The organism is Clostridium sp. FP1 (assembly GCF_011065975.2).
GTDB lineage: Bacteria > Bacillota > Clostridia > Clostridiales > Clostridiaceae > Clostridium_AD > Clostridium_AD tagluense.
In genome coordinates, this window is record NZ_JAAMNJ020000001.1 from 2,677,544 (window position 1) to 2,908,229 (window position 230,686).

Here is a 230,686-nt window from a genome sequence, read left to right on the forward strand (position 1 = left end):
GATGTCGTATCTTTCGCAGGGACATTATGGGCTATATGGAGAATAAAGACCTTGGTAAAACCGGTTGCAAAAACGCGATTAAACGAGATTTTTCATGGAATGGGGGAGGGACTGCATTTTTTAATTCATGACAAGTTGAATTTTAGTCTCTCCCTACAGGCCATGATTGGCAACTTTGGGTACAGTGCAGCCTATGGAGTTTTGATGTTCTATCTCCTCTCCACACTCCATCTAAATGCGGCCCAAATTAGCTACAACTACGCGTTTCTTGGACTTGGTGGTTTAGTGGGAAGTATTATTATAGTTCCTTTGGAACGCTATTTTCGACGGGGAGTACTTATACCTATACTTTTAATTGTAGGCACATGTGGTTTTCTATATGCATTAGTTACACGATTTTGGCTAGGTCCAGGAATCGCCTTTGGTATCGTTACAATCTGCAATGTGGCATGGAACACGCTTTCGACATCGATACGGCAGGAAACTGTCCCTTCGAATATGTTAGGAAGAGTGCTTGGTTTCTCTCGTGTGTTTACCCGCCTGGCTATGCCACTTGGCATGATGGTAGGTAGTTTAGTTTCGAATTCAATCAGTCCAGTTGCAGTATTCGCGATTGCCGCTGTTTCCAAGGGAATTGAGGTTTCAATTGCCTTATGCTCCCCAATTCACAAGTTATAAAAACTTTACCAAAACTGTAATATGGATGAGGTGTTGCTTAAGATGGATTTAAAGTTGAGTGAAAAAGTCGTTGTAGTTGAAGCAGCAAGCCGCGGTTTGAGCTGTTCGGTTGCTGACAGAAGGTGCTGGAGTTATGATCGCTTGATAGAAAGTGCAAGGCCTAAAACATCTCATAACAAAATACTCCCCTTCGCTGCGCACATTTGCCAGCCTAAGATAAGAGCTAACTAAGAGACCTCAATTTTTATTCTTTAGAGCAATAAAAATTAGTACAGCTACAAAAATTAATCCATAATGGCGTTATTTTATAAGCGAAACCAAAGAGTTATGTTGGTTTAGTTAATGAAGTATTTTTCAATTGTATTTTAAGAAAGGGGATAATATGGAACAGATTAAACTAACCAAAAGACTACAGAGAATTTTTTCATTAGCAGAAAATTTAATTAATAATGATAATAGAGCAATTTTATATCCCATCCATCTATTTATTGCCGCGCTACAAGTGAAAACAGGCGTATTGGGTGAATTAAATCTTAAGTTGCCTATAGATATAAATTCATTAATGAAAATCTCAAATCAGTTACAATTTGATGGTAAAGAATATATTCATCACTATTTTAATAGCAAAGTTTCCAATAAAACAATTCAAGTTTTAAAAGAGGCAGAAACGATTATGAATTTGTATGGGCAGATATATTTGAATGAAGGACATATCATTAAGGCGATATTTGTTTCGGATAATGAGGTTAGAGATTTTTTCAGTTATGAGGAAAGAGAGCAACTCTTTCAGATACAGACGAATTGTTCAGTTTTATAGAAAAAGAATTTAATAATAAATGGCTATGTAACATAAAAAGTGGATTTTGTAAAGAAATAATCCCCATTTATATTGCAATTGAAGAGGATGAGGTAATTGGGTTTGGGGCATATGACATAGTCAAAAAAGGTTTGTTTGGACCACTGGGAATAAAGATGGCATATAGGAAGAAAAATGTAGGATACACAATTTTACATAGTTGCTTAAATGACATGAATAATGATGGATATAAATATGCCATTATTGATGAAGCTGGTCCAATAGAATTCTATGAAGAAACTTGTGGAGCTACTATAATACATAAATAATTGCTTCGATATAAAAAATTTCGTGAAGAGGGTCAATCTACTTCCTATAACAAAATACTCCCGTTCGTTTTGGCATGAAAAGACTGCTAAAACACATTCTTTCGCCAAGCGCAGTCGCGCTTGGGCTCAAGAACGTCGGCAACAAGAAATGTTATACGTAATTTTAGTTAAAAAGAGCGATTTATTGAAAGTTCATGAGTTTGTTTTTATTAAGACACAATTTATTTATAGAACTAACCCGTAAAATCTAAAATATGAACAATATTCTTTAATACTATTTTAAAGCTTTTGGAGAATTATGAAGGATTTTTTTACAATATGTAGAATAGTTTTATATAAAACGTAATTTTAAGGAGGAACTTGTCATGGCGTGTCCTAATTGTGGTAGTGAAAATATTCAAGTAGTATCTGAATCAAAGGGTTTTGGGGCAGGAAAAGGATGTTGTGGATTCATAATCTTTGGTTGGGTAGGCTTATTATGTGGACTTTGCGGTATGGGAAAAAGTAAAATAAAAAGAGTTTGTGCTAATTGTGGCAATGTAATGGATTAATGAAATTCATTGATTACCCAAATTATATTAAAAGGACATGGCTATTTTTTTATAAGCTAGGGGCTGCAGGTGGATGTCACCAGATGCCCAAAAGAAGTTTTCGCTTTTTTGATATGCAATTTCCAGTATGCGTAAGGTGTACAGGTGTCTACCTTGGCCAAATTATTGCAATACCATTCTTTTTAACGAATACAGTTTTAAAATTATATATTTGTTTTTTATTTATAGTTATTATGTTCTGTGATTGGTTAATTCAATTTTTAAACATTAAGGAGTCTACGAATTTCAGAAGATTTATTACTGGTAGTATTGCTGGTATAGGACTTATGGGCTTATATTTTAATATATTTAAATTTTTATTGGCATTCATACGTTTATAGAATTTTTTGCTCTGGTTCGCCAGGGCTTTTTAAATTTTAGACCAAGTCTAATAGAATTTTAAGGGATCCTTTATTATTAAGAAAATTATTAGAATTGGAGGATTACAATGGACAGCAAAAAGACGTTAGTAATTGCGATTGCAGCAGTTTCAGGTGGTGGAAAAACCACTATTACAACTCAGTTGAATAAAAAATTGTATAACTCTAAAGCGTTATTCTTTGATGATTATGAATTTGATGGTCCCGATGACATATGTGATTGGGTTGAGAGAGGTGCAGATTATAATGAATGGAAATTGACACCTTTAATTAATGACTTATGTTCTTTACTTTCTAATCCCGTTTTATCATTAGACTGCATATTACTTGATTATCCATTTGCTTATAAACATAACAAAATGCGTGAATATATAGATTTCACAATATTTATTGATACACCACTCGATATTGCAATGGCTAGGCGTATACTTAGAGAGTTTAAAGGAATTTCTTCTGACAATATACGAAAAGACTTAGATATTTATTTATCATGTGGAAGATTAGCTTATTTAGAAGCGTTGAATTCAATAAAACCAAATTCTGATTTTATAATAGATGGCTCGTTATCCGTAGATGTTATAGTAAATCAGATTTATGAAAGAATTAATGGTATTTCTAAAGAAATTCAATAAAGTCAAGAGTTTTACATGATTAAAACTTGTATTGCACCTTGGTTAAATATTTAATAAAATAGGTTTCGAGTCAAGATAAATTGAATCTTTACAGATATCAATTCGATTATTCAAAAAAGTATTTGAATCAATAGAAGTATCTCTGTCCCAAGCAACATTGCCTGATTTATCAATAAATACTTCATTGAATTTAATCTATGGAGTTGGAAACAAGAAACGTTATCTGACATTGCGCACTAGTCCTCGACACACAAATTATTTATAACATTGGAAGTGAAAAAATAATGATAACAGAAACATTAATTATTCGACTTATAGAAAAGAGTGATTATGATGATATATGTGAATATGGATGTGATGAAGAAACAGGACAGTATATGATCTATTGGCCTAAAACAAAACAGCAAATAAAAGAATTCATTGATAAATGTGTTGCCTCAATAAATTCTGATAAGACAACGTGGTATGAATTTGTAATGCAACTTAAAGATGATTCAAAGGTAATTGGAAATATCACATTGGAGGTTAGCGAAGCAGTAGCTGTGGTTGGATGGATTTCCAACAAGAAATATTGGAATAATGGATATATGAGTGAGGCTGTAAATGCAGTGATTAATTATGCATTTCAGCACCTTGGTATTCATAGGATTATTGCTACTTGTACTGAGAAGAATGTTGCATCATTCAAAGTAATGGAAAAATGTAATATGGTAAAGATAAAAACTGAGAAGAATCAAAAAGCTTTAAGACAAGGCATTGAAGTCACATACAATAAATTAATATATTGTATTGAGAGAGTATGAGAAAAAATTATGGTTATTGGCATTTTCCGTGCACAACATCACATAACAATGTATCACATTCGCTACGCACACCTCTTCACTGGGTGCAAGCACCGCTTCGATGAATGGCTCTGCAGCCACAATTAAGGGACGTCGGAGATACGAGGTGTTATACAAAATTTTGGAGTAAGAGAGTGATAGATTATAAATTTTTAGGTCTGTTTTAATTGTTACATAATTGTAGTAAATTGTACAATTTACTACAATACGTAATTTCTATGTCATAAATATATATTTTGATCGCAAACTTGACTTATGGGCTTGTCTAATAATATGTTTGATTATTAACGACAGATCACACACTTATTATAAATCGAATGTTTTGATACTTCCAATATCTATGGGTATCAAAATTGTTTTAGGTAGTCATCTTGAGAATTTGATTGATAATATCTTTGAGATGATAGTTAAAAATCCAGATAGCTCAAATAATCATAAGTAAGGAGGAAAAATGATATGAAAGGTTTATTTTTATGTGGGTATGGATGTAAACCGTGGATATGGGAAAATATCGAGAAAAGTTTCCGCGATGATGAAAATAACATAAAGTTTATAGAATGGCCAACAAATTCAACTAATTATTTTAATAATATCTCTGATTTTTCAACATGGGTAAAAGATAATTTTATTATTGAAGATGAATATTATGATTTTATAGTTGGACATAGTATGGGAGGTTTAATAGCGTTACATCTTTCTACTTTAAAAAGTTTAAATTTAAAACATATTGTATTAATTGAGTCTTATATAACAAGTCCTGGCAAATTTTTTCAGAACTTATTAATGGAAGATACAAATGGTACTATAAAAGAAAACGTTACAAATATGCTAAATCAAGAATCTAAATACTATTCACCAATTTTAAGAAATCAACTTCAAAATTTAGATTTAACTTGGATGATTAATAAGGCGAACAGCAATATTCATTTCATATATGGTGATAGAGGCATTAATAATAAAGAAATAGTAATAAGTAAATTGGGTATAAATCCAATTATTCAGAAGCATATTGATATTGAAATAGTATCAAATTCATGCCATTTTCCTATGATAGAAAGTAGTGAGAACTTATTAAGTGTTTTAAAAAATATTATTAAATAATTGATTAATGATAACTGGAGTAGATTTTGCTTAAAGTATGGTAGCTAAAACTACGTATAATAAATTGTTGCCGTCCGCCTTGGCTAGAGAGTGATTTTATAAGGTATCGTCATATACTCAAGTATGGTTTAACCCAAGAAAATGATAAACCAACGCCAAGTCACATTGGTTCACCAAGCGCGTCGAGCTAAGGTTCAGAAACGTCGGCAACAAGGAATGTTATACGTAATTTAGATTTAAAAATTGATTGTTCAAAAGTTATTGGACATGGTTTTATTAAGACGCAGTTGTAATTTATCGCAAATCAAATTTCAAATTTCAAATTTCTAAAAGGGGGAGATAACATGGTTCATGATACAGAGAAAATCGTAGATACATTAATGAATAGTATTTCGACAATGAGGGATGTGCAATCAATTGGCATAAGTGGTAGTAAAATTGAGCTTCCCAAGGCAGGAGAGAGTGATATTGATGTTTTTATATATTGTGATATGATACCTGAATTTGAGAAGCGGCAAGCCATGATAAATCAATTAGGAGAGCAGATACAAGAATGTAAAATCAATGTCTTTAAAGAAGGACATTGGGGAATAGGAGATTTTATACTTATAAATGGTATTGAAACTTGGTTAATGTATTTTACAGTAAGTGAAACTTTAATTGATGTAGAATCTATACTCAATGGTGAATATCCAGACAAATTGGATAATTATTATTATCCTATAGGTCGATGTGCCATGTTAAAAAATATCAATGTTTTATACGATAAAAATGATTTTTTATATGCATTGAAAAAAAGATTATCCGAGTATCCTGATAAATTGGCAAAAATACTTATACAATATCATTTGGATGAACTCGAAGATACAGAAGACTTAGAACGTGCTGTAATCAGAAAGGATGTATTTTTTTATCATTTTGCAATGGATATTGCAATTGACCATTTCCTTCAAGCGCTGTTTGCTATTAATAGAACCTATTTCCCAAGCCGAAAAAGAACACTTGATTTTATTAAAAATTTTGATATTAAACCCGAAGGATGTAGCGAAAATTTATTAGAAGTTGTTAAGTTAGGTAGTTTTTCAGAAGGTATTAATCAATCTTTTATGTTGTGGAATAATACGGTTAATGAATTAAAAAAAATGGATAATATCTAATGTTATTAATTTACAATTTTCATATATTGCACCACAATAATTATGTAGTATGAAACATATTCAAGTATAACAAAATGTTGCCGTCCGCTTTGGCTAGTGGACTATTTTTATATAGCAATGTGTAAATTTATGACTTATAATCTATATATAGGGCAACTGATGATCAATCGCCAAGGCACATTCCTTCACTAAGTCCGTCGGGATAATGTTCAGAAACGTCGGCAACAAGGAACATGATCTAAAACACTGAAGAAAGTTTATATATAACTCGCGAATATTTATGTAGGGGATTATTTTGGTTAATAGGCTTTGAGTGTTGCATTGCACGTGGAATTTAAAAATACTATGTTCTTAATCTAAAGGAAGGGATGTAATTATGTATGAAATATGAAGCCATAATATTTGATGTTAGTGATACACTTGTTGAGTATAGTCCAAATTATGCTCGGATTTTTGGAGATAGGTTACGAGGGCTTGGTTTCGAAGTTCCTGAAGAAAAAGCAAAGGAAATTTCAAGAGTAGTAAATTGGTCTATAGGAGAACAAACTCGAAAAGAGCAATGCGGAGAGCCACATATGTCTGATGAAGAATTAAATGCCATGTTAGATAAAGCTGCACTATTATGTGTTACTAACAAAAATATCTGTAATAAAAAGTATTTGATAGACTTAAGTAAGATACATATGCCAAAACAAGAAATGACAATAATTCCTGACGTCATTAATGTTTTAACCGTGCTGAAAAGCAAATATCGTCTAGCTATTGTATCAAATCATTATTCTTGGTTAATGGATTATTTAAGGACATGCGGTCTTGCTCCACACTTTGAATCTATAGTTATTTCAGATATTGTTGGTGTAGCAAAGCCAACCATACGTATAATGCAAATTGTCCTTGATGAACTTGCTTTGGAAGCAAAAAACTGTCTTTATGTAGGAGATCAACCATTTGATGTATTATGCTCTAAGCAGATAGGAATGGATTGTGCTTGGATTGCTACAGATGAATGTATATTACCAAGATCGATTCCTTATAAAGAAGATTATAGGATTACTAAATTATTAGATTTATTAAATATACTGTAGGTTCTACAGAAAATGATCAAATACTAGTAATTTTGAATCACAAGGGTAGAATATTAGGCAAGTGAACTGATGTTGAAAAAACGGTATCAAGAAACGGGATTTTGGAATGATCTTTTAAGACACAGTTGTAGGTTATTACGATTATTATTAATTGGAGGGATACACATATGGATATCATTTTTGAATTAGGAAAAGCAAAAGATATTGATGAATTAGAACAGCTTTATAACGATTTAAATGACCACTTGGCAAAAGGAGTAAACTATCCTGGGTGGAAAAAGGGTATATACCCTGTTCGGCAAAATGCAATTGATGGAGTTAAACATGGCAATCTCTATGTATCAAAACATAATGGAAAAATTGTTGGTTCTGTTATTTTAAGCCATGAACCTGAAGCTGCATATTATAAAGCTAAATGGGGATTTGATTTTGACTATGCAGATATTTTTGTTGTATATACATTTGTAGTGCATCCAAAATTTTTGAAATGTGGTGTAGGCAAAGCATTAATGGACTTTTCTATTGAACACAGCATTAAGTCCCAAGCTAAATCAATCAGGTTGGATGTTTACGAATATAATATCCCTGCCATTAGGCTGTATGAAAAATGTGGTTTTAAATATATTGCTACAGTTGACTTGGGACTTGGAAACTACGGGTTGAACTGGTTTAGACTATATGAAAAATTACTGTGAGATAATGAGCATAATATTTATATAGCAGCCTGTAATTTTATGATGTGACTAAAGTTCCAATTTGTATTCTTAAGATATAAATATAAAAGGGATTATTTTTATGAAAAATGTAAAATTAGCAAATATATGTCCAGTATTAATTTCGGAAGATATTATAAAGACAGTAAACTTCTATGTTGAAAAACTTGGATTTAAGTATGCAGAACATTATGATAAAATTGACAACTTTGCAACTATATACAGGGATTCGATTGAATTAGTGATTGTACAATCAAAATTTGGAAAAGTGGAGTCAAATGCAAAAATATATGGCGTAGGCTATGACGTTTACATAGACCACGATACAATTGACGGAGTAAACATGATTTATCAGGAATTTTTTTCAAAAGGGGTTAAAATGGTAGAAGAACCAAGAAGAACAGATTATGGTTCTTATGAATTTGTTATTGAAGATATTGATGGAAGATTGATAGGAATAGGACTTATTTTTGACAACAAAATCTACTTTGAAAATTCAGATGTAAAATTAGGTTTATAGTATATACTTTAATTTATTGAGATAAACGGAATTAATGGTTAAAAGGAGGATTAAGACTTAGAAAAATTTATATCTATGTATAGACACATATGTTTGAATATTACATCTATTTACACCAACTGCAACGGCATTATCATTTATAATTAAGGCGAAATAAGAGGTATTTATAAAAAGGAGTAATAAAAATGTTAACGCATAAGGGTACACAGCAAATAGAAACTGAAAGGCTTATATTGCGTAGATTTAAACTGAGTGATGCGGAATATATGTATAAGAATTGGGCAACTGATAGTGAAGTTTTTAAATTTTTTAGCAAGGATCCTCATAGCGAATTGAGTGAAACAGAGCAAGTTGTTAAAGACTGGATTAATACTTATGCATATGATAATTGCTACAATTGGGCAATTGAATTAAAAGAAATTGGTGAAATAATTGGTCAAATTTCTCTAATGAGTTTGAAGGATAAATACTACTCATGTGATGTTGCATACAATATAGGCAGGTTATTCTGGGGAAAAGGGATTACGGTGGAAGCTTTAAAAGCTGTTATCATCTATATGATTAAAGAGATTGGTATAAACAGAATAGAAGCTAAACATAACACTCTAAATCCAGCGTCAGGTAGGGTGATGCAAAAGGCTGGAATGAAGTTTGAGGGCATTATGAGGCAGGTAAAAATCAATAAGAATGGATGTTTTTATGACTTAGCATTGTATTCCATACTGAAATCTGATTTAAATGCATAGTATGGTATTTAACTATTGTGTAGTACAGAATAACATTTATCACTATATCGGAATATTATTCTAATGCAATCTATATATATGTTATCATTCTACTGCCAGCAAGGCACATTTTTTCACTAAGCGCGTCTTGCTAAGGTTCATGAACGTTGTCAAAAGCAATGTTAAGAGTAATTTTTTATTAAAGAGGAGAATAAAGTATGAAATTTTTAGTCATGGGTGGAACTGAATTTGTAAGCAGTTCATTGACAAAATATTTGATATCAAAAGGATATATCGTGGATATATTTACAAGAGGGATTAAGCCTCTTAAATATGATGGAATTAGAAAACATTTAAAAGGTGATAGAAAATCAATTGAAGATTTAAAAGTAAATATTTCAAATGAAAGATATGACTATATTTTTGACACCTCAGCATATGAAATGAAAGATATGTATTTTGCAGTTCTGGGTCAGTGTATATACCTTCAGATGAGATGGTTACAGAAGAATTTACACGAGGTGAAAATGCAAATTGGGGAAGCTATGGATTAGATAAAAAGAAAGCTGAAGACTATTTATTAGGACTATGGAAAGATGGAAAATTTCCTATAACTATATTTAGACCAACTTACATATATGGACAAGATAATAATTTATATAGAGAAACCTATTTGTTTGATAGGGTAACCAAGGGGTTAGATGTTCCTATACCAAATGGAAATCAAGAGACACAATTTGTATATATAAGCGATTTAGTTAAAATATTTGAAAGTGCTATACATAAAGATAAAACAGTAGGACAAGCATATAATGTAACTCATCCCGAGTTAGTAACTTGGCAACAGTTAGTTGAAACAACTATGAAGGTAGTGAATAGAAAAGTAAATATAAAGAAAGTGGATAATAGAAAAATAAATATAAGTGCAAGAGAATATTTTCCTTTTAGGAATGTTACATATTTGTTAGATACAAAAAAAGCTGAAGCAGATGGATTATATATGCCACAAATTGATTTATACCAGGGATTAGAACTAGCATATAAATGGTATTGTAAAGCTAAGCCAGAATTAAAAGATGCAAAAATGAATAAAATTCATTTAGCGTTAGAAATATAGAAAAGACTACGCACCGGATATTTTAGTTCCGCTAATAAAAAAGTGATAGTACGCATTTATTCTAGTAAGGTTTTGCGTATTAACATAGAACTCACCTTAAGACCATGGTAAAAAATATATATATTTAAACTTTGAAAGGATGTAGAATATGAAAGTAAATCGTATAACAGCTTTAGCTTTCTTTTTTATGAGTATAATAGTAATACCTTTATTTTTTTTAGGATGGATTCTAATTGGAAAAGATAGCAGTAAATTAATATGGTTAATGAAGATAGTAATTTGTGGTTTATATATGCTACTAATCTTTATTATAGGTTATTGGGGCTTTATTTGTTACTATTTAAGGTATTTATTTGGAATTTTATATGTTATAGTTTCTGTTTTATCAATTTCAGATATGGCAACACTACCGTTTATATACGAAGAAAATGTTACAAAGTTTGTATATAATAATGGATTTTTTATTTTTATTTACTTGTTGGTTACAGGTATCATGATACATTTTATAATAAAGTCAATAACTGCAGTATCTTACAATGGGACTGCAATAAGTCTTGCGTTTCCTTTTAAAAGTGGAAGATATTATGTATTTGAAGGTGGCAATAGCAAAAAATGTAGTTTGATTAACTATCATTTTGCCGGTTCTTCGCATACAAAAAATAATGTTAATAAGTCAATGCAATATGCCACAGATATTGTGAAACTTAATTCTATTGGAAGTTTTGCGAAAAATATATTGCCAAAACAAATAGAAAAATATGCTATATATAAAGAAGCTATATATAGCCCTTGTAATGGAACAATTATTGAAGTAGTAGACAATAGAGATACTGAGGAGCCTTTTTCAGGCAACCATCCATACAATGTGGGTAACAACATCGTTATTCAGAGTAAAGGAATAAATATTGTAATTGGACATATTCAAAGGGATAGTATAAAAGTAAAAGTTGGGGATTTTGTAAATGAAGGTCAACATATAGCTAATGTAGGTAATTCCGGTCTTACTGAATTTCCTCATCTTCATATTCAAGCTATGAAAGTGGTCGAAGGTTCAATATGGAGTGGAGAGGGAATACCAATTCTATTTGATGGTAAGTTCTTGGTTAAAAACACATTGATTACAAAAATATAAACAACATTTGATTGTATTCATATGTATTTTTTTTATATTATTGAATAAGAAGTTGAAGGGTAACAGATATCAATTAAAATAAGCGAAGAACATATCTCATCAGATAACAAAAAATCCCCATTCAGCTTGGCTTGAAAAGATAGCCAAGCTACGACTGCGATATAAGCGAAGTCTCGCTAAGCTTCTCAGCGTTGGGAAATAGTAACGTTATGCATAATTTTAGATAAACAGAGTGACAGCTTAAAAGTTTTTAAATTTGATTTTATTGAGACATTGTTGTGAACTTTTACAAAGTAAAGAATATTTATATTAGCTTTATATTGGAGGTAACCAAATGAAAACAAAAAGAGTTATTGTTGTTCCATATGATTCTAGATGGAATAATGAATTTCAAAAAATAAAATTGTATTTAGAAAAAGCACTTGAAAACAGTGTTCTTGCAATTGAACATGTAGGAAGCACTTCGATAGAAGGGTTATCCGCTAAACCAATTATAGATATAGATGTTATTATTGAAAGCTATGATACATTTGAAGATGTTAAATCTCGTCTGAAAAATTCAGGCTATTATCATGAAGGAGATTTAGGAATAAAAAATAGAGAAGCTTTTGGATATAGTGAAAAGCATGAGTTTATGACTCATCATTTATACGTTTGCCCACGAGATTCAGAGGAGTTAAAAAGGCACATTGCTTTTCGAAATTATTTGAGAACACACAAGGAAGATAGGGAAAAATATAGTGTAATTAAATTACAAGCAGCAATAAAGTATCCAACAGATATCGATAGTTATATAGAAACTAAAAGTCCTTGTATTACTGAAATTTATAAGAAATGTGGGTTATGAGAATTAGCATTAAGATGTGGAATTAACGAATATACAATACGAATATACAATACGAAGATGGGAATCGACCTTTGAAATTAAACAATATTTTGAAGAAAAGATTAGAAAGTCAATTTACAGTTTATTGCCTAATATAAGAGAAAATACATTTAGTTCATAAATTTCGTATATTATTCACTAAGGAGTTGATGGGTAAGAGAATGAATAAAATTTTAAATAAAATTGAAAAAATTAATTTGTTAAAAGCTTTTTGTACAATTGCCATTGATGGTTGTGGTGGAGCAGGAAAGAGTACTTTAGCAGAGTATATTGGTTCAAAGTATGTTGGTGCCCAAATAATACACATGGATGATTTCTATAAACCGTCTAATAAAAGGGTACAGTGTAGAATATGTGATAAAGAAGTAGCAGCGGATTATGATATCAAAAGATTAAATCAACAGGTTATTAATATGATTATTAGTGGAAAGGAATCAAAATATCAAAAGTATGATTGGGTATTAGATAAGTTATCAGAATGGCATACAGTCCAACCTAATAGACTAATTATAGTTGAAGGTGTCTACTCTCTAAGTAATGAATTATTTAGTAAATATGACATTAAGATATTTGTAGAATGTAATAGAAAAATCCGTTTAAAGAGAGGATTAGAAAGAGATGGGTCAAATGCTCTTGAATTTTGGGAACAGTGGATGAATGAAGAGGATAAATATCTTCATGAACAAAAACCACAAGATAGGGCTGATTTTATAATTTCAGGAGAAGAAAAATATTAATATAGTTTAAACTTAGCAGTACATAAGTATGCATATTTATATTTTTCATATATTCCACCACAATTATTATGTAGTATGAATCATAAGCGCGGATTACTGGATTATGTCTTTCTCTAAGTATAGTTACTAAAACGACCTACAACAAAATGTTTACGTCCGCCTTTGCTGGTGGACTATTTTTATATAGCTATGTGTAAATTTATGACTTATAATCTATATATAGGTTGCCGATTAACCCATCTCCAAGGTATATTCCCCCACCCAAGTGCAGTCGCACTAGGTAGGGGAATGTCGGCAACACGATATTTTAAGTGAACTGCAATATTTATTAAATACTTTCTCCGCTTCAAGAATCCCACACATTTATTTTGCATTTTTCAAATGCTCATAAAGAAAAATATCAACATGATTATAGTTACATGTGTGAAAATGGAGAAGATCTCGATTTGGCTGCGCACATTACAATTACTATTTCAAGAGGTATTTGTGTTTTTGGAAAACCAATATATGATATATTTGAGCCTGTTCCGCCAAGATATTACTTAGAATCAATCATAAATGATGTTGTAAATGCAAAAGAAGAAATACTCGATTCACCTATATATATTATCCTTAACCTTTGTAGAGTTTTATATTATCTTAAAGAAGGAGCAATATGTTCTAAAAAAGAGGGTGGAGAGTGGGCATATTCTAATGTTCCTATCCAATATGCTGAAATTATAAAAGAAGCTTTATTATCCTATAAAAATGCAAAATCAATTAATAATTATAACCCTGAATTATTAATTGATTTTGCAAATTTAATGATAAAGGAAATCAATTCAAGTTATAACCTTTTGACTTCATGACATTTATTTTATACGGATTAAATCACCTCCTGGGGAGCTGAAATTAACGACTTCAGAAGGAGATTTACCCTCTTGTAGACCTCTGGAGCAGATAACAATCCCCAATCTATGAGAAATTTTCTTACGCGGTTAGTGATTTTTAGCTATTCAATATAAAGGAAAAGCCATGTTTTTTAAAATTAAGCGAGGGAGGGAAGTTATACTATGATTATGTATCATGCAGATAAAAAAGCTGATTATGAAAAGTTAAAAACTTTATTTAATGAGGTGGGATGGAATGATAAAACTGAGGATATTAATAGATTAAAAGCCATGGTAGAAAATTCTCAAATAGTAGTTACCGCATGGGATGAAGAAATAATGGTTGGATTTGCCAGGTGTACAACTGATTATGTATTTAATGGACAAATAAATAATGTAGTAGTTGATTCGAAATACAGGAGAAAAGGTATTGGTAAGGTTTTAATAAATAAGATAGTAGATAGTAGCAAACAAGTTACCTACATGTTAAGGGGAAGTATCAGAAATGAGGACTTCTATAGAATTTTAGGTTTCGAAGATGGTCCAATATCTTTGATTTATAAACGCAAAAATTAAGATAAATAAAAGTTAAGATAATATAGTTTGTTATTAAAGAGCTGTGGCACACTTTTCATATAAAACGTCACAAACAATAAAAGTTTGTGGCGTTTTTAGTTGTTATGGCGACACAACTAAAAAATAAAATAATAAAATTAAGGGCACCGGAGAGGGTGTCTTTTTAATTCAAAAATATATGGATAGCTAGGATATTTTTTATAAAAGGAAATAGAACAAGTGTGTAGGAAGTTTGTTGAAGAATAAGCAAAATGCGAATTAACTATTGAAAATGAAAGTACCAATAATACGGAGCTTAAAATGTAAGTATTTTTCATGTATAACAAAAAATACATGTGTTTTATGAGGTAATATGCTATAATTATCATTAGTTGGGTTAAAATTGTAAATTATTATAAAGAAAAAAAACAATTTAATCATAAATATTTTAAAGATATTAATGAAGCTTTAAGTTATGTGAAGAAATTGATCAGGGGTGAAAAATATAATGGCAACATTTAATATATTAACTAAAATTGATGAAATGTGTAAAAAGTATGATAGGAAGGACTATCCAGGGATTGCTATTGGAGTTGTTGAGAATGGTGAATTGATATTTTGCAAAGGGTATGGTGTGGCTAACTTAGACTATGACATCCCAATTGATGGGAATACCGTATTTCATGTTTGTTCTATTGCAAAACAATTTACAGCAACTTGTATCGCTTTGCTGATAGAAGAAGGGAAATTATCATTAGATCAAGATATCAGGAGTATCTTTCCTCAGCTTAAGGATTGTGGTAATAAAATTACGATATCTAACTTGCTTCCAATATGCAGAAGAGCATATATTTAAACCATTAGGTATGAATAATACTTTTATCAGAGATGATCGTACAAAAATCATTAAAAATAGAGCAGCTGGATATTCAAATTATGATTATGTGCATTTTAATGACAGTTATGAGCGTTATTGTTCAATGCATGACACAATTTCCATTAATGAAGAGAATGTAGAAGTTGCTGGTGCTGGTCAGTTATGGACAACTGTACGCGATTTTTATTTATGGGATAAAAATTTTCATAATAATATTCTAGGAAAATCCTCAAAAGAATTTATAGAAGTATTGATAACATCTGGATTGTTAAATGATGGGGAAGAATGCGGATATGGTTGTGGCCTGTTCCTTGGCAAATTTTATGGTAATAAGTTAATACAGCATGGAGGATGTGCGGGCGGTTATAGTGCATATTATGCACTATTGCCAGAAAAGAAATTATCTGTGATTGTTTTTGGAAATCATACGGGTTTCTTTCATGATATTGATGTTTGTAATGAGGATGGCGGATTAACGCATGGTATTCTAAAATTATTAATTGGTTATGAGGATGAAAAAGCCAGTGAGGACGAGAATGAGTCAGCTGAAACAAATATCAATCAAGCGGAATTTGATTTGGACTTATCAGGAAAATATATGGATCCAATCAGTAGTTGCATATGGAACATAAGAAAAAAGAAGGATACTTACTATGTAGACGATTATTTAGGAAATAGTACTAAAATTTTTTATTATGGTGATGGTGTTTTTAAATCAGTGGATAAAAGCAAAACATATACAGTAGTAGAAAATAATAAACATATATCAGAGGGTATTCAGTTACACAGCGGAAAAATTGACAGAACGTTTTATCCTTTCTGTGGAGAAAAAATCGATAATTCTGAGTTAAAGGTATACGAGGGAAGCTATTATTGTGAAAACCTTGGCGTCTCATATAATGTTATGGTTGATAACCATAAATTATTTATAAGTAATGAGAATCGCCATAATAATGCGTTGGATTTATATTATACACCAGCGATCAGAGATACTTTTATAAGTGCACCTAATAATTATATTCCTTATTATTGCACGACTTTCAGTAGAGACGCTAATAATGAAATAATATCATTTTCATATCGAGATGACGAAGAAACTTTACGAGAAAATTTTGTATTTGTGAAGATGGCTCAATATCGGATTCTAAGCAAGTAAATCTTTTGGATGTATTATTAGTAAATCTATATGTAGCAACATAAAATACAGTACGTGGTAATTAATTGGGAAGTAAAGATTGTTTATAAATAACGCATGGAGGATATATATGGATAGTTGGAAAAATGATAGGATTGGTTCTGCAGAAAGAGGTGAAAATCCTACAGTAATGGTAAAAATGAAAAGTGGATTTGCAGTTATAGGAGATAATCAATTTCTGCCTGGATATTGTGTTCTTCTTGGATATCCAAAAGCAAGTTCACTCAATGAGTTATCTCTAGTTGAAAGGAGTCAATATTTAATCGATATGACATTAATAGGAGATGCTATTATGAAAACATGTAATCCATTAAGAATTAATTATTCTATCTTGATGAATTTAGACCACTATTTGCATACACATATTGAAGCTCGTTATAATTGGGAACCTGATGAGAATAAATGCAGACCGTCTTATTTTTATCCAAAGGAACAAAGATATGGTAGTCAATATGAATATTCAGATGGAAAATATGGTGATTTAAAAATAAATATAACCCGAAATTTATTGGAACTTATGAAAAATGCTGCTTACTAAAAATTACGATTATACTACGATGCAAAGTGTGTAGTTGTTATGATTACCTAAATGAGAATGATTTTTGTTATTTGACTATTGGTAGGTTCCATGCACTAACTTACGCATTTAGTGAACTTTGTTTTTAGTGATACAAAGATTTAGTAGCAAGAACTTGTTTAAGCCATATAGGCTTTAAATACAACAACGAGGTTATTATTGTAGGAAAGTGGGACGGTACAGATGAGAAACATAGTTTTCCTTGGAAACGACCCATGGCTACATTACTTAATATTTAATCTATACAAGGGAGATAAAAGATGAGAAAAATTATACTAATTCAACATTGTCAATCAGAACATCATATCACTAACTTGACAGGAGGGTGGACAGACACCCCGCTTACTGATTTAGGACAAAAACAAGCTAATTTGCTTGGTACAAAATTGAAAAATGAAATAAGTACGGAAGAATATACCTTGTATTCATCAGATTTATTAAGAGCAAAACAAACGGCTGATATCATTGATAATTATTTAAACTTAGGAGTAATAGAAGAGTTTGGACTAAGAGAAATTAATAATGGCATTGCAGCATGGAAAACAAAGGATTGGGTAAAAGAAAATGAAATTCCTATGCCAGAAGAAGGTTTTAATATAGACCACGAACCATTTTTAGGTGGAGAGACTTGGAGACAGTTTTTTCTAAGAGTTAGCAAATGTATGGAAGATATTTATAGTTTGAATCGAAAGAATTTAATTATTGTTACACATGGATGTGCTTTATCATACATAATAGCATGGTGGCTAAAATTAACACCAGAAATGTTAAATCATACAGTTTTTTCTGCTTCACCAGGAAGTATTTCTATGTTATTAGAAGGTAGGTTTAATCAAAGAGTATTAAGAATATTGAATGATACTTCACACTTGACTAAACTGTCTTAGTTAGCGCAGTTGTAATACTTTTTTGATTTAGTTTTATTGGAAATTAATTGTAAAAAAATATATTAATTGCTTCTATGGTACTAATAATTATTGCTGCCGTTTCTTTGTTCTATAGTGTTAATAATATTATAGATTTTGAGTTCAAGACTGGCGCATACTTTTGTAAGATTGACTTGAAAATATAGCCAAGCTACACCTGTGAAACTAAGCGAAGTTTCACTAAGATTCTCGGCAGTGGGAATTAGAAACTTTAGTTGAAATTTTAGAGAAAAAGAATAATTGATTAAGGGTTTTTAGATTTGGTTTTATTGAGACACAATTTTATCATAAAGCGTAAAAGATTTTATGTTTAAAGAAATGGAAAATACTTGAACAATCTGGTATAAATGCTACTGTAGGTGATTTAATATTTGTGCACTTTGACAAACTAGATGCTAGAAGAAATACGCTTCTAGTTTGTTACTGGCGAATTAATTCATAGAAATATATAAGAGAACTATAGTTTTTAGTTACTTTAAAGACAAGGGGGAATATAATGAAAAATAGGCACTCACTATTTATTATTAGTATCATTTTATGCTTCCTGGTTGTTTTTACATCATACATAAAATCTAAAGGAAGTATAGTTATGAATCAAGATAATACTACCGAAATTACGAAAAAACCATCAACGGAATCCTCATATTATGAATTGCTTTCTTCACATAATAAAATTAGAAATATACCATCGAAAACACTGAAAGAAATAAAGAGTAATATGGCATATGAAGAAATTATCAAGAAGTTAGGTATGACTAAAGATATAGGGAGCGGATTATTTGTTGCTGAATATATTGTAGATGATAAGTTAATTCTAAGTATTTCATTTGGCAATTTGAATGATAAATGCTTATTAGATGGTGATGAACTCTTGAAAGAAGCAAAATCCTTTTAATACTCAATATTCTTATTTTACACCGCAATTATTATATAGTATGAATTATATTCAAGGATAGAGGGAGTAGCTCTTACTCAAAGCGTAGTGTCTAAATTCCGTATAACAAAATGTTGCCATCAACACAATATGTTAGTGGAAATACCTAAGCAGCTTTAATAGATATTAAGATAGAGTGTTCAAAAGTTATAAACAAACAATAGTAATATCGGGGGATAATGAATATGATAAACAAGAAACTGAATTTTTTCTATTTTGGGGAGGATAGTGATTACGGAAATTATAATCCTGACTATGACTGTAATACAAAATATACACCTAAAATATTACATTTAATTGCGTCAAATGAACCATTTTCAATATCTAAATATGAGATAATTAAAATTCTAAATATGAGTGAGGAAAAACTTGATGATACAATTAATAACCTTCAATTGATTAATGCAATAGAAGTGAAGGATGATACATTTAGAATAAAATTCCCTGTTTTTTTAGAAGAAGATGCTATAAAAATGAAGGGGTATTTAAGTAATATAGGTCAAGTAATTGGGGACAAAATAATATCTTTAAGTAATGTTATTAACCAAAATTTATTAAATTTAGAATGTTCAAAGTATCACAGCAAAGAAAGAATACTTTATCATATAATTTGTGAAGATATTTTTGACCACACTGCCCTTGCTTTTTTTACTAAAAGGAATATTTTTTCTACATCAAAATTACAGCCTGATGATAGAACTTATATTAGAGTAGCTTATGAGGATATCAAAACAGTAGATCTCCCAAGCAGTAAGTTAATATACATTCGTAATAGTTATAGCAGCTATGGATTAAATTGGTATGGACATTCAAATGATTCAAGTAAGGACATGTACAGATTTTTTAGACTTATACAAAAGGGTATTGACAATGAAACTCCTTTTCATGACTTAAATATAGGATATAACACAATTATAGATGACATGAATAAAGAAATTGCGAGAAAGTGCGGAGAGCTAATAGTTAATGTAATTAGCAAAGATGCTAAGTGCAATGAGCTGACAGTGAAGGAAAAAAGTTTGGTTAGTATTCTAAACGAACTTGGTTATGCTGATATAAATGAGGTTAATAAATCTATATTAATAAATGTGCCATTATTTTATTCAAGCGAAAAGACAATTATTGAGGATATATCAGATACCATACTTTTGGAATTATATCCAGTGGCGAGAGAATTTTTTGAAAATTTTGAGATTAATGTATCTGATTTGACATCAATAAGGCATATGTTAGATATAAAGGAAATATCAAATGAACTATGGCATCAAATTTTCGGTTCTACTAATGAGTATTTAGTGAAAAAGAAATTTATTGAATTACCGCATAATGGAGGTGGAGAAAGTCTATACCTGAGAAGTATTACAACAACGCAATGTTAATGTTAATATTAAGGTTAAATTTTATTTCAATGTTTGCAAGTCAAAAAATGAAAATTAGTCCTAGAGACAATTAATTACATTAATTCAGCAAAAGAGTGGAAGCAGGAAGGATATACTCCCGCAATTGAATATTCCGTGAATTCGCCTAAAGGTTTAACTTATGAAGAATTACTAAAGAAATAAGCCATCTAGTATAATACTGGATTAATATTATATTATAAATCAATTTAAAATTGAGGGGGAAAAGTATGAATGAAAAAATAAGATTAGAAGTTGCATTAGATGCTGATGCAAAGCAAATAAGAAATATGATGATTGATGTTGAAAGAGATGAAACTGATAGATGGTATGATAATGGTGAAAGGCCTTTTATACCTGGTTATAATTCTGTTGATATGCAAAAATATCATATGCGAGATAAAACCTATTACAAAATAATCTATAATGAGGTTCTTGCAGGTGTTTTACTTATATCTTATACCGGGAGAGAACATGCAAGAGTTGACCGTTTATACATAGACCCAACATTTCAAAATAAGAGTATAGGTTCAAAAGTTATTACTCTTATGGAAGAAATGTATCCTATGGTAAAGATATGGACGCTTGATACAATTCAGAAAAGTATTAGAAATCATTGCTTTTATGAAAAAAATGGTTATGTGAAAGTAGGCGAGGATGAAGAAGACAGATATTATCGCAAAATAATAGGTGATGCAATTAATGATTTATATGTATTTCATTCAAATGAAGATTTAAGCAATCAAAATTTTCGTGGGTGTAATATGCAGAATGTTGATATTCATGACGTTAACATGTGTAACTCAAGGTTTTCTAATCTCGATTTGGGAAATGCAATATTTCAGAATGCTAATGTATCAGAATCACGATTTAGCAATGTAAATATGAGCAGTTCAATATTAGGTGATTCTAATATGAACAAAATAGAAATCTGCCATGTATCATTGTCTGACGCTTACATACACGATACTAATTTAGGTTTTCAGACAGAAAAAGTACCACTTACTATAGAAAGATGTGAATTAATTAATAGCAAAATTATTGACTCAAACCTACAAAATCTTTCTATTAACAATTGCAATATAGAAGGAATGAGCATTAATGGATTACTTGTAAGTGACCTTATTAATATATATAAGGCTACATGCAAATCCAAAGTAATATCTAAAGGTTGTATAAGACGAACTAGTAGAAAGTAATTAACAGCTTATCAGATAACTAAGTACAATCCATTTAGCGTATATTACACGAAATATATTAAGGAGGAGAAAAAATCATGGAAATATTTGAAAATCATATTATTAGATTAAGAGAGGCGACGCTAGAAGATGCAGAAGAATTATTAAGAGTAACAAATGATGAAGACGTTATGAAATATTATGGGATAGAGCCATACATAAATATAAAAGAAGCGGAAGAAGAAATTAATTGGTTTCTAAGTCTTTTTAAAGGAAATAACGGAGTAAGGTGGGTAATAGCGGATAAAAAAACGAATAAATATATTGGAGATATTGGCGTTTTTGATTTAGATAGACAGCATAATAAAATTGAAATTGGCTTTAAACTAAAAAAGGAATATTGGAACAAGGGAATAATGGCTGATTGTATTTCTGAACTTTTGAAATTTAGTTTTTGTAACAAGAATTATAATAGGGTACAAGCAATGGTTGATCCAAGGAATACAGGATGTAAGAAAACTTTAGAAAAATGCGGATTTAAATTAGAAGGATTACTAAGAGAATATGAATTTGAACATGGTGATTACGTTGATTTACAAGTATATTCAATTTTAAAAAGGGAATATAGTAAATAAGTTGAAGTTTATAAAATTATTTTTAGTCATACGAATATAAGTTAAAATTTTAGAATATTGTGTACAAAAAAGTCATAAGACGAGAGGAAGTTTAGCATGTTTGAAGAACTTAACAGGGAACTTATAAATGCCAAAGAAAAACTATTGAGAAAAAAGAAATTTCAAAGTTTGGTTAACCAGACTAGAGAATCATTACAAAAGGAATTAGATAGAAAGCTAGCGCTGGAAAATATTCTTAAAGATGAGGATAATGATGTTAAAAAACTTGAATCCTTAAGTATTACTAGTATATTTTATTCAATACTTGGGAGTAAGCATCAACAACTTGAAAAGGAGAGGCAAGAATTGCTTTCTGCTAAGCTAAAGTATGATGAGTGTTGCAAATCAGTTTTAGCATTAGAGAGGGAACTTGTATCTTATAAATCCTCATTAAACAGTCTACTTGGCGTAGAGTGTGAATATGAAACTGCATTGAAGCACAAAGAAGAGTTTATACTGAAACTAAATGATGGTAATTCTCAAAAGATACTTCAACTTATAGACAACATAGCTGACCTTGAAGCACAGAAGAAAGAATTGAAGGAAGCAATTGCGTCAGGTGATGCTGTACAAATTGAACTTGGACGTGTAATAAATTCTCTTGGAAGTGCTGAAGGTTGGGGAAAATGGGATATACTCGGTGGAGGGTTACTTGCCACTGCGGCTAAGCACTCACATATTGATGAAGCTAAGGAATATGTACATCATACAAAAATTGCATTGATACGATTCCAAAATGAATTATCCGATGTAAATTTAATAATGAATATAGAAATAAATATTGGTTCTTTCGAAACATTTGCAGATTATTTTTTTGATGGTCTTATATCTGATTGGGTTGTACAATCAAGAATTTGTGAATCATTAGACAGTGCAAAGCGTGTTGCAAACAATGTAGACAGTGTAATAGGTTCATTGAAAGAAAAGTTCAATAGTATACAAAATGACTTGCTTTCAACAGAAGAAAATATTAAATTGCTTATTGAACAAGCATAGCTGTAGATTGAAAAAACCCATAGAATTATAGGTTGTTTTGTAAATAATCTTTATCAACAAAAAGGAGGGGGGCCGTATCTTATGAGAATTGCAGTAGTTGATAGTTTAAAAAGAGAAAATAATAGTCCTAGTATGAAAGGACTTGCCCAGATTGCCAGTGGTATGGAAAGTGATGTTTGTATTTTTGGGCATTATCATTTGTTCATGGATGAAGAAGTAAATGGGAAAAGATTTATATGCCCTAGTTCAGCAGGAATGCCGTTTAATGGAGATCCAAGAGCACAATATATTATATTAGATATTTTTGAAGGGAACATTACTACATCAAGGCAGTATGTTGAATATGACAGATTAAAACTAGTGGAAGATTTTGAGAAAAATGGATATTTTCAAAAAAACCGCAATTGGTCGATGAATATGGTTACTACTATATTAACAGCACATAATTACATTGATACGCAAAATCTTAGGAAGTAAGGTTATTATACAAGCCTTTTAACCACATGAATATGCTAAAAGGCGTTGAGAACACGAAACATTATATGACATAGACCTTCTAGTTTTTGTGTACTAAATATGATTATTTAAATACTAATTCATTTTAGGTTCAAATTCACTATTTCTATCACGAGGTATATTAAGCTCTACTGCTCCAAGTTCTGAATCCATCTTCGTTTCTAATGCCTCCTGAAGAACATCTCTAAACATATTCTTCATAGAATTTAGAACCTCATTTGGGCTTATAAACTTTTGCTCATGGATATAATTTCTTAAAATTTCCCTGGAAATATATTACATAAAAACACTCCTCCTTACAATAATAATTTCCTGGATTTCTTTGTGAGAGTATGTTATTGCATTTGAATAGGAAATAAAGTTTCAGCATGCATCTCACATTGAAGATGTGTAGCATGCTGATCCTCTTCATTTCAATCTATTATCAAACATTAGTTGAATTTGAATACCAAAAGGGTCTTCAATAATTCCGTATGCTTTACTAAACACATTATTAGATAATGGAACGATGATTCTAACTCTGTTATCTGTAATTAAGCTATTATAAAAATGTTCAATTTCGTTTAAGTCAGCACTTTGAATGCATAATGATGTGTTATTACCAACTTTGTATTTTTCATTAGTATCCATTGTATCTTCTGCAATCATTACTTTAGTTTTTCCAATTAATAAAATAGAGTGAGAGATATAATTTTTATTTTCATCAGTAATCTGTATTGTATTATCTCGCTTTGCCATATCTTGGTATGTAACCAGCAATAATTCCTCTGCATTGAAATGTTTTTTATAGAAATTTATAGCTTCTTTTGTTTTCCCATTCATTGAAAGAAAAATAGCAATTTCTAGTGTTTTACTCATAGTATCAATCTCCTTTTTTTATAGTAATTTTCAGGTATATATTTTATAAAATTGATGTATTACCTTAAATTTATTATAATATATAAAGGTATCAAAATATGACACCTTTAATAGGGGGATTGTATGAAAAAATCAGAAAGATTAAATGACATGATAAGATACTTAAATAGTCGAGAGTTCTTTAATTTGGGTGATTTAATGGAAAAATATAATATTTCAAAAAGTACAGCTTTGCGTGATATTAGTTCATTAGAACAATTAGGTATGCCTATTTTTTCAGAGTATGGTAGACATGGAGGATATGGTATCTTAAAACACAGGTTATTATCACCTATTATTTTTACTCTTGATGAAGTGTATGCTTTATATTTTGCAATGTTGACGTTAGAGTCTTATCAATCTACGCCATTTCATTTAAGTGTTAATAAACTAAATGAAAAATTTGAAGATTGTCTTTCTAAAGAACAAATAAAACAAATTCATCAGCTGAAAAAAATTTTACAATTTGAAGCGTATCAGCATAATAATGTTAGTCAGTTTTTAGATAAAATTTTACAAAGTATTCTTAATGAAATTAGTTGTAAGATTCAATATTTAAAAAATAACAAACAAGTAAGTTACCATATTCAGTTTTTTAAAATTTCTGCTAAGTTTGGACAGTGGTATGCTACTGGAATAGAGATGAATACGAATAAATATAAAGTTTTCAGATGTGATAGAATAACTTTGTTAGACTTTCATAATGATAAATCACAATTTTCTGTTGAAGAGCTCATCAACCGTTCTTTAGAATTTTATCAATCTGATAAAAGTGTTGAGTTTGAAGTGGAAATTTTAAAGCATGCAAAGGATATTTTTTATAAAGAGCATTATCCATCAATTGTTAAACGTCAAATTATAACTAATTGAAACGTCATTTTATTTCTATTATTAGTAGGTGATTTACGTCAGATTATCCCTATAAAATCACTTTATCAGTAAGAAAAAAGCATTTTATTAATATAATTTCTTTTAGCCGGCAGGCTACTTTTATATAAAAAATGAGTAGCAATAATAGCTACCCAAGTATGTTAGTTTAAATTAATATGTTCGGCCATAGCTTGTAAGGCATGAGCCACTGTTATCGCATCTACTTTGTTCATAATTTCACATAAGCGTTCAGAGTTCCAAAATAAATCGTTTAAGGTAGAAAGATGACAGCCTACATCATAATCAGGGATACAAGCAAAATTTCCATAATTTGTTTTGCCTATAACTACAATAAAGCCACTTCTACTTTCAATCTTAAGCTCATAATGACTTCCAAATTCAGTTAATTTAGTTATCATCCCAGACCAATTTTCTATTTTTTTGCCCGTTTTCATTGTACACTCAAATTTAATTAGCATAGACAATCCTCCTAAAAACTAATCTACGATTACCGAAGCGATAATTCATTGGCGGCAGCCATTATTGTGTCAGTGTCAATCACTGTTTTTTCGTGCTGTGCACCTATTATTAAAGCCTTTGTTAATATCATATTTAGACGTCTTATAGAACCAGTACAGCTTCTGTATGCAGCTAAAATGGCATTATTATCAATAATTTCAGAAGAAGCACTTGCCAATGATAGTCTCGAATGAATGTATTCTACAGCCTCAGTCTCTGAAAACCCTTCAAAATCATAATTTATTATGATCCTTTGCTTTAATGCTTCATGTATCTGTTTTTCTAAGATATTATTAAGTATAGGTTGACCTATTAAAACCAGTGAAAAACAGTCCTTTGAGTCCATAGAAAAATTCATGAGTAATTTTAAATCTTTCAATATATCATTACTTAAATACTGTGCTTCATCCCATACAAGTATGTAATGGACACCCTTATCACTGCTCATGTTTTCCATATAGTCTTTTATATTTTTAAACATGTCTGACTTGCGAGAGCAAGGTTCGAGTCCTAGTGAGATACAAAACTGCCGATAAAACTCAGCAGTAGTTACGGTAGTAAAGCAAAGATAAATAACCTTTGTTAAATTTGGATTAACTTTTTTCGCGAAACATCTTAGAGCAAAAGTTTTTCCTGATCCAGGCGAAGCCGTAAATAATCCAATGCCTCTAGTTTCATTAAGATAATCAAGTCTTGATATCATTTCTTTTAAATCCCTTGAGATATATGCATCTTTTTCTTTAATACCTTTTTCAAAAGGGTTTAAGGTCATACCATAAAACTGCTTAAACATATTTAACACCATCCTTTGAATAATCTATATTAAGTGGGTTTTTACGTTTGGTTTTACCATTTTCAACCTTGTTTGTTTTTCTAATGCTATATTTAATCTTTTCATAATAGATATAAGCACTGTCCATGTCATCAGGTAGATACCGCACTTCAACCTTCTGTTTTATAAATTGCATAGGTACATCATAAGATATTTTATCAATGCTTATAGTTGCATCATTATTTACTTTCCGTTGTACGCGATTCATAAAACAATTATCTAGCCATTCACTGTCAGATGCTACTTTTACATGAGCTAAATCGCTCTTATATCTATCAATAGGACGCTGCTTTGTAGATGAATGAATAGTTATGTTATGCTTATTAATATAAGTGAATAATTCATCATTTAGCTCCGCTAAGGAGGAAATAGATTCTACATCTAAAGTGTTTAGCCATCTGCTTTTTAATGTCCTGAAATTTCTTTCTACCTTTCCTTTAGATGCTCCGTCCCTTACCATTGTATGGAGCTCTACTATTCCAAGAGAGCCGCATATAAGACTTAATTGCTCATTTCTGTACGGAGAGCCATTATCCAAATAAATTTTTTTTGGAATTCCATACCTGGCTACAGCCTCTTTAAGTACCTTTTGAAAGTTATAAGAATTATCATTGTAAAAGAATCTACCGCCTACTATTAATCTAGATTTATCATCTATTAACATAATTACGTACGTCCGCTTGCGCTCACCATTTTCAGTTATAAATGGACCGTAACAGGTGTCGCCTTGAAACATTCCAGTTGCAAATTCTTCTTCAAAAGCTTTTCTATCTTTCATGTTGATACATCTAGCAGATCTAATATCGTTATTTTTTATAAACCGTTGAACAGTTGAAATTGACACATCCTTTTCTTTAATAAAGCCATCTTCGATGAGTTTATAATATATAAGCGTAGCATTAATTTTAGGAAAGTTGTTTTTTAAAGTGTATATCTGCTCTATAGCTACATTACTTAGTTTTCTGGTTTGACCTATATCGCTACGCGTCTTCGGAAGAAGGGAATCAAAACCAAATCTATTATATTCTGATTCCCAATTAGAAAGTGTTCCTGGGCTATACAAAACTGAATTGCCGTTAGGTAATTTTACAGGGTTAATAGAAACACGTCTATAATAAGCAATTTTAGATTGCTCAGTAAAAGTATTATTTATAGCAGGGGCTATTAGTGCTAATCTAATAGATGCTATTTCGATTATTTCTTTGTTATTCATTTATTATCACCTCTAGAAAAATGTTATCATATAGGTATTTCAATGACCATTATCGTATTAAGTGGTCTGCCTAAATTAAAATTAAAAATATATGCTTATAGCTAAACTATGACGTTCCTTGAAAAAACGATGAACCATTTTGCTTGAAAAATTGTATTATGAAGTCCTCAAGTTTATCAAAGGAACTATTTATGATATGCTGCACAAAAGTTAAGTTTGAAATGAGCTTGTCCTCTAAAAGTCCAAGCCACATCTGTTTATGTTCTTTAAACTTCTTTAAAATTCGATAGAATGTAGATATAGCAATGCCATAATGTTCGCACATAGCTTCCACAGAGTGATATTTATGTACAAGATAGTCATGGATGAGGTAAACAGTGAATTTAAAACTAAATGACATATACGGCACAATTACAGAAGGTAGAAGGGCATGAGTACGTTTACATGATGAACAAATATATCTAGAAATGATGATTATATTATCTTGAGCAGTATTATTATTATAAGTCACAAGATGGCGTTTGTAAGACGCAAATGGAGATAGCGCATGTTTAGCGCCACAAAATGGACATACTAAAGTCTCTATATTAACAGAGCTTACATATTTATTAAAGGCAGTTATCTCATTTTCAAAAGAAATTTGCTTAAAACACTTGCATAATTGTAAATTTAATCTTATCATAATAGTAGTTTTATAAGAGTATTAACTCTAATAAAGGGAGAACATTGCTTTGGACGGCTGGGGTTCTCCCTTTTCCTTTCTCTAGTTTTAATAATAAGCATAAATTAAGCTCCTAATGATGTCAAGTCATTAGGAGCTTTGTTATAGGAATAATCTGCTTAGTAAAAAAGCAAATAACCACTAGATAATTATTAGTATTATAGTTATAATTTGACTTAGGAATGCAGTTCCATAAAGCTATATTTTGACGTACTACAATCAATGAAAATAGAAAGTGGAACTAAGACACTTATAAAAGGGTTCTATAATTTAGGTGAAGAAGAATTTATTGCAAATTATTTCATTAAATATGGTAATTCTATCCTATCAGTAAAACCTGAATCGCTAAAACACCTTATTCAAGAAAAAATAGAGAATCTATTAAATTATTATCAAAAATTATAAATCAGCATGCAGTTCACATTACTGTGAAGCATGCTGATTTCTTTTTTTATTTTACAATTAACCAATTATTTTGTTTTTCTAAGGTTAATTCACAATAAATGCTTTATTTTTACAGTGCCCTTCAATTTCCATATAGCTTTGTGTAAATTTATGGTTTATAATCTATATATAGGGTAACAGTTACCCTACCGGCATGGCCCATTTAGAAACATGGAATGTTGTGCACGATTTTAAATAAAAAAGTGGGCAAGTCTATATACAGCATACTGCCAGGTGTTATTGAGAATACTTTTGAATCTTAAAAAGATAGACAAGCTGCACCTAGGAAGCTAAGTCAGCTCTCTGTGGGCTTCTCGGCATTGAGAATTTGAAATATTAAAGGGCATAGTTATTATAAAACCAAAGTTACAAGGCAATAAATAAGATTATTGTTTAAAATAGAATTAGGATGATTCTAAACGTAACTATAAAAAATAAGGAGCGTAATATGAAAAGAATTGCAATAATATCAGATATTCATGGAAATATGCCAGCACTAGAAGCTGTATTAGAAGATATAGCTTCTAGAGGTATTAAGACAATTTTTTGTCTCGGTGATTTAGCAGGCAAAGGCCCTAGTTCAGCGGAAGTGGTAGATAAAATCAGAGAACATTGCGAAGTTGTACTTAAAGGTAATTGGGATTATTATATGACTGAAATAGATGATAATGAAGTTTTAATTTGGCATCAGAAAAAATTAGGAGTTGAACGATTAGAGTATCTCAAGGAGTTACCAATATATAAAGAATTTTATATAAGCGGAAAGTTATTAAGACTATGTCATGCATCGCCAAATGATCTTTTTCATAGAGTCTACCTTTCAACTAAGCAAAGTGAACGGATGAAATTGTTTGCAGCAACGCCAACTCTTAATATTGTAGCAGATGTAATTGGATATGGAGATATACATGGTGCTCATATAGATAATTTTGATGGAAAAACCATTTTTAATGTTGGAAGTGTTGGTAATCCACTTGAAATAACCCAAGCCTCCTATGGAATAATTGAAGGAAAGCTGAATAGTAAGGCTAAATCATCATTTACTATTTCTCTTGCTAGAGTACCCTATGACATAGATTTAGCAATTGAGCATGTTGAATTAACAGATATGCCAGAAAAAAAAGAGTATATTAACGAATTGAAGACAGCAGTATATAGAGGTTCAAAAGCCTAAGAAATACGTCCTGTAACAAAATCTTTCTTATATATCGAAGGTGTAAGATGAAAATTTATGCTTATTCAAACTAATCCTAACGATAAGATTTATAGAGATTTAAATGAAATTATTTGTATTTTATGAATAGTGGGAGGAGTGTAAAAATGCTTTATGCAGTTGAGCTATATTTTGATAAAAAAACAGAAGAAAAAATAATGAGGTTACCAAATGGAATAGCGAAGAAAGGCATTAGCAAACGCTATTTGGAGTGGAAAACACGCCCGCATATAACTCTTGGGTTGTTTAACAATATTGATTTTGAAAACTGCGACAAGTTACTAGATAAACTTACAAAACAAATAAGCTCATTTCCTACACATCTTTCAAGCATAGGTGTTTTTAATAATTCAAAATGCATTTTCTTATCTCCAGTTGTAACACGTGAATTGTTTGAATTGCATCGTGAATTTCATAACACCTTTAGCTTTTGTGACCATTCCGGATATGAATATTATTTGCCAGATAGCTGGGTTCCACATTGTGCAGTTATGCTTGGCGATTCAGATGATGCCAATGCTCTTTGTGCATCTGTTAAATATGTAATAGAAAATTACGAAGTGATTCATGGTTTCTTTTGTGAAATAAGTTTTGTTGAAATAATTATGCCTGTAAAGGAACACGTCGCTCATAAATTAAAACCATATGATGGAATTTCTATTTACAAAAGTCCTCAAAATTTCTCTATTAACCCAGATTTGAATTTAAAATAGGAGGTAACCAGAGTGTGGGTAAAGGCCATGAATTTATTATTAAATGGAAAGGTTGTGTTTTATATTGGAAGAAGTTTATTTAGTGATTCCTTCAGTGGAGCATAAAGAAGAATATAATGAAATGTTATTAGAATGGAAAAAAACAAAGGAACATATATATCCAGGAGCAATCAACCCAAAAGGAATGGATTACATTAACTGGTTAAAAAATTTAGAAACATATAAGACTAATGAAACGTGTCCATCTCATCTTGTACCTTCAGATACATTTTTTTTAGTAGATAAACATAACAAAGTATTTGGGGCAATTAGTATACGGCATTACTTGAATGAACAACTTCTTAAATTTGCTGGACATATAGGTTATGGGATTCGTCCAACCGAAAGAAGAAAAGGATATGCAAAGGTAATGTTAAAAATGGCTCTTGAGAAGTGCAAAAATATAGGGATAACACAAATTCTTATAACTTGTGACAAATATAATATTGCTTCAGCAAAAACTATAATTGCAAATGGTGGAATCTTTGAAAATGAGTTAATTGAAGATGATGGAACTGTATTGCAAAGATATTGGATTGAATTATAAAACTCAACTTGATTACTAGTAATAATATCTATTCGCAAATTTGTATAATAAATAAGTATGTGAAATCACTGCGCATATAAATTGTTCATCTAAGGGGGAGCATTTAATGAACGACATGCAATGTACAATTATTGATGAAACATTATCATATCTTACTAAATATAAAGTTGAAAATATTACACCTTTAATAAAAGGCTATTCTAATGATGAAAAATATTTGCTACAACTTAATAATAACATGTCAATACTCATGAAAGTTTCTAATATGAAGGATTATAATAGAAAAAAACAAGAATTTTACTATTTAAATATTCATTATAATAATGGTGTTAAATGCTCAAAACCATTAGAATTTTTTATATTAGAAAAATCCATGAAATTAAACCTTCAGAAACTTTTAACTGGTATAAGAAAAGATGGGAAAAGTATCAATTAAAGAAAAAACAATTATTTGAATTAGGTTGTAGATTTTATAAGCAGGATAAGATAGAGAATTATATTGAAGAAAATTTTAGAATATTAAGGGAAAGTTGCATCAGATTTCAACACGATGATTTTCAACCTATCAATATAATAATTAATGGGAACGAATTAATTGGAATTATAGATTTTAATAGATTCGATTGGGGTGACCCCATAGAAGATTTTTTTAAACTTCCCAAATATACAAATGCAATAAGTGTACAGTTCTCAAAAGGTCAGATAGATGGTTATTTTAATGGCAACGTTCCAGATATGTTTTGGAGGAAGTATAATTTATTTGTTGCATTAAATTTCCATGCAAGTATGATTGGTGGTCATGATGCATATAACCAATTGGATAAAGTAAGGGAGAGACAAGTTAAAATATTTAACACACATGATTTTGAAACCCATGGTGCTCCTGAATGGTACTTAAACATTTGAGCTCGGTATTATATGGTAAATTTATTAAAATGCTAATTTATTTGGAGGATAACAAAATGTTATATAAAGAAGATATAATTAAAATACTTAAATCTATGGACTTGCCTTTAAGCGAATATTGGATAACCTCTGGTGCAGGATTAGTACTTCATGGAGTTAAAGAAAGAACAAATGACATTGATCTAGGGTGTACCACTAGGTTAATTGAGCACTTTCTAAAAAAAGGTTGTAGGTATAGATTAGCGGAAGATAATTCAAGAATTATGGATATAAACGATACAATAGAAATACTAGAAAATTGGTTTGTTGATGAAATAGAATTCATTGATGCATTACCTGTAGGCAGTTTAGCAAGCATTAAAAAGCAAAAATCAGAGTTAGGAAGAGAAAAAGATATAACCGATATAAAAATGATAGAAGAATATATCGAAAGTAAAAAACCTTTACAATTATATTCCTAAAACTGATATTGATATAAGAAATGCATATGCAATTAAAGCTTAAAATAAGGAGTAGATAAAAATGGAGAAAAATGAAGATAAAAAAACAATTGAGGATATTTATGATTACGAAGATATATTAAAAATGTTGGATTCGTTTCTAAAAGAGCCTTCACCATTTTGGAATAAATTTTATGAAGACAGAGAAAAAGATATACCTTTTTTCATAGATGTTCCAGATGAAAACTTAATTTCATACTTTCAAAAGGAAATTATTAAATCCAGTAAAGTATTAGAACTAGGATGTGGTCCTGGACGTAATGCAATCTATATGGTTCAAAATGGATGTGATGTAGATGCAGTTGATATCTCAGAAGAAGCAATAACTTGGGCAAAAGAAAGGGCTAGCAGAAAAAATTTAAAGGTGAATTTTATGTGTGATTCAATATTTAATATTCCAATACAAGAATTAGGATATGATTTTATCTATGATTCAGGATGTTTGCACCATATTCCACCACATAGAAGAATTCAGTATGTTAGCTTGATTGAAAAATTATTAAAACCAAAAGGGTATTTTGGATTAGTTTGTTTTGCAGCAGAAGATGATAAAAATAAAAATGGATTGCCCCAGATGTCGGATTGGGAAGTATATAGACGAAAAAGCCTTAGGGGCGGAATTGGTTATACTGAGGAAAAGTTAAGGAATTTGTTCTCTAAAAACTTTGAGATTGTTGAGTTTAGAAGAATGATAGATATAGATAAACCAAATGTGGCTATGGGAAAATCATTTCTATGGGCTGTACTTTTAAAGAAGAAAATATAAATAAAACAAAGATAGTGTTAACACTATCGAATTATACGAGGGGGATACTAAATGATAAAAAATTTAATGTGCAGTAAAAATTTACTCACTAGAAGTGCCCAAGTTAAAGACGCTGCCGAAATTATACTGATAGTGAAACAAGTTATTGCTGAAACATCATTCTTCCCAAGGACTGCTGATGAATTTAATTTTACTGTGGAGCAGGAAGAGGAGTACATAAAAAATGCGGCACTTTTTTTACTAGTAGAAATAGAGGGTACGATAGTAGGTTCAGCTACTTTAGATAGGAGCTCTTTAAGTAAATTAAACCATACTGCTACACTTGGTATAACTATTTTGAAAGCTTACTGCGGACTAGGTATAGGTAATCTATTGATGAAAAAAGTTATTGAGTGGGCAGAACTAAATGGAGTTGAAAAAATTGATTTGGAGGTTTTTCAAGATAACGCCCCAGCAATTTCCCTCTATAAAAAATTTGGTTTCATTGAAGAAGGAACAAAATTTAAAGCTATAAAAACGAACGCCGGGTACAAGGATATTGTTTTAATGGGTAGATTTTTGAATTCTTGAAGAATTCTATGAGCTAGACGGTGTTTTTTTATATACTTGCGACTAAAAAAGTGATAGTGTGCATTTGTATTAAAGTGTTTACAAAATAATTTGGAGTGATGAACAGATGTAGTATATTGGACCCAAGAATAATTTATATAATGGAGGCCATAATGAATAGTGATTTTAAAACATGTTTTGAAAACATGAAAAAACCTTGGTCAGTAATGTTTTATAGATTAGTTGGGGAACAACTATCTCCAATAACTAATTCTAAAATTCTTGACTTTGGAAGTTGATGATAATTTACAGTATTTAATAGGCTTACCTTAAGATAAGGAGATCAAAACACCAAATGATAATCATAAAATGCATTTGTTTCACGCTTCATCATTTTTATTTAAGTCTACAAATATGGGTTTGCTCTCAAGTTCCCAATATGCGGAGAAAATGATTCAAGAGAATTTTTCACATGAAGAATACTTATGTTATGTTCAGAAAATCTTATCCAGTGATGATAAGATTGTTGAGATTTTAGATGGTCTTGATACGGATATTGTTATTTTTGGACACTCACATATACAGTGGCATGCAGAAATAGATAAGAAGGTAATAATAAACCCAGGCTCCTGTGGATTACCGCTTGATTATGATAAAAGAGCAGCGTATACCATTCTTGAATTAAATGAAAATGCTATTAACATTTTGGAGAGAAGAGTACCTTACAATATTAGTGATACCATTTGTTATACTATGAAATCGGAGTTATACACAAATGCAAAAACATGGTGCGATATAATTTTTGACCAATTAAATTTAGCAAAAGATGAAATTAAATTTTTTCTTAGACACGTCGAAACGACTGCTAAAAAGAAAAATGATTATAGTATACCGTATAGTAATACTGTATGGAATGAGGCAGCAAATAGTTGGAAGAGTAATTAATGGATAAGTTATAGACATGCCTTTATTAAGACGAAGTTCTAGCTAATCATAAAGTTTATTAAGAAGTGTTCGGAATAAAAAAGGGGAGTATACATGTTTAATAAAGTAAAGGATTTTATTAAAAAAAATATAATATTAAGTATAGGATTTATACTATGCTTAAGCATTATGAGTACTTATGCATATACTAAATTTATGCCTGTGTGGTTTTCAGGGGCAGATACTTATAATGTAGTAAAGGAAGCATTTTTAACTAATAAGGGGTACACTAATGAACTGTCCAAACATATGTCACAACAAGTATTTAAAAGAACAAATATATATAATGCTTATCCAGCAGATAATAAAAAAACTTATAAAATAGATTTTAGCTTAAAGGAAGATTCACGAAGATCTAAAAATAATACAGTTTATGTGAAAATGATTTATTCTGTTAAAATAATGGATTTACAAAATAATATTATAGGTGGTTCATCCCATGTACCAATTACATTTACGATTAAAAATATAAATGGTGAATGGTACATTACGGAAAAAGAAGAAGCTGCATAAATTGAAAAAAGGAGAAATCTAAAATGATAGATAAAAGAAATGAAATGGATAACATAAAAGTTGAAAAGGCATATCAAGAGAAAGATTATAAATTAAATTTAAAGAAAGAAACTCAACATTTTATAATTTATTACACCGAAATCGACAAGCCATGTATAGATAAGGTTTCAGATGTCCTTGAAGATAATTATAATAGAATTACAATAATGTTCAAGCAACAACTTCAAGAGAAATTGAATATTGAGATTCATTCAGACCTAAATCAACTTCATATTGCTTTAGGATTTCCAAATGCACCTGATTGGATAAGAGGAGGGATTGGGGTAGACAAAATTGTAATAGCGTCTCCTTTAAACCCACCACCAGGTTCACAATTTGATAACGTATTAAATACAGCCGTTCACGAGTTTGTCCATATCATAGTAAATAAAATAAACGCTAATACACCCAGATGGCTGAATGAAGGGATTGCATGTTACGAAGCAAAAGACAATAATGAAAATGGGATAAGGAAAACCGTTATGAATGGTTTAGTAAATAATACGGTTCCTACATTCAAAGATTTAGATACCGGCGAGGATTTTGAAACATTTTTCAAACGCAATGGATATCAATACTCATATACCATAGTAGAATCAATAATTGAAGAGTTTGGTTATGATAAATTATATAATTTAATAGAGTCGCCTAATAAATTTTTAGGTGTTTTTGGCATAACAGAGAATCAATTGCAGAATAAATGGATGGAGTTTATTAAAAAGAATTATCTAACAGCATAATTTTTTACATTTTTATTAGTTTCATTTTACTTAATTTTAGTATAACGTTCATATATTATAAATCTATGATATTTAAATGATTGTAAAATATTATCAAATGAATAGTAATTATGGTGAAGAAATATTACCACCATGTGTAAATTTATTACTTATAATCTGTATATAGGTTAGTAGTAATTTTTAGCTATTCCAATACAAAGGATAAGTCACAGTGGTATGCTATAGGAAAGTAATTGTTATTTAATTTAGGATATATGAGTGGAGGCTGAATATGTTATTTAAAGAATTTGGGAATAAGAATATGCCAGTTATTATTTTTATTCATGGGGGCGGATTATCATGGTGGTCATGGAAACCACAAATTGAAGCACTAAAAAATGATTTTTATATTATTACCCCCATCATTGATGGGCATGGTGATGCTTGTGATACCACTTTTGTAAGCATAAAAGAATCGGCCAAGCAAGTTGTTAAATACATAAAAGGAAATTGTAACGGAAAAGTTTTCGCAATCTGCGGTCTTTCTATTGGTGCTCAAATTACTGTTGAAATATTATCCAAAGAATCTGATATTACTGAGAATGCTGTTATAGAGAGTGCTTTAGTTTATCCTATAAAAATGGCAATCGCACTAACTGTACCAATGTATAATATGTGCTATGGGCTAATTAAAAAAAGATGGTTTGCAAAACTACAGGCTAAAACATTGAATGTCCCAGATGAATTATTTGAGATCTATTATGAGGAAAGTTCACGAATGACAAAAGAATCACTAATTAATTTTACTATGAGTAATGGAAATTATCCAATGCCGGAAGCATTATGCAACACAAAAGCAAAAACATTAATATTAGTTGGTGGGAAAGAATTATCAGTAATGAAAAAATCTGCATCGTTACTGCATGAAACCATTAACGGTAGCTTTTTAAAAGTAATTGAAAAAAGTGGACATGGAGAAATTAGTTTGATTTATCCAGATAAATACCTTAATCTATTGCAACAATTTTTTATAAAAAAATAAAATAAGAATAATCCTTGGTTATATTTAACTCATATTCTTCATATAAAGTGTTGGAACGGTATAAAAAAGACAAACTATCAATGGATATTGAATAAGGAGGCATATTATGAGTAGAAGAGGAGCTGGGGTTTCATTTTGTTTTATAGCAGCATTTTTATTTGCAACACGGTATATATGTGCTGCAATTTTTGGATCAAACGTGTCCTCATGGAGTTCTGGATTGTATAGCAGCATGTTGGGTTATATTGGAAATGGATTAAATACATTTGCCGTAATTTCATTGATAGTAGGAATAATATATCTGCTTGCTTCAGAATTTATCGAAAAAGATAACGATAATGATAAAGAACTTGAATCGATCGAAATCACTGGCAATGAACGAGGCGAATAATTTATAAATTTCTTGAGTCATAGCATATAAATAGAGGAAAGTGAGTTTATGGGATTAATTACTTTGGATAAGGTTGAAAAGCTTGATAAAAAATTAGATGATATTGAAAAACATTTAGTTCGTTTAGAGGTGAAAATTGACACTATCAGTAAAGAAAATAACTCAATTAAAAGCATTGAAGCAAACATAGCCAAAATCAAAAATCTAATATTGGAAATAAAGAACTAAATACATTTGTCAAAGAGTTGCATACGCTACATTCTTATATTGCCCCTCAATTATTATGTAGTATGAATCATATTCAAGGATAATTGGAGTAGGTTTTGCTAAAAGTGTAGTGTCTAAACTCCATATTACTGGGGGGCTTTCCATGGCGTTAAGACATGGTCTGTTATTTTTTCCTGAACTTCCAGCGAGGATAATTTTAATAATAATTTCTTTGATTATAGGAGTTGGATTATTGAAGTTAAATAAATGGGCGTATAGATTAGTTTTATTTTTTTGTTTATACTTTACAATTGCAAATATTATTATGGCTTTAAATACAGGAAATAATGGGTTCTACTCAAATATTATATTTTCAATTTGGGTTCTATTTACTCTGCCAAAAGATAGAAGAGTATTTGATTAATTCAAAATGGTAGTATGTTATAAGTTAATGAAGATAAAATAAGTAACTAGGAAGAAGAAAGCTGATAGAATATTATTATATTTATGGTTATTGATCATTTTAAAAATAGAAACGCAAAGATTACAAGCGACCCAGGATATGATTTAATTTAATAACTCACGGTATAAGTTATTTGCATCTTTATATTTTCTATTGCTTTCTAGATGTTTTATTAGCAAAAGCGTTATCTTATAATGAATGTCCCAATATCCCTTATAACTATAAAATGGTAATATAATATCTGTTACTTCTTTATAAAATATATCTTCATTAAAATTAAAAATGCTTAAATATAAACAATAAAGATAATTATAATACACCGAATTTTTATAAGCATCAGTTAAGAACTTATCAAATATTTCTTTGTAATTGAAACCATCATTTAATTTTTTATGAACCTCTATGTAAATACAAGCACCAAGTATAGGTTGTTCACTTGCATGCCATGCAGATTTTATCCAACGTTTATCAGTTTCCCATGAGTTTAATGGATTCATAGCAAGATGGCAATATTCAATACATTTATCATACTTGCCCATATCCAAATATAGTTTAGCCAGGTTAGTATATACAGTAAATATATTTTTATCTATAGTAAAATAATCAGAACCATTAGCTACAGAGGTCAAATGAAATTCTGCCTGTTCGTACATTTTTAAAAAAATATAACTTGAACCTAAAAAGCTGTGACACTGTAGAGAATTCATGTATCGTCCTGAAAGTGAATAGCTATTTAATGCCTTCTCCAGGTAAATAACACCTTTTAAATGCTGCCAATTTAGACAATAAGCCACACCCAAGCGGTAATTAATCCATGGAGTTTCCTTAATTTCGCACGCTTTCTCTAATCTTCTGATACCTTCATTTTGGTTCATATATTCATAAATGAATCTTCCTGTAATTAACATATAAATATATTGAAGATCTTGGTGTAAACTGCTGTAAACTTTATCAAGAATATTAATAGAAACTTTCAGTTCGTTATAGCTTTTTCTTTCGACTAAAATATTGTACATTAAAGAATAAATATTAAATTCTATGTTATAGGGTGAATTACGCAGGAGAGATTCCAAAGTACACAACTCATTATAAGTGATTTCAGAAGATTCATAGTCAAAACTTTCTACTTGAAACATCAATATATGAAATTTTTGACGGATTAACCCAATATCCTTTGTACCTGTTATATTAGTAATTTTTAGCTTTTTTAGCAAAGCCTCTATTAACTCACTTCTAAGTTTCTTTTTACCATTTTCAAAATAGCTTAAATGGCTAGTAGAACATATTCCATGAGCTAAAGCTTCTTGACTAATACCTTCCTTAATCCTATTGTATTTAATCCAAGCTGATAAAAAGTCGTACTCAAATTTATTACCTAATATGTAAACAAAGTTATCCATAAACATCATACCCCTAAAATTAGATATATATGACTTAAAACAGTCATATTATATACAAATTATAACACTTAAATAAGATTTATTTAACTTATTTTTCAATATGAATGTTTTGCTATTATAAGGTTCTTCTTATACAATTAACTTATAATATTAAAAAGGTGGTTTGTATATGAATAAGGATAGTGATTTCTCGAAAAACCAAAGTGAAGTATTTGATTTAGCATCAGATTATTATGATAAATTTAGACCTAGTTATCCGCAAGAACTTATAAACTGCATAATTAGTGAAACAGGTATTAAAACTGATTCAACAATACTTGAAATAGGTGCTGGTAGTGGGAAAGCAACAGAACTATTTGTTAACAAAGGGTTTAATATGTATTGCATAGAACCGGGAGAAAACTTAGCGGAAGTAGCATTGAAAAAGTTTGGACCTACTAGACGGGTGGAATATTGTACATGTCGTTTAGAAGATTGGAAAGAAAAGAAGGAATATTTTGATTTAGCAATTTCAGCTCAAGCTTTTCATTGGGTTCCAAAGCCTATAGGCTTTCTAAAGTGTGCAAGTGCATTAAAATCTAAGGGATTTATTGGATTGTTTTGGAATCTTTATCTAACCTATAATGAGCCAATTGACGTTGAACTTAGTGAAACAGGAATGTTTCTTTTACAGTCTGAAGCTTCTTGTGAGGAACGTATTAAGTCTCATACACAGGAAATAAAATCAAGTGGTTGTTTCAAAGAAACTATAGTATATAGATTCCCATGGTCTCAAAGATATACAGCTGATGAGTACATAGGATTCATGAAAACATGTAATGGGTACCTAAGTGCTAGTGAAAATGATAGACAAGCAGCTGAGGTTAAGGTGAGGGATATTATAAATAAGTATGGTGGATTCATAGTAAGGCAATATCTATGTGTGCTGTTTCTTGCACAAAAACTTTAAATTATGGCTAATTTATTTTTTATTACAAATTAATATTGAGGTGTGCAATATGAAAGAAAAATTTATTAAAGCACTAGAAAGTAACGATTTAGATGAAATGAGAAAAATACCAAAAGGAGATTTGCATAACCATAGCACAAGAGGTGGCAATAAAAGATATATCGAAGAATGGGCAGGTGTAAGTATACCTAAATGTCCCAAACTTAAGGACCTTAATGACATGAATACCTGGAATGCACAATATATTAAACCATTAGTTATAGGCACTTTGGGCTTTGAAAAACGAATAGAAGCAGCTTTTATCCAGGCTAAGATGGATGGCGTAACGGTACTTCATATGAGTGTCGGTTTTGGGGAAGTAGTTTGGTATGACAACTCTGTAGATGATTTGGTACAAGCATTAAAAAGAATTCATCATAGCTTTGCTCCAGAGGTTCTTTTTATACCAGAAATCGCATTGAGCTCATTTACACCTATCGATGAAATGAATGAAGGGTTAGAACAATTTTTATCTCAGGATTATTTTAAATCTATTGACATGTTCGGAGATGAATTTGCTATACCAACTTTTAAAAAAGTATTTAGAAAAGCTAAAGAAAAAGGATTAATTTTAAAAGCACACGTGGGTGAATTTGGAACTGCTGAATTAATTAGAGAGGCTGTAGAAGAATTAGAACTTGACCAAGTACAACATGGAATAGCTGCCGCAAATTCTCAGAGTGTTATGAGATGGTTATGTGATAATAAAATACAGCTTAATGTATGTCCGACAAGCAATATTTTACTTAGCAGGGTAGAAAGTTATAAAGTTCATCCCATTAGAAAACTATATGATAATGGGATTAAAGTAACTATAAATACTGATGATATGCTTATTTTTGATCAAAGTGTTTCTCAGGAATTTTTTAACCTTTATAATGCTGGTTTGTTTAATGCAAATGAACTAAATGAAATAAGAGAAAATGGACTAACAGCAATTTTCAATACATAAATTAATTGGCATTCTTCATATATTTCACCATAATTATTATATAGTATTAATCATATTTAAAGATAACTGGAGTAGGTCTTGTTCAGCGTGTGTGGCTAAACTTAGTATAACAAAATATTGACGTCTGCTTTGGCTTGTAGACTATTTTTTTTATAGCAATGTGTAAAATTATGACTTATAATCTATATATAGGTTAGTAATTAACCAATCATCAATGCATATTCGCTAGCTTAAGTGCGCCCGCACTGGTGATTACAAACCTTTGCTATTGTTTTTAACACTATAGGAGGATTTATGAAAATTCAAACAAAGAGGCCTATATTTAGAAAAGTTGAAGAAAAAGATAATGAAAATCTCTTCAAAATATATAATGATGAGGTGTTAACAAAGTATTTTGTTTCAGAGGTAGATAAATCTTTAGAGAAAACAAAAATAAGAGTACAAAATATTAAATTTCATTGGGAGAAATTTGGTTTTGGGGACTTTATTTTATTGCATAAAGATAATTCGAAAATAGTAGGATATGGTGGATTACATTATAAAGTAGATGGTGGAAATGTAAATATTTCATATATTATAAATAAAAGTTTTTGGAGAACAGGGTTAGGTAAAGAAACTTGCTTAGCACTTATTTATTATGGATTTAAGATTTTGGAATTAAATAAAATTGTTGCGGAAATTGATCCAGAAAATATTAATTCGATTAGATTAATTGAAAAATGTGGATTTAAATTTAGCAGAACTATGGACTGGAATGGATTTGAAAGACTAGAATACACAATGTTAAGTTGCGATTTTCATAATATAGATAAAGAGTTATTCTCCAATGTTGATACAATAGACAATTAGCAAAAGAATGACGAAGAGTGGACTTCCACTAACAATGCACTCAAGTTCCCTTTGGCTAAACAAGGGACAATCCTCCAAAGAAACCAAAATATGCAGATGTTCTACAACATTACCTTTATAATACCTCATTTGAAATAAATGCACATGAGAGAAAAAGGTTAACAAGAATAATTGAAGAATTGGGAAGTAGTATAGATTAATAAAATTAAGATTATTTAAAAGGTAAAAAGGAGTAAAAATATGGCTAATAATTTAGTTTATGTCACAAGTAATGATATTAAGTTTAATGTTGCTTCCAAAGTATTTATGAATACGGAAATTGTTCTTTTACAAAAGAACTTGAGCACTCCTGAAATTCAGAGTAAAAGTGTGCAAGAAGTAGCCATGTATTCGGCTAGTTGGGCAAGTAAGCAGTTAAATCAACCTGTTATAGTAACAGATGCTGGTTTTTATATTGAAGCTTTAAATGGATTTCCCGGCCCTTTTATCAAGTTTGTAAATGAATGGTTTTCTGTAGATGATTATATTAATTTAATGCAAGGCAAAACTAATCGTACTATTATTATCCAAGATTGTTTAGCATATTGCCACCCAGATGAAAAATCAGTTGTTTTCACTGGATCATATCGAGGAAAATTAGCAACCCAATCTGGTAAGAAATGCGGTACTTCAATTGAACAACTTTTTATTCCTGAAGGTTACGATGTTCCTATTTCTGAGATACCTGTTGAGGAAATGATATCTTATTGGAGTAAGGGTGAAATAATGACTAATTTTAAAGAGTATCTTTTGACAAAAGATGATTTTACTATTCAAAAATTATAATTTAAACGATTACTTTAAGCATTACGTCTAAAACTCCATATAACAAAATCTTATCGTCCGCCTTTACTGGTGGGCTCTTTTTATATAACAATGTGTAAATTTATGGTTTATAATCTATATATAGGTACCGTTTAACTATCTCTAACTCTCAGGAACCTCTGCAACAAGGTAGTCCATATGACATATAAGAAGTTTCATGTTTATATTCTAGTACAACTATGAAAAAAGCCAATGCGAACTTGGTATTGTCCTTGCTAATGATAACTACAAGGGGTTTGGATATGGAACAGAGGCAATTGAATTGTCAATAGCTTACGTATTTAATACCTTGAAACTTAAATACATATATGCTGATAGATGGGAATATAAATTGAACTACATACTAACAAATCCAAATGGCACAAAATAAGTAAATATAATGAAAGTTTACATGAATCAGAAAAGGAAAGGGGAGGTATACGCAGATTGACAATGCAAGTAAGTAAAGAGAAAAAAAATATTTCAACAGCATTATATTTTTCTATTGTATCGAGCTTTTTACTAATAACCATTAATATTGTTAGGTGGCACTTGATTGAAATTATTACAGTGTTTTTAGAACCTTTAGTAGAATTGAGTATTGGCTTGGTGTTTTTGGCAAGCCTAATTTCAGGTGTAGTATACTGTGTGCGGACTATACGAAATGAAAAATTTGCAGCACTTATGCCCATTACAATCAGTATAGTAACAATATTAATTGTATGTTTTGTACCATTCACGGATATCATGCTTGCACGGGACTTCAACTCTAATCTTAAAGACAGAGAAAAGGTTGTCTCAATAATTAAAACAGGTAAGTTAGTGCCAAATATTTCGCATAATGAGAGTTTAATTGCTTTGCCTAAAGAGTATGCACACCTTTCAAAAGGCGGCGGAGAAGTTGTTGTGAAAATGGAGGGTGATACATTGAAAGTTTTCTTTTATACCTTTAGGGGCGTATTGGACAACTTCTCTGGTTTTGCTTACATATCAGATGATACAGCTCTTTATCAAGGAGACTTCAACGGAGATTTTCACCAAATTAAGAAGAAAAAAGAACATTGGTATTGGGGAGGATCAAAATAAACATAGAATAGATTCTTAAATTTATTTATATTTTGGGGGATACAATGAATATTAATAAGCCTTTAGTTATTGCTATTGCTATTGCAGCAGTTTCAGGTGGGGGAAAGACCACTATTACAACTCATTTAAACTCATTTAAACTAATCTAAACTAATTTAAACTAATTTCACAATAATGCCAATAATATCAATAAAGAATGTTTATTAGTAAAACTGTTTTTGATTGTTTACAGTTAACATGTTAAAATGGTACATAATTACAATAAAAATAGCTTTAGAGCTGATTTAAAACTTTACTAAAAACGGGGGGAATTATCATGAATTTAAAGATACTTCACACTAATGACGTACATAGCAGATTTGAAAACTTTGCAAGGATATCAAAAAAAATAGAGGAACTTTGGGATGAAAATACTATAGTACTTGATGCTGGAGATTTTCATGATTTCATGAGCATTGAGATACAGGGAACTAAAGGAGCGGCAGGGAGTAGCTTTTTAAATGTAGCGGGCTATGATGCTGTTACCATTGGAAATAACGAAGGCTTTTCGGGTATAAAAAATATAGAGAATATGACTAATACACAGTTAATACCTTATCTTTCTTGTAATTTATATAAGGCAGACAAGAGCCTTATAAAAGGAGTAAAAAGAAGTATTATTATTGATAAGTCAGGGGTTAATTTTCTTATAATAGGTGCAACACCTGCAGGACCTTCTTACAATGAATTCTTTTCCCTTGAGAATATGTATGCATCTGATCCAATAGAGGAAATAAATAAAGAAATTTTTAATAATAAAGGAAAATATGATATATGTGTATTCTTAAGCCATTTAGGAATAAATGCAGATAAGGAAATTGCAAAGAAAATAGAAGGTATTGATATTATAATAGGCGGACATAGCCATACTCTTATGGATGAAGTGGAAGTTATTAATGGTAAAATAATTCATCAATCAGGAATGCTGGGAGAATATCTTGGGGTTCTTAACATTGAAATTGAGAATGGAAGTATAAGGAACTTTTCTTCAGAGAATTTAAATATCAAAGAGGTACCCCTGCAGGATAAAATGCTTAAAGAGATTTCTAAGCAAAAAGAAATTGCCATAGAAGTTTTAAGTGAACCTTTATATGAGGTTGAAAGAAATCTATGGCATGATGTAATTGAGGAAAGCCCTATAACAAACCTTTTGGCAGATGCTTTAAGAGATGTTATCCCCTGTGACCTAAGTATAATAAATAGTGGGATACTGAGTGGTGGAATAAAGAAAGGATTTGTTTCAAATAAAAAGTTTTTAGAAATATGTCCATCTCCACTCAATCCAACTTATGTAGAGATTATGGGAAAAGATATTAAACAAGCACTAGAAGCATCCCTTAGTGGAGAAGTCTGTCTTCAAGATGGTAGAGGGGCTGGCTTTAGAGGAAAGTATTTAGGCAGACTTCACATATCAGGAGCTAAAATTAAGCATGATGGCAAAAATATAATTGACATAATTTTAGAAAATGGTGAATTCAATGAAAATAAATTATACAGTGTAGCAACATCTGATTATCTTCAAAGAGGTACAGGCTATGAAAGTCTTGGAAGATGTAAAAATGAAAAATATAATAAAGACTATTTAAGAGATACCTTAAGGGAATACCTTAGTAAAAAAGATTTTGTAGAGAAATGCTTTGAAGAAAGATGGCTGCTACTAGGTGATATAAAGGTAACAAGAACAAGGGATGAAAAAATAGCAACAAGAACTCCGCAGGAGATGATTTAAATGCTACGTCTAAAACTCCATATAACAAAATCTTATCGTCCGCCTTTACTGGTGGGCTCTTTTTATATAGCAATGTGTAAATTTATGGTTTATAATCTATATATAGGTTACTGTTTAACTATCTCCAAGTCTCAGGAACCTCTGCAACAAGGTACTCTATATGACATATAAGGAGTGAATGAACTATGAAAATTGTACATTTAATTGATAATAAGGAATATATTAATGAGGTGGCTGGTTGGTTATATAAAGAATTTGTCCAAAATATCAGAAATGATATAGACTTAGATTACATAATCAGGGCGTTACATAATCGTAGAAAAGATTCTATTCCTATTACCTTAATAGCTGTTGAAGATAATAATTGTCTTGGAACTATAACATTATTTGAGAATGATTTGAAGACAATGCAATTGACTCCCTGGCTAGGTGCACTTTATGTAAATGCAATATTTAGAGGTAGGGGAATAGCTAAAGAACTAATGAATCAATTAGAATTAATTACAAAAAAATTAGGATTTAAAGATTTATATTTGAGAACAGAGCATACATCAGATTATTATAGAAAACTAGGCTGGGAATATTTATTTGAAACAAAAGATGAACTTGGAATAAATACAGAAGTTTTTAAGAAAGATTTATAAAATGTATTTAGCAAAATAACGACTATCCAGTCCAACTGGTATAAGCATCACACAATAAAAATTTCTCCATTTAGCTTGGATCGAAAAGATAGCAGCACTACGACTACGAAGCAAATATTATTTATTTTACTTGAAGGAGTTAGTAATGCAAATATAAAGATTAAGCACAATGATATTTTAATATAAAAAGGAGAGGAAGGTAGAAAATATTATGACTACAGTAAATTACAATAGTATAAGTAAAATATATGACCAAGTGAGGGAAGAGGAGTTGGAAGTTGTTCTGGAATTATTATCAGAAAGTGAATTTTCTAAAGAAACAACAATATTAGATATTGGTTGCGGAACTGGAAACTATACTAATATCATAGAAAAAATAACGAATGCTAAAGTTTATGGTATGGATGCCTCAGAGGGTATGTTAAAAAAAGCTAAAGAAAAAAATAGTAATATAACTTTTTTATTAGGAGATGCTTGTTCAATACCATCTGATGAAAACTACTTTTCATTAATTTACATGACTGATGTTATACATCATATACCTGATATTGATAAAATGTTTGCTGATATTTCTAGAATATTAAAAAGTAGTGGTAAAGTGTGCATTGTTACACAATCACATAGGCAAATAGACCTACGATATATGTCCGAGTTCTTTCCTGCAACTGCTATAGTAGACAAACTAAGGTATCCGGATATTGACCAAATAGTTTCCTCAGCTAGCAAAAATGATTTAAAGTTTATAAGAGAAAAAACAATCGGAGAAGGGGAAGAAATTAAATTAGGTAATCACTATTTTGAATTAATAGAAAAAAAGGGGTATTCAATGCTACACCTAATTTCTAATGAGGATTTTGACAATGGACTACAACTGGTTAGAAATGAGATGATTAATGGTAATATAATCAGGAAATCAGCTGGTGATACGTTAGTTTGGTTTGAAAAAAAAGAAAATTAGAGTAGAGGTGTTGTATGGAAATAACAATATTAAAAGGGAGCATGGATTATATAAATGATTGTGAAGATGCATTATTAAATTCTGAACTAGGAATCAAATATTTTTCGGAAAAAGCAAGTGCTAGAAAGGCATTAGAGGATGGATTTAATAAGGAAGAGATATATGTTGCCCTAGATATTAATCACAATTGTAAGGGGTTCATATGGTTTATTTTAGAGGGTGCATTTCATTCATTTCCATATCTTCACATTATTGCAGTCAAAAAAGAAAATCGCAAACTTGGCATAGGAAAAAAACTATTAGAATTCTTTGAGGAGATCTGTTTTAGAGATTATACAAAACTATTTCTAGTAGTTGCAGATTTTAATCCAGACGCCAAAATACTGTATGAAAGCATTGGATACATAGAAATTGCTATTATACCAAGTTTATATAGAGAAGGAATAACTGAATGTTTAATGATGAAATTAAGAAAATCATAAATGATAATTTATATTGGTAGATTATAACTTGACATTTAAAGCGGAGGTTGATGTAACCATGTTAAGACTTAACACAGAAAGGTTAAGTATCTTACCCTTAGATAAATATAATCTTGAACTTTGCATAAATGATTATAATAAAATGGAGAAAAATTTAAGATTAGCTATTACTAACAAAAACATAGGTATCAGGGAAAAAACTGTTTATAAAATAAGGTTAGAGGGCGTAGAAAATAATCCTGCCAATTATATGTGGTATACAACTTGGATTATAGTTTTAAATCTGGAAAATCGAAGTGTTGGGGCTATAATGATAAAGAACTACCCTAACGAAGATGGGGAAGTTTTAGTTGGCTATGCCATGCAGGATGACTATAAGCGTAAAGGATATATGGTGGAGGGGTTAAAGGGTATTATACAATGGATATTTTTGAATCCTGATGTTAAATGTATCATTGCAGATACAGTAAAAACCAATATACCATCACATAAGGTGCTACAGAAAATTGGCATGGTAGTTTATAAGGAAGATGATGAATGTATTTGGTGGAAATTAAAAAGGTAGTTACTTCGGATATTTTTTATAAAGTGGCCAATTCTATGGCGATTATAAGGAACATAATATACTAGTATAGAATTGACTAATAAGTTGATGCAAATACTAAACTTTCGGGAGGAAATAGATGGATAAAATCAATTATACTGAGTTTACAAATACATATTCTATTGTTGCATTTGATCCCATCAAAAATCAATTGGGGATTGCAATGCAAACTCATAATTTTGCTGCATGTAACCGTGTTATTTATGCAGAACCTGGTGTTGGTGTAGTCGCAAGTCAATCATATACAAATCCTATTTATGGGTTTGATGGCATTAAAATGATGAAAGAGGGGAAATTGCCCAAACAAATACTGAAAGATTTAATAGAAGGAGATATAGATTCAGAATATAGACAAGTTGGAATTATAGATGCTAAAGGTAACGTTTCTGCACATACAGGAAATAATTGCGTTAAAGAAGCCGGTCATCGAACAGGTAAATATTATTCATGTCAAGCTAACATGATGTTAAAAAACACAGTTTGGGATGCAATGGGAAATGCATTTGAAAGCTATGATGGTGAATTAATTGATTGTATTATGAATGCAATGGAGGCTGCCGAATCTGAAGGTGGGGATATTCGTGGAGCACAATCTGCAGCAATCACTATAGTCACATCTGAGCCAATTGACAAACCGTGGTTAGGTTATATTTATGATTTTAAAGTATATGATAATCCTAAACCCTTAAAAGAACTCAGGCGGCTCATTAACTTAAAAAAAGCTAATAACTGCATTAATAGTTCTCAAATTATGCTTCATGAAGGAATCTTAGATAGTATAAAAATATCTTCATCAATGGAGCAGTTTAATTTCGCTGTAAATAAAATACCTAATCAAGATAGCAGAATACAGTACCAATTTTATTACGCTATGAGCTTATTAAAGTGTGGTTTAAAAGATGAGTCAATTTCTTTGCTTAAAAGCGTATTTACAGTTAATCCAATTTGGAAAGAGCTTGCAATTAGAATTGCGAAAGCAGAATCTAATGAATGTCTTTCCCAAATAATAAATAATATTTAAACTTAAAGGATAAAACTTATAATATGAAATATTTATAAGTTACAATTAAGTTAAGTGGAAAATACTGGCCTCACCTTGGATGGATTGTAGTATTTATATGGTCATTAGTTAAAATATTGATTATAATGTAATTATAGGTATAAATTTATTAGTCTAGATCAATTTATGAGAAATCTATGAATTAGTTAGTATTCCTTAGAAAAGTCCACTATTGGTGTAACAGTCCTTAAATGTATGAATTAGGAGGATTCTAAAAATGAGTAATCCATGGCAATTAATTGATTTTGCAACCTATGAAAATCATATGTCTTCTGATGAAGTATATCAACTACAGACGCTAAATGAGATTACTAAAGAACAATTGCAGGACAATCAACGCACTTTTGTTGGAGTGTTAGGGGGTGCTGGTGGCAATGGTCTTAATAATATTGATGTTTTAAAAACACAAAAAGTTTATGCCGTTGACATAAACAAAAGCTATCTTGATATTTGCAAACAAAGATATCAATATCTGGGAAGCACTTTAGAAATTCTCTGTGGCGACTTAACTGACGCTGATGTAATTTTACCTTATACTAACCTATTAATATGTAATTTGATTATTGAATACATAGGTGAAAAGGAATTTATATCTATTATTGATAGAAATAAAATTAATATAGATGTTGTATCCTGCGTTATACAGAAAAATAACGACAATTCATTTGTAAGTAATTCAGACCTTAATTCACATTTTCAACCCATTTTATCCATTCATCATAACATTGATGAAAATAGACTTAACTATCTATTTTCTACTATTGAATTTACTTGCATTAAATATAAAAAATATAAACTTCCAAATGGTAAGGAATTTATTAGAATGGACTTTAGACACTAATAATTGAAAGTAGTGGTATGGCGGGTACTTCAAATTAGATGAAGAGATAATCTGGACAAGCATTAAATAAGTTATTTATATGAGGGTGTAGAAAATTGACAAATAGAATATATTTTAAAAAATTTCTTTCTGAGGATGACTTTCAATATTTTTTAAACTTAGTTCTAAATGAAAAAATAATGATAATGAATTATGGAAGAGTGTTTCTATTAGAAGAAGCAAAAAAATGCTACAAACGTTTATTGGAGGATAACAACAAAAATGAAGGGTTTGGTAGCTTTAAGGTTTTTGAAATGAATACAAATGTTTTTATAGGTTCAGGTGCACTTGTAATAAACGATGATTTTACTGAGGCGGAGGTTGAATATATGATTCTCCCTGAGTACTGGGGAAAGGGATACGGAAGCGAAATTGTAAAGGAATTATTAAATAAGGCTGAGGAAACAAAGAGTATACAGCGAGTTACAGCAATAACAGATCCTAATAATATAGGATCAAAGAAAATATTATTAAATAATGATTTTGTATCCTGCAAGATATATGAAATTGATGATGGTTCACCAGCTGAAATGTTCAGTAAACAAATAATATAGATTACAAGTTTTGTTCATTATTTACGGACTTATCAAATCCAACATCAAATAGTATTTATATAAATATTGGATATAAGCCAATTTGTGATTATAAATCGTATAGCTTTAAATAATGAATCTATATGGTGCCTCACTGCAACATTGGAAGATTAAGTCGAGCTGTTAAATATTAAAAGTGAATTCATGGGAAATAGGGGGAGTAAGTAATGAGAATAGGGGTAATAGGACCTACTGAAAAAGAAATAATGCCTTTTATAAATAAAATATCAAATAAAAAACTTAGTGAATACTCTATGTTAAAGTTCTATTCAGGAGTTTATGCAGGAGTTGAGGTGGTATCAGTATTTTGTGGAGTATGTAAAGTTAATGCTGCTATTGCTACACAACTTCTAATTAGTAAATTTGAAGTTACGCATATTATATTGACAGGAGTTGCAGGCGCGTTAAATAAACAACTTGAGATTGGTGATATAGTTATTTCAAGTGAGGTTGCATATCATGATGTTTCACCTGAAATTTTAACAGAATATCATCCGTGGATGGAAGATATATATTTCAGACCAGATGTTGAGCTACTAAAGTTATGTGAAAATGTTTCTAAATCTTTCTCAATTACAAGTAAGTGCCACGTTGGAAGAATTATTACTGGTGAAGCATTTATTACGAATAATGAGAGGGAAAGTTTAATAGAAAAGTTTAATCCGCTATGTGTTGACATGGAAAGTGCTAGTGTTGCTCATACCTGCTATGTAAATAATATTCCTTTCATAATTATTCGCTCAGTGTCAGATGCTGCAAATGAAAACGCTTCAGAAACATTTGCAATCAACATAGAAATGGCTGCACTAAATTCTATAAAATTGGTTGAAGAGATTATCAAAGGGTTGAGTACATCTTAAAAATAGAAAGTGATAATAGGTGCTGGTATTATTATGAATTTAAGGGGGTAAAAAAATGGATTTTGAAAGTTGCTACAATAATTCTCCTTTTATTTTAATGGAAGGTGCATTGGTGAGCGTTTAAAAAGAGAATACGATATTCCTTTTGACGACGTAATTGCCCTTGCTGGTCATATATACAATGAAAAATCTAAGCAATCACTTAAAGAATTATTTCATCAATACATAAAGATAGCTCAACATTATCATTTGCCAATTATGCTAACAACACCAACTCGCAGAGCAAATAAAGAACGTGTTGCACAATCTAAATATAATAAGAGTATTATTTATGATAATGTTTCATTCTTACGTGAAATAAAACAGGACTATTCTTCCAATATCTATATTGGTGGACTTATGGGGTGCAAGGGAGATGCTTACAAATCAACTGATGTTTTGTCTGAGAAAGAAGCATTTGAATTTCATTCATGGCAAGCTTTATTGTTTAAGGAAGCTAACGTTGACTTTTTATTTGCAGGTATTATGCCAGCTTTATCGGAAGCTGTAGGCATGGCAAGTGCAATGAAAAACACAGGTCTACCATATATTATTAGCTTTATGATAAGAAATGATGGCAAATTAATAGACGGTACAACAATTCATGAAGCTATAAGTACAATTGATAATATTACAAATCGTAAACCTATTTGCTATATGACAAATTGTGTTCACCCAAAGGTAGTTGCTAACGCGTTATCTAAAACTTATAATCAAACAGCTACAGTGAAAAAGAGGTTTAAGGGAATACAAGCAAATACCTCTCCTCTCTCACCAGAAGAACTTGACAGTTGTTATGATTTGAAAACTTCAGATGCTTATAATTTGGCAAATGATATGTTAAAGATATATAAAGACTTTAATCTTAAAATTTTTGGAGGTTGCTGTGGTACAGATAGCACTCACATAAATGAAATTGCCAAAAGGTTAAATCAGATGATAATTTGAAGCATATGTACAAAAGAATATTCCTTAAATGAAAATAATTCGTTTAGATCTCTCTATTCATAATTGTAGAAGATATTTGCCCACCTATATGTCATGAATTATGGAATAATATTTATCCAAGCGTATATGTTCTTTTAAATGGAGGCGGTTTAGATTATGGAAACACTAAGGAAAAAAAATTCGAAATGAAGTGTCCAGATAATGGTAGGGTAGTAATACGTGGTGAGGTATTTACAGTAACGAAATGTTAAATATCATTAGATTTGCCATTATAGTCTTTCCATTTGAATAATCATATGAAAAGACTATGAAGGGAGCTATTGGCTAATAACTTCATGGTGTTAGTATTCGATAATATATACTAAATCATTAATCATAATTCTATGATATTTTAATAATAGCAGAATATGATTACGCAAAATTTTATAGAGGAGTTACAATATAATTCTGGACCATTTAATCTTTATTAATTTTTATTTTTTATTTTCATTGCATATATCTTCATCACATTTATTTTGATATGTTTTCCACTTTGAATGTTTATCTTTTATAATATAAGGAACTGTAATTACCGCAATTTTTTTGTTTTTAAGAAGAGAATTTTTAATAAATAATGCTGTGTGATTATGAAGGATGTTCCCCCACCAAGCACTTACAATAAATTGAGGTATTAATACAGTAACAATATCACTACATGTAGATGGATGTTCCTCTGAGTTTATATATGAAATTAAAGGTCCTACTATGCTTCTATATGGGGAGTTTTTAATTACCAAGGGGACATCAATATTATATTGCTGCCATTTTTTTTGAAGTTTCTCAGTTTCCTCTTCATCCACAGACACATGGAATGCTATTATATCCTTTGATAAACACTTTGCATAATTTAATGTTTTTATAACGGATTTATTTACCCCTTCCACTGGTACTATAAAATGCTTAACGCTTTCACAATTTATCTCAGGCATTTCTTTATCTTCCATGCTTAACTGCATTGCTGTTTCATTGTAATGAGCCTTAGTTTGAAGCATTATATACATTATTGCTGGTATAAGTATAAACACCACCCAAGCACCTGATACAAATTTGGTATATCCTATTATTAAAACTGTAATCAATGTAATAAATGCACCAAAACCATTTATAAAAGCTTTATGCGCCCAGCCAGTGTGCTTTTCCCTAACCCATTTTATTGCCATCCCACTTTGAGATAGGGTAAATGAAATAAAAACACCTACTGCATACAATGGTAATAGATAATGTGTTTCTCCTCTAAATATTATAGTTAAAATTCCTGCTGAAACGGATAACAATATTATTCCATTGGAGAAACTTAGTCTATCGCCCCTCTTTACAAACTGCCGTGGGGCATATCCATCTCTTGCAATAACAGATAAAAGCAATGGCAAACCCGAAAACGAGGTGTTAGCAGCCATAATCAAAATCAATGCAGTTGAGATTTGAACTAAATAAAACATAAAGCCATTTCCAAAAACTTGCGAGGCAATCTGGGAAATTACTGTTTTATCAAGACTAGGTACTGAATGATATAATGTTGCAAGATATGAAATACCTCCAAAAATTACAACTACAACTAATGCTAACAATAATAGTACTGTCTTAGCATTTTTCTGAGCAGGCTCTATAAAACTTGGTATTCCATTACTTACAGCCTCAACCCCCGTTAAAGCAGTACATCCTGCCGCAAAAGCTCTAAGGAAAAGTAAGATTGTTATATCTTTAAAAGCAGCACTCTGAGTTATTGATGTAGCTTGGGGAACATAATTAAATAGCTTAACCTTTATAATGCCATATATTATCATGGCTATTGCTGTAAAAATAAACAAATATGTTGGCAAACTGAAAAGCTTGGAAGATTCACTAATTCCTCTCAAATTGCCTATTGTCATTATTAAAATTAATAATAAACTTATGATAACCTTGTACGCTAAAAGTTTAGGTTCTGCCGAAGTGATGGCTGAAGTTCCAGCACTAGCACTTACGGCTACAGTTAAAATATAGTCAATTGAGAGTGCTGACCCAGCTATAAGCCCAGGAACTGTACCAAGATTATCTTTAGCTACTATATAAGCTCCTCCACCATTTGGATAATTATCTATAGTTTGCCTATATGAAAAGACCAAAATGAATAATAAAACTATAATAGAAATAGCAGCATAAAACATATATTTATACGATAATAGACCAATAGCAGGAACAAGCACCCATAAAATCTCCTCTCCAGCATAAGCTACGGAGGAAATTGCATCACTAGCTAATATGGGAAGTCCTCTAATTACATTGAATTTTTCACCTTGAATTGCTTCTGATTTTAAGGGTTCACCTATTAATAACCTCTTTATGTTTCTAAACATAGTTTTATCCTCCTGTATCCCTTATACTGAACTGAACAAATATCTATACTTATGTTTCTATGAATTTTCAAACTTAGTATACCCTAAAGACTTACACTACATACTCGGATACTAATTCCATACAACTATTTTCAGGAGTACTATTAAAATTCTATCGGATGATAATAATATATATTGCATGTAGATAAAAAGCTAGTTGTTGATTTTGATGAATATAAAAATAATATTAGAAGTTTGATGCATACTAACATTGATACTTAATATAGAATAGTCAGGAGAATTTTATGAAAAAGAAAATATTTAATATAGCAGTGTTTATAGTATCTTCAGCAATGTTACTATACTTTTTCTTATATAAAAATGGCTTAAACCAATTAATAAGTGTAATTAAGATAATAAATACCATGTGGTTATTAGTTGCAATTGTTTTAATGCTTATTTATTGGATTTTTGAAACATTAATAATACATGAGCTGACACGGATACTTTTTTCAGAACGGAAATTCAGAAAATCTATAAAAGCAGCTATGGTGGGCCAACTTTTTGGAGCTATAACACCACTTCAGACAGGTGCTCAACCTGCAATTTTTTACGCTTTAGTGGAGAATAGTATAGATGCAGGTTCAGCTAGTTCTATTTTAATGATGAAATTTATTATTCATCAGACAATTTTGACAGTATATTCATTTATTATCATTGTTTTAAAGTTTAATTATTTTAAATCAATGATATCTTATCTTTCTTATTTGTGCCTTTTTGGATTTGTATTTAATTTAGCAATTATATTAGTAGCAGTTATGTTTTCTGTAAACGAAAAAATTACTAGGAGTTTATTGCTTGGTATTCTTAAATTTTTAAAGAAGATAAAACTTATAAATGGTGTGGAGAGATATAAAGATAAAATTGAGAAGAACCTAAATGACTTTCATAATAACGCTGCTTTGATTGCTAAAAATTATAAGGCGATTATAAAGGTTGCAATTATTAATACAATACAGCTCACAGTTTTTTATATAATACCATATTGCATCTATCGAAGTTTTAACTTACAATCAGCTAGTCTGTGGAATATGCTAGCAGCACAAACCTTAGTAATGACGATAGTATCAATAACTCCTCTTCCAGGAGGTATAGGTGGGGCCGAGGGCGGATTTGCGTTGCTTTTTAAGGCGTCTTTTAAAGAAAACATTTTTCCAGCAATTGTTCTTTGGAGAATAATAACCTTTTATTCCTGTATAGGGATAGGTGTATTGTTTTCAATACACCTACCCAAAAATACAATTAAAGATGATGAGATATTCTAGATTATTTTTATTTTAATGACAATCATAAAAAGGAGTTTTTATTTGGTGAAGAATAGAAAAATAATATTTATAATTATACTGTTTTATATTTCATTAGCGGCATTATCAATAAAATGTAATAAATCATCAATTATACTAGGCTTTACTTTTGTACCATTATCATTAATTAATTTATTTCCTTTGTTGTTTTATAAAGCACCCTTAACTAAATTAGAACTAAAAAAATTCGATACGATTATTGTCTTAGGTTATCCTGGAACAGCAGATGGGAAGCCATCGCCGATAATGAGAGAAAGAGTATTTAAAGCTGTTGAATTATTTAATAAAGGATATGCCAATTTTATTATTTGTTCAGGCGGAAGCGTTTACAATAAATATATAGAAGCAGATATTATGATTAAACTTGCAAAATCATTAGGAGTTCCAGATAGTTGTTTAGTTAGAGAGAATAAATCAATAAACACATATGGAAATTTACTAAACTCAATTGATATCATGAGAAGAATGAATTGGTCATCTGCAATAGTAATTACATCCCCTTGGCATTTAAGGCGCTCTAGTTATTTATTATCAAAATTTAATATTACATATGTAATGAAAAAGTCTAATTATCCAAAAGAATTTTCTGTTTTTTATATTGTAGCAATATATATTTTTGAAAACTATACAATGTTCAAAAATAAACTCCTTTATCATTAACTATATTGAATCTTGAAATATTATTTAAATGCAAATCTATAGCATTATTTTGATATGAGGATTTAATATGACAGTAAAAAAGATGGTGAGGTATTTACAGTAACGAAACGTTAAATATCATTAGATTTGCCATTATATTATTTTTATTTGAATAATCATATGAAAAGACTATGAAGAGAGCTATTGGCTAATAACTTCATAGTCTTTTTGTATTATACTAAAATTAACCCTTGATTTTGGACATCACTTTTATGATATCACTGTTGTGATTAGAGACAAAGATAATTGATTTTATGAAATAAGAGAGGAATACTGTTAAAAATTAAGTATTTATGTTTATTATAGATAAATTCATATAAAATGGATAATAAATATAGTATAATTTTTAAATAGACTGATAAATAACTGTAAAAAAGAAAGGGGAAGTATATATGGCAGTAAATGTTAGTGAATTAGAAGGATTAATAAATAAGTGGCAAATTATTTTAAGATTAATGGATTGGGATATAAAACTACAAATTGTTGATAAAGAATGGAGGAAATCAGGAGACATAAAAATTGATATCGATGACAAAAAAGCAGTAATGCTAATTAATAATAACCCGAAATCTACAAATCTTGAAGAGTTAGTAGTTCATGAATTATTGCATTTAAAATTGTGGGGTATGGATCAAATGATTGAAGGGTTTATAAATGGAGTGTTTGGAGCAAATGAAGATGATATAAAAAAAGACTTTGCGATGAATCAATTTTTTATTTTACTTGAATCTACAGTTGAAGATTTAACGAAAGGATTTTTAAAAGCAAATGGTTGTGATCAAGAATTAAGCTTTGGAAGATTACAGAAATTAATAGATAATGAAATAGGATGTTAGCTAGATCAAAACGTTAGATGAAATATTTTCAAATGATGGAGTTATGAAATATTACGATATTCAGCCATTGAAGAGAAGACTTTAACTAATTGATAGGGTGAAGTATTTATTTGAAGATACAAAGACTGAAAGAATTGAAGCCTTAGCCTTGGATTCTAATACAGCATCTAGGAAGGTGTTGGAAAAGTCAGGTTTTGTTTTAGAAGGATTATTGAGAAATTTTGCGTATATTAATAATCGGTATTTTAATGTATGTTACTTTGGAATGATTAGACATGATTATATTATAGAAGATATATCGCAGTTGCCAGATTTATTATTTAAGAAAAAATGGTAATTTAAATATTCTTGAGCTCAAAGAAAGGAGATTTAAATATGAAAAAGCTTGCAAAAACTCTTTTAAACCAATTAAATACCTATATGAATACAGAAGTTAGACCACTGGAAAGATCTATATTCAATTATTATTTTAACCATTCAAGTGGTGATGATATATTAGATTCATTAGAAACATTTCAAAATTCAGATGGAGGGTTTGGCAACGGCATCGAACCTGATTTTAAACTTATACAGTCCTCGCCCATGGCAACATCCATTGGCTTAAGGTATTTGAGTAAGCTAGATAATAATGATAGGGCACAAAAGATGATAGCTAGAGCTGTTGAATATCTAGAGACTACTTTTGATAGTAATAGAAAAGGTTGGTATAGTGTTCCAAGTAATGTTAACGAATATCCTCATGCACCTTGGTGGGAATTTAAAAATGATATAAATATGACTGTTATTGATTATTCCTGGGGAAACCCTAGTGCTGAATTGATAGGGTATCTTTATAAGTATAAAGAATACCTTAATAATTTAGATATTTATTCACTAATAAGTTATGCTATAACTAATTTGAATGAACGTACTGAATTTAAATCAGAACATGAAATATTTTGTTATATTCATATGTATAATACTCTAGACAAAGAATTTTCTAGCCAAATTGAAGATGTACTAAAATTGGCTGTTTCTCAATTGGTTAATATAAAAGAATCTGAATGGGTAGATTATGTACCTACCCCTTTAAAATTTATAGAGATGGATTCTACGGACTTTTTTGGAATTCAACGTAAATTTATAGATCAAAACTTAGATTATTTAATAGGTAAGCTTGAAGAACAGGGTAAGATATTACCTACATGGCAATGGGATAAGTATTTAGAAGAGTGGGAAATTTCTAAGGTTGAATGGATGGGAATCTTAACTCTTGAGGCTTTATTTTCTTTATGTAAGTTTAATCGGATTATGACGATTTAAAAAATAAATTTAGAGTAGATAAATTATTGATTTCAATGAGGAGGAAAATTATGATTAAATCAAAAGCCTGGGACTGGAGTAAAAACAAAAGTAACGACTGGTTAGTACCATCAATAGAGGCATGTTATTTATCTGAATCATGGAAATCAAAAAGCTTTAACAAGTTTCTGGATTTGGGTTGTGGATTGGGCAGACACTCTATCTATTTTGCTAAGAAAGGGTTTGAGGTCAATTCTTTAGACTTATCCGAATATGGAGTTAATCACTTGAAAAGGTGGGCAGAGGAAGAACAGGTAGATATTGCAGTAGATATTTGTGACATGTTAAATTTGCCATTTAAGAATGATTCCTTTGATTGTATAATGGCTTACAATGTTATATATCATACTGACACGGATGGATTTATTAAGTCGCTTGATGAAATAAAAAGAGTCTTAAAAAGTGGAGGAGAGCTATTTATTACTCTGCTTTCAAAAGATACGTGGTCATATCAAAGAGCTGATAATTATAAGCGAATTGATAATAATACAATCTTGAGGGATGAACATGATACAGAAAGGGATGTTCCACATTTTTATGTAGATATTGAAGATATAAAAAAGTACTTTATTGATTTTGAATTTGTAAGTTTACCTATTGAACAAACAGAATATAACATGGATAATACAGAATATTTTTCTAAACACTTTAATTTGATTGTTAGGAAAAAATATTGATTATGAATAATATAGAAGATACATTATTTAAGGAAGGATTAAAAGAATGAAACCTGCTGAAATTAAAAAAAGTATCTAAAGTGGACGTACACAATCATTGTGGATTAGGTATGAGATTTTCAACTTTTAATAAATGGGCCGGTGGTAATGTTAGTGAGCCACCTAAAAAAATAGATGGAATTATAGGGATAGATAACTATATTTTTTATGAAACCCTTAAATTTATTAGTAAGGAAGAGGATATAGCATTTTTAATAGAAGAAACCGTAAAGGAAGCTATAGAAGACGGAGTAAAAGTATTAGAGTCCAGTATAGACTGTCATAATCTAAAGTATTTTACTAGTAATAATAATTTTTTTAACACAATACTAAGTATTAGAGATAAATATAATAAATCTATAGACCTTAGGCTTGAGGTTGGAATGTCTAAAAGTATATCTAATGAAGATTTAAATGAAATGTTAATACCTTGTATAGATAGCGGAGTGTTTAAAGCCATAGATTTATATGGAGATGAAACTAGAGATGACTTTGAAAGATTTAAAGAATATTACAAATATGCGAAAAATAAAGGTCTTAAGCTTAAAGCCCATGCTGGAGAGTTTCAAGGAGCTGAAAATGTAAAAAAAGTTATAGAAATATTAGAGGTGGATGAAATTCAACATGGTATAGGCGTGGCTTCAAGTGAGTATGTAATGGATCTTATAAAAGAAAGGAATATTAGATTGAATATTTGCCCAAGCAGTAATTATATATTAGGAGCTGTTAAAAATATGATAAATCATCCTGCTAGAAAATTATTTGATAAAGGGCTTACTATTACAATAAATACAGATGATTTATTACTTTTCAATAGTGGAGTATCTGAAGAATATTTATATTTATATAACTTAGGGTTATTCAATGAAGATGAACTAAATGAAATAAGGAAGCTTTCATTAGCGTAAAGAGAGCTGCTTAATGGAAGGTGAAAACATGTAGAAATCAAACGTTGAATTGAGAGAATAGGGAACTAAATAGTAGTCTTAAGGAGATGGTTATTAATGGATTTAACATGGGATTTAGATACACTTTATACTTCCTTTAACTCTGAAAAGTTTAAAGGTGATGTAGAGCTTCTTAATCAATCTATTGCAAATTTAAACAAATGGGCTGAAAAAAATCTAAAAGCTAGGAGCAACGCTACTTTTAAAATTGAAGAGTTTTTAAAGCTTTATAACGAATATAAAAGCTTATATTCATGTTTAGATTGTTATTCATATTTAATTTTAAGTGCGGATAGTTCAAATATAGAAGCAATGGATGTTTTAGATGATATTGAGGATAGGGATTCATCGGTTATAGATACTTTTGTAAGTTTTAACAATTGGATTAATCATTTTAATAGCATAGATGAGCTAATAGACGCTTCACCATATCTTATAGAACACCGGTTTTATATTAAAGAACTTCTTTTGCAGTCAAAATATTTATTGAGTGAAGATGTAGAAGTAGTAATTGCAAAAATGCAGAGTACAGGCTCGAGATCATGGGAAAGACTTTATATGGAGCTCACTTCTACTATACTAATGGATATAGATATTGAAGGTGAATTAAAAAAAGTGTCGCTTTCAGAGCTGAGAAATATGGCATATGAGAAAAGTGCGTCTTTAAGAAAGGTAGCTTATTATGCAGAGGCTGACGCATGTAAAAGCATATCACAAGCATCTGCAGCATGTTTAAATGGAATTAGTGGTGAAGCACTTACTATTTATGATAGGAGAGGATATAAATCACCACTAGAAAAAGTCCTCATGGTTTCAAAGATGGATTACGAGACTTTAAATGCTATGGTTTCAGCTATAAAAAAAAGCTTGCCTATATTTCATGAATATTATCATAAAAAGGCAGAAATTCTAGGACATAAAGTGAGCCTTCCCTTCTATGATATCTTTGCACCAGTGGGTGATGCTAATACAAAAATATCATATTTAGATACCAGGGATTTAATTGTATCAAGTTTTAAAACTTTCAGTGAAGAACTTGCTGAATTCGCAAAAAAGGCTTTTGACAATAGATGGATTGATGCTGAGCCAAGAACTGGGAAAGGGAATTATGGACTGACTGTTGATATTTTCCCAATAAAAGAAAGTAGAATTATGGCTAATTTTACTGGGAACTTTAGTGATGTTGGTGTGCTCGCTCATGAAATTGGACATGCTTATCATAGTTATTGTCTTAGAAATGAAAAGATGTTAAATACGGATTATCCTACGCCTATTGCAGAAACAGCTGCAATTTTCTGTGAAACCATAGTAAATAACGCATTGCTTAATATTCTACCAACAAATGAAGGTTTATCAATTTTAGAAAAAAGTATTTCAGATGTGGGTTATTATATTGTTGATTTTTATGGTAGGTATTTATTTGAAAACAAATTATTTGAAAGAAGAAAATCCGGTCAATTGTCTGTTGAAGAGTTAAATGAATTAATGCTGAGTTGTATGGTAGAAGCTTATGGTGATAGTATTGATATTGAAACGATTCACCCATATATGTGGATGAATAAAGTTGGGTATTATATGGCTGGCAATGAATTCTTAAATTTCCCATATTCATTTGGGGTTTTATTTTCTAAAGGTGTTTATTCAGAATATATGAAAAAAGGAGAAGCTTTTGTAGAGCAATATAATATTTTTTTGAGTGCTACAAGTAAAAATAATATTGTTGGTATTGCAAAGATAATTGATATAGACGTTCACTCAATAGATTTTTGGAGAAATGCATTAAATCTTATTCAAAAGGACATTGAAGAGTTTATTAACAGAGCATAGGTTTATATTTTAAGCAGTGGAAATTTGAAGATGATGCTTTGACTTAGGAGGATGATTATGACTATTAAAAATCAAAAAGAATATTTTAATAACACCTATGAAAAGTGGAAAGAAATATCTGATGAAAAAGGGAGCATTATAAATAAAGCTATAAATATATTAGGGATATCGGAAGGCCATTCGTTACTGGATGTAGCCTCAGGAACAGGTGTGTTATACTCAGTTTTAAGAAATATGCACTTAAGCAATTATGTAGCATTAGATATATCAGAAAATATGTTAAAAGAATTACAGCAGCTATATCCTAAGACAAAAACTATATGTGATGATTTTGATAAATATATGGACTTCGCGGAAAGATTTGATTATATTTTAATATTTAATAGCATACCACATTTTGAAAACTTAAATATAGTGTTTTCAAATGCTAAAAAACATTTGAAAAATGGAGGTGTTTTTGCAATAATACATTCAAAAACTCGAAAGGAAGTAAAAGAACATCATAAAAGAATAGGTTATAATTTGGGAAGAGAAGCAATTCCTAATGATGATATTTTATATGAGCTTGTAGCGAAATACGAATTTAGAGAAATTATAGTGAGAGATGATGATTTTTTCTATTTTAGTTGTAAAAAATAATCACAGCTCGAACAAGAAACAAAGATAGAATGGAGTGAGACTATGGAAGAATTAATAGATTTAACACATATAATTGAGGATACTATGCCTATTTATCCAGGAGATATTACAACAAACTTATTTCAAAATAAGTATCTAAGTATAAACAGCCACAATAATTTCAGGTTAGAAATTAGTATGCATACAGGTACACATATAGATTCACCTATGCATTTAACTGAAAGCAATAAGTACATATCTGAATTATCTGTGGACTCATTTATAGCTACGGGTTGTATCCTAGATGTAAGAAATCAACCTATAATACAGATGAAATCAGTCTATGAAGAATCGATAAAAGAAAACAGTATAGTGCTACTTTATACAGGGTTAGATAAACTTTATGGTATGCCAGAATATTATGAAGATCACCCACTTTTAGACATGGATTTATGCAAATTCTTATTAAAGAAAAATGTTAAAATGGTAGGTATAGATATGCCTTCACCAGATAAATATCCTTTTGAAATTCATAAATTCCTTTTGGAAAATAAAATATGCATAATTGAGAATCTAACCAATCTGGATAAATTATTAGGTAATAAAAATTTTGAAGTTATGGCCTTTCCATTAAAAATAAAGGCCGATAGTTCAATGGCAAGAGTTGTTGCAAGAAGCATAAAGATTTAATAGTTTAGATTTCAGTATATTTGAAGAATAAATAATGGTGAGAGGGAAGTGATTTTGAGAAAATTCTAATTGCTATGGTGTATTTCACCTAACAAGGGATTTATGTTGACTTTAAAAGAGTGTAGGGGGGGGACTACCATGAAATTCGTATTAGAAGCTTTAACTGAAAATTATGCAAAACAAATCTGTAGTTGGAAATATGATGGTGATTATTCTATATATAATTACCCAGAATGGGATAAAATATTTAGTGAAAATTGGGGTATTACAATAGAACAGAAGAGAAACAATGAGTTTAGTGCAATACTTGATGAATGCACTAATTTATGTGGATATATAAGAATACTAAATAAAAATGAATATATTCTAATAGGACTCGGATTAAAGCCGTCTTTATGTGGACAAGGATCAGGAAATATTCTTATGGAAATATTAAAGCAACAATGTAAAAAGAGTTATGGAAATAAAAAAATTGTTTTAGAAGTGCGTTCTTTTAATGAAAGAGCAATTGTATGTTATAAAAAGGCAGGCTTTAAGGTAGTAGATACTTATAAGAAAGAAACTCCAATGGGTCATGGAGAATTTATTAAGATGGAATTTACTGATTACTAAGTGCCTTTTACACTCCAAATATTTTACCGAGTATTTAATCTAAAGGAGATATTTATGAAAGTTATAACATTGTTTGAAAATAGAACTATCTCAAAAGAATATAAATGTAAGCATGGCTTATCATTGTATATAGAAACAGCTAATCATAAGATATTATTTGATACTGGAACAGATCAATCCTTTGCCTATAATGCTAGTAAGTTAGGTGTGAACCTGGAAGATATAGACATAGCCGTTATATCTCATGGACATTATGATCATGGTGGTGGACTAGAAACATTTTTAAAACTCAATAATAAAGCAAAGATTTACATGGGCAAGGGCGCATTTGATAATCATCTAGTAAAATTGCTTGGGATTATTAAGTTTAATATAGGCTTGAAGAAAGAATTAATCAGTAATAATAGGTTTGTGTTCGTAGATGGGATGACGATAATAGATGATGAGATTACTTTATTTGGTGACGTTAAAGGTAATAAACTGCAGCCTAAAGGTAATGATAGGCTATTAAAAGAATGTAGTAACAAATCCATAGAAAAAGATGATTTTGAACATGAAATAAACCTATTGATTAATGAAGATAACAAAAATAGTCTATTTTGTGGATGTGCTCACAAAGGTATTATTAATATAATTGAGAGAACTAAAGATTTCATAGATAGAGATCTAAACACAGTAATTGGTGGATTTCATTTAATGAGAATGAATATTAAAAATCAAGATTCTAAAGCATTCTTAAATAATCTTTCAGCAAATCTAATTAGCAGTGGTGTTGATAAGTATTATACTTGCCATTGTACTGGTGAAAAAGCTTATAGTTATTTAAGTAAAACCATGAACAATTTAAATGAGTTAAAAACAGGAATGGTTATTGAAGTGTAAATAGAAAGGTAAGTGGAATTATGAATTTAGTTTTATATAGTAAATTAGAATCCCAAATAAATATAGATACACAAGATAAAATAAATAAAGCCTTATTAGAAATGGTGAATAATGCTGATGCAACAGTTGGATTAATTGAACATACTACAGATAAAGAGAATAAATATTACAAAAGAAATGTTGATTTCTACAATAAATTAGGTGTTTATAATATACTACGTTTTGATTTAGATGAGAGATATGATCAACTATTTGAGGAAAAGTTATTTAAATGCGATATCATTCACTTGCCAGGGGGAAATACCTATTACTTTTTATCTATGCTTAAAAAGCGAAACATGATATACAGATTGCAGGAGTATATTAAAGGTGGAGGTATAATAGTAGGGGTTAGTGCAGGTGCTCTTATGGTATCACCTACTATCGGTAGCGCACAGTTTGGGGATGAAAACCATGTAGATTTGGGTGATTTGTCGGCTTTAGGATTAGTACCTTTTGAAATAATGCCCCATTGGAATAGATGGTCTCGATATTTAGCTGACTTGCAAAAGTACTCACTAAGCAACAATGTTAATATTTATACTGTATGCGATGGTGAAGGTATAATAGTTCAAGGAGATTATATAAAACTATATGGTGATATTGGAATTATTGAGAATGGAGTTTATATTTAAACAAATGATTTATGTGTAATGCTACATTACACCGATAACAAAAAAGGAGTTTTAGATGAATAATAAAATAACATATTTAAAGATATATCCCGTTGATTATGAAATACTAACAAGTATAATGACTTCTGCATTTAATGAAGATACATTTATGCACACTGATTTGGAAGAAGATGGTCCTTCAGGATACAATGACGGTCGCTTAATTAAATGGCTCAATGAACATAAAGATTTTGAAAGCTATAAAATAGTTTATAATAATACTACCATTGGTGCTTATACTGTTGCGATTAATCTCAATTGTGAATACAGTTTGGAAATGTTATTTATTGATCCAAAATACAGAAAAAATCATCTGGGAACTATAGTGTGGAAAGATATAGAAAAAAAATATATAGATGCAAAAAAATGGACGGTTGAAACACCTGATTATTCAAAAAGAAACCACCACTTTTACACTGAAAATTGTGGTTTCGTATTTAGTAGAGAAAACATATGCGATAATGACTGTAAATCTTTCATTTTTGAGAAATAATTTTAGAAAAGGAGATTTTATATGGCACAGATATTCACCGAAAAAAATATGTCATTTGAACTCAGACAATCACCTATTCCAGAATTCTCTTGGCATACCAGTCAGAAGTTGTCAGAAATAGTTAAATCAAAGCATTTACAATTTGATGTAAGATCTCTTGATCCGGGTAAATATTCTTACCCCTATCATTTTCATAGAAACTCCGAAGAGATATTTGTAATTTTATCTGGAAAAGCTACACTTCGAACACCCAATAAATTTGTGGAATTAAATAAAGGTGATATTGTATTTTTTGAAATTGGACCAGAAGGTGCTCATCAACTTTATAATCATACAGCGGCACCATGCATGTTCATTGATATAGGTACTAGCGTTGGACTAGATGTCTGTGAATATCCTGATTCAGGAAAAATAAACATTTTACCATATCATGAGATATACCAAAGTAACCAAAAGGTTGATTATTATAAAGGTGAAGATAAAGTAAGTGAAAAATGGACGCTGGGAGATAAAACTTAGTTTCTAATTTATCTTTAATGATAGCATTTTTGAGTTTAAATTTTTAAAAGTTTATAATTTAGAGAGGAAGGATAAAATGAGAGAATTAAATTTAAGTGTACCTAGCATAGAAGAAGCAAAGTTGATTTTAGATGAAGGAAGTAAATTAAATCCAGGACCTTGGACAGAACATTCATTATATGTAGGCAAAGCGGCAGAATTAATTGCTAAAGAAGATAAGGAGCTAGACGGAAATATTGCATTAGTACTCGGAATGCTACATGATATAGGGAGACGATACGGTGTAACAAGTATGCGGCATAGTATAGATGGGTATAACTTTTCGATGAAAAAAGGATATGATTTATTAGCGAGAATTTGTATTTCTCATTCTTTCCCTTATAAAAACATTGATGCTGTATTTGGGAAATGGGATTGTTCAGATACGGAATACAAATTTGTTAAAGATTACTTAGATAATATTGATCTATCAGCTTATGATAAATTAATTCAATTATGTGACGCATTAGCTTTACCTACAGGCTATTGTTTAATTGAAAAAAGAATACTAGATGTTGCTTTGAGACATGGAGTAAATGAATATACAATTGAAAAATGGAAAGCAACCTTTGAAATACAAAAGCATTTTGAAGAAAGAATTGGTAAATCTATTTATAGTGTTTTGCCCAATGTTGTAGAAAATACTTTTAATTTTTAAAATGAAGATTAAAATTTTTTATTTAAATAATATAAAGCGAAAATCTTTACTTATTGTGAAGGCAGTCTAAATTTAATCTGGAGGGATTTATGAATATTTGTATAGTTGAAAAAAGTATAAAAGAACTTGAACTTATAAAGCCATTATGGGAGCAACTTAATTGTGTTCACTTTGATAAATCAATTTATTTTAAGAGTAAATTCGAAAAATTCACCTTTGATAAAAGAATCAAATCTATTTTTGAAAAAGCACAAACCGGTACTATAAAAATAGATATGCTTTGGAATAGTGAAACTGAGAATTATGTAGGATATTGTTTAAGTTCAATAAATGATAATTTAGGAGAAATAGAATCTATATATATTGAAAATGATTATCGGAAATTTGGGTTAGGTGGGAAACTTATGGAGAGTTCTTTGAATTGGTTCGAATTAAATAGAATAACAAATATTGAAATTGGTGTAGTTTATTCAAATGAGGAAGCATTGCCGTTTTACGAGCGCTATGGCTTTTATGTCGGAACCTATATTTTAAGAAGAAAATGATATTTATATAATAATGATTAATTAAGTGGAAGTTATAAAAAATTTAAAAAAATATCGTTATGTAAAAGCTATTGAGCAAAATTAATAAGGAGGAACTTATGAATAGTAGATTTTTAAAGTCCAATGGAGATTATGAATTAATCTCACTAAGAGAAGATTATCTTCAAGAACTTTTCAATTGGAACATTGCAGAAAAAGACTTTGAACAATATACTTGTCGCCCTCTCAACCTGCCACAACCATTTGATCAATATGCACATAAAACATTAAAGTCAATCTCTCAAGAAAAACAAAAGACCTACATATTAATCAAAAAAGCAGCTGAAAATAAACCCCTAGGAAAAATTACACTATTTGATTTTAATTCAAGAAATCATAGTGCCGAATTTGGATACTATATACCAAGTCGTAATAGAAAAAAGGGTTTAGGAATTATTCTATTGGCACAATTTATAGAGAAATCTTTCGCAGATAATAAATTGAATCTAAATAAAATATATGCAACAACGTCATCAAACAATATACCATCTATAAAACTTTTGGAGAAATTTGGTTTTAAATTGGATGGAAGGCTAAGAGAGCATTATTGGATTAATGAAGATAAATATGATCAACTTAACTATTCAATCCTTAAATGTGAATGGAGGTGAATTATGTATGAACTTTATTCTATTAATTTTAGGTGTTCTTGCAATTATATTTCCAAAACAAGCATTTATGTTTGGTAGAGGATGGATGTTTAAAGAAGGCACAGAACCAAGTGAATCTATTAAATATGTTGGTAGATTTATAGGAGTTTTTTTAATATTATTAGTATTATTAGGAAAGTTTTAATAGGTCGAATTATTATTGTTCTTTAATCGTAAATATGTGATATTTAAACAATTGTATAAATGGCTTATTAATGACCATCTACCTATAGGACAAGAGCAATTTAGATCAAAAGAATAAGAAACAATCCATTTCAAATAACGTAGTTGAGTATTTATTAAGATTAGAAACTTTTAAATATGAAGTTCCTGAAAAAGTAGAAGTAACATATGATAAGACTATGGGTATGTTTATTGCCTCAGTGAAGTTCGAAAATAATCCAAGGAAAGCTACAGTAATTGTTTCTGAAAAGAATGAAATACAAGATATAACTCAGTGAATTTTAAGATTAAATAATAGTTGAAAATTTTTAGGCATATATAATAATAAGGGGAAATAAGTTGGGAGTAATTTAATATGAGATTAAGTTACATGTTTTATTCGGTTTGCGCAATATTTATAATTAGTTTAATTGTAATATTAACTGCTGTAATAAGAGGCAATAAAGCTTTCAAAAGACTATTAATTATTATTATCCCACTAACAATTTTTTTTGTATTATATTTTTTGAATTATGACTTTAATATTTTTATGAAGAGTAATTTTTTTTCACGGCATACCTATACTGTTACCCATCTAGATAGTACAAAAGTAGATATACCATTACCCCCTAATTCTGTATGGCTATTTAAAACTCCAACTGATATTTATTATAGCAAGTATGATGTTAATAAGTGTAGGGAATTCTTTAATTCAGTGCTAAAGGAAATGAAACAAGATAATAAAATAAGCAACTATTATTATGATAATCATCAAAAGACTTACACTATAGAAATAAAAAGAAATCCGAATATAAAAATCAATCTTATTGGAGATAGTGATACTAGAAGATATGGAATTTCTAACCCTAACTATTAAATTCTAAATATCACAGACTAATAGAGAAAAACACAGTAAAATTAGTTCTCCATAGGATATGGCTTCAAAGAACAATACACTCAGTTTTACTTTTACTTAAGATGATAATGAACTAATATAAATTAATTCAATATTAGGGGGTAATTGTATGAATGAAAGTGGATTTAATAAATTCTATTGGGGATTTTTATTTACTATGCTCAGTTTTAGAATTCAAGGTTTTGATATTTTTCCTGATGTAGTTGGTTATTTATTCTTTGCTGCCGGCTTTAGCAATCTTATTTCAAATAGTAATTATTTTAGTATAGCTGCAAAATATAATATTCCTATGGTAATATTGTCCGTATTTTCATTTTATCAAGCACCTATCCAAGGTGGAGGTATTCATTTAGGCCCATTGGGCATATTTGGTATTCCTTTAGCAATTGCTTCATTTGTACTGAATTTATTAATTGTATATAATTTATTTATGGGAATTAAGGATATGGCGGAAGAACGAGAACAATCTGATTTAGTGAAAGAGTCTGATGAAAAATGGAATCAATATAAAGTGTTACAGATTGCAGCATTATGCTCATTTTTCTTTGTTTTCATACCTCTATTAGGCGTACTTTATATTATTGGAATTTTAGTAGCCTCAATACTAATTATAATAGGTATAATTAGCTTTATAAAAAGGTGCAGTGAAATTTTAAACACCTTGAAATGATTTACTACACTTTTATCCACCTTAGTTGGTGGATTTTTTTATATGGAATTGTGTAAATTTTTGGGTTATAATCTATATATAGGTTGACATTTACGCCATGGCAAAGTTACCTTCCAAAATCAAAGATAATAACCATCTTAAATTTTAAAACATTAGAAACAGCACACAATTTATATGGGGCTAGTATGAAAACAATTGATGATATTACGAATTTTATCTTTCTTGAGAGTAATCCTAAAAAAGCAGATATTATCTTTATACCTGGAGGATCTTATGCTGAATTAGCAGAAAACGCTACTGTACTCTGGAAAAGTGGATATGCGCCACTTATTCTTCCATCGGGTAAATACAGTGTTAAACGTGGACACTTTCCTAACCCATCATCAAAAGCAGAAAAATATAATGGCACATATAATACAGAATGGGATTTTTTAAGAGATGTTTTAATTGAAAATGGTGTTGATGAAAATCCAATTTTAAAAGAAGAAGATGCGCAGTTCACATATGAAAATGTGTTTAAATCTCGTGAAATTACAGACAAACTAAACTTACATATAAATAAAGCAATAATATGTTGTAAATCTTTCCACGCAAGACGTTGTTATATGTATTATAAATGGGCATACCCAGATACCGAATTAATTATTTGTCCATCGGTCGTTCAAGGAATAAACAGGGATACTTGGTTTACTACAGAGAATGGTGTAGAGAGAGTAATGGGTGAACTAATGAGATGTGGTTCACAGCTTAAAGATTATATTATGGAATTTGCTAAAGAGTAGTTTAAATTTCATTAAAAATATATATTAAAAAGGGGCGGTTATTATTAATAAGAAAATTGGATTAACAATTTTATGTTTGTTAATGATTATAACAGGATGTGCAACCAAAAATTCAAAGGATAAAAAAGTTCAAGTGACTTTCTTAAAGCCAAAGGAGGTTATAGAAGAATTTTATAAATATTATAACCAAAAGAATTTGAAGGGAATTAATACGTTAACAATAGAAAAATATCATTCTTCAGAATCAAGTTGGGGATTTGATAATTTAGAATATATTAAAGTTATTAATATATTTGAAGATACTGATCAAACAAATAAGGAAGTCTATCTACGCCAGATGAAAGAGAATCAGATAATAGATATGGAAAAAGAAAAATTAGAATTAGAAAATGTAGCTATTTTTAAAGTAGATTTTGAAGTCAAATATAAAAAAGAGGTGGTAGGTCCCAGCGACAGTGGGAGGGATGAATATAGTTATGCTTTAACTAGAAAAGATAAAAATTCACCTTGGCTAATAAGTTCTTTTGGACATTAATATAATCAAACAACATTAAAATCATGTCAAAATAACGGGAGGAAAAGCTATTGGATAAGCGAAAAATATTTGTTATAGGTGATAGTGTGTCAATACACTATGGTCCATATCTTAAGAATATGATAAAGCATAAATTTGAGTATGATAGAAAAAGGGGTATGAAGCAAGCGTTAACAGATTTAGACAAACCGATTGGAGCTAATGCAGGTGATAGTGGAATGATTATAGAGTATTTAGCAGGGGAATATATAAAAAATACAAAATACGAAATATTACTTATTAACTGTGGCTTACACGATGTTCGAATAGATAGAGATTCAAATAAAGTTCAGGTTGAATTGAAAGATTACAAGATGAATTTAATTAAGATAATTGAAATATCAAAAGCTATGGCTACTAAGACCATATGGGTTGGATTAACACCAGTTATAGATGAGATTCATAATTCAAGAAAAGAGGGGTTTTTAAGATATAATAAAGATGTTTATGCTTACGATACTGCTGCGAAAGAAATAATGGAGCAGTATAACATACCCTGTATCGATATGTATAACTTCACTAGGGATTTGGGAACTGATATTTATTCAGATCATGTTCATTTTAAAGAAGAAATTAGAGAACTGCAGGCAACACTTATTGCTGATTATTTGAATTGTATGTAAATCAAAGATAGTGTTAACACTATCAAAAATCTTTGGGAGGATTAGATATGAAAACATCAAACTCAAAAATACTTATTATAGTTTTGTCATTTGTTTTGTTATTATTAACCGGATGTGAACCACCTGAGACTAAAACAGAAAAGCCTGTAATTTATTTATACCCAACTTCGCAGCAGGAAGTTAGCGTAAATTTAGAATATAAAGGTAATCTTACTTGTACGTACCCAGAGTATAAAGATGGCTGGAAAGTAACAGCTAAGCCAGATGGCACATTAACTAATCTCGCTGACAACAGAGAATATTCATATTTGTACTGGGAAGGAATTTCTAATGATAAGTGGGATATGTCAAAGGGTTTTGTAGTGAAAGGATCTGAAAGCGAGAAATTTCTTCAAGAAAAGCTTGAGTACTTGGGATTAACACCAAAAGAATATAACGAATTTATAGTATATTGGCTTCCCGTTATGAAAGAGCATAAATATAATCTTATAACCTTTGCTGGAGAGGATTATGAAAATATAGCAAAGCTTACGATAACTCCAAAGCCTGATTCTATATTAAGGGTAATGATGGTCTTTAAGCCATTAAATAAGTCTATAAAAATAGACGAACAAGAGCTAAAACCATTTGTGAGAAATGGATTTACAGTTGTTGAGTGGGGCGGAACTGAATTAAAGTAAATTAGAAGGGGGAATACTTCATTATTTTAATGATATCAATAAATTAATGTCTATTCTTTATTCATTGTTAAAAGATAGTGGTGTAATGATTCTAAGTGATTTCCACCCCTTAAGAAAGTGTATTGATGAAGGCAATTTAGGACAAACACAAGGCAATTATTTTGCTAAGGAATTGCATAATGCCGATGTAGCATATAAACAATTCTTCAGCAAACAGGAACAAAGTGCTTTTCCAGACTGCTACCTTAGGTTTTATACACTTAGTGAGATTATAAATTCAGTTATTACAGTTGGTTTTGAATTAAAAAAATTCGATGAGCATCCTAAGTGGGAAATTAAAAATATACCAGGGGAATTTACTATTTTAGCTGTTAAGTAGCTAAAATAAATGGATATAATGTGCTATTATAGCAATTAAGAAATTTAATATTAGGTGGTGAGAATTTTGGAAAAACAATTAGACGAAATGAATGGTGAAGAATTCTGAAAAGGATATTAACTTCCCAATGACTATAAGCAATCCACAGTACTTTAAAGAAATTGTTGTTCAATTAAGGAACGATGGATTTTTGATAAATCATTTTGTATTATGCACTTCAAAGGAAACCTTACTTAAACGGCTAAGAGGACGTGGTGAAGGGAAAAATTCATGGGCTGCACAACAGATAGATAGTTGTATAAAAGGTTTCAGTAATGAAATATTTAAACAACATATAGATACAGAAAATTTGTCTATACAATGTGTAGTTAAAAAAATAGCATTGTTATCAAATATAACTTTATTGTCTGATAATCGAAGTAAAGTTAGAAAAGTATATGACCGCATTATAACACAATTAAAAAATGTTGAATTATAACATTCAGCTAAAAATATTCTAAATATATGTTGACTCTAACCTAAGGTAGGGGCTTAAAATAACTACAAGGGGGTGATATCTTGAAAATCAGTGAGTTCGCAGAAAGAGCGGAAGTAACTGTAAAAACATTACTTCATTATGATAAAATCGGATTATTAAAACCATGACAAAGAACTGACTCGGGCTATAGAGTTTATTGTGAAGAGGATTTTTTAATACTTCAACAGATTACTACTTTGAAATTTATTGGTTTGTCTTTAAATGATATAAGTCATATTTTATCTGAATCAGTAGGAAATTTAGAAAATATAATTCAAGTTCAAAAGATAGCTTTAGAGGAAAAGAAAAAACATATAGAATCAGTTATAACCGTCTTTAATAAAGCCGAAAATCAAATAAAAGAAAATGGAATCATTGGTGCTTTAATCAAATGAAGTTCCCCAATAAAGCAAAAATACTGGAATTAGGTTGTGGTACTGGGGATTTGTGGAATAGAAACCGAGAAAATATAAATGAAGACTGGAGTATTACTGTATCCGATTTTTCTAAAGGTATGCTAGAAAGTACAAAAGAAAGCTTGAAACCAATTGGGCATAATTTTACATATGGGGTGATTGATGCACAAGACATTCCATATGAGGATGAAAGTTTTGATGTAGTAATTGCAAGGCGTATGCTTTATTTTGTTCCAGATATAGAAAAAGCCTTATGTGAGATAAAACGAATCCTTGTTAAGGGTGGTTTATTTTATGTAACTACTAATTCAAGTGTATCTATGGTTGAACTAAATGAGATTGTAGAAAAATTCGATTCTAAAATGGGATTAAATAAAATCGAAATTCTAATTGCCGAAGAAAACTTTAAAAGTAGGGCTCTTCCTGAAAAATATGGCTTTAAGGAAGAAGGTATCATTAGGGATGCAGAATGGTTAAATGACAAGTATGTTAACCACATTTTATATGGGATATTAAAAAGTGAGTGGAAATATTAATATATGATATGCCTGTTACTTTTATAAAAGTAACTTGTTCTTTACATTAACTTGAAAGAAGAGAATTAGAACGTGGAGATAGGACAGGCAAAAGCACAATTAAGCAATATGAATTTTAATGATATTTATGATTTAGAGGTAAATACATATGAAAATTCAATTGAAGAATGTGTAATAATTATTAAAAATGAAATGAAATTGCAGAATGAACAAAATGCATTTATAAAAATATATGAAAAATATCAGAAACATTGCTAAAAGAGGGGGAGAAGTGCAATGACAAAACTTATACTTATACGACATGGGGAGCCTGACTATAGTTTAGTAACAGAGCGAAACTTCAAGGGACATGGTATAGATTTGGCTCAGCTTACACCTAAAGGAATAGACCAAGCTATGAATATTGCTAAAGATAAGAGATTACAAGGAGCGAGCCTTATTGTATCCTCACCCTATACTAGAGCATTACAAACCGCAGCAATCATTTCAAAAGAAAGGTCACTTGATATAAGTATTGAGGTTGACATTCATGAGTGGGTACCAGATTTAACATTTAACAATGTATCTGATGAGGAAGTTAAAACTGCTAGTGAGGAATGCATTTGTTGTAAAGGTGAATATACTGATGACGATAAAAAAAGTTGGGAAAAACTTAGTGTAGTTGCAAGTAGATCTTTTAAAGGTTTAGAAAAATATTTGAGCTATGAAAAAATAATTGTGGTAACCCATGGTGTTGTGATGAGACAGTTTAAATATCATAATGACATCCCATATTGTGGAATCATCGAAATTGATTTTTATAAAGATTTTAAGTGGTGTGGATGGATTGAAAATATTTATAAATAAAATAATTTATGGAAAATCAGAAAGGAGAAGCATTGCAGCAACTTAGATTTATCGGATAGGCGAAATTAAATGGTAAAAAAAATAGGGATATTCCGGTTAAGGGGGAGTTTCATATGAGTTACCCATCATTAAATCATAAAAATTACATAGAATCTGTTTATAGGTTCTGTGAGATAAATCAGTTTTCAATGATATTGAAAGGTTCTTTAGCAAAGATATAGCAACAAAATACTCAGATATTGACTTGATAATTTTAGGAGCTATTACAAGGGGTGAAGTTGATAAACTAATTACTCTTTATGATAAACCTATAATGACTAATTTTACAGAAAACCCTAAAGGAATCTTAATTTTGGTCTATTCAAATAATATCTCCGTGGATTTAGATATAAGAGAAACAATATCACAAGAAGATTTTATAAACAGCAAAGTTCTTTTAAAATATGATAAAAACTATATCGTTAGGGACGAACCAGTTATTAGAAGAAGAGTCACTGCAATAGACAATTGGAAGCCTACTATAAATTTTGTTCTTGGCACATGTGGAGGGGTAGCAGAAAATCTACATATATTAGATGTAGTTATTGCAAATAAAACTGTCCAATATGATTGCATTGTTAAAATGGGAAAGGAAAGATCTTTATTTTATGAACCTTTGGTTACCTTAATAGATAACTCATGGATTGATTTTAATGCTTTTTCAGACAAGGTATATGAAGGAATTATAGCCACAGCAGACCAAGATCTAAACCTAGAATCATTAGAGAAACTCATAAAAGAAAATGTATTATGTGCTGATTGGGAGTCAGGAGCTATTGCATTTATATGTGCCTTAAATAACGTGGAATGCTGTATTGTAAGGGGTATAACTAATATTCCTGTTATTAAAGATGAAAATTCAGATGTAAATCAAGGAATTGATTATAGGGTTAATACTCCTAAAGTAATGGAAAAATTGCTGAAAAGTATTTTGCCTAAATTAATCTCTAGTTTTATTTAAAGCGGTTGTATAGGTTGGCTTGCAGCCTTAATATCTGAGTATGTTCATCTAACATTGAGTATGTGTATCTACTAATGCTGATAGAGGAATTTACACTGTATACTAAAATATATAAATTTTAGAACAAAATTAATAATGACAAGGTATTTTTAGAGGAAAGGGGATAACAAATGGCAACTTATATTCGTTATGCAAATCAGGATGAGAACTTAGATGATTCATTTGTAGAGATATGGAGAATATCATGTTAAGTATAATCCAAAATCAGTTACCAATTGAAGTGTCCGATAAATATTTAATCCGATATATAAGCAATGATGACAAAGAGGATCTTTTTCAAATATATAGTAATGAAAAAATAGCAAAATACGTTGTACGAAAAACTCACTGTTCTATAAAAGATACAGAGGGGTTTATACAATTAATAAACCAGCGAATGAAAGAGGAGAATAACATATATTTAGGTATTTGTGAAAAATATTCTAAAAAACTTATTGGGATAATAAGATTTCTTAAAAAAGAAGAACCAAGTACCATAACAATTGGGTATGCACTAAATGAAGATTACTGGGGACATGGTATAATATATACAGCAGTTAATAATTTAATTGAATTAATTAAGTTAGATGGGTCTTATACAAGAATACGTGCCACAGTAAAGCCAGAAAATATCAACTCTCAGAGATGTGTTGAAAAGCTTGGTTTTAAATTGTATGGAAAATTTAACAAAAGTGAAATTATAGATAATAAGCAAATAGAAACTGAAAGACTATTATATTATAGAATTTTATGATTTGTTTTATTAGTATTTGGATATAATTACCTAATTGATTATTAATAAACCTTAAGAAGGGCTTGGTGGTTAACAAATGAAGAAAATTATTTTTGTAACAAGTAATAAAGGGAAAATTGCATCAGTGCAAAGGGATTTGAAAAACATAAAGGTTTTAGCTTACAATGCAGACCTTATAGAGCCAAGGAGTGATGATATAAAAGAAATAGCTAAACAAAAGGTCTTACAAGCATATAAAATTGTAAAAAAACCTTGCATAGCATTGGACTCTGGATTTTTCATAAGTGAGTTAAATGGTTTTCCAAAGGCATATGTGAATCACATGTTAGAGACAATAGGAATAAATGGAGTATTAAAACTTATGGAAGGAATAAGCAATAGATATTGTGAGTTTAAATCTTGCTTGGCATATTATGATGGAATAAACCTAGAATTTTTTGAAAGTAAATCACCTGGTACAATTTCTGAAAGTATAAAAGGAAATGAAAATGAAAATAAGTGGTCTGATCTATGGTACATCTTTAAGCCAGAAAAGTTTAATAAAACTCTAGCGGAGTTTAGTGAAGATGACTTTAAAATATATGACGAGTTAAAGGAAGATTCATACATAAGGAAATTTGGAATTTGGTATGAAGGAATTCATCATAAACAATACTAAAAAAATGTTAAATTCAATTATGGATTTATAATTTATTGAGCAGAAAAAGTTTTCAATGTAGAAAGATTGGAGGAACTATGGATTGTATTTATAAAGTAAAGCCAATAACAAGTTTATATGATAGTTGTAATAAATGTGGTTTGCCAAAAATAAATTGCATTTGTAATAGCGCAGCTCAACTTGAAACTAATGCAAAGATTTGGATTTTATCAACTGAAAGAGAGTTTTACAGACCTTCTAACACGGCAAGGCTATTGAAGCTCATTAATCCACATTCAACTGAGATTTTTCTTTGGGAAAGGACAAATAAACCAGATAAATTAATTGAAAACATAAATAATGAAAACTACGAAACATATTTATTATTTCCAGTAGAAGATGATCAGGCACAGTGTAGAAAAGTTGAATATAAGAATACGGGAAAAATCCCTGCATTTATTTTAATAGATGGTACTTGGAAAGAAGCAGCAAAAATATTGAGAAAGAGTGATTACTTAAACAAACTACCTAGGATTTCATTAGAACCAAATTTCAAGTCTCAATATGATTTAAGAAGAGGTTCCAAAGAAGGAAACTTGTGCACAATAGAGGCTGCAATAGAAGTGTTGAAAATAAATAAAGAAATTGAAAATTCACAGTTTATAGATGAATTTTATAAGCTGTTTTTAAGGAGTTATAAAGCGGGAGCAAGTGGTCATAAATTAAAAGATTAAAAGGCTACTAAAGGAGAAGTACATAATGCTTATAATAAGTACCATTATTACATTGGTTATAACCGGAATAATTGGTTATTTATCAAAGTCAAAAGTTAAAACATCTAAGGATTTTACATCAGGTGGAAATAAACTTGGAGTCATGGGTGTTACAAGTGTGCTTATGGGTTCAATAATAGGTGGAGCATCTACTGTAGGAACTGCTCAGATGGCATATAATCGAGGAATTGGAGCAATATGGTTTATACTTGGACTTTCTATTGCAAGTATAATATTGGGATTATTTTATTCAAAGCAGGTAGATAAAAAATCTGCAGAAACAATTCCACAGATAATAGGAAATACGTATGGTAAAAAAGCAAGAACAGTATCTAGTATTTTATTATCTATAGGAATGTTTATACATATTAATGGACAAATTATAGCCTGTACTGCCTTGTTTACTGTAATATTTGGTATGAGCATTACTAAAACTGCAGTAATTGTTGTATGTCTGCTTGTAGTATATGTAGTATTTGGAGGCTTTTGGGGAAGCACCATGGTAGGTGCGGTAAAAACAATTCTTCTATATGGGACAAGTATTATATGTGGTATATTACTAATATTTAAGTTCAATGGAATTAGAGATATAACTTCTGTTTTGCCGCAAGAACCATGGTTTAATTTGTTTAGCGGAGGAGTGTCATCGGATTTAGCTTCTGGAATATCTACAATAGTTGGAGTATTGTCAACTCAAACTTATTTTCAATCTATAATGGCAGGAAAGAATTCTAAAACATCAAGAAGAGGTGCTTTTTTAGTAGCATTTCTAGTTCTTCCAGTTGGAATTGTATGTACAATGATTGGAATGTATATGAAAATTCATCATCCGAGTATTGTACCAAGTGAAGCATTTCCTTTGTTTCTTATGACTTATTTAAACCCTGTTTTAGGGGGAGTATGCATTGCAACTGTACTGATTTCATCTATAGCAACAGGAGCAGGTCTCACTTTAGGAATTGCAACTATGTTTGTTAGAGATATTTATAATCAATGTATAAACAAAAAAGCGGGAGATAAAAAACAACTTTATATCTTGAGAGGAACTATAATTTTTATTGGAATTATGACATTAATAATAGTAATAAATAATAAAGATTCTATGATACTTGATTGGGGTTTCCTTTCTATGATTTTTAGATCTACACCAATTTTTATTCCAGTTTTTGCAGCAATGTTTTTTAAAGACAAGATAAGAAGTAAGGCAGGTATATATTCTATAGTAGCTGGACCTCTGGCTAGTTTAATATGGATTTTATCAGGTCTCGGAAAAATAAATTCAATATATATAGGTTTAACTATTAGTATTTTTGTACTCTGGGGTATGAGTAAATTTTATAAATCTAAGCCTGCTATTGAAGATGCCTTACATAGATAAAAATGATAGAATCAAGATATGGTATATTTAACTGAAGCTTTAATATTTATTAACAGGAAGGGGTTTAAAATGGAACCTTTTACAGAACGAGTTGTAGAAATTATAAAAAACATACCTGAAGGTAAAGTTATGACATACGGTCAAATTGCAACCCTGGCTGGAAGCCCCAGAGGTGCTAGGCAGGTGGTTAGAGTTCTTCATACTTTAAGTGAAAAATATAAACTACCTTGGCATAGAGTTATAAATTCAAAAGGGGAGATTAGCATAGTGGATTATGAGTCTCGGAATTTACAAAAGGTGTTTCTGGAAAGTGAAGGTGTAAAATTCACTAGTAGTAATACTATAAATCTAAATGAATTTCAATATCATTAATGCGATAAATAATTAGAATAAAATCATCATCTTAGATGCTCCAATATTAACAACTTCCGAAAGGAGATTTAGACTCCCACGGTGGTTGTTTTACAATGAATGGTTATTTGCTTATTGGAATTTGTATTTCAGTTATAAATTCATCTGAAATACTAGTTTCATGAATATCAATTTTGTATATTTCAATAGGTTCCGATACAATCTTATAATTGTTTGCATTAATAAAATTAAAAATTTTATCTATATGCTGTTTGTTATCAGAGTAGGGACCTTTATACGAAAGACTTACGTAATAACCCTTACTCAGAATTAGGTTATAATTTGTATCAATAGAATCTAATAGGAAAAATACAGAATTATATTCATTATAGACCCCTTTATATAAGCTTTCTAAATTATATATTGCTCCTATTTTCGTATTACCTAAAAGATAAAACTTATCTTCATATTTCTTTTGAAGCTTTTTTACTAAATAATCCACCTCTTCATCCCTGCGAATTTCTCCATCTAGTCTAAGCGCCTTTCTTTCCTTTAAGTATATAACCTTAACCACATTTAATTCTGTGCTATCTTCAGCATAATTAATATTATCTATTCTTTTTATTACGGTATTTTTAAGCAGGCTTAAATCTAATATCTTATTATCGATAAGAGATATTTCTTCTTTTAGCATTTCCATAGTAGAGGCAATAGTTCTATTAGCTATGTATTCCTTGATTTTTTCCATAGAAAAGTTAAAGGTACGAAGTTCTTTTATTAGATTAAGCTTCCATATATCATTCATAGTGTAAAGCCTATAAGAATTAGAATCTCTTACTGGGTTTAGTATACCCATCTCTTCATAATACATTAGAGAGTCTCTACCTATTCCATAGATTTTAGATATTTCACCTATTTTATAATAATCTTTCACAAGAATCCTCCTTTTTAATAACTAAAAGATATAAGAATTAACAATAAATGCTTGACCTTAGTATTATACCAAGGTTTATCATTAGTATAAAGGGGATGATTTTTTGAATTCCGAAAAAAAACATAAAAAACTAATGAGAAAGAAGTTTATAAATTACTTATTACCTTCAGTTGTGGCTATGTGGGTGTACTCACTTTATACTATGGTAGATGGTATATTTGTTAGTTGGGGAGTAGGACCACTTGCCTTAGCTTCTGTAAATTTAGCAATGCCATTTATAAATTTTATATTTGCAACATCTATATTTTTTGCCACAGGAGCTTCAACTCTTATAGCCATAAATTTAGGCAAAGGTGAAAATAAAAAACCAAATGAAATCTTCACTATAAATTTTATTGCAATAATAGGAGTTGCAGTAGCCATAGTTATAATTACACTACTTAACTTAGAGAGCATAGCTGTTTTTCTTGGAGCTACCGATGCTACTATGACTTATGTAGTTGAATATCTTAAAATAATAACTATATTTAATGGATTTTTTATGACATCTTATTGCTTAGAGGTACTTACAAAGATAGATGGATTCCCATACCTGGCAATAGTTGGGGTAGTAATATCTGCATTAGTAAACATAGTTTTAGATTATTTATTTGTGATTAAATTTCAATGGGGAGTAAGTGGAGCAGCTTATGCTACTGGAATTTCTCAGGTTATGGCAACCCTATTTTATTTAGTGCATTTTAGTAGAAAAAAATCAAAATTAAAGTTTGTAAAATGTAAATTTAAGTTTTCTGTAATTAAAGAAATTTTATCTATAGGATTACCAGATGGATTAACAGAAGTAACAACAGGCATAGTTATATATGTGTTTAATCAAGTAATACTAAAAAAGCTAGGTGACAATGGTATTGTAACTTACAGCATTATTTCATATATAAACCTATTAGTACTTATGACTATGATAGGAATAACTCAAGGAATGCAGCCATTAACAAGCTTCTATTATGGCAAAGGGGATCGGCGAGCACTAAATACTTTATTTAAAATGAGTGCGAAAACTATAGCGTTTATATCTATACTAATATTTATTGTCATAAACGTTTTTACCCCTAACATAGTGGGCGTATTTATGGATGCAACAGCAAATGTGGAAAGTTTTAATTATTCCATAAGAGCCTTACGAATATTTTCATTATCTTTTATCTTAGTTGGATACAATATACTAATATCAGGGTACTTTGCATCAATAGCTAAGCCAAAGTATGCTACAATAATTTCTATATCTAGAGGTTTAGTAGCCATAAGTATATCATTGTTTTTAATGACTTTAATACTAGGTGAAACTGGCATATGGCTCGCAACCGCAATTTCCGAAGGTGTCACCCTTATTTTGTCATTATTTATACTTATAAAAAATAAAAATTTAAACGACATTTTAGAGGAAACATCCTCCATTTCTATAAGTGAAGGTACCTACTATAGTGAAGAGAAAACTTCAGTAGGAGTATAACTAACCTGTATCTTCTTTATTCCAAATACTTAAAAAGACTCCATAATAATTTATGGAGTCTTTTTGCTATAAATATTATACTATTACATATAATATTATAGAAAGTAGGATCTAATTTTTCTTATTCCTAAATATGAAAACAATAATATTTGCAGCGGCGAGTCCTACTAAAATATATATTGCTCTAGCAAGGAATGGGATAGATCCAAATATAAAACTAACTAGATTGAAATTCAATAATCCTAAAAGCCCCCAGTTTAATGCGCCTATCAATACAAATATAAAAGAAAGTTTGTCTATCATATTAAGTTTATACATAATTACCCCCAAACTATTATAATTGTTCTACTTGTTTAAATTATATTAGAAATATATTATTTTAGAACTATTTAATAATTTGTATAAAACATATATAATGTTATAGTAGGTAAATCTATATACTAAAAATATTTCGGAAAGTACAATAGAAATATACGAACATTTTCATTACTATTAATGATATTATATGCTATAATGTGAATGAAATTTATTTTATATTTTAATATGTACGTATGGAGGCAGAATATGAGAAATTCTTATAATACACCGTTAAACAGTAGATATGCATCAAAAGAGATGAGTTATTTATTTTCAGATGACATGAAATTTAAAACTTGGAGAAAGCTTTGGGTTGCCCTAGCTGAAGGCGAAAGGTTACTAGGAGTTAATATTACGCAGGCTCAAGTTGAAGAACTTAGATCTTTTGTAGATGATGTAAATTATGAAGTTGCAGAAGAAAAGGAAAAAGAGATAAGACACGATGTAATGAGCCATGTATATGCATATGGGGTTCAATGTCCGAGTGCAAAGGGAATTATCCATCTAGGAGCTACTAGTTGCTACGTAGGGGATAACACTGATTTGATTGTAATGAAAAAAGCATTATTATTAATTAAAAAGAAACTAATTAATGTAATAAGTAAATCTTCGAAATTTGCAACAAAGTATAAAGATGTTCCTACTTTGGGGTTTACTCATTTACAACCAGCTCAATTAACTACTGTAGGTAAAAGAGCAACTCTATGGATTCAAGAATTAATAATGGATCTAGAAAATTTAGACTTTGTAATAGATAACATTAAGCTACTAGGGGTTAAAGGAACAACAGGAACCCAGGCCAGCTTTATGAATTTATTTGATAATGATGATAAAAAAGTAAAGGACTTAGATAAATTTGTAGCCAATAAAATGGGTTTTGAAAATACATATCCCGTTACTGGTCAAACTTATTCTAGAAAAGTAGACTCAATAATATTAAATACACTTTCAGAAATAGCTCAAAGTGCATATAAATTCAGTAATGATTTAAGATTACTTCAAAGTATGAAAGAAGTAGAAGAACCTTTTGAAAAAAGTCAAATCGGGTCCTCTGCAATGGCATATAAAAGAAATCCTATGCGTTCTGAGAGAATTAGCTCGCTAGCAAGATATATTATAATAGATTCATTAAATCCAGCTATAACAGCTTCAACACAATGGTTTGAAAGAACATTAGATGATTCAGCTAATAAGAGAATATCCGTAGCTGAGGCTTTCCTAGCTCTTGATGGAGTATTGAATCTATATATGAACATAGCAGGAAATATGGTAGTGTATGAAAAAGTAATTACTGCTCATGTAAACAGTGAGCTTCCATTTATGGCTACAGAAAATATTCTTATGGAAGCAGTTAAAAGGGGCGGGGACAGACAAGAGCTTCATGAAAGCATTAGAGTTCATTCTATGGCTGCAGCAAGACGGGTTAAAGAAGAAGGCTTAAATAATGATCTTATAGAGAGAATTATAAATGATGATAGCTTTAAGATGTCAAAAGAAGAGATTCTAGCAGTAATTGACCCAATTAAATTTATAGGTAGAGCTCCAAGTCAAGTTGTAGAATTTATAGAGGAATATGTAAATCCAATATTAGAAGCAAATAAAGATGCAATGGGTGTGGAAACTTCTATAAACGTATAATCATTGATATGAATATGACATATGTTTATAATTAATAACAATTAGACTAAAGAAGCTATCAGTGATGTAAAACTGGTAGCTCCTTTAGTTTAACTATAGTTTTAACAGGAAACATATAGATTACATTGCAAAGCAAAATAAATAAATTTACAATAATAAAAAAAAAAATTAAAGTATTTTTAAAAATAAGCAGGATTTTGCCCCCCTCTTGTAGAATAATAATGTCGTGAAATGTAAGTTTCACGACATTATTATATATTTTGGAGGTACCTATGAAATCTGATATAAATACTATTTATAACAATGAACTCCCTGCGTTTCTAAATGATTATTTTAATTATTTATCTACTATTAAAGGCTGTTCTGTGGCTACTATTGTTGCGTACACTGCAGATTTATCATTATTGCTAAAGTTTTTGAAAATGTATAAAGGCTTAGTACCCTCAGATAAAGTTCTGCACATTGAGGAAATTAGTATTAAGGACTTAACTCTAGATACATTAAAGACCCTTACATTACAGGACTTATATGCCTTTATCTCCTATCTTGGAAAATCTAGGGCTAATGGAAACTATGCTAAAGCAAGAAAAATCGCATCTATAAAGTCCCTATTTAAGTATTTAACCACTAAATCCAAAGTGCTAAATATAGATCCATCAATAGATCTAGAGTCACCCAAATTAGGCAAGCGAAGCCCTGTTTTCTTAACCTTAGATGAAAGCAAGACCCTGCTAGATGCAACTACATCTAGAGAGAAACATTCTATTCGCGACCATAGTATGATTACACTCTTTTTAAATTGTGGTCTCAGACTATCGGAGCTTTGTAGTATAAATATCTCTGATATGAAAAATGATACCCTATCTATTATTGGAAAAGGAAATAAAGAAAGAACCATCTATTTAAATAAGGCTTCATTAAAGGCAATATATAAATATTTACCTATTAGAAATGCAGATTTAGAAAAAATTCATCCTGAAGATAAGGATGCCCTTTTTATAAGCGGTAAATTTGGCAGAATTAATAAAAGAACTGTAGAAAGAATTGTAAAAAAACATATAGGCAACGCTGGCCTTAATAAAAATAAATATACTCCTCATAAATTAAGGCATACCTCTGCTACTCTTATGTATAAGTATGGTAATGTTGATATCAGAAGTCTGCAAGAAATTTTAGGTCATGAAAATATATCTACTACCCAAATATATACTCACGTAGATAATGATAAATTAAGAAATGCAGTTAAATCAAACCCACTTTCTGATGAGTAAAAAAGAAAAAAGTATATATTACTATTAATGCATTATACGTAATATATACTTTTTTTTTGCACATAAAAATATTTCTTAAATAATAAAGAAAGTATATATTTATATTTTTTTTACTCTTATAAGTCCTGGAAACTCCTCATGAAGTAAATCTGAATTTTCTTCTTCATTTTCAAGAAGGTCTTTCATCCCGTCTATATCATCTATATATTCCCAAACTTCATCATTTTCAGGTATAAAATCATCCTTATCTATGTTAGAGTGTTCTTGCTCTGCTAACAATGAATTATATTCTTCAAATTCAATTAGTCCTTCTGAGTCTGATAGGTCTTGATTTTCATTTTCACTATTATTTTCTTCTGCTTTTGATAAGTTAATTACATCCTTATCATAAAAATCATCTTCCAATTCTTCTTCTAACTCTTCGGCCTGAAAAACTTCATCAATTTTTATGGCTTTAACATCATAGCCTTCAAGTTCTAAGCATTTTCCACAATTATTACATTTTTTATTGGAATTCAATTCACAGACTTCACATTCCCCACAATTACTACAAATTTTCTTATCATTAAATATACAATTTTTAGCCATACAACACCACGCTCCATTAATTTAAAATACTTCATAATAGACAAGTATAACAAATAATACTCTAATAATCAAACAAAAACAATTTTATAGATTCAATTATATACATTTTAATTATATTTCAGCATTTAGAAAATATGAATTTTAAGCACTAATACATTTTGCCTAAAAGACGAACGTAAGTTTGATTCTTTTACATATATATGGTATAATTTTAATACGAATGAGAGGTGTTTTTATGTTAACTCAAAAAAAAGATAAACAAAGCGAAATATATAACTACATAAAAGAGCAAGTTCAATTAAAAGGATATCCACCTTCTGTAAGAGAAATATGCGTGGCTGTAGGATTAAAATCTACCTCAACTGTTCATGGCCATTTAGAAAGATTAGAGAAAAAAGGATATATTCGTAGAGACCCTACCAAGCCTCGCGCAATTGAATTATTAAAGGATAGTGTCACAAGAAAAGAACTAATAGATATCCCTATTATAGGAAAAATTACAGCTGGAATACCAATACTCGCAGTTGAAAATGTTGAAGACACCTTTACTATTCCACTAAATTTTACTAAAACCAATAATGAATTATTTATGCTTAGAGTTTCTGGTAGCAGTATGATTGAAGCAGGAATATTAGATGGAGACCTAGCTATAATTGAGAAAATTAATACCTCTAAAAATGGTGATATAGTGGTGGCTCTTATTGATAATGAAGCAACTATAAAAAGATTTTTCAAGGAAAAGGGTCATATAAGACTTCAACCTGAAAATTCAACTATGGCCCCTATTATAGTTGATGACTGTGCAATCTTGGGAGTACTTGTTGGTATTTACAGAAAGTATTAAATCATCCCCTAAAGCATTTCAATATTATTTTGTATACAACAAAAACCTGCAAATAATATAATCATTGCAGGTTTTTGATATTCCCGTACTAGCTTAACTAGCAAAAGGTAAAGTGAAGTTAGTTTAATATATGAGCTTGATTTTAAATAACTTTTGAAAGCGCTATTAGTATTCCAATCTTAGCATGATCAAAGGTTAATCCACCCTGTAAATATGCTATATAAGGCTCTCTAATTGGTGCATCTGCAGATAATTCTATTGATGAGCCCTGAATAAATGCCCCTGCTGCCATTATAACCTTATCTGCATATCCTGGCATATCCCAAGGTTCACATTGAGCAAACGAATCAATGGGCGACCCCTCTTGTATACCCCTACAGAAATTAATCAACTTTTCCTTATTGTTAAATTTTATAGCTTGAATTATATCGCTTCTTTTATCCGTATATTTAGGAAGAACTTCAAAACCTGCAAGTTCCATAATTCTTGCACAAAAGATAGCGCCCTTCAATGCTTCCATAGCTACATGAGGTGCTAAGAATAACCCTTGAAATAAAGTACGCATAACTCCAAAAGTAGAACCACACTCCCCTCCTATTCCAGGAGTTGTTAATCTATAAGAAGCTTGCACTACATATTCTTCTTTACCTGCAATATAACCACCTGTAGGTGCAATGCCTCCACCAATATTTTTTATAAGTGAACCTGCAACTAAGTCTGCACCTACATCTGTAGGCTCATGAACGTCCATAAATTCGCCATAACAATTATCTACAAAGCAAATAACCTTTGGATTTATAGCTTTTGCAGCTTTTATAATCTCTTCTATTTCACAAATTAATAATGCTTTTCTCCATCCATATCCAGTGGATCTTTGAATATGAATTAGCTTAATTGACTTATCTTCTAGTAGATTCTTTTTCATTAAATCAATATCAACTTTAGAGTCATGGGTTAATTCTAATTGCTTATATTTTACACCATAATCTTTTAATGATCCTATATCTTCTGTAAGATTTATACCTATTATATTAAGAAGTGTATCGTAAGGTGTTCCGCATACAGACATCATGGTATCATTAGGTCTTAAATTACCAAATAAGGCTGCTCCAATTGCATGTGTTCCATTTACGAAATGTGGTCTTACCAATGCACTCTCACAATTAAAAATCCTCGCATATACCTTATCTAATGAATCTCGTCCGATATCTCCATAACCATATCCAGATGAATTTGTAAAATGAGCGTCGCTAATTCTTTCATCTTGCAATGCTGTCAAAACCTTGAGTTGATTAAACTCTCTTATTTCATCAAGAATTTCAAACTCCTTTTGAACATCTTGTATTGCTATATCATAGAGTTCTAGGGTTTTTGAGCTTATTTTATACTTGTTTTGAAGGTATGTTTTTGTTATATCTATCATGATTCCAGGTCCCCTTTTGTCATTAATTTATTATATATGTATTTAAAATTACACCTAAAGCAGCTTAAATAAAATGGACTAATAGCCTACCTAGTTATTTAAGTTGCCCTAGTAATAATAACATATATAATACTAATGTAGAACAGTTTTATACAGAAATCAAAGTTATAAGCCTTTAAATATACTGTAATATAATGTGGTAACTTCCGTTATCCTTCATTTTTTTACACTTAACAGCAAAACAAGATTACCATGGACGATATTGCATGAAATTATACCCCTAATAATACACTGTTTTCATCTTACTTTTAAGGTTTTATTGAGTATATTTAAAAATTCACTCTTTTCATCAACACTGCCGAATATTCTTATCGGTATAATATAAGCCATTACAGTACTAACGTATATAAATATATGTGTTTCAGACTGTACGACTTTTTCAATTACATTATATTTTGTTTCACTGAATTCAGTTTTATCAACAACACCTTCTTCTGTAAATGAAAAGTTGTGATTTCCAAGAATGCCTGTGGTTTTACCTTCCTCAAGTATCTTTGAAATTCTTTTTTCTACAGACCTTTTCATAAATTTAGGATAAAAAATAATCCATAATACAGATGATATTATACAAACGCTAGACCAATACCATAAAGGTATATCAGTAATCTTTATTAGAAATATAGGTAAAACTAGAAATATGATTGGGAAAATAAATCTTAGAATAAATAAGGAACGTTTCATTGTCACTGAATGAGTCATATGGTAAATGTTAAAATCGATGTAGTCTTGCTTAGTTATTTGATATTCTAAATTCATAAAATCCCCCTATAATTGAAAATATATTATCCTGAAAAATTTGTTTTACAAACAAAAATACCATAATCTAATTTTGCGTTTTCTTAGATTTTCGCTTCATAAGTTAACTAGTGATCAATGTCACTTAAAACTACAGTATTCACGACCCTCATGAAAATATACTAATCCTTTTTTTTATCACGGAAATTAATAATAACCCCTAAAACTAAGCATATAGAACATATAACAAGTATTATAATTTGTTCCATGAACAAACCTCCTTCATTTTTTATACCTTGTAAGTTTTATCTTAATATACCGTAATATTCTACAGTTGTGACTTAACTACTAGAAAAATCTTGCTTGATCATAAGTTTTTAACTTGTCCTATAGTTAAGCCTGTGTTATCTGCTATGGTTTTTGAATCTAATACATCCTTTAACTTTTTAGCTATACTTATTTTCTCTTCTAACCTACCTTCTTCTATATATTCATTTATCATATATTCTTCTTCATCTAAAGATTTTTTACTATTTTCCCAAACACTCATAGCCTTTTGATTTGTACTTAGATGCTTTAATCCTTCCTCCGTTATCTTTATTTCCATGCTCTCAAATGTACCGTGGCATGCCTCAGAGCATGTGTAATCAATTTTTCCTAACTTAACTAATTTTTTTACTCTCCAGAATATATAATCAAAGGAAATTTCTACATCACTGTTTTCGATTATAGACCTCACAATTTCAGCTGAGTTTCTAAATCCTTTGGGGGTGTATTTTAATACGTCTATATCAAAATAATTTTCGTCTACACTTTTTATTTGTTCACTTTTGAAAACACGCAATATAGAGTTATCATTTTTTAATAATTCCCACGTATCAAGAAGTTGTTTATATTTATTTGAGTTTAGTTTTTGTTTTAAACTGGTATATTTATCTATATATTGGGGTACAATATCTCCAGTATCTCTAGCTAAATACACATTATCTTTATCTTTTACTACTGTATCTGTTGCATTTATTAAATATATATTTAAATTTCTATCCTTTAAAAGTTCTAAGAGATATAACATTCCACAGAACTCTTGACTGGAACCGTACCATAAATATAAAGTATCCTTGTCATCTATTTTAGAAATTTCATTGTAAAATGTATTATAAATTTCATTTAAGTCCTCTGCACCATAACTCGCAAAATACTCCCCTTCATCAACTATACTCCCCCAATTAATTCTTTCTTCAATGTTCACTCCACCCTTTATAGGCCCATGTGAAAGATCATCAGAAAGAACTATAACCTTTTGCTGGCCATCCAGTTCATTCATCCTAATAGCAACTCTAAATTTTCCTCCTGCACCTTCTGAAAAACATATATTAACTATATTATTCATTATCATACTCCTTTCAAGTTAGCATACCAATAATATCTAGAAAAATAACATAGTATCTTGAAGCTAATCATTTCTTTTATTAATCAATTAATTTTTCTGCAAATTTTCAACTTGCTCTAGGCTTAAACCTGTTTTATCCGCTATAGTCTCCATATCTAATACATCTTTTAAATTTCTCGCTATATCTATTTTTTCTTTCATTCTGCCTTTTTCTCTATATTTATTTTTCATATCTTGTTCTTGCTCTGAAACTATTCTATCCTCTTCCCAAATCTTCATGGCATCTTTGTCAATAGTAAGATATTTGAATCCTTCTTCTGTTATTTTTATTTCCATTCCTATGACTCCAAACTTGCCTTTGTATTCTATTTTTTCTGCTTTAATCAGTTCGTTTATTCTCCAAAATATATACTCATCCGAAATTTTATCTTCACTTTTACCTAACACCTCGCCTAAAGTTCTCATAGAGTTTCTAAATTCTTTCGGTGTATATTTTAGTATAGCTATATCAAAATAACTTTCATCTACACTTTTTACTTTTCCATCTTTAAGAACACGTAATATAGAATTATCCTTTTTTAATGATTCCCAATCATCAAGAAATTGTTTATATTCATTTGAATCCAGCTTTCTTTTTGCAGTAGCATATTTTTCTAGATTTTCTGGTATGATTTCTCCTGTAGTCCTAACCTGAAATACAATATCGTTGCGCTTAATAACTGTATCTTTTACATCTATTATATATGTATTTAGCTTCCTGTCTTTTAAAAGCTCTAATGTATATAGCATTCCACAGAACTCTTGGCTAGATCCATACCAGAGGTATAAAGTATCACTGCTCTCCATATTAGAAATTTCATCATGAAATGCATTATAATTTTCTTTTAACTCCTCTATATCGTAATCAATAAATAGCTTTAATGGATCAGCTCTCTTAAAAATATTATACCAATTAATTCTTTCCTCAATATTTACTCCACTCTTTATAGCTCCCTGTGAAAGGTTATCAAAAAAAACTATAACCTTTTCATTATACTGAAGTTCGTTGGTACTGACAGCCTGTTTTAAAGTTGCTCCCGCACTTTGTGAAAAACATATGTTGATTATCTTATTCATAGCTATCCTCCTGTTAAAAAATTAGAAATTTATTACGAAGTGTACATTAAGTAATACCTAAAGCAAATAGCATAAAAGTTATATTAGAGTTGTGTTGATACTTGGTTTTTGGTAATATTATTGAAGCTGAAAATTACTTATAAAGTAACTATTTCTAAGGAGTATATTTACACTCTTGTTGATGAATAATATAAATATTATTCATTGACATCATATTCATAATCAAGAATTGAGTATAGGAATGAATCTCTCCATTTTCCTTTTTGTAATTTATGCTCCCTTAATCGACCTTCTTTTATCATCCCTATCTTCTCCATAACCTTAGCTGATGCAATATTATCTGGATGGCATATAGCAAAAATCCTATGTAGATTTAATTTTTCAAATCCAAAATTTATAATTGCATCGCCTGATTCAGAAGCATATCCATTTCCCCAGTATTGCTTATCATAACAATATCCAATGGAGCCTTCCTTATTATTAATGTTTGTGACATGTATCCCGCAAGCACCAATTAAAATATTATTTTGCTTTAATACTACTGCAAATTCATAATCATATCTTGGGTTTAAAGTTTGATAATCAATAACCTTTTTCAAGAAAATGTGTGTATCCATTTCGCTATTGGGTCCAAATGGTAGATACATTGTTACCTCTGGTTTTGAAGCATATGCATGAATAGACTTAAAATCGTCTTCATTAAATTCTCTTATAATAAGTCTGTCAGTTTCTATCGTATTGAAAAACATATAATTACACCTACCTATTTTCTGTTTTTATAAACATTCTTTATTAGATTAGTTAGTTATATTCTACAAGCAGGAACATTTCAAATTAACTGTCCCAACACACTTAATAAAATAACCCCAAAGATTATGCTCATTTTTCAAATATACTTTGTTTATTTAAGTTCAGTTGACTTGAGCTCAACTGAATAAGCAATTCTTCAATTGCTGATATGCTTGCCACAGCACAAATTATATACATCAACACAGTTGTATGAACATAGGGAAGCAATATTGGAAATATGAATAATACTATGCCAGTGATTTTATTTCCGTAGGTATGGAGACTTGCAAAGGTTTTATATTTTTTCAGTGCTATAACCATCGAGGCTAATCTGATAATAGCAATTGAAATAATCCAAATGACGGTTTCATTTGTAGGATTTACGATTGGATAAAGCACAAATAATACTACTCCTGTCATTATCATGTCAGCCATAGAATCAAGCTTTGCGCCAAGTATACTTGTTGTCACTGTCTTTCTGGCAATGAATCCATCCATAATATCACTGAATCCACAAATAATATATAGTGCATAAAAGGCTAGGCTTAATGGCGTAACAAAAATCAAAATCAAAGAAAATATTATTCTACTAAACGATATACAATTTGGTATTGATTTTATCTCATCACCTCCCCAATATTAATAATCTTTATTATGCAAATTAATACTATGTCATCACTTAAAAAAATTGAGACTTAACACAACCACACATTATGTTCATAATTCATCTGTTAACTACTTGTTCATGCTACATTAAGTCTCTTCTACTACATACATTTTACCTTGCATTTAACTATTCCTTCGGGCATTCACCCACTCTAGCTGCAATAATAACTGATAGATAATTCTGTATCATTTCTCTGGTAACATTCATTTGCATAAGATACAAATCTGCCAGCGTTTTCTTAAATTGTAAAAGCATTTCTCTATCGACCATTTCTATGGTTACAGGTGTGTATTCCACCAGAAATATAGTTCTTGCAACATCATATAAAAAATCTCCATGACACAAGTTCATGAAATCTATAACCATTGTATGTCCATCCGATATTAATATATTACCTGGATGGAAATCACCATGACAAAGTGTATTTCCATCCAGAAGTTCATCTAACATTTTCAATACTTCTGCTTGTTTTTTTGAATTAGCTGATGGCGATTTTAATATATTACATTTTAAAAAATCCTTGTAACTCGCTACATTACTAATCGTATTCTGAAGGATTTCCTTATGTAACTTTGCCATATATACTGCACATTCCTTCACATCACCTGTTCTCATAAGCCAATTCAACAGGGATTCACACTTCACTTTGTCATATATAATACCCATTCTCTCTTCGCAAAAAATAATTTCATATACCTTTGGTTTTGCAAAATCCATATTTCTTATTGCCTTTGCATTTTGAAACTCTCTTTCTACCGATTCTTTTGGATAGCCTTGATAGAAAAGTTTAAGTACCTTGCCTTCTTCCCATTCATATACATTTGCAGTATTACCTATGCCAATTATTTTCCCATATTTCATTTATTTCTCTCCTAATCTTTCAAAACATTAACCTTTTCATTAAACACTACTATCATATTTGATAGTCTCAACTCATCCATAATATACTATTCTAATTAAGTTTCCACAATCTATAATTCTATATTAATTTCCAACTTCCTTTTTATAGAGTAATATTTATGTAAATATGTACTAATTTGTCGTTTGAATTAATTAGAAGAAGCCTATCCCGTTGATTTTTCTATGAAATAAGCTTTTGCCATTATATATATTTGGTTTTTCAGTAGCAACTATAAATTGTTAAGCATAATTTATTTTTTAAATTATATCTAAATTATTTTAGCTATAAAGGATATTGCTTCAGCTGCTGGAATTAATAAAAACTGAGCTGAAATCGTACCTACGATTAATCCTCCAACAATAAAAATTATACATCTATTAAATTGGAATTCAGTACATTTCCCTTTTATTACATCATCGGTTAGCATTGATACATAAGGATCTACGAATATAACCATAAGTAATGTTGCCACTCCTGTTATCACCGATGTTAAATTACTGCATGTTGATCGGAGTACTGGATTTAAACATCCTGCATATAATGATGCCAAAGAAGCAACCGTTAACGCGGAGAAAGCTACTGTATTAATTAGAATAATTTTTTTAGGCATCATTTTAAAGTTTTTTAAATGTGACAAATTTTCTTTACTAGGTTTTGTGACACTAGTTTTAAACTGCTCTATTCCTGATTTTGAGAAACCATGTAACAATAATTTAGGGATAGAACGATTAATACTAAATGATTCTACGGCTTTTCGTAAAACTTTTATAAATGTTGGCATTAATAATGCCCCTATAATTGTTGCTACGGTTGTAGAAAAAAGTATCCACCTAAATATATATAATAAATTTTCAGCATTTCCAATTAGTATAGTATTTTCAATTTTTTTAGACAATAATGGTGCTTGAATACTGTTTGCAGTTCTAGATATTAATGCAAAAATGCTAAACACTGCAGAAGATACAGCTATTCTTCCTGTTTTTACACCAACAATTCTTACAGAATAAGCAAGCGTTGCAATTATAGAAATTATAACTGTAAGAATTAAAACAATTATTACTTGTGTAGACATTCACTTTCCTCCTTCAATCAATCTTTTCTTCTTAATTTACAAGAGAATTATAACTCATTTTACACATTGTTACAATAAATAATCTACTTAAAATCCTATACCATTATCTAAATAACTATATACGTTACCCTACGCCTAAGCAATTTCATCAAGATCACATGAAACATTGTTCATCATTTCCAACAATTCTTCCTATTCTTTAATCTTATACAACAACAAAAAAATAACACCGGCATCTAACCAATGTTATATATTATAGATAGTTGTTACTTATATACTGACAACATGTACACGCCAAAAATCATCCACCCATAGACCCACTACTTTAACAGGAAGACCCCATGATACTACTGTATATGTAGATGCGACTATATCCCGAAAATGTTTTAAGTCACTAACAGGATTTGCAGCACAATCATAATGGCCTACTACAGCAATTACATTAGAATTATGAGCTTCTATTGAAATTATAGCTTTCTCTCTTAACCTCTCAATTTCATCCCATTGACCTTCAGCTAATACCTTATCCATTCCAGGTTCTGTAATTAAATCCACATAATCCACACCAAAATTTTCTTTCAACCACTTTATTACAGGAATTTGAGTTCTACCATCAATACAGTTTAGAGCAGTTCCAAATTTTTTTTTCATTTTACACCCTCAATTACTTTTATACTAATATAGTATGAAGGTATTATAGAATCCGTGATTAATTAATCCTATCATATAGCTCCTTTCGGTTTCATGTCCCCGAGAAAAAAACGACTGTTGCCATTACGGCTTACAGCAAGTAGATAAAATCTCGAAAAAAAGATGACTACTGTGCAAGACAGAAGCCATCTTTTTTGTTTTAGAAAATAAACCTGTTATGCGACGATTTTGACATTTTTCGCTGGTTCTTCATCTTCCAGTAGCTTTACAAGCTTTTTGTCAAAGATAAACAGCAATACTGCGCATACGAACAAAATGATAGGGATGACAACATAGGACTGTATAATCGGAAATTTTGAAGCAAACTCATACAGGTAGCCATAGGATTTACCCGCGATGAAGGAAGCTAAAATCCAAACGCCCATAAGTACCGAGTAAATCTTGTTGGGTGCATATTTAGTAACAAAGGAGTTACCAAGTGGTGAGAATAGCATTTCACCCATACTTAGGAGCACACCGAATGCGATGATCCAAACGATGCTTGCCTTGGAGGTGCCTCTTGAAATTTCTGCACCTACAAGCATTAAGAATGACATTCCAAGTAAACTAAGACCCAGAGCCAATTTTTTGAACAAGCTCAGATCGCCTTTAGGCCTCTTAGACAGCTTGAACCACAGTACACCCAAAACTGGTCCCATAGCAATACATACAAAGGCGTTCAAGGAGTCGAACCATGAAAGTGGCACTGCGAATCCGCCTACACTCATGTTGACGAACTGACCACCGTAATCATAAACAGCCAAGTAAGTTAGGTTCCAGAACACCCAGAACACAACTGAGAATATGGATACCAAGACAATAGCAAAGACCTTTCTTTTTTCCACTCTTGTTAATGGCTTATTTTCAGTTACAACTTTCTTTTCCATGTGCTTGCCCTCTTTGAAGGGTTTTTTGCCTACTTCTCCAAGGAATTTCATACCGAACAGGAACCACACAGCATCAATTGCACAAATGATACCACACAGTTGGAACGCAGGTCTGAAGCCCTGAACGCTTCCATGGGCAAAAGTTGTGGCTATAAGAATACCAACCGCCGTTGTTCCGATAAATGATCCGATATTGACGAAGGAGTACTGAACTGAAAATGCTGAATCCAGCTGACTTTCCTCCTCAAACAAAGCGCCGCTGATTGCAGAAACGTTACCTTTGAATAGACCTGTACCGATGGCTACAAGTGCCACCATCACATTCATGGTTACGGCATTAGTTGCAGATCCACCCACTATATACCCGCCGGCCATCAAAACTAGTCCAACTGGAACACAGTACCTGGCACCAATGTGCCTATCAGAAAGATATCCGCCAATAATAGGTGCAAGATAAGTATACGCAACAAGATTTGATTGAATAAGTGCTGCTTCAAACTTTGTAAGACCTAATCCGCCTGTTACCAGTGTAGCAGCAACAAAAACAAAAATTAGATACTTAGCAGAATAATATGCCATCCGCTCGAACATGAACGCCACACAACAAACATAAAAACCAAAAGGCCTTTTGTTTTTCACTACAATTTCACTCATAAATTTCCCCCTAAACTAATTTTTTCTTATGTTTAAACTTCTCTTGTATAGGATTTTAGCCATGCTCTCTCTTCAGCACTAAGGTACTGGGCTAATTTCTCATACACAAGCTTATGATAACTGTTTAAATACAGTTTTTCATCGCGGTTAAGGTCTTCTGTGTCTATAGCATCCAAATCAATTGGAGCATAGGTGACAGACTCAAAGTGCATAAACTGACCGAATTCGTTTTCAACGCCTTTTCTGACGATGAGCTCATTCTCTATACGGATGCCATGGGAGCCATCGATATAAATACCTGGTTCATCGGTTATAACCATTCCTTCCTCTAAAGTGTTAGTTTCATGCTTGGATGGTACGATGTACCATCGAAAGCCACTGGGTCCTTCATGAATATTTAGCAAATAGCCTACACCATGACCAGTTCCGCATTTATAATCCAGTTCAAGACACCACATGGGTTCTCTAGCCAATATATCTAGGTTGTAGCCTTTGCATCCGTAAAGGAATCTAGCACGGGACAGGTTCATCATGCCTCTGGCAACGGAGGTAAAGTGATGCTTAAGTTCTTTGCTCACTTCGCCAATGGCGAATGTTCTGGTAATATCCGTTGTACCTTCAAAGTAGTTTCCGCCAGTATCCATCAATAATAAGTGGCCTTCCGCAAGTTTCACATCTGTTTCAGGCGTAGCGCAGTAATGCATCATGGCTGCATGTTCTTTGAAAGCGCAAATTGGTGCAAAGCTTTGCCACAAGTAACCCTCCTGCTGTTTTCTGAACTCTTCCAGTTTTTCTGAAGCACTGATTTCTGTGATTGTTGTTTTTGTAACATTTGTTTTCAGCCAATACATGAATTTCGTAATGGCAACACCGTCTTTAATGTGAGCTTTTTCAATATTGGCAAGCTCCACAGGATTTTTAATGGCCTTGAACAATATGCTAGGATTATCTGCTTGGACTTTTTTTGTCTTAGCTGGAATGTTTTTGTACAGAGCATAATTGATTCTGTCTGGGTCGATTAGCACCACATCTTCAGCCTTAAAGTCCTTGACAGCTTCATAAATATCGTTGTAAGGCCTTAATACCACACCATCCTTGGCTAAAGCTTCCTTGACGCTTGCCTCAAGTCGGCTTTCTTCGATGAACAAGTCTACCTTTTCCATGGAAACAACCGCATAACAGAGCACCAGAGGTGAATACATGACATCATTTCCTCGGATGTTGAGAACCCAAGCAATGTCATCCAAGGTTGTGATGATATGGCAGCTTACTCCTGTATCTTTCATGGTAGCTCTTATCCTAGACAGCTTGGACAATCTGCTTTCGCCGGAATACTTTTCTTCAAGAAGAAAAACAGGCTCATTTGCTAGTTTCGGACGACCTTCCCATACCATATCAACGAGATCATAGGCGTACTCAACGGCCACGTTTTTATGAGCAAGTAACGAAGAAAAATCTTCTCCTTCTTGCATCGCCATGAGACGTCCATCAAATCCGAGTTTCCCATTACTGGGCATTTCAGATTCTATGTATTCCAATACCGTAAGGACTCCTGGGTTGCCCATCTTGAAGAGCTCGATTCCACTACCTTCAAGCTGATGCTCGGCCTGAAGAAAATACCTTCCATCCGTCCAGAGACCCGCTTTGTCTTTTGTAATAACCGCCGTTCCGGCAGAGCCCGTAAAACCGGTTACATAGGATCTGGCCTTAAAGTATTCTCCGACATACTCGCTTTGATGATTGTCTGCGGATGGAACAACATAGATATCTATTCCCTTTCCTTCCATAAATGCTCTCAGTTTTGAAATTCTTTCTTTTACACTTTCACTCATTACTTTCCCTTCCCTTCATAAAATTCACATGTAAGTTACCGCTCCGTTTGTTCGATAAAAATGTATACATTATACATAAATCTAATACCCAATATTCTATTCTACAATAATTAAATCTTTTGTGTAATGATTTAATACTTCACAGCCATCTTCAGTAACTATAACTAAATCTTCTATACGTACTCCTACGTATCCTGGCAAGTAAATACCTGGTTCTATGGAGAATATTTGTCCAACCTGAACAACATCTGTATTAACGGAAGAAACATCACCGAAATCATGAACCTCAATACCTATTGAATGTCCGAGTCTATGAGTGAAGTATTTTCCGTAGCCTTTTTCTGTTATATAGTCTCTAGCTGCTGCATCTATATCACAAAATCTAACTCCGGCTTTAACTTTTTCAATTCCTCTTCTGTTTGCTTCTTTAACAATTTCGTAAACTTCTCTGCTATGGTCTGATACACTTTTGTAGAAAACAGTTCTAGTCATATCTGAGCAGTATGAATCCATTTTACAGCCGATATCAATAACTACACTATCTCCTGGCTTTACTGTTGAGTTATCCATTACATGATGTGGGTCTGCTGCATTTTCACCATATCCTATAATTGGATCAAAGGAATGGCCTTCAGTTCCCATTTCATCCCACATTTCGCCAAGTAATTTCCCCATTTTTATTTCAGAATGCTTATCAGGCACAAGTTTTATCATTTCGCCCATAGCACTATCATTTAATTTTGAAGCTGCTCTCATTAATTCTTTTTCATTTTCATCCTTACACATTCTTACTCTGTCAAGAATTTCAGATCCATTGACAAATGAGCTTCCGCCCTTTAATTGCATTAATTTTATTAAGAAATGTGCTGGCCAGTTTTTATCTATACCCATTGGGCTTTCTTTATCAATGTTGTCTGCAAGAATTTTCACTGGACTTTGAGTATCATTAAACCATATTTTTTCAACACCTAAATCTTCACTTATAGGAAATAACTCATTAATAAATAATTTGTTGTTTCCATTTAAATTAATATACAGTGCAAGCATTCTCTCTCCTGGAAAAATCCATTTTCCAGTAAGATAAAATATTGCTGCTGGGTCAGAAACTATCATTTGAGGTATTTCCTCTTCGCTCATAATCTTTAGAACCTTATCAAGTCTTTGGTTTATCATTAAAAAATCCCCCCTGAAATGTTTTATTTATATATATTAACTCTCTGATTTCACAGAGAATTAATTATAAACTTATAAAGCAATTACTATTGTTTCTGCTCCAGATAGTCTCGACATAATGCTACAATATTCAGAAAATTATAATATTTATGTTGTTATTCTATCATATTAATTTATCAATGTATACGTTTTTTTAAGTAATAATGTAATTATTTAAATCTAACAGTATTTTGTATATATATATCATACTAATTTCAATATAATAGTATACTAGAAAAATTGCAGAAGCATTAAACGTTCCTATAGGTTATTTTTTTTAACACCAGAACTTTATAATTTACTAGTGAAATCTCAGGAAGAAAAGCCCTTTAAAATAAATTCTTACCGTAGTTTATGATGTGCTTTTTTGTATTACGGCATAAAAAAACCGTAAAATTCACACTTCAGAATAATACGGTTTTTAAATTAACTATTGCTTTCATATTTTTATTAAGACGCTCTAAGTTGGTAAAGTCTTATTCTTCAATAAATTTTACTAATTCTTCGTTAAATTTGTCACGTTGGTCATAGAAAGAACCGTGACCGCTGTATTTAAATGGTATAAGTTTTGAATTTTTAATACCTTGTTTTTGTACTTCAGCTAGTGGAAATGGAACCACTTTGTCATGAATACCATGAATAATTAAAGTTGGAACGTTTATAGTTCTTAGATCAGAAAACAGTACTTCATCTATCCAAGTTTTTGCAATGGCCGCAGTTGCCCAACCGGCTGCCTGTAATCCCAATTGGAAGAACCAATCAGAGAAGGCTTTAGTTATATGCTGAAAGAAAAATATATTACCGAAATCGCTCAGCATTTTAGGGCGATCAGTATATGTTCCCTGAATAATTTTGATTACATCTTCTTTTTCTAAACCGTATGGGAAATTGGGACGCTTTATAAGACTAGGAGCTGCAGCTGCAAAAAGAGCAAGTTTAGATACTCCTTGTCCCTTATGACGGGCCATGTATCTAATAGCTATAGCCCCACCAGTTGAATGTCCTGCGAGTGTGAAATCATGTAAATTTAACGTGTCAACCACGCATTTAACATCGTCTGACAAGCGATTGTAGTCGTAACCTCCATAAGGCTTATCTGAATCACCGAATCCTCTAGTATCTATCCCAATGCATCTGTATCCCATCTTGGGAAGCTGATCGAACTGGTATTCAAACAACTTATGACTTCCAGGCCAACCGTGTAGAAACAAGATTGTATTCTTTCCCTCTGGGTTAAGATCCTCTACATAGATTTTTACATTTGGTTCTACCCTAACATAATATCCCACTTATAACCTCCAATAATTAAATAGCTATGTTAATAGGTTATTCACTTGAGCATAAATTTGTGCATGATTGAGCTAACTCTTAAATACCGTAAAATTTATAGCATATTTCTACATAAAATCTATTTATTTATTGTTATATATGGGAAATACTTATATAATTACTGTTTTACAATAATACCATCTTCTATTATAATAGTTCTTTTGCAAAAGCTTGTAAGTTGTTCGTTATGAGTAACCAAAATTACTGTAGTATTACTTGTATCATTAATACTTTTTAATATGTTAATGATGTTTAAACTATTAGTTTTATCTAATGCACCTGTTGGTTCATCTGCTAAAATTATATCTGGTTTATTAACCAAAGCTCTTGCTATTGCCACTCTTTGCTGTTGTCCACCGGACAATTGAGTAATTTTTTTGTTTATAGACTCATCCATACCAACTTTTTTTAAAGACTCTATTGCCAATTTTTTTATCTCAGTTTTGCTTAATTGTTTACTTTTACCTAAAAGTAGATTTCTATATATAAGGGGTACTTCAACATTTTCAATAACATTATATTCTGTAATCAAAGAAAAATTTTGAAATATAAATCCCATTTTAGTGTTTCTTATTATAGCTAATTCTTTATCATTATAATTTGTAATATCTTTACCCTCAAATTCAAATTTTCCACTAGTACTGTTGTCTAGACATCCAATCAAATTCAATAATGTAGATTTTCCAGAGCCTGATGTTCCTAGAATGGCTAGCATGTCCCCTTTTTCTATACTTAAATTAACCTTATTTAACGCATAAAGAGTTTCCACTCCATTTCCATATTTTTTTACGACTTCTGTTAATTTTATATAACTCAAAATTAATTCCCCCTAATCAAATCAACGATATTTTTCTTCAATATATAAGATTTGTATATAAAAAATGTCATAGCTAATATAGCAAGCGAAATACTAAAAGAAGGGAAAATAGATTTAATAATTAAAGATATCGTTAAATCCATACCAAAAATATAGCTTGTAATAATTATGGGGAAAATTGAGATTAGATTAGTTATAATCAATGCAATTAGAAATTCTCCACATACTAACCTCGATAATTCCTTACTTGTTGATCCTAAAGCAAATCTGATTCCATATTCTCTCTTTCTAAAAGTAATATAATTAGTCATTATACCCACAAATCCTACCAATGATAAAACGGATAATAAAACCGCAAATGTTAGCGATAATGTAATCCAAGGCTTACTCTCTTCATATATTTGAGTTATCAAATCATTAATTTCAATATATTTAAAGTTTGAATTGTTATTTAATTTAGAAAAATCAGTAGTAAATTGTTTTAAGTCTTGACTCTTCTTTACTGATACAATTGTATGCCCAGTTTTCATTGTAAAATTTATTCCATTATCATAAAAGTACTGCTTATCAAATGGTATAATAAGAGAATTTTTTAAAGTATTAATGGATGGTTGACCACCATTTCTAGAATTCCAAAAAACAGCACTACTATTTGTTATTCCTACAACTTTAAATTTTAAATTTATTAGTTTACTATTTTGAAGCATTTCCAGAGTAAATATACTACCTAAACTCCATTTTTTTGATAAATCATTGCTAATAACAATTGGGATTTCATCTTTAGATTTTTTATAATTAAAAAGATCAATAGTGCCTTTACAAACATTAATATTGTAGAGATCAAAGGCACCTCTATTTAAATAAATCGCATTAAATTCTTCTTTTTTAATTTTAATTTTATTCATATGAAAGCTACCTATTTTATTAACCACTTTATTTCGGGATATTTTTTCATAAATTCGGTCAATTGAATTTATAGGATCCTTATCAATTGAAGGTACTGAAAGTCCAATCATTACTGACTTATCTTTATCAACTAATTTATCAATACTGTATTTTAAGTCTAAATTTTTATTTATTAAGGTAAATGCAAAATTTAAAGATATAAAAATTATGATAAGTTGAAAAAAAACTAATTTAAATTTTACACCTTGTTTTGATATAGATTTAAGTATTATTCGTAATCTCCACATACTACTCTCCTTTTAATTCTGTTATAAGATTTAACCTGAAGAATTTTCTCACACTCATTATTGATATTAAAAAACTCATCACTATAGTTGCCAAAGAGGGTACTATAATATTAAAACTACTAAACTGTAACTCTTTTATATTCAGAATCATTGTAAAGTTCTGCTTAATAAATGGAGTTAACAAATTAGTCAATATTGATGCGGAAATTATAGAACATACTGATATTAAAATAAGTTCGATAAAAATCTGTTTCCAAATTAATTTTTTTGTTGCACCGAGTGCAATACTTATTAAAATGAATTTTTTAGTTTTTAACATTAAATAAAATATTAGAATACTTATATTACCTACTGATATTAGTATAATTAAACATCCTGCAAATATAGTTATAGATAGTTTGTTATAAAAATCGGATAATTGGCCATTCATATCAACTTCACTTACATTTACATTTGATAATTTGTTTAAATCAACTAATAATGCTTTCATTTCATTTTTAGGATTTCCATTATTTTTTAATAAATATATTTCAATTGTTTTTATCTCTTTTTTGTTTTTATCAGGTAATGATTCTAATGGAATAAATACACTTCCTAAATAATTAGTATAATTCTCTGTTAGTTTACCTACAACACCTATAACGTTAAATTTTTCTCCGCCTATTACTATAGTATTATCTAGTTTATTAGTTAGTTTATTAGCGACTACTCCTGCACCAATAACCGCAATTTTAGATTTTGAGCAACTTTCATCTGGTTTTATATATCTTCCTTTATTAATCTTTGGAATCCATTCTGGATTCTGTGTAAATAATACCGGTTGAAGTTGAACTTGCCATTCAGCACCATTACTTGGTATTGTTTCTGTTAATCCATTTATTCTTATAGCTATTGTTTTTGAATACTTTTTTAGTACATTTACTAATTTATCATAATCTATACTATTTGAATTACTAATATTTACAGAAATTAACTTTTTGTGATTGATTTCACCATTTGTCCAATCCAAAGTGATATTTTTGCTAAGATTAACAAAATAAACTCCAAATGAGATGACTAGCAAAACAGTAACATATGCTATAAATACTAGAAAATAATGTAAAAAATTTGATTTTATTCTACTTGAAATTAATTTAAACATTTATTCACTCCAATATTAAATTTATAGTATTAGAAATGTAGTATTGTCTTCATAATTCTCATTATTATCTAAACCACCACCAATTAAAAAATAACCTGTTGGATTCAAGCCCATTTGTAGGTTCATATAAATTAAATAATTCCTTTAAATTTACAAGTTCAGTTACTTGTTATTAAATCTTAAGCATGTTAATGTTATAACATAATTTCCTAAATATCAATCATTCTTACAAATTGTAATAAATTTTTAATATTTTCTAATAATTAGATATAATTATATATCCTTTTAGTGTCACCAATGTTAATAAAAGATGTTTTTTAAACTGGTATAGATTAATATAAGTCATGGGAACATCTAACAATTGTTCAAATATCTCTTACTAAAGTATGGAGTAAAAGTTTTCTTTTGTCGTTATTTATATTATGATATACCTCATCTTGTTTATAATCAGGTATTATAAAACTGTTATCAATATCCATTAATCTTGCTAAATGTATATTGAAATCATAATGACTTACTGCCCTTTCTCCTGCTACATTTATGATTCCTATAAAATTGCTATATGCAAGTTCGATTATAGCATCTGCAAGATCGCATACATTAACAAAACTGGCATACATATTTGCTGTTCTTGAACATCTTTTACCTGTTTTTGAAATTTCAAGCAATCCTTTCATTCTAGAATCCATTTTACCATCATAGTCATAACCATATATACTACCAGGCCTTACAATTACATAATTAGGATGCTTTCTAACTATACTTTCCCCTTCAATTTTACCGTTAATGTACTTTGAAAAGTACTCATCAGGCATACGTTTATGAGGAATTATATTTTCAGCCTGCTGCTTTCCTTCTCCAACTGTAGTGGAAACATAAATTAAGCGCACATCTTCAGAAATTTCATTAATTATCTCATTTATACCTATTTGGGATAAGGACATTTCTTTTTTTACATCATAAATGCTCCAAATAATTATATCTGGTTTAAATGAAAGTACTTTCTTTATATCTAACTTATTCAATACATTAATTTTTAGAAGTTCCTGATTACTCGAGTTGCAGCAAGTTCCATAAATATCATCATTACTACCTTCCTTGAGTTTCTTATATATTGTATTTCCCAAATATCCACTTGCTCCTAAAATCAATATTTTCATACTTATACGTCCTCCTGTTTTTAAAATTCTTTATGACAAAATTTGAGAATACTATGACTCATCGATTCTTAGAATCCATTCAGCAACTAATGAATTAAATAGTTCTACCTGTTCTATTTGCAAATTATGTCCTGCTCTATCCAACACAGCAAAAGTTGCTCTTGGATAGTTGTCTAAAATACTCCAAGCATCTTTATAACCTACGCTTGAATCTTGACGTCCGAGCAGCATAAGAGTCGGCTTGTTAAATTTTTTTTTTAGCCTATCTACATCGAATGAAAACGCATATCCATTTTCTTGAAGATTAAGTAAAAAATCATTATCTGCCACTTTTAATCCAGGTAAAATTTCATCTCTATACCTGTACCAAACTTCTTTACTTTGAACTACATGTATCGAAGAAAAACATTCCACATCAGATGGTTCAAGTTGTGATAACAGTTCATCATCTCTCTTTAAAATAATATGTGGTGGAATATTGCGTTTCTTAGAATCAGCTATAATAGAAGGACATAATAGGAACAACCCCTCTACTCTATCTTTCATTTTATGTACTATTCCTCTTGCTAAATATCCACCGTAGGATTCACCTGCAAGTAAAAAACTCTCATTTGGAATGATTTTTTCAATAAACCTAATTAAGATATCCAGCATTACATCTGAATTTATAATCCAATTCTCACTTTTGCTTTTTCCCATCCCTGGTAAGTCAATATATATCCTTTTATATCCATCTCGATTATTAAATATAGGCTCCATACATCCTGTCATTAATCTATGATCTACGTGAGAGCCATGTATCATAATAATTGGTTTTCCACTACCTATTACTTCATAATTTATAGATATATTTTTTATCTTACATTCCATTCTTTTTTCTCCTTTCATCTGGTACATATTCTTCCTTTAATATTGAATAATATTTACAATCTACTAGTGAACCAGTATTAATCTTATGTATCTTTCTTAAAGTACCTTCATATTTTAAACCACACTTTTCCATAACTCGTCCAGAGGCTACATTATCAACATTATGACGTCCGGTTATACGTTCAAACCCTACTTCTTTAAATGCAAAATTAATTACCGCAGAAAAAGCTTCAGTTGTTATCCCTTTGTTCCAAAAGGCCTTACCTATGCAATAACCAATCTCACAGTTTTCAATATTATTGTCTATATTCATAAGTCCAATAGAACCAACTACACTTCCATTTTCCTTTATTTCTATTGCCCAATTATAATTTTCTTGGCTACCATATTCATCAATCCACATTTTAACTACTTGTTCACTTACTTCAATCTCACTGTGAGTTTGCCAAGAGACATATCTTGTAACCTCATTATCAGATGCCCAATTATTAAACATATCTGCAGCATCTTCATCTTTAAACTGTCTTAATATAAGTCTTTGAGTTTCTATTATTTTTGTTCCAGTATGCTTTAACATGAAAAATACCCCCTAAAAATTCATAATGTTATTAATATAAATTATCTGAGTCTTATATGACGACTTCTACCTAGCCATATATAAATTATAGCATGATATACATATTTTAACATCACCATATTTCTATAATAATACATATTATTACTTTATTTATGCTCCGTTAGATAATATTGGTGATATGGTGATATAAAAAACGACTCATCCATTTAAGATAAGTCGTTTGATGTATAAGAAAATGTACTGTATTATAAATTTTTTTAATTATTTTACTCAGATATTTTTAAAGCTATTATATAATATGCCTAATACAGCTTCCTCACTGTCTAAATTATCATAATCTTTGTTCCAATCATAGATAATTCCATTTTCTTGATTTTTCAAAACATATTCTGCAAGTTTTTCAATCCAATCTTGTTTTGAACATTTTATAAAAGTCCTGTTTCTTATATCATGTTGATAGTTAAACTTTTGTAAGTTCCAATATTTGTTTAGGATTTTCAAAAATATAATTTGCATTAATTCCAATGGATGATTTAGCACCCCATAACGCTAATGCAAAATCTATACCAGCACTAAATGCACAATCCATATCATATTTAGTGTCGCCGATATATATAGCCTTAGATTTATCTGCCCCTGACAGTTCAATAAATTTTAAAATTGGATCAGGATTAGGCTTATGCTTTTCTGTATCATCTGCACAAACCACTAATTTAAAATAATCAGTTAACCCAAAGGGAACAAAATCATTTATGTACTCTTGTTTAGTCTTCGACGTAACTATACCTGCTAAAATTCCTATTTCGCTTAATTTAATTAAAGTATCCTTAATATCATCAAAAACTTTCACATGATTAAGATATTCTTTTAAATATTTATTCCATTTATCATTAGACTCTAAAAGATTAGTTACTCCAAGTTTATTTAATGCTACTTCTCCTGGAATACCTAAAGCAAATCTTAATTCTTCAAAACTAAAATTTTTATTAAGTTCTTCAAACACTAATTTTTGAAGTGATGAAAGAACTGCAAATTCGGTATCTAAAATTGTACCATCAATATCAAATATAATATAATTATACATTATTCACCTCAGTTGTTTAAATTAAACATTTACATTATTAATTATCAGTCATTGTATATCTCATATAAGCACTCTCCTTTCAATGAAAATACTTTACGGGATTATCTAAAATTTCTTGAATTTTATTAAAGTATTGCCCAACATGTACTCCATCTACTAGTGAGTGATGTACTTGAACAGATAGTGGTAACTTTATCCTTCCATTTTCCTCGAAGTACTTACCCCATGCTATTATTGGGACACTCTCAACAGGCTTCATTTGAATTGGGTGAGTTATGCTGGTAAATGAAACCCATGGAATACTTGTAGTATATAAGAGGTCATCCCGACCTGGTTCATTTCCGATACTTACATTATTTTTTGTTCTTTCTATTTCATTTGATGTATTAATCTTAAATTCGTTAAATTCATCTATAAATTTAACTGTACAAAAACTAAATACTTCATTTGGAGCCATTACTGTAAAAGAAGGACTGACAATTTCATGTTCAACTATTTTATCTTCTCTTATCCTATAACGAAATTCCTTTATGCTATTTGCTGCTTTTGTAACAACATACAAAATTGATAGGAAAAACGGATTCTCTTTTTCCTTAATAAATCTATAAAACTCTGTAATATCAACATTCCCACAAATATTAAAATGAGGGTAATCAAGTTGTTTAAAATAATTGTAATGATTTTTTCTTTCCCAATTTTCTATATCTATAAACTTCATCTGTATATCACTCTCCCTCAAAATTTTTCTAACTAAACTTCATCATAAAATACAAGTTTGACATATCCCATCTATGTCATTTACAATTGAGATTACTAACTTAAGTAAGGTATAATACCAAATCCAACAATAATTAAAATAGAACATATAAATAAAACTATATTTCCTCCAAAGCCTACTTTAGATAAAATTCTAATTTCATTTAGCTAACCCTCACTACCAATTTTATCATATATATCAACATTAAACCATATATTCAATTATCTAAACCATAAACTGATACAAAATAAAGGCTCAATATATTTCTACATTAAGCCTTTTAATTTGATTTATAGATTTTACTAATTTAGTTCAGTTTAACAATTACTTGCCCTGATGAGAATAAACTTGCATCAAATACTAGTTCTAATCCCTTTGTACCTTTTGGCACTTCTACAACATATGCCCCACTTATTTTTCTTCCTACGCCAATACTTCCATCTAATTGACCAGCTTTTGCTACAACCATTCCTGTTATAGACATTTCATAAGCTCTTCCATCTTTATCTACAACTTTAAACATCATAACAGAAGATATTGCTTGTTCTTTTTGGGATATATTTTCTACTGTGCAATCTACTGCAAAGAACTCATTACCTTCTGCTGGTTTGGTATACTCATCGCCTTTTACAATAGATACTTTATTAACTTTAACTTGCAAATTTGTTAATTTTACGGTGTCACCAACTTTAAATGCTTTAGCTTCTTTGGATTTTGTTTCTGTAGCCACTGCCTTTTCAGCCACCGCTGTACTTGTTTTAACGGCTGTATCATTTGGTTTTACTAATGTAGGTTTATCATGTCCTGCCACTCCTATGCCTGCTAATAATACTACTGCACAAATTCCAGTCAAAAACTTATGTTTAGAAAAGAAGTTTCTTTGGTCTTTGCCACAGTGAACACATTTATTAACACCCTTTGCTATCTCTTTGTTACATGCCTTACAATTTACCATTTTACTCATTAATATTTTCCTCCTTAAACTTTGTTGTAATTACATTATACCAAAATTATACATTAAATACATTATATATAATAGTCTTGCTTTTTATATTTGTGAAATATATCTCACACATATTTTAATTTTTTTCCATAGGCCTATTTCTAAAAATCTTTTATTAATTCCCACTCATCTTTTTCTAAACTAGCATTACTTATATCTAATTTATTAATCTACATAATAATTAGCCCCTAAAATAACATATATTATAGCAAACAAAGTAGCAGGAGTTATAATAACTCCTGCTACTTATTTTTATTAAAGAATCTTCTTTATTCATTTGTTCACCTCAAATCAAATTATTCTCTTTTAAATGTTATCTTTTAACTGAACAATATAATAATGATATGTCTTTGTCTTTGATGAAACTAAAGATTATGCTTAATTTCTATGCTATCTTTTTTTCTATTATATAGCGACTGTGAAGAATCATGTATTAGTTACTCAGTTTTTCTTCTGCCCCCTGGAACCATAGTCCAATGAAGTTTAATCTTTTGTTATAATAACTTACAACATTTCCAACTAATAGTGCTGCTGCAATAGTACCTTCACGAACACCCTTTAATTCGTGAAACATATATACAGATGCACTAACACTGATAATAACCAATGTGCTATCAAAGCACATTTTTATTTTCCCGAAATCCTTACGTGTCTTTTGGGCAATGGCCTTTACTAAACCTTCACCAGCAAGCATTACAACATTAGCTTTTATCTCCAAAAACACACCCAACGCAACCACAAAAATACTCACAATACAAACGAGCCATTGTACAAGATAACTATGGATTTGCATGTCAGATACAAGATTCAATGTAAAATCTGTAAAATATCCAAAGATAAATGCCACAACAAGCTGCAATAATTGCAAAGGCTGATACTCTCGTCGTAAAATTACAATTTGCAAGACAACAAAAACCACCTGCATGACAATAACGATTTTACCCATAGACCATGGTAGTCCTAAACTTAGTACTAATGGTACACTTGAAATAGGAGTTGTACCCAATCTGGCTTTTGTTGACAAAGAAATTCCGAACGCCATAATGAACAATGCAACTATCAATAGTAGATAACGTTTTATATATTCTTTAAATTTTTCCATATTTCTCACCTTGATAACACTATTCTTTCCACTCTAAATTTCCTCCCCTAAATTATATTACAGTTTTCTTTTCTATTTTTTCTTAAAGCACTTGAAATTTGGCTGATTTTTTTATTTATCAAGATTGATGATTTGTTTATTAATACCAAGCATCTCTGCGAAATCTTTATTCTACATCTCATATATATTTAGCACATACTCAAGCCCCGTTATAACAACACATTTTTACTATGTTCTAAGATATATTTTATGTTTTCTTCAGTTAATTCTTCGTTAAAGTATCGAATAGGTACATTGAAGATATCCATAAGGTTTTTGTTATATTCTTGAGCCATGTCACTTTTTCCTGCTACTCGGTTATCAATATATGATTAACACCAAGCTTCTTCGCCAACTCTTCATGTTCCATAACGTGTATTAATAATACATATTTAAGTCCGTTTATTTTTTACCTTCTGCTTACATTTTAATATGTAAGAATATTTTATCATATCTTATTGTTTAATTGTATACTCTCATCAAATTTAGATTTCATATGATAAACATTATATATACATTATTATTTCTGCTTGTCTATTGCTTCACTGTATCCACTTTAACCCAAATTACATATAATTGTATAGGATCTAGTAACACCCCCACCTCTAGACTGCAGTTCCTTATGGCGAACGTCGACACTTCACATACCGTAGACTAGATTAAGTTATAGCCATTCATAAAAAGGTACTAATAAGCGTAGGAGATCACCACGGATGCGACTATACCGGAAAGTGAAAAGGACAAGTATTTCCAGATATTTCTCCCGTATATAAAAAAAATGCTCTCATTGACTTCAAAACTCCATTTACATAAGTTTCTTTAAGTCCTTTATCTATTAAAAATCGAAAATATTGTTTAATATGTAAATGAGAAAATTCTTCTAGTTCAGTAATATTAAATTCTTCTTCAATGTAGTTAAAAAAACTCTGATTATTTTTTCTTACCTCATAATTAAATATAAATTCTTTTAATACTTCATTTATTAACACAAAAAAACACCTTATTATATTGATTAATTATCAATATAATAAGGTGTTCAAATGGTACCTCCATAACTGAACTACATCAACTTACTCGTATACCATCATCTAACGATTTTCTCACATGTATACCATAATACGATTACCTCTAAAGCCCTTATCCCACAAACTCCTCAGGGAACTCTGCATTATGATAAACATCCTGCACATCATCATCGTCTTCAAGCATATCTATAAGCCTTTGTACCTTAGCCGCACCTTCTAAGCTAACAGGTGTCATATTATCTGGTATCATTGTAATCTCTGCAGAAGCAAATTCAAAACCTGCCGCTTCGAGCACTTCTCTTACTGCTCCAAAGTTTTCTATAGCTGTGATAATTTCAAACATTTCTACTTCTGCATTAAAATCTTCTGCACCCGCTTCTAGAGCTAGCATCATGATTTCATCTTCATCCATATCTGCTTTTCTTTCTATTATAATTTGTCCCTTTTTAGCAAACATCCAGTTTACGCAACCAGTGGCTCCCATATTTCCACCGCATCTATCAAAAGCATGCCTTACAGTTGCTACACTTCTATTTTTTTTATCTGTTAGTGTGTTAATTACTACAGCAACACCTTCTGCTCCATAACCTTCATAAACTATTTCTTCGTAGTTTATGTCATTAAGCTCACCAGAACCTTTTTTTATTGCTCTAGTTATTGTATCTGCAGGCATGTTATTAGATTTAGCTTTTGCAACTACGTCTCTAAGCTTAGCATTAATTTCTAAACTTGAACCACCAAATTTAGCTGCCATTATTAACTCTTTACCTATTTTTGTGAATACTTTACCTCTTTTAGAATCTACCTTACCTTTTTTCTGTTGAATGTTATGCCATTTTGAATGTCCCGACATTTGAAATTCCTCCCACCTAACTATTTTATGTATGAAATTTTTCCAATCACTCCTAATAAATAGTAATAATCCTATGAATTAGTTATAAACACATTACTTTCCCATTATATCATCGAATAAAACACTTTTCAAATAAAAGAAGAAAAGTATTTACACTTTTCTTACAATTAACTAAAGGATGTGATATACCCACATATTATTCATATAATCTGTTTTCTAATTTAAAGTACATTTTGTGCTCTTCTTCTTCAAACAGTGCTTTTCCTGAAGTAACTTCTGTTATTTGTGACTGTAATTTTTCTAGATTGCAAAACTCACAGAGTATTTTAATTTTCACTTTGTCAGTATACTCTATATTCTCTATATGGGTGTTCCCTTCCGCACATGCATGCTGCAACTTACCAAGTAAATCATATTCAATTATTATCTCTAAGGGAATACCTTTAACCTTCTCCACTACTCCGGCTTCTTTAATAGCTAGGGATGCACCTTTAGAATATGCTCTTGCAAGCCCTCCAGTGCCAAGAAGAATCCCTCCAAAATACCTTGTAACTACTACAACTACATCTGTAATATCGCTCTTTTTTAAAACTTCTAGCATAGGAATTCCTCCTGTACCATGAGGTTCCCCATCATCACTATATCTTTGTATCATTCTATTTTCACCGATTATATAGGCATAAACATTGTGCCTAGCTTCTTTGTGCTGACTTTTAACATTTTGGATAAATTCCTTAGCTTCATCTTCGGTTTCAACTCTTTTGCCATGGCCAATGAAAATGGACTTTTTCTCTTTAAATTCAGCTTTTGATTCATCTTTTATCGTAAAATAGCTCATATAAATTCTCCCGTCATTGCATAAATCTTCTAGAGTAAATTCAAGGTTAGTCTCTAGTTTTCTTCTATATTTGCTCCATAAGTATTAAGAAGCTTTGTGCAGCATCTATTATGTATTTTTTGTCTGTGTTATCCTGTAAGTATTTTATCTTTGCAATAGCTTTTTCACTTTTTATTTTACCTAGAGATTTTATTGCATAACTTATCACTTGTGGATTTTCATCGGTAAGGGATCTAAGTAATGCCACTTCGGCTCTTTCATCTCCAAGTTTCCCCATTGCAGAAACTGCCATTCTGCGTATATTTATGGATTTATTAACAGAAGCTTTTACTAAAATATCTAAACAAGATATTTCCTTTAATTCTCCTAAAATCCAAACTGCTGCCTCTTTGTCCTTAGGATACATCTCCCCATAAGTAATTTTTATTAATTGGGTTAATTTATTTTTATTATCCTCGCTCATTGAATTTAAAAAATGAATTTTATCTTCTTTTCCTGCCACCGCAATGCTCTTGAAAAGTTCAGAAGGGTCATTGCTTTTAACTAAAAATCTATATTTTATTTTACCATCTATAATATGTTTTTGCACAATGGCATTATCCAAATTTCTTATTTTACATATGGCTTCCATTGTTTTGCCCTCTAAAAATAAGAAATAGGATATTTCTTCCTCTGAATATGTGCTAATGCATTGCCAGTCAATGTCAACTAATCCCTTTTTCAAAATCTTCTCTCCTTATCTTTTGGGTATTTTTTCAAGTATCTCTGAGATAACTTTAATTCCTTCTTCTATTTCAGGCTTTTTTAATTCTGAAAAACTCAATCTAAAATAATTGTTGCCTTGCTCTGCATTTTTATAAAATAAAACTCCAGGTGTAATTAGAACTTTTTTATTCTTACAACTGTAAAATAAATCCATAGAATTGATTTTCAAATTTTCATCTATTTTAAAATAAAAATTAATTCCGCCTCCAGGAGTAAAATAACTAACTTTTTTGCCTAAATATTTATCTATACAATTTATCATAAAGTCATATTTATCTTTATACGCCATATTGAGATAGTTTATATGCTGCTTCCAAAGATCTTTATTTATATATAAATCTAGAGCACGTTGCATAAGACTTGAAGTTGATATATCTGTGTTAATTTTTGAATTTTGAATGTGCTCCTTGTATTTCTCTGGTGATATCATATATCCTAGTCTTATTCCTGGCAGAAATATCTTTGAAAAACTCTTGATATAAATAACTCTGTCATTTTTGTCTAAGCTCTTAAAACTCTTATATTGCTTTTGGTCATATATTAGCTCAGATAAATAATCATCTTCAACAATATAGAAATCATAGCACTCTGCAAGTTCTAATATTTTTAGCTTTTTCTCCAAACTATAGGTTGCTCCTGTAGGATTTTGAAAATAACTCATGGCATAAAAACATTTTATTCTATTCTTTTTTAGTATTTCTTCAAATTGACTTAAATCTATACCATCTTCTAGGATATCAACTTCAAATATATTAGCCCTTCTCCATTTAAAAACCGTTAGCGCACCACCATAGGTTGGCTTTTCTACAACCACATTATCATGAACATTTATTATAGATTTTGACACTATATCAATACCCTGTTGTGCACCAGAAAGAATCAATATATCTTCAGTACTTACCTTATTGTCCCAAAAAAAACTGCTTATACTATTTCTAAGGCCTTCATACCCCAAAGATTCCTTATAGGCAAAAGCTTCTGCACCATCTCTATCTAATACTTCATTTAATACATCTTTAAATACTGTTACTGGGAAAAACTCACTACTTGTGATTTCTCCTGTAAAATCTACATATATTTTAAGGTCTTTTCCAGAGATTTTTTTTAAGGTGTTTGAATATTCTTTTTTTAATTTTATGTTTGTATCTCTTCTCTTAGCATAAGTTCCGCTGCCCATCTTTTGATAAGCATAGCCCTCAGCCTCAAGCTTTTTATAAGCACTAACTATGGTAACCTCATTAACCATCAATGCTTTTGCTAATTGCCTTATAGAGGGTAATTTTTCACCATCAAAAATGTTATTTTTATCAATCATTTTTTTTATATACTTTGATATTTCTATGTATTTGGGAATGTCTTGGCTAAATTCAATTTCATACTTCTCCATATCTATACCTATCTATTTCAAAATTATTAAACAAAATAAACATTTTGTTTAAATAAGGTTTTATCCTTTTCTATCTTGAAATCTCTACTTTCTTTTTTGATAATGTCTCTTTCCCAAAGTTTATTAAGTAATTCTTCCATGTCTATATTAAAATCCACAAACAAATCCTCTGCCATAATTTCCTCAGCACTTAAAAACTTATCTTGTTCTCTCATATAGTTTAAAAGTAAGCTACAATTACTCTTAATACTTGAATTGATGCTTTTCTCTAAAAAGGTCATAGTTTCTTGAATTGTTTCTGCCAAGTTTGATTTTTCAAAAAATAATTTATCAACGCATTGTTTAAAATCTTCATTTAGATTCATGGCCATGGCCAGAACATCCTTACTAATCATATACCCTGATGAATTAACAAATAGCCTTGAATACTTTTCTATACATCTTATAGCAGTAGTGTAGGAGGTATATATACCATTGCTCCATAAATACTTTTTACATACTCCCATATCTTTTAAAAGTTTTCCTAAAAAAAACATACCCCAACGCTCTCTATCAATATCAGGGAAAAATCTACCACCGTCAAACCTTACTGTTATATCCATATCTTTTGAGAATACTAATCTTGAAGATGAAAAAATTCTATGTATATATCCGCCCTTTAGATTGTCAGAATAAATTTGTATAAATTTTTCTTTACCCATGAGTTTAATATGAACAGGAACGTCCTTTTCTTCTGTATGTATGTCTCTAATTTTCTCGAAATTCTCTTTGACAATTACGAAAAGATCAATATCTGATTCTTCCCACAAATCTCCTGTCACCATACTTCCAAAAACCATTACTGATAAAACAGATTCATCAATTTTTATTCTATCTACTACGCTATTAAAGGCCTTTTGATATTGTAAAATAGTTTTTTTCATTCACGTTACCCCCAATTTTTAATGTGCTTTAGTATCCTTAAAAGTATTTTTCCTAAATCAATATTTTCTTAATTTTAATTCTTTCATAAAAATTACAATTACTGCACTGATATATATGCACACAGAACTTATCATGGTCATTAATCTCCATATTAGCACTGTAATCATCAAAATATTCTTGTATTATTCCTTTATCCTTCATTATAGCACTACACTTTTCACACTTGCAAATTTTTCTTTCTAAATTATTACAAACCGGACACACTTTTTCCATGATATTACCTCCAAATTCAATGTTATATTTATTTTTACCAGTTTTCATAATAATAATCCTTAATTTCCTAGTGAATAAAATAAAAAGAATCAGGGTCAAAGTAACCTTGATTCTCTTTAATATTATAAAAAATCATTTGCAATCATACTTTGAGAGTTTCAGCATATTATCAATTTTACATTTCAATACTTTAATTAAATCTTCAGAAATTTCATTAACCCCTTCAACTAAATTTAGGGCATCTTTTATTTTTGAACTACGTCCAAAATTTGTATTTGCCAAATTACTTGCAGCATTTGAATAACTAGTAGATGCAATAGCTAAAGAGTACAGAGTGTCTATTAGTGGTTTTACATCATTTTCAAAATATGCCTTTGCTTTAAAATCTAGTTGTAACCTATCTACTTCATATCTTAAAATATTTATGTTTACAGCCTTATCTGCCAAGGATTTAATATCAAAACAGTTTGTTGTGTCACTAGTATCAGATACTGGTTGTTGCATAGATGCATCTTCATAAATATTCTTATATTGCTGAGTAATATCATCTATAATTTTTTTTTGATATTGGTTGTCATCTTGCCAAGGTGATTTTTTATTTTTCCTCTTTTCATTATCTGAATTTAATTTATCCTCTCCCATATCTACTCCTAAATCCTATGATAAATGCTATAGACCTAACACTTAATTATATAATCTAGCCACAAATTTTATTACACTTATTTAATTTTTTTAATAAGTGCAATAATACAACTTTATCCATTGCAACATATATTTCAGTTTAACCTATACTAAAATATATTTTTCACACTTATTGTAAACTTCATTGTCCCCTTGTACTGTCATAAGTGTTCCCTCTTCGTTGTATTCTTCTGATTCCACTTTAGAACCTCTATGCAAATATGCCACCATGGACTGATCAGTATATGGAATAAGCACATTAAATTTTTTAAGTGTATATGGAAGATCTTCACAAGCTTCTTTTAGTAACCCTTCCAAGTTTGTACCATACTTAGCTGATATTTCTATGCATTTCAAATTTTTATATTTTTCTTTAATCTTTAGGATGTTTTCTTGAGAGGCTTTATCAATTTTATTTAACACCAATATCATGGGCTTATCAATTGCCGCAAGTTCTGTTAAAACCACCTCTACAGCTTCTATTTGTAGCTCTGCAGTGTTTGAGGATACATCTACTATGTGCATCAATAAATCTGAATATACAACTTCTTCTAATGTAGATTTAAAGGCCTCCACCAGGTCATGGGGAAGTTTTCTTATAAAACCTACAGTATCTGTTACTGCTGCCACACGATTATCAGGTAATAGTAATGCTCTTGTTGTTACGTCTAAGGTTGCAAAGAGCATATCTGCTTCAAAGACTTTATCTTTTTGAACAGCACTTTTTAGTGAGGCTACATCGCATAATACATTTCTAAGTGTTGATTTTCCAGAATTAGTGTACCCAACTAAAGATATTTTTGAAATACTTTCGCGACTTCTCTTTTCCCTTTGTACATTTCTTGTGGTTCTTATTTTTTCTAATTCTTTATTTAAATCAAAAATACCTTCGCGTATTCTTCTTTTATCTATTTCTAATTTTTTCTCTCCAGGACCTCTTGTGCCAATTCCTGCGCCTGTTCTTGAAAGCATAGTTCCAAGTCCTGTTAAACGTGGTAACCTATATTTTAATTGTGCAAGTTCAACTTGAATTTTTGCTTCCCTAGTTCTTGCTCTTCGTGCAAATATCTCTAATATTAATGTAGTCCTGTCTATAACCTTACAACCAAGCACTTCTTCCAAATTTCTAACTTGAGAGCCAGATAATTCATCATCAAAAATAACTACGTTTGCTCTTAATGCTTGCCTAATACCCGCAATTTCTTCTGCTTTACCACTACCTATGTATAAGGCTGGATCTATTTTATGTCTATTTTGCAGAATTATCTCTACAGTTACTACATTACATGCCTTTGCTAGTTCCCTAAGTTCTACTAAATCCTCTTCACTTTCTATACCCACTAAGATAGCTCTTTCTACATCATCTTCAATGATTTCACTTGTCTTCATTAATTTTTCTATATGTTTAACTTTGTCTATGATATCATATTCTATTACTTTATCTATGCTTATGGGTCCTATTTCTTCTTCTACTAAAATATTATTTTCTATTCCACAAAAACCTACATTATATTTTAAGTCTTCTTTTTCTGATATTCCAATTGCCACTATACAATCTAACTTTAGTTTTACTAGTGCTGACATATCAAGAGCAGATAATCTAGAATTTCCATTTGGGTGAGTGTGTACTATTTTAACTCCAGATAACCGTCCTTCTCTTATATCAATAATAGGCAGTTCAACTGTGCTACTGTCACCAATTGCCATACTAATTATTTTACCTTTTCTATCAATTGCGGCACTGACTTCTCTTTTTAAATCTTGTGTTACCTCGACTAATATATCTACTAATTCTTCAGATAAAATGCAATCTTTTGAAACTCTTATATCACAAGCAGTTTCTAATTTATTTAAAATTGAATTCTTAACACCATCAATATTTCCATATATCATCATAAATCACTCCATTCTAATAATATTTTAACAAGTTTTCTTATTCTTATACTTGACAACTATCCTATAATTTTATACTATTGAATCAATATTGTAAATATATAATGAGGGCGGGATTAACATTGGATGATAAAAAAATAAATATTCTTATATCTAAAGAACAAATTGATGAAAGAGTTGGACAACTTGGCGCAGAAATATCCAAAGATTATGATGGAAAAAAATTATATATTCTTTCATTACTCCGCGGTAGTTTCATATTTACTGCGGATCTTGTACGTCAAATCACTGTGCCTACAAAAATAGGCTTTATGACAACTTCAAGCTATGGTGCAGACGAAGAGTCAAGTGGAACAGTTAATATTATAAATGACATTCCAGATAATATTTCTGGCTTTGATGTACTAATAGTGGATGATATTGTTGATACAGGCATAACTATGAATTCCATTATGACTAGGGTTAGATCCCTTGGAGCTGCTTCTGTTAAATCTTGTGTTCTTTTAGATAAACATGAAAGAAGAAAAATTGATATAATACCAGATTATTGTTGTTTTGAAATTCCAGATCTTTTTGTTGTGGGTTATGGATTAAATTACGGAGACTATTATAGAAATATACCCTACGTGTTTAATTGGGAAGCTTAAGCTCTTTTAGCATCTTCCTTGCGAATTATTGACAAAATATAATTAGAAATAAAAAAAAGTACGTTTAATAACGTGCTTTTTTATATTTATGTTACTTCTCACCACTATTGCCCAATTTAAAACCTGTACCATTTAAATCTAACCCAATTGCAGTATTGGGTATTTTTCCCACTATAATAGTTTCAGCAATTGGTATTTCATTAGCTACCTCAATATCATTGCTTTTCAATGGAATAATTACTCTAACTGTGGTTTTTACTTTAACATAGATCTTATGTCTCGTTTGATTTATACCTGCACTTTCAAACTCCGAAGAATATTTAGTTTCTACAAGGCCTATGGGCTGCATTTTTATGTTTATGCATGGACCATAATAAGATAAAATATTATTTCTTGTGATATAACCTATAGGGACTTTGATGCCGATATCCCCCAATTTCAAGAGTTCCTTTTGGGATTCTAGAGCAACATCACAGGCTATTTTATTCATTTTTAAAGTATCTGCTTTTAGCATTACAATATTTCCCTGCGCATCTTTATCAACCCTTATAATTTCATCGTAGTTAAACTGTTTGGAATATTCGTTTATAATTGCTTTATTAACAATTTCTGTAGCTTTTGCTCTCATTTCTGCATCTGCCACAGCCATTACAGTTGGCATTATGATTTTATCAAAAATATATATGAACATTGTAAAATTTATAATAATTATGGTTATAATTAATAATACTCTAGTTTTAATCTTATTGTTAAACTTATTTCTAATATTTATTACCTCCATTTAAGGTTATATGTTATTATATGTAACTCTTTTAAGCTACAGAATTAAATAGTGTATCAAAATGGATATTTTATATTAGTATATTTATATGGTATAATATTAAAAGTTAATTCTACTTAGATAATATAAGTTTTACAATAAGACCTGGAAATTAATAATTATAATCCGCTCCAGATAAATACGAGGAGGATATTGAATGAAAGATAAAAAAACTACTCCGAAGAAGAAGAAATCAACTGGTAAGAAAGTTTTCAAAAGCATTTTTTTAACAATTCTATCTATAGCATTAATAGCCATGGTAGCTATTGGAGGAGTAGTTGTAGCTATGGTTAAGACGGCTCCCGAATTAGATATTAATGAATTTTTAAAATTAGATGAACCCTCAACACTATATGACAATTCTCAAAAGTATATGGATGAATACATTACCTCAGAAAGAAGAACTAATATATCTATTAATAAAGTTCCAGTAGTCCTTAAGGATGCATTTATAAGTATTGAGGATTCTAGATTTGATACCCACCCTGGTATTGACATAAAAAGATTGGGTGGAGCTGTATTAAATGATATAAAAATAAAAATACACGGTAGTGGCGCGAGTCTCCAAGGCGCTTCAACTATAACTCAACAATTGGTTAAATATAGAATGTTTTTAGCAGATTCTATAGAAAACAGAACTTCGATAAAAAGAAAAGTCCAAGAAATTTCTCTTTCGCTAAAGCTAGAGAAGGTTTTGACCAAAGACCAAATTTTAGAGGCTTATATTAATACTATCTTTTTAGGCGGAAAAGCTCACGGTGTAGAAGCCGCCTCCCAGCAATATTTCGGCAAATCTGTTGGGGCTTTGTCTTTAAAACAATGTGCTTTTATTGCTAGCGCTGCACAAAATCCTAGTCTTTCTTATAATTTATCATATAAAGCATCTAAATCTAAAGAAGCTTTTGTTTCAAATAGAACAAAAGCTGTTCTTGAAAACATGCTAAAATATAATAAAATCAGCAAAGATCAATTTGATTCAGCTATGGCTGAAAATCTAGTATTTAATTTTTCAATAAAAGACGCAAATAAGATGGACTTTGAGTCCTTTTCTAGACCTGTAATCCTTCAGGTTGCTGAGGATCTAATGAAGACATTAAATATTAACAAAGAAGAGGCTTATTCCATGCTTATGTACGACGGTTTAAAAATCACTACAACTATGGATAGATCTATGCAAATTAAGTCACAGGCTATAATTGATGACCCTGTTGCGTCAAATAAAAAAAACAGCTATGATTATATATTTCCTAGAGATGGTAACCTTAACCTTAAACAAGCAAATATCCAAGCTTCTTGCGTTATCATGGATTATCGTACAGGTGAAGTTAAAACTATTATAGGCGGCCGTGGCGTTGAGGGTCCTATGTCTTATAATAGAGCTGCTTCTAGTGACTTCTTAAAGGCTCCTGGCTCAAGCATTAAGCCACTAACCGTATATAGTCCAGCTATTGATTCAAAAATTGCTACAGCTTCTACAATTATTGAAGATTCACCTGTACCTGAAGAAATAGGAAAAAAATATGGTGCTCCAGGTGACCCTCCTTATAATCCTAGAAATTCTCCTGATATATATTATGGATATTTAACTCTAAGAGATTGTTTAAAGCATTCAGTTAACGTGGCTGCCGTGAAAATTGAGGATATGATCGGTCTTAAGACTGGTATTTCTTATGGCGAAAAATTCGGATTGCAATTAGATGAAACTGATAAGAGAAGTATGTCTGCTATGGCACTGGGTCAATTAGATGGTGGTAGTTATAAGGGAACTAATCCTCTCACTATGGCCGCTGCATATGGTGTTTTTGGTAACAATGGAATGAGATCTACTCCAAGATTATACACTAAAGTAGTTGATAGAAGTGGTAAAATAATACTTCAAACAAAATATGACCCAAAAACTGTTTTATCACCTCAAAGTGCTTATATAATGTATGATTTACTACAAGGACCTGTAAGTGCAGATGGTACTGGTCCAAATGCTAATTTCGGTAATATGCCTGTTAGAGGTAAAACTGGTACTTCTTCTGATTCAAAAAACTTATGGTTTGTTGGATTAACTCCTTATTATTCTGCAGCTATTTGGATTGGAACAGATGATGGAGCTAAAATTGAAGGAATGGGTAGTAATACTGCCGCCTTGCTGTGGGGAAATGTTATGAAAGAAGCCCATATCAATCTTCCAGTTAAGGAAGTAGAGCGGCCTTCTGGTATATCCGACTTTTCTGTATCAAAGGATTCTGGTGATATACCAACAGATTTAACTTATTCGGACCCAAGAGGAAATAGAGTATACTCTGAACTATTTATTGACGGAACTCAACCTACAACACTTGATAGCATCCATGTTCTGGCTAAAGTTACCAGAGGCCCTAATGGCAACTATGTTCTTGCCTCAGAGTCTACGTCACCTGGAAATATTGAAACAAGAATTTTTATAAGGAGGAGTTATAATAATGCTGCACTGTTAGACTCAGATTATGTATTACCAACAGCAGTTGATTCCTTTTCAAGTCAATTTATACCTCCTGTTACGAGTCCGCCCGTTACAAAGCCCCCTGTTACGAATCCACCAGTTACGGATCCACCAGTTACGAATCCACCAAATCCACCCGTTACAGATCCAACGGGTGTTAATCCCCCTGTTAATACACCTTAAAACAGAAAGAACAAAATCTCCCTACGGTCGAGTAAAAACCCTTATGCCAAGCAAATATGATAATTTCATCGTCCTTTAATTATCATATTTGCATCACATTCTGGGCATAGAACAATAGGACTACCACTCTTCTTGTCAAATTCCTCAGGTGTATAACATTCAAACGCAACAAATTCTGGTACCTCTTCTTCATACCCACATTTCTTACATTTAAAAAGTATCATCTTATCGGGCCCCTCTGTTTGAAATGGTATCTCCCTTTCATCCATTTTAATTTTAAAAATCCTTTTAATACGTTCCCATATCATAAATATACCCATACTTTCTGTGCCAAATTTGGAATAACTCCATTAGCTGACCGCATTTTGAACATTTCCCTGGATCTTTAGAAAAATTAATAATCATTAATTCTCTATACTTCATTTTTCTTATTTCCTTTTTCCAATTTATTTTTAATGTGTACTGAATTGCTTTAAGCCCACTTTTTATGTATTGCAATAAACCAAAACATTTTCTAATCTTTATACTTATACTTCCAGCATATACTCCATATAATCTAACCATTTTAAAATATTTAGGCGATATATGCATTAGTAACCTGCCTATAAACACTTGTGCCGTAACTGTTTCTTCTACTCTCTCATTAGTTTCATGACTCTTATACCAAAACGTTACATTTTTCCCATCATAGCTAAGTATTCTATATTCTGCTATCGCAGGTCTTGCTAAATATCTACCGATATATCTTGCTGCACCTCTTGCACTTTTCATTCTTGATTTGGCATTTATGTAAAATCCGTTAGGATAATCTTTGAACATTTTTAAGTACTCTGCTTTTTTATCTGGGTTTTTACTAACCATATAATTTATTAATTTGTACTGCCAAACTTTTCTAAAATATTTATAGTCAAAGAATTCCATATCCTTAACTTCATTATCCCTTGTTTTTATTTCTGGAACCAATGCATGCACATGTGGGTTAAACCCTATATTCCTTCCAAAAGTATGCACTACGCCAATCATTCCACTTTGCCAAAGCACTCCACCTTTTTTGCTTCTTTTCTTCTTTTTATATTCTTCTCTATTTTTATAGTTTACACCATTTGCAAACTCATTTATAACCTCATATACCATGTCTTGCAGGTCTTTCAGACTCTCTCTATTCCAAAAAAAATATTTTCTGTACTCAGTCGGTATCGTAAAAACACAATGCCTATGTGGAACATCCAAGATTTTACTTACTTGTTTCTCTACCCATTCGCTTATGTATTTTTTACCACATTTACTACAAAACCTACTTTTACATGTAAATCCTATTTTAAATACTTCCAGACATTTTAAACATATGTACGCAACAAAACCTAATGAAATATCTCCACATCCTATCATTTTCATTACTTCGATATTCATATGTTCTCTCATCTTTTCAGGATACTTTTCTTTATTCAATTTCCAAAACTTTGAATAATTATCTTCAAATATTTGTTTTATGGTAATCTTATTTTTTCTCATGATTTAATCATCTCATATTTATCTGATTTTTTCTATATATCTTTTAGCTAGAATGTTATCCACAGCGGCTTCCGCAAGCTGTTTCCTATATAATAAAAAACTACTATCAAATTTTAATATTTGATAGTAGTTTTTTTATCCCTTAGTTTTAGGATTAAATACTAATGCCATGATATATCCAAAGAAAATTGCAGCAGTAATACCTCCCGCAGTACCTTTTATTCCTCCAGTAAATGCTCCTATAAGACCAACCTTATCTACTTCCTTCATTACGCTTTTAGCTAAGCTACAGCCAAAGCCTGGCAGTGGTATACTTCCACCTGCTTTGCCATATTTTATAACCACATCATATATATTTAATGCGCCTAGTATTACTCCACCAGTTACAAATACAACTAATATTCTAGCTGGAGTTAATTTAGTAGTATCCATAAGTATCTGACCTATTACACAAATTGCACCACCCACTATAAAAGTCATAATGTAATTATTCATTCATTTATTCACCTCCAAACTCTATACAAACGGCATGTGCTATTCCAGGTATTGTTTCTCCCTGCAAAGATGAAGTAGGACTTAGGAGTGCACCTGTAGACACTAGAAGCATTCTTTTAAATTTCCCCTTTAGCATGTTTTTGTATAAATATCCTGTTGCAACCACTGCCGAACAGCCACAACCACTACCACCTGCATTTGTTCCTTGTTTTTCAGCATTGAAAATTTCCTCACCACAGTCAATATAATGCCCTTTCATATTATACTTATATTCTAAGAGTAATTCCTCTGTAAACTTTCTTCCTACCATACCTAGGTCTCCAGTAGCAATAATATCATAATCCGAGGGTTTTCTGCCCGTGTCCAAAAAGTGTTGTTTAATAGTATCCACAGCTGCTGGTGCCATGGCAACCCCCATATTATTTACATCTGTTATCCCATAGTCTTTAACTTTTCCAGTTGTAACATGTGTAACATATGGAAAATCACCTTTTTTACCCAAAACCATTGCTCCAGCACCTGTAACCGTCCATTGTGCCGTTGGAGCTCTCTGACTTCCCATCTCTAATGGCAATCTATATTGTCTTTCAGCTGATGAGAAATGTGAAGAAGTAGCCGCTACAACATAATTAGCCATGCCTCCTTCCATTATCATTGAACCTATACTTAAAGACTCTGCCATAGTTGAGCAGGCCCCATAAAGTCCTAGAAAAGGTATATTCAAATCTCTAGCTGCAAAACTTGAAGAGATTAGCTGATTTAGTAAATCTCCTGCTAGTAGATAATTTATGTCAACTTCTTTTAGTTTTGCTTTTTTTATACTCTCTGTAATAGCTGTATACAATAAACTAGTTTCAGCTTTTTCAAAACTCTCAGTTCCATTAAGATCATCTTGTAGAATTCTATCAAAATATTCTTTTAATGGCCCTTTACCTTCCTTAGGTCCCACTACATTATATGTACCAATAATTCTAGGTTTGCTTTGAATTTCTACTGTTTGAACTCCAATTCTCCTACCCATTTTTAATCACCACCTTAAAAAATAATATAAAATCCCCACAATTACAGAGGAACCAATACCATATACTAAAACAGGTCCTGCAATTGTAAACATTTTAGCCGCTACACCAAAAACAAAACCCTCTTTTTTAAATTCCATTGCTGGGGAAACAATGGAATTTGCAAACCCAGTAATTGGTACAACAGAACCTGCTCCTGCAAAATCACCTAGCTTATCATATATTCCTATGCCCGTAAGTATAGCTCCTAGAAAGACCATAACTATGGAAACATAAGTCCCTAGTTCATCACTGGGAACACCCATTCTAGAAAAAAAATCACTAACAAATTGTCCAATTACACATATAAATCCTCCAACCCAAAAGGCATTAAAGCAATGCATAAGTAAATTAGGCCTAGGAATTTTATTAGAATTAAGATGTTCAAATTTTTTCCTTATAGTTTTTTCTTCCACTTTCATTAAATATCCTCCTTGTCCTTCTCTAAAATGGACATTATTAATTATAGTGAATTATGTTTTTACAATATAGTTTATTACTAAGTTATTATTTGCAATTATATGATTTTTAGTCAAAAAAAATAAGAATCATTTATAGATAAACAATTTCAAAATAAAACATTGAAATTGTTTATCTATATTTCATCTTAACCACTCAATTTTTCCTTCATTATTTTCAATACTTTCTTTTCTATTCTTGATACTTGTACTTGGCTGATGCCCATCATTTTAGCTACCTGAATTTGAGTATTATCTTTAAAATACCTAAGCATAATTATTTGCCTTGATTTTGCATCCAGTTTTCTAAGTGCTTCTTTAAGTGCAATTTTATCTAAAACCTCATTATCTTCTTCATATTTTTCACTTAATTTATCTATCAGCAGTACTGGTGCTCCATCATCTTGGTGTATTGTATCAAATAAATACTGCATGTTACTCGCAGACTCTAGTGCATATACTATATCTTCTTTTTCTATGTTAGAAAAAACTGACAATTCTTCAATAGTAGGATCTCTACCTAATTCTTTTGTTAGTGTCTCTTTATCATAATGTAATTTCCTTGCAGTATTTTTAACACTTCTGCTTACTTTTATAATTCCATCGTCCCTAAGAAATCTTTTGATTTCTCCCATTATCATTGGTACTGCATAGGTAGAAAATTTGACATTATACTTAGTGTCAAAATTGTTAATTGCTTTTACTAGACCAATGCATCCAATTTGGAATATATCATCATACTCGTATCCTCTATTAAGAAATTTTTTACTAATTGATGAAACCAATGGTAAATTCATCTCTACTAGTTTATCTAATGCACCTGGTTCTCCATTTCTAGCTAATTGAATGAGTTGCATATTGTCTTCATAATTATAATTATTTTTTTTAACTATTTTTTGATCCATAATATTCCACCTAACATAAAGGATTAAATATTTTTTTCATTATTATACTTGTTCCCCTACCTTTATCAGACTTTACTTCTAAGCTGTCCATAAAAGTTTCCATTACAGTAAAACCCATACCTGACCTCTCTAAGTCTGGACGGGAAGTATATAATGGTTGCATAGCAATCTTTAGATCGTCAATTCCTTTTCCCAGGTCGCTGATTATCACTGTTAATTCATTGTCATTAATAATAGCTTCTATTGTAATCATTTCTTCTTCGCTATCATATCCATGGATAATAGCATTGGTAACTGCTTCAGATACAGCAGTTTTGACATCGCTAATTTCTTCAATTGTTGGATCTAATTGCGCCGCAAATGCTGCTACTGCTACTCTTGCAAAACCTTCATTCTGGGATTTACTTAAAAATTCGATTTTAATTCTATTGTGACCCATATTAATCCCCCCACTAAATATTGTTTACAGCTTGTTCAACATCATCATATAGCATGATGATTTTAAACATTCCGGACAACTCAAACACTCTTTTTACTGAAGATTTAATGTTTGTTACACATACTTTCCCACTTCTCATATGTAACTTTTTGTATCTTCCAATAACCACTCCAATACCGGAACTATCCATAAAGGACACTCCCTCAAAATCCATAATTAATTTGTTATAGCTATTTCGGTCTAAGCGATCGTCTATCATATTCCTTACTTCTTCAGCACTATGATGGTCTAATTCTCCCGACATGTAAACAATTAATTTATCTCCATTATTTTCAAAATTTAAATGCATATTCTTCCCCCTTGAATCATTCTAAATTAGAATATTTTTTTAGTTTTGTATAAATATCATACCTTTCTTATATATTCTACCAATTACATAATTTTCCTTCTTTTTTTTATAATTTTTAAACTTTTTTTTATATTATACCCATTTGCATTCATTTAATACATTATATGATAATAATATTGTAGCATCGCAGATGATTATTGAATAAAATAAAAGAGAAAAAGATTATACTCCACGTTGTATAATCTTTTTCTCTTCTTCACTAAAGCCAAAATAATCATATAAATAATTCTCGTCTTTACCTACAAAATCTATGGTAACTGGTATACATAATTTCATTAAATTATTTGGATAGTACTCGTAAGCATCTTCACCGAGTTTTTTTGCAAAGGTCTTAAAGTAAAATTCATAGATTTTACTATTTAATAAATATAATAAGAAATCATAAGCAAAAGGTACATTTTCTTTTAATATCAATGCATATACATCCGCACTAAAATAACTTCCCTTGTCAAGAGCAAATCTATTACTACTTGCTTTAAAAGGGAAAATTATCTTTTCTGATTCAAATATATTTTGATCTCTACCCCATTGAAGTTCGTACCATTTCCTAATACCTCTTTCGCACTCTCTTCTTTTTAATAGTTTTTCCACATTTTTTTCAATATGAGCTATGGCCCTTGGATACTCATCTGGATTATTAATTAAATCTGAATATATTATGTAACTATCTCTTCTTAAAACGGAATTTTTTTCTATGTAACTACTCTTAATCCAAGGTTTTATTAAATTTACTTCAATATTTTCATTTAGGTAAGTATCATTACTTACCACAAAAGCTTTGTCACAACCCGTTATTACACCTTGATAACTATTACATATATTACTTAGATGTGTAAAACACTTTTGTTCTATTTTATTTATTATATTTCTCTGCGTCTCATCTATTAAAATCCAGCCCTTGTTATTTAATTTGTTTTTATTAAGGATAAAACTATTATACTTATTATTTCCATTTTTCAGAAATATACTATTGTAAAATTCATTTTTATTTTTACTTTTTACGGATATTGGTTTGATGATTTGAATTTCATTATCCTCATTTTGATAATTTGTTATAAATAAAATCACAGGGTCTATTCCTATATTTTTAAATGGCCTTATGCCATAAAAATCAATAATTTTGTCTATTGTGCATAATTCTTTTAATACCTTTCTTAAATCCTCTCCACTAGGTGATTCTAAAAAGTACCTAGAAGTAATAAAAGTGAGCTTTCCTCCATTTTCAAGGTCTTCTAATGCTTTTTTGAAAAAACAATAGGATAGATCCCCTTTATCACTATACACTTCACTGTATCTAACTTTCAAATGGTCTGCGTATACCTTATCTATAGATTTTTTACCCACATAAGGTGGATTGCCTATAAAAATGTCATATTTATGTTCACTTTCATATAATAAAAAATCCATATTAAAAATATTATTGCATATGCTACCCTTACTTAAATCATATAAATCTATAATAAGAATTTTTGTAGCTATATCATCAATATCAAACCCATATAAATTATGTGTTATTATATGCTCATCAAGACTTTCTAAATTTAAATCCAATCCGTTTTTTTCATTAATTATATTTAAATTATCCACATATAAATTTCTAAGAAATTTAAAACAACAAATTAATATATTTCCTGTGCCACAAGAAGGGTCCACAATCTTTATATAGGGGTTCTCTACTATCTGCCCCGCTTTTATGGTGTTTTCTATCATATAAGAAGATATGGGTTCTGGAGTGTACACTGTGCCTTTTTCTTTATTGTTTTTAATAAACTCATAATAAGCACTGCCAAAGCTTTTCTGATGTGAAAATTCTATTTCCCTTTTATAGTTTTCTAACGCAGTTATTTTAAACATATCATCTATTGGACTTAAAATAATATTATAAAGTTCACATATTTTCTGTTGAAACAAATCTAGCATTTATTATCCCCCATCTATCTGCCTTGAAAGTATATTAAAATTCTTTTAAAGTATATCATAAATGCACACTATGGTGAAAGAAAAAAATAACAAGTCAAGTATGCTATCATACTGACTTGTTATTTTTTTTGAATGTGCTTACATACTTTCATCAACAACAGATAGTATTTCGTCACGTTTTGTTCTTCCCTGTTTTACTAATTCATTGCATCTTTCAGTAATCTCTTGTTTATAAGTTTCATCTTTTATACTAGAAAGATTTATTTTAACATTTAAAATTGCACTTTCAATGGATGCTTGAAGCATTAAAGCTGACACGCCAGCATCTGAAATTGCGTTTTTGTTACCTAACCTGGCTGCTATTTTAACATACTCATATATTTTGTATGATTCTTCTGCAACACTTAGTGGGATTTCTAATGCTTTTTGATATCCTTCTTGGATTTTAGCGCTTCTTATTTTCTTTTCGTCCGCACTTTCCTTTGGAAGTTTAAAAGCTGACATGAGAATTAAAAAAACCTCTGTATCTTTGTTCATTAGATCTAAAAATTTGTCCTTATGTTTAAGGCATTCCTCGAGGTATTTGTCAACAAGCATTTTATCTTCATCGCTATATTCATTGTATGCCTTCTTACCTACAGTTAAATTAAACACCATAGCACCTAAAGCACTGGCCAGCGATGCTCCAAGGGCTGCAACACTTCCACCTCCTGGCGCAGGTGAATTTGAACCTAACTCATTAATAAATTCTCTTACAGTTTTTTCATCTAACATTTTATATTCTCCTTTCTCAAAACACAAATATATAAAGTGTATATTATAGGAATTTGATATTTTTTCAAGGTGTTAATAATGCCTATTACATTATTAATCATTAGTTACCCATTGTCAATGCATGATTAATATTATTTAATTTTTTACAACAATTTTTCCGTTTTTTATTACTGTATCGATAGCATTGGCACCAAAATGATATATTAGGTAATTTAAGTTTTTACTATTAAATATAGCGATATCAGCTTTTTTACCTACTTCAATGCTTCCAATTTCACTTTCGCGATTAATGGCACAAGCCGCATTTATTGTCATTGCATTGATAATCTCTTCTGGGAACAGTTTCATTCCAAAGCAAGCAAAGGTCATAACTGTCTGTAATGATTCTGTAGGCGAGGTGCCAGGATTACAATCTGTAGCTAGGGATACAGCCACACCTTCTTCTATCATTTTTCTAGCTCTAGCAAAATGATTTAACATTAAATAGAAGGAAGTCGATGGTAATAGTACAGCCACCACATCATTTTCTGCTAACGCTTTTATGCCTTCGTCTGAAGCTGCAACTAAATGCTCTGCTGATGTAGCTTTTAGTTCCCCTGCAAGTTCTGCAGCTTTTACTGTTTCAACTTCATCTGCATGGATTTTTATGTTTAACCCAAATTTTTTCCCAGCTGTTAAAATCCGTCTGCACTCTTCTACTGAAAATACGCCTTTCTCACAAAAACAATCAATAAACTCTGCAAGTTTATTTTCGCTTACATATGGAATCATATTATTAATTATTTCTCCAATATAGGCTTCTCTATCGCTTTTGTATTCCTTTGGCAACGCATGTGCTGCCATAAATGTAGATACTACATCTATAGGATGAGTTTCATTTAAAATTTTGTTTACCTCTAAAATTTTAACCTCTGTTTGTAAATCAAGACCATATCCTGATTTGCTTTCAACAGTAGTAGTACCATGCTTAAGCATTATATCAAGCCTTTTTCTACTTTCTTCTACAAGTTGATCTATTTTAATATTTCTAGTGTTTTCAACGGTACTTAGTATTCCCCCACCACTATTTAACATTTCAATATATCCAACTTTATTTAGCTTTAATGGCAATTCATTTTCCCTTGAACCAGCGTATACAACATGGGTATGTGGATCTATAAGCCCAGGTGTAACAGTTTTCCCTTCTCCATCAATAACTGTGCACTCACTAGTTAGATATTCTTTGTATCCCTCTCCTTCTCCTACTGCTTTTATTTTGTCATTTTCAATGACTAAATAGCCATTTTTTTTAATTTTAGCATCTTTAAATTCTTCACGTTTTTTTCTATAGCTTCCTTCGCAAGTAACTAGGCATCCAATATTTTTTATTATAATATCCAATATACTTTCCTCCATTTTATATAAACTGTAATAACCATGCTATTACAGTTTATATGTAGTAAATTTCAAATTTTATTCCCAAATTCTCTTTTCTAAAATTTGATCCATTGAAAAATTCTCTATTTGTAAATAGTATTCTGCGCATTGAATTAGTGCTTCCATTGGCACTAGTCCAATAACTTCACTTCCGATTACAGGAACACCATAACGTTTTGCTTCCATCTTAACCATTTCAAAAGCTCTATAAACTGCTGTTTTTTCATAATTAACTAAATTCATAGATACTTGAGCTACGTTTCTATCCTCAAGTTTTACGCCCATAGCTTTTACAAATCTTAAACCTCCACCAAGGTTTCTAACAGTTTTAGCAATTTTATCAGCAATTTCGATGTTATCAGTACCTAAATTTACATTAAAAGCTACTAGTGGTACTCTTGCTCCAATTGCAACGCAACCACCCTTTACATTGACTTCAGCTTTGCCGTAATCTGGTGCCCATTTATCTTCTTTGATTTTTTCGAAAAATCCTTCATATTGTCCTTTTCTAACTACAGCTAAATTTTCTCTATGAGGTGCTGATGCTGCCTTTTCATATAGATATACTGGCACATCAAATTTACTAGCTATTTCAGTACCTACTCTCTTAGCTAGTGCAACACATTCGTCCATAGTTACCTCACTAATTGGTACAAAAGGAACTACGTCTAGTGCTCCCATTCTAGGATGTGCACCTTGTTGAAGGGTCATATCAATATTTTCATAAACTTTTGCTGCCATGTCTAAAATAACTTGTTCTACTCTTTCTGGTGTTCCAAAGAAAGTAACAACAGTTCTATTATGATCACTATCTGATGAATAATCCAGTAGCTTTATTCCTTCTGCGTTTCTAACTGCATCAACTATTTTTTCAATTACTACTTTATTTCTTCCTTCACTAAAATTAGGTATACATTCAACTATTCTTGCCATTTTATTTTCCCCCTAAAGTTTATTTTTTATTATAATTTAGCTATTGTAATTTAAACTATTACCTTTACCTTTTGTTCTACGCTTTCCACTATTGATCCATCTGCAATTAAATTAGTAACTTTGTCGAGTTCAATATACATAACCACATCTCTTTCAATAAACTGTACTTTTTCTCTAACCACTTTATAAGCTTCCTTTGTACCTACCCCTAAAGTATAGCCTTCTCTAAAGTCTATAGCCTGGCAGGATGCCAAAATCTCAGTTGCTAAAACTCGTTGAACATTTTCAATAATATCTCTGCCTTTTCTAGCTGCTATAGTTCCCATACTTACATGATCTTCTTGATTTGCAGATGAGGGAATAGAGTCAACAGATGCTGGATGTGCTAAAATTTTATTTTCAGACACTAAGGCTGCCGCTGCATATTGAGTTATCATAAATCCTGAATTTAAACCGCCCTCTTTTACTAAAAAAGCTGGTAAATCATTTAGTTGGTAATTAATAAGTCTCTCTAGTCTTCTTTCTGAAATACTAGCCATTTCAGCCATTGCTATTCCTAAAAAGTCAAAACTTATTGCCATAGGTTGTCCATGAAAATTACCTCCAGAGATAACATCCCCTTCTTCTGTAACTATTGGATTATCCGTAACGGAGTTAATTTCAATTTCCACCTTACTTTTAATATACTCTAATGCATCTTTGCTTGCACCATGAACCTGAGGTACACATCTTAGTGAGTAAGCATCTTGTACTCTTATCTCTCCTTGAGAGGTTATAAATGTACTTCCCTCTGTTAGGTTTAAAATATTTTTAGCAGTTTGCATTTGACCTCTGTGTGGTCTTAAAATATGTATTCTCGGATCAAAAGCATCTCTTATACCTCTAAGTGCTTCTAAACTTAATGCCGCTGCAATGTCACTTATTTTCAATAAATTAATACTATCATATACAGCTAGTGCTCCCACTGCAGTCATAACTTGTGTTCCATTTATAAGTGCCAAACCTTCTTTAGCTGTAAGCTCTACTATTTCTAAGCCTGCCTTTTCCATTGCTATTTTTCCAGGTAAAATTTCGCCATTAAATTCTGCAGAGCCTTCTCCAAGCATTGGCAAAACCATATGAGACAGTGGTGCTAAATCTCCTGAGGCTCCAAGTGATCCCTTTTCAGGAATTACTGGATTTATTCCTTTATTAATCATTTCTATTAATGTTTTTAGTGTACTTAGTCTTATTCCAGAATACCCTTTTGCAAGAGCGTTTGCTCTGAGTAACATTATAGTTTTTACAATTTCATTTGAAAAACTTTTTCCAGTTCCACAAGCATGAGAAATTATTAGATTCCTTTGTAATTTCTTGCAATCTTCTCCGGATATTGTTACATCACTAAATTTACCAAACCCTGTGGTAATACCATAAATAACTTTATTGTTATCTACTATTTCATCTACAATATTTCTAGATTTAATAACCCTTTCTTCTGCCTCTTTAGTTAATTCCACCCTGTATCCTTTTCTTGCAACTTTCACTATTTGCTCTAAAGTAAGATCATTTCCATTAATTTGTATCACTGTCATATATTTTCCCTCCAGCTTTTATAATTTAGTTAGTAGTATTAATATTCTTTATGTACCTCCAATAACCCTCTTTAAAATTCATATTGAATATTACGAATATTGTTAATTCGTTAATGTATTACTAGGGTAAACTGTTACACATTAAGATATAAATCTATCAAAATAGATTTGCAAAGGGTTTAAACCTCTAATTATTCTCTTGTTAATATCACTACAGATGATACAATCATTATACTTCCAATGATAATCCTAACTGATATAGATTCCCCTAAAACTATTATTCCTAGAGTTAATGCAACAATAGGTTCAATAGTACTAAAAATTGAAGCCTTGGAAGGACCTATTATTCTAACACCTTCTAAAAATGCCATTAGTGCTACCGCTGTGGATATTAATGATAATAATAAAATTGCCACAAGCGCATAAAAAGAAATATGCATATCAAAATTTCCAGTAGTGATTGCTGCCATAAACATGAAGGCAGCAGATGCACAGGAGATATAAAAGGTTAAGACATAACTGTTTATAACCCTAAATTCCTTATGAGATGCACCTAACACATACAATGAATACATTACTGCAGCTATACCTGCCAGTATTATCCCTATTAAATTAAAGCTAGCACTTCCTCTATCAATTAAAATATAGATACCTATTGTAGAAATAATTAAGGATATGATTTTTCTAGGATACATTTTTTCCTTATAAAACACGTAGGAAAATAAAGTAACTATAGCAGGGTATGTATAGAAAATCATAGTTGCCATTCCAATACTTATATAATTATAAGACATAAATAGACTTGTAGACGTAAATGCAAAGCCGAAAACCCCTATTATTATTACTAAAAATAATTGCTTTCTAGTTATTTTTAAAGATATCCTTTTAGATTTCAAATAATACAAAAGCATAATTGCCGCGAAAAAGAACCTAAGGAATAATGTGGTATATGCATTTGCACCTCCCCTATATGATAACTTTGCAAGGATTGGCATAAGTCCAAAGGAAATAGCAGATAAAATAATAAATAAAATTCCTTTTGTTTTTTCCATAGTAATCTCCCTTACGTTCAAATTATATAAATAGCAATTTAATAGCTTCTAAATTGTATCACCTTTATGTAAGTTTTTCATCATTTATGTATAAATAATAGCGCTAAGTTAATCTTGAATAAATTAAAGACCCTAGCTCTGCATTTGCAGCTATAGGGTCTTTAACTATTACTTTAAATACGTTTATTTTGATTTACTCACTTTCAGTGTTCTAATTTTCAGTTTTCTCAGAATAAGGATTATCCCAAGAATTCATAAATACAAAATCCTTCATATCTTTTTTATCATTATGCTCTTTACTTTCAACAATTTCTCCAATAGGAGTTATGGCAACTACTTTATAATTCTTTGGAATTGATAATGTGTTTTTAATAAGCTCTTCATTAATTGCAGCAATCCAACAAGTTCCATAGCCCTCATTCGTAGCAGCTAAAACAAAATGTTCCATAGCTATTGCACTGTCCACTAAATAATACTCTTTATTTTCTACTTCACCAGAATTATCTGGATTTGCAACTACAACAGCTGTCATTGGAGCCTCTAGTATTGACTGTGCTGCTGAACTATCCTTATTCATTATAGCTTTAGAAATTTGTTCTAGTTCACTTTTTTCATCAACTAGAATAAATTTGTAAGAAGTCTTATTTTTCCATGAAGGTGACATCATGGCAGCATTAATCATTCTAGCTAATTTTTCTGCATTTATGGGGGTATTCTTAAATTTTTTAATACTTTCTCTTGATTTGACTACATCATAAAATTGCATATACTCACACTCCTTTAATTTTAGTATGTGTAATTATTGCATAATTAATGTAGCTATTTTTTTGCAATTTTTTGCTTGAAAACATCCAATAAATACATAGACTCTTTGATTTTTAAAAGGTTTGTTAAATAAAAATAGAATATCATCCCTAGGATTGAGCATAGAAGTAAAATCATCGCATTAACTATAAAAGTTGGTGCCAAGTACATTATAAATATTTTTTTAATAAAGTATACTACAACGCCCATAATAATAGATGCTATAGATATTTTCCATACCGTTTTAATCATTGAATTAAAATCAATTCCCTTAAATTTCTTATTCATTTGAATTAGTAACATCAAAGTAATAACTACAGATGAAATTGATGATGATAATGTAAGTCCTGGTACTGACATATACCTGTACAAAATAGCACTAAGAATAATATTTATTACAACACCAACCACACTATAAATCATTGGTGTTTTAGTGTCCTTTGCAGAGTAAAATGCTCTATTTAATATGTCTCGAACCCCATAAGCTATCATAGTTGGCGAATAGAATATTAATGCCGTAGAAACTAATTTAACATTACCTATGGTAAATTTCCCTCTTAAGAACAATACACTAATTAATGGTTCTCTTAATATCACTATTGCAATTGCTGCAGGTATCATAACTAAATTTATTATATTAATTGATTTAACTAAGGATTTTTTATACTCACCATAATTATTTTGAACTATAAATGTAGAAAGTATTGGATATATTATCATTGAAACTGCTACAGCAAAAACCTCATATGTAAGTAATGTTACCTTATTTGCAGCTTCAAGAATTGAAGTAGCTCCTTCATATAAGCTCATGGCAAAGGATCTATTTATAAATAAATTAAATTGCATGGTTGCAGTACTGATTATAATTGGCATCATTAATAATAACATTTTTTGGAGGTCTTTATTTTTAAAATCCACTTCTATTTTATACCTGTACCCTAGCTTTTTAAACTTTGGCACATTAATCACGAATTGTACGAAAAAAGCAAGTACCGTTGTAATTGCAAAGCCTGTAAGACCAAATCTATCTACAAATAAGCTTAAATAAATTATGTATATTAAATTTGATGCTGCCGCCATTGCAGAAGGAATAGAGATTTCTTTATGAGCTTGAAGTGCCCCTGCCACAATGCCTCCAAGTGGTAAAAATAGCACTGATAAGAACATTATTCTTAGTATTTTTACGGTTTGGTTAAATATAATTGGGTCCTTTGATAAATTATTTGCAAAAAAATACACTATATAATAAGAACATAATATACCAATTCCTGTAATAATTACAGTTAATATCATGGAAACATTAGTCACATTATTTACAAAACTATTTCTCTCCTTTAACTCTTTTGTCTCAATGTATTCCGTAAGAATTGGTATTATAGTTGTACTAAGTCCATAGCCTAAACTAGTAAAGAGAAATACCACACCAAAGCACCATACATATACATCTGTTGCATAAGAAGTTCCAAATTTAGAAAACATTAAGCTATCTCGTACTATAGCTAGCACCTTTCCAAGTATTACAAACAACATTACAATCATTGAACTTTTTAAAACTTTGTTCTCTTTCATCCTACACTCCATTTTTTATAAATTTGTAGATTATCATTCCACAACTCTTTATTATTAATTTTAATAAAAAGAAATTATATTAAAAAGCACACTATTTATTTTTTAGTATGCTCTTATAAATTCTAAAATAATTTTCCCAAAACTTTTCTATAGTAAATTCTTTTACAACAATGCTATATAAATTTTCACCTTTTGCATTTAAATTATTAACATCTAAATACGCTATTTTCATAGCTTCGTAAATATTTTCATTGCTTTGGTTTTCTATTTTATATCCGCTGTTTTCATCTAATATGGACTCTAAGTCTCCTACCTCAGTATAAATCAAAGTTTTTCCTACAATTCCTGATTCTAAAACAGTTAATGGTGGTGCTCCACCCTCACTTAAAGAAGCCAAAACACTAACATTAGAACAATTTATGTAGTCTATGGGATTTATTACATTTCCAGTCATAATAACTTTGCTTTCTAGTTCTAATTCCACTATTAACTTCTCTAATTCCAGTCTAAGCTCCCCATCACCAACTAAAAGTAATTTTACATCTTGGAATTCAAGCATTAATTTGCTAAATGCCAGTAGTACTTCCCTATGGTTTTTTATAGGATGCAATCTTGCAACCATAACATATACAAAATCCTTTTGGTTTAATTTTAAATCATTTCGCATATCTTGGGCTGAGGTCACAACAGTAATTTTTTTTATATCTATACCATTGTTTACAACTGCTTTGCTTCCCGCAAACTTTTTTTCTTCTAATAATTTCTTTAAGTTATTTGATACACAAATATAATTATTAAAGCTTTTTAACCCCCTAATACTAAGAGGAGTAAAAATAAAATATTTTACTTTATTATTGAGAAAATCATATCTAAAATCACTGTGAATTACAGCTACTGTAGGCACATTTAATTTTCTTTTTAGAATTAGATGCATTAAAAATGGTTTCGCACCATGGAAATTCACTATATTTATAGAGTTATGGTTTATATAATGGACTAGTTCCATATTGTTAAGCTTATTTGTAAAAAGTTTAAAGCTAACACCTATAGTTTTAGCTTTTGAGTAAAGTGGACCTTCTCCCACACAACCAATTATGTTTTCAAAATTTTCATTACATTTATTGCATATGTTTAATACGTGGTTTCCACCCCCACCATTATCATTACCAGATATGATATGTAAAACTTTAATGTGGATCCCCTCCTTGTACTCCTCTTTATAGCTTCAAATTATTTGCGTTTATACTTATCCTTTATAACCATTAAAATAAATTTAGGTATAGAAGACAATCTTTTAATTCTAAAGGGCTCTTTAGCAACCCTATATAACCATTCCAGTCCTATACTAATCATCCATTTAGGTGCACGTTTAAGATTACCAGCTATAATATCAAAACTTCCTCCAACACCCATAAATACACTGCAAGGAAGTCTGTCCATATATTTTGCTATGAATAACTCTTGCCTTGGACATCCCATTGCAACAAATAAAATCTTAGGATTAACCTTTTCTATTTCCTGCAATATTTCTTCACAATTGTCTATTTCAAAATATCCATCATGACTTCCTAGAATATTTAACTTTCTATATTTAGTACGCAAATTAATATTGCACATATCTACTGTTTCCTTTGTAGCGCCTAGCAAATATATTCCCTGGTTTTCACTTTCACATTTTTTTACTAAAGAGTCCATAAGTTCTATACCAGCAATTTTTTCGCTCACCGGTTGCCCTACAATTTTTGAACATATTACAGTGCTAATTCCGTCTGGAATGATGATAGCATTTTTACTAGTGAAATTATCAAACAATATATTATTTTGTAGTCCATTGCTTAGCACTTCTGGATTTCCTGAAATAATGTGTACTTTTTCAAAATTATTTATACTTCTCAGCAATGATTCCATGTTGTCATTAAAAATTTCATATTGAAAAATTTTTGTTATCATAAAACTCCTCCAATAATCTACATTTTGTAGATTTTCCACAAAAATGCATCATATATAATAAGTGATTAAATCACCGGTAACTTTAGTAAATGCTTAATAAGCACCCTCCTTTTTAAATACAGATAACACTGTTAAAAAGAGGATTTTTATGTCTAATGCAAGAGTGAAATCCATAATATATTTCAGATCATAAGAAATAGTTTTTCCCAGTTCAATCTCTCCTCTTCCACTAATTTGCGCAAGACCAGTAATACCAGGCAGAACTAGAAATCTTTGACGATAGTTTTCCGGATAATAATTAACTACCTCAGGTATTTCAGGTCTAGGACCTACAAGACTCATTTGTCCAAACAAAACATTAAAAAGTTGTGGAATTTCATCTAAGCTGCTGCGTCTTAAGAATTTTCCGAGTTTTGTTATTCTATTATCTGACTTACTTTGAAATACGAAATTTTCTAAATCATCTGGGTCTATATTAAGTTCTCTTTTACTTTCAGCTTGAACTATCATAGTTCTAAATTTATAAATAGTAAAATCTTTGCCATCCTTACCAACTCTGATTTGTTTAAATAACGCAGGTCCTTTTGAATCTAATTTTATTGCAATTATTAATGCTAAATATAATGGTGATAAAATTATGATTCCTATTGTGGATAGAATTATATCCATTAGGCGTTTCATAATAAAATGAAGCTTTTTATCATGTATATGTTTTTGTATATCAATTTCAATAGTATTGTTTTGCATATTTACTCCTACCTTTTGCCTTTAATAATATATTAGTATTTTTTTATGAATTTATGTTAGAACTTTTGCTATGCAATAGTGCCTCTGCAGTAGCTAACAAAAACCAAAAAAAAGTTGTCGTTTTAGGTACAAAAAATAAATTATCTGAAAAATTCATAAATAGAAAAGCAACCATACTTGCCATTACACCCATATAAAATGCTCTATTAAACTTATCACTAGCTGTGTTATATAATTTTTTAACTCTAGATAATGCCGTTACTATTATTCCTAAGAAAGAAACTATTCCAACTATACCAAGTTCACTTTGTACTTTCAAATATGAATTGTGAGCTGGATAATGGGTATATGAGTTATAATCCAATCTATATTTTTGAATATAAGTGTCATATTGAGTTACATAGTTTCCGTTTCCAACTCCTAGTATTGGGTGTTCCTTTATCATCATTAGTGCTGTTTTCCAAAGCTTTATCCTTGACACATTTTGGGATGAATTAGAAATATCTTGAACCCTCTGAAAAACAGAAGGAATTAAAAGAATTAAGACCCCAAAACCTCCAAGGGCAAAAATTATTTTAATGCTATAAAGTAGTGCAAGTACTACTAACCCTAATGCAAAACCTAATAATGCATTTCTAGAATAAGTCATAAGTATATTTGTAAAGACTAATATAGAAAGTAGTATATAAAAGATTTTTTTGTTTTTATTTTTCTCATAAATACTTAGCATAATAATTGGGAAAATTATTAAAATCAAATAACCAGCGTAAGCATTGGGATGAGAAAGTGTAGAAGATATCTTTATATGTCCTTCAAATAAAAACGCTTTTACATATTTTTCATCTAATCCAAATCTTGTAAAATATTGCACAATACCTATGCTGCAAAGTACAGTGGAGATAAATATATAGCATCTTATTAGAATTTTAACTTGTTTCTTATTATTGAACTCATACTTTATAACAAAATACATAAAGACATAAGATGTAAATCTTGCACTTTCAGTTAATGCTAGTGTTTTGTCTACAGCATAAATTGTAGATGCAAACATTATGGCAAGTAATATGGCCATAAATATACTCAATTTATCTGTGAAGAAATCTATTAGTGCATTAATAAAATTTTCTCTACTTTTCTTAGACATTACTAAATTTACAATATATGCAAAGATTAACAACGCTAAAAGTAAATCAGTAAAAGGTATTCCTGCAAGTACAATGTCTTGTGGAATTAATGGTAATAACATAATGTAAGCACAGGTTGTTAAAAATAAAATTTTTTTAGATAAATCCACTTCTCCACCTCATTTCAATTGATAAAAATCATCTTGATGATTTTGTGTTCTTCTCAACAGATTTATTAGATTTCAAAACGTAAAACACTATTAATCCCTCTAAAAATCCTATTCCATAGCTTAAATGTAATATCAAAAATGACAATATCATCTTAGGCGCATTTTTTACTTTCCCACTGTAAGCCTTTAAGGCGAAGGTAATAGCACCTGCTAAATATAGTAATATTTCTGTCGAAAATAAATATCTAACAATCTTAGAAAATGGGCTTAATAAGGTTCCCCCCATTAAACTGAGGACAAATAATAATGGAACTAAGTGTCTTACTGCTGATGGTTTTTTATGTTTTTGAATTACTCTAACTTTCCAAAAACCATACTGAAAATATTGTGTCCAAAGTTTACTAAAAGATCCTCTTGTATAATAATGAGATATTATATCAGGGGCTAGAAGTATCTTATTGCCACTTTTAGTAATTCTAAAATTCAATTCATCATCTTGATTCCGTACAAGCTCTTCATCAAAATATCCTATTTCATCAAATATACTTCTTTTATAAGCTCCAAAAGCAACGGTGTCAACAAGTTGTTCTACATTTGAAAACCTAAACAGTGCATTTCCTACACCAAATGGTGAGGCCATAGCAAGTGATATAGCCTCTGCCGTACTGTCTTCACTAATGTTTATAATTCTTCCACCCACGCAAGCAATGTCTTCACTTTTTAGTTTTTCTATGCATATTTTTATATAATCCTTATCCATATAGGCATGAGCACCAAAAATTACAATTATTTCGCCTACCGCAGCTTTTATTCCTAAATTCATTGCTGTAGGTGCCACTCTTTTTTCATTAATTACTAATTTTATCTGAGGATATTTAAGGCTATATTCACTTATTATATCCAAAGTACTATCATTTGAACAGCCATCACAAACAAAAATTTCAATATTTTCCATTCCGTAGCTTTGATCTATTATGGATTGTAGACATTTTCCTATGTATTTTTCTTCATTTCTGCAGGGAATAACTACAGATACTTTTACATTTTCTTCACCATTCATTTTATCACTCCTAATTGAGTTTAAACTAATTGTTTTTTAGCAAAGCTAAATATTTCTGTTCCACCAATTGCATGTTCTGATCCCAAATAGCTTTTTTCAATATAACTTCTCTACTTAATCTAGAAGCCTTTTGTTTAAACTCTGAATCATTCAATGCAAGCTCCATAGATGTTTTAAGACTTTCAACATCAATATTTTCTGTAATTAACCCGTTTTTCTTATGATGGATCCACTCTCTATTTGCAGGTATGTCTGAAGCAATGGTTATTATACCTGATGCCATAGCTTCGAGTAGTGTTACAGATGTTGAATCTGAATCTGGTATAGTAATATGCATATGTGAACAATACAGAAGATCTATTAAGTCATCTCTATTTACAAATCCTTTAATATCAACATTTTTTTCCACATTCAACTGTTTTACAAGTGCCTTTATATTTTCCATTTCTGGTCCATCATTAGTTATTATTAATTTAAATTTATATTTTTCATTACTTGCAAGTAGCTTTGCAAATGCTTTTACAATTATATCAATATTGGAATTCACATTAACAGTACGCAAGCTTAAAATTTTAATTTCATCAGTGCTTTCTTTTCTATCCTTATAGCACAAAGATTGATCAACTCCCATGGGCACAGTCAATACATCAGTGTTTGTTAACTGATGTATTGCTTCACTCATAAAATTCGAGTCCGATGTAATTAGCTGTGCACTATTTAATGCATATTTTGTAATAGCTTTATATATCTTATTTTTCTTAGGTGCCACAAGTATATCTGTACCCCAGGCTGATACTACTAGAGGCTTTGCCCCAGATAGTGATGCTAAAAACCCATAACTAGTTACAAAATGCGCATTTATTATATCAAAATTCATTTTTTTAATTAGCTTTTTAATTTGCATTGTTGAAAAAACGTACTGCCAATTACCACCGCTAATATTTATATCAAAATTGCCTATTTTGTGTACAATAATATTTTTGTGGACCACATTAGAAAAAGTTATTAAATGTACTTCATGACCCCTTTCATGAAAAAAATCTAACCATCTTCTAATATGAATACTATTACCATCTCCTAAAAAGCAAATCTTCATCTCATCTACCTCTATCCTATAATATCAACAATTTTTTTTACTGCATCACCAAATCCAAAATATCCATTCTTAGGTTCATTACACTTAAATTGCAAAATAGCATCTTTTATTTTCAACTTATCCGCTCCAACAAGTATATTCCATCCATTTTCTACGGTTTCAATCCATTCAGTTTCTTCTCGAAGCGTAATACAAGGCTTGTCAAGAAAAAATGCTTCCTTTTGTACTCCACCACTGTCAGTAACTATCTTTTTACAGTTCTTCTCTAGCATCACCATTTCTAAATAACCAACAGATTGAATAGTTTGAACATTTTTTTCAAAAGACAATCCGTATTCACTTATATACTTTTGAGTTCTAGGATGTAGTGGAAGTATTATTTTTTCTTCACTTTCATTCAATGCTTCTACGATGTTTTTTAATCTATTGAAATCATTAGTATTTTCAGCTCTGTGAATAGTAGCTAATATATATTCTTCTTTATTTAAGTTAAGTATATTCATTATGTTGGTTTTTTTTTCAGCAATTTTATTAAAATGTAATATAGAATCATACATAACATCGCCTACATTGTATACATTCTTAACTATTCCCTCTTTACTTAAATTGCTAACAGCAGTTTTTGTAGGTGCAAATAAAATATTTGATATATGATCCGTAAGAATACGGTTTTGTTCTTCTGGCATAGTCATATTATAACTTCTAAGTCCAGCCTCTATATGAATAAGTGGTATCAACATTTTACTTGATGCTAGCGCACCAGCTAAAGTAGAATTAGTATCTCCATAAACTAAAACACAATCTGGTTTTTCTTTTTGTAGCACTGATTCAATTTTTATAAGCATATTTCCTGTCTGATACCCATGATTTCCGGAACATATATTTAAATTATAATCCGGTTTTGGGATATCTAATTCTTCAAAAAAAACTTTAGACATGTTATCATCATAATGTTGCCCTGTATGTATTATAATTTCATTATTATTTTTTCTCAAAGCATTAGAAACCATTGATGCTTTGACAAACTGCGGTCTAGCCCCAATTACCGTTAATATTTTCATCTAATCTCACCTTTTATCCTTATTTGTCTGAAATTGATGGCACATAATTGCTTTGATTTCTTACAGAAAGTTTATGTGCAATCTTATATAATGTGGCAATAATATATATAATTATATTATTTTTGGATTTCTCCCAAGCCATATAATATTCTCGATATAAATCATTATTTGTTAAAGTATACATTGATTTTAGCTGTTCTATATGAAGCTTATGATAAAAAACACTTGTTATATTATGAATTTTAAAATTATATAAGTCATATCTCGACCATTTTATTCCTTTAATATTAAATAAGGGTAAATTATCACAAAGCGTCTTCTCACCTTTATTATATAATTCTAAAGCTTTTTTATTATTGGATACAATATTAAAATCCAATAATCCCCAAAGTGAAAAAATCAATCCATTTAATACAAAAGAAGGCTCTTTAGATGGATATTCTTCGTAAAAATATCCGTTACTGAGTAGCGCAAGCACTCCTTTATCTTCACTTTTAACTTCAAAAGATATAAGAAGTTTTTCACAAACATCTAAATATCTTTTATCTTTTGTTACAGAATAACATCTTGCAAGAACAGACATAGGTTGTCCTTGTGATAATGAGGATAACCAAGGCTTATGAAGCCCATAGGTCATCTTGTCATAATCATTAGCATATCCATAGACACCTTTTGATGTCTCCTGCAGGTTTTTTACAAACCATTCTGCACAAATTATAACAACATCAAAATATTTTTTATCTTTCGTCTCTATATATTTATCAAAATTTCCTAAGGCATACTGCGCAATAGTTACTGGAAAATAATAATATGTTCCATCCATTTCTAAAAGAGGTATATTATTTTCATCCATCTTACCAATGTAATTATGCTTAGGTTTTGTGTCAACATAATATTGGTCAATTTTCTTTAAACTACAGTTCTTATTGGCTATCATATCTGGGTGCCAATAATCTTGTTTCCCAAAAATTAAACTTCCATAAGCTTTAACCATTTGAAGAATATTCATGTAGATTTTCCTCTCCTCTATAATATCTTAAAAAGTATAACTAATTTATAAATTTACTGGAATAAATTCACTAGTTGATTTGTTAAATTTTTTCTTTCAAATTCCACACATTTTTCTGCGGCATTAGTATTGGTATCTTCTTTGTTTTTCCATTTTTCATAATTACTTTTTATAAAATTGTAAACACCATCTACATCCCCATGATCATATGAATATCCAATTTCTTTATCTATTATTAAATTTGAAGCTACACCATTTGAAGGCATAATCCCTAAAATTGGTCTTTGAGATCCTATATAGTCAAAAATTTTACCGCTAAACACAGTTCTGCTCTCATCTTCATCTGAGAGTATTATTAAATTAATATCTGCACCCTTCATATGTGAGATGCACTGAGAATGAGGCATATAATCAATTTTTTCGAAATTTTCATAAATACTCGATGCTGCAATTAGATTTATGTATTCATCTAATATAAATCCAATAAACTTTATTTTTATGTTGTTTTTATACTCATCATCTTCATTAAACAATCGCTCTGTTGCTTTTAAGAGTGTTTCTGGTGTTTGTCCTTTTGCCACAATACCACTGTAACATATAGTGAATTTTTCTTCTTTAACAACTTTCACTTTTTCAAAATCATTAGCATCAAAACCATTAGTAATGGTAACAAATTTATCCTTATACTGAGGGTATCTTTTTTTGTAATTTTCACATATAGGTTCTGTAACCATAATTATTTTATCAGCATAGGCTACAACCTCTGCCTCAAGTTTTTCTTCTTTTTTCTTTCTCTTTTCTGAATGACCCACAGTCATTGGTGAATTTCCTATCCATGGATCTCTAAAATCAGCTACCCAGGTCAGATTTGTTTTTTTCTTTGCTTGTAGCGCAATCAAATGTACAGTATATGGATATGAGGATGAAAAAATATATTGAATATCTTCCTTTTTTAAAATATTGTAAACATCCTTTACTGCATGTTTATACCATCTTATTTTACTATCAGGTACTAACAAATTAAGCTCAATGAACCTAAATGCTCTTTCTTTGAGGCCTGGTGAACTTTGCTTTGATACAGTAGTGCTACTACTGTTTTTGTTATCTTCGTTTGATGCAACTTTAGGTTTTCTTATAGCGCTTAATTTTTCAATTATATTTCTAACCCATAAGGTCTCTCCAGAATTTGATCTATATACCACAACACTTTTTGGTACTTCTAAAAGCAAGGTTTCATCATATGCAAAATTATGACCAGCCTTAATAGTTGCAACTATTGGATTATATCCAAATTGCGGCATATATTTAACAAATTTTAAAGTTCTTTGGACTCCGCTTCCGCCCATGGGTGGAAAAAAATACAATATTGATAACACATTTTTACTCACTTTAACACCTCAATTTACTTTTAGTTATTTGAAATAGTTTGTTCTTTTACTGTTATTAATAAAATAGTCACTAAACTAATTAATACAAATGCTGGAACCACGCTTATAGGATGCTTTGAAGTAATGAATGCCTGACCTGTAACATTACCATATGCCATAAGTGAGGTCATGCCTATAAATGTAGGAAGTATAATGCTTTTATTATATTTTTTCTTTTTAGTAAATCCATATATTAAAGATTTAAACATGGTACCCCACCAAGAAAAGAAAAATACTAGTGCAAAAGGCACCCCAAATTCAGCAGCTACATTTAAAAATATATTATGAGCATCGATGTATGCTTTTTTTAGTTCCGGTGCATATGATTGAAAATAATACTTAAAATTAGCTGGGCCTACACCAACATAAGTATGATCTTCTATCATTCTAAATGCTGCTGACCAGATAGGACTTCTATTCCGAGCCTGCTCACCTAATTGATAAAAGAATCCTTTATCACTTCCTGTATTTCCTTCAACTTTAGGCACTCCAGAATTTACAATGGATTCCGTTATTTCTGTCATTTCACCTCGTTGGGATACATTAAAAGTAATGCAACCTAGTATTACTAAGGATACTATTAAATATTTTTTATAATTTTTATAATCTATTATAATAATAGCTACAAAGGCTATTATTAATGCGCCCAATATACCTCTAGATCTTTGAGTACATAAATTAACAATCTCAACTAGTAACAGTAACTTATATATAGAATTATACTTGCCTGAAATTTCTTTGTTAACAGCATATATTAATATAAATGGAAGCACCATCAAAGTATATCCAAGCATAAAATTACTGCCTAATACTCCATAGAGGTGAGTGTTTTCCCCACTCAATATTAGACTATATAGAGCTATAAAAGTATCTGGTATTCCTGATATTGCAACTCCTATACATAGAAACAAAATAATCTTTTTATAAAAATCATGTTCCTTTATTTCTAAACATATCAATATTAAACTATAAAGAATCATAAATATGACTCCGATAAATGTTAATCTAAATGCTTCAAATTTATATGCACTTCGTAATGATGAAATTAGGGCAATAGCACATAGGAAAAAATATACTATAGTAACTATTCCATATTTGCTTTTTATATTAATCTTTTTAAAATTCAATTTTTCTTTTCTTATACCAATCATTAAAAATATAAAATACACAAAATACATTGTAGCACCAATACTATTTTGATTCAATCTATTTAATAAGTATAACTGCATAGGCAGTATTGGTATAGAAATATTATATATTAGTATGGCAGTTTTTGAATCCTTTAACATTAAAACTAATGAACTAATTATAAATATTGTTGTAAAAAAACTAGCTGCAAATATAAAATAATTGGTTTTTCCTATAAGCATATATATACCTAATTGACAAACTAAATATGCTACTAAAATTAACATTTTATATTTTAATAAATAATCTAAATATTCTTTTGACCCATCTTTAATATCCTTTAGTAAATTCATTTATTACCTCCTGGTATTCCTATAATGTATTGAATAATTATGAATTGTTCATGTTTACTTTATATAAGTTTGCCCTAAAAACATTTTATAAATGTTAATTCCACTTTGGACAATACAATTTTGTTTTTCAAAATATGAATATAACCACTTGAACACTTGTTTTGAATTTTTATTATATTGGCTTGTTATAGCTGAATTATGCCATAATACAACAAAAACTCCACTATATTTTTTCACTTGAAAAATAAGTTCTTTAATATATTCCACAGACTCCTCATAATTTAAATTCATATAATCAAAAAGACTTCCCTCCATTAATATTAATGGAATTTCAATTAAATCTAAAGATGAATTATTGGTTAAGTCATAAGTCCGATAAGGCAAACAGTATCCTACCTTGAATCCTGCCTGTTCTGGAAAACATACCGTAGAGTCATATTGCAACTTACAGTCATCTTGAATAACCCATGTTCTCGAGTTATGAAAACTTAAATAATGCTGCCTAACCCCCAAAACAAAAGTATCCTCTATATTATTTTCTAATATGGCAAGTTGATTTTTAAAATTCTCTTTATCATTAGAAGTATTAAGTCCTGGATGAAATCCTATCTCACATCCATTGTCCAATATTTTCTTAAAAATTTCTTTTACTCTATTACTTTTCAAATCATAAGTTTTTCTATCTGCCATAAAGTAAAAGCTGGATTTAAATTTTTTCTCCCTTTCCATATTCATAATGTAATCAAAAGTATCGAAGGGATCTTTCTGTACTTTTAGTATTTTAATATTAATAAAATCACTTATTCTTTTAAATACTTGCCTTGGCTTTCTATCAATTAAAATCATACTAAGTAATAATCTTATTTCTCTTTTAAAGGATAGATGCTGTGTAATGATATCAACATCATGAGATAACATTACTGCATATTCACTCCCCTTCCATAAATCTTTTTTTTCAATGGCCATATTAAATCTTCCACTTAAAACACTAATAAACAAATATATATTTTCATTAACCACTGGTCGTGATAGCAAATTGAATTTATGTAAAATAGAATTCACTATATTAAATCTTCCTTTATCATCGTACTCATCAAAAACAAATTCTTCATAACATGTTAAAAAATAAAATATGGTCTGAAAAATGTCAATATTAAATATTATTTTTTCTTGCTTTTCTTTGATGTAAAGATCACAGACTTTATTAGTAAAGAATACCGGTATTCCCTCATAAAATTCAACATTACTAAGCAAGGAATATTTATGTAAATAATTTTCTCCAAAAAGAGAACCCTGCGTAACAATTATATTTGCAAAGCCACATTCTAAATTGTTTCCATAATAAATAATTAAATCACATTTGCAATCTGTAGGATTAAATTTTGAATATGGTACAATGCAATATTCAACGCAGTAATTACTAAATAATATCTGTGATGCATACTCTATCTGATTTTTAAATTTTTCATTTTCATAAACGATTAAAAATTTCATAACTTACTCACCTACAATATTAAAAATTCTTTCACTAACCTTACCGTCTACTTTATAGAAATTTTCATCTAGGTATTGCTTAATACCTCCATCCTTTTTAATATCAATATCTTTTAGTTTTACTAGTGTTTTTGCTAATTCAAATTCATTGCTTACACCAACTGAAACACCATCACGAACAAAACCTCCTGCATCATTATATTTTGGAAGTAGAATACATGTAGATGGCTTATTTAAAAGGGCTCCCTCAACAACAACTGTAGAATGAACACTTACAATAACATCACTCCAATTAATAAGATCATATAAGTCACCATCTTTTAGGATTTTAGCATTATTTATATTATACTCCTCTATTTTCGACGTGTAGAAGTCATAATATAAATCAATGGGATGAAGCTTAATTATAAGTTCATAAGGCTCTTTTAACAAATTCAATGCTTTAAATAACATTATTGTTGCTGGTTCTAGTAAATCTACAAAATATTGAGTACAATACAAAATTTTTATACTTTCTTTTTTTAATTCTGAATCATTATATTTTCTATTAACTAAAAAATCTGTTCTTACTTGACCCACTACTTTTATATTTTCTTCATTATAAGTGTTAGAATTTTCTAAAAGGAGCTGCTTATATTTATCCCCCCAAAAAAAAGTAGCTTTAGGAACTATTAGCTGCCCAAATTTTGATATTATTGCATATGCAGGTGAATTTTTATTAATTACTCCATGTTGCGATGCAAAGCTTTTTATACCTAGTCTATTTGCAGCAATAATAAAGCATCGACCTCTGTCACCTTCATCAATAATCAAACAGCTTTCAATTTTATTCTTACTTAGAAACCTTTCTGCAGATAAGGTTTCTATTAAGTAAGACTTAGATTGATGTTTTAAATCCTTTAAAATATAACAGAGCATAAGTTCTTTTAAGTCATAGTCCTCAAACTGATAATTAAAACTCGAAAGATTGCTAAGTTCATCTTTATACTTTGAATTATCTATAAGCTTTTCACCTATAAATCTCTTATAAGCAATAAATAATTCAAAAGGCACAAACTTCTCATTACAATTAAATGTTTTATCTATTAGTTCTACACTATTTAATAGTTGAAGATTTAACACATTAAATTTACTTCTACATTTTTCAGTTACAAGACCTATTTGAGTATCATAATAGCGATTGTTTGCTTGGGCATCTTGCACTAAATTCAGTGAACCTGCATGAGAGCATATAAGCATATTTGAGCTTTTGCCTTTAATCATTTTAAACCTTAAGTACTGCAGAGCCCCTGAGAATTGTCTGTGAAATAGCTTATACTTATTGTTTAACCCACTATTTTTTTTATCACTATTTTCTTTCGTAGCTTCACTAGTTTTTAATTTAAATATTTTTTCAGCTGCCATCTTCATAATTTCATTATCTGTTTGGACTAAAAAATCTTTACCATATTCCAGTGTAACTCTTTGAAGAATAGTTATACTGGTTATTAATATTTTTAGTTTTAAAAATATTGTTGGCCTATTGAAATAATATAATGGAATACCATCATAGCTGCATAAATCCTCCATTTGCTTCCCATCAATTTGTTGATTTTCTAAAAACTTAAGAAAGCAAAATGAGCGTCCATCGATATTTGAACTAACTAAATATTTATCTATATCAACTTTTCCATTGCTACTTACCATTTCCTTACACTCATTTGTATATATTAACGTATTCAACTTATATCACTTTCCTTTTACTATATGTCATTGGATTATCTATTTAAAAGAACACCAATTTTCTTCTTAAAGCTAAAAACTGTTATTAAACAAACCATGGTAATTATACCATATCTTATAACCCATATGTCTTTAATGAAATAAAAAATCCCACTAGATATAGCTATAAACAAAATCCCATATATAAAGTGCATAACATTAAAGACTCTTACGTCAGATATTTTTAAAGCTATTATATAATGATACAAAAAAAGCAATAAATATGATACAACAGTTGTCCACCCAGCAGCTACATATCCAAATTTGGGAATAAAAATCAGATTTAAAACTATATTAGCTACTGCAGCCATAAATGTTCCCGTTGCTATATATTTAGTTTTCTTTGTGTAAAACTCTAAATTAACTGGTAGACTATATAAGAAAACAAAGTAATAACCTATCATTATGATTGGTACGAGTCCTATTCCTTGTGAATATGCTTTTGTACCTAAAATCATTGCTATTTCTGGAGATATAAAAATTAAAATAAAGGTTATAAATGAGAATAAAATTATATAATACTTTGTTTTTTCCGAAATTTCATCATAGTTTTCTTCCTTCATATTTTCAAAAAACCAAGGTACCCAAGCTTTATTAGATGCAGCCCAAGCAATACTTACTATGAGTCCCATTTTATATGCAAATCCATAAATACCCGTTTCAGCATCACCTACGATTTTACTTATCATTACGGCATCAGAAGAAGTCAATGCTATTGATGAAAGTTGATGAAAAATCATAGGAAGAGAAATAGGTAGTGCATACTTCCAGTATCTTAAAGCTATTAACTTTCTGCCTTTAATCATAAATATAGCATATAGTATTACTCCATAAATTATTGTAACATACGCTCCGCCCTTGATTCTTCCATAATATCTATTATTAGTTAATCCCATTATTAAAACAATTGATAAAGCAACGTTTATTAGCGTACTTGTTATAGAAATAAATAAAAATTTCTTATACTTATATTCAATAGAATATTTTGTGCTGGCAAAGCTAAGTACAAAACCGAAAAAACTTTGTACAATGAGTAGAATTACTAAATCTGGCTTTATTCCTATCATATTTGAGATAGGATTTTTGAATATAATTCCAATTGTTAGCCATATTACAAAGGTTATACTAGCCAGAAAAAGTAAAGAAGATAAGAATTCTTCATAGTCCTCTTTAAAATCAAATCTCCCTCTAGAAACAGCCGATTCAAGGCCTATACCAATAAGAATAGTAAATACACCAACATAGGTAGTGTATATTGTAATTACACCATTTTCTGTGGGACTGAGCAGTCTATTAAAAATAGGAAGCGTTAAAAACCCTATACCTTGTAGGAAAAATGTTCCTATAGTGTACCATATTCCACTTTTCACTAATTTGCTGCTATATATTTTTTTAACTAAAGCATTCAAATTTCTATCCCCTTACTAATATTTCATATTGCCTATTTTAAAAATAACTAGTGCTATAGCAATCTATTTTTTATGCACTACAATGATAAATAATACCGGTCCATATTAATATATCTTTAAAATAATATGGACCAGTATCCCTATCTGTTATTTTTAAATTTTATTTTGCGTATTTTTTAATAATATTACACACTGCTTCAATATCTTCTTTTTTAAGGCCTACAGAACTTGGAAGATTTATTCCTCGCTCATAAAGTTCACCAGTAACACTTAAATCTCCATGTGTACAATCACTGTATGGTGGCATACCATGTATAGGCATAAAGAAAGGTCTTGCTTCTATTTTTTCTTCATTTAATTTTTGTATAAGTTCATCTCGAGTAATACCATACTCCTTTTCAACTAAGATTGAGTATAGCCAAAAACAATTTTCTACATTATCTTTTTCTATTGGTAAGGTAATTCCATGAGCCTCACTTAAAAATTCATTGTAATAAACTGCATTTTCTTTTTTTACCTTTAGATATTCTTCAACATTTTCAAGTTGAGCCACTCCAAAAGCAGCAAGAAGATTTGGCATCCTAAAATTATATCCTACCTCAGGATGGTAGAAAGCTTTGTTTTCAGTAACTACTTTTGTTTGAGTAGATAAGAATTTTGCTCTATTTCCATATTCTAAATTGTTAGTTACAAACATTCCACCTGCTCCTGTAGTTATAAGCTTATTTCCATTAAAGCTATAGCAACCCATATGTCCTATGGTGCCAGCCATTTTGCCTTTATAAGTAGATCCTAATGCTTCTGTGGCATCTTCTATAACAAACAGATTATGCTTTTGTGCTATTTCCATAATCCTATCCATATCTGCAGGATGACCATAAATATGTACTGGCATTATAGCCTTTGTTTTAGGTGTTATTAACGCTTCTATCTTTTCAGCATCCATAACAAAGGTATCTCTACATACATCTACAAATACAGGCTCAGCACCTACGTATTTTATAGTGTTTATTGGAGATATAAAGGTTAATGACGGAACTATAACTTCATCTCCTGCACCTATACCTAGAGTTACTAATGCTAATTGAAGTGCTGCAGTACCATTATTAGTAACTACTGCACTTTTGCTATGAACATATTCACTAAATCTCTTTTCAAATAAATTAACGTAACTGCCTACTGAGGATACCCAATTAGTATCTATACAGTCTTTTACATATTTCCACTCATTGCCTCTAATTTCTGGTATGCATAATGGTATCACAATAAAAACCTCCTGTTTATTTTATACGTTGTATATGTCTGTTTTGAAATACTGCATATTATTTTTTATCCATTCAACTGTCTCTTCAAGACCTTTATCTATACTATAACTCGGCTTCCAGCCTGTTAATTCTTTTATTTTAGTGTTATCAGCCCATAATCTATTAACTTCGCTATTTTCTGGTCTTAGTCTTTCATCATCACAAAGGATTTTTACGTCCTTTCCTATTATACTTATTATTTTTTTAACTGTGTCTCCTATTGTTATCTCATAGTTTGAACCAGCATTTATAACTTCACCAATAGTTTTTTTGCTTTCAGCAACTTTTATGAAAGCCTCTGCAGTATCTTTTACAAAATTAAAGTCTCTAGTTGGAGTTAAACTTCCAAGTTTAATTTCTGTTTTACCTGCCAATATCTGTGATATTATTGTTGGAATTACAGCCCTTGCTGATTGTCTTGGTCCATAAGTATTAAAGGGTCTTAGAGTAGCTATTGGCATATTGAAGCTTTTATAGTAACTTTCTGCCATCTTATCTGCTCCTATTTTTGATGCTGAATATGGAGATTGACCCTGCATTGGGTGTTTTTCATCAATTGGCACATAAAGAGCTGTGCCATAGGTTTCAGACGTCGAGGTATGCACAATTTTCTCAACGTCATATTCTCTACAGGCTTCTAAAACATTAGTAGTGCCTTCTATATTTGTTCTTACATAGGCCATAGGTGAAAGATAAGAATATGGAATTGCAATTAGTGCAGCAAGATGAAGCACCACTTCTTGCCCCTTTACAATTCTTTTCATTCCATCATATTCTCTTATGTCTCCAGTAACAACTTTAATGCTATCTTTAGTCTTTTTATCAAAAGTGTCAATCCATCCCCAGTTATTAAAAGAATTATATTGGGCAAGTGCCGTAACATCTGCTCCAAGTTCCACTAATCTTTCTGTTAAATGACTTCCTATAAATCCCTCTGCACCTGTAACTAAAACTTTTTTCCCTTGCCAATTCATTTCATCTACCCCTTTTCTTATAGTTTAAAAAATTTATGAATATCCGTGTTGGCCTTTCTATAGTCCTCTATTTGACCTATATCCTTCCAATACTCAGTTATCTCATATATACCTGACGTGTAATCATTATTCATTGCATCTTCTATTAAATCAGTCATATTGTAAACTTCATCTTCTTTTATGTATTTTACAATTTCAGGATTAACCACATATACTCCGCCATTAATATGAAATTTATATGTAGGCTTCTCTTCCAAAGACTCTATAAGCATATTATCCGTAACTAATACTCCATAAGGAACATTAATTTCATAATTTCTAACGCCCACTGTTATATTGAAGTTGTTTTTTATATGATGATTTAATAATTTTTCAAAATCAATTCCTGTTAGTATATCGCCATTTATAACTATAAACGGTTTTGTGAATTTTTCTTTTGCGAGAGCTATTGAACCTGCTGTGCCTAGTTTTTTAGTTTCTCTAATATATTCTATCTTTACCCCAAATTCACTTCCATTTTTGAAGTAATCCTCTATTATTTCTCCTTTATAATTAAGTGAAATAATAAAGTTTCTAAAACCATATTCTTTAAATTGTTCTATTATAAGCTCCAATATGGGTTTATCGCCAACTGTTAGCATAGGTTTCGGTACTGTTTCTGTTAAAGGTCTTAACCTAGTGCCTAGACCTCCCGCCAAAATAAAAACATAATTATCCTTTTTCTCATAAGAGATTATATCATCTAAAAAGTATAAGTCTATAAGTTTTTTATCTTTATCAATAACAGGTACCTGTCTTATCTTATTGCTTAGCATATATTCTTTTGCTTTCTTTTTACTATGCTCTTCTGTTACAAATTTAAAATTTTTAAAATATGTGTTTTCTATACTATCACTTATACTAGAGCCTTTAAGTATAGCCCGCCTAATATCACCATCTGTAATAGTCCCCACCAGTTCATTATTTTCATTTACAACTAGAGCTCCACCAGTTAAGTTTTTATCTATAACCACCATAGCTTCTTTTATTGTAGAACTAGCTCCTATACAATATTTATCAATTGAAAATTTCATAATATCACCTGCGCTTTATAATTTTTGCTGGAATTCCTACTGCAACTACATTATCTACTATATTTTCAATAACCACGGTTCCAGCTCCTATAATTACATTGTTCCCTATCTGTACTGATTGAATTATAGAACTACCCATACCTATATGAGTATTACAGCCAACATTCACCCCTCCGGCTATACAAGCCCTAGGTGAGATATGGGTATTTCTTTGCACTTTGCAATCATGCTCGATTACTGCACCAGTGTTTATTATACAATTCTCTTCTATGAATGCACCTGGATTAATTATGACTCCAGCCATTACGCAAGTTCCAAAGGCTACATTTGCATAAGGAGAAACTATTGCACCCTTATGTATAAGTGCGGGTATAGTAAAGCCTATAGCCAAAAGTTCCATGTATATCTTATCTCGAAGCACAATATTTTGAAGTGCACCAACACATACAAAGGCATTTTTTACTCCAGTATTGTATAGCTCTTTTAAAATGCTGTCATCACCTATTATAGGTATATCTAATACAAGGGCTGCTTCACCACATGCATAAGCTTTGTCCGTTACACCCACTATATCATATTTAGAAGTACTTTTTATAATGTCTATAATAACCTTGCAATGACCACCTGCACCTACAAGTACGATTTTCTCCATAATATCACCCCAACTAGTAAGTTATTCTTTTTTGTATAAGTTCCCTATCTAGGACTATCTCACTTAAAATTTGCGCTATTTTACCACTGGCATTACCATCACCATAAGGATTTATGCAGGTTTCTAATTGTTTGTTAAAGCTCTCATCTTCTAGTGCGCTTTTAATTCCTGCCTTTACAGCATCTTTACCGTAAGGTATGTCTATTATATTGCAGGCTCTTAATCTTCCACCCTGCCTTGATCCTATATTTACCACAGGCAACTTAAAGCTAGGAGCTTCAATTATACCTGAAGATGAATTCCCTATCATTACATCTGCTATTTCTAAAAAGCTTAGGTACTCTACTTGACTTAAATTTCTAAATACCTTTAAGAAAGGATATTTAGCTCTATATTCCTCAATAACCCTTATAATTTCACGTCCGCCATTATCACTGTTTGGATATGAAACTATAGTTTGATACCCAAGTTCTACAATCGCATCTAGTGTTTCTCTTATTTGCCACTCCACCATGTCACGTTCTGTAGTTACTGGATGCTGGGTAAGTAAAAATATCTTATCATCTTCTAATTTAAATCTTTCTAGCATTACACTTCTTGATAAAAACACTGTTTTTTTAATGTAATCAAGACCTGGAGCCCCTACTACAAAAATATTTTCTTCCCTCTCACCTAGTTTAAGGATTCTTTGTTTGCTATCCTCATTAGCGGGAAAATGAATATGCGAAAGTTTAGTTATAGCGTGTCTTACAGATTCATCTACGGTTCCAGTTACTTCCCCTCCATGAATATGAGCCACAGGAATATTCATATGAATAGCTGCAGTGGCTGCCGCAAGCATTTCTCCTCTATCACCAAGTATTAATACCGCATCTGGTTTTATTCTATCAAAGCACTGTGCCATACTTATAATGGAAAGCCCTATAGATTTAGCCATAGAGGCGCCTGTGTCAGAAGCCAGAATTGTTTCAAACTTATCTGCTATTTCAAAACCATCTTTTTCTATCTCGTTTATAGTCATGCCAAATTCAGGGCATAGATGCATACCACAGGCAATAAGATTAAGATCCAATGCCACATGTTTTTCTATTTCTTTAAGAACATGATAAAATATACCATAATCTGCTCTCGTACCCGTTATTACTGCTATTTTTCTTTTCATATTTAATCTCCTATCCTATTTCAAGATGAAGTAATTTGGCTCATTTTTATTCCACCATATTAAAGGCTATTTGCTCATTCATTTTAATATCTCTGTTAGTTTTTTTACCAACAATATCCAAATAGAATTTAGGCGAAAGCCCAGTTCCTGGTCTTTTGTAATCTAAGTCTATTAAACTTATACTCTCTCCTGCATTTATATCTCTAGCAGCTACTATACTTTTTCTGGCTGCCTTCATAGTATCTACTTCACTAGCATTGTACATCTTAATACCACTTCCAAGTGCCATTTCTACATTTCTGATTGCTGTAGCCATGTCTTTTAGCTCTAGAGGACTGAGAGATGCACTATGGTCTGGACCTTCCATGTCCTTATCTAGGGTAAAATGCTTTTCAATTATATTTGCTCCCATAGCAGCTGCGGCTATAGTTACTGTTATCCCTTGTGTGTGGTCAGAATACCCCGACACAATTTTAAAAGCATTTTTTATGGTATTCATTGCATTTAAGTTAACACTTTGAAGTTTAGCTGGATAATTTGAAGTACAATGGAGCACCGCTACTTCTTTATTCCCTATACAATAAATTGCATTTATTGCATCTTCTATTTCTGATAGTGTTGCCATGCCAGAAGATAAAATTATAGGTTTATTAAATCTTGCTATATGCTCTAAAAATGGAATATTCGTTAAATCCGCTGAACTTATTTTAAAAGCCTCCATACCAATGGATAATAAAAAATCAGCGCTTTCAAAATCAAAAGGTGTAGATAAAAACATAATTTTCTTGTGTATGCAATATTTTTGTATTTCTTTAAAATTTTCATATGAAAGTTCTAGTTTCTTTAACATATTAAACTGGGAGTCATCTTTGCCTATATTATTCTTTTGATACTCTGCCATGTCTGCATATTCAGTAACTAATTTTTCAGTCTTAAAGGTCTGAAATTTTATAGCATCAACTCCCGCAAGTACAGCTTCATCCACCAGCTTTTTTGCTATATTTATATCTCCATTATGATTAACCCCAGCCTCTGCAATAATAAAGGCTGGATTTCCATCGCCTATAACTTTACTTTCTATCTTAAACATCCATACTCTCCTTTATTATCAGTTCTACAAGTCTTGCATCTAGCATTGTGTCAATATCTACAGAACTTTCCTTGTCCATTACATAAGGGATTGTATCTTCATTAACAAATTTCTTTTCATCCACTAACATATCTGTTGAATTTAGATATAGTGCACCATTAAATATATAAAAAGCAGGTAAGTCTTGACGCCTTAGATTTGTTCCCTCAAAACTTATGACTTCTTTTAATTTATCATTTTCTATATTTCTCATAAGAATAGGATTTTCCTCAGCTTCACAAACACTAACTAATGAAGTTCTGTTAGACTCAATAATTTTTTCTATAGCTTTATCCAGATGTTCAAAAGTTCTTAAGGGTGATGTTGGCTGTAATAATATTACGTAATCAAAAGCTATATTATTATTTTTATAAAAATCTATTGCATGTATTACCACATCTATAGATTTTGCACTATCACTTGATAATTCCTCTGGTCTTAAAAAAGGAACCACAGCACCATACTGCTGTGCTATTACCTTTATGACATCACTATCTGTTGATACAATTATTTCATCTATGTATTTAGATTTCTTTCCTGCTTCTATTGTATAAGCTATAAGTGGTTTACCACATATAGACATGATGTTCTTATTTGGTATACCTTTTGAACCACCTCTTGCTGGAATAATAGCAAGAAACCTTTTATTCTTATACATAATTATCCCCTTTTAAGTATGATTTTTCCGTATTTTCTTATATCTTGTTTCATATTTAGAATGATTGAATTATTTTTAATTATTCTAAAGTATTGTTTTTGCGTAGCTCCAAAGGATCGAAACATGCTTTCTATTTGTGGAACTACCGAACCTTCAAAATCAAATTTATCCGTAAAGCCCGCAGAATATTTTATAGCTTCAAACACATTTAAATACATGGCTCCACTACTTCTAAATTCTGGGTCTGCACCACCCAATAGATAATATGCGCAGTTTTTATCATACACAAGATAAAGCGCAGCATGAAGATTGTTTTGTGCGTCCACTGTGAAAAACATCTTTCTTGCATTGTTTTTATTTATTATAGCATCAAATCTCCCAAACCACTCAAAATCAAAAGGCACCTTCATATTTTGCCGATCAAAAGTTTTTTTCAGCATACTATACATATCAGATAGAGTCAAGTTATCCATAACCTTTAAATTATGATTTACTGCTTTAGTAATAACTGACTTAGTTTTATCTGCAAACTCACCCCGGACCACTTCTATATTTTGAATACCTTCTATTACATAAGTGTACCTGGTTTGCTCATTATACCCCTTCCACATAAAGGGCATCCAATTAGTAAAATTATAGTGAAATGAACAATCAAAATTTTTAAATTTAGGAATATTATCTACAAAATCCATAATTATATCTTTTTCTTTAGAAATTCTTTTTACATACTTCATTTCTGAAAAATCAGTAAAAACTATGCCCAAGGTTTGGGTAAGCTTTGGCATAGTTATATATCCACTTTCATTTTGAGTTATGGGCATACCTGCAACCATTCTATCGCCTTTATCAAAGCAGCCTAGTATATCATACTTTGAACCTACTGCATCTAACCAAAAGCTTTTAGCAAATATGCATCCTTGTGGAGATTTGTCTACAAATGCATCCCACATTTCATATTCATTTTTTTCTAAATTTCTAAAATTAAAATTTCCCATATTTACTTCCTTTTATTGATTTTTAAGCAATTGATCCTCTGGTACAGCTCGAAGCACTTTAGCAGGATTTCCAACTACTATTGTTCCTGCTTCCACGTCTTTTGTAACTACACTACCTGCTGCTACTAAAGCATCTTCGTGTATGATTTTACCTGGGAGAATAACTGCTCCAGCTCCAATTCTTCCGCCTTTTTTTATAGTTACTCCTTTAAATTTTCCGAACCTTTCCTTAGAACGGGCCGCATAGTTATCATTAGAAGTTGTAACACAAGGGGCAATAAATACATAATCGCAAACCTGGGAATAAGCAGTTAAATATACATTAGTTTGTATTTTGCAGTTAGACCCAACGCTACAGAAATTTTCAATAGTTGTTCCGCGACCAATAATTGTTTTTGAACCTAGGGTTACATTTTCTCTTATTACAGCAGTGTCCGCAATAAGTGTTTTCTCTCCAATTGTGCAACCACAATAAATAATTACCCCTGCCCCTATAAGGCAACCTTCACTTATTTTAGCTGGAAGCAATTTTTCTTCATCTTTGAAAATGCTGTTTACGGATCTCATAGGCTGTTTACCTATTACCGTATTATCATCTATTCTAACGTTGTCTGAAATATTAGTTCCAGTGTGTATAACCACATTACTACCTATAACACAATTATCTCCTATAACTACCTCATCATCTATTACTACAAAATGTCCCATTGTTACATTATTGCCAATTTTGCTTTTCTCTGAAACATAATTCATGAAATTAACTCCTTTTCATATGATATTTCTAAAATTATTTTTTCATTTGCATTGTTGAGAACTCTCCCATTGGGAATTTAACTGGAAGCCCTGTAAGTCTTGATTTATAAGCAGCAAGTATAATAGACATACCTTTTTTACCTTCTTCTCCATTTATGAGAGGTTGTCTATCCATATTTATAGCATCTACCATGTCTTTATATAGTGGTGTATGTCCAAAGCCATATACTGAATCTGGGTCGCCTTTCTGCTGACTTAATATTTCCTGCTCAGTATCTATATTATCCGCAAATTTCCAAGTTTCAATTGAATTAACTGCAAGTCCTCCTATACAAACTGTACCAGTTTCACCAAAGATGCTTAATGTCTCTTCTAAATTTTTAGGATATACACAAGCAGAACCTTCAATCATACCTATAGCTCCATTTTTAAATCTTATCATTATTGCTCCAAAATCTTCAGCTTCTATATCTCGAAGGAAAGTATCACACTGGGCATAAACAGTGTCTATTTCTCCGCCCATCATCCATTGTAATAAATCAATATTGTGAATACATTGATTCATTAGTGTACCACCGTCCAGTTCCCATGTTCCTCTCCAAGGTGCTTGAGTGTAGTATCCCATATTTCTATTCCAAAGGATTCTTGCTGTTCCATTAACTAATTTTCCGAATCTATTTTCTTCCACTGCTGCTCTGAGCTTTTGTATTGGCTCATTAAATCTATTTTGATGACTAACACAAAGTTTTACATTGTTTTTACTTGCACACTGAATCATTCTATCTGCATCTTGAGTAGATAGCGCCATGGGTTTTTCCACAAGTACATGTTTACCTCTATTCATGCAATATATAGCTATTTCCGGATGATATCCACTTTCAGTAGCTATAGAAACCATATCTATATCAGCTTTTTCAAGCATTTCTTTATAATCTGTATAGACTTTTACATCAGCATTTTCTCCTAGTGCTTTTATGTACTCATCTCTTTTGGAAGATGCATTATCTTCCACCACATCGCAAACTGCTGTAAGCTGGATTTCTGACTTATTTTGAGTTATAGCCTCTATATGTTTGTAAGATATTCTCCCACATCCTATTATTGCTACCTTTAATTTTTTCATTTAAATTCCTCCTTGATGGTTTGTTAGAATTTTGGCATGCAACATTATAAAATAGTTTACAATGTTTGCATGCCATAATTTTTTTGCGCATTATTTCATTTACTCTTAAAGTTTATTAATTTTTTCTCTATTGTTTACAACATGCTTTGTCGCGTTTCTAGTATCATATAATAAACTAGCTTTAGCTACAATTTGTTCATAATCGTAAGAACTATGATCCGTAGTTATTATCACTATATCTGCATTTGTTATTTCTTTTTCCCAATTTACAGTTATGTATTCTTTGCCTTTATGGCTGAATTTTGGGATAAATGGATCGTTTATGATAATGTCTGCACCATTCTTTTCTAATTGATCAATAACCTTTAATGTTGGTGATTCTCTCATATCATCTATATCTTTCTTATAAGCTGCACCCATAAGAAGAACTTTTGCTCCATTTAGTGCCTTTTTTTGACCATTTAAAAGTTTCATAACATTTTCAAGCACAAATTCAGGCATATAATCGTTAATTATACCTGAAGCTTCTATTAACTTTGTATGATAATCAAACTCTTTTGCCTTCCACTCAAGGTAGAATGGATCAAGTGGTATACAATGCCCACCAAGTCCTGGACCTGGGTAGAATGGCATAAAACCATATGGTTTAGTTTTCGCTGCATCTATTACTTCCCAAATATCAATATTCATTCTTTTACACAAAATAGCCATTTCATTTGCTAGCGCTATATTTACATTTCTGAAAGTGTTTTCAAGAATTTTTTCCATTTCAGCTACTGCTGGAGAAGACACTTCCATTATATCTCCCTCTAGCACACTTCTGTATAACATCCCTGCAACTTCGGTACATTCTTTAGTACATCCTCCAACTATCTTTGGAGTGTTTTTTGTATTAAATTCTTTATTACCTGGATCAATTCGTTCAGGAGAGAATGCGAGGAAAAAGTCAACTCCACATTTTAAACCTGATTCTTCTAGAATTGGTTTTAAAACTTCCTCAGTTGTTCCTGGGTATGTAGTACTTTCAAGTACTACAAGCATTCCCCTATGCAAATATTTAGCTACACTTTTAGTTGAATCCACTACATATGATAAATCTGGTTGTTTATATAAATCTAGTGGTGTAGGTACCGCAATACATACTGTATCAACGTCAGCAACAAAGCTAAAATCTGTAGTTGCTTTCAATTTTCCTTCCTCCACTAATGCCTTTAAATCTGAATCTACAATATCGCCAATGTAATTACGTCCTTCATTTACCATTTGAACCTTTTTATCTTGAACATCAAAGCCTATTACTTCATATCCTACCTTAGCTTTTTCTACAGCTAGCGGCAATCCCACATAGCCAAGGCCTACTACACCAAGTTTAGCTGTTTTGTTTTTTAATTTTAACAATAATTCGTCTTTATATTGAGACATTTTATTACCTCCTATAACCTTAAAGGTCTAATTAAATCAGTTTTTTTAGTTCATCTTCCTTTTATAAGTAGGAACTTTTTCTTCCATTAAAGCAAATACAGCTTCTTTATCTCTTCCTACCACATTTTTAAAATCCTCAATAGATTTTTCAATAAAATCTATATCATTTCCAATAGGTTTTTCAACGTAAATTTTATTATGTGAAGTGGATGTTAATGCTACTTCATCCATAAGAAGCTCTTCATAAAGTTTTTCTCCTGGTCTTAGTCCAATAAATTCAATTTTTATATCTACATCTGGTTCAAGCCCTGAAAGAGTTATTAACCCTCTTGCTAAATCAACTATTTTTACTGGTTCACCCATATCTAAAACAAATATTTCTCCACCCTTTGCCATGCCTCCAGCTTGAATTACTAATTGTGCAGCTTCTGGTATTGTCATAAAGAACCTATTTATATCAGGGTGCATAACTGTTACCGGTCCCCCATGAGCTATTTGTTTTTTAAATAATGGTATTACTGAACCATTACTTCCTAAAACATTACCAAATCTTACAGCCACATATTCAGTGTCGCTAATTGTATCAAAGGCCTGAATTATGAGCTCACAAAATCTCTTAGTGGCTCCCATAATATTTGTAGGATTTACCGCTTTATCTGTACTAATTTGAACAAATCTCTTAACACCAGCTTCATGACTACATTTTACCACATTATAAGTTCCTATTACATTATTCTTAATAGCTTCTGCTGGGTTATTCTCCATAAGTGGCACATGTTTGTGAGCCGCTGCATGGAATACTACATCCGGTTTATGGTTTTCAAAAATTTCTTTTAATCTATCAATATCTCTAACAGATGCAATAATAAACTCTTTATTTAACTGCGGAAATTCGTAGTTAAGTTCCATCTGTAAGTCATAAGCATTGTTTTCATAAATGTCCAAAACTATTAGTTTTTTAGGGTTAAACTTAGCAATTTGCCTGCATAGTTCAGAACCTATAGAACCTCCACCACCTGTAACTAATATTGTTTTACCTTTAATATATTTATCAATATCTTCGGTACTTAATTTAACTGGATCTCTTCCTAAAAGATCTTCAATATTTACATCGCGAAGCTCACTAATGTTTACTTTTTCATCTACAATCTCATAAATACCAGGAATTGTTTTTAACTTGCATTTAGTCTTTTTGCAGATGTTTAGTATTTCTGTTTTGGTTTTAAAATCTGCTGAAGGCATGGTAATAATTATTTCCTCAACGGCCTCTTGCTGGCAAATAGAAATTATCTTATCTCTACCACCTAATACCTTAATGCCATTGATTATTTTATCCTTTTTAGAAGAATCATCATCAATTAATCCAACAATATAATATTTAAGTTCGCTATGCTTACTAATCTCTTTTACTAAAAGTGCACCTGCATCGCCCGCACCTACAATAAGAATGTTTACGTTATTATCACACTGCTTATTTTCACCTTTTTTTTGCTCTGATATTCTATATATGATTCTAATTCCACCTAAGGTAATTATGCATAGAAGCCAAAATATAATATGCACAGTAAAAGGGAATCTATAGTAGGCACTTTTAAATAAGATATAACTAACTAAATAACTATAAATTACAAATGCTACATTTGCCAGGGATATTGAATATACTATAGAAAACAACTCTTTGATAGAAGCATATTTCCATATACTTCGATACAATTTGAATATTTTATTAAAGCCTATTATTAAAATTAGCACTGGAACAATTGAAAGTTTAAAAAATTGAAGGTCTTTACCGGGGATATTAAAATCAAATTTCAACAGTAGAGATATATATAATGATGCCAAAACACAAACAATATCCACCGCAAAAACCCTTCTATCAGTTTTCATGAAGTTCACATCCTCTATTTAGTTTTAAATCCTTTGCCATTCTCCTTAATCATTTTACCTCATTTCTAAAATTATTCAACATATTTTTTCTACTTCTATTATGAGATATCTTTGCATGTATTATTATATCCTAAAACCTTGTTTTTGTATAATTAAATGGAGTTTATTAACTATTTATTTATATTTTCTCAACATATAGCTGTTTAATCTGGTTAAATCATCATCTGCGGTGCTGCAAAAATAAAGAACAACCAGAGCAATTAATAATTGCTGGTTGTCCTTTATTTTTATTAAATTACAAATTTAACGACATTTCAGAAGGAAGTCTCCCACTTCTATAAGTGGGAGACTAAATATTCTTCTGAAGTCGTTAATTACAGCTCCGCAGGAGATGATTTAATATATGTAATTAGGAACATCAAAATACAAATTACTATTTGAAAAACTATCCGTAATAGTTTTTATACTTTTTGTTTGTTTATTAGCCCAACCTATGTCCGTTGCGTATTGATGTGTTCCTGCAATGCCTGGATTCCATCTCATTTTATATAAGGTGTTTTGGCTATTACTCGAATTATTGATATAATATTTAGAAATCCAATTTGCGCCCCCATCAACTGCTTGTCCAACGCTAAACCAACCATTTGTATATGCATATTCACTACCCAGTCTTGTAGGGTCTGCGTCATATGCCCCAATACCAAACATATTATAGGTTACCTTAGGAGATACAGGTTTCCCCTTTACTTGTGTTACTATAACTCCACTTGCTAAACTAGATTTACCATATCCAGTTTCCAAAAAAGCATGTGATATCAAATATGCCGGACTAACATTATATGTTGCACAAGAATCTGAGAATGCTTGTCCCTTTCCACTTAATACTCCTTTGCCTTGCAAAACACTATTAATATCATTAACAGAAATTCCTTTAGTATAATTTAGTTTTAAAAACTGATACTTTCCTTCTCCATTTAAAAAATTTCTAGGATCCATATAGTACTTTATTTCATTCCTATTAGCCAGTATCCATTTACCTGATGTATCTGTTACTGAAGCCTTTAGTCCATACTGAATATCTGTTATATTATCTAGGGAATAATTATAATTTGTTAAACTAGTATTAGACTTAGTAATATTTATTACTTTTAACTTCCAGCCTTCATAGGCTGCTGCATGAGTATCCTTAGCAACTTTAGCCCAAAGTGTAGAATTTGCAGACATAGCCCAAACATCTATAACATATATCCCTACTTCCGTAGGCTGCCACAGGATTTTGCCCTCAGAATAATCGGTAAGGTGGGTTGTCCATTGATTCTTTGTGGCGTTATAAACATTTAACTTATATTTATAGGGTGCTTGCATACCACTAATATTTTCGATGCCATTTATTTCAACCTTGTCACCCAACATGTATTCGTCTTTGGAAGTTTGAATATCTCCATCTAAATATACCCTATTATTATCATCTCTATTAACACAATTTAGATTTGCTATGTAAAAACTATCATAATCTGCATTTGAACCTTTTGCTCTTGCCCAAATAGATACTTTGTACTTTCCTAACTTAAATATTTTTTGGGGGCTTATCTCATAGGGAATTTGTGCATTTATAAATCCTGTATAACCTGATGTAAGTTCTGTCCATAGCTTTGTATTTTCTTCATATAAAAATATTTTATACTGAACTTCCTGTGCATTCTTGGAAGTTATATAAAACTTCTCTTTGTCACCTTCTATTAATGGTGAATGTGAAACTCCAATAAATGATACAACAGGTTTTTCCAAAGCTGATGCAGATTTTGGGCATAAAATAATAAGACTGACTGTTAATATAATTACCGATAAAATTTTTTTCAATTTAAAACACTCCTCACATAAATACATTGCTATTTTCTTCGGTTATTTTTTGATTTTCTTTAATGCTTTCCATGATATTTATTTAATAACGTTATAAAAAATATTAAATTGAGTTATTGCGCAAAAAAAAGCCTTTTTTACTTGGCTTTTTTTTACAATACCATCTAAATATCACAATTATTTACTATCGGCCAATAGATCTTCTAACTGAATTACGATTTCATCTAGTGGAGCTATTTTTTTAGCCATATCTAAATGCACTCTAGCATTATCAAAGTCTTTAATATTTATATAGCACATAATAAGATTTGTACATACCTCTATGGATTTTGTAACCTCAAATGCCTCCCTAAAATACCTTATGGCAAGCTCGTAATTTTCAAGACATGCATAGTTAATTCCATACTCAATTACTACCTCAATTAAATCATTTTCTATTGCTACTGCCTCATTCAAATAGTATATAGCCTTCTCATAATTTTGTAGAATTCTATAAGCTACAGCACTGTGATAATATATATCTGGTCTATCTCCTAATTGTTCCATTAGTGGTATTAAAATTTGGAGTGCATCTTTAGGACTTGTGGGTATTAGTTCCTTTGCCTTTTGAAAACTTGCTATAGTTTTTAAATTGCTTTTGTGCTCAATTACCTCTGTTGTTAGTTCTCCACCACTTTCAACATATTTATTTATAGCAATGTACGCTGCATCATGATCCATTTCACTATTAAAAACTAATGACTCATATAGATATGGATTACTGTAATTAGTGATTTTTTTAGCCTTTTCTACAAGTTTTAATTGTTCCTGCTTGAACATGCTATTAGTGGATCTTAATTTATCCACGAGCAAAAAAATTTTATCGTAATTTTCAGTATTTTCTTCTATAGTCAATAACCCTTTTAAAATAATATATGCTTCTTCATAATTTTCATTTTGGATTTCTTTAAAGACCACACCTTTAATAAATCCTATTGAATTTGGAATAGTATTTATAATTTTTTTATACTCTTCAGTATATTTAAAGTGTTCATCTGCTCCTAAAACATAAAACATCCCTTCGATAAATAGATTAACTGGTATATTATCAAAATCCTCTTTTTTCTTTACTTTTTCTATTATCTCATTAGTTCTCACTGGGAAGTATATGTCATCCGAAATGACAAAATCATTGATTTTACTATTCTTCTTAATTTCTAAAAAAAGAAGTGCTGATAATTTTTCCGAAAAATATGTTTTTATGTCCATGCTTACACCTTCCTACTAATCTTAAATATTTATACTACGCGTACTCGTCTTAATAATAATATACTGAGGGTAATTTGTAAACCGCCGTAGTGGACTTTAGGCTTATATTAATATACCGTTTTTAATTTATGTATGATTCATTAACTATTGACATAACATTTTCTTTGAGCCGAATTATTTTTTCAGCTGTATTTTCTAAAGAGTTTCCTTTAACAGATAAATATATTTTCATTTTTGGCTCAGTACCAGAAGGCCTAGCTACAAACCAAGAACCATCCTCCAAAACAAACTTTAATACATTTGATTTTGGAAGTTCTATTATTTTCTGACTGTGCACTATTAAATCCACCTCTAACCCAGATCTATAGTCCATTTTTTTTACAATTTTATTTTCTCCTAGGTTTTCCTTCATTGAAGACCTTAAATGTTCTAATATATTACTTATTTTTTCTGCACCATCTTTTCCTTTTAGTTCTATTGAAACTAAACTTTCTTCGTAGTATCCATGTTCATTATAAATATCCATCAGTGCATCGTACAAACTCTTACCTTTATTTTTATAGTAAAGTGTCATCTCACAAATTAGCATCGCTGCTATAACTGCGTCTTTATCACGTACAAAATTTCCAGCTAAATATCCAAAACTTTCTTCAAACCCAAATATAAATTCTTTTTTACCTTTCAACTCAAACTCTTTAATTTTTTCCCCAATATATTTAAATCCTGTTAGCACATCTAATACTTCAACATTATATTTTCTACCAATGGCCTCTACCATATCTGTAGTAACAATGGTTTTTATTACCACACCATTGTTAGATAACTTATTAGTTTCACACAATGATTTTAAAATATAATTGCTTAATAATACACCTGTCTGATTTCCTGTAAGAACTTTATATTGACCCTTTTTATCTTTGACTACTACTCCGATTCGATCACAATCAGGGTCTGTTCCAAAAATTATGTCTGGATTAATGTCTTTTGCCATTTCAAGAGCTAATGTAAATACCTTTGGATCCTCTGGATTAGGATATGGTGCTGTTGGAAAATTTCCATTTGGCATTTCTTGTTTATTTACAACAAATACATTATCATAACCAAGTTCATTTAAAACTCTTCTCACAGGTACATTTCCTGAACCATGAATAGGCGTATAAATTACTTTTAAATCCTTGGCACATTGCGAAACTAAGTCTTTTCTCATAGTTAAATTCTTAACCTTAGTAATGTATGATAAATAAAGACTTTCTCCAATGATTTTTAGAATTCCATTTGTTTTAGCTTTGGAAATCTCCATAGTTTTCACTTTAGAAAAGTCTTTTATTCTCCCTGCACAGGTTATAATTTCATTTGCAACCTCATCAGTAACTTGTCCACCGTCATCCCCATAAACTTTATATCCATTATACTCTTTAGGATTATGCGAAGCAGTAATAACAATACCTGCTTTACACTTTAGTGCGCGGACAGCATAAGATAAAATCGGAGTTGGTGTTAAGTGCTCAAATAAATTAACAAAAATGCCATTACCACAAAGTGTTTTTGCAGCAGCTCCTGCAAATTCCTTTGACATATTTCTTGAATCATAAGCAATACTGACTGATATATTATCCTTATATTTTGAATTTAAATAGTCTGCCAGGCCTTGAGTAGCTTTGCCTATGGTATGTATATTCATTCTGTTTGTTCCTGCACCCATTACCCCTCTTAGTCCTCCTGTACCAAACTCTAAATCTTTGTAAAATCTATCTTCAATTTCTTTTTCATCTACTAAATGTTCTAACTCACTCTTTAATTCTAAATCTATGGAATTAGAGTTAATCCAACTTTTATATTTTTCTCTGTACGTCATATATTAGCCTCCTTAAATTCCTAAAAACAAATAACAACTTATAATTATTATCTCATATTATACTATCATAGCAATACAAATAGAAGTTACTTTTTATCAATAACCAATCTTTACCTATTTTGTTGTTTTTACTATTGTTTTAGAAAAATCTACATAATATACTACAGCGTTTATTTTTATTTTAAATTATTATTGCATTTGCATATTTTATCCTTTATAATTATAAATTGTTTGAATGAATATATTTCAAAAAATAATTTTTAATATTTGGAACATAAAAATAAATAAAATAGTATACTTACTCCACATTTATTTGCATGTACCTTAGTATAAGTTCCTTTGAAAGGGGTGTATAAATTGTATAGATTAAATCAAAATGAAACTCCATTATTTGATGCTCTAATGGAATATGTTAACAGAGATACCTTGCCGCTGCACGTACCTGGCCATAAAAAAGGAATAGGAGCCGATGAACAGTTTAGAAGTTTTATGGGGGATAACCCTTTTAAAATTGACGTTACAGTTTTTAAACTTGTTGATTCTTTTCATCACTCAACTGGGCCTATTAAAAAGGCTCAAGAATTAGCGGCAGATGCTTATGGTGCTGATGCTTCATTTTTCTCAGTTCATGGTACTTCAGGTGCTATTCAAGCTATGATTATGTCTGTAGTTGGATCTGGCGAAAAAATAATTGTGCCTAGAAATGTTCATAAATCTATAACCGGTGGCATAATACTTGCCGGTGCTGTCCCAGTTTATATGCAACCAGAACTAGATAAAAAAATAGGTGTCGCTCATGGAGTTTCACCAGAGACAGTAGAAGCAACCTTAAAGGAAAATCCTGATGCAAAAGCAGTACTTATAATTAATCCAACCTATTATGGAGTTTCCACTGATATTAAGAGCATTGCAGATATTGTTCACGAATACGACATTCCTCTTATAGTTGATGAAGCTCATGGGCCTCATCTTAAATTTAATGATAGATTACCAATGTCTGCCATGGAAGCTGGTGCAGATATATGCTGTCAAAGTACTCATAAAATTATTGGTTCCTTAACGCAAAGCTCTATGCTCCATGTTAATTCGAATCTTGTTAGCCCAGCTAGAGTTAAGCAACTAATAAACTTAATGCACACAACTTCACCTTCCTACATTCTAATGGCATCATTGGATTGTGCAAGAAGACAAATTGCATTGCATGGCGAAGAGCTTTTAGAGAAAACTATTGATTTATCCAATTATGTAAGAAGTGAAGTAAACAAAATTCCAGGACTTTATTGTTTTGGTGAAGAGGTCTTAGATGGTCTTGGTGCTTTCGCTATTGATCCAACTAAAATCACAATAACCTGTAGAGATTTAGGTATAACAGGTTATGACTTAGATATGATACTTTCTAACAAATATCATATACAAATGGAATTATCTGATCTTTATAACATACTCGCAGTTGGTTCCTTTGGTGATACTGAAGAGGGAATGGAGAAATTACTTACAGCTTTAAGAGAAATAAGTAATGAATACTATGGCAAAGGCATAAAAAAAGCCGATTTTATTGATATTCCTAGTATTCCAGATCAAGTTCAGATTCCTCGTGAGGCTTTCAACAGTGTAAATACTGCTGTAGAAATTAAAAAGAGTGTGGGCATGATAAGCGGAGAATTTTTAATGGCTTACCCACCTGGTATTCCAATACTTTGCCCTGGTGAGAGAATAACTCAAGAGATTATAGATTATGTTGAAAAATTAAAAGCAACTGGATTATATGTTCAAGGAACTGAAGATCCAGAAGTTGAATATATAAAAGTCGTTAGAGAAGAAGATGCTGTCTATATAACTGTTGAATAAATGTAAAAAGAACTCCAAATTAGGAGTTCTTTTTGCTTCTATTTAAATTTACTCTATAATCAATGTTTTCTTTTTCAATAGTGCCTAAGTACTTAAAATATTCAGTGTCTGACATTTTACTTATGATAATGCAAGTATCAACCAATTTATTAAAATACCCCATCATATAACTTATCTTCATTAATGGCTGCGTTAGTTTATGGTTAAATCTAATGGACATCTGTTTTCTCTTTTTTTCTGCAGTTTTTTTAATATTTGAATAACATCCACTTCCAGAGTCTATCAATTTTATCTTTTGTAGATTTATGCTTAAAGCCTCTCTATATATCGGTAATAGTTCTTCCAGCATATGCGCATTAAAATATTTTTTTTCTGTTTTATATTCCCCTGCTTTAGCCATAAGTTGTTTTAAAACCGCATTGTTATTTTTTCTAACACTAGGCAATTTAATAACAACTTGTTTTACTTGTTCCGAATCCACAATTCCTTCTTTAGTTAAGAAATCTAAACCCGCCTCCACTAATTTATAATCCTTCTTATCCTTTTCAATTGTACCATCCTCTTGAAATGCATTTACTATACAGGTTCTGCTTTCTGTATTATAAAATATATCTGAAAAATAGGCTAGTTTTGCTAGTCTTTCTTGTAGTGATTTTTCATTTACGATTTCATTTTTTTCATTAATATAAAGATACCCCAAATTTTCTTTTCGAAAATTTCTAAATAGTTTTTTAGAAAATGTAATTTCTCTATATAATATATTATTATATTCCAAAGGGTCAAATATCTTAACGACTTCACCTTTTTTTGTATATTGCTTTATAATTTCTAATATTTCTTTAGATGCTGGTGAGTATATTGGCATTTTTATTTCCCCCTCGTAGTCCTCTGGAGCACGAAACAATTATTTTGCCTCTTATCGCTCTCTGGTGTAGAACCTTTATTTATATTATATCAAATTTTTAGAAATATCCCACAAAAATATACTATTTTCTGCTTAGTACGCAATTTAAAATATATATTTGCATTATTAAGTAAATTACAATGAAAAATAAGAAACAAGAGCTTTAACCCAAAGCCCCTATTTCTTATTAAAAATTCACTAAAGTTACATCGTTAATTACTGAACACCCATACCTGCACTAAATGCCTTCTTGTTTATTTCTACAGCTTTAGGAGGTACTATATCACTAATAACTCCTTCCCAGTTTATATCTTGTAATTTAAGTACTTTAATTAATGCTCCTAGTAGAACTACATTTTGAGCTTTAATATTCCCAAGATTTTTAGCGATTCCAGCTGCATTAATAACTATTATGTTATTAACTACGTCACCTAATCTTTCGTTTACATTTTCAGGATATTTTTCTTTACCTATTAAAACTGGTATAGGATATATTTCATAATCATTGACTACCATATAACCATCTTTCTTTAAATAAGGCAAATATCTAGCTGCTTCACTTTTTTCGAAGGATACTATTACATCCACTTTACCTTTTTCTATTAGAGGTGAATAAATTTTTTCTCCAAATCTTACTTGAGTAGTAACACTTCCACCTCTTTGAGCCATGCCGTGAACTTCTGACATTTTTACATCATATCCACTTTTTAAAAGTCCTTCTGTCAAAATTTTAGATGCTAGAATAGTTCCTTGTCCACCTACACCTACAAATAATACATTTTTATTTTCGCGCATAATTATTCACCAACCTTTTCTATAGCTTTAAATGGGCATACTTGCATACATATTCCGCAGCCATTACACATGGTAGCGTCTATAGTTACAACTCCATTTTGGAATTTTATCGCCGGACAGCCTATTTTTAAACAAGCCTTACACTTTTTACATTTTTCTTGATCAATAACACATTTAATTCCTGCTCTAGCTTTAAGTACATCCTTAATTAATGCACAAGGTTGTTTTGTAATGATTACAAAGGGTTCTGTGCTAGCATGTGCTTCTTTCACTGCACTCTTAGTCTCATCTAGTTTATATGGATCTACTACTCTTATATTTTCTGCTTTAATACCACAGGCAAGAACTAACTGTTCAATATCAATCATAGGTGCGGGAGTTCCTTGAAGGGTTTTTCCTGTACCAGGATTTTCTTGATGTCCTGTCATACCAGTAATTCTATTATCCAAAATACAAGTAACTATCGGGGTATTATTATAAACTGCATTTATAAGCCCCGTTATTCCTGAATGGAAGAAAGTTGAGTCTCCAATAAAAGCAAAAACTTTTTTATCATCTCTACTGGCAACCATATTGGCTCTTTCAATTCCTGTACCTGCTGAAATTGAAGCACCCATACATATAACTGTATCTGTTACACTAAGAGGTGCTACCATGCCTAGTGTATAGCATCCTATATCACCAGATGATATTATATCTTTATATTTAGATACTTCATAAAAGATTCCTCTATGCGGGCAACCTGGGCATAATACTGGTGGTCTTGATGGAGCTTGTACATCTGTTTTATAAGTAAGGTCATTAACTTCACCTAGAATAGCCCTTCTTATTATGTCAGGATTTAATTCATCACAAATAGGAATTACTTCTTTTCCTATGCATTCAATTCCCATTGCTTTTATTTCAGTCTCTAAATATGGGTCATTCTCTTCTATTATATATAGTTTTTCAACCTTAGCTGCAAATTCTCTAATCATCTCATCTGGAAGAGGATAACTCATTCCTATTTTTAAGTAGCAAGCACTATCTCCAAAAACTTCTTTAGAGTATTGATAAGAAATACCACTGGTGATTATTCCTATTTTAGTATCTCCCATTTCTATTCTGTTTAAAGGTGAAGTATTAGAGTATTTTCTTAGTGCATCTAATCTTTCTTCTACTTCATAATGTTTAGATTTTGAATGCGCTGGCGTCATAATGTACTTCTTAATATTCTTTTCGTAAGGTTTAACTTCTACTGATTTTTTTTCTCCAAGTTCTAGTGCAGATTTAGAATGACATACTCTTGTAGTAACTCTAAATAAGACAAGCGTATCAAATTTTTCACTAATTTCATAAGCTGCTTTCATATAGTCTAAGCATTCTTGTGAATCAGATGGTTCTACCATTGCTACTTTAGCATGTGGTGCATAGTATCTATTATCCTGCTCATTTTGAGAGGAATGCATTCCAGGGTCATCTGCTGTAACCACAACAAATCCTCCGTTAACGCCTTCATAAGCCATTGTAAATAAAGGGTCAGCAGCTACATTTAATCCTACATGCTTCATAGTAGTGAGTGTTCTTGCTCCACCAATAGATGCACCGGATGCGACTTCGAATGCTACTTTTTCATTAGGTGCCCATTCTGCATAAACACCTTCATATTTCGCGAAGTTTTCTAGTATTTCTGTACTAGGTGTTCCTGGATAAGCTGAAGCTATATGGCATCCAGCTTCATAAGCACCTCTTGCAATTGCTTCATTACCTGACATTATTATTTTTTTCATATATTATATCCCCCTTGTATTACTTATGGGCACTAAACAATTATCAATTGTTTAGCCCCTTGCCTTTCTCATAAGTACTCAACAATTATTAATTGTTGAACCTCTTGTATCCCCCATGAGCACTTAACAATTATTAAATGTTAAACACCTTAATTTTTAAACTACCACTGCTCCAAGAGCTATAGAATATAATTTAGATTTTGCACTATCAGCCCTTGAAACCAATACTACTGGACATTTTGCTCCTACTATAATGCCCGCACTTTCAGCTTTTGCAAAATACGTAAGAGATTTACCTAAAAAGTTTCCAGCCTCTATATTTGGTACAAGTAAAATGTCACTATCACCAGCTACATCGCTAATAATACCCTTATGCTCTGCAGCCTCTTTTGAGATTGCATTGTCTAGCCCCAAAGGACCATCAATTAAACAACCTTTTATTTGCCCTCTTTTATTCATTAGTGATAGTGCCGCAGCATCTAATGTTGCCTGCATTGAAGGATTAACAACTTCCACAGCGCAAATAGGTGCAACCTTTGGAATATCTATTTGCAAGGCATGTGCCACATCTACTGCATTATTAATTATTTCAATTTTTTCTTTAAGTTCAGGACAAGTAACCATGCCTCCATCAGTTAAAAACAATAATTTGTGGTAAGCAGGTACATCATAAACCATAACATGTGATAAAAGTCCTTTGCCTCTTAAGTTGGCTTCTTTGTTTAACACTGCTTTTAATAAATCAGAAGTACCAAGCATCCCTTTCATGATGAAATGAGCCTCACCACTGGATACAAGTTCTACTGCTTTTGCTGCAGCTTTTATTATGTTTTTCTCATTTACAATTCTAATATTTTCAAGATTTAAATTTTGACTTAGTGCAATTTCCACTATTTTATCTTCATCACCAACTAATATGGCATCAACAATTTGTAGTTTAACTGCTTCTACCACCGCCTTTAAAACTATGCTATCTTGTGCTACAGCTACTGATAATATTTTTTTTTCTTTACCTATAGCAAGTTCTATTAACTCATCAAGTCTTTTAATCATGATTTAACCCCTTTCTCTTAACATACATAATACTAATTACTTATTTAATCTTTATTATTAAAAATTATAAATCATAATACAATTGAAATTCTATTGGTGACGGAACTGGAATTACCTTTTTTATTTCCTTTTCATATTTAAACTTAATCCAGGTATTAATAAAATGCTCATCAAATACGTTGCCTTTTAATAAGAAGCTAGAATCCTTTTTAAGTTCTTCAAGTGCCTCATCTAAAGATCTTGGCAAGGTCTCAATTTTATTTCTTTCTTCCTCGGGCAAATCAAAAACGTTTACATCATATGGTCCGAAACCTTCTACAGTAGGATCAATTTTATTTTCAATACCATCGATACCAGCCATAAGTAGTGCAGAATATGCTAAGTATGGATTTGCCGTAGCATCTGATGGTCTAAATTCAAATCTTCTAGCTTCTGGATCTTTAATATATCCCGGAATTCTTATTACTGCACTTCTATTTCCTGTAGCAAAACAAATTGATACTGGTGCTTCAAAACCCGGTACTAATCTTTTATAAGAATTAGTTGAGGGATTGGTAAATGCAAGTAACGCCTTAGAATGCTTTAATATTCCGCCAATGAAATATAGAGCAGTTTCACTCATTTGAGAGTATCCATTTTCATCAAAGAAAAGGTTTTTTCCATTTTTTCTTAAAAGCATATGAACGTGCATTCCACTTCCTGCTTCTCCAAATAATGGTTTAGGCATAAAAGTAGCTGTTTTTCCGTGAGCAACTGCTTCATTTTTAATTAGGTACTTTGCCATCATTGTAGCATCAGCCATTTTAGTCATTTCACCTAGTTCAACCTCTACTTCAAGTTGCCCAGCGGATCCCACCTCATGATGATGATATTTCACGGCTATGCCCATCTCTTCGAGTTTTAAACATATTTCACTTCTTAGATCATTATTAAGATCATAAGGTAAGCCTAAATGGTAACTTTTTTGGAAAGGTGCTTTATATCCAAAATTCTCCTCTTTATTGTTGGTATTCCATGGTGCTTGCTTAGAATCTATGAAAACCTCTTGATGATGGCTTGTAACTTCATAATTTATGTGATCAAATATATAAAACTCAAATTCAGGTCCTATTGCATATTCATCAGCTATTCCCAGTTCTCTCATATATTTTTCTGCTTTTTCAGCTATAAATCTTGGGTCACCAGAAAATCTTCCTTCATTTTTTCCAAGAGTATACATATTTGCAATCATACTTAAAGTTGGTATCTTGCAATATGGATCAACAAAAGCTGTGGTCATGTCAGGAAGAAACCTCATATCTGAATCCTCTATAGTTGAGTATCCATAACTTGATCCATCAAACCCTATTCCTTCAGAAAAAGTCTTTTCTGATAGCCTCTCAACAGGTATAGTTAAATGATTCCATCGCCCCGGTAACGTTACTACTTTAAAATCTATAAATTTAATATTATTTTGTTTTATAAACTCTTGTACTTGACTAATATTATTAAACATTTATAAAAACCCCCTGCATCTTTATAGAAAAATTTTAAATATTCATAATTTTAGTATAATACATGATTTTTTTTTGTCAATTCAACCTGCTAAAGGAAATGGAATAATTCAAAAAAAGTCACAATATTTCAGTGACTTTTAGTGTAAATTTAATATAAAATTCTTTTATTAACATTTTTTATAGAGTTGCATCCTGTCAGCACCATTGCTGATTTTAATTCACTTTTCAATAAATCAATGTAAGATTTCACACCCTCTGCCTTACCTCCAAAGGATGCTACTACAAAAGGTCTACCAATAAGTACTGCGTCTGCACCTAGTGCTAACATTTTAAGTATATCCGCACCACTACGAACTCCACCATCAGCTAAAATAATTACTTTTCCCTTAACTGCTTTTGCAATTCCCTTGAGAACATCTGCGACACCCGGAGTTTGGTCTAATACTCTTCCTCCATGGTTTGATACTACAATTGCAGCTACTCCAGCTTCTACTGCAAGTTCTGCTTCATCTACAGTCATTATTCCCTTAAGAATAAATGGAAGTTTCGTTGATTCAACAATTTCTCTAATCTCTTGTACATTTTTAGGCATAACTGGCTTGCCAGCCAGGGCCAAGGTAATAAGACCACAGGCATCTATATCCATACCTATAGCAAATGCACCTGCCTTTTCCGCTAATTTAATTTTTTCTATAACTGAAGCATTTTCCCAAGGCTTTATGATTGCGATTCCATTTCCACCCTGTTTTTCTAGTTGGTCAAGATTAGTTGTGAGAAAAGAATCTACGGCAGTATCTCCAACCATTGGGAAAATCCCTCCCGAGAGGCACCCACCAATAATCCAAGATATATACTCTTCTTCACTAAACTTACCACCCATATTTAATGTAGTTCCGGATACCGGGGCCGCAAACACAGGCATATCCATTTTTCGCCCAAATAGCTCTGTGGATGTATCAGGATTTTTAGCATCATGTATGGTCCTCATATTAAGTTTATGAGCATTAAGTGATTCTATATTGATTTTAAAAGCATCTCCAGTTCCTTTTCCGCCCATTCCAGGCACCTCTCCGGCACAAGCAACTCCGTTACATATAGGGCAAACTCTGCAGCTTTTATTTAAATTCCCTTTAGCTTCTTTTAAAACATCTTTATAATTCATCTTAATTCCCCCTTAGTCAAATTTTACTCCATCTAAATTTTCTTCAGTATAAACTTTTATGCCCTTAGATAATAATAACTCTGCAGTAACTCCATTACCCTCTCTCTTAGTTGCACTAAAAGTGCCATCATATATTTGGAAAGTTCCACAAGAAGGACTTCGTGCCTTTAAAATAGCGATACTAGCTTCAGCTGCTTCTGCAATTTTTAGTGTTTCATAAGCACCTTTTATAAATTGTTGGGTTACATCATCACCTTCTGGCCCAAGAATCCTAGCTTTACCCTTTAGCACATCTGAGCCGTTTCCATTTACAATTTCATGTGCTGCCCTAGGAGTTTCTTGCCCTCCTAGTTGTTCTGGGCAGACAGGAATTGCTTTTCCTTCTTTTAAGAGTTTTAGTACACGTGCATCTAAATTATTGCCACCATTATACTTACAATCAATGCCACATAAACAGGCACTTACAATAATCATACCAACACCATCCTTTACTGCCTATTAATTAAGCCAAACTATTTAAGTTCTACTATAGTGACTCCACTACCGCCCTCACCATAATTTCCTAACCTGTAGGCCTTAGAATGACCATGTCTCTTTAACATATCTGTAATAGTATTTCTTAAAACACCCGTGCCTTTACCATGAATAATGGTAACCTCTTTAAGACCTCCTAAATAAGCATCATCTAAATACTTATCAACAGTATATACGGCTTCCTGCGCATCCATACCTCTTAAATCTACGGAGGTAGATACATTTCTTAAATTTAGCTTAAGCTCTCTCTTATTTATCTTGGCCTTTTTCTTTTCTTCCTGCGTAACCTTTGACTTGCGCAAATCATCTACTTTAACATTTATCTTCATAATACCTGCTTGAACTTGCAGCTCACCGCGACTATCAGGTTTTGAAATTACAATAACTTTCTGATCAAGTGATGGCAAATATACTTCTTGGCCTTCTTTTACAGTTTTTAGCTTTTCTCCTAGATCCTCATTGTTTTTTTGTACATGCTTATCTAAGCTTTCAAGCTTATCTTTGATTTTCATTCTTTCCTCTTCAAGCATTTGTCTTGCTTCAGATGGGAATCCCAGTTTTTCTAGTTCTCTCATGTTTTTAAGAATAACATCAGATTCTTCCTTAGCATTTCTTACTAGCATTTTTGCTTCTCTTTGAGCTTCATACATTGCATTTTCTCTAATGTTTTCAAGTTTATATAATTTTTCCTGATATTTATCTTTTAACTTACTAGCTTCTAGTTTCAAACCCTCTGCAGTCCTAGCATCTTTTTCTGCCTTTATGCTCTTTTCTTGAAGACTTTGAACTAATTCTTCAAATTCTAAGGTTTCTTTAGAAATATTTTCTCTAGCATTTTTAATAATATAATCAGGAAGACCGAGCCTCTTAGAAATCTCAAAAGCATTAGATTTACCTGGCACTCCAATTATTAGTCTGTAAGTAGGACTTAGTGTGTCCACATTAAATTCTACAGAAGCATTTTCCACACCTGTAGTTTTTAATGCATATCCTTTTAATTCACTGTAATGTGTAGTTGCAACTACTTTTGACCCTCTTGATCTTAAATTTTCCAGAATTGATACAGCAAGCGCTGCTCCCTCTGTGGGATCTGTTCCAGCACCTAATTCATCAAATAAAGCTAAGGTTTTTTTATCTGCTTTTTCAATTATGTTTACTATGTTTGTCATATGAGAAGAAAAAGTAGATAAGCTTTGTTCTATGCTTTGCTCATCACCTATATCTGCGAAAATTTCATTGAAAAAGCTTACCACAGAGCCATCTCTAGCTGGAATTAAAATCCCACTCATAGCCATTAACTGGATTAAGCCCACAGTTTTTAAAGTTACTGTTTTACCGCCAGTATTGGGTCCTGTTATTACTAGTGAGGTAAATCCTCTTCCTAAGTATATATTACTTGGCACTACTACCTTAGGGTCTATCAAAGGGTGCCTAGCCTCAATTATATCTATTACTCCCTCATCATTAACACTAGGGATAATGGCATTAATTTCTATTGCATATCTTGCTTTAGCAAAAATAAAATCTAATTCCCATACTATATTTGCATTGCTATCAACAATATTTATATTTTCATATATTTTATAGGATAGTTCAGCTAAAATTCTTTCAACCTCAGCTTTTTCCTTTAGCATTATTTCTTTGATTTGATTGTTTAAATTCACGAGGCTCATTGGCTCAATGAATAATGTAGCTCCAGAGGAACTCTGATCATGAACAATACCCGGAACACTGCTTTTATGCTCTATTTTAACAGGAATTACATATCTATCTCCTCTTATAGTATAAAGACTTTCTTGAAGATATTTTGCATTAGATCTAACTAATGAATTTACCTTTTCCTTTACGGAAGAATTTTTCTCTTTTAGTGATTTTCTTAAATTAAAAAGTAAACTACTAGCCCTATCAGAAATTTCATCATCACCTATTATGGCTATAAAAATTTCATCTTCTAATTTTTTTATTGGAACAATTCCGATACATATATCTTCTAAAACTCTAGAAGTTTCTCCGCCTTTGCTTCCAACATAATTTTGAAATAATCTAGCACACCTAAGCATCTGAGCTATTCGCAGGAGCTGCGTTGGCATAAGTGAGGCCCCTTTAGATGCTCTGCTTATTGCATCTCGAACATCGTATATCCCTTCAAAAGGTGCACTTCCTTTTTTTGACAAAAGAAGTAGTGCCTCATTAGTCTCCTGTAAGTGTTCACGTACTTCATACATATTTGTGTAGGGTTCTAATTTTTCTATAATATCCTTACCCGCCGTAGTATGAGTATATTCTTTAATTTTGTCTTTAATTTTATAATATTCTAAAACTTTTAATGATTTAGTATTCATAATTTCACCGTCTTTCCTTTATTCTACGCCTCTTTTGTAGTGGCCCCTCGTATAATCCTTAAATTCTGTGCTCCAAGTTCTTTTAATATAATTATGAAGAACCTCAAGAGTTTCTTCATAATTTTCATGAATAAAATCTAATCTAAAACAAGAAATATTGTTTTTTATGATTTCTGTCATATTAGAAATCAAATTCACTGGCACATTATTGTAAATATAGCTTCTACAATATTTATCAGTATTAATTCTAAACTCTTCATTCATTCTATCCTTAAGTGTATAACATCCAGTAGTACATTTCTCACTGCAGGTTTTATTATCACTTTTACCACCAAAAACACTTCCTATAGCACAATATTCACTAACCATAAGTTCATATTTACCATAAACCATAATTTGCAGTGGCAGCGAACTTTTAGCCCCTATTTCCTTAATTTCCTTTTGGTTAAGCTCTGCACTAATGCAAGTTCCCGTAAGGAAATCCTTGTAAAAATCTCCTGCATAACTATTAAAAATATTTAATTTGTAATCTCCAATTATACTTATTTTCTTGTTAAATCTATTAATTATTCCTAAATTAGCTGTAATAATACCTTTTATATTGCCTAAGTTATTTTCAATAAACTCACAAACACTTTCGAATTCACCCTTGATAATATTAGGTACCTTGAGATAAATATTTACATCATACTTATTAAAATCAATATTACACTCTCTCATAAAAGGGTTTATAGCGATGTTATCAAAACCCATTTCTATTACTGCTCTTAGCTGCTGCTCATTACTTACATATATAAGTGTCTCTGGTATAGTGCTATCCTTCTTATCTGAAGCTTCTATAAAATTATTTTCTACTTGTAAACTTTTTTTCTTATTGTAATTAATTTGTTTACCGCTATTTTCTCTTTTATACTTTTCTGTTATATAGTTTTGAATACTCTCTGTTAGTTCTCGCCTTACTGAATTTAATGCAGCCATTGGCAAGAATCCATCTTCAAAGTTTTCAAAATTCACTTCATTTATTTTAAAAGGAGTATCTCCTGTTTTAGACAGATTTTTAATAATGCGCTCACTATCTAATGGTTTGTTTAGAGCTGCTTGAACAATCTCTCCGAAAGCATTGAAATTCTTTCCCATGTAAATAGTACTTATGCATAATGGCTTATTTACACTAAAGTCTATTAAGAGATTTAATTCTATTTTTCTCTTAAATGCATCGCTATAACTTTTTGAAAGCTCATTCATAAGCTTAACATCAGAAATCTTATATAAAATGTCCCCAGCTTTATATTTAGTTGGTTTTAATAAAACCCTATCCCCCATTACTGCGTTTTGAACTTCCATTCCCTTCACAATAATTTTTGATATGGCAAATCCATCCTCATTAAACATTACGCCATCTTTTAAAGCTACCTTTTCTAAAAGAGTTACTGATAAATCAGCGGCAACTTTTCCTATTGGAATTCCAGAATTCTTAGGAACCTTATATGCCATCATATCTTTTCCACTATTACCATATAAATAAGCCTTTGAAAAACCTTCTCTATTAAATAATTGTGTTAAAACTTTAGTATCCCCATCTAACTTTTGTATTTTATTGTTATAAATATTGTCAAGTTCACGTCTATATATCTCCACAACACCTGAAACATATTCTGGTTTTTTCATTCTTCCTTCAATTTTTAGTGAAGAAGTACCTGTTCTTACTATATCTTTTAAGTTATCTAAAGTACAAGTATCTTTAGGGCTTAAAATGTATGCCTTATGTTCTTTATTAGTGTTTTTATCTATTAGTGTATAAGGTAATCTACAGGGCTGGGCACATCTGCCTCTATTTCCACTTCTACCACCTATAATACTACTCATAAGGCACTGCCCTGAATAACATATACATAGTGCTCCATGAACAAAAACTTCCGTTTCCACTTTTAAAGTATTAGATATGTAATCTATTTCTTTTAAACTAAGTTCTCTGGATAAAACTATCCTTTTAAAACCTATGTTTTTTAAAAACAAAGCTCCTTCACCATTATGGATCGTCATTTGTGTAGATGCATGAAGCTCAAAACCAGGAAAATTATTCCTTATTAAATATATAAGTCCCGTATCTTGAACTATAAGTGCATCTACTCCTATGCTATATAAAAAGCCTACATACTCCATAATTTCTTTAAGTTCATTATCCTTTACTAAGGTATTTAAAGTGACATATACGCGAACTCCATATATGTGGCAATAATCCACTGCGCGAGTAATATTCTCATTATCAAAATTAAAAGCATAAGCTCTTGCTGAGAATTTGCTTCCTCCTATATAAACTGCATCTGCCCTCATTTGCACTGCTGCAATTACGCTTTCCATACTTCCAGCAGGGGCTAGTAATTCAATTTTTTTCATTTACATCTCTCCTAATAAGTGTTATATGTTCTATTATACAGTAAAAGCTATCATAAATTAAGAGATTAAAAGATTTTATATTATTATTACTCATATTTTACACCCATAGACACAATAAAAATAATGGAATATAATAAAAAAGGCTAGCTGACTTACCTGTTATTTTTTAAAAGGAGGCCTTGCTTAAAAAATTTGCTAATGGAGATATGAATATGACTATAAAAAATAAGATTAGAAATATTGGAATAGTTGCCCATGTAGATGCTGGAAAAACAACTTTAACTGAACAACTACTTTATCAAAGTGGTTCTAGCAGAATTTTAGGCAGTGTAGATAAAGGTACAACCCATACAGATTCTTTAGATATAGAAAAACAAAGAGGTATTTCAGTAAAAGCTGCTGAAATTGATCTCACTTATAAAGAGACTAATATTCACCTTATAGATACTCCTGGGCATATTGATTTCAGCTCTGAAGTAGAACGGAGTATAGGTGTTTTAGATGGAGCTATAGTAGTATTTTCCTGCGTTGAAGGAGTACAACCTCAAACAGAAGTATACTTTAATGCTTTAAAAAGGTTAAATACCCCTTCAATATTTTTTATAAACAAACTTGATCGCATTGGAGCCTCTCCCTATAAAACTATTGTGGATATGAAAAAGCTTCTTACAAATAATCTTGTGCCCATGCAACTCGTTTATGAAAAAAACAATGAATTTATTGTATATAATATTTTTGATGAGAAAAATCGCGAAAAAAATATATTAGAAATAAAAAATGAAACCTATAAACAATTACTTGAGGATATAATAGATACACTAGGCAATTATAATGTAGAAATTTTAAATCAATTCTTTGAAGGTACTTTAACCCTAGGAAATATAAAGGATGAAATAATTTTGCAATCTAATGTAGGCATCATCTACCCTGTGTTTTATGGCACTGCACTAAAAGGTGAAGGGACTAGGGACCTTCTAGATGCCATAATAGATTACATTCCTGGTCCAGAGGATTTAGATAATTGTGAGCTCTCTGCACTAGTTTATAAAATTTCTCATAACAAAACCTTAGGTAAAATAGCTCATATAAAAATTTTTAGTGGATCAATCTCAACTAGAGATGACATTTTAAATGTAACTACAGGCCAAAATGAAAAAATTACTATGATAAAAAAAGTAATTAATCAAAAACCAATTGATGTAAAATATGCAAGTAGCAGTGATTTGGTAATGGTGAGTGGTTTAAATTGTAGCACCTACGATGTACTCGGAAGCAAGACTCATATTCCTAGTCTTCAAACAATTACAACTCCACTTCTCACCTTAAGAATTTATTCGAAAATTCAAGAAGATTATATAGCTTTAGTTGAAGCCTTAACTTTGCTACAAGAGGAAGATCCACTTCTTAATATGCAATGGATAAAAGAGAAAAAAGAAATTCATCTTCGGATAATGGGTAAAATTCAAATTGAATATATCGAAGCTATTTTAATGGAAAGATTTAGTCTACGCGTTTCTTTTGGTCCACCCTCTGTTATTTACAAAGAAACTCCTATATCAAGTGGATATGGTGAATCACGTTATACTATGCCCAAACCCTGCTGGGCAATAGTTGAATTTTTAATTGAGCCACTACCAATGGGAACTGGAATTGTCTACGAATCTAAGGTAAGAACTGAAAAAGTAAAAATAAAGTATCAACGTGAAATCGAAGATAATCTAGATAAAATTTTAAGTCAAGGTATTTACGGCTGGCCAGTGACAGATTTAAAGATAACCTTTACCTGCGGTGAAGACCATGTTATGCATTCACGTTCAGGTGACTTTGCTACCTCTACGGCTATGGGAATTATGAGAGGCCTAAATGAAATAGGAACTACGCTACTTGAACCAATAATTAAGTTTAGGATTACAGTTCCTGAGAATGTAGGTGGAAGAGTTTTAAATGATATTATAAAAATGCGTGGGAGCTTTGAATCACCATTTATACACAACAATACTTTTACAATAGAAGGAAAAATGCCTGTATCCACCTCACTTGAATATCCAGGGGATCTGGTCAAAATTTCTTCTGGGAAAGCATTAATGACAACTGGATTTGCAGGTTATGAGCCCTGCTCCTTAGAACTAGGATCCATAAGAGAAAGAGTAGGCGTTAATCCAATAGACAGAGCTAAATACATACTTTATGTGCGAAATGCATTATAAAAAAAATCACCCAAAAATATTTGAATGATTGTTTTTACATTATCTGTTTATTTTCTTTGTTGTTTTTTTAGATAACTAACTATTTTTGTACATTAATCCAGTTAACTATATCATTTATAACTGCTGAATCTATATGCCCTGCTGTCATATACTCCTCTGGATTGGGCTTTCCTTCACCTTTTAAAAATAAATGGTTTAAATCCTTATAAGACTTAAACGTTGCTTTTTTAGTAGAACTTAAGGCTTTTTTCCAAAGAGTAAAATCTTTCATGGTAACTTGATAATCTCTTTCACCTTGTAATACAAGCATTGGCTTATCTAATGTTTTTGCGACTACTGATGGATTGTATCCTTTTAAATCTATCCAATAGTTCGCTGGTACGCCTAAAGGTAGTTTGCTAGATGGAGTATCCTTTGATAAGTTTTTCTTTACCATTGCTACTTGAACCTTTACATTTTCTAAATATTCTTTTTCTTCTTGTGTAACTTTTCCATCCAACGAAGATAAATATGTCATTTGTTCTAAAATCAAATCTTCAAAAGGTCTTGTAGGTCCAGCCATAACAACAAATCCTTTAATATTTTTATCTTCTTTTCCTATTCTAGGTACTAACATTCCCCCTAAACTATGACCTACTACAAAAATTCTATTTTTATTGATTTCCTTTCTATTACGAAGCATAGCTACTGCTGCTAAAGCATCATCTATGGTTTCTTCCTTAACAGTTATATTATTTGCTATACTAGTAAATTTACTTGCATGTTCCATTGTTCTTTTTTCATATCTTAATACTGCTATCCCCTTTGAAGCTAACCCTTTAGCTAAATCAGCAAATGGTTTATTGGGGCCAATCGTACTATCTCTATCCTGTGGACCAGAACCATGAACAAGAACTACTACAGGAAATGAGCTCCCTTTTTTAGGAATACTTAATGTTCCAGGAAGCTTCCATTCACCTTTTCCGATAGTAACTTCTTCTTCATAATATAAATCATTATTTACTTTAGCTTGCTCTTGTTTAGGAGGAATGTTTGTTGGTGTAAAACGTAATCCCGTAATTTGTTTATCGCTAGTAAATACAACTGAAATATCTACCATAGCCTTTTCAAATTCACAAGTTACAACAACTTTAGTTAATTGTTTTTGAATCTCAAGTTTTGTACTTAATTGCTTCTTTAAACCACCCACCTGTGAAGTTAGCCCTTCCCAAGCTTCTTTTAATTTGTCTTCTGGTATCATTTTTTTCATATTGCTATCAAAAATTTCTACGGCTTTTATATAATTTCTGTCTGCTAACAACCTAACAAAGGTTTTTCCAAAGCTTTCGTATTCATTTTCTATTATTTTCTCTTCTTGCTTTGTGTTAGCTTCTATATGATTACTTTTATTATTTGCACTAGCAATTGACCCAACAGAAGTTATAGCTATAACAACACTTAATAACCCGCTTAACATTTCATACATAATATGCCTCCCCGTATTCTTTAGAATACATATAATAATTATTAACTTACCTTTCTCATCTGTAAACTTTTTCTGATAATAATTTCAATATATCTCTCCTGGTTCCATCACTAAGCGCTTTAAATTCATCTTCACATATAGCAATTCACAGCATAAAATTATCCCCCTATTTAAGGATATTATAACATATTTCAAAAGAAATATTTAACAATTTTACTTATGCAATATACAATTGAGCCAAACTTTACAACATAACTACCAAGCTTTACAACACCTCAATTTATGAGATTGAACTTCTAATACCAACATGTTAACATTTCCTCATGATAAAGAATATGGAGGAGAAAAAATATGTTAGAAGTAAGAGGCTTAAAGAAGACTTATGTATCAAAGGGTGGTGATGTTTATGACGCTTAATACTATTGTTAAGAAGTTATTTAAAAATAATATAAGACAATATGCGTTATTTTTATTTTCCATAGTATTTGCAGTTACAATGATTGGAGGATATGGTGTTCTTCAGTTTAGTAAAACAATTACAGACGTTCTTGTGGATGGTGGTACAACTGAAATGATTGCACTAAGTATGTTTGGATTTACTTTAATAGGAACACTTATTTTTATAATATATGCACATTCCATATTTTTGAAGTATAAGTCCAAGGAAATAGGTGTATTCATATCTCTTGGTATTAGACGAAAAGATGTAAGAAAAATTGTTATAAAAGAGCTCAATATTATTTTCCTCATAGCTACATTCCTAGGATTAATACTTTCAATTCCAATTGCATGGCTGAGCTGGAGTACTTTAACACTTTTTATAAAAACCAAAGAAACGGCTTTTTATATTGGGTGGAAGGGGTTACTGGTTGCTGCATTATTTGGAGCTTTATGCATGATTATCACTAGATGTTTAACTTCAAGGTATGTTAAAAAGGTAGATATAATAAAGATACTCAAGGTCAATGACGAGATTGAGGAAGTTAAGGGGGATAATTTTGTTTTAGGATTGATTGGTGTTATTATGATTCCTGCTGGTATCATAATATATACGTCTCGCACTTTAAACCGAATATTGGGCGGTGTAACAAGTTATTCTTTAATTATTACTTTAATAGGCTTATATTTATTCATAGTTCAGTTTACAACCATAGGGGGATTAGTTAAGAAAATAACTCCTGAATATTACTATAAACACATAGTATTTTTCAATTTAGTTAAATTAAAAGGTAAGCAATATACCTTAGCACTATTTGTTTCAACCATTTTAATTGGAGTTTCAATTTTTTCAGTTGCCTTTAATGCTGAACCAATGATATCAGGTATGCTCATGAACTATAATGATCCATATGATTATATGGTTAAAGCTGGTTTCCAGCAGGTAGATTTTGGCGACAGGGATATAAATGAATTAGCAAAAACTTATAATGTACAACTTAAGGATTTCAAGAAGTTTGACACACTCATTATGGCTAGTTTTTCAAAAAAATATAATGAGTGGAATCCTATAAATGTTGTCAGTGATGAAATGATATATAAGCTTACTGGAAAAACATTAGATGTTAAACCTGATTGCTTAATGCTAGTTGTATCTGATGATGAAAATACTAATCCTAATAATTATAGTTACCTTACACAGCCAGAACCTATTATAACCTTGCTTAACTTTACCACAAAGAAACAATTAACTCTCGATAATAAAGGTATTAAATGTATTAATAAAATTTTAAGCTGGGATAACAAATTTGGAGGGAATTTTTTTGTGGTAGATACAGAGTTATTTAAAAAACTGTATGAGGAACAAAAGAAAGAATACAAATTCACTACTTATGTGTTTAATACTCAAAACTGGAAACAAACAGGTAATTTTAGCAATGCTTTATTTGATGCTATAGCTAAGGCTAGTGGAGGTAAATGGTGTCTAAATTATAATTCTGGTTACAAAGAACCCTATGAATATAAGAATATAAATGAGAATATAGCTAATACCTATAGGCGGTGGACGTTTACTCCTGCGTCACGATATCATACCTTTAATGAGGGTATTTCGGATTTTGCAATTTATTTATTATTGTTCATTTATATATCCGTGATCTCTTTTGTTTCAGCAATTATGATAATTGGTATTAAGATACTTAATACTGTTTGGCAGGATAAGGGGGTATATAAAAATATTACATTCTTAGGGGCTAGGCAAAAAGAAATAAAAGCAATAGTCTCGAAGCAAGTTGCCTTAATATACTTTGTTCCAGTGATATTAGGAACTACTATTACCTTAGGTTTATTTAAGTCAATGCTATCCCATGGAGGCTCAAAGTATCCGAGCATCGTGTTCTTATTTGCTTGTGGACTATCATTACTAGTTACTTTAATTCAAGTAGCATTGTTTTTTGTTATTAGAAAGCATGCCATAAAAGAATGCTTAAATTTTAAGGATATATAGTCTTAGGTGTTTTTTCTTATATTATACTTTTCGTTATAGCATAATATAAGAAAAAAAATTTAGTTGAAAATAGTAGATTTAATGAAGGATTTCTAAATAGGTTTTATATAATTCATTTGTTGATTTCTCCCAAGTGTAATTTTCATTAACATAGTTTTTTAGTTTACTATCCCTTCGTTTTTCAAATCCACCCTTTACTGCACTTAAGATACTATTATTATCATAGGGATCACAATACAGAGCCATATCTTTAAAATATTCACTAGCACAGCCTTCCTGTGTTGAAACTATATTGCATCCACTGGCTGCTGCTTCTAGTGAGGATAAACCAGGCATTTCTACAAAACTTGGGTTCACATGCACTTTTGCAAATCTATAGGCATTGTATACATTATAGCTATCCATAAAGCCCAAATATATTACATTTTTAAAATTAGTACATTCTTTAAGATACTCATTGTCATCCCCATTTCCAATTAAAACCAATTGTTTTCCGAGTTGATCACATACTCTGCATAATGCAAGTTGATTTTTACTTGCGCAAACTTTACCCACACATAAAACATAATTATTTAAATTATATCTCTCAGTAAAATTGTATAAAGGTATATCTTCATTTTCTACTTCTACACCATTATATATAACCCTGTATTCCCTATTAACATTAAATTCACTTTTTATAAGAGATTTTTCTAATTCACTATTACAATATACAACTTTACATTTTTTTAATATTTCATTTTTATAACTAGTACATCTTTCATAGAGCTTCATACTTTCAATCTTATTATTTATCGTATTATATTTTTTCATATCCAAATGCATTGGAGATATAACTGTGTGTTTTTTATAAAAGTGTGCAATCTTATAATATCTATATATTTCTCCTGTAGTAGCAATATTAAATAAATGTACTATATCATAATCAGAATAGTCATATATGCCGCCATCATTTATATCTACGGTTACCCCTAATTTCTGTAGGTTTTCAGCCGTCTTAATTACCTGCATAGAATCTCCAGCAAAATTTTTATAATAATCTTGTCTAACACACAATAAAACTTTCATAGTACAAATCCCCCTATAGTTTGCTACTTTTACCATATAACTATGCTAGCTTATGTTTATTTATAACATTTCACTAAACATAATATAATATTAACTTTTATTTATATACTATTAGGTTCTATTGTAAAAGTTTCTATATACTTATGTGAAATGATTATTAAATTTATAATTTCATGTATATCCATATGTGTTCAAAGCATATTTTATATTATAGGTATTAAGTTGTATTATAAGGAGGTTATATGATTATTAATAATGAAGAGATATCCTTATTGAAAGCTAAAATAATAGATTATGAAAGAGAAATTATTCGAAATCATAAAACATTCCAAGACAACCAGTCTGAAATAGAATTGCTCCGAATAAAAAATTTTGAAAAAAATAAAGTTATAAACTCATTTGAAAATAAAATAGATGAGCTTAATATAATTAATAAAAATTATGAAGATCAAATTTCCTCCCAAAGTAAAAATATTATAACTTATTTAGAAAAAATTGAAAAACTACAAAATAGTGTAAGAGCATTAGACACAAGTCTCAAAAATGCTACCAGAACTGCGGTCCCTTTATTATTAAAACCAGATTTTTAAAAGTAATAACTAAGGCATTTAAAAATAACTAGTAAACATACTTGTTATTTTTAGATGCCTTATATTTTAAATTAATTTAAGATTGCATTTTCCAAACGTATTCCCCTAATTTATTAACATATCCAATTTTTTTACCTATTTCAACTCTTGCAATACCACACGTAAATTCATAGGCTTCTTCAAAACTTGGCTCTATAACTATTTCACCTGTGCAATCTATATAACCCCACTTTTCTCCTATTTGAGCAGCTATTAAACCTTCACTCATAACATCTATATCTTCAAACACAGTAGGTATTATAATGCTTCCAGTTTTATCAATACAACCATATTTATCATTTTCACAAATTGCAGCTAGACCATTATAAAATCTATCTACCCATTGAAATTCAGGTTTTATAATAAGCTCTCCCTTTATATCTATAAATCCGTATTTGCCTCTGATTTCAACTAGTGCCAGACTCTCATTGAACTCTCCGCAAACATTATATCGGAATGGTATAATCACATCTCCACTATTATTTATATAGCCATACTTTCCCTTGGCACAAACAGGTGCTATATTATCCTTAAATGCATAGGCATAATCATAAATTGCATCTATTATAACTTTTCCCTCTTTATCTATGTACGCTATTTTACCACCTATTTGCACCGCCGCCAGTCCTTCACTAAAATCATTAGCATCTAAAAAACTTATAGGAACTACTTCCTTACCATGGCTATCTATATATCCCCACATGTATCCACTTTTTACTGCAGCTCTTCCCTCTACAAATAAATTAGCTTCTTCATATTTAGGCTCCACAATAATTTTTCCATTTAAATCAATATAGCCTTTCTTGCCATCTAACTTTATTGCTGCAAAACCTTCACTAAACTGCTGAACTTCATCATACACTGGTTCTATTACAAACTCTCCACCCTTATTAATAAAGCCATATTTTTCATTGATTACAGCTATTGCTAGGTTACCTTCAAAATCCTCAGCATAATCAAATTTCATTTCTATAACTACATTGCCATCCTCATCTATATACCCATATTTTTTTTTTGATTTCACAGGATATAAGTTTTTCTCATTGTTCATAACTATAACTTCCTTTCAAATAGCCTCAGCTCACAAAATTATAAGCTCGATACATATAATATTATTATACACTGAAATGTTATAAATTCGCCCTATAAATTTCCCTTGTTTTTAAATATATTCAATATATTTAATGTATTTGTCAACTTTTATAATTGCATAACTACTATATGGCATTAATTTGTTAAAATTTACGTAAACATGTTTGTTTTTCTTGTATTTTATAATAATTTGTATTATATTGTTATAGTATTACATAAAAATAGTAACCACATTATATAGGATTAATTTATATTTTGCAGAAAACTATTATGTTTTTAACTTTTTAAATTAAACACTATTTTTTATACTTATATACTACTCTATATTTAAAAACATTTCAATTAATAATTAAAAACACACAAGGGGGACTAATTTATTATGAAAACTAAACCTAAAACAAAATCTAAGCATCTATCTTTGAAAGTAAAAATAGTAATATCTTCGCTTTTAGTACTTTTTACAACTTTACTTATTTTTTGCGCTATTATGGTGTCAATTGTAAAAAACAAAATGGAACTTCAAATGAAAACCGATGGAGACATAATAGTTAAACAAATCCAGCAAAGACTTATGTCTAATGCAAGTATTTCAAAAGAACTTGATTCACTACTAAATGAAAAAATTGTTACGTCATCATATCTTATTGGTATTACGCCTAATGTTTCAAATGATTATCTTATAAAGATATCTAAAAAATTAAATATTGATGAAATTAATGTTTCTGATGCCAATGGAGTTATTATATTCTCTAATATGGCAGATAATCTAAAATACAAATATCCACAGGACAATGTAGTTCAAAAAATATTAAAAAAAGAAAATACTGAGGTTATGGAGAAAATACGTCAAAGTACAAAATCAAAAGAAAATTTTTATAAATATGGTGCTGTAGCTTTGGAAAAAGGCGGATTTGTTCAAGTTGGAATCAATGCTAATAAAGTTAATGCCATTCTTGATGCTGTAGGTCCTCAAGCTCTTATTACTGATTTAGGTAAGGATAAAAATATAGCATATGGTTTAACTATAGGCTCAGATTTAAAAGTACTTACACACACTGAAAAAGATAGAATTGGTATTACATTAGCTGATGAAGGAAGTATATCAGCTGCTAAAGATGGCAAAGAGTACAATTCTACCTTTATGTATAAAGGTGTAGAAAGAGTTTACGATGTATTAGTACCTCTCTCTGAAGATGGAAAAAATGTAGGTGCTGTGGATATAGGCCTTTCTATGAAAAATGTTGGTTCTACTATTAGTTCTATTTTAACAACCTCTTTTTTAATAACATTAATTTCTTTCTTATTAGGTTCATTAATACTAGTATTATTAGTATCAAAATTTATTAATCCGTTAAAAAAATTAGTAACTCTAGCAAATGATGTTTCTAAAGGAGATTTAACAAAAGAAATTCAAATAAAATCTAAAGATGAAATAGGACTTCTAGGCATGAGCTTTAATGAAATGATCGTTAATCTTCGCGGCATGACTACAGAAATCAGTAATATTTCTGAACTATTGTTATCATCTGCTGACCAACTTTTAAACTCTGGAGAGCAAAGTGCTATGGTTTCAAATCAAATTGCTATGGCAGCCCAGGAATTGGCATCTGGTTCAGAAAAACAATTTATAGCAACTGAAGATATTTCAAAGAATACTAAAGAAATTGTAAGTAATATGGATACTATTAAAGAAGAAATAACCAATGTTGTCCACACTGCAGATGAAACAAGCTCTCTAGCTACTGATGGACGAAATAAAATGAATGATCTGGTAAATCAAATAAAAGTTATAAAAAGCAAAGTAGATTACTCCGCTTCAACAATACAAACCCTTCAAAAAACTTCAGATGAAATTGGAAATATTGTTGAATTTATAGACACTATTGCTTCTCAAACCAATTTACTAGCACTAAACGCTTCAATTGAGGCTGCAAGAGCAGGCGAGGCCGGTAGAGGTTTCTCTGTGGTTGCTGAAGAGGTAAGAAAACTAGCTGAGGAAACCATGGAATCCTCTAATAGCATAAAAAAACTTATACAAAACACTCAACAATATGCTAAAACCGCACTATCTTCAATTGAAGAAGGAAGTTCTGAAACCCAAAAAGGTACAGTTAATGTGCAAAATGTTGACAATGCACTTACTGAAATCCTTGAAGCATTTGATCTTACTAAAAACAAGTTAAATGTGGTAACAAAAAATATAGTACATTCAAATGAAATTATTGAAAATCTAGCAATTAATTCTGATAACATAACTAGAGTTTCAGAAGAAAGTTCTGCTGCTACAGAGGAGGTTGCTGCATCTATCCAGGAGCAATCAAGCACTATTGATGAGATGTCCTCATCAATTAGGCAGTTAAGAGAAATGGCTAAGGACCTTCAAAATAGCATTAAGATTTTTAAAATATAATTTAGAAAATTAGATTTTTATTGAAAAACTCCCTTTTAAATAGATTATTTGCAGATAAATCATCTGCAACCTCTACTTTAAAGGGAGTTTTATTTATATCTATAAAATAATGCACACAGGACAATGATCTGATCCTACAACCTCATTTAAAATATCAGCTTCCTTTATTGTACTAAGCAAATCCTCAGTTACAAAGAAATAGTCAATTCTCCAGCCTGCATTTTTTTCTCTAGCTTTAAATCTATAGCTCCACCAAGAATATTTTACTTCTTCTTCGTGTAGATTTCTAAAAGTATCAACATAACCGTAGGAGATAAATTTATCCATCCAAGCTCTCTCAATAGGTAAGAATCCTGAGTACTTCTCGTTTGCCTTTGGATTTTTCAAATCAATTGCATTATGTGCCGTATTGTAGTCTCCACAAATAATTAATTTTTTTCCTTTTTCTCTAAGCGCTTCACAATAGTCCAATAATGCATCATAAAATTCCATTTTATAATTTAACCTAATTTCATCTTTTTGTCCATTCGGAAAATATATGTTTAAAAGAGTAAAATCTTCAAACTCAGTTATTACTATTCGGCCTTCACTATCAAATCTTTCTATTCCAATACCATAACAAACAGATATTGGTTTTTGTTTAGTGTATGTAGCTACTCCACTGTAGCCCTTTTTTTCTGCACAAGAAAAATATGAGTAATACCCTTGTATATTTTTAAGTTCCTCACTTATTTGATTTTCTTGAATTTTTGTTTCTTGAAGACATAAAACATCTGGTTGTTCACTTGTAACCCATTCAATAAACCCTTTGTCTTTTATAGCTCTTATTCCATTTACATTCCAGGAATAAATTTTCATAAAAATATCCTCCTTCAACAATTATTATAAAAGCATATTGCATATATGTTTTTAATCAATATTTGAAATCATATATATAAATCTCTTAATATTAATATATCATACTATTGGGTATTATAAAACAATCTATTATAATTATTTCTTAAGAATAGGTATTGGTAATTTAATCATAAAAGCACTTAGCTCATGATGAACTAGGTGCTTTTATCAATAAAAATTTGTTATATTTTAAATTTACTTATACTTTCTCTTAAATTTTCAGCAAGAGTGTTTAAGTTTTCTGCCGCACCTACTATTTCTTGAAGGCCTGCAGCTTGCTGCTCTGTAGAGGCACTTACCTCTTCTGAAGTTGCTGCCGTCTCTTGTGATACAGATGCTGCATTTTCAATTTTTTCACTTACTTTATCTTTATAATTATTTATTTCTTTTAATGAATTATCTACAGTGGTCATGTCCTTTTGAAGTAATTCCATTGCTCCTTCAATCTTTTTGAAGGTTTCATTAGTAGTTTGAACGCTTTTATCAGTTTTAGTGTTTAACTCTTTAGAGTACATTATTTGCTCTAATACTCCATTTACACTTGTTCTTATTATACTTGTTACCTTATCAATTTCAGAAGCTGAAACCGAAGATTGCTCTGCAAGTTTTCTAACTTCATCTGCAACAACTGCAAAGCCTTTTCCTGCTTCTCCAGCTCTTGCTGCCTCTATACTAGCATTTAAGGCTAATAAATTTGTTTGCTCTGTTATTGCTTTTATAGTATCAGTTATATCACTAATTTTATTGGAATTCACAGCTAAAATTTCTACCTTCCTAGCTACCTCATCATTAGCTTTAGTGTTTTCCTCAAATACTTGTCTTAAATTGTTAACTACTATAATCCCTTCTTCTGTTGATTGTTTAACCTCTAAGGATGCTTTTATCATATTTTTAGCATTAATAGTACTTTTATTTACTTCCGCCCCTAATGTGGTGGAATAATTAACACTTTCCTCTAAAATTTGAGACTGCTCATTTGCCCCTTGTGCAATTTGTTGCACTGCTCTTGCAACCTCATCCCCCACAGCATTAGATTCCTCAGTAGTAGCGGCTAGTGACTCTGCTGATTCCTTAACTTTATTAGAGCCCCCGATTACATTTCCTAAAACTATAACCATATCATCTATCATATTATTTACCGATTCAATAATTTGTTGTATTTCTAAACTAGCATTTTTATCTTCATTCACCCTTTGAGTGAAATCACCTTTCTTAATCTTTGCTAAAACACTAATTAATTTTTCCATAGGCTTTGTTATTTTACTAGAAAATACAGTTCCTACTGCAATTACAAATATAAGAGATAATACTAAAACAATAATAGGTATTGTTAAACCTCCTACTATTTTTGATGTTAACTCTGATACAGGAATAAATCCCACTGTAGTTAAATTAGTTTTTTCATCTAGAAACTTATAAGATAAATATTTTTCTCCATTTACATTTAATACAAGTTTATTTTCTTTAGAGTCCATAATACTTTTTATCCAAGGTTCTTGTGTTGAGTTTTTCCCTAAAATATCTTTGTTTTTGTGAGCTATAATTGTACCTTTACTATCTAATACAGCTGAGAAACCACCACTACCTAATTTAATACCTGCAACCATATTAGAGATTACTTCTAAGTCTATATCTATACCAATTACACCCACTAGTTTAGTTTGGTTATCTTTAACTGTTTTTGCAAAAGTCATTACATATTTTTTAGTAGCAGTATCCACATATGGATTAGTAGAAATTACTTTGCCTTCATTATTAATTGCGTCTTTATACCAACTTGTTGAAGTTGGATCAAAAGTGGTAGGTAATGGTACCTTAGGTTTAGGTTCAATATATGTTTTTTTATCTATTGTTCCAATATAGATACTTAAAGTATCAGGGTGAGTTTTTGCAAACGCCTCAAAGCTTTTGGTTAACCATTGTGCAGAATTTGGATTTGCCTTGATCATCACAGCATTGGGATCATTAGATAACATATCTGTAGATTCAGAGCTGGCCTTATATAATGCACCTATAGCACCATCAACTCTTGATATACTTTGATTTGCTATATTATCAAATTCGCCTTTTAAATTTTTTGATAAACTATAATATGTACCTAAAGAAATTGATAATATAGGTAAAAATGATGCCAGAATAAGCAATGCTATTAACTGAACCCTCAGTTTTTTACCTTTTGGTTGTTTTAAATCATTTTTGTCGAATATTGTTTTTTCCATAAAATAACCCCCGTCTCATTTTTTACATTATTATATATTTCGATGTTTTTCTCTTATTCTTTAGTGATTGTATTTATATTGTTTTACGTTTTCATTGTTTTTCGTGCTTACATTCATATATAACACAAAGAAATTTTGTATTGTTTTTTTAACCAAAGTTCTTATATCAACTTTTTTTTATATATTTGTATATACGTCTAACTATTAAAAGTATAATAGTTAAAACAACTAAATAAGGTATGAGTATAGATTTACTTTCATTACTACTATCTACCTTTTTAGACCCGCATCCCGCAACTGCAAAGCTAATTATTATCATTAACATTAGTATTACTGCTATACTTTTAAATTTTTTTCACAAAATACCCCCCTTTTTAATTATGGATAATATTAACACTATATATTGATATATACGTAAGTTTTTTATGAAAATCCAAGGTTTAAGAAGATTTATATAATAATTTTATTAAAGAAATTATTTTTAATAATAAAAGAGAGTTCATAAAGCAGTAATACCACTTTTAGAACTCTCTTTTATTTTTTCTAATCTTTCTTTTCCATGTGATCAAAAACTACTTTTGCACTTTCTTCATGACCATGCTTAATATTTTTTTTCTTGAAGTTATTATCTTGATTTTTATTATTCTTAGTTGTTTTCATTTTACTATCCATATATCCTTCTCCTATCTTTCTATTCTATTTAATAAACATCCACTTTTTTATGTTTATTATTATTTGAATAGCTATATACTATTTTCATCAATTTCTTCGAAAATATACATGATTTCTATTACCCTTATGGTTTATCTTATAATTTCATCGTAAACAAAGAAAGCACTATGCTGTAATTACAGTATAGTGCTTTGTATATTATATATATTGTATAACTTTACAGTTATATAGCTAAATCTTCTTTACTACTTTTCACAATATTTTTCTTTAATCTAACATCAGGTTCAGATGGTAATTTAAATAATGGTATAAATCTGTCTAACCCTGTTAAAGTAAGTAGTAATAATGAACCTACTGCTACCATAGCCATAAAGTTATATTTTATTATGTCCATAGCTACAAACTTGTGAAGTGGATAAACTGCTGAGGCTATACCAACATAAAAAGCTATGTATACATGCCATGGAATAAGCTGTGATCCAAATACTCCAAGTGCATCTCCGAAAGTAGCATTTCTTAAACGCAATGTATACATATCCTCTTCACTACCCTCTACGTTATCTTCAAGTAAAGTTCTAATTATCGGCCCAACTGTTACTATTTGTGCCATTTCATCTGCTAATGCAGCATTCCCTAAAATTGACAACATTCCATTCCAAAACATAAGTTCGCGTACATTTCTTGAAATATTAGAAACTAATCTTGATAATGGAGCAAATGCATCCATTTTACCCATGATACCTCCAAAAGCACCAACCCACATCATCATAACAATAACACCTGACCCTGCATCTGAGAATCCTTTTTTCATCAATTCTAAAAATTGAGGTACAGATTCTACTGTTCCTGCTATTAGTCCAAGGATTAAAGAAGCAACTATTCCAAGCCCTAAACATGCAAGAGTTGGAAGTCCTTTAATTGCTACTGCAAGTACAATTAATAACGGAATTATCATATACATAGGAACTCCTGTTTTAACTTGATTTAAAAGTTCAACTGCAGAAGGTTTAGCTTTTTCAAGTGATGCCCATACATCCTTTGGAATTTTATCTATTGCATCCCCTGCATTACAAATAACTGTTGGAAGTCCCATTCCCACGCTTACAGCATAGAAAATGATTGCAGTTATTGTTAAACATATGAGAGACCATACTCCTTGATGCTTTATTCTATGAATAACTTCAACCTTTTGAATACCTGAACTTACTACCGTTGTGTCAGAAATAAGTCCTATATTATCTCCAAAGCAAGCTCCACCAGCAATTGCTGCTGTAGTAAGTAATATATTACCTCCTACTATATGATTTAACCATAAGAAAATTGGAGCACAGGCTGCAAAAGTTCCCCATGAAGTACCAGTGGCAACTGAAAGTACTGCTGTTACCATAAATCCTGTAACAGCTACAGTTCTAGCTGTTAATCCAAGAGTTAATGAAAAATTAATAATTGATGCACCAACTCCTGTTGCCATAAAAGCCTCTGCCATTGCATAAGCTGCCATTAATATAAAGAAAACCAATTGCATTTCCTTTACGTTTTCCACAGCTGCATCAACAATATCATTAAATTTAAACCTACATGTTAATGATGCTATTATAGCTCCGTAAATAGTAGCAATTGGTGCTGCAAGTAATGCGTTCATTCCAGATATCATAAGACCTGCCATTACAAACACTGGTGATATTTTTAATAATGCAATCATATATAATCCCCCATCCGACTTTGATTTCGTTTACATGAAGTTAATTCTCTTGCCCCCACATAAACGTTCTTTATTACATGCAACATTATATACTATATTTTCTCAAAATTCAATTATTTTCACTATTAATTGATAAAAATTAGTCATACTTTTGTCTTTTATTACATTTTCAACTTCTATAATTGCAATAATATTCATTTATTGCAATTATACTTTTGTTGACTATTTTTTAAATATACCAAAAGGTTTTCCAACTGGTAAAAACTTCTTGCCAAAATGAGCATTTAAAACCGCCGCTGCAGAACCATAAAAAGAAACTACCGCAATTAAGAGTTCAGAATACGCTGCCAGACTATGTGAAAATTCAGGCATAATTCCAAAAGTACTAAGCGATAACCCTATAAATAGAAAATCAATTAAAACAAAAATCGTAAATAGTACCTTATGAGTTTCTGTAGCGCCTATTGTCATAAACAATGAGAATATAAAATATCCTACATAAGCAAACCCTAATTGTTTTGGATCCACAGTTGATGCCAAAGCTTGACCAAATACACCTTCTTTAATTAACCAGGTGGCCGCAACTCCCATCCAAAAGAATGCAAAACCGCCAAAAGCTGTTGCTCCAAACACATTGTTACGTTTTGAATCATTTATACATGCAAATAGTTGAGCAAATCCTCCTAAGAATATAGCCCATGGAAGTATAAAAGATGTGCCTTCTGTAAGTCCAAGTTTTTGCGAAGATGCCACAAGCGTTACCATGGCAAGTCCAAATAGTCCTAATGCTGATGGATCCGCATTTGTTATTTTCACATTTTGTGTTTCATTTGTAAACATAATATTGCCTCCTTTTTATTTTCCTTAAATAATAATTCCTATAAAAAAATAACAGAAAACAATTGCCTTGTCAATTGTTTTGTAATGTTCTGTAGGTTTATTCTTTTTAATATTAAATCGCAGGGTACAAATTAAATTTTGCTACCTTATGTTATAATTCACTTATAGAAATTCTTTTATATAATTTATTTAAGCTTTACATAAAAGAGTATAATTATATAGTATAAACAAATATATTGAAAATTAAGAGGTATAAAATGAACTTTATTAAACTCCGTAAAATCACTGGATATATGTATGAACTACATCGTAGAAACTTTAAGTCTTACTTTAAACCTATGCTTATTCCCTCCTATGAACCTTTAGTAACAGATTCTGTCCATTGGGTAGGACATGCTACTGTGCTTATTAATTTAAATGGAGTGATTATAGTAACTGACCCTGTGACCTCAATAAATCTTGGTCAAATAAGACGATTAATAAAACCATCCTTAAACTTATCTTCAATTAATATTGATTATATACTGCTATCCCATGGTCATATGGACCACATGAATTATTCAACTCTAATGAAACTAAATAAAAGCGCAGTAGTTATTGCTCCTAAGAACTTAGATTTTCCTTTAAAAATTTTAGGATTTAAAAATAGAATACTTCTAAACCCAGATGAGGACTATAGTGCCAGCGGCATAAAAATAAAGGCTTTAAGAGCGAATCATGATGGTAGAAGATATCCTTGGGGCACTGCAGCTGATAGCAATTCTTATATAATTGAGAATAGCACAAAAAAGATTTTTTTTGCTGGGGATACAGCCTATACTGATGTATATAAAAATTTAATGGCAGATATTGCTATTATGCCTGTAGGATGTTATAAACCTGACGAGTTTCAAGAAATGCATTGTTCTCCTGAGCAAAGCTTTAAAATGTTTAAAATGACAAATTCTAAACTAATGATTCCAATTCATTATAAAACCTATATTTTGGCTCAAGACGATGATGATGTTACCTGCGATACACTAGAAAGAATAAATGACGGAAGCATAAAAATTATCGATATCGGTCAAACTGTAAAATTATAAAATTCAAATAAAATAAGCAGCTGTCCTAGAACTTTTAGATAGTTCTAGGACAGCTGCTTTTAAATAAATCTTGGATTTCATTTTAACTCATCTGATATAGAAATAATTCTTCTATATATACCCACGTTTGCAATTAGTTTTACAAAAAAATAATATCAAGAGATAAAATCATGTTATTAAATCATCACCTGCGGTGCTGCAATATTAACGACTTCAGAAGGAGATTTACCCCATTGTAGCGCTCTGGAGTAGGTAACGATTCTCAATTGTTATCCTCCCACTGAAGTTTTATTTTTGTTGTAGTATGTAACCCCCACTTATAGAGGTGGGAGACTTTCCTTCTGAAATGTCGTTAAAATTTTTGAACATTAATAGCTTGAGGTCCTTTAGGTGCATCAATTACATCAAATTGTACTTCTTCGCCCTCATGCAAATCCTTTCTTGGTCCTTGTTCCTTTATTGCTAAATGGTGAACAAATACATCCTCGCCTTCTTGAGCGGATATAAATCCATATCCTCTTTCAGCATCATACCACTTCACTATACCTGTTTTCATATAATTTCCTCCTTGTCCTTCTCTGAAATATAAAGGATTTAGTGTTTAAATATAGTATTAGCTATAAATGTTTAACTAATACTTTTAAATATGCATAAATTCTATATATAAACAATATAATTATGAATAGTAATTTAAAGAAGTGAAATACATGAAAAAACACAAGGCATTATTTGGTATTCTTTTGATTTTCTTAGGTTCAGTACTTCTAGCTGATCAAATATACGACATTGACTTTTTTAGTTTTTCAAACTTTTGGCCTCTTTTTATTCTAATTCCAGGTATTTTTTTAGAAATAAGTTTTTTCTCACTGAAAAAGGAACCTGCTATATTAGTTCTTGCTGGAATCTTAACCACTACAGGTTTATTATTTGTTTTTGAAACTTCAACAAACTGGAAATACTCCACTGAAACTTGGTCCATTTATACACTAGGCCTTGCTATTGGTTTGTTTCAGTATTATTTATTTTCCAAAAAAAATAATACCTTACTATTTTTTATATTTTTGCTAGCCTTTATATCTGTATTTTCTTTTGCAGTAAATTTTTTAGGAAACAATTATACTTGGCTTACTTATGGACTATTATTTCCTTGCACAATTATTGTACTAGGCATCTATGTGTTTTTAAAAAACATATTTAATTAAGAATAAATCATATAAAAAAATAATCCTAGCAAAATAAAATTTTGCTAGGATTATTTATATCCATCATTTAAAATATACTATTTTATATTAGACTTAAAATATTTGGCTAGGATGGCAGGATTCGAACCTGCGAATGCCAGAGTCAGAGTCTAGTGCCTTACCGCTTGGCTACACCCCAATGAAAAAAAAGAAATAACTGGTGACTCCTAGGGAAATTGAACCCTTGAGTCGTTAAATTGCTTTTTATAACTTTCTGTAATCTACTATAACATAGATGCACTATCTTTGCAAGCCTATATCATTTTATAATATTGTAAATTACAAATCTCTGATATTCCCTACACTCATCAACTTGTTTGTTTTGTCATAAATAAATTATTTACTTTTTGCCATTTAGTTGTTCTGCAATAATTCTTGCTAAATACTTACCAGTATTTTTCACTTCCCCAATATCATTAGTATATGTTCCTACTTCAATCAATACAGCATTATCACTTCTATTCTGATTATAAAAACCTATCCCCCATTGATAAACCCATATTGGGTTGTCTCTTACAAGATTTGGGTATAATTTATTTGATATTCCTATCATAGAATTTATTAATTTCTTCTGCTTTACATATTTAGGGTTTTTATCTGTTACTACAAACATAAATTGGGCAACAGTTTCACCATTTATTTTAGTGTTTATTCCATTCTTATCCTCTACACTATCTCTATGTAAATCTATAATTAAATCGAATTTTTCATATTCCTTTAAGTACTTATCTAAAGTAACTCCAGATTTTTTATAAGCATTATTATAATCGCCTTTATCATGCACAGTCTTATCATGTATGACTGCAATTCCATATTTATTTTCTAGCTCCCCAGATATTACATCGCCTACAGCACATACACTTCTTGTTGGATCCAAACTATTGGTAGTTTTAAATGTTTCCTTGTCTGTGGTGCGATAAGCTTCGCAAGTATGAGTGTGATATATAAGCACCCGTGGTTTGGCTTTATTTAGAGTTTCTTTCAAGGCAGGATTATATAGACCTGTTGATATATCAAAACCGTCACTTTTAGATTCAGCTTTAATTACCTGCTTGTCTTCTAATTTAAAAGGGTTACTACTAAACTTTTCTGTATTATTTTCTGCATTGTCGACATAATTCACTTCAGGGCTAATTTCATTTTTATCCAAATATGCAATTTCTTTTACTACGATTGATATAGGATTCGAAATCTCTATTCCCAAAAATGATAAAGCTGCTATTTTCATGCTATTTTCACTGTTAATAGACTGCTCTTCTTTGTTTGAGCACTTAATTACGGATAATACATTATTAATAACATTAACATAAAAATAATTTCGATATTTTCCTTCATTGTTTGCCTTAACACTTTTAGGTAAAATCATGCCTAATAAAAAAATAATGAGTAATGTGAAAATACTTAAAAACATTCTTGCATTACTATCTTTTTTAACAGCCTGTTTTGAAAAAATCATTTTTTCATTTAGTATATTATTCTTACATTTATAACTCATCTTTATCCCTCCGTTTATAAAATGTATATGAGGGAAGATATAAAGTTATTACTAGTTATAATTGTCTATCTCCCAATAAAGTACAAGCAGTTTTAGCTGGATGACACAGAGCAATTTAAATTGCATGAATGATATGCACGAGTAGACAAGGTATAGAAGCTATTTTTAGGTGAATCAATTACTTATACTTGAAATTCATGTTATAATTGATATATAAACAAACTATAATATAGTCCGCAATTATGAAATATTACAATTGAATAAGAGGAAGATATAAAATAATAGTTCCTATCATTCTTATACTACATTTCATAATTATCTGAAAAAATTTATGACTTGTCATAAATAGACAAGCCACTGATTAAGGAGGAGTTATTGTGATTAAAAAAATTAATACAATGTATTTTAGTGCTACAGATACAACTAAAAAAGTGGTATATAATATAGGAAAGAAATTTTCCCAAAATATTAATAAAGAAATATCTATAAATAATATTGATTTTACATTACCTGAAGCTCGAAAAAAAATAGTATCATTTACAAAGCAGGATGTCCTTATTATAGGAATTCCTGTTTATGCAGGAAGAGTTCCTAATATATTATTAAAATATTTAAACTCTATTACCGGTAATGGTGCATTAGCAATTCCCGTAGTTGTATATGGAAACAGAAATTATGATGATGCATTAATAGAACTGAAAGATATACTTGAACTAAATGGTTTTAAAGTTATTGGAGGGGGTGCATTTATAGGAGAACATGCATTTTCTAAAACTCTTGCTAAAAATAGACCTGATGAAGAAGATATGGATATTGCACGCGACTTTGCAAATCAATTATATACAAAAATAATAACTCAAGATAAATTTCAAACTGTAGTTATAAATGGAAACACGCCTTATAGAAAACACTACATTCCTACAAATAAAGATGGTATTGCTGTTGATATTAGAAAAGTTACTCCAAAAACAACTAACAATTGTAATGATTGTAAACTTTGTGTAACTATATGTCCTATGGGTTCCATTGATTTTCGTGATGTATCTAAATTAAATGGAATTTGTATTAAATGTGGAGCTTGTATTAAAAAATGCCCAATGAATGCAAAGTATTATGATGATGAGGATTATTTGCGACATAAGCATGAATTAGAAGTTAATTTTACTTATCGAAAACAACCAGAATTATTTCTATAGAAGAGTAGGCATGAACTACTGTTCCCCTAAATGGATAGTGGCTTTACGCTTAAGTTTATAAATAGTATTAAAAAATTTTCATACACTTCCCTTTTCACTAATCTTTAAATTAGCACCTATACTAAAATATTTATTTTTATTGGCTTATGCTATAAATCATATACGTAATACTATATTTTGTCAATATGTTTTGTGTTTTTTTCTATAGTTACACATATAGCCCTTTAATAAGTTCTGTTAAAAAAGAAGAACTGCTCCCTATTATTTATTTTACATCTACAGAATGACTATCTAAATATTTTATGACTCCGCAAAACTGTAGCAGAATGCTTAATAATATATATTAAGATTAAAAATGATTGTATATCTGAATTTACTTTCTAATTTTTAAGTGCACATCCGCAATTGCAACCTGTGTTTCAAAAAATATTAAGAATAATAATGAGTAAATATCTAAGTTCCCTTTTAATAAAAAATGGGAACTCAATATAGAGTTTCCCACTTATAATATCATACTATTTATTGGTGATGATGTTCACCATGATGATTACAAACTACATCTTTATCTTCTAAGGTTCCATTAATATATTCCTCAATGACACTTTTATATTCCCCTGATGCTCCCTTTATTACTTTAAGGCCATTCTGTTGTAAGCCGCTAATTGCACCTCCACCAATTCCTCCAGTAATAACTACTGTAGCCCCCTGTGCTGCAAGTAAATCTGCTAAGCCTTTATGCTGATGTGCAAACTCCACTGAAGATATTTCTTCAATACTTACAATTTTCTTGTCTTCTATAGTTGCAATTACAAAACTTTCACTCATTCCAAAATGTTGATTTACCATAATGCCCTTATTAGGTATTGCTATTTTCATATTTTTTTCCTCCATTTTTATATTTGATATGTCTATTTTTTATTTTTTTATATTATTAATAATTTTACTTATAATATTTTCAACTATTTCTGTTAATTCAGCATTTAGTTTGTATTCACCTTTGTTAGAAATATTAACAATTTCTCTACACATTGGAATTTCACCAAGCAAATCTAGTTGATTTTTATTTAAAAATTCCTCTATATTAGCTGATTCAAAGATTCGTATTTTATCGTTGCATTCTGGACAAATAATATAACTCATATTCTCTATTAAACCTATTATATCTATATTAAGCTTGTGAGCCATATTTACTGCTTTCCCAACAATCATTGACACTAAATCCTGTGGTGTTGAAACCATTACTATTCCTGTAATTGGTATTGATTGCATTACAGTTAGTGCAACATCTCCTGTGCCAGGAGGCATATCTATAATTAAATAATCAAGCTCTCCCCATATAACGTCGGTCCAAAATTGCTTAACAACTCCAGAAACTGCCGGTCCTCTCCAAATAACTGGATCCTCTTCATTTTCCACAAGAAAATTCATTGAAATAACATCAATACCCCCTGTGGTTCTAACAGGTACAATACCAGATTCATTCATTACAGGTTTCACATCTTTAATACCTAAGAGCCTTGGTATACTTGGGCCTGTAATATCTGAATCCATAAGACCCACCTTATAGCCTTTTTTATTAAGTTCATGTGCAATAAGGGCAGATATTGTTGATTTACCTACACCACCTTTACCACTCATGACTCCGATAATATTTTTAACTTTATTTAATGGATTATTTTCTATGTTACAGGTGTCTTTATTATCACACTCACCATTTGATGGACAACTTTCGCACTCAGCCATAACTATCACCTCATATTTTTATTTGTCATATGCCTGTATTTTTTAATGCACTGTATATTTTATTTTTAGCATAGGCTATTAAAATATTACCTCTTATTAAGAGGTATGTCAAACATTGTTTTTTACATTGTAACATCTTTAATCAAAAAAAAGATAAAAACCCTGAGAATTTATTCTTAGGGTTTTAGATTATTAAGTACAATTTATTCCTTACACCATTTTTTGCAAAACTTAGCTTTTTTACCGCAAATAACATTACCTGAACCACAATCAGGGCAAATATGCTTGTCTTGTTCAACATTTATTTCATATGTGTTGGCACAATTAGAACATTTGAATTTACAAAATGTTGTTCTGTAGTTACCACCACTTATTCTTATAGCCTTTCCTTCTGTTAGAGCAATAGCTATTTTTTTCCTTGCAGTATCTATAATATTTTGAAAAGTTTGTCTTGATACTTGCATTCTTTCTCCACACTCTTCTTGATTTAGTTCTTCAATATCTTTAAGCCTCATTGCCTCAAGTTCTTCTACTTTTAAAACTATTTCCTCAATCTCACATTTAGGCTTACCCCAGGGAACAAAATATGTGTCATCCGGGAAAAACTCTACTCTTCTAAATTTTATTGGTCTTGGCATTTTAACTCCTCCTGCATCTACTACATATTCCTATAAACCTATATATCAATTATACTATCACATTTATCACATTTAAACTTAATATGCAGGTATTTTCCACTAAATATTTTTATTTACCTTTGCTCATCTGCTTCCGTTAAATGAGTTCTCCCCATGATACCATAAATCGGTAGCCCTGTCCGCTTAATAATGGTCTCTAAAGTATTGACTACCCCTATATGAGAACATCATAAAACAACAAATAAACCACTTTCACCATTTACTACTAACACTATCTCATCACAAAAATTATCTAAAATATAATTTTCATCTTGTTTTATTTGAAATCTTTTATTTGGTAATTCAAAATCATTATTTCTTTTAAAATTAGTAAATATAATGCACCACATCCATGGCATAATTTTTGGAAGGGTAAAATTTCATTATTGACTTTTTCAAGAGCATTAATGTTAATCAGCTTACTCCATTTAACTACACCCTTTTCAAGAAAAACAATGATTTCTTTTATTGAAGCAACAACACTGCCAATAGCAACACGCTGTATTTCATCACCGCTGTCCATTCCTAGGAGTATATTTAGTTCTTCTAGACACAAAGGCAATGAAATATTGTATTATGGTCATAAATAGTTTATACTATAATTGATTTGATATTGATTATCATTATCTAATTAAATAGAAAGGTGGAACATTATGAGTGAACTTGCAAAAAGATTAAATCAATGTAAAAAACCAGCTGGTGTGTTAGGAAAAGTTATAGCGGAAGGCATGAATATAGGACACTTTGAATTGACTAGTTGGGGATTAGAAAAAATAAATATTAAAAACAAGGATGTTATACTGGATATAGGTTGTGGTGGTGGTAGAACAATAAATAGAATGGCATCAATAGCAACAGAGGGCAAAATTTTCGGTATAGATTATTCATTAGATTGTGTGAAATGGTCAAAAGATTATAATACACAACTTGTAAAAACCAACAGAGTTGAAATTTTTCATGCTAGTGTAGAAAAAATTCCATTTGAAAATAATAAATTTGATGTTATATCGGCAGTAGAAACTATTTATTTCTGGCCTAATCTTATTGAAAGTTTTAAAGAGGTTAAAAGAATATTAAAGCCATCAGGAAAATTTATTATAATATGTGAAATGTATTCTAGTGAAAACTTTAAAGAAAGAAATGATAAATTGATTGCACTATCAGATATGAAAATACATACCCCTAAAGAATTAAAAGGATTATTAGAAAAAGCTGGATTCAATAATATAACAATAGACTTAATGGAAGAAAGAAATTGGTTATGCTGTATATGCGAAAAGTAGAGCTATTATCTGTATAAGTCAATAATACAACCATCCTTCGTTATTCAGATGTTTAACGTATTTTTAAATATCTACTATGTTAACTTTAAAAGCAAAAATATGCGATTACTTACTCATCGCTATTTTTGCTTTTTATGGGTAGATTTTAAAGCTGCTCACAAGTAAATTCGCGCACATTGTGTCCGCCAACAAAAATTGTTCCCTTAGTTGTATCGTAAAATCTCGCAATTAAGTTACCTTTCATATAAAAATAACATCCAAAGGGTAATACAGCTACCAAAACACCAGGCCATATCGAATAGGCCATAGACATGAAAAGTTGAACACTCCTCATCCAATTAACTGCATAACCGGCATTATAATTTACTGATTTCGGATATCTCTCATAGGAATTTGCTGATGGGTTAAAAGCTTTAATCACTTCTATACCATTTATATATTCAACAACCGTTTTATTCATTTCATTTCCTGCGTTCATCAGTCCCATAAAATGTTCCTCATAGCCTCTCCTCATACCCAAATAACATAGGAAACCTACTGGCAATGTAATTAAGGAAACCAATGCCATTTTCCAATCAAGAACAAACAAATATGCAATAATGACAATTGGAACTACTATGTTTGATGTCATTTCTGGAATGATATGGGCTAATGTACTTTCTAGACTTGCCACTCTATCTATGATGGTGCTTTTCAATCTGCTAGATGGTGTTTCCAGTATATATCCCATAGGAACTCTGGATAATTTCGAGACCAATTTAAGTCGAATCTCTTTTAATGTTGCGAATGTCGCTTTATGAGAAACCGAGGTAGATAAATTCATAAATAGAACTTTAAAAATAAATCCTCCAGCTGCCCCTATGAGGCTTTGCAAATTCCCTAATCCTTGAAAAAGGACTTTCTATTTTATTTTTTTCCATATTTGAAACCACACTCCTATTATAAAACAAATTTTTCAATGCTCTCTATATTAAATTTAACGTTTATACATCTAAAATGGCTTTTCCGTTAGTTCCCACATCACAAGGTAATACTTTTGACCATTTTCTAAAAATAGAAGCTCCACCTCCTGCATATGGCAAGCAAAAAAGACGAATCTTATCATCTTTTTCTGGATCATCAAAAAAGTGTGTATGAATTTTACTGTATTCCATAACGATCTCCTTTATTTCAAGATAAAAGCTTGATATCTTTTTCTAATAAGCATTATATTCTACATATATATCCTGATTGTCAATGATTTTCTTTATCAGTTGATATTGTTTTTTCATTCCCTTGTTTTTCTTTTAATAAGCTTCGATGGTAAATTTTAAGTGTTCATTAGTATTCAAACAATTTCTTTTTTTGTATTAACTTCTGGCAACAAGAGAAACAGAACAGATATTTTTGAATGCAGATTTAAATATTTAAGGCCAGTTCAGTATGATTGAGTAAATTTTTCATAGGATTTCCTTAATATTTTTAAAAAAGATAGTAATAATTTTAAAAAATCCCTAACTTAAATATATTATAATGTAGTTGATAACGATAATCAATATCATCACAACGGGAGTATATAAACTAAATCTAAAAATGCAATTAAAATTATAGTAATAATTTTTTCTAGGCTTTAATATTTTAAGTAAATCAAAGAAATTAAAATAGTTCTTTATCATCATGAATACAGTAACAAAATTTTTATAGCTTAAAAACACTTAATTCTAAAAGGTGTTGATATTTATAGAACAATAGGAATATAAATGAGGAGGAAATTAATTTGAAAAATGTAGTAATTATTTATTGGAGTGGAACAGGAAATACTGAGGCTATGGCAGAATGGATTATGGAAGGCGCAAAAAATGAAGATTCAAAGGTTAAATTACTTAATGTGGGTGACGCAAAAGTAGAGGACGTAATAAATGCAAATGTAATAGCTTTTGGATGCCCATCTATGGGCGCAGAGCAGCTTGAGGAATCAGAAATGGAACCGTTTATTGAGTCGATTGCTAGTGTAGTAAGTGGCAAAAATATTGTTTTATTTGGTTCTTATGGATGGGGCAATGGAGAATGGATGACAGATTGGCAAGAAAGAATGGAAAAATATGGTGCGAATGTTATAGTAGATGGACTTATAATTAATAACGATGCTGACAAAGAAGGTATCGAAAAATGTAAGGAAATAGGTGCGTTGTTATCCACAAAATAAAAATATTTTTAATATAAAATCGATAGTATTAATACTATCGTGAAATTAATGGAGGATGTTTTATGGGAATAGTAGAATTAAATAAATTTTTAAAAATTGTAAATAATTACGATGATTTGGAATATTTATATTCAATAATAATACGTAATGCAGGGCCAACTATCAAAAAGCATAAGACATCCTCTTTAATTAATTTTAGTAATAGTAATAGAAACTCAAGTAGGTTATTGGAAGGTATATCATGATATTGAAAAAGCAGAAATTACTTTTAATAAATATAATGAAATTAAATCTACCATCATGAACTTAATGATGAAAGGAATGAAACCGACAGACCTATTAAATAAATACCAAAGCCTAGCATATGAATAATAATAAAAATGAATATCATAATATGTATAAAAGGAAGTGAAACTATGGGAATATTACTCATAGGTGGAGATAATCTTGGCAGTATTACAAAAAATCTAATAAAGAATGGATTTAACGACATAGAACATATAACTGGTAGAAAAAATGATGCTAAAAATTTCAGAATACCTCGAAATATAGATTTAGTAATGGTTCTGGTAGACTTTGTAGGTCACCAATTAACAACGGTCGTTAAAGAAGAATCAAGGAAAGCTAATGTGAAAGTTGCATTCTCTAAACGTTCATGGACACATATGGAAAAAGAAATACAAAAGTACATTAAGGAGATAGAGGTTTAATATAAAATGATTAATAAAAATAAAGACATTGAATATATTGGAAACCAATTGATACGTGAAGGATATAAACATACTTACCAAAGATATCTAATAATAAAGGTAATTTTTGAAAATGATATGCTTATGAATGTTAATCAAATTTATAGTAAAGTCAAAAACGAAAACATAGGTGTTAGCACCATCTATAGGAATATTATAATTTTAGAAGAAGCTGGTATTTTAAAAAGGATAAATATCGCTAATACTAACTATTACAAGTTAGAGAAAATAGGTAACAATAAGTTTCACATACATGCTGAATGTATTAAATGTAATAAAATAATAGATATAAGCGAAGGCGAAATATCAGAAATTTCAAATGTTTTAATAAAAGAATTAAATAAAAAACAAAAAATCACAGTTATAAGTACTAGTGTTGTATTATCCGGAATTTGCGAAGAATGTAAGCTAAAACTCTAAATTCAATGTTGAATATTTTTCACCTTATTTATGAGCAAAAACATAATTTAACTATTTACTTTCGCTAAATCATTAAATTTACATACATTTACACATGCCCCGCCTCCTATTATACCAAATATTTCTTAGTTGCCTTTTATAACCATTGACGTGCATACGCTTCGTAGCAACGCCCCTCCTTGTCCAATAATAAAAGCATGACAAACTTTTTTATCTTCCATAAGTTCGTTTTTTATAATAGTAAGTAATTCCAATTCCATTAAATTCAAATAAAGATTTCTCCCCATTTCCACCACTTCAATAAATTCCATAGTTTGCGTCCCGTTTTGTAGAACATAAGCGATTAGTTTAGATAGCTCATTACTTTCATTTTTTTTAATTCTTACCATCCAGGGTAAGAACACCACATTCAAAACTAAGTAGGCCTAAAATTAATTTTATTAAAGTAGTTATTTCTTCTAAGCAATGCATAGATGCTTTAATGGGAGGCATTTAAAACAATATATATTCCATTCCAAATCGATTTTCTAAATGATTCTCTTCTTGAAGTATAAGCCTATAAATAGAATTAAGGATAAAATATTTAAAAGACTCATTCTACATTCACACCCATAAATAATATGCGGCTAAAAAGCCGCATATTATTTATTTTATTTCACCAACTTTTATAACTCTCATAGAATTTAATACTGCAATTACAGTAACCCCCACATCTGCAAAAACTGCTTCCCATATTGTTGCTATTCCAATGGCTGCAAGTGCTAAGAATATAAGTTTAACTCCCATTGCAAAAATTATATTCTGCCAAACAATTCTTCTTGTTCTTTTTGCTATTTTAATTGCGGAAACTATTTTTGATGGTTCATCAGTCATTATAACAATATCTGCTGCTTCAATGGCAGCATCTGAGCCTAATCCTCCCATAGCAATTCCTATATCTGCCCTTGCAAGAACTGGTGCATCATTTATACCATCACCAACAAAAATTAGGTTTCCTTTTGATCTTTTTTCTTTGTCAAGCATCTCCAATTCCTCAACCTTTTGAACTGGAAGTAGTTCCGCATGGAACTCATCAAGTCCCAATTGCTCTGAAATCTTACTTGCTATTGACTTATTATCACCAGTAAGCATTACAGTCTTTTTAACACCAATCTGCTTTAATCCTTTTATGGCCTCTCTAGAATCTTCTTTTAGTTCATCTGATATAATGATATATCCAGCATATTTTTTATCAATAGCCACATGAACTACGGTTCCAGCCACCTCAACATATTTGAAAACAATATTTTCTTTATTCATTAGTTTTATATTACCTGCTAAAACTTCTTTTCCTTTAACATTTACCTTTATACCGTGACCTGATATTTCATCATAGTTTTCGATTTCATTTTTGTTAACTTCTTTGCCATACTCTTTTATTATTGAAGCTGCAATTGGATGATTAGAATAACTTTCAGCATATGCAGTATATTCTAATAAGCCATCTTTAACAAAACTGTTTTGTGCATTTATTTCAGTAACCTTGAATACTCCTTTTGTTAGTGTACCAGTCTTGTCAAATACTACTATGTCAACATTATTAAGTGCTTCAAGATAGTTACTACCTTTAATTAATATACCGTTCTTTGATGCTGCACCAATACCCCCAAAGAATCCAAGTGGGATTGAAATAACCAATGCACATGGACAAGATATAACTAGAAACGCTAATGCTCTATATATGGATTCTGAAAACGTAATACCTTGCATTACTAAAGGCGGAATAACTGCCAATAAAACTGCAACGATAACTACTCCTGGAGTATAATATCTTGCGAACTTTGTTATAAACTTCTCTGTTGGGGCCTTCTTACTACTTGCATTTTGAACTAACTCCAATATCTTTGTAACAGTAGATTCTCCAAATTCCTTTGTAACTTCTATTGTTAAAAGCCCGTTCTTATTGATAGATCCGCTTAAAACTTCATTTGGGGCTTCTACGCTACGGGGTACGGATTCACCTGTTAATGCAGAGGTATCAAGCATTGATTTACCTTCCACTACCTTACCGTCAAGTGGAACTTTTTCCCCTGGTTTAACTACAATGAGGTCTCCTACTTTAACATCACCCGGAGATACTCGTTGTAAATCATTTCTTACCTTTAAGTTAGCATAATCAGGTCTTATATCCATAAGAGCAGAAATAGATTTTCTTGAATTATTTACTGCTATACCCTGAATGAATTCTCCAACTTGATAGAACAACATTACTGCTACACCTTCTGGAAACTGTTTAATAGAAAATGCACCAATAGTCGCTATACTCATTAAGAAGTTTTCATCAAAAACTTCACCTCTTAAAATGTTCCTAAATGCTCTTAATAGCACTTCTCCACCAACTAAAATATAACTGATGAAAAACAAAGTAAATTCAACTGTAGTCGAAAATTTAAATACCATAGCAGCACCAAAAATTGCAGCACCAATGCTTAATCTTATAAGTTCTTTTCTATTCTTCTCTCCTTCGCCAGGGCTATTATCAACTTGTTCTTTCTTTTCATCCTCTGTTACGACTTTTACATCTGGTTCAATCTTTTTAACAATAACCTTTACTTCTTCAATGATGCTAGGTAATTCATCTTTGTTATTAACTTCTATAAATAATTTCTTTGAAACGAAATCTACTGAGGCTGATTTTACTCCACTAATATCTTGTACATTTGTTTCAATCTTTACTGCACAATTAGCACAGCAAAGCCCCATTAAAATTACTACTTTCTTTTCAGACTTTTGAATCATCTTTTCACGTACAACAACATCAGGTTCAATCTTTTTAACAATAACCTTTACTTCTTCAATGATGCCAGGTAATCCATCTTTGCTATTAACCTCTAAAAATAATTTCTTTGAAACGAAATCTACTGAGGCTGATTTCACTCCACTAATATTTTTTACCTTTGTTTCAATCTTTACTGTACAATTTGCACAATCTAAACCATCCAAGATAAGTTCTGTTTTTATATTTGAGCTCATTTGCACCACTCCCGAATAAATTATTTTATTTTTCATTAATGTGTTGTAATCCCTGATTAAATATTTGTTTAATATGGTCATCATCTAATGAATAGTAGACAACTTTACCTTCTTGACTATATCCTCATGTATTATTGTACAATTGCAGCTTTCTATATTATCAAAAGGTTTTTCCATTGTATCACCTCTCCTCTCCGTTACTATATGTAATCATTTGTTCTTATGTTCATATGTTTGTATGTTCATATATAGTATATTACCAAATTTTTTTTAAGTCAAGTTATTCCCGCAGGAAAAAATAAAGCCATAGTTATTATTTGTATGAAAAATCATAATCACACCTTGCAACTAATTAAATAAAAAACCTACCTAAACCAAATAGTTAAGCCATGCTCTCATCGCCTTATTGCTTTAATCCTTGCCTTCGCCACCAAAAAAAGAGAATGTAGCTAGATTTATTTACACAAATCTAGCTACATTCTCTTTTTCATACCGTCTTTATATTACTATTATATTGCCAAAAGTTTATGCATTTCACACCATAGGAGCTATAATTACAGCCACATTATTGTTTTGTTAAAATAAAATAGAATTTAACTCCCATTTCTGTATTTTCGACTCCGCAGCTACCACCATGAAGTAAGATTATATTTTTAACTATGGAAAGACCTAGACCTGTGCCTCCAAGTTTTCTAGTCCTTGATTTATCGATTTTGTAGAAGTTATCCCATATCTTACTCGTTTCTGAAAGATCAATTTTGTTTCCACTATTTTCTACTTCAACACAAATAGTATCTTCTCTATTTATCATGGTTACTGTTATAGAACCACCCTCCTGCGTATGTCTTATTGCATTGGTCATATAATTTGTTATTACCTGTTCTATTCTGTTCCAATCTGCATTGACTTTTATATCTTCAATAAAACTTAATTCTAGTTTAATTTGTTTTTCATTAAATAGGGAGGAAAATTTCTTAGTAACTGATTTTACTAGTTCATGAAGAATGAATTCCTCTTTAGTCAATTTAAAATTTCCTGATTCTAATTGAGATAAATCCAACATATCTGATACTAAACTGTTCATTTTCCTAGATTCATCCATAATTACATCAATGAAATATTGTTTTTCTTCCCCTTCTAAAACATCATCATTTAAAGCTAATGTATACCCTTCTATAAGGGTAATAGGTGTTTTAAGCTCATGAGAAACCGCTGCTACAAAGTCTTTTCTCATCTCTGTTAATTTTTTTTCTTTTTCAATATCCTTTTCTAATTGTCTATTAGCATCTGTAAGTGAGGTTAATGCTTCATTTAAATTCTCTGATAGAAGATTAAGTGAAGTAGCTAAAGCACCTATTTCATCTTCACTTTTAACCTCACATTTTTCTGTAAAATCAAGCTTTGCCATTTTAGAAGCCGTTTTGGTTATTTTTATAAGTGGCTTTGCAATCATGTTTGAGTAAAAGAAAGAAAGAAGTAGAATTGTAATTAGGGCCCCTATATAAAAATACAAATAAAATTCCTTTATAACTTGGACTGCTTCATTTACTGGCTGTAGTGAAGAAAAAGCACACACAGTTTCATCTTTCTTTTCATCATATAATATACCTGCTACACTTTTAGGCATATCGGGGTTTTGCTGCGTAATAAAAATAAAGGGTTTTCCCTCATCTTTAAATTTAGTAATACCACCCTGATTTTCTATTTCAGATGACATTATTTGGTTCATGATTCTAACTTTTATGGAGTCTTTTCTTACATCAGCTGTTTTTGCAAGATATTTCAAATTTCCTAATCTATCTCGTATAATTATTTTATAATTATTCGCTTCTTCAAAAGAACTAATTAGGTTAACCTCATCTTCATTTTTTTGGAGCAGACTATATTGACTTTTGAATTTAACAAGGTTAATTTCAAGATTGTCTATTTTCCATTTTTTATAAAACTGCTCAAAAAACTGGGACTGAACTATCAAATTAGTAGTTATGAAAATCACAAAAACTATAGAGGTTATGGCGAAAAGCTTTCTAGTAATGCTCTTTTTACTTTTCATTTTTCACCTCGAATTTATATCCAGCACCTCTTATAGTTGCTATAAGGTAAGATTTTTCACCTAGCTTTTCTCTTAATCTTTTTATAACAGTATCAACTGTTCTTAAATCTCCAAAGTAGTCAATACCCCATAGCGCATCTAATATTTTTTCTCTACTTAATACGATTCTTTTATTAAGTATAAAATAATTCAGTAGTTCAAATTCCTTTGGGGATAAATTAATCTCAACATTGTCTACAGAAACCTCATGGCTTAAATTATCAACTACAAGGCCATCAAAGCTATCTCCTTCATTGAGAATAACCTCAGTACTATGCGTCCGTCTAATAATGGCTTTTACTTTAGCAACTAATAGCTTTGGAACAAAAGGCTTAGTGATATAATGATCTGTGCCGAGTTCAAACCCTAATAATTCATCATCTTCTTCAGATTTGGCTGTGAGCATTATAACAGGAATATTGGAGGTTTTCCTTATTTCCTTGCAGACGTCCCAACCATCCATAATAGGCATCATTACATCTAAAATAATCAAATCCACTTTATTTTTATTGAATATATCTACAGCTTCACTTCCATTTTCAGCTTGTAAAATAGTATATTTCTCTTTTCTTAAATAAATTGAAACAAGATTTCTAATTCTTTCTTCATCATCTACTATTAAAATGGTTTCATTCATATAATTTTTCTCCTTTATTAAAAGCTTTTCACAAATCAGCTCTATCTCTAAATTTAAATGTTAATTTCTAACTATATTTTATATTATATAATAACACCCGCAATAATCATAATTTATTATATTTATCTAACATAAAATCAAAATAAAAATTTCCTCTGCAAAAGGGGATTCGCAGAGGAAGTACGAATTAGTATATTTAATGTTTATCCTATAAATATATAATAGAGTTATATCATGGCACTTAAGTGGCAGATATGTTAATATTTTATGAACGGCAATTTTAAAATTACCATTTTGTTGGCTTACCTCTGTTTTTAACAAAAATACTAAAATTTAACCTAGCTTTTGTTTATATTCGTAGTATAATTAAGTTGTACAATTTAATATGATATATATAAATAAAAGGAGGTTTTTATATGCTTAATGGCGCTAAGATTAGAGAATTAAGACTTAATAAATCTTTAACAAGCAGAGATATATCAACTTTATCAAAAAATTTAAATGTACATGTATCTCAGACATATTTAGAAGAACTGGAACGAGGAAGTAAAAAAAATCCATCATTTAATATAATTGAAACCATTGCAACTATCTTAGGTGTTAATATAGACGAGCTTCGTATAAATTAAAATAACTTCAAAAGGCCAATTAACTGAATTTAGTTAATTGGCCAATCTTTTTCTCATTAAATAAAAAGTTTTATTCTTAATATTTATATTCATACATAAATAACACCTCCAAACATTATATTTTGTAGCAAATCAGACTATTCCAAACATCCTTAATCCAATTATAATAATTGCACTATCTGCAAGAATGTGCACTAGCCATGAGTTAATAAAATTTTTAGATCGCGTATCAAGCCAGTTAAATATAAATCCTATGCTAATTAGTCCTATTAATGCTAACCCAACAAGTCCACTATTAAACCATGTCTTAAAAATTGCAATATGATATACCCCAAATAGAAGTGAAGAATATATGTAAGCGAATTTTTTCGATTTAAGTTCATAAGATTTAAGAAGATAAAACCCCCTAAAAAAATATTCCTCTAAAAAAGAGTTTCCAAATGTTATATACAATCCAACATAAATAAAACTTGAAGCAGTAATTTTAGAAAATATTGTATTATATTTCCAAGGAAATATAATACAATATTCATTCCAAAATTGCTTGGATTGTCTTTAATAAAAATTTATGTAGTTCCTCTAATAATAAGCTCTGTTTTAAAGTAAACTTGTTTTTCAGTAAGTAGCTCTCCATTTATTACATCTATTAAGATACTGCAAGCTTTTTTTCCCATCATATATATAGGCTGTGATATTGTTGTAAGTTCTGGCTCAATAATTTCTGATATATGAATATTGTCAAAGCCAATAATTGAAATATCTCGTGGAATTTTATAGTCATTTCGGAGTAAAATTTTCATTCCTCCTAGTGCCATCATATCGTTACTATAAAAAATGGCATCTAAATCGTGAAAACAACTTATTATTTTTTTTGTAGCTATAATACCACCTTCAACATTAAAGTCTCCTTCAAATATATACTTTTCATCATATATTCCATAATTTTTCATTGCATCGATATATCCTTCTAATCTTTGCTTGGATATTTCTATATCCTCTCTCCCCTTTACAAAAACTATTTTACGGTTTCCCTTTTCATATAAGTATTGAACACCATCTATTACCCCCTGCTTATTTAAGCAAAAAACTCCGTAATCATCCTTATATCCTTCAATATATCTATCAACTAATACAAAAGGAACATTGTTGTTCTTTAGTATGGTTATACTTTCGTTACTTTTACCGCCTGACATAAAAATAATGCCATCTATAAGTTTACTTATAAGAAGTTCAATATATTTTTGTTCCTTCTCTATGTCATTATCAGTGTTGCATATTATCAAATTATATTCTAACCTCTCTGCCTTATCCTCAATAGCTCTTACCATTTCTGAGAAAAACGGATTTGTAATATCTGGAAGTATAATTCCTATAGTACCAGATTTCTTAGTGCTAAGGCTTCTAGCTATGGAATTGGGAATATAGCTCATTTCCTTAGCAATTTTTAATATTCTTTTTCTGGTTACCTCGCTTATACTAGCATCCTTTTTGTTCATAACCATTGAAACTGTAGCCTTTGAAACTCCGGCCATTTCTGCTATATCCTTCATTGTAACATTATTCATAATTTTCCTCCGATTTTAAGTGAATAGTGATTAGTAATCTAACATTTAATGTTAGCATTCCATGCTATTAATCTATTTAAAAACTATTTTTAAATTTTAGTTAATAAATAAAATTATACCAAAATATACCTTGTATTGAAACAGATTGTAAAATTATAACCCAGAGGACACTCCCCTGGGTTATAATTTTATATATTTTATTATTGAGGAAATAATATTTTAATTACTATTTTTTTATAAGCTGAAGTTCTACTGGAATTTCTTTTGCAACTGTTTCCCCTTTTGCAATTTTAATAGCATTTTCTACTGCAACTGATCCCATTAAATCAGGTTTTTGTGCTATAGTAGCTGCCAGTTCTCCACTTGCAACAGCTGCTTTTGCATCAGCATTACCATCAAAACCTACAATAATCACTTTTTTATTTGCAGCCTTAGCTGCTTTTGCAGCTCCTAGTGCCATTTCATCATTATGTGCAAATATTGCATCAAAAGCAGGAGTGGCTTGAATTATATTTTCAGTAACGTTTAATCCCTTTTGTCTATCAAAATCTGCTGCTTGACTAGAAACAACTTTAACTCCATCTTTTTTATCTACTATATTATGGAATCCTTTACCCCTATCTCTTGTAGCAGAGGCTCCTGGAATACCTTGTAATTCTACTAGGTTCCCTTTACCATTTAATTTTTCTAGTATAAATTCTGCTGCCATCTCTCCACCTTTTACATTATCAGATGCAACGTGACAAGTAACTTCTCCACCACTCGCTTTTCTATCTACAGTTATAACTTTTATTTTATTATCGTTTGCAACCTTTATTGAGTTTGCAACTGCATCACTGTCTGTTGGATTTATGATTAAAGTCACTATGCCTTGTTGAACTAAATCTTCCACATTAGATCTTTCCTTTGCAGCATCATTTTGGGAGTCAAGAACTACAATTTCATACCCGAGTTCCTTAGCCTTCTTTTCTGCTCCTTCTTTCATTGATACAAAGAATGGGTTATTAAGAGTTGATACCACCATTCCAATTTTCTTTCCACCCTCAGCAGCTTTTTTTGTGCCACAACCAGCAAACGTTCCCATAATTAGTAGGGTTGATAATGCCATTGATAATAATTTCGTTCTTTTTTTCATTTGAATCATCCTCCATTTTTTATTTATTCTTTTTTTCAGCCATTACGGCAAGTAGAATAACTAAGCCCTTAACTATTGCTTGATAAAAAGGTGATACGTTCATAAGATTCAATCCATTATTAAGTACACCTATTATTAATGCTCCTATTATTGTACCAACTACACTTCCTTCTCCACCAGCTAAACTAGTACCACCGAGTACTACGGCTGAGATGGCATCTAATTCAAAACCTACTCCAGCATTTGGAGAAGCGGAACCTATTCTACTAGTAACAATTATTCCACTTAAGGCAGCTGCTCCACCACAAATAACATATACAAGTGTTTTAATTTTATCTGTATTAATGCCTGATAATCTTGCTGAGTCTTCATTTCCACCTAATGCATAAAGATATCTACCATATCTAGTCTGACTTAAAATATAAAATGCTATACCAAATACTATAATGGTTAATATTACTGGAATTGGTAGTCCTAAAAGCATTTTATTACCTATGCCAGAAAAACTTTGGCCTAGTCCTGATATAGGAGTCCCATTTGTGTATACATAAGTTACACCTCTGAAGATAGTCATTGTAGCTAGTGTAACTATGAAAGCTTGTATTCTTCCTTTAGAAATAAGGATACCATTTATAAGCCCTATAGCGCAGCCAATAGCTAAAGCTACAATTATTGCTAAATATACGTTTCCTGTGGACTTTATTATGCTTGCGGCAGCAGCACCACTCACTGCAAGTATAGACCCTACGGATAAATCAATTCCTCCCGTAAGAATTACAAAGGACATTCCTATAGCTATAACTGCATTTACTGAAACTTGAGTAAATACATTTTTAAGATTTGGTATTGTTAAGAACCTAGGTGTAATAAATGAAATAACTATACATAATATCAAAAGACCTATTAGTGATTTATATTTTAAAACCATATTCTTCAAATTATTTTTCACAATATAAACTCCTTCCTCTGTGAGGGCTCTATTTAAACGTTAATCTGTTATGCCCACCGCATATTTCATTATTGCTTCTTGCGTTGCTTCTTTCCGAGATAGCTCACCAGATATTTCTCCTTCGTGCATGATTAATACTCTATCACATATTCCAAGTATTTCAGGCATATCAGAGGATATCATAATAATTGCTTTGCCCATAGCCTTTAGTTCATTTAAAACATCATAGATTTCCTTCTTAGCGCCTACATCTATTCCTCTAGTTGGTTCATCTATGATTAATACTTTAGGTGCAAGCATGAGCCATTTAGCTAAT

General features: G+C 30.5%; 247 protein-coding genes, 1 tRNA gene and 2 pseudogenes (2 of these 250 cut by a window edge). 124 read left to right on the top strand and 126 right to left on the bottom strand.

What is annotated here, in order from left to right; genetic code table 11:
* The 30 genes from G9F70_RS12815 to G9F70_RS12960 form a co-directional block, all read left to right on the top strand.
* Positions 1-678, top strand: the 3' portion of a protein-coding gene (locus G9F70_RS12815) for an MFS transporter (RefSeq protein ID WP_318011016.1). 357 nt of this gene lie to the left of the window's left edge; only the last 678 of its 1,035 coding nucleotides appear in the window; its start codon lies off the left edge, out of view; it ends in the stop codon at positions 676-678.
* 382 nt (positions 679-1,060) lie between these two features.
* Positions 1,061-1,495 carry a hypothetical protein gene (locus G9F70_RS12820; protein WP_164947278.1) on the top strand — a complete coding sequence of 145 codons (435 nt, stop codon included), beginning with the start codon at positions 1,061-1,063 and terminating at the stop codon, positions 1,493-1,495.
* Positions 1,480-1,803, top strand: coding sequence for a GNAT family N-acetyltransferase (locus G9F70_RS12825; protein WP_164947279.1), 324 nt, complete (start codon positions 1,480-1,482; stop codon positions 1,801-1,803). The genes G9F70_RS12820 and G9F70_RS12825 overlap by 16 nt, the downstream gene beginning before the upstream one ends.
* Before the next feature lie 365 nt (positions 1,804-2,168).
* Positions 2,169-2,354, top strand: a complete 186-nt coding sequence (locus G9F70_RS12830; RefSeq protein WP_125000892.1) for an LITAF-like zinc ribbon domain-containing protein — start codon at positions 2,169-2,171, stop codon at positions 2,352-2,354.
* A gap of 83 nt (positions 2,355-2,437) precedes the next feature.
* Positions 2,438-2,734 carry a DUF2085 domain-containing protein gene (locus tag G9F70_RS12835; RefSeq protein WP_224617553.1) on the top strand — a complete coding sequence of 99 codons (297 nt, stop codon included), beginning with the start codon at positions 2,438-2,440 and terminating at the stop codon, positions 2,732-2,734.
* Between the two features lie 107 nt (positions 2,735-2,841).
* The gene (locus G9F70_RS12840; RefSeq protein WP_164947280.1) at positions 2,842-3,405 is read left to right on the top strand and encodes a hypothetical protein; all 564 of its coding nucleotides are present in this window, start codon (positions 2,842-2,844) and stop codon (positions 3,403-3,405) included.
* 284 nt (positions 3,406-3,689) lie between these two features.
* Entirely contained in the window at positions 3,690-4,208 is a 519-nt protein-coding gene (locus G9F70_RS12845) for a GNAT family N-acetyltransferase (protein WP_224617554.1), read from the top strand.
* Positions 4,209-4,703: 495 nt separating this feature from the next.
* Positions 4,704-5,348, top strand: coding sequence for an alpha/beta hydrolase (locus G9F70_RS12850; protein ID WP_164947281.1), 645 nt, complete (start codon positions 4,704-4,706; stop codon positions 5,346-5,348).
* Between the two features lie 344 nt (positions 5,349-5,692).
* Positions 5,693-6,505, top strand: a complete 813-nt coding sequence (locus G9F70_RS12855) for a DUF4037 domain-containing protein (protein ID WP_164947282.1) — start codon at positions 5,693-5,695, stop codon at positions 6,503-6,505.
* A 380-nt stretch (positions 6,506-6,885) separates the two neighbouring features.
* A complete protein-coding gene (locus G9F70_RS12860; RefSeq protein WP_164947283.1) occupies positions 6,886-7,590 on the top strand; it encodes an HAD family hydrolase in 705 nt (234 codons plus the stop codon).
* Between the two features lie 167 nt (positions 7,591-7,757).
* A complete protein-coding gene (locus G9F70_RS12865) occupies positions 7,758-8,285 on the top strand; it encodes a GNAT family N-acetyltransferase (RefSeq protein ID WP_164947284.1) in 528 nt (175 codons plus the stop codon).
* 100 nt (positions 8,286-8,385) lie between these two features.
* Entirely contained in the window at positions 8,386-8,823 is a 438-nt protein-coding gene (locus G9F70_RS12870) for a VOC family protein (protein WP_164947285.1), read from the top strand.
* A 185-nt stretch (positions 8,824-9,008) separates the two neighbouring features.
* Positions 9,009-9,569 carry a GNAT family N-acetyltransferase gene (locus G9F70_RS12875; protein WP_164947286.1) on the top strand — a complete coding sequence of 187 codons (561 nt, stop codon included), beginning with the start codon at positions 9,009-9,011 and terminating at the stop codon, positions 9,567-9,569.
* Between the two features lie 197 nt (positions 9,570-9,766).
* A complete protein-coding gene (locus G9F70_RS12880; RefSeq protein ID WP_224617555.1) occupies positions 9,767-10,102 on the top strand; it encodes a hypothetical protein in 336 nt (111 codons plus the stop codon).
* Positions 10,024-10,665 carry an NAD-dependent epimerase/dehydratase family protein gene (locus G9F70_RS12885; RefSeq protein ID WP_224617556.1) on the top strand — a complete coding sequence of 214 codons (642 nt, stop codon included), beginning with the start codon at positions 10,024-10,026 and terminating at the stop codon, positions 10,663-10,665. Before G9F70_RS12880 ends, G9F70_RS12885 begins: the two co-directional genes overlap by 79 nt.
* A 148-nt stretch (positions 10,666-10,813) precedes the next feature.
* Positions 10,814-11,797: a M23 family metallopeptidase gene (locus tag G9F70_RS12890; RefSeq protein WP_164947287.1), complete on the top strand. Its 984-nt coding sequence runs from the start codon at positions 10,814-10,816 to the stop codon at positions 11,795-11,797.
* A 334-nt stretch (positions 11,798-12,131) separates the two neighbouring features.
* Complete coding sequence (locus G9F70_RS12895) at positions 12,132-12,644, top strand: GrpB family protein (protein ID WP_164947288.1); 513 nt, start codon at positions 12,132-12,134, stop codon at positions 12,642-12,644.
* Positions 12,645-12,844: 200 nt separating this feature from the next.
* Positions 12,845-13,420: a uridine kinase gene (locus G9F70_RS12900; protein WP_164947289.1), complete on the top strand. Its 576-nt coding sequence runs from the start codon at positions 12,845-12,847 to the stop codon at positions 13,418-13,420.
* Between the two features lie 419 nt (positions 13,421-13,839).
* Complete coding sequence (locus tag G9F70_RS12905; protein ID WP_164947290.1) at positions 13,840-14,268, top strand: DUF4111 domain-containing protein; 429 nt, start codon at positions 13,840-13,842, stop codon at positions 14,266-14,268.
* A 204-nt stretch (positions 14,269-14,472) separates the two neighbouring features.
* The gene (locus G9F70_RS12910; protein ID WP_164947291.1) at positions 14,473-14,865 is read left to right on the top strand and encodes a GNAT family N-acetyltransferase; all 393 of its coding nucleotides are present in this window, start codon (positions 14,473-14,475) and stop codon (positions 14,863-14,865) included.
* A 487-nt stretch (positions 14,866-15,352) separates the two neighbouring features.
* Complete coding sequence (locus tag G9F70_RS12915; RefSeq protein ID WP_164947292.1) at positions 15,353-15,700, top strand: serine hydrolase domain-containing protein; 348 nt, start codon at positions 15,353-15,355, stop codon at positions 15,698-15,700.
* 10 nt (positions 15,701-15,710) lie between these two features.
* A complete protein-coding gene (locus tag G9F70_RS12920) occupies positions 15,711-16,877 on the top strand; it encodes a serine hydrolase (protein ID WP_263484317.1) in 1,167 nt (388 codons plus the stop codon).
* A gap of 109 nt (positions 16,878-16,986) precedes the next feature.
* The gene (locus G9F70_RS12925; RefSeq protein WP_164947294.1) at positions 16,987-17,454 is read left to right on the top strand and encodes an HIT family protein; all 468 of its coding nucleotides are present in this window, start codon (positions 16,987-16,989) and stop codon (positions 17,452-17,454) included.
* A 299-nt stretch (positions 17,455-17,753) separates the two neighbouring features.
* Positions 17,754-18,380, top strand: a complete 627-nt coding sequence (locus tag G9F70_RS12930) for a histidine phosphatase family protein (protein WP_164947295.1) — start codon at positions 17,754-17,756, stop codon at positions 18,378-18,380.
* 535 nt (positions 18,381-18,915) lie between these two features.
* Positions 18,916-19,314, top strand: coding sequence for a hypothetical protein (locus G9F70_RS12935; protein ID WP_164947296.1), 399 nt, complete (start codon positions 18,916-18,918; stop codon positions 19,312-19,314).
* A gap of 224 nt (positions 19,315-19,538) precedes the next feature.
* Entirely contained in the window at positions 19,539-20,732 is a 1,194-nt protein-coding gene (locus G9F70_RS12940) for a hypothetical protein (RefSeq protein WP_164947297.1), read from the top strand.
* A gap of 248 nt (positions 20,733-20,980) precedes the next feature.
* On the top strand, positions 20,981-21,949 hold the full coding sequence (locus tag G9F70_RS12945; RefSeq protein WP_164947298.1) for a GNAT family N-acetyltransferase: 969 nt from the start codon (positions 20,981-20,983) through the stop codon (positions 21,947-21,949).
* A 77-nt stretch (positions 21,950-22,026) separates the two neighbouring features.
* Positions 22,027-22,563: a GNAT family N-acetyltransferase gene (locus G9F70_RS12950; RefSeq protein ID WP_164947299.1), complete on the top strand. Its 537-nt coding sequence runs from the start codon at positions 22,027-22,029 to the stop codon at positions 22,561-22,563.
* Between the two features lie 96 nt (positions 22,564-22,659).
* Positions 22,660-23,598 carry a hypothetical protein gene (locus tag G9F70_RS12955; protein ID WP_164947300.1) on the top strand — a complete coding sequence of 313 codons (939 nt, stop codon included), beginning with the start codon at positions 22,660-22,662 and terminating at the stop codon, positions 23,596-23,598.
* An 81-nt stretch (positions 23,599-23,679) separates the two neighbouring features.
* Entirely contained in the window at positions 23,680-24,075 is a 396-nt protein-coding gene (locus tag G9F70_RS12960) for a metallophosphoesterase family protein (RefSeq protein ID WP_164947301.1), read from the top strand.
* Between the two features lie 114 nt (positions 24,076-24,189).
* Here G9F70_RS12960 and G9F70_RS27015 read toward each other — a convergent pair whose 3' ends face one another.
* On the bottom strand, positions 24,190-24,315 hold the full coding sequence (locus G9F70_RS27015) for a hypothetical protein (protein ID WP_258881132.1): 126 nt from the start codon (positions 24,313-24,315) through the stop codon (positions 24,190-24,192).
* Positions 24,316-24,522: 207 nt separating this feature from the next.
* Complete coding sequence (locus tag G9F70_RS12965) at positions 24,523-24,972, bottom strand: VOC family protein (RefSeq protein ID WP_164947302.1); 450 nt, start codon at positions 24,970-24,972, stop codon at positions 24,523-24,525.
* Between the two features lie 123 nt (positions 24,973-25,095).
* On the opposite strand from G9F70_RS12965, the gene G9F70_RS12970 reads away from it, so the two are divergent.
* The gene (locus G9F70_RS12970) at positions 25,096-25,881 is read left to right on the top strand and encodes a helix-turn-helix transcriptional regulator (protein ID WP_164947303.1); all 786 of its coding nucleotides are present in this window, start codon (positions 25,096-25,098) and stop codon (positions 25,879-25,881) included.
* A 161-nt stretch (positions 25,882-26,042) separates the two neighbouring features.
* Here the strand turns inward: G9F70_RS12970 and G9F70_RS12975 are convergent, their stop codons facing one another.
* The 4 genes from G9F70_RS12975 to G9F70_RS12990 all read right to left on the bottom strand — a co-directional run bounded on the left by G9F70_RS12975 (position 26,043) and on the right by G9F70_RS12990 (position 29,127).
* On the bottom strand, positions 26,043-26,360 hold the full coding sequence (locus tag G9F70_RS12975; protein ID WP_164948065.1) for a DUF6618 family protein: 318 nt from the start codon (positions 26,358-26,360) through the stop codon (positions 26,043-26,045).
* 29 nt (positions 26,361-26,389) lie between these two features.
* Positions 26,390-27,193 (bottom strand): ExeA family protein, encoded by an 804-nt coding sequence (locus tag G9F70_RS12980; protein ID WP_164948066.1) that lies wholly within the window; start codon positions 27,191-27,193, stop codon positions 26,390-26,392.
* Positions 27,186-28,445 carry a DDE-type integrase/transposase/recombinase gene (locus tag G9F70_RS12985; protein ID WP_125006703.1) on the bottom strand — a complete coding sequence of 420 codons (1,260 nt, stop codon included), beginning with the start codon at positions 28,443-28,445 and terminating at the stop codon, positions 27,186-27,188. The genes G9F70_RS12980 and G9F70_RS12985 overlap by 8 nt, the downstream gene beginning before the upstream one ends.
* A gap of 106 nt (positions 28,446-28,551) precedes the next feature.
* The gene (locus G9F70_RS12990; protein ID WP_164948068.1) at positions 28,552-29,127 is read right to left on the bottom strand and encodes a DUF6431 domain-containing protein; all 576 of its coding nucleotides are present in this window, start codon (positions 29,125-29,127) and stop codon (positions 28,552-28,554) included.
* A 261-nt stretch (positions 29,128-29,388) separates the two neighbouring features.
* Here G9F70_RS12990 and G9F70_RS12995 point away from each other — a divergent pair, with 261 nt between their 5' ends.
* From G9F70_RS12995 to G9F70_RS13070, 17 genes are all read left to right on the top strand, one after another.
* Positions 29,389-29,571, top strand: a complete 183-nt coding sequence (locus G9F70_RS12995; protein WP_224617557.1) for a hypothetical protein — start codon at positions 29,389-29,391, stop codon at positions 29,569-29,571.
* 487 nt (positions 29,572-30,058) lie between these two features.
* Positions 30,059-30,784: a metallophosphoesterase family protein gene (locus tag G9F70_RS13000; RefSeq protein ID WP_164946103.1), complete on the top strand. Its 726-nt coding sequence runs from the start codon at positions 30,059-30,061 to the stop codon at positions 30,782-30,784.
* 146 nt (positions 30,785-30,930) lie between these two features.
* The gene (locus tag G9F70_RS13005) at positions 30,931-31,536 is read left to right on the top strand and encodes a 2'-5' RNA ligase family protein (protein WP_164946104.1); all 606 of its coding nucleotides are present in this window, start codon (positions 30,931-30,933) and stop codon (positions 31,534-31,536) included.
* Between the two features lie 43 nt (positions 31,537-31,579).
* On the top strand, positions 31,580-32,122 hold the full coding sequence (locus G9F70_RS13010) for a GNAT family N-acetyltransferase (protein WP_224617559.1): 543 nt from the start codon (positions 31,580-31,582) through the stop codon (positions 32,120-32,122).
* A gap of 106 nt (positions 32,123-32,228) precedes the next feature.
* Positions 32,229-32,558 (top strand): hypothetical protein, encoded by a 330-nt coding sequence (locus tag G9F70_RS13015; RefSeq protein WP_164946105.1) that lies wholly within the window; start codon positions 32,229-32,231, stop codon positions 32,556-32,558.
* Entirely contained in the window at positions 32,456-33,028 is a 573-nt protein-coding gene (locus tag G9F70_RS13020; RefSeq protein ID WP_164946106.1) for a phosphotransferase, read from the top strand. Before G9F70_RS13015 ends, G9F70_RS13020 begins: the two co-directional genes overlap by 103 nt.
* Positions 33,029-33,084: 56 nt before the next feature.
* Positions 33,085-33,489, top strand: a complete 405-nt coding sequence (locus G9F70_RS13025) for a hypothetical protein (protein WP_164946107.1) — start codon at positions 33,085-33,087, stop codon at positions 33,487-33,489.
* 61 nt (positions 33,490-33,550) lie between these two features.
* The gene (locus G9F70_RS13030; RefSeq protein WP_164946108.1) at positions 33,551-34,294 is read left to right on the top strand and encodes a class I SAM-dependent methyltransferase; all 744 of its coding nucleotides are present in this window, start codon (positions 33,551-33,553) and stop codon (positions 34,292-34,294) included.
* A 51-nt stretch (positions 34,295-34,345) separates the two neighbouring features.
* Positions 34,346-34,864: a GNAT family N-acetyltransferase gene (locus G9F70_RS13035; protein WP_224617560.1), complete on the top strand. Its 519-nt coding sequence runs from the start codon at positions 34,346-34,348 to the stop codon at positions 34,862-34,864.
* 152 nt (positions 34,865-35,016) lie between these two features.
* The gene (locus G9F70_RS27020; RefSeq protein ID WP_263484319.1) at positions 35,017-35,142 is read left to right on the top strand and encodes a hypothetical protein; all 126 of its coding nucleotides are present in this window, start codon (positions 35,017-35,019) and stop codon (positions 35,140-35,142) included.
* A gap of 151 nt (positions 35,143-35,293) precedes the next feature.
* Positions 35,294-35,788 carry a metallophosphoesterase family protein gene (locus G9F70_RS13040; RefSeq protein WP_164946109.1) on the top strand — a complete coding sequence of 165 codons (495 nt, stop codon included), beginning with the start codon at positions 35,294-35,296 and terminating at the stop codon, positions 35,786-35,788.
* A gap of 93 nt (positions 35,789-35,881) precedes the next feature.
* Entirely contained in the window at positions 35,882-36,340 is a 459-nt protein-coding gene (locus G9F70_RS13045) for a hypothetical protein (RefSeq protein ID WP_164946102.1), read from the top strand.
* A gap of 23 nt (positions 36,341-36,363) precedes the next feature.
* Complete coding sequence (locus G9F70_RS13050; protein ID WP_164946110.1) at positions 36,364-37,119, top strand: peptidase MA family metallohydrolase; 756 nt, start codon at positions 36,364-36,366, stop codon at positions 37,117-37,119.
* A gap of 271 nt (positions 37,120-37,390) precedes the next feature.
* Positions 37,391-38,140, top strand: a complete 750-nt coding sequence (locus G9F70_RS13055; RefSeq protein WP_164946111.1) for an alpha/beta fold hydrolase — start codon at positions 37,391-37,393, stop codon at positions 38,138-38,140.
* Between the two features lie 106 nt (positions 38,141-38,246).
* Positions 38,247-38,531: a hypothetical protein gene (locus G9F70_RS13060; protein ID WP_187352999.1), complete on the top strand. Its 285-nt coding sequence runs from the start codon at positions 38,247-38,249 to the stop codon at positions 38,529-38,531.
* Between the two features lie 63 nt (positions 38,532-38,594).
* Positions 38,595-38,759 (top strand): hypothetical protein, encoded by a 165-nt coding sequence (locus G9F70_RS13065; protein WP_224617561.1) that lies wholly within the window; start codon positions 38,595-38,597, stop codon positions 38,757-38,759.
* Positions 38,760-38,901: 142 nt separating this feature from the next.
* Positions 38,902-39,162 (top strand): hypothetical protein, encoded by a 261-nt coding sequence (locus G9F70_RS13070; RefSeq protein WP_164946113.1) that lies wholly within the window; start codon positions 38,902-38,904, stop codon positions 39,160-39,162.
* Positions 39,163-39,305: 143 nt separating this feature from the next.
* On the opposite strand, the gene G9F70_RS13075 is transcribed toward G9F70_RS13070, so the two are convergent.
* Entirely contained in the window at positions 39,306-40,601 is a 1,296-nt protein-coding gene (locus tag G9F70_RS13075) for a helix-turn-helix domain-containing protein (RefSeq protein ID WP_164946114.1), read from the bottom strand.
* Between the two features lie 169 nt (positions 40,602-40,770).
* On the opposite strand from G9F70_RS13075, the gene G9F70_RS13080 reads away from it, so the two are divergent.
* The 17 genes and pseudogenes from G9F70_RS13080 (at position 40,771) to G9F70_RS13160 (ending at position 54,406) form a co-directional block, all read left to right on the top strand.
* On the top strand, positions 40,771-41,550 hold the full coding sequence (locus G9F70_RS13080) for a class I SAM-dependent methyltransferase (RefSeq protein WP_164946115.1): 780 nt from the start codon (positions 40,771-40,773) through the stop codon (positions 41,548-41,550).
* 49 nt (positions 41,551-41,599) lie between these two features.
* Positions 41,600-42,541: an adenosine deaminase gene (locus G9F70_RS13085; protein ID WP_164946116.1), complete on the top strand. Its 942-nt coding sequence runs from the start codon at positions 41,600-41,602 to the stop codon at positions 42,539-42,541.
* A 294-nt stretch (positions 42,542-42,835) separates the two neighbouring features.
* Positions 42,836-43,390: a GNAT family N-acetyltransferase gene (locus tag G9F70_RS13090; RefSeq protein ID WP_164946117.1), complete on the top strand. Its 555-nt coding sequence runs from the start codon at positions 42,836-42,838 to the stop codon at positions 43,388-43,390.
* Positions 43,391-43,630: 240 nt separating this feature from the next.
* Positions 43,631-44,215, top strand: a complete 585-nt coding sequence (locus G9F70_RS13095; RefSeq protein ID WP_164946118.1) for a non-canonical purine NTP pyrophosphatase — start codon at positions 43,631-43,633, stop codon at positions 44,213-44,215.
* 235 nt (positions 44,216-44,450) lie between these two features.
* A pseudogene (locus tag G9F70_RS27500) lies at positions 44,451-44,624 on the top strand (GNAT family N-acetyltransferase); the annotation flags it as partial.
* Positions 44,625-44,686: 62 nt separating this feature from the next.
* Entirely contained in the window at positions 44,687-45,319 is a 633-nt protein-coding gene (locus G9F70_RS13105) for a hypothetical protein (protein WP_224617562.1), read from the top strand.
* Between the two features lie 316 nt (positions 45,320-45,635).
* Complete coding sequence (locus G9F70_RS13110; protein ID WP_164946120.1) at positions 45,636-47,087, top strand: bifunctional metallophosphatase/5'-nucleotidase; 1,452 nt, start codon at positions 45,636-45,638, stop codon at positions 47,085-47,087.
* Positions 47,088-47,272: 185 nt separating this feature from the next.
* Positions 47,273-47,731, top strand: a complete 459-nt coding sequence (locus G9F70_RS13115) for a GNAT family N-acetyltransferase (protein WP_164946121.1) — start codon at positions 47,273-47,275, stop codon at positions 47,729-47,731.
* Between the two features lie 211 nt (positions 47,732-47,942).
* The gene (locus G9F70_RS13120; RefSeq protein ID WP_164946122.1) at positions 47,943-48,689 is read left to right on the top strand and encodes a class I SAM-dependent methyltransferase; all 747 of its coding nucleotides are present in this window, start codon (positions 47,943-47,945) and stop codon (positions 48,687-48,689) included.
* A gap of 14 nt (positions 48,690-48,703) precedes the next feature.
* Positions 48,704-49,171, top strand: coding sequence for a GNAT family N-acetyltransferase (locus G9F70_RS13125; protein ID WP_164946123.1), 468 nt, complete (start codon positions 48,704-48,706; stop codon positions 49,169-49,171).
* A gap of 58 nt (positions 49,172-49,229) precedes the next feature.
* Positions 49,230-49,736, top strand: a complete 507-nt coding sequence (locus G9F70_RS13130) for a GNAT family N-acetyltransferase (RefSeq protein ID WP_164946124.1) — start codon at positions 49,230-49,232, stop codon at positions 49,734-49,736.
* A gap of 118 nt (positions 49,737-49,854) precedes the next feature.
* Positions 49,855-50,796, top strand: a complete 942-nt coding sequence (locus G9F70_RS13135) for a DUF1028 domain-containing protein (RefSeq protein ID WP_164946125.1) — start codon at positions 49,855-49,857, stop codon at positions 50,794-50,796.
* 256 nt (positions 50,797-51,052) lie between these two features.
* Positions 51,053-51,676 (top strand): class I SAM-dependent methyltransferase, encoded by a 624-nt coding sequence (locus G9F70_RS13140; protein WP_164946126.1) that lies wholly within the window; start codon positions 51,053-51,055, stop codon positions 51,674-51,676.
* A 95-nt stretch (positions 51,677-51,771) separates the two neighbouring features.
* Positions 51,772-52,269: a GNAT family N-acetyltransferase gene (locus G9F70_RS13145; RefSeq protein WP_164946127.1), complete on the top strand. Its 498-nt coding sequence runs from the start codon at positions 51,772-51,774 to the stop codon at positions 52,267-52,269.
* 206 nt (positions 52,270-52,475) lie between these two features.
* A complete protein-coding gene (locus tag G9F70_RS13150; protein ID WP_164946128.1) occupies positions 52,476-53,168 on the top strand; it encodes a 5'-methylthioadenosine/adenosylhomocysteine nucleosidase in 693 nt (230 codons plus the stop codon).
* A gap of 249 nt (positions 53,169-53,417) precedes the next feature.
* Positions 53,418-54,155, top strand: coding sequence for a homocysteine S-methyltransferase family protein (locus G9F70_RS13155; protein ID WP_411956003.1), 738 nt, complete (start codon positions 53,418-53,420; stop codon positions 54,153-54,155).
* An 86-nt stretch (positions 54,156-54,241) separates the two neighbouring features.
* Positions 54,242-54,406, top strand: coding sequence for a TIGR04076 family protein (locus G9F70_RS13160; protein ID WP_224617854.1), 165 nt, complete (start codon positions 54,242-54,244; stop codon positions 54,404-54,406).
* A gap of 222 nt (positions 54,407-54,628) precedes the next feature.
* Here the strand turns inward: G9F70_RS13160 and G9F70_RS13165 are convergent, their stop codons facing one another.
* Positions 54,629-56,530, bottom strand: coding sequence for an APC family permease (locus tag G9F70_RS13165; protein WP_164946129.1), 1,902 nt, complete (start codon positions 56,528-56,530; stop codon positions 54,629-54,631).
* A 284-nt stretch (positions 56,531-56,814) separates the two neighbouring features.
* Between G9F70_RS13165 and G9F70_RS13170 the strand changes: the two genes are divergently transcribed.
* The 38 genes from G9F70_RS13170 (at position 56,815) to G9F70_RS13355 (ending at position 82,751) form a co-directional block, all read left to right on the top strand.
* Positions 56,815-57,834, top strand: coding sequence for a YbhN family protein (locus tag G9F70_RS13170; RefSeq protein ID WP_164946130.1), 1,020 nt, complete (start codon positions 56,815-56,817; stop codon positions 57,832-57,834).
* Between the two features lie 45 nt (positions 57,835-57,879).
* On the top strand, positions 57,880-58,533 hold the full coding sequence (locus tag G9F70_RS13175) for a YdcF family protein (RefSeq protein ID WP_224617855.1): 654 nt from the start codon (positions 57,880-57,882) through the stop codon (positions 58,531-58,533).
* 431 nt (positions 58,534-58,964) lie between these two features.
* A complete protein-coding gene (locus tag G9F70_RS13180; protein ID WP_164946132.1) occupies positions 58,965-59,408 on the top strand; it encodes a hypothetical protein in 444 nt (147 codons plus the stop codon).
* Between the two features lie 97 nt (positions 59,409-59,505).
* Positions 59,506-59,745 carry a GNAT family N-acetyltransferase gene (locus tag G9F70_RS13185; RefSeq protein ID WP_164946133.1) on the top strand — a complete coding sequence of 80 codons (240 nt, stop codon included), beginning with the start codon at positions 59,506-59,508 and terminating at the stop codon, positions 59,743-59,745.
* A gap of 38 nt (positions 59,746-59,783) precedes the next feature.
* Positions 59,784-60,710, top strand: a complete 927-nt coding sequence (locus G9F70_RS13190; RefSeq protein WP_164946134.1) for a hypothetical protein — start codon at positions 59,784-59,786, stop codon at positions 60,708-60,710.
* A 50-nt stretch (positions 60,711-60,760) separates the two neighbouring features.
* Complete coding sequence (locus G9F70_RS13195; protein WP_164946135.1) at positions 60,761-61,426, top strand: class I SAM-dependent methyltransferase; 666 nt, start codon at positions 60,761-60,763, stop codon at positions 61,424-61,426.
* Positions 61,427-61,506: 80 nt separating this feature from the next.
* Positions 61,507-62,373 (top strand): adenosine deaminase, encoded by an 867-nt coding sequence (locus G9F70_RS13200; protein WP_224617566.1) that lies wholly within the window; start codon positions 61,507-61,509, stop codon positions 62,371-62,373.
* 96 nt (positions 62,374-62,469) lie between these two features.
* Complete coding sequence (locus G9F70_RS13205) at positions 62,470-64,239, top strand: M3 family oligoendopeptidase (protein ID WP_164946137.1); 1,770 nt, start codon at positions 62,470-62,472, stop codon at positions 64,237-64,239.
* A gap of 57 nt (positions 64,240-64,296) precedes the next feature.
* Positions 64,297-64,878 (top strand): class I SAM-dependent methyltransferase, encoded by a 582-nt coding sequence (locus G9F70_RS13210; protein WP_164946138.1) that lies wholly within the window; start codon positions 64,297-64,299, stop codon positions 64,876-64,878.
* A gap of 42 nt (positions 64,879-64,920) precedes the next feature.
* Positions 64,921-65,547 (top strand): cyclase family protein, encoded by a 627-nt coding sequence (locus G9F70_RS13215; RefSeq protein ID WP_164946139.1) that lies wholly within the window; start codon positions 64,921-64,923, stop codon positions 65,545-65,547.
* A gap of 138 nt (positions 65,548-65,685) precedes the next feature.
* Entirely contained in the window at positions 65,686-66,159 is a 474-nt protein-coding gene (locus G9F70_RS13220) for a GNAT family N-acetyltransferase (RefSeq protein ID WP_164946140.1), read from the top strand.
* Between the two features lie 54 nt (positions 66,160-66,213).
* On the top strand, positions 66,214-67,041 hold the full coding sequence (locus G9F70_RS13225; protein WP_164946141.1) for an MBL fold metallo-hydrolase: 828 nt from the start codon (positions 66,214-66,216) through the stop codon (positions 67,039-67,041).
* 20 nt (positions 67,042-67,061) lie between these two features.
* Positions 67,062-67,715 carry a Type 1 glutamine amidotransferase-like domain-containing protein gene (locus tag G9F70_RS13230; protein ID WP_164946142.1) on the top strand — a complete coding sequence of 218 codons (654 nt, stop codon included), beginning with the start codon at positions 67,062-67,064 and terminating at the stop codon, positions 67,713-67,715.
* 55 nt (positions 67,716-67,770) lie between these two features.
* On the top strand, positions 67,771-68,247 hold the full coding sequence (locus G9F70_RS13235; protein WP_164946143.1) for a GNAT family N-acetyltransferase: 477 nt from the start codon (positions 67,771-67,773) through the stop codon (positions 68,245-68,247).
* 21 nt (positions 68,248-68,268) lie between these two features.
* Positions 68,269-68,766 carry a cupin domain-containing protein gene (locus G9F70_RS13240; protein WP_164946144.1) on the top strand — a complete coding sequence of 166 codons (498 nt, stop codon included), beginning with the start codon at positions 68,269-68,271 and terminating at the stop codon, positions 68,764-68,766.
* Between the two features lie 76 nt (positions 68,767-68,842).
* A complete protein-coding gene (locus G9F70_RS13245; RefSeq protein WP_164946145.1) occupies positions 68,843-69,463 on the top strand; it encodes an HD domain-containing protein in 621 nt (206 codons plus the stop codon).
* An 89-nt stretch (positions 69,464-69,552) separates the two neighbouring features.
* Positions 69,553-70,008 (top strand): GNAT family N-acetyltransferase, encoded by a 456-nt coding sequence (locus G9F70_RS13250; protein ID WP_164946146.1) that lies wholly within the window; start codon positions 69,553-69,555, stop codon positions 70,006-70,008.
* Between the two features lie 98 nt (positions 70,009-70,106).
* Entirely contained in the window at positions 70,107-70,658 is a 552-nt protein-coding gene (locus tag G9F70_RS13255; protein WP_164946147.1) for a GNAT family N-acetyltransferase, read from the top strand.
* Between the two features lie 7 nt (positions 70,659-70,665).
* The gene (locus G9F70_RS13260; RefSeq protein WP_164946148.1) at positions 70,666-70,842 is read left to right on the top strand and encodes a DUF6199 family natural product biosynthesis protein; all 177 of its coding nucleotides are present in this window, start codon (positions 70,666-70,668) and stop codon (positions 70,840-70,842) included.
* Positions 70,843-71,235: 393 nt separating this feature from the next.
* On the top strand, positions 71,236-71,736 hold the full coding sequence (locus G9F70_RS13265; protein ID WP_164946149.1) for a hypothetical protein: 501 nt from the start codon (positions 71,236-71,238) through the stop codon (positions 71,734-71,736).
* A 148-nt stretch (positions 71,737-71,884) separates the two neighbouring features.
* On the top strand, positions 71,885-72,445 hold the full coding sequence (locus G9F70_RS13270; RefSeq protein WP_164946150.1) for a hypothetical protein: 561 nt from the start codon (positions 71,885-71,887) through the stop codon (positions 72,443-72,445).
* A gap of 185 nt (positions 72,446-72,630) precedes the next feature.
* Positions 72,631-73,227 carry a YdcF family protein gene (locus tag G9F70_RS13275; RefSeq protein WP_164946151.1) on the top strand — a complete coding sequence of 199 codons (597 nt, stop codon included), beginning with the start codon at positions 72,631-72,633 and terminating at the stop codon, positions 73,225-73,227.
* 82 nt (positions 73,228-73,309) lie between these two features.
* Positions 73,310-73,762 carry a DUF4829 domain-containing protein gene (locus tag G9F70_RS13280; RefSeq protein ID WP_224617568.1) on the top strand — a complete coding sequence of 151 codons (453 nt, stop codon included), beginning with the start codon at positions 73,310-73,312 and terminating at the stop codon, positions 73,760-73,762.
* A 50-nt stretch (positions 73,763-73,812) separates the two neighbouring features.
* Entirely contained in the window at positions 73,813-74,424 is a 612-nt protein-coding gene (locus G9F70_RS13285; RefSeq protein WP_164946153.1) for an SGNH/GDSL hydrolase family protein, read from the top strand.
* A 47-nt stretch (positions 74,425-74,471) separates the two neighbouring features.
* Positions 74,472-75,104, top strand: coding sequence for a hypothetical protein (locus tag G9F70_RS13290; protein ID WP_164946154.1), 633 nt, complete (start codon positions 74,472-74,474; stop codon positions 75,102-75,104).
* Between the two features lie 46 nt (positions 75,105-75,150).
* On the top strand, positions 75,151-75,483 hold the full coding sequence (locus G9F70_RS13295; protein ID WP_164946155.1) for a hypothetical protein: 333 nt from the start codon (positions 75,151-75,153) through the stop codon (positions 75,481-75,483).
* 91 nt (positions 75,484-75,574) lie between these two features.
* Complete coding sequence (locus G9F70_RS13300; RefSeq protein WP_164946156.1) at positions 75,575-75,961, top strand: hypothetical protein; 387 nt, start codon at positions 75,575-75,577, stop codon at positions 75,959-75,961.
* Positions 75,962-76,041: 80 nt separating this feature from the next.
* Positions 76,042-76,128 (top strand): MerR family DNA-binding transcriptional regulator, encoded by an 87-nt coding sequence (locus tag G9F70_RS13305; protein ID WP_224617856.1) that lies wholly within the window; start codon positions 76,042-76,044, stop codon positions 76,126-76,128.
* A gap of 69 nt (positions 76,129-76,197) precedes the next feature.
* Complete coding sequence (locus G9F70_RS13310; RefSeq protein ID WP_224617569.1) at positions 76,198-76,395, top strand: hypothetical protein; 198 nt, start codon at positions 76,198-76,200, stop codon at positions 76,393-76,395.
* Positions 76,392-76,952 carry a methyltransferase domain-containing protein gene (locus tag G9F70_RS13315; RefSeq protein ID WP_224617570.1) on the top strand — a complete coding sequence of 187 codons (561 nt, stop codon included), beginning with the start codon at positions 76,392-76,394 and terminating at the stop codon, positions 76,950-76,952. The genes G9F70_RS13310 and G9F70_RS13315 overlap by 4 nt, the downstream gene beginning before the upstream one ends.
* A 72-nt stretch (positions 76,953-77,024) precedes the next feature.
* Entirely contained in the window at positions 77,025-77,210 is a 186-nt protein-coding gene (locus G9F70_RS13320; RefSeq protein WP_164946157.1) for a hypothetical protein, read from the top strand.
* Between the two features lie 18 nt (positions 77,211-77,228).
* On the top strand, positions 77,229-77,798 hold the full coding sequence (locus G9F70_RS13325; RefSeq protein ID WP_164946158.1) for a histidine phosphatase family protein: 570 nt from the start codon (positions 77,229-77,231) through the stop codon (positions 77,796-77,798).
* Positions 77,799-78,042: 244 nt separating this feature from the next.
* Positions 78,043-78,798 carry a 5'-methylthioadenosine/S-adenosylhomocysteine nucleosidase gene (locus G9F70_RS13330; RefSeq protein WP_164946159.1) on the top strand — a complete coding sequence of 252 codons (756 nt, stop codon included), beginning with the start codon at positions 78,043-78,045 and terminating at the stop codon, positions 78,796-78,798.
* 244 nt (positions 78,799-79,042) lie between these two features.
* Positions 79,043-79,591, top strand: coding sequence for a GNAT family N-acetyltransferase (locus G9F70_RS13335; protein WP_164946160.1), 549 nt, complete (start codon positions 79,043-79,045; stop codon positions 79,589-79,591).
* Positions 79,592-79,667: 76 nt separating this feature from the next.
* Positions 79,668-80,249 (top strand): non-canonical purine NTP pyrophosphatase, encoded by a 582-nt coding sequence (locus G9F70_RS13340; protein ID WP_164946161.1) that lies wholly within the window; start codon positions 79,668-79,670, stop codon positions 80,247-80,249.
* A gap of 77 nt (positions 80,250-80,326) precedes the next feature.
* Positions 80,327-80,962 carry a tRNA-uridine aminocarboxypropyltransferase gene (locus G9F70_RS13345; RefSeq protein ID WP_164946162.1) on the top strand — a complete coding sequence of 212 codons (636 nt, stop codon included), beginning with the start codon at positions 80,327-80,329 and terminating at the stop codon, positions 80,960-80,962.
* Positions 80,963-80,987: 25 nt separating this feature from the next.
* Positions 80,988-82,379 carry a sodium:solute symporter gene (locus G9F70_RS13350; RefSeq protein WP_164946163.1) on the top strand — a complete coding sequence of 464 codons (1,392 nt, stop codon included), beginning with the start codon at positions 80,988-80,990 and terminating at the stop codon, positions 82,377-82,379.
* Between the two features lie 69 nt (positions 82,380-82,448).
* A complete protein-coding gene (locus tag G9F70_RS13355; protein WP_164946164.1) occupies positions 82,449-82,751 on the top strand; it encodes an MGMT family protein in 303 nt (100 codons plus the stop codon).
* Between the two features lie 103 nt (positions 82,752-82,854).
* Here G9F70_RS13355 and G9F70_RS13360 read toward each other — a convergent pair whose 3' ends face one another.
* Complete coding sequence (locus G9F70_RS13360) at positions 82,855-83,664, bottom strand: MerR family transcriptional regulator (protein ID WP_164946165.1); 810 nt, start codon at positions 83,662-83,664, stop codon at positions 82,855-82,857.
* 103 nt (positions 83,665-83,767) lie between these two features.
* Between G9F70_RS13360 and G9F70_RS13365 the strand changes: the two genes are divergently transcribed.
* Complete coding sequence (locus G9F70_RS13365; protein ID WP_224617571.1) at positions 83,768-85,174, top strand: MATE family efflux transporter; 1,407 nt, start codon at positions 83,768-83,770, stop codon at positions 85,172-85,174.
* 111 nt (positions 85,175-85,285) lie between these two features.
* Here G9F70_RS13365 and G9F70_RS13370 read toward each other — a convergent pair whose 3' ends face one another.
* Complete coding sequence (locus G9F70_RS13370; protein ID WP_164946166.1) at positions 85,286-85,492, bottom strand: DUF378 domain-containing protein; 207 nt, start codon at positions 85,490-85,492, stop codon at positions 85,286-85,288.
* A gap of 246 nt (positions 85,493-85,738) precedes the next feature.
* Between G9F70_RS13370 and purB the strand changes: the two genes are divergently transcribed.
* Together purB and G9F70_RS13380 are read left to right on the top strand one after the other, a co-directional pair.
* Positions 85,739-87,169, top strand: coding sequence for an adenylosuccinate lyase (gene purB / locus G9F70_RS13375; RefSeq protein ID WP_164946167.1), 1,431 nt, complete (start codon positions 85,739-85,741; stop codon positions 87,167-87,169).
* 272 nt (positions 87,170-87,441) lie between these two features.
* A complete protein-coding gene (locus G9F70_RS13380; protein ID WP_164946168.1) occupies positions 87,442-88,440 on the top strand; it encodes a tyrosine recombinase XerC in 999 nt (332 codons plus the stop codon).
* A 99-nt stretch (positions 88,441-88,539) separates the two neighbouring features.
* Here G9F70_RS13380 and G9F70_RS13385 read toward each other — a convergent pair whose 3' ends face one another.
* On the bottom strand, positions 88,540-89,028 hold the full coding sequence (locus G9F70_RS13385; protein ID WP_164946169.1) for a hypothetical protein: 489 nt from the start codon (positions 89,026-89,028) through the stop codon (positions 88,540-88,542).
* 235 nt (positions 89,029-89,263) lie between these two features.
* Between G9F70_RS13385 and lexA the strand changes: the two genes are divergently transcribed.
* Positions 89,264-89,872: a transcriptional repressor LexA gene (gene lexA, locus G9F70_RS13390; RefSeq protein WP_164946170.1), complete on the top strand. Its 609-nt coding sequence runs from the start codon at positions 89,264-89,266 to the stop codon at positions 89,870-89,872.
* Positions 89,873-90,014: 142 nt separating this feature from the next.
* Here lexA and G9F70_RS13395 read toward each other — a convergent pair whose 3' ends face one another.
* The 33 genes from G9F70_RS13395 to hflX form a co-directional block, all read right to left on the bottom strand.
* Positions 90,015-91,295, bottom strand: coding sequence for an aminotransferase class I/II-fold pyridoxal phosphate-dependent enzyme (locus tag G9F70_RS13395; RefSeq protein WP_125001238.1), 1,281 nt, complete (start codon positions 91,293-91,295; stop codon positions 90,015-90,017).
* A 297-nt stretch (positions 91,296-91,592) separates the two neighbouring features.
* A complete protein-coding gene (locus G9F70_RS13400) occupies positions 91,593-92,111 on the bottom strand; it encodes a YcxB family protein (RefSeq protein WP_164946171.1) in 519 nt (172 codons plus the stop codon).
* Positions 92,112-92,457: 346 nt separating this feature from the next.
* Positions 92,458-93,480: a DUF1835 domain-containing protein gene (locus tag G9F70_RS13405; RefSeq protein WP_164946172.1), complete on the bottom strand. Its 1,023-nt coding sequence runs from the start codon at positions 93,478-93,480 to the stop codon at positions 92,458-92,460.
* Between the two features lie 87 nt (positions 93,481-93,567).
* Positions 93,568-94,596, bottom strand: a complete 1,029-nt coding sequence (locus G9F70_RS13410) for a DUF3658 domain-containing protein (RefSeq protein WP_164946173.1) — start codon at positions 94,594-94,596, stop codon at positions 93,568-93,570.
* A gap of 197 nt (positions 94,597-94,793) precedes the next feature.
* On the bottom strand, positions 94,794-95,345 hold the full coding sequence (locus G9F70_RS13415) for a GNAT family N-acetyltransferase (RefSeq protein ID WP_164946174.1): 552 nt from the start codon (positions 95,343-95,345) through the stop codon (positions 94,794-94,796).
* A 130-nt stretch (positions 95,346-95,475) separates the two neighbouring features.
* Entirely contained in the window at positions 95,476-96,006 is a 531-nt protein-coding gene (locus G9F70_RS13420) for a CDP-alcohol phosphatidyltransferase family protein (protein ID WP_164946204.1), read from the bottom strand.
* Positions 96,007-96,178: 172 nt separating this feature from the next.
* Complete coding sequence (locus G9F70_RS13425) at positions 96,179-96,913, bottom strand: aminoglycoside phosphotransferase family protein (RefSeq protein WP_164946175.1); 735 nt, start codon at positions 96,911-96,913, stop codon at positions 96,179-96,181.
* 308 nt (positions 96,914-97,221) lie between these two features.
* Positions 97,222-98,025: a lipid II flippase Amj family protein gene (locus G9F70_RS13430; RefSeq protein ID WP_164946176.1), complete on the bottom strand. Its 804-nt coding sequence runs from the start codon at positions 98,023-98,025 to the stop codon at positions 97,222-97,224.
* 270 nt (positions 98,026-98,295) lie between these two features.
* Positions 98,296-98,676, bottom strand: a complete 381-nt coding sequence (locus G9F70_RS13435) for a carbonic anhydrase (RefSeq protein ID WP_164946177.1) — start codon at positions 98,674-98,676, stop codon at positions 98,296-98,298.
* 215 nt (positions 98,677-98,891) lie between these two features.
* Positions 98,892-100,256 (bottom strand): peptide MFS transporter, encoded by a 1,365-nt coding sequence (locus G9F70_RS13440; protein ID WP_224617574.1) that lies wholly within the window; start codon positions 100,254-100,256, stop codon positions 98,892-98,894.
* 32 nt (positions 100,257-100,288) lie between these two features.
* Positions 100,289-102,088 (bottom strand): aminopeptidase P family protein, encoded by a 1,800-nt coding sequence (locus tag G9F70_RS13445; RefSeq protein WP_164946178.1) that lies wholly within the window; start codon positions 102,086-102,088, stop codon positions 100,289-100,291.
* Positions 102,089-102,184: 96 nt separating this feature from the next.
* Entirely contained in the window at positions 102,185-103,261 is a 1,077-nt protein-coding gene (locus G9F70_RS13450) for a M24 family metallopeptidase (protein ID WP_164946179.1), read from the bottom strand.
* Between the two features lie 515 nt (positions 103,262-103,776).
* Positions 103,777-104,589, bottom strand: a complete 813-nt coding sequence (locus G9F70_RS13455) for an alpha/beta fold hydrolase (protein WP_164946180.1) — start codon at positions 104,587-104,589, stop codon at positions 103,777-103,779.
* 158 nt (positions 104,590-104,747) lie between these two features.
* Positions 104,748-105,446, bottom strand: a complete 699-nt coding sequence (locus tag G9F70_RS13460) for an ABC transporter ATP-binding protein (protein ID WP_164946181.1) — start codon at positions 105,444-105,446, stop codon at positions 104,748-104,750.
* A gap of 2 nt (positions 105,447-105,448) precedes the next feature.
* Positions 105,449-106,639, bottom strand: coding sequence for an ABC transporter permease (locus G9F70_RS13465; protein ID WP_164946182.1), 1,191 nt, complete (start codon positions 106,637-106,639; stop codon positions 105,449-105,451).
* Position 106,640: 1 nt separating this feature from the next.
* Positions 106,641-107,780, bottom strand: a complete 1,140-nt coding sequence (locus G9F70_RS13470) for an ABC transporter permease (RefSeq protein WP_164946183.1) — start codon at positions 107,778-107,780, stop codon at positions 106,641-106,643.
* A gap of 365 nt (positions 107,781-108,145) precedes the next feature.
* Entirely contained in the window at positions 108,146-108,940 is a 795-nt protein-coding gene (locus G9F70_RS13475; RefSeq protein WP_164946184.1) for a sugar nucleotide-binding protein, read from the bottom strand.
* Positions 108,941-108,991: 51 nt separating this feature from the next.
* The gene (locus G9F70_RS13480) at positions 108,992-109,810 is read right to left on the bottom strand and encodes an alpha/beta fold hydrolase (protein ID WP_164946185.1); all 819 of its coding nucleotides are present in this window, start codon (positions 109,808-109,810) and stop codon (positions 108,992-108,994) included.
* Entirely contained in the window at positions 109,800-110,387 is a 588-nt protein-coding gene (locus G9F70_RS13485) for a GNAT family N-acetyltransferase (RefSeq protein ID WP_164946186.1), read from the bottom strand. Before G9F70_RS13485 ends, G9F70_RS13480 begins: the two co-directional genes overlap by 11 nt.
* Positions 110,388-110,657: 270 nt before the next feature.
* On the bottom strand, positions 110,658-110,888 hold the full coding sequence (locus G9F70_RS13490) for a hypothetical protein (RefSeq protein WP_224617576.1): 231 nt from the start codon (positions 110,886-110,888) through the stop codon (positions 110,658-110,660).
* Positions 110,848-111,471 carry an HAD family hydrolase gene (locus G9F70_RS13495; RefSeq protein ID WP_164946187.1) on the bottom strand — a complete coding sequence of 208 codons (624 nt, stop codon included), beginning with the start codon at positions 111,469-111,471 and terminating at the stop codon, positions 110,848-110,850. The genes G9F70_RS13490 and G9F70_RS13495 overlap by 41 nt, the downstream gene beginning before the upstream one ends.
* Before the next feature lie 79 nt (positions 111,472-111,550).
* Entirely contained in the window at positions 111,551-112,189 is a 639-nt protein-coding gene (locus G9F70_RS13500) for a chloramphenicol acetyltransferase (RefSeq protein WP_164946188.1), read from the bottom strand.
* A 346-nt stretch (positions 112,190-112,535) separates the two neighbouring features.
* Positions 112,536-113,192: a DUF4352 domain-containing protein gene (locus G9F70_RS13505; RefSeq protein ID WP_224617578.1), complete on the bottom strand. Its 657-nt coding sequence runs from the start codon at positions 113,190-113,192 to the stop codon at positions 112,536-112,538.
* 472 nt (positions 113,193-113,664) lie between these two features.
* A complete protein-coding gene (locus tag G9F70_RS13510; RefSeq protein ID WP_187353000.1) occupies positions 113,665-114,333 on the bottom strand; it encodes a YczE/YyaS/YitT family protein in 669 nt (222 codons plus the stop codon).
* 758 nt (positions 114,334-115,091) lie between these two features.
* Entirely contained in the window at positions 115,092-115,361 is a 270-nt protein-coding gene (locus G9F70_RS13515) for a hypothetical protein (RefSeq protein ID WP_164946189.1), read from the bottom strand.
* Positions 115,362-115,509: 148 nt separating this feature from the next.
* Positions 115,510-116,250: a YebC/PmpR family DNA-binding transcriptional regulator gene (locus tag G9F70_RS13520; protein WP_164946190.1), complete on the bottom strand. Its 741-nt coding sequence runs from the start codon at positions 116,248-116,250 to the stop codon at positions 115,510-115,512.
* Positions 116,251-116,446: 196 nt separating this feature from the next.
* A complete protein-coding gene (locus G9F70_RS13525) occupies positions 116,447-117,088 on the bottom strand; it encodes a YigZ family protein (protein ID WP_164946191.1) in 642 nt (213 codons plus the stop codon).
* 64 nt (positions 117,089-117,152) lie between these two features.
* A complete protein-coding gene (locus G9F70_RS13530) occupies positions 117,153-117,812 on the bottom strand; it encodes a HEAT repeat domain-containing protein (RefSeq protein ID WP_164946192.1) in 660 nt (219 codons plus the stop codon).
* A gap of 12 nt (positions 117,813-117,824) precedes the next feature.
* On the bottom strand, positions 117,825-119,240 hold the full coding sequence (locus tag G9F70_RS13535) for a PLP-dependent aminotransferase family protein (protein WP_164946193.1): 1,416 nt from the start codon (positions 119,238-119,240) through the stop codon (positions 117,825-117,827).
* Positions 119,241-119,266: 26 nt separating this feature from the next.
* On the bottom strand, positions 119,267-120,163 hold the full coding sequence (locus G9F70_RS13540) for a nucleotidyltransferase domain-containing protein (RefSeq protein ID WP_164946194.1): 897 nt from the start codon (positions 120,161-120,163) through the stop codon (positions 119,267-119,269).
* A gap of 52 nt (positions 120,164-120,215) precedes the next feature.
* Positions 120,216-120,437 (bottom strand): hypothetical protein, encoded by a 222-nt coding sequence (locus G9F70_RS13545; protein ID WP_164946195.1) that lies wholly within the window; start codon positions 120,435-120,437, stop codon positions 120,216-120,218.
* 132 nt (positions 120,438-120,569) lie between these two features.
* Positions 120,570-121,079 carry a hypothetical protein gene (locus G9F70_RS13550; RefSeq protein WP_164946196.1) on the bottom strand — a complete coding sequence of 170 codons (510 nt, stop codon included), beginning with the start codon at positions 121,077-121,079 and terminating at the stop codon, positions 120,570-120,572.
* A gap of 144 nt (positions 121,080-121,223) precedes the next feature.
* Positions 121,224-123,011, bottom strand: coding sequence for a GTPase HflX (hflX, locus tag G9F70_RS13555; protein ID WP_164946207.1), 1,788 nt, complete (start codon positions 123,009-123,011; stop codon positions 121,224-121,226).
* A 122-nt stretch (positions 123,012-123,133) separates the two neighbouring features.
* On the opposite strand from hflX, the gene hpt reads away from it, so the two are divergent.
* Positions 123,134-123,658: a hypoxanthine phosphoribosyltransferase gene (hpt, locus tag G9F70_RS13560; protein WP_125003160.1), complete on the top strand. Its 525-nt coding sequence runs from the start codon at positions 123,134-123,136 to the stop codon at positions 123,656-123,658.
* Positions 123,659-123,749: 91 nt separating this feature from the next.
* Here hpt and yunB read toward each other — a convergent pair whose 3' ends face one another.
* Complete coding sequence (gene yunB / locus G9F70_RS13565; RefSeq protein ID WP_164946197.1) at positions 123,750-124,439, bottom strand: sporulation protein YunB; 690 nt, start codon at positions 124,437-124,439, stop codon at positions 123,750-123,752.
* A gap of 196 nt (positions 124,440-124,635) precedes the next feature.
* Between yunB and G9F70_RS13570 the strand changes: the two genes are divergently transcribed.
* On the top strand, positions 124,636-127,134 hold the full coding sequence (locus tag G9F70_RS13570) for a transglycosylase domain-containing protein (RefSeq protein ID WP_164946198.1): 2,499 nt from the start codon (positions 124,636-124,638) through the stop codon (positions 127,132-127,134).
* A gap of 65 nt (positions 127,135-127,199) precedes the next feature.
* On the opposite strand, the gene G9F70_RS13575 is transcribed toward G9F70_RS13570, so the two are convergent.
* From G9F70_RS13575 to G9F70_RS13790, 44 genes are all read right to left on the bottom strand, one after another.
* Positions 127,200-127,454, bottom strand: a complete 255-nt coding sequence (locus G9F70_RS13575; protein WP_224617360.1) for a hypothetical protein — start codon at positions 127,452-127,454, stop codon at positions 127,200-127,202.
* Positions 127,423-128,646: a transposase gene (locus G9F70_RS13580; RefSeq protein WP_224617359.1), complete on the bottom strand. Its 1,224-nt coding sequence runs from the start codon at positions 128,644-128,646 to the stop codon at positions 127,423-127,425. Before G9F70_RS13580 ends, G9F70_RS13575 begins: the two co-directional genes overlap by 32 nt.
* Positions 128,647-128,781: 135 nt before the next feature.
* Entirely contained in the window at positions 128,782-129,141 is a 360-nt protein-coding gene (gene spoVAE, locus G9F70_RS13585; RefSeq protein ID WP_164943502.1) for a stage V sporulation protein AE, read from the bottom strand.
* 4 nt (positions 129,142-129,145) lie between these two features.
* Complete coding sequence (gene spoVAD, locus G9F70_RS13590; RefSeq protein WP_164943503.1) at positions 129,146-130,162, bottom strand: stage V sporulation protein AD; 1,017 nt, start codon at positions 130,160-130,162, stop codon at positions 129,146-129,148.
* Positions 130,163-130,168: 6 nt separating this feature from the next.
* Positions 130,169-130,621, bottom strand: coding sequence for a stage V sporulation protein AC (spoVAC, locus tag G9F70_RS13595; protein ID WP_164943504.1), 453 nt, complete (start codon positions 130,619-130,621; stop codon positions 130,169-130,171).
* A 185-nt stretch (positions 130,622-130,806) separates the two neighbouring features.
* Positions 130,807-131,562, bottom strand: a complete 756-nt coding sequence (sigF, locus tag G9F70_RS13600; RefSeq protein ID WP_164943505.1) for an RNA polymerase sporulation sigma factor SigF — start codon at positions 131,560-131,562, stop codon at positions 130,807-130,809.
* A gap of 10 nt (positions 131,563-131,572) precedes the next feature.
* Complete coding sequence (gene spoIIAB / locus G9F70_RS13605; RefSeq protein ID WP_164943506.1) at positions 131,573-132,001, bottom strand: anti-sigma F factor; 429 nt, start codon at positions 131,999-132,001, stop codon at positions 131,573-131,575.
* Between the two features lie 13 nt (positions 132,002-132,014).
* Positions 132,015-132,350, bottom strand: a complete 336-nt coding sequence (gene spoIIAA / locus G9F70_RS13610; RefSeq protein WP_125003144.1) for an anti-sigma F factor antagonist — start codon at positions 132,348-132,350, stop codon at positions 132,015-132,017.
* 222 nt (positions 132,351-132,572) lie between these two features.
* Positions 132,573-134,330 (bottom strand): Eco57I restriction-modification methylase domain-containing protein, encoded by a 1,758-nt coding sequence (locus G9F70_RS13615; RefSeq protein ID WP_164943507.1) that lies wholly within the window; start codon positions 134,328-134,330, stop codon positions 132,573-132,575.
* A 138-nt stretch (positions 134,331-134,468) separates the two neighbouring features.
* Complete coding sequence (locus tag G9F70_RS13620) at positions 134,469-135,104, bottom strand: cyclodeaminase/cyclohydrolase family protein (RefSeq protein ID WP_125003138.1); 636 nt, start codon at positions 135,102-135,104, stop codon at positions 134,469-134,471.
* Between the two features lie 135 nt (positions 135,105-135,239).
* Positions 135,240-136,478, bottom strand: a complete 1,239-nt coding sequence (hutI, locus tag G9F70_RS13625; protein WP_164943913.1) for an imidazolonepropionase — start codon at positions 136,476-136,478, stop codon at positions 135,240-135,242.
* 78 nt (positions 136,479-136,556) lie between these two features.
* Positions 136,557-137,453, bottom strand: coding sequence for a glutamate formimidoyltransferase (ftcD, locus tag G9F70_RS13630; RefSeq protein WP_164943508.1), 897 nt, complete (start codon positions 137,451-137,453; stop codon positions 136,557-136,559).
* A 50-nt stretch (positions 137,454-137,503) separates the two neighbouring features.
* A complete protein-coding gene (gene hutH / locus G9F70_RS13635; protein ID WP_164943509.1) occupies positions 137,504-139,027 on the bottom strand; it encodes a histidine ammonia-lyase in 1,524 nt (507 codons plus the stop codon).
* A 191-nt stretch (positions 139,028-139,218) separates the two neighbouring features.
* Entirely contained in the window at positions 139,219-140,079 is an 861-nt protein-coding gene (locus tag G9F70_RS13640) for a DMT family transporter (protein WP_164943510.1), read from the bottom strand.
* Between the two features lie 211 nt (positions 140,080-140,290).
* Positions 140,291-140,845 (bottom strand): nitroreductase family protein, encoded by a 555-nt coding sequence (locus tag G9F70_RS13645; RefSeq protein WP_164943511.1) that lies wholly within the window; start codon positions 140,843-140,845, stop codon positions 140,291-140,293.
* 53 nt (positions 140,846-140,898) lie between these two features.
* Positions 140,899-142,452: a murein biosynthesis integral membrane protein MurJ gene (murJ, locus tag G9F70_RS13650; protein WP_164943512.1), complete on the bottom strand. Its 1,554-nt coding sequence runs from the start codon at positions 142,450-142,452 to the stop codon at positions 140,899-140,901.
* Between the two features lie 91 nt (positions 142,453-142,543).
* On the bottom strand, positions 142,544-143,650 hold the full coding sequence (locus G9F70_RS27310; protein WP_411956019.1) for a glycosyltransferase: 1,107 nt from the start codon (positions 143,648-143,650) through the stop codon (positions 142,544-142,546).
* A 32-nt stretch (positions 143,651-143,682) separates the two neighbouring features.
* Positions 143,683-144,402, bottom strand: a complete 720-nt coding sequence (locus G9F70_RS13660; protein WP_164943514.1) for a WecB/TagA/CpsF family glycosyltransferase — start codon at positions 144,400-144,402, stop codon at positions 143,683-143,685.
* Between the two features lie 93 nt (positions 144,403-144,495).
* Entirely contained in the window at positions 144,496-145,149 is a 654-nt protein-coding gene (locus tag G9F70_RS13665; RefSeq protein WP_164943515.1) for a sugar transferase, read from the bottom strand.
* A 43-nt stretch (positions 145,150-145,192) separates the two neighbouring features.
* The gene (locus G9F70_RS13670; protein WP_164943516.1) at positions 145,193-146,443 is read right to left on the bottom strand and encodes an O-antigen ligase family protein; all 1,251 of its coding nucleotides are present in this window, start codon (positions 146,441-146,443) and stop codon (positions 145,193-145,195) included.
* Positions 146,444-146,471: 28 nt separating this feature from the next.
* Entirely contained in the window at positions 146,472-147,503 is a 1,032-nt protein-coding gene (locus tag G9F70_RS13675) for a glycosyltransferase family 2 protein (protein WP_164943517.1), read from the bottom strand.
* A 25-nt stretch (positions 147,504-147,528) separates the two neighbouring features.
* Complete coding sequence (locus G9F70_RS13680; protein ID WP_164943518.1) at positions 147,529-148,599, bottom strand: glycosyltransferase family 4 protein; 1,071 nt, start codon at positions 148,597-148,599, stop codon at positions 147,529-147,531.
* A gap of 11 nt (positions 148,600-148,610) precedes the next feature.
* Entirely contained in the window at positions 148,611-149,660 is a 1,050-nt protein-coding gene (gene wecB, locus G9F70_RS13685; RefSeq protein ID WP_125003113.1) for a non-hydrolyzing UDP-N-acetylglucosamine 2-epimerase, read from the bottom strand.
* Positions 149,661-149,679: 19 nt separating this feature from the next.
* Positions 149,680-150,669: a D-glucuronyl C5-epimerase family protein gene (locus G9F70_RS13690; RefSeq protein ID WP_164943519.1), complete on the bottom strand. Its 990-nt coding sequence runs from the start codon at positions 150,667-150,669 to the stop codon at positions 149,680-149,682.
* A gap of 53 nt (positions 150,670-150,722) precedes the next feature.
* Positions 150,723-152,057 carry a glycosyltransferase gene (locus tag G9F70_RS13695; RefSeq protein ID WP_164943520.1) on the bottom strand — a complete coding sequence of 445 codons (1,335 nt, stop codon included), beginning with the start codon at positions 152,055-152,057 and terminating at the stop codon, positions 150,723-150,725.
* 20 nt (positions 152,058-152,077) lie between these two features.
* Positions 152,078-153,577, bottom strand: coding sequence for an O-antigen ligase family protein (locus G9F70_RS13700; protein WP_164943521.1), 1,500 nt, complete (start codon positions 153,575-153,577; stop codon positions 152,078-152,080).
* A gap of 54 nt (positions 153,578-153,631) precedes the next feature.
* The gene (locus tag G9F70_RS13705; protein ID WP_164943522.1) at positions 153,632-155,071 is read right to left on the bottom strand and encodes a polysaccharide deacetylase family protein; all 1,440 of its coding nucleotides are present in this window, start codon (positions 155,069-155,071) and stop codon (positions 153,632-153,634) included.
* 3 nt (positions 155,072-155,074) lie between these two features.
* Positions 155,075-156,793: a CDP-glycerol glycerophosphotransferase family protein gene (locus tag G9F70_RS13710; RefSeq protein WP_164943523.1), complete on the bottom strand. Its 1,719-nt coding sequence runs from the start codon at positions 156,791-156,793 to the stop codon at positions 155,075-155,077.
* A 35-nt stretch (positions 156,794-156,828) separates the two neighbouring features.
* Complete coding sequence (locus G9F70_RS13715; RefSeq protein WP_164943524.1) at positions 156,829-158,241, bottom strand: lipopolysaccharide biosynthesis protein; 1,413 nt, start codon at positions 158,239-158,241, stop codon at positions 156,829-156,831.
* 160 nt (positions 158,242-158,401) lie between these two features.
* Positions 158,402-159,505 carry a LegC family aminotransferase gene (locus G9F70_RS13720; protein ID WP_164943525.1) on the bottom strand — a complete coding sequence of 368 codons (1,104 nt, stop codon included), beginning with the start codon at positions 159,503-159,505 and terminating at the stop codon, positions 158,402-158,404.
* Positions 159,506-159,526: 21 nt separating this feature from the next.
* Complete coding sequence (locus G9F70_RS13725; RefSeq protein ID WP_164943526.1) at positions 159,527-160,519, bottom strand: NAD-dependent 4,6-dehydratase LegB; 993 nt, start codon at positions 160,517-160,519, stop codon at positions 159,527-159,529.
* A 17-nt stretch (positions 160,520-160,536) separates the two neighbouring features.
* A complete protein-coding gene (locus G9F70_RS13730) occupies positions 160,537-161,592 on the bottom strand; it encodes a nucleotidyltransferase family protein (protein WP_164943527.1) in 1,056 nt (351 codons plus the stop codon).
* Between the two features lie 4 nt (positions 161,593-161,596).
* Positions 161,597-162,244 carry an acetyltransferase gene (locus G9F70_RS13735; RefSeq protein WP_164943528.1) on the bottom strand — a complete coding sequence of 216 codons (648 nt, stop codon included), beginning with the start codon at positions 162,242-162,244 and terminating at the stop codon, positions 161,597-161,599.
* Between the two features lie 13 nt (positions 162,245-162,257).
* A complete protein-coding gene (neuC, locus tag G9F70_RS13740; protein WP_164943529.1) occupies positions 162,258-163,406 on the bottom strand; it encodes a UDP-N-acetylglucosamine 2-epimerase in 1,149 nt (382 codons plus the stop codon).
* Between the two features lie 46 nt (positions 163,407-163,452).
* A complete protein-coding gene (neuB, locus tag G9F70_RS13745) occupies positions 163,453-164,496 on the bottom strand; it encodes an N-acetylneuraminate synthase (RefSeq protein ID WP_164943530.1) in 1,044 nt (347 codons plus the stop codon).
* The gene (locus G9F70_RS13750; RefSeq protein WP_164943531.1) at positions 164,489-165,193 is read right to left on the bottom strand and encodes a cytidylyltransferase domain-containing protein; all 705 of its coding nucleotides are present in this window, start codon (positions 165,191-165,193) and stop codon (positions 164,489-164,491) included. Before G9F70_RS13750 ends, neuB begins: the two co-directional genes overlap by 8 nt.
* 2 nt (positions 165,194-165,195) lie before the next feature.
* Positions 165,196-166,188 carry a methicillin resistance protein gene (locus tag G9F70_RS13755; protein ID WP_164943532.1) on the bottom strand — a complete coding sequence of 331 codons (993 nt, stop codon included), beginning with the start codon at positions 166,186-166,188 and terminating at the stop codon, positions 165,196-165,198.
* Between the two features lie 12 nt (positions 166,189-166,200).
* On the bottom strand, positions 166,201-166,941 hold the full coding sequence (locus G9F70_RS13760) for an acyltransferase (protein ID WP_164943533.1): 741 nt from the start codon (positions 166,939-166,941) through the stop codon (positions 166,201-166,203).
* A 34-nt stretch (positions 166,942-166,975) separates the two neighbouring features.
* Positions 166,976-168,064, bottom strand: a complete 1,089-nt coding sequence (locus G9F70_RS13765) for a Gfo/Idh/MocA family protein (protein ID WP_164943534.1) — start codon at positions 168,062-168,064, stop codon at positions 166,976-166,978.
* 105 nt (positions 168,065-168,169) lie between these two features.
* A complete protein-coding gene (locus G9F70_RS13770) occupies positions 168,170-169,486 on the bottom strand; it encodes a nucleotide sugar dehydrogenase (RefSeq protein ID WP_164943535.1) in 1,317 nt (438 codons plus the stop codon).
* A 45-nt stretch (positions 169,487-169,531) separates the two neighbouring features.
* A complete protein-coding gene (locus tag G9F70_RS13775) occupies positions 169,532-171,373 on the bottom strand; it encodes a polysaccharide biosynthesis protein (protein ID WP_164943536.1) in 1,842 nt (613 codons plus the stop codon).
* A gap of 396 nt (positions 171,374-171,769) precedes the next feature.
* Complete coding sequence (locus G9F70_RS13780; RefSeq protein WP_164943537.1) at positions 171,770-173,233, bottom strand: N-acetylglucosaminidase; 1,464 nt, start codon at positions 173,231-173,233, stop codon at positions 171,770-171,772.
* Positions 173,234-173,410: 177 nt separating this feature from the next.
* Positions 173,411-174,481 carry a tetratricopeptide repeat protein gene (locus G9F70_RS13785; RefSeq protein WP_164943538.1) on the bottom strand — a complete coding sequence of 357 codons (1,071 nt, stop codon included), beginning with the start codon at positions 174,479-174,481 and terminating at the stop codon, positions 173,411-173,413.
* A 121-nt stretch (positions 174,482-174,602) separates the two neighbouring features.
* The gene (locus G9F70_RS13790) at positions 174,603-176,336 is read right to left on the bottom strand and encodes a phospho-sugar mutase (protein ID WP_164943539.1); all 1,734 of its coding nucleotides are present in this window, start codon (positions 176,334-176,336) and stop codon (positions 174,603-174,605) included.
* A 357-nt stretch (positions 176,337-176,693) separates the two neighbouring features.
* Here G9F70_RS13790 and G9F70_RS13795 point away from each other — a divergent pair, with 357 nt between their 5' ends.
* The gene (locus tag G9F70_RS13795) at positions 176,694-178,184 is read left to right on the top strand and encodes an aminotransferase class I/II-fold pyridoxal phosphate-dependent enzyme (RefSeq protein ID WP_164943540.1); all 1,491 of its coding nucleotides are present in this window, start codon (positions 176,694-176,696) and stop codon (positions 178,182-178,184) included.
* A 19-nt stretch (positions 178,185-178,203) separates the two neighbouring features.
* On the opposite strand, the gene G9F70_RS13800 is transcribed toward G9F70_RS13795, so the two are convergent.
* The 9 genes from G9F70_RS13800 to G9F70_RS13840 all read right to left on the bottom strand — a co-directional run bounded on the left by G9F70_RS13800 (position 178,204) and on the right by G9F70_RS13840 (position 190,636).
* The gene (locus G9F70_RS13800; protein ID WP_164943541.1) at positions 178,204-179,049 is read right to left on the bottom strand and encodes a hypothetical protein; all 846 of its coding nucleotides are present in this window, start codon (positions 179,047-179,049) and stop codon (positions 178,204-178,206) included.
* A gap of 255 nt (positions 179,050-179,304) precedes the next feature.
* Positions 179,305-179,883 (bottom strand): indolepyruvate oxidoreductase subunit beta, encoded by a 579-nt coding sequence (locus G9F70_RS13805; protein ID WP_164943542.1) that lies wholly within the window; start codon positions 179,881-179,883, stop codon positions 179,305-179,307.
* 2 nt (positions 179,884-179,885) lie between these two features.
* On the bottom strand, positions 179,886-181,652 hold the full coding sequence (gene iorA / locus G9F70_RS13810) for an indolepyruvate ferredoxin oxidoreductase subunit alpha (RefSeq protein ID WP_164943543.1): 1,767 nt from the start codon (positions 181,650-181,652) through the stop codon (positions 179,886-179,888).
* A gap of 156 nt (positions 181,653-181,808) precedes the next feature.
* Complete coding sequence (locus G9F70_RS13815; RefSeq protein ID WP_164943544.1) at positions 181,809-182,705, bottom strand: phosphate butyryltransferase; 897 nt, start codon at positions 182,703-182,705, stop codon at positions 181,809-181,811.
* 64 nt (positions 182,706-182,769) lie between these two features.
* The gene (gene glnA, locus G9F70_RS13820) at positions 182,770-184,200 is read right to left on the bottom strand and encodes a type I glutamate--ammonia ligase (protein WP_164943545.1); all 1,431 of its coding nucleotides are present in this window, start codon (positions 184,198-184,200) and stop codon (positions 182,770-182,772) included.
* Positions 184,201-184,349: 149 nt separating this feature from the next.
* Positions 184,350-185,363 (bottom strand): alpha-hydroxy-acid oxidizing protein, encoded by a 1,014-nt coding sequence (locus tag G9F70_RS13825; RefSeq protein ID WP_164943546.1) that lies wholly within the window; start codon positions 185,361-185,363, stop codon positions 184,350-184,352.
* Between the two features lie 12 nt (positions 185,364-185,375).
* Positions 185,376-185,837 carry a DUF523 domain-containing protein gene (locus G9F70_RS13830; RefSeq protein WP_164943547.1) on the bottom strand — a complete coding sequence of 154 codons (462 nt, stop codon included), beginning with the start codon at positions 185,835-185,837 and terminating at the stop codon, positions 185,376-185,378.
* Positions 185,838-185,875: 38 nt separating this feature from the next.
* The gene (locus tag G9F70_RS13835; RefSeq protein WP_164943548.1) at positions 185,876-188,239 is read right to left on the bottom strand and encodes an endonuclease MutS2; all 2,364 of its coding nucleotides are present in this window, start codon (positions 188,237-188,239) and stop codon (positions 185,876-185,878) included.
* Between the two features lie 18 nt (positions 188,240-188,257).
* A complete protein-coding gene (locus tag G9F70_RS13840; RefSeq protein WP_164943549.1) occupies positions 188,258-190,636 on the bottom strand; it encodes a DUF3656 domain-containing U32 family peptidase in 2,379 nt (792 codons plus the stop codon).
* Between the two features lie 179 nt (positions 190,637-190,815).
* On the opposite strand from G9F70_RS13840, the gene G9F70_RS13845 reads away from it, so the two are divergent.
* The gene (locus tag G9F70_RS13845; RefSeq protein ID WP_224617579.1) at positions 190,816-192,843 is read left to right on the top strand and encodes a GTP-binding protein; all 2,028 of its coding nucleotides are present in this window, start codon (positions 190,816-190,818) and stop codon (positions 192,841-192,843) included.
* 79 nt (positions 192,844-192,922) lie between these two features.
* Here the strand turns inward: G9F70_RS13845 and G9F70_RS13850 are convergent, their stop codons facing one another.
* Positions 192,923-194,308 (bottom strand): alpha/beta fold hydrolase, encoded by a 1,386-nt coding sequence (locus G9F70_RS13850; protein ID WP_202882605.1) that lies wholly within the window; start codon positions 194,306-194,308, stop codon positions 192,923-192,925.
* A 406-nt stretch (positions 194,309-194,714) separates the two neighbouring features.
* Between G9F70_RS13850 and G9F70_RS13855 the strand changes: the two genes are divergently transcribed.
* On the top strand, positions 194,715-196,751 hold the full coding sequence (locus G9F70_RS13855) for an FtsX-like permease family protein (RefSeq protein ID WP_164943550.1): 2,037 nt from the start codon (positions 194,715-194,717) through the stop codon (positions 196,749-196,751).
* 78 nt (positions 196,752-196,829) lie between these two features.
* On the opposite strand, the gene G9F70_RS13860 is transcribed toward G9F70_RS13855, so the two are convergent.
* Positions 196,830-197,819 carry a glycosyltransferase family 4 protein gene (locus tag G9F70_RS13860; protein WP_164943551.1) on the bottom strand — a complete coding sequence of 330 codons (990 nt, stop codon included), beginning with the start codon at positions 197,817-197,819 and terminating at the stop codon, positions 196,830-196,832.
* Between the two features lie 242 nt (positions 197,820-198,061).
* Here G9F70_RS13860 and G9F70_RS13865 point away from each other — a divergent pair, with 242 nt between their 5' ends.
* Positions 198,062-198,409 carry a hypothetical protein gene (locus tag G9F70_RS13865; protein WP_164943552.1) on the top strand — a complete coding sequence of 116 codons (348 nt, stop codon included), beginning with the start codon at positions 198,062-198,064 and terminating at the stop codon, positions 198,407-198,409.
* A 76-nt stretch (positions 198,410-198,485) separates the two neighbouring features.
* On the opposite strand, the gene G9F70_RS13870 is transcribed toward G9F70_RS13865, so the two are convergent.
* Positions 198,486-199,499 carry a WG repeat-containing protein gene (locus tag G9F70_RS13870; protein ID WP_164943553.1) on the bottom strand — a complete coding sequence of 338 codons (1,014 nt, stop codon included), beginning with the start codon at positions 199,497-199,499 and terminating at the stop codon, positions 198,486-198,488.
* A gap of 420 nt (positions 199,500-199,919) precedes the next feature.
* On the opposite strand from G9F70_RS13870, the gene G9F70_RS13875 reads away from it, so the two are divergent.
* Positions 199,920-201,950: a methyl-accepting chemotaxis protein gene (locus G9F70_RS13875; protein ID WP_164943554.1), complete on the top strand. Its 2,031-nt coding sequence runs from the start codon at positions 199,920-199,922 to the stop codon at positions 201,948-201,950.
* 99 nt (positions 201,951-202,049) lie between these two features.
* Here G9F70_RS13875 and G9F70_RS13880 read toward each other — a convergent pair whose 3' ends face one another.
* From G9F70_RS13880 to G9F70_RS13900, 6 genes are all read right to left on the bottom strand, one after another.
* Positions 202,050-202,808 carry an exodeoxyribonuclease III gene (locus G9F70_RS13880; protein ID WP_164943555.1) on the bottom strand — a complete coding sequence of 253 codons (759 nt, stop codon included), beginning with the start codon at positions 202,806-202,808 and terminating at the stop codon, positions 202,050-202,052.
* Between the two features lie 221 nt (positions 202,809-203,029).
* The gene (locus G9F70_RS13885; RefSeq protein ID WP_164943556.1) at positions 203,030-205,066 is read right to left on the bottom strand and encodes a methyl-accepting chemotaxis protein; all 2,037 of its coding nucleotides are present in this window, start codon (positions 205,064-205,066) and stop codon (positions 203,030-203,032) included.
* A 166-nt stretch (positions 205,067-205,232) separates the two neighbouring features.
* Positions 205,233-205,391 (bottom strand): hypothetical protein, encoded by a 159-nt coding sequence (locus G9F70_RS13890; RefSeq protein WP_164943557.1) that lies wholly within the window; start codon positions 205,389-205,391, stop codon positions 205,233-205,235.
* Between the two features lie 218 nt (positions 205,392-205,609).
* Positions 205,610-205,738 carry a CPC_1213 family protein gene (locus G9F70_RS27040; protein WP_263484329.1) on the bottom strand — a complete coding sequence of 43 codons (129 nt, stop codon included), beginning with the start codon at positions 205,736-205,738 and terminating at the stop codon, positions 205,610-205,612.
* A gap of 223 nt (positions 205,739-205,961) precedes the next feature.
* Positions 205,962-207,440 carry a Na+/H+ antiporter NhaC family protein gene (locus G9F70_RS13895; protein ID WP_164943558.1) on the bottom strand — a complete coding sequence of 493 codons (1,479 nt, stop codon included), beginning with the start codon at positions 207,438-207,440 and terminating at the stop codon, positions 205,962-205,964.
* 222 nt (positions 207,441-207,662) lie between these two features.
* On the bottom strand, positions 207,663-208,280 hold the full coding sequence (locus G9F70_RS13900; RefSeq protein WP_164943559.1) for an acetate uptake transporter: 618 nt from the start codon (positions 208,278-208,280) through the stop codon (positions 207,663-207,665).
* 257 nt (positions 208,281-208,537) lie between these two features.
* Here G9F70_RS13900 and G9F70_RS13905 point away from each other — a divergent pair, with 257 nt between their 5' ends.
* Positions 208,538-209,362, top strand: a complete 825-nt coding sequence (locus G9F70_RS13905) for an MBL fold metallo-hydrolase (RefSeq protein WP_164943560.1) — start codon at positions 208,538-208,540, stop codon at positions 209,360-209,362.
* Positions 209,363-209,714: 352 nt separating this feature from the next.
* Here G9F70_RS13905 and G9F70_RS13910 read toward each other — a convergent pair whose 3' ends face one another.
* The gene (locus G9F70_RS13910; protein ID WP_164943561.1) at positions 209,715-209,918 is read right to left on the bottom strand and encodes a cold-shock protein; all 204 of its coding nucleotides are present in this window, start codon (positions 209,916-209,918) and stop codon (positions 209,715-209,717) included.
* 151 nt (positions 209,919-210,069) lie between these two features.
* On the opposite strand from G9F70_RS13910, the gene G9F70_RS13915 reads away from it, so the two are divergent.
* Complete coding sequence (locus tag G9F70_RS13915) at positions 210,070-210,564, top strand: LiaF transmembrane domain-containing protein (RefSeq protein WP_164943562.1); 495 nt, start codon at positions 210,070-210,072, stop codon at positions 210,562-210,564.
* Between the two features lie 103 nt (positions 210,565-210,667).
* Here the strand turns inward: G9F70_RS13915 and G9F70_RS13920 are convergent.
* A tRNA-Gln gene (locus tag G9F70_RS13920) sits at positions 210,668-210,742 on the bottom strand.
* A 201-nt stretch (positions 210,743-210,943) separates the two neighbouring features.
* Positions 210,944-212,098, bottom strand: a complete 1,155-nt coding sequence (locus G9F70_RS13925; RefSeq protein WP_164943563.1) for a stage II sporulation protein P — start codon at positions 212,096-212,098, stop codon at positions 210,944-210,946.
* A gap of 374 nt (positions 212,099-212,472) precedes the next feature.
* Between G9F70_RS13925 and G9F70_RS13930 the strand changes: the two genes are divergently transcribed.
* A complete protein-coding gene (locus G9F70_RS13930; protein ID WP_187352954.1) occupies positions 212,473-213,294 on the top strand; it encodes an EFR1 family ferrodoxin in 822 nt (273 codons plus the stop codon).
* 519 nt (positions 213,295-213,813) lie between these two features.
* Here G9F70_RS13930 and G9F70_RS13935 read toward each other — a convergent pair.
* From G9F70_RS13935 to G9F70_RS13950, 4 genes are all read right to left on the bottom strand, one after another.
* A complete protein-coding gene (locus tag G9F70_RS13935) occupies positions 213,814-214,170 on the bottom strand; it encodes a NifB/NifX family molybdenum-iron cluster-binding protein (protein WP_164943565.1) in 357 nt (118 codons plus the stop codon).
* Between the two features lie 39 nt (positions 214,171-214,209).
* Positions 214,210-215,037 carry an Mrp/NBP35 family ATP-binding protein gene (locus G9F70_RS13940; RefSeq protein ID WP_164943566.1) on the bottom strand — a complete coding sequence of 276 codons (828 nt, stop codon included), beginning with the start codon at positions 215,035-215,037 and terminating at the stop codon, positions 214,210-214,212.
* 203 nt (positions 215,038-215,240) lie between these two features.
* Positions 215,241-215,675 (bottom strand): DUF134 domain-containing protein, encoded by a 435-nt coding sequence (locus tag G9F70_RS13945; RefSeq protein ID WP_164943567.1) that lies wholly within the window; start codon positions 215,673-215,675, stop codon positions 215,241-215,243.
* 316 nt (positions 215,676-215,991) lie between these two features.
* Positions 215,992-216,237 carry a hypothetical protein gene (locus G9F70_RS13950; RefSeq protein WP_164943568.1) on the bottom strand — a complete coding sequence of 82 codons (246 nt, stop codon included), beginning with the start codon at positions 216,235-216,237 and terminating at the stop codon, positions 215,992-215,994.
* A 130-nt stretch (positions 216,238-216,367) separates the two neighbouring features.
* Here G9F70_RS13950 and G9F70_RS13955 point away from each other — a divergent pair, with 130 nt between their 5' ends.
* Complete coding sequence (locus tag G9F70_RS13955; RefSeq protein ID WP_164943569.1) at positions 216,368-216,997, top strand: class I SAM-dependent methyltransferase; 630 nt, start codon at positions 216,368-216,370, stop codon at positions 216,995-216,997.
* Positions 216,998-217,142: 145 nt separating this feature from the next.
* On the opposite strand, the gene G9F70_RS13960 is transcribed toward G9F70_RS13955, so the two are convergent.
* Both G9F70_RS13960 and G9F70_RS13965 read right to left on the bottom strand, forming a co-directional pair.
* Positions 217,143-217,820 (bottom strand): ABC transporter transmembrane domain-containing protein, encoded by a 678-nt coding sequence (locus G9F70_RS13960; protein ID WP_164943916.1) that lies wholly within the window; start codon positions 217,818-217,820, stop codon positions 217,143-217,145.
* Between the two features lie 160 nt (positions 217,821-217,980).
* Positions 217,981-218,151, bottom strand: a complete 171-nt coding sequence (locus G9F70_RS13965) for a hypothetical protein (RefSeq protein WP_187352946.1) — start codon at positions 218,149-218,151, stop codon at positions 217,981-217,983.
* 602 nt (positions 218,152-218,753) lie between these two features.
* Between G9F70_RS13965 and G9F70_RS13970 the strand changes: the two genes are divergently transcribed.
* From G9F70_RS13970 to G9F70_RS13990, 5 genes are all read left to right on the top strand, one after another.
* Entirely contained in the window at positions 218,754-219,182 is a 429-nt protein-coding gene (locus tag G9F70_RS13970) for a flavodoxin (RefSeq protein WP_164943570.1), read from the top strand.
* A gap of 62 nt (positions 219,183-219,244) precedes the next feature.
* On the top strand, positions 219,245-219,427 hold the full coding sequence (locus G9F70_RS13975) for a hypothetical protein (RefSeq protein WP_224617581.1): 183 nt from the start codon (positions 219,245-219,247) through the stop codon (positions 219,425-219,427).
* Between the two features lie 16 nt (positions 219,428-219,443).
* On the top strand, positions 219,444-219,554 hold the full coding sequence (locus G9F70_RS13980) for a hypothetical protein (RefSeq protein WP_224617857.1): 111 nt from the start codon (positions 219,444-219,446) through the stop codon (positions 219,552-219,554).
* An 8-nt stretch (positions 219,555-219,562) separates the two neighbouring features.
* Positions 219,563-219,892, top strand: coding sequence for a DUF2325 domain-containing protein (locus G9F70_RS13985; RefSeq protein ID WP_318010994.1), 330 nt, complete (start codon positions 219,563-219,565; stop codon positions 219,890-219,892).
* 6 nt (positions 219,893-219,898) lie between these two features.
* Positions 219,899-220,351 (top strand): Fur family transcriptional regulator, encoded by a 453-nt coding sequence (locus tag G9F70_RS13990; protein WP_164943572.1) that lies wholly within the window; start codon positions 219,899-219,901, stop codon positions 220,349-220,351.
* Positions 220,352-220,476: 125 nt separating this feature from the next.
* Here G9F70_RS13990 and G9F70_RS13995 read toward each other — a convergent pair whose 3' ends face one another.
* The 5 genes and pseudogenes from G9F70_RS13995 to G9F70_RS14015 all read right to left on the bottom strand — a co-directional run bounded on the left by G9F70_RS13995 (position 220,477) and on the right by G9F70_RS14015 (position 226,092).
* Positions 220,477-220,740: a hypothetical protein gene (locus G9F70_RS13995; RefSeq protein WP_164943573.1), complete on the bottom strand. Its 264-nt coding sequence runs from the start codon at positions 220,738-220,740 to the stop codon at positions 220,477-220,479.
* A gap of 256 nt (positions 220,741-220,996) precedes the next feature.
* On the bottom strand, positions 220,997-223,363 hold the full coding sequence (locus G9F70_RS14000) for a heavy metal translocating P-type ATPase (protein WP_187352947.1): 2,367 nt from the start codon (positions 223,361-223,363) through the stop codon (positions 220,997-220,999).
* 25 nt (positions 223,364-223,388) lie between these two features.
* Positions 223,389-223,484, bottom strand: a pseudogene (locus G9F70_RS27505) (transcriptional regulator); the annotation flags it as partial.
* A gap of 444 nt (positions 223,485-223,928) precedes the next feature.
* Complete coding sequence (locus tag G9F70_RS14010) at positions 223,929-225,416, bottom strand: sensor histidine kinase (protein ID WP_164943575.1); 1,488 nt, start codon at positions 225,414-225,416, stop codon at positions 223,929-223,931.
* Positions 225,406-226,092 carry a response regulator transcription factor gene (locus tag G9F70_RS14015; protein WP_164943576.1) on the bottom strand — a complete coding sequence of 229 codons (687 nt, stop codon included), beginning with the start codon at positions 226,090-226,092 and terminating at the stop codon, positions 225,406-225,408. The genes G9F70_RS14010 and G9F70_RS14015 overlap by 11 nt, the downstream gene beginning before the upstream one ends.
* Before the next feature lie 416 nt (positions 226,093-226,508).
* Between G9F70_RS14015 and G9F70_RS14020 the strand changes: the two genes are divergently transcribed.
* Positions 226,509-226,721 (top strand): helix-turn-helix domain-containing protein, encoded by a 213-nt coding sequence (locus G9F70_RS14020; protein ID WP_164943577.1) that lies wholly within the window; start codon positions 226,509-226,511, stop codon positions 226,719-226,721.
* Positions 226,722-226,853: 132 nt separating this feature from the next.
* Here the strand turns inward: G9F70_RS14020 and G9F70_RS27510 are convergent, their stop codons facing one another.
* From G9F70_RS27510 to G9F70_RS14045, 5 genes are all read right to left on the bottom strand, one after another.
* The gene (locus tag G9F70_RS27510; protein ID WP_164943917.1) at positions 226,854-227,243 is read right to left on the bottom strand and encodes a CPBP family intramembrane glutamic endopeptidase; all 390 of its coding nucleotides are present in this window, start codon (positions 227,241-227,243) and stop codon (positions 226,854-226,856) included.
* A gap of 44 nt (positions 227,244-227,287) precedes the next feature.
* A complete protein-coding gene (locus tag G9F70_RS14030; protein ID WP_164943578.1) occupies positions 227,288-228,286 on the bottom strand; it encodes a LacI family DNA-binding transcriptional regulator in 999 nt (332 codons plus the stop codon).
* A 226-nt stretch (positions 228,287-228,512) separates the two neighbouring features.
* Positions 228,513-229,421 (bottom strand): ribose ABC transporter substrate-binding protein RbsB, encoded by a 909-nt coding sequence (gene rbsB, locus G9F70_RS14035; RefSeq protein ID WP_164943579.1) that lies wholly within the window; start codon positions 229,419-229,421, stop codon positions 228,513-228,515.
* A gap of 19 nt (positions 229,422-229,440) precedes the next feature.
* Positions 229,441-230,370 carry an ABC transporter permease subunit gene (locus tag G9F70_RS14040; protein WP_164943580.1) on the bottom strand — a complete coding sequence of 310 codons (930 nt, stop codon included), beginning with the start codon at positions 230,368-230,370 and terminating at the stop codon, positions 229,441-229,443.
* Between the two features lie 39 nt (positions 230,371-230,409).
* Positions 230,410-230,686: the 3' end of a sugar ABC transporter ATP-binding protein gene (locus G9F70_RS14045; RefSeq protein WP_164943581.1), read on the bottom strand. Its footprint extends 1,229 nt past the window's final position; only the last 277 of its 1,506 coding nucleotides appear in the window; its start codon lies off the right edge, out of view — the gene reads right to left on this strand; it ends in the stop codon at positions 230,410-230,412.

Bases quoted from the DNA above. Each gene is read 5' to 3' on its own strand.
- G9F70_RS12820 (WP_164947278.1), top strand. From the start codon at position 1,061: ATGGAACAGATTAAACTAACCAAAAGACTACAGAGAATTTTTTCATTA.
- G9F70_RS12830 (WP_125000892.1), top strand. From the start codon at position 2,169: ATGGCGTGTCCTAATTGTGGTAGTGAAAATATTCAAGTAGTATCTGAA.
- G9F70_RS12835 (WP_224617553.1), top strand. From the start codon at position 2,438: ATGCCCAAAAGAAGTTTTCGCTTTTTTGATATGCAATTTCCAGTATGC.
- G9F70_RS12840 (WP_164947280.1), top strand. From the start codon at position 2,842: ATGGACAGCAAAAAGACGTTAGTAATTGCGATTGCAGCAGTTTCAGGT.
- G9F70_RS12845 (WP_224617554.1), top strand. From the start codon at position 3,690: ATGATAACAGAAACATTAATTATTCGACTTATAGAAAAGAGTGATTAT.
- G9F70_RS12850 (WP_164947281.1), top strand. From the start codon at position 4,704: ATGAAAGGTTTATTTTTATGTGGGTATGGATGTAAACCGTGGATATGG.
- G9F70_RS12855 (WP_164947282.1), top strand. From the start codon at position 5,693: ATGGTTCATGATACAGAGAAAATCGTAGATACATTAATGAATAGTATT.
- G9F70_RS12860 (WP_164947283.1), top strand. From the start codon at position 6,886: ATGAAATATGAAGCCATAATATTTGATGTTAGTGATACACTTGTTGAG.
- G9F70_RS12865 (WP_164947284.1), top strand. From the start codon at position 7,758: ATGGATATCATTTTTGAATTAGGAAAAGCAAAAGATATTGATGAATTA.
- G9F70_RS12870 (WP_164947285.1), top strand. From the start codon at position 8,386: ATGAAAAATGTAAAATTAGCAAATATATGTCCAGTATTAATTTCGGAA.
- G9F70_RS12875 (WP_164947286.1), top strand. From the start codon at position 9,009: ATGTTAACGCATAAGGGTACACAGCAAATAGAAACTGAAAGGCTTATA.
- G9F70_RS12880 (WP_224617555.1), top strand. From the start codon at position 9,767: ATGAAATTTTTAGTCATGGGTGGAACTGAATTTGTAAGCAGTTCATTG.
- G9F70_RS12890 (WP_164947287.1), top strand. From the start codon at position 10,814: ATGAAAGTAAATCGTATAACAGCTTTAGCTTTCTTTTTTATGAGTATA.
- G9F70_RS12895 (WP_164947288.1), top strand. From the start codon at position 12,132: ATGAAAACAAAAAGAGTTATTGTTGTTCCATATGATTCTAGATGGAAT.
- G9F70_RS12900 (WP_164947289.1), top strand. From the start codon at position 12,845: ATGAATAAAATTTTAAATAAAATTGAAAAAATTAATTTGTTAAAAGCT.
- G9F70_RS12905 (WP_164947290.1), top strand. From the start codon at position 13,840: ATGTGTGAAAATGGAGAAGATCTCGATTTGGCTGCGCACATTACAATT.
- G9F70_RS12910 (WP_164947291.1), top strand. From the start codon at position 14,473: ATGATTATGTATCATGCAGATAAAAAAGCTGATTATGAAAAGTTAAAA.
- G9F70_RS12915 (WP_164947292.1), top strand. From the start codon at position 15,353: ATGGCAACATTTAATATATTAACTAAAATTGATGAAATGTGTAAAAAG.
- G9F70_RS12920 (WP_263484317.1), top strand. From the start codon at position 15,711: ATGAATAATACTTTTATCAGAGATGATCGTACAAAAATCATTAAAAAT.
- G9F70_RS12925 (WP_164947294.1), top strand. From the start codon at position 16,987: ATGGATAGTTGGAAAAATGATAGGATTGGTTCTGCAGAAAGAGGTGAA.
- G9F70_RS12930 (WP_164947295.1), top strand. From the start codon at position 17,754: ATGAGAAAAATTATACTAATTCAACATTGTCAATCAGAACATCATATC.
- G9F70_RS12935 (WP_164947296.1), top strand. From the start codon at position 18,916: ATGAAAAATAGGCACTCACTATTTATTATTAGTATCATTTTATGCTTC.
- G9F70_RS12940 (WP_164947297.1), top strand. From the start codon at position 19,539: ATGATAAACAAGAAACTGAATTTTTTCTATTTTGGGGAGGATAGTGAT.
- G9F70_RS12945 (WP_164947298.1), top strand. From the start codon at position 20,981: ATGAATGAAAAAATAAGATTAGAAGTTGCATTAGATGCTGATGCAAAG.
- G9F70_RS12950 (WP_164947299.1), top strand. From the start codon at position 22,027: ATGGAAATATTTGAAAATCATATTATTAGATTAAGAGAGGCGACGCTA.
- G9F70_RS12955 (WP_164947300.1), top strand. From the start codon at position 22,660: ATGTTTGAAGAACTTAACAGGGAACTTATAAATGCCAAAGAAAAACTA.
- G9F70_RS12960 (WP_164947301.1), top strand. From the start codon at position 23,680: ATGAGAATTGCAGTAGTTGATAGTTTAAAAAGAGAAAATAATAGTCCT.
- G9F70_RS27015 (WP_258881132.1), bottom strand. From the start codon at position 24,315: ATGAAGAATATGTTTAGAGATGTTCTTCAGGAGGCATTAGAAACGAAG.
- G9F70_RS12965 (WP_164947302.1), bottom strand. From the start codon at position 24,972: ATGAGTAAAACACTAGAAATTGCTATTTTTCTTTCAATGAATGGGAAA.
- G9F70_RS12970 (WP_164947303.1), top strand. From the start codon at position 25,096: ATGAAAAAATCAGAAAGATTAAATGACATGATAAGATACTTAAATAGT.
- G9F70_RS12975 (WP_164948065.1), bottom strand. From the start codon at position 26,360: ATGCTAATTAAATTTGAGTGTACAATGAAAACGGGCAAAAAAATAGAA.
- G9F70_RS12980 (WP_164948066.1), bottom strand. From the start codon at position 27,193: ATGTTTAAGCAGTTTTATGGTATGACCTTAAACCCTTTTGAAAAAGGT.
- G9F70_RS12985 (WP_125006703.1), bottom strand. From the start codon at position 28,445: ATGAATAACAAAGAAATAATCGAAATAGCATCTATTAGATTAGCACTA.
- G9F70_RS12990 (WP_164948068.1), bottom strand. From the start codon at position 29,127: ATGATAAGATTAAATTTACAATTATGCAAGTGTTTTAAGCAAATTTCT.
- G9F70_RS12995 (WP_224617557.1), top strand. From the start codon at position 29,389: ATGAAAATAGAAAGTGGAACTAAGACACTTATAAAAGGGTTCTATAAT.
- G9F70_RS13000 (WP_164946103.1), top strand. From the start codon at position 30,059: ATGAAAAGAATTGCAATAATATCAGATATTCATGGAAATATGCCAGCA.
- G9F70_RS13005 (WP_164946104.1), top strand. From the start codon at position 30,931: ATGCTTTATGCAGTTGAGCTATATTTTGATAAAAAAACAGAAGAAAAA.
- G9F70_RS13010 (WP_224617559.1), top strand. From the start codon at position 31,580: ATGGAAAGGTTGTGTTTTATATTGGAAGAAGTTTATTTAGTGATTCCT.
- G9F70_RS13015 (WP_164946105.1), top strand. From the start codon at position 32,229: ATGAACGACATGCAATGTACAATTATTGATGAAACATTATCATATCTT.
- G9F70_RS13020 (WP_164946106.1), top strand. From the start codon at position 32,456: ATGCTCAAAACCATTAGAATTTTTTATATTAGAAAAATCCATGAAATT.
- G9F70_RS13025 (WP_164946107.1), top strand. From the start codon at position 33,085: ATGTTATATAAAGAAGATATAATTAAAATACTTAAATCTATGGACTTG.
- G9F70_RS13030 (WP_164946108.1), top strand. From the start codon at position 33,551: ATGGAGAAAAATGAAGATAAAAAAACAATTGAGGATATTTATGATTAC.
- G9F70_RS13035 (WP_224617560.1), top strand. From the start codon at position 34,346: ATGATAAAAAATTTAATGTGCAGTAAAAATTTACTCACTAGAAGTGCC.
- G9F70_RS27020 (WP_263484319.1), top strand. From the start codon at position 35,017: ATGAATAGTGATTTTAAAACATGTTTTGAAAACATGAAAAAACCTTGG.
- G9F70_RS13040 (WP_164946109.1), top strand. From the start codon at position 35,294: ATGATTCAAGAGAATTTTTCACATGAAGAATACTTATGTTATGTTCAG.
- G9F70_RS13045 (WP_164946102.1), top strand. From the start codon at position 35,882: ATGTTTAATAAAGTAAAGGATTTTATTAAAAAAAATATAATATTAAGT.
- G9F70_RS13050 (WP_164946110.1), top strand. From the start codon at position 36,364: ATGATAGATAAAAGAAATGAAATGGATAACATAAAAGTTGAAAAGGCA.
- G9F70_RS13055 (WP_164946111.1), top strand. From the start codon at position 37,391: ATGTTATTTAAAGAATTTGGGAATAAGAATATGCCAGTTATTATTTTT.
- G9F70_RS13060 (WP_187352999.1), top strand. From the start codon at position 38,247: ATGAGTAGAAGAGGAGCTGGGGTTTCATTTTGTTTTATAGCAGCATTT.
- G9F70_RS13070 (WP_164946113.1), top strand. From the start codon at position 38,902: ATGGCGTTAAGACATGGTCTGTTATTTTTTCCTGAACTTCCAGCGAGG.
- G9F70_RS13075 (WP_164946114.1), bottom strand. From the start codon at position 40,601: ATGGATAACTTTGTTTACATATTAGGTAATAAATTTGAGTACGACTTT.
- G9F70_RS13080 (WP_164946115.1), top strand. From the start codon at position 40,771: ATGAATAAGGATAGTGATTTCTCGAAAAACCAAAGTGAAGTATTTGAT.
- G9F70_RS13085 (WP_164946116.1), top strand. From the start codon at position 41,600: ATGAAAGAAAAATTTATTAAAGCACTAGAAAGTAACGATTTAGATGAA.
- G9F70_RS13090 (WP_164946117.1), top strand. From the start codon at position 42,836: ATGAAAATTCAAACAAAGAGGCCTATATTTAGAAAAGTTGAAGAAAAA.
- G9F70_RS13095 (WP_164946118.1), top strand. From the start codon at position 43,631: ATGGCTAATAATTTAGTTTATGTCACAAGTAATGATATTAAGTTTAAT.
- G9F70_RS13105 (WP_224617562.1), top strand. From the start codon at position 44,687: ATGCAAGTAAGTAAAGAGAAAAAAAATATTTCAACAGCATTATATTTT.
- G9F70_RS13110 (WP_164946120.1), top strand. From the start codon at position 45,636: ATGAATTTAAAGATACTTCACACTAATGACGTACATAGCAGATTTGAA.
- G9F70_RS13115 (WP_164946121.1), top strand. From the start codon at position 47,273: ATGAAAATTGTACATTTAATTGATAATAAGGAATATATTAATGAGGTG.
- G9F70_RS13120 (WP_164946122.1), top strand. From the start codon at position 47,943: ATGACTACAGTAAATTACAATAGTATAAGTAAAATATATGACCAAGTG.
- G9F70_RS13125 (WP_164946123.1), top strand. From the start codon at position 48,704: ATGGAAATAACAATATTAAAAGGGAGCATGGATTATATAAATGATTGT.
- G9F70_RS13130 (WP_164946124.1), top strand. From the start codon at position 49,230: ATGTTAAGACTTAACACAGAAAGGTTAAGTATCTTACCCTTAGATAAA.
- G9F70_RS13135 (WP_164946125.1), top strand. From the start codon at position 49,855: ATGGATAAAATCAATTATACTGAGTTTACAAATACATATTCTATTGTT.
- G9F70_RS13140 (WP_164946126.1), top strand. From the start codon at position 51,053: ATGAGTAATCCATGGCAATTAATTGATTTTGCAACCTATGAAAATCAT.
- G9F70_RS13150 (WP_164946128.1), top strand. From the start codon at position 52,476: ATGAGAATAGGGGTAATAGGACCTACTGAAAAAGAAATAATGCCTTTT.
- G9F70_RS13165 (WP_164946129.1), bottom strand. From the start codon at position 56,530: ATGTTTAGAAACATAAAGAGGTTATTAATAGGTGAACCCTTAAAATCA.
- G9F70_RS13170 (WP_164946130.1), top strand. From the start codon at position 56,815: ATGAAAAAGAAAATATTTAATATAGCAGTGTTTATAGTATCTTCAGCA.
- G9F70_RS13180 (WP_164946132.1), top strand. From the start codon at position 58,965: ATGGCAGTAAATGTTAGTGAATTAGAAGGATTAATAAATAAGTGGCAA.
- G9F70_RS13190 (WP_164946134.1), top strand. From the start codon at position 59,784: ATGAAAAAGCTTGCAAAAACTCTTTTAAACCAATTAAATACCTATATG.
- G9F70_RS13195 (WP_164946135.1), top strand. From the start codon at position 60,761: ATGATTAAATCAAAAGCCTGGGACTGGAGTAAAAACAAAAGTAACGAC.
- G9F70_RS13205 (WP_164946137.1), top strand. From the start codon at position 62,470: ATGGATTTAACATGGGATTTAGATACACTTTATACTTCCTTTAACTCT.
- G9F70_RS13210 (WP_164946138.1), top strand. From the start codon at position 64,297: ATGACTATTAAAAATCAAAAAGAATATTTTAATAACACCTATGAAAAG.
- G9F70_RS13215 (WP_164946139.1), top strand. From the start codon at position 64,921: ATGGAAGAATTAATAGATTTAACACATATAATTGAGGATACTATGCCT.
- G9F70_RS13220 (WP_164946140.1), top strand. From the start codon at position 65,686: ATGAAATTCGTATTAGAAGCTTTAACTGAAAATTATGCAAAACAAATC.
- G9F70_RS13225 (WP_164946141.1), top strand. From the start codon at position 66,214: ATGAAAGTTATAACATTGTTTGAAAATAGAACTATCTCAAAAGAATAT.
- G9F70_RS13230 (WP_164946142.1), top strand. From the start codon at position 67,062: ATGAATTTAGTTTTATATAGTAAATTAGAATCCCAAATAAATATAGAT.
- G9F70_RS13235 (WP_164946143.1), top strand. From the start codon at position 67,771: ATGAATAATAAAATAACATATTTAAAGATATATCCCGTTGATTATGAA.
- G9F70_RS13240 (WP_164946144.1), top strand. From the start codon at position 68,269: ATGGCACAGATATTCACCGAAAAAAATATGTCATTTGAACTCAGACAA.
- G9F70_RS13245 (WP_164946145.1), top strand. From the start codon at position 68,843: ATGAGAGAATTAAATTTAAGTGTACCTAGCATAGAAGAAGCAAAGTTG.
- G9F70_RS13250 (WP_164946146.1), top strand. From the start codon at position 69,553: ATGAATATTTGTATAGTTGAAAAAAGTATAAAAGAACTTGAACTTATA.
- G9F70_RS13255 (WP_164946147.1), top strand. From the start codon at position 70,107: ATGAATAGTAGATTTTTAAAGTCCAATGGAGATTATGAATTAATCTCA.
- G9F70_RS13260 (WP_164946148.1), top strand. From the start codon at position 70,666: ATGAACTTTATTCTATTAATTTTAGGTGTTCTTGCAATTATATTTCCA.
- G9F70_RS13265 (WP_164946149.1), top strand. From the start codon at position 71,236: ATGAGATTAAGTTACATGTTTTATTCGGTTTGCGCAATATTTATAATT.
- G9F70_RS13270 (WP_164946150.1), top strand. From the start codon at position 71,885: ATGAATGAAAGTGGATTTAATAAATTCTATTGGGGATTTTTATTTACT.
- G9F70_RS13275 (WP_164946151.1), top strand. From the start codon at position 72,631: ATGAAAACAATTGATGATATTACGAATTTTATCTTTCTTGAGAGTAAT.
- G9F70_RS13280 (WP_224617568.1), top strand. From the start codon at position 73,310: ATGATTATAACAGGATGTGCAACCAAAAATTCAAAGGATAAAAAAGTT.
- G9F70_RS13290 (WP_164946154.1), top strand. From the start codon at position 74,472: ATGAAAACATCAAACTCAAAAATACTTATTATAGTTTTGTCATTTGTT.
- G9F70_RS13295 (WP_164946155.1), top strand. From the start codon at position 75,151: ATGTCTATTCTTTATTCATTGTTAAAAGATAGTGGTGTAATGATTCTA.
- G9F70_RS13300 (WP_164946156.1), top strand. From the start codon at position 75,575: ATGGTGAAGAATTCTGAAAAGGATATTAACTTCCCAATGACTATAAGC.
- G9F70_RS13315 (WP_224617570.1), top strand. From the start codon at position 76,392: ATGAAGTTCCCCAATAAAGCAAAAATACTGGAATTAGGTTGTGGTACT.
- G9F70_RS13325 (WP_164946158.1), top strand. From the start codon at position 77,229: ATGACAAAACTTATACTTATACGACATGGGGAGCCTGACTATAGTTTA.
- G9F70_RS13335 (WP_164946160.1), top strand. From the start codon at position 79,043: ATGTTAAGTATAATCCAAAATCAGTTACCAATTGAAGTGTCCGATAAA.
- G9F70_RS13340 (WP_164946161.1), top strand. From the start codon at position 79,668: ATGAAGAAAATTATTTTTGTAACAAGTAATAAAGGGAAAATTGCATCA.
- G9F70_RS13345 (WP_164946162.1), top strand. From the start codon at position 80,327: ATGGATTGTATTTATAAAGTAAAGCCAATAACAAGTTTATATGATAGT.
- G9F70_RS13350 (WP_164946163.1), top strand. From the start codon at position 80,988: ATGCTTATAATAAGTACCATTATTACATTGGTTATAACCGGAATAATT.
- G9F70_RS13355 (WP_164946164.1), top strand. From the start codon at position 82,449: ATGGAACCTTTTACAGAACGAGTTGTAGAAATTATAAAAAACATACCT.
- G9F70_RS13370 (WP_164946166.1), bottom strand. From the start codon at position 85,492: ATGTATAAACTTAATATGATAGACAAACTTTCTTTTATATTTGTATTG.
- purB (WP_164946167.1), top strand. From the start codon at position 85,739: ATGAGAAATTCTTATAATACACCGTTAAACAGTAGATATGCATCAAAA.
- G9F70_RS13380 (WP_164946168.1), top strand. From the start codon at position 87,442: ATGAAATCTGATATAAATACTATTTATAACAATGAACTCCCTGCGTTT.
- G9F70_RS13385 (WP_164946169.1), bottom strand. From the start codon at position 89,028: ATGGCTAAAAATTGTATATTTAATGATAAGAAAATTTGTAGTAATTGT.
- lexA (WP_164946170.1), top strand. From the start codon at position 89,264: ATGTTAACTCAAAAAAAAGATAAACAAAGCGAAATATATAACTACATA.
- G9F70_RS13395 (WP_125001238.1), bottom strand. From the start codon at position 91,295: ATGATAGATATAACAAAAACATACCTTCAAAACAAGTATAAAATAAGC.
- G9F70_RS13400 (WP_164946171.1), bottom strand. From the start codon at position 92,111: ATGAATTTAGAATATCAAATAACTAAGCAAGACTACATCGATTTTAAC.
- G9F70_RS13405 (WP_164946172.1), bottom strand. From the start codon at position 93,480: ATGAATAATATAGTTAATATATGTTTTTCAGAAGGTGCAGGAGGAAAA.
- G9F70_RS13410 (WP_164946173.1), bottom strand. From the start codon at position 94,596: ATGAATAAGATAATCAACATATGTTTTTCACAAAGTGCGGGAGCAACT.
- G9F70_RS13415 (WP_164946174.1), bottom strand. From the start codon at position 95,345: ATGTTTTTCAATACGATAGAAACTGACAGACTTATTATAAGAGAATTT.
- G9F70_RS13425 (WP_164946175.1), bottom strand. From the start codon at position 96,913: ATGAAATATGGGAAAATAATTGGCATAGGTAATACTGCAAATGTATAT.
- G9F70_RS13430 (WP_164946176.1), bottom strand. From the start codon at position 98,025: ATGTCTACACAAGTAATAATTGTTTTAATTCTTACAGTTATAATTTCT.
- G9F70_RS13435 (WP_164946177.1), bottom strand. From the start codon at position 98,676: ATGAAAAAAAAATTTGGAACTGCTCTAAACTGTATTGATGGTAGAACT.
- G9F70_RS13440 (WP_224617574.1), bottom strand. From the start codon at position 100,256: ATGAGTGAAATTGTAGTGAAAAACAAAAGGCCTTTTGGTTTTTATGTT.
- G9F70_RS13445 (WP_164946178.1), bottom strand. From the start codon at position 102,088: ATGAGTGAAAGTGTAAAAGAAAGAATTTCAAAACTGAGAGCATTTATG.
- G9F70_RS13450 (WP_164946179.1), bottom strand. From the start codon at position 103,261: ATGATAAACCAAAGACTTGATAAGGTTCTAAAGATTATGAGCGAAGAG.
- G9F70_RS13465 (WP_164946182.1), bottom strand. From the start codon at position 106,639: ATGTGGAGATTACGAATAATACTTAAATCTATATCAAAACAAGGTGTA.
- G9F70_RS13470 (WP_164946183.1), bottom strand. From the start codon at position 107,780: ATGTTTAAATTAATTTCAAGTAGAATAAAATCAAATTTTTTACATTAT.
- G9F70_RS13475 (WP_164946184.1), bottom strand. From the start codon at position 108,940: ATGAAAATATTGATTTTAGGAGCAAGTGGATATTTGGGAAATACAATA.
- G9F70_RS13480 (WP_164946185.1), bottom strand. From the start codon at position 109,810: ATGGAATGTAAGATAAAAAATATATCTATAAATTATGAAGTAATAGGT.
- G9F70_RS13485 (WP_164946186.1), bottom strand. From the start codon at position 110,387: ATGTTAAAGCATACTGGAACAAAAATAATAGAAACTCAAAGACTTATA.
- G9F70_RS13495 (WP_164946187.1), bottom strand. From the start codon at position 111,471: ATGTATAATTATATTATATTTGATATTGATGGTACAATTTTAGATACC.
- G9F70_RS13500 (WP_164946188.1), bottom strand. From the start codon at position 112,189: ATGAAGTTTATAGATATAGAAAATTGGGAAAGAAAAAATCATTACAAT.
- G9F70_RS13505 (WP_224617578.1), bottom strand. From the start codon at position 113,192: ATGAGTAAAATGGTAAATTGTAAGGCATGTAACAAAGAGATAGCAAAG.
- G9F70_RS13510 (WP_187353000.1), bottom strand. From the start codon at position 114,333: ATGGAAAAATTTAAAGAATATATAAAACGTTATCTACTATTGATAGTT.
- G9F70_RS13520 (WP_164946190.1), bottom strand. From the start codon at position 116,250: ATGTCGGGACATTCAAAATGGCATAACATTCAACAGAAAAAAGGTAAG.
- G9F70_RS13525 (WP_164946191.1), bottom strand. From the start codon at position 117,088: ATGAGCTATTTTACGATAAAAGATGAATCAAAAGCTGAATTTAAAGAG.
- G9F70_RS13535 (WP_164946193.1), bottom strand. From the start codon at position 119,240: ATGGAGAAGTATGAAATTGAATTTAGCCAAGACATTCCCAAATACATA.
- G9F70_RS13540 (WP_164946194.1), bottom strand. From the start codon at position 120,163: ATGAAAAAAACTATTTTACAATATCAAAAGGCCTTTAATAGCGTAGTA.
- G9F70_RS13545 (WP_164946195.1), bottom strand. From the start codon at position 120,437: ATGGAAAAAGTGTGTCCGGTTTGTAATAATTTAGAAAGAAAAATTTGC.
- G9F70_RS13550 (WP_164946196.1), bottom strand. From the start codon at position 121,079: ATGGGAGAGGATAAATTAAATTCAGATAATGAAAAGAGGAAAAATAAA.
- hflX (WP_164946207.1), bottom strand. From the start codon at position 123,011: ATGATATATGGAAATATTGATGGTGTTAAGAATTCAATTTTAAATAAA.
- yunB (WP_164946197.1), bottom strand. From the start codon at position 124,439: ATGGAGGTAATAAATATTAGAAATAAGTTTAACAATAAGATTAAAACT.
- G9F70_RS13570 (WP_164946198.1), top strand. From the start codon at position 124,636: ATGAAAGATAAAAAAACTACTCCGAAGAAGAAGAAATCAACTGGTAAG.
- G9F70_RS13575 (WP_224617360.1), bottom strand. From the start codon at position 127,454: ATGGGTATATTTATGATATGGGAACGTATTAAAAGGATTTTTAAAATT.
- G9F70_RS13580 (WP_224617359.1), bottom strand. From the start codon at position 128,646: ATGAGAAAAAATAAGATTACCATAAAACAAATATTTGAAGATAATTAT.
- spoVAE (WP_164943502.1), bottom strand. From the start codon at position 129,141: ATGAATAATTACATTATGACTTTTATAGTGGGTGGTGCAATTTGTGTA.
- spoVAD (WP_164943503.1), bottom strand. From the start codon at position 130,162: ATGGGTAGGAGAATTGGAGTTCAAACAGTAGAAATTCAAAGCAAACCT.
- spoVAC (WP_164943504.1), bottom strand. From the start codon at position 130,621: ATGAAAGTGGAAGAAAAAACTATAAGGAAAAAATTTGAACATCTTAAT.
- sigF (WP_164943505.1), bottom strand. From the start codon at position 131,562: ATGGATCAAAAAATAGTTAAAAAAAATAATTATAATTATGAAGACAAT.
- spoIIAB (WP_164943506.1), bottom strand. From the start codon at position 132,001: ATGGGTCACAATAGAATTAAAATCGAATTTTTAAGTAAATCCCAGAAT.
- spoIIAA (WP_125003144.1), bottom strand. From the start codon at position 132,350: ATGCATTTAAATTTTGAAAATAATGGAGATAAATTAATTGTTTACATG.
- G9F70_RS13615 (WP_164943507.1), bottom strand. From the start codon at position 134,330: ATGCTAGATTTGTTTCAACAGAAAATATGTGAACTTTATAATATTATT.
- G9F70_RS13620 (WP_125003138.1), bottom strand. From the start codon at position 135,104: ATGTTAGATGAAAAAACTGTAAGAGAATTTATTAATGAGTTAGGTTCA.
- ftcD (WP_164943508.1), bottom strand. From the start codon at position 137,453: ATGGCAAGAATAGTTGAATGTATACCTAATTTTAGTGAAGGAAGAAAT.
- hutH (WP_164943509.1), bottom strand. From the start codon at position 139,027: ATGACAGTGATACAAATTAATGGAAATGATCTTACTTTAGAGCAAATA.
- G9F70_RS13640 (WP_164943510.1), bottom strand. From the start codon at position 140,079: ATGGAAAAAACAAAAGGAATTTTATTTATTATTTTATCTGCTATTTCC.
- G9F70_RS13645 (WP_164943511.1), bottom strand. From the start codon at position 140,845: ATGCAATTTTATGATGTAGTCAAATCAAGAGAAAGTATTAAAAAATTT.
- murJ (WP_164943512.1), bottom strand. From the start codon at position 142,452: ATGAAAGAGAACAAAGTTTTAAAAAGTTCAATGATTGTAATGTTGTTT.
- G9F70_RS13660 (WP_164943514.1), bottom strand. From the start codon at position 144,402: ATGATAACAAAAATTTTTCAATATGAAATTTTTAATGACAACATGGAA.
- G9F70_RS13665 (WP_164943515.1), bottom strand. From the start codon at position 145,149: ATGCAAAACAATACTATTGAAATTGATATACAAAAACATATACATGAT.
- G9F70_RS13675 (WP_164943517.1), bottom strand. From the start codon at position 147,503: ATGAATGGTGAAGAAAATGTAAAAGTATCTGTAGTTATTCCCTGCAGA.
- G9F70_RS13680 (WP_164943518.1), bottom strand. From the start codon at position 148,599: ATGAAGATTTGCTTTTTAGGAGATGGTAATAGTATTCATATTAGAAGA.
- wecB (WP_125003113.1), bottom strand. From the start codon at position 149,660: ATGAAAATATTAACGGTAATTGGGGCTAGACCGCAGTTTGTCAAAGCA.
- G9F70_RS13690 (WP_164943519.1), bottom strand. From the start codon at position 150,669: ATGAATATTCTTCAAATGGTTAAAGCTTATGGAAGTTTAATTTTTGGG.
- G9F70_RS13700 (WP_164943521.1), bottom strand. From the start codon at position 153,577: ATGAATTTACTAAAGGATATTAAAGATGGGTCAAAAGAATATTTAGAT.
- G9F70_RS13705 (WP_164943522.1), bottom strand. From the start codon at position 155,071: ATGAAATTTTTAATCGTTTATGAAAATGAAAAATTTAAAAATCAGATA.
- G9F70_RS13725 (WP_164943526.1), bottom strand. From the start codon at position 160,519: ATGAATTGGCAAGGGAAAAAAGTTTTAGTTACAGGTGCAGAGGGATTT.
- G9F70_RS13730 (WP_164943527.1), bottom strand. From the start codon at position 161,592: ATGAAATTTTCAATTGATAAATATTGTATAGGAGCTAGTTCTACAATA.
- G9F70_RS13735 (WP_164943528.1), bottom strand. From the start codon at position 162,244: ATGGAGAAAATCGTACTTGTAGGTGCAGGTGGTCATTGCAAGGTTATT.
- neuC (WP_164943529.1), bottom strand. From the start codon at position 163,406: ATGAAAAGAAAAATAGCAGTAATAACGGGTACGAGAGCAGATTATGGT.
- neuB (WP_164943530.1), bottom strand. From the start codon at position 164,496: ATGTTTAAGATAGAAAGTAAAGTTATAGGCGATGGAAATCCAGCCTTT.
- G9F70_RS13750 (WP_164943531.1), bottom strand. From the start codon at position 165,193: ATGTATAAGAATAAAAGGTTTCTTGCTATTATTCCAGCAAGAGGTGGT.
- G9F70_RS13755 (WP_164943532.1), bottom strand. From the start codon at position 166,188: ATGGGAAATTTTAATTTTAGAAATTTAGAAAAAAATGAATATGAAATG.
- G9F70_RS13760 (WP_164943533.1), bottom strand. From the start codon at position 166,941: ATGAATTATGTTTCAGAGAAAAGCAAAATTGGCAATAATGTAACAATG.
- G9F70_RS13765 (WP_164943534.1), bottom strand. From the start codon at position 168,064: ATGAAAAAATTAAAGGTAGCAATAATAGGATGTGGGAGAATATCTTAC.
- G9F70_RS13770 (WP_164943535.1), bottom strand. From the start codon at position 169,486: ATGTCTCAATATAAAGACGAATTATTGTTAAAATTAAAAAACAAAACA.
- G9F70_RS13775 (WP_164943536.1), bottom strand. From the start codon at position 171,373: ATGAAAACTGATAGAAGGGTTTTTGCGGTGGATATTGTTTGTGTTTTG.
- G9F70_RS13785 (WP_164943538.1), bottom strand. From the start codon at position 174,481: ATGGACATAAAAACATATTTTTCGGAAAAATTATCAGCACTTCTTTTT.
- G9F70_RS13790 (WP_164943539.1), bottom strand. From the start codon at position 176,336: ATGACGTACAGAGAAAAATATAAAAGTTGGATTAACTCTAATTCCATA.
- G9F70_RS13800 (WP_164943541.1), bottom strand. From the start codon at position 179,049: ATGCCAATATACTCACCAGCATCTAAAGAAATATTAGAAATTATAAAG.
- G9F70_RS13805 (WP_164943542.1), bottom strand. From the start codon at position 179,883: ATGCGCGAAAATAAAAATGTATTATTTGTAGGTGTAGGTGGACAAGGA.
- iorA (WP_164943543.1), bottom strand. From the start codon at position 181,652: ATGAAAAAAATAATAATGTCAGGTAATGAAGCAATTGCAAGAGGTGCT.
- G9F70_RS13815 (WP_164943544.1), bottom strand. From the start codon at position 182,705: ATGATTAAAAGACTTGATGAGTTAATAGAACTTGCTATAGGTAAAGAA.
- glnA (WP_164943545.1), bottom strand. From the start codon at position 184,200: ATGTTTAATAATATTAGTCAAGTACAAGAGTTTATAAAACAAAATAAT.
- G9F70_RS13825 (WP_164943546.1), bottom strand. From the start codon at position 185,363: ATGAATTATAAAGATGTTTTAAAAGAAGCTAAAGGGAATTTAAATAAA.
- G9F70_RS13830 (WP_164943547.1), bottom strand. From the start codon at position 185,837: ATGATTATTGTAAGTGCCTGTTTATGTGGCATTGATTGTAAGTATAAT.
- G9F70_RS13835 (WP_164943548.1), bottom strand. From the start codon at position 188,239: ATGAATACTAAATCATTAAAAGTTTTAGAATATTATAAAATTAAAGAC.
- G9F70_RS13840 (WP_164943549.1), bottom strand. From the start codon at position 190,636: ATGAAAAAAATTGAATTACTAGCCCCTGCTGGAAGTATGGAAAGCGTA.
- G9F70_RS13850 (WP_202882605.1), bottom strand. From the start codon at position 194,308: ATGTATGAAATGTTAAGCGGGTTATTAAGTGTTGTTATAGCTATAACT.
- G9F70_RS13855 (WP_164943550.1), top strand. From the start codon at position 194,715: ATGACGCTTAATACTATTGTTAAGAAGTTATTTAAAAATAATATAAGA.
- G9F70_RS13860 (WP_164943551.1), bottom strand. From the start codon at position 197,819: ATGAAAGTTTTATTGTGTGTTAGACAAGATTATTATAAAAATTTTGCT.
- G9F70_RS13865 (WP_164943552.1), top strand. From the start codon at position 198,062: ATGATTATTAATAATGAAGAGATATCCTTATTGAAAGCTAAAATAATA.
- G9F70_RS13870 (WP_164943553.1), bottom strand. From the start codon at position 199,499: ATGAACAATGAGAAAAACTTATATCCTGTGAAATCAAAAAAAAAATAT.
- G9F70_RS13875 (WP_164943554.1), top strand. From the start codon at position 199,920: ATGAAAACTAAACCTAAAACAAAATCTAAGCATCTATCTTTGAAAGTA.
- G9F70_RS13880 (WP_164943555.1), bottom strand. From the start codon at position 202,808: ATGAAAATTTATTCCTGGAATGTAAATGGAATAAGAGCTATAAAAGAC.
- G9F70_RS13885 (WP_164943556.1), bottom strand. From the start codon at position 205,066: ATGGAAAAAACAATATTCGACAAAAATGATTTAAAACAACCAAAAGGT.
- G9F70_RS13890 (WP_164943557.1), bottom strand. From the start codon at position 205,391: ATGTTAATGATAATAATTAGCTTTGCAGTTGCGGGATGCGGGTCTAAA.
- G9F70_RS27040 (WP_263484329.1), bottom strand. From the start codon at position 205,738: ATGGATAGTAAAATGAAAACAACTAAGAATAATAAAAATCAAGATAAT.
- G9F70_RS13895 (WP_164943558.1), bottom strand. From the start codon at position 207,440: ATGATTGCATTATTAAAAATATCACCAGTGTTTGTAATGGCAGGTCTT.
- G9F70_RS13900 (WP_164943559.1), bottom strand. From the start codon at position 208,280: ATGTTTACAAATGAAACACAAAATGTGAAAATAACAAATGCGGATCCA.
- G9F70_RS13905 (WP_164943560.1), top strand. From the start codon at position 208,538: ATGAACTTTATTAAACTCCGTAAAATCACTGGATATATGTATGAACTA.
- G9F70_RS13910 (WP_164943561.1), bottom strand. From the start codon at position 209,918: ATGAAAACAGGTATAGTGAAGTGGTATGATGCTGAAAGAGGATATGGA.
- G9F70_RS13915 (WP_164943562.1), top strand. From the start codon at position 210,070: ATGAAAAAACACAAGGCATTATTTGGTATTCTTTTGATTTTCTTAGGT.
- G9F70_RS13925 (WP_164943563.1), bottom strand. From the start codon at position 212,098: ATGAGTTATAAATGTAAGAATAATATACTAAATGAAAAAATGATTTTT.
- G9F70_RS13935 (WP_164943565.1), bottom strand. From the start codon at position 214,170: ATGAAAATAGCAATACCTAATAAGGGCATTATGGTAAATCAACATTTT.
- G9F70_RS13940 (WP_164943566.1), bottom strand. From the start codon at position 215,037: ATGGCTGAGTGCGAAAGTTGTCCATCAAATGGTGAGTGTGATAATAAA.
- G9F70_RS13945 (WP_164943567.1), bottom strand. From the start codon at position 215,675: ATGCCAAGACCAATAAAATTTAGAAGAGTAGAGTTTTTCCCGGATGAC.
- G9F70_RS13950 (WP_164943568.1), bottom strand. From the start codon at position 216,237: ATGGACAGCGGTGATGAAATACAGCGTGTTGCTATTGGCAGTGTTGTT.
- G9F70_RS13955 (WP_164943569.1), top strand. From the start codon at position 216,368: ATGAGTGAACTTGCAAAAAGATTAAATCAATGTAAAAAACCAGCTGGT.
- G9F70_RS13960 (WP_164943916.1), bottom strand. From the start codon at position 217,820: ATGAATTTATCTACCTCGGTTTCTCATAAAGCGACATTCGCAACATTA.
- G9F70_RS13965 (WP_187352946.1), bottom strand. From the start codon at position 218,151: ATGGAATACAGTAAAATTCATACACACTTTTTTGATGATCCAGAAAAA.
- G9F70_RS13975 (WP_224617581.1), top strand. From the start codon at position 219,245: ATGGGAATAGTAGAATTAAATAAATTTTTAAAAATTGTAAATAATTAC.
- G9F70_RS13985 (WP_318010994.1), top strand. From the start codon at position 219,563: ATGAATATCATAATATGTATAAAAGGAAGTGAAACTATGGGAATATTA.
- G9F70_RS13990 (WP_164943572.1), top strand. From the start codon at position 219,899: ATGATTAATAAAAATAAAGACATTGAATATATTGGAAACCAATTGATA.
- G9F70_RS13995 (WP_164943573.1), bottom strand. From the start codon at position 220,740: ATGGTAAGAATTAAAAAAAATGAAAGTAATGAGCTATCTAAACTAATC.
- G9F70_RS14000 (WP_187352947.1), bottom strand. From the start codon at position 223,363: ATGAGCTCAAATATAAAAACAGAACTTATCTTGGATGGTTTAGATTGT.
- G9F70_RS14010 (WP_164943575.1), bottom strand. From the start codon at position 225,416: ATGAAAAGTAAAAAGAGCATTACTAGAAAGCTTTTCGCCATAACCTCT.
- G9F70_RS14015 (WP_164943576.1), bottom strand. From the start codon at position 226,092: ATGAATGAAACCATTTTAATAGTAGATGATGAAGAAAGAATTAGAAAT.
- G9F70_RS14020 (WP_164943577.1), top strand. From the start codon at position 226,509: ATGCTTAATGGCGCTAAGATTAGAGAATTAAGACTTAATAAATCTTTA.
- G9F70_RS14030 (WP_164943578.1), bottom strand. From the start codon at position 228,286: ATGAATAATGTTACAATGAAGGATATAGCAGAAATGGCCGGAGTTTCA.
- rbsB (WP_164943579.1), bottom strand. From the start codon at position 229,421: ATGAAAAAAAGAACGAAATTATTATCAATGGCATTATCAACCCTACTA.